This is a genomic window from Mitsuaria sp. CC2 (genome assembly GCF_048957715.1).
Taxonomy (GTDB): Bacteria; Pseudomonadota; Gammaproteobacteria; order Burkholderiales; family Burkholderiaceae_C; genus Roseateles.
This window is the reverse complement of the sequence record NZ_JARVXN010000005.1, coordinates 113838-322508: the sequence shown is the minus strand read 5'-3', so window position 1 is coordinate 322508 and position 208671 is coordinate 113838. Positions and strand designations below refer to the sequence as shown.

The 208671-nt window shown below is 69.0% G+C and carries 173 protein-coding genes, 2 tRNA genes, 1 other RNA gene and 1 pseudogene (1 of these 177 cut by a window edge); 95 read left to right on the top strand and 82 right to left on the bottom strand.

Annotation, left to right across the window (positions count from 1 at the left end; all coding sequences use genetic code 11):
• Positions 1 to 124 precede the first annotated feature (124 nt).
• Positions 125 to 544, top strand: a complete 420-nt coding sequence (locus tag PV762_RS03980) for a VOC family protein (protein WP_421033711.1) — start codon at positions 125 to 127, stop codon at positions 542 to 544.
• Between the two features lie 65 nt (positions 545 to 609).
• Here the strand turns inward: PV762_RS03980 and PV762_RS03975 are convergent, their stop codons facing one another.
• From PV762_RS03975 to PV762_RS03965, 3 genes are all read right to left on the bottom strand, one after another.
• Positions 610 to 987, bottom strand: coding sequence for a DUF1801 domain-containing protein (locus PV762_RS03975; protein ID WP_421033727.1), 378 nt, complete (start codon positions 985 to 987; stop codon positions 610 to 612).
• Positions 988 to 1172: 185 nt separating this feature from the next.
• Positions 1173 to 1586 carry a VOC family protein gene (locus tag PV762_RS03970; protein WP_421033710.1) on the bottom strand — a complete coding sequence of 138 codons (414 nt, stop codon included), beginning with the start codon at positions 1584 to 1586 and terminating at the stop codon, positions 1173 to 1175.
• A gap of 88 nt (positions 1587 to 1674) precedes the next feature.
• On the bottom strand, positions 1675 to 2136 hold the full coding sequence (locus PV762_RS03965) for a helix-turn-helix transcriptional regulator (protein ID WP_421033709.1): 462 nt from the start codon (positions 2134 to 2136) through the stop codon (positions 1675 to 1677).
• 88 nt (positions 2137 to 2224) lie between these two features.
• Here PV762_RS03965 and PV762_RS03960 point away from each other — a divergent pair, with 88 nt between their 5' ends.
• From PV762_RS03960 to PV762_RS03945, 4 genes are all read left to right on the top strand, one after another.
• Positions 2225 to 4438, top strand: a complete 2214-nt coding sequence (locus PV762_RS03960; protein ID WP_421033708.1) for an OsmC domain/YcaO domain-containing protein — start codon at positions 2225 to 2227, stop codon at positions 4436 to 4438.
• Between the two features lie 145 nt (positions 4439 to 4583).
• Positions 4584 to 5447, top strand: a complete 864-nt coding sequence (locus PV762_RS03955) for an alpha/beta hydrolase family protein (protein ID WP_421033707.1) — start codon at positions 4584 to 4586, stop codon at positions 5445 to 5447.
• Positions 5448 to 5464: 17 nt separating this feature from the next.
• On the top strand, positions 5465 to 6232 hold the full coding sequence (locus PV762_RS03950; RefSeq protein WP_421033706.1) for a lipase secretion chaperone: 768 nt from the start codon (positions 5465 to 5467) through the stop codon (positions 6230 to 6232).
• A gap of 32 nt (positions 6233 to 6264) precedes the next feature.
• Positions 6265 to 7089 (top strand): helix-turn-helix domain-containing protein, encoded by an 825-nt coding sequence (locus PV762_RS03945; protein ID WP_421033705.1) that lies wholly within the window; start codon positions 6265 to 6267, stop codon positions 7087 to 7089.
• 33 nt (positions 7090 to 7122) lie between these two features.
• Here PV762_RS03945 and PV762_RS03940 read toward each other — a convergent pair whose 3' ends face one another.
• The 9 genes from PV762_RS03940 to PV762_RS03900 form a co-directional block, all read right to left on the bottom strand.
• A complete protein-coding gene (locus PV762_RS03940; protein WP_421033704.1) occupies positions 7123 to 7920 on the bottom strand; it encodes an N-acyl homoserine lactonase family protein in 798 nt (265 codons plus the stop codon).
• An 82-nt stretch (positions 7921 to 8002) separates the two neighbouring features.
• Positions 8003 to 8260 carry a hypothetical protein gene (locus PV762_RS03935; protein ID WP_421033703.1) on the bottom strand — a complete coding sequence of 86 codons (258 nt, stop codon included), beginning with the start codon at positions 8258 to 8260 and terminating at the stop codon, positions 8003 to 8005.
• Between the two features lie 29 nt (positions 8261 to 8289).
• The gene (locus PV762_RS03930) at positions 8290 to 9774 is read right to left on the bottom strand and encodes a sensor histidine kinase (protein ID WP_421033702.1); all 1485 of its coding nucleotides are present in this window, start codon (positions 9772 to 9774) and stop codon (positions 8290 to 8292) included.
• Positions 9746 to 10429: a response regulator transcription factor gene (locus tag PV762_RS03925; RefSeq protein ID WP_421033701.1), complete on the bottom strand. Its 684-nt coding sequence runs from the start codon at positions 10427 to 10429 to the stop codon at positions 9746 to 9748. Before PV762_RS03925 ends, PV762_RS03930 begins: the two co-directional genes overlap by 29 nt.
• An 85-nt stretch (positions 10430 to 10514) precedes the next feature.
• On the bottom strand, positions 10515 to 11210 hold the full coding sequence (locus PV762_RS03920; protein ID WP_421033700.1) for a hypothetical protein: 696 nt from the start codon (positions 11208 to 11210) through the stop codon (positions 10515 to 10517).
• Positions 11211 to 11481: 271 nt separating this feature from the next.
• Entirely contained in the window at positions 11482 to 12651 is a 1170-nt protein-coding gene (locus PV762_RS03915; RefSeq protein ID WP_421033699.1) for a sensor histidine kinase, read from the bottom strand.
• Entirely contained in the window at positions 12648 to 13358 is a 711-nt protein-coding gene (locus PV762_RS03910; RefSeq protein WP_421033698.1) for a response regulator transcription factor, read from the bottom strand. The genes PV762_RS03915 and PV762_RS03910 overlap by 4 nt, the downstream gene beginning before the upstream one ends.
• Positions 13336 to 13659, bottom strand: coding sequence for a 4Fe-4S binding protein (locus tag PV762_RS03905; protein WP_421033697.1), 324 nt, complete (start codon positions 13657 to 13659; stop codon positions 13336 to 13338). Before PV762_RS03905 ends, PV762_RS03910 begins: the two co-directional genes overlap by 23 nt.
• On the bottom strand, positions 13659 to 14036 hold the full coding sequence (locus PV762_RS03900) for a hypothetical protein (RefSeq protein ID WP_421033696.1): 378 nt from the start codon (positions 14034 to 14036) through the stop codon (positions 13659 to 13661). Before PV762_RS03900 ends, PV762_RS03905 begins: the two co-directional genes overlap by 1 nt.
• A gap of 740 nt (positions 14037 to 14776) precedes the next feature.
• On the opposite strand from PV762_RS03900, the gene PV762_RS03895 reads away from it, so the two are divergent.
• Positions 14777 to 17635, top strand: a complete 2859-nt coding sequence (locus PV762_RS03895; protein ID WP_421033695.1) for a valine--tRNA ligase — start codon at positions 14777 to 14779, stop codon at positions 17633 to 17635.
• Here PV762_RS03895 and PV762_RS03890 read toward each other — a convergent pair.
• Complete coding sequence (locus tag PV762_RS03890; RefSeq protein ID WP_421033694.1) at positions 17577 to 18551, bottom strand: NAD(P)-dependent oxidoreductase; 975 nt, start codon at positions 18549 to 18551, stop codon at positions 17577 to 17579. The genes PV762_RS03895 and PV762_RS03890 overlap by 59 nt on opposite strands.
• An 84-nt stretch (positions 18552 to 18635) precedes the next feature.
• Between PV762_RS03890 and galU the strand changes: the two genes are divergently transcribed.
• A complete protein-coding gene (gene galU / locus PV762_RS03885; RefSeq protein ID WP_421033693.1) occupies positions 18636 to 19505 on the top strand; it encodes a UTP--glucose-1-phosphate uridylyltransferase GalU in 870 nt (289 codons plus the stop codon).
• A 103-nt stretch (positions 19506 to 19608) separates the two neighbouring features.
• On the opposite strand, the gene PV762_RS03880 is transcribed toward galU, so the two are convergent.
• The 3 genes from PV762_RS03880 to cysM all read right to left on the bottom strand — a co-directional run bounded on the left by PV762_RS03880 (position 19609) and on the right by cysM (position 21416).
• On the bottom strand, positions 19609 to 19836 hold the full coding sequence (locus tag PV762_RS03880) for a sulfurtransferase TusA family protein (RefSeq protein WP_421033692.1): 228 nt from the start codon (positions 19834 to 19836) through the stop codon (positions 19609 to 19611).
• A 56-nt stretch (positions 19837 to 19892) separates the two neighbouring features.
• On the bottom strand, positions 19893 to 20420 hold the full coding sequence (locus PV762_RS03875) for an NUDIX domain-containing protein (protein ID WP_421033691.1): 528 nt from the start codon (positions 20418 to 20420) through the stop codon (positions 19893 to 19895).
• Positions 20421 to 20486: 66 nt separating this feature from the next.
• Positions 20487 to 21416 carry a cysteine synthase CysM gene (gene cysM, locus PV762_RS03870; protein ID WP_421033690.1) on the bottom strand — a complete coding sequence of 310 codons (930 nt, stop codon included), beginning with the start codon at positions 21414 to 21416 and terminating at the stop codon, positions 20487 to 20489.
• Between the two features lie 145 nt (positions 21417 to 21561).
• Between cysM and PV762_RS03865 the strand changes: the two genes are divergently transcribed.
• The 8 genes from PV762_RS03865 to PV762_RS03830 all read left to right on the top strand — a co-directional run bounded on the left by PV762_RS03865 (position 21562) and on the right by PV762_RS03830 (position 36833).
• Positions 21562 to 21646: transfer RNA gene (locus PV762_RS03865), tRNA-Leu, on the top strand.
• 506 nt (positions 21647 to 22152) lie between these two features.
• Positions 22153 to 23547 carry a TolC family protein gene (locus tag PV762_RS03860; RefSeq protein WP_421033689.1) on the top strand — a complete coding sequence of 465 codons (1395 nt, stop codon included), beginning with the start codon at positions 22153 to 22155 and terminating at the stop codon, positions 23545 to 23547.
• Positions 23548 to 23632: 85 nt separating this feature from the next.
• Positions 23633 to 26200 (top strand): C2 family cysteine protease, encoded by a 2568-nt coding sequence (locus PV762_RS03855; protein WP_421033688.1) that lies wholly within the window; start codon positions 23633 to 23635, stop codon positions 26198 to 26200.
• A 44-nt stretch (positions 26201 to 26244) separates the two neighbouring features.
• Positions 26245 to 28029: a hypothetical protein gene (locus tag PV762_RS03850; protein WP_421033687.1), complete on the top strand. Its 1785-nt coding sequence runs from the start codon at positions 26245 to 26247 to the stop codon at positions 28027 to 28029.
• A 91-nt stretch (positions 28030 to 28120) separates the two neighbouring features.
• Complete coding sequence (locus tag PV762_RS03845) at positions 28121 to 30289, top strand: type I secretion system permease/ATPase (RefSeq protein WP_421033686.1); 2169 nt, start codon at positions 28121 to 28123, stop codon at positions 30287 to 30289.
• Positions 30286 to 31629 (top strand): HlyD family type I secretion periplasmic adaptor subunit, encoded by a 1344-nt coding sequence (locus PV762_RS03840; protein ID WP_421033685.1) that lies wholly within the window; start codon positions 30286 to 30288, stop codon positions 31627 to 31629. Before PV762_RS03845 ends, PV762_RS03840 begins: the two co-directional genes overlap by 4 nt.
• Before the next feature lie 65 nt (positions 31630 to 31694).
• Positions 31695 to 36098 (top strand): C2 family cysteine protease, encoded by a 4404-nt coding sequence (locus PV762_RS03835; protein WP_421033684.1) that lies wholly within the window; start codon positions 31695 to 31697, stop codon positions 36096 to 36098.
• Between the two features lie 147 nt (positions 36099 to 36245).
• Entirely contained in the window at positions 36246 to 36833 is a 588-nt protein-coding gene (locus tag PV762_RS03830) for a rhomboid family intramembrane serine protease (protein WP_421033683.1), read from the top strand.
• 13 nt (positions 36834 to 36846) lie between these two features.
• Here the strand turns inward: PV762_RS03830 and PV762_RS03825 are convergent, their stop codons facing one another.
• Entirely contained in the window at positions 36847 to 37770 is a 924-nt protein-coding gene (locus PV762_RS03825) for an NAD-dependent epimerase/dehydratase family protein (protein WP_421033682.1), read from the bottom strand.
• A gap of 54 nt (positions 37771 to 37824) precedes the next feature.
• Between PV762_RS03825 and PV762_RS03820 the strand changes: the two genes are divergently transcribed.
• Together PV762_RS03820 and PV762_RS03815 are read left to right on the top strand one after the other, a co-directional pair.
• Complete coding sequence (locus PV762_RS03820) at positions 37825 to 38862, top strand: CDP-6-deoxy-delta-3,4-glucoseen reductase (protein ID WP_421033681.1); 1038 nt, start codon at positions 37825 to 37827, stop codon at positions 38860 to 38862.
• Positions 38863 to 38946: 84 nt separating this feature from the next.
• The gene (locus PV762_RS03815) at positions 38947 to 39693 is read left to right on the top strand and encodes a 2OG-Fe dioxygenase family protein (RefSeq protein WP_421033680.1); all 747 of its coding nucleotides are present in this window, start codon (positions 38947 to 38949) and stop codon (positions 39691 to 39693) included.
• On the opposite strand, the gene PV762_RS03810 is transcribed toward PV762_RS03815, so the two are convergent.
• The 3 genes from PV762_RS03810 to PV762_RS03800 are packed head-to-tail and all read right to left on the bottom strand — an operon-like array spanning position 39680 to position 42419.
• A complete protein-coding gene (locus PV762_RS03810) occupies positions 39680 to 40900 on the bottom strand; it encodes a hybrid sensor histidine kinase/response regulator (protein WP_421033679.1) in 1221 nt (406 codons plus the stop codon). The genes PV762_RS03815 and PV762_RS03810 overlap by 14 nt on opposite strands.
• Positions 40897 to 41322 (bottom strand): response regulator, encoded by a 426-nt coding sequence (locus PV762_RS03805; protein ID WP_421033678.1) that lies wholly within the window; start codon positions 41320 to 41322, stop codon positions 40897 to 40899. The genes PV762_RS03810 and PV762_RS03805 overlap by 4 nt, the downstream gene beginning before the upstream one ends.
• Positions 41319 to 42419: a sensor histidine kinase gene (locus PV762_RS03800; RefSeq protein WP_421033677.1), complete on the bottom strand. Its 1101-nt coding sequence runs from the start codon at positions 42417 to 42419 to the stop codon at positions 41319 to 41321. Before PV762_RS03800 ends, PV762_RS03805 begins: the two co-directional genes overlap by 4 nt.
• 226 nt (positions 42420 to 42645) lie before the next feature.
• On the opposite strand from PV762_RS03800, the gene PV762_RS03795 reads away from it, so the two are divergent.
• The 3 genes and pseudogenes from PV762_RS03795 to PV762_RS03785 all read left to right on the top strand — a co-directional run bounded on the left by PV762_RS03795 (position 42646) and on the right by PV762_RS03785 (position 46394).
• A complete protein-coding gene (locus tag PV762_RS03795) occupies positions 42646 to 43752 on the top strand; it encodes a Glu/Leu/Phe/Val family dehydrogenase (RefSeq protein ID WP_421033676.1) in 1107 nt (368 codons plus the stop codon).
• Between the two features lie 36 nt (positions 43753 to 43788).
• Positions 43789 to 43977: pseudogene (locus PV762_RS03790) on the top strand (CHRD domain-containing protein); the annotation flags it as partial.
• Between the two features lie 197 nt (positions 43978 to 44174).
• Positions 44175 to 46394: an ATP-binding protein gene (locus PV762_RS03785; RefSeq protein ID WP_421033675.1), complete on the top strand. Its 2220-nt coding sequence runs from the start codon at positions 44175 to 44177 to the stop codon at positions 46392 to 46394.
• A gap of 114 nt (positions 46395 to 46508) precedes the next feature.
• On the opposite strand, the gene PV762_RS03780 is transcribed toward PV762_RS03785, so the two are convergent.
• On the bottom strand, positions 46509 to 47375 hold the full coding sequence (locus tag PV762_RS03780) for a DUF3667 domain-containing protein (protein WP_421033674.1): 867 nt from the start codon (positions 47373 to 47375) through the stop codon (positions 46509 to 46511).
• Positions 47376 to 47566: 191 nt separating this feature from the next.
• On the opposite strand from PV762_RS03780, the gene PV762_RS03775 reads away from it, so the two are divergent.
• Complete coding sequence (locus PV762_RS03775) at positions 47567 to 48031, top strand: hypothetical protein (protein ID WP_421033673.1); 465 nt, start codon at positions 47567 to 47569, stop codon at positions 48029 to 48031.
• Positions 48032 to 48091: 60 nt separating this feature from the next.
• Here PV762_RS03775 and PV762_RS03770 read toward each other — a convergent pair whose 3' ends face one another.
• The 4 genes from PV762_RS03770 to PV762_RS03755 form a co-directional block, all read right to left on the bottom strand.
• Positions 48092 to 48694, bottom strand: a complete 603-nt coding sequence (locus tag PV762_RS03770) for a chlorite dismutase (RefSeq protein ID WP_421033672.1) — start codon at positions 48692 to 48694, stop codon at positions 48092 to 48094.
• Positions 48694 to 49167, bottom strand: coding sequence for a GNAT family N-acetyltransferase (locus PV762_RS03765; RefSeq protein WP_421033671.1), 474 nt, complete (start codon positions 49165 to 49167; stop codon positions 48694 to 48696). The genes PV762_RS03770 and PV762_RS03765 overlap by 1 nt, the downstream gene beginning before the upstream one ends.
• A gap of 61 nt (positions 49168 to 49228) precedes the next feature.
• Positions 49229 to 49645, bottom strand: coding sequence for a DUF2024 family protein (locus tag PV762_RS03760; protein ID WP_421033670.1), 417 nt, complete (start codon positions 49643 to 49645; stop codon positions 49229 to 49231).
• Positions 49642 to 50571 (bottom strand): cupin domain-containing protein, encoded by a 930-nt coding sequence (locus PV762_RS03755; RefSeq protein ID WP_421033669.1) that lies wholly within the window; start codon positions 50569 to 50571, stop codon positions 49642 to 49644. The genes PV762_RS03760 and PV762_RS03755 overlap by 4 nt, the downstream gene beginning before the upstream one ends.
• A 143-nt stretch (positions 50572 to 50714) precedes the next feature.
• Between PV762_RS03755 and PV762_RS03750 the strand changes: the two genes are divergently transcribed.
• From PV762_RS03750 to cynS, 7 genes are all read left to right on the top strand, one after another.
• Positions 50715 to 51266 (top strand): carboxymuconolactone decarboxylase family protein, encoded by a 552-nt coding sequence (locus PV762_RS03750; protein ID WP_421033668.1) that lies wholly within the window; start codon positions 50715 to 50717, stop codon positions 51264 to 51266.
• 94 nt (positions 51267 to 51360) lie between these two features.
• Positions 51361 to 52587: a PAS domain S-box protein gene (locus tag PV762_RS03745; protein WP_421033667.1), complete on the top strand. Its 1227-nt coding sequence runs from the start codon at positions 51361 to 51363 to the stop codon at positions 52585 to 52587.
• On the top strand, positions 52584 to 53249 hold the full coding sequence (locus PV762_RS03740; protein ID WP_421033666.1) for a response regulator: 666 nt from the start codon (positions 52584 to 52586) through the stop codon (positions 53247 to 53249). Before PV762_RS03745 ends, PV762_RS03740 begins: the two co-directional genes overlap by 4 nt.
• Positions 53250 to 53491: 242 nt before the next feature.
• Positions 53492 to 54904 carry a CmpA/NrtA family ABC transporter substrate-binding protein gene (locus PV762_RS03735; RefSeq protein WP_421033665.1) on the top strand — a complete coding sequence of 471 codons (1413 nt, stop codon included), beginning with the start codon at positions 53492 to 53494 and terminating at the stop codon, positions 54902 to 54904.
• A gap of 13 nt (positions 54905 to 54917) precedes the next feature.
• Positions 54918 to 55814: a nitrate ABC transporter permease gene (gene ntrB / locus PV762_RS03730; RefSeq protein ID WP_421033664.1), complete on the top strand. Its 897-nt coding sequence runs from the start codon at positions 54918 to 54920 to the stop codon at positions 55812 to 55814.
• Positions 55815 to 55851: 37 nt separating this feature from the next.
• Positions 55852 to 56655 (top strand): ABC transporter ATP-binding protein, encoded by an 804-nt coding sequence (locus PV762_RS03725; RefSeq protein ID WP_421033726.1) that lies wholly within the window; start codon positions 55852 to 55854, stop codon positions 56653 to 56655.
• Entirely contained in the window at positions 56652 to 57095 is a 444-nt protein-coding gene (gene cynS, locus PV762_RS03720) for a cyanase (protein ID WP_421033663.1), read from the top strand. Before PV762_RS03725 ends, cynS begins: the two co-directional genes overlap by 4 nt.
• Before the next feature lie 332 nt (positions 57096 to 57427).
• On the opposite strand, the gene PV762_RS03715 is transcribed toward cynS, so the two are convergent.
• From PV762_RS03715 to PV762_RS03700, 4 genes are all read right to left on the bottom strand, one after another.
• Entirely contained in the window at positions 57428 to 59542 is a 2115-nt protein-coding gene (locus PV762_RS03715; RefSeq protein WP_421033662.1) for a CHASE2 domain-containing protein, read from the bottom strand.
• Entirely contained in the window at positions 59535 to 61211 is a 1677-nt protein-coding gene (locus PV762_RS03710; RefSeq protein ID WP_421033661.1) for an HD-GYP domain-containing protein, read from the bottom strand. The genes PV762_RS03715 and PV762_RS03710 overlap by 8 nt, the downstream gene beginning before the upstream one ends.
• A gap of 91 nt (positions 61212 to 61302) precedes the next feature.
• Positions 61303 to 63096 (bottom strand): FecR domain-containing protein, encoded by a 1794-nt coding sequence (locus PV762_RS03705; protein ID WP_421033660.1) that lies wholly within the window; start codon positions 63094 to 63096, stop codon positions 61303 to 61305.
• Entirely contained in the window at positions 63093 to 64586 is a 1494-nt protein-coding gene (locus PV762_RS03700; protein ID WP_421033659.1) for a surface lipoprotein assembly modifier, read from the bottom strand. Before PV762_RS03700 ends, PV762_RS03705 begins: the two co-directional genes overlap by 4 nt.
• 176 nt (positions 64587 to 64762) lie before the next feature.
• On the opposite strand from PV762_RS03700, the gene PV762_RS03695 reads away from it, so the two are divergent.
• The 3 genes from PV762_RS03695 to PV762_RS03685 all read left to right on the top strand — a co-directional run bounded on the left by PV762_RS03695 (position 64763) and on the right by PV762_RS03685 (position 66483).
• Positions 64763 to 65146 carry a DUF2946 domain-containing protein gene (locus tag PV762_RS03695; RefSeq protein ID WP_421033658.1) on the top strand — a complete coding sequence of 128 codons (384 nt, stop codon included), beginning with the start codon at positions 64763 to 64765 and terminating at the stop codon, positions 65144 to 65146.
• Positions 65147 to 65322: 176 nt separating this feature from the next.
• The gene (locus PV762_RS03690; protein WP_421033657.1) at positions 65323 to 65892 is read left to right on the top strand and encodes an SCO family protein; all 570 of its coding nucleotides are present in this window, start codon (positions 65323 to 65325) and stop codon (positions 65890 to 65892) included.
• A 102-nt stretch (positions 65893 to 65994) separates the two neighbouring features.
• Positions 65995 to 66483, top strand: coding sequence for a copper chaperone PCu(A)C (locus PV762_RS03685; protein ID WP_421033656.1), 489 nt, complete (start codon positions 65995 to 65997; stop codon positions 66481 to 66483).
• Here the strand turns inward: PV762_RS03685 and PV762_RS03680 are convergent.
• From PV762_RS03680 to PV762_RS03650, 7 genes are all read right to left on the bottom strand, one after another.
• Positions 66422 to 67219: a class I SAM-dependent methyltransferase gene (locus PV762_RS03680; RefSeq protein WP_421033655.1), complete on the bottom strand. Its 798-nt coding sequence runs from the start codon at positions 67217 to 67219 to the stop codon at positions 66422 to 66424. The genes PV762_RS03685 and PV762_RS03680 overlap by 62 nt on opposite strands.
• A 77-nt stretch (positions 67220 to 67296) precedes the next feature.
• Entirely contained in the window at positions 67297 to 67674 is a 378-nt protein-coding gene (locus PV762_RS03675; protein WP_421033654.1) for a response regulator, read from the bottom strand.
• Between the two features lie 183 nt (positions 67675 to 67857).
• Entirely contained in the window at positions 67858 to 68148 is a 291-nt protein-coding gene (locus PV762_RS03670; protein WP_421033653.1) for a DUF3325 domain-containing protein, read from the bottom strand.
• Positions 68145 to 69881 (bottom strand): PepSY-associated TM helix domain-containing protein, encoded by a 1737-nt coding sequence (locus PV762_RS03665; protein ID WP_421033652.1) that lies wholly within the window; start codon positions 69879 to 69881, stop codon positions 68145 to 68147. The genes PV762_RS03670 and PV762_RS03665 overlap by 4 nt, the downstream gene beginning before the upstream one ends.
• Positions 69878 to 70153, bottom strand: coding sequence for a DUF3649 domain-containing protein (locus tag PV762_RS03660; protein WP_421033725.1), 276 nt, complete (start codon positions 70151 to 70153; stop codon positions 69878 to 69880). The genes PV762_RS03665 and PV762_RS03660 overlap by 4 nt, the downstream gene beginning before the upstream one ends.
• 95 nt (positions 70154 to 70248) lie before the next feature.
• Positions 70249 to 70983 carry a DUF4198 domain-containing protein gene (locus tag PV762_RS03655; protein WP_421033724.1) on the bottom strand — a complete coding sequence of 245 codons (735 nt, stop codon included), beginning with the start codon at positions 70981 to 70983 and terminating at the stop codon, positions 70249 to 70251.
• A 100-nt stretch (positions 70984 to 71083) separates the two neighbouring features.
• Entirely contained in the window at positions 71084 to 73297 is a 2214-nt protein-coding gene (locus PV762_RS03650) for a TonB-dependent receptor (protein WP_421033651.1), read from the bottom strand.
• Between the two features lie 437 nt (positions 73298 to 73734).
• Here PV762_RS03650 and PV762_RS03645 point away from each other — a divergent pair, with 437 nt between their 5' ends.
• Positions 73735 to 74064, top strand: a complete 330-nt coding sequence (locus PV762_RS03645) for a DUF4148 domain-containing protein (RefSeq protein WP_421033650.1) — start codon at positions 73735 to 73737, stop codon at positions 74062 to 74064.
• A 96-nt stretch (positions 74065 to 74160) separates the two neighbouring features.
• Here the strand turns inward: PV762_RS03645 and PV762_RS03640 are convergent, their stop codons facing one another.
• Both PV762_RS03640 and PV762_RS03635 read right to left on the bottom strand, forming a co-directional pair.
• Positions 74161 to 74481, bottom strand: a complete 321-nt coding sequence (locus PV762_RS03640; protein ID WP_421033649.1) for a plasmid stabilization protein — start codon at positions 74479 to 74481, stop codon at positions 74161 to 74163.
• 26 nt (positions 74482 to 74507) lie between these two features.
• Positions 74508 to 75023: a pyridoxamine 5'-phosphate oxidase family protein gene (locus PV762_RS03635; RefSeq protein WP_421033648.1), complete on the bottom strand. Its 516-nt coding sequence runs from the start codon at positions 75021 to 75023 to the stop codon at positions 74508 to 74510.
• A gap of 155 nt (positions 75024 to 75178) precedes the next feature.
• Between PV762_RS03635 and PV762_RS03630 the strand changes: the two genes are divergently transcribed.
• A complete protein-coding gene (locus PV762_RS03630; protein WP_421033647.1) occupies positions 75179 to 77746 on the top strand; it encodes an excinuclease ABC subunit A in 2568 nt (855 codons plus the stop codon).
• Between the two features lie 18 nt (positions 77747 to 77764).
• Here PV762_RS03630 and PV762_RS03625 read toward each other — a convergent pair whose 3' ends face one another.
• The 7 genes from PV762_RS03625 to ompA all read right to left on the bottom strand — a co-directional run bounded on the left by PV762_RS03625 (position 77765) and on the right by ompA (position 82400).
• Positions 77765 to 78175: a hypothetical protein gene (locus PV762_RS03625; RefSeq protein ID WP_421033646.1), complete on the bottom strand. Its 411-nt coding sequence runs from the start codon at positions 78173 to 78175 to the stop codon at positions 77765 to 77767.
• 135 nt (positions 78176 to 78310) lie between these two features.
• Positions 78311 to 79195 (bottom strand): PIG-L deacetylase family protein, encoded by an 885-nt coding sequence (locus tag PV762_RS03620; RefSeq protein WP_421033645.1) that lies wholly within the window; start codon positions 79193 to 79195, stop codon positions 78311 to 78313.
• Between the two features lie 177 nt (positions 79196 to 79372).
• On the bottom strand, positions 79373 to 79588 hold the full coding sequence (locus PV762_RS03615) for a putative motility protein (RefSeq protein WP_421033644.1): 216 nt from the start codon (positions 79586 to 79588) through the stop codon (positions 79373 to 79375).
• A gap of 88 nt (positions 79589 to 79676) precedes the next feature.
• Positions 79677 to 80050: a transfer-messenger RNA gene (gene ssrA / locus PV762_RS03610) on the bottom strand.
• Positions 80051 to 80170: 120 nt separating this feature from the next.
• Positions 80171 to 80878 carry a phosphoglycolate phosphatase gene (gene gph, locus PV762_RS03605; RefSeq protein WP_421033643.1) on the bottom strand — a complete coding sequence of 236 codons (708 nt, stop codon included), beginning with the start codon at positions 80876 to 80878 and terminating at the stop codon, positions 80171 to 80173.
• Complete coding sequence (ubiG, locus tag PV762_RS03600) at positions 80875 to 81576, bottom strand: bifunctional 2-polyprenyl-6-hydroxyphenol methylase/3-demethylubiquinol 3-O-methyltransferase UbiG (RefSeq protein ID WP_421033642.1); 702 nt, start codon at positions 81574 to 81576, stop codon at positions 80875 to 80877. The genes gph and ubiG overlap by 4 nt, the downstream gene beginning before the upstream one ends.
• A 173-nt stretch (positions 81577 to 81749) precedes the next feature.
• Complete coding sequence (gene ompA, locus PV762_RS03595; RefSeq protein ID WP_421033640.1) at positions 81750 to 82400, bottom strand: outer membrane protein OmpA; 651 nt, start codon at positions 82398 to 82400, stop codon at positions 81750 to 81752.
• A gap of 259 nt (positions 82401 to 82659) precedes the next feature.
• Between ompA and gyrA the strand changes: the two genes are divergently transcribed.
• The 12 genes from gyrA to PV762_RS03535 all read left to right on the top strand — a co-directional run bounded on the left by gyrA (position 82660) and on the right by PV762_RS03535 (position 97241).
• Complete coding sequence (gyrA, locus tag PV762_RS03590; RefSeq protein ID WP_421033639.1) at positions 82660 to 85356, top strand: DNA gyrase subunit A; 2697 nt, start codon at positions 82660 to 82662, stop codon at positions 85354 to 85356.
• The gene (locus tag PV762_RS03585; protein WP_421033638.1) at positions 85353 to 85979 is read left to right on the top strand and encodes a DUF2059 domain-containing protein; all 627 of its coding nucleotides are present in this window, start codon (positions 85353 to 85355) and stop codon (positions 85977 to 85979) included. Before gyrA ends, PV762_RS03585 begins: the two co-directional genes overlap by 4 nt.
• 15 nt (positions 85980 to 85994) lie before the next feature.
• A complete protein-coding gene (serC, locus tag PV762_RS03580) occupies positions 85995 to 87122 on the top strand; it encodes a 3-phosphoserine/phosphohydroxythreonine transaminase (protein WP_421033637.1) in 1128 nt (375 codons plus the stop codon).
• Positions 87123 to 87180: 58 nt separating this feature from the next.
• Positions 87181 to 88281: a prephenate dehydratase gene (pheA, locus tag PV762_RS03575; RefSeq protein WP_421033723.1), complete on the top strand. Its 1101-nt coding sequence runs from the start codon at positions 87181 to 87183 to the stop codon at positions 88279 to 88281.
• A 32-nt stretch (positions 88282 to 88313) separates the two neighbouring features.
• On the top strand, positions 88314 to 89210 hold the full coding sequence (locus PV762_RS03570) for a prephenate dehydrogenase (protein ID WP_421033636.1): 897 nt from the start codon (positions 88314 to 88316) through the stop codon (positions 89208 to 89210).
• Between the two features lie 79 nt (positions 89211 to 89289).
• Positions 89290 to 91302, top strand: a complete 2013-nt coding sequence (locus PV762_RS03565) for a bifunctional 3-phosphoshikimate 1-carboxyvinyltransferase/cytidylate kinase (protein ID WP_421033722.1) — start codon at positions 89290 to 89292, stop codon at positions 91300 to 91302.
• 234 nt (positions 91303 to 91536) lie between these two features.
• Positions 91537 to 93222, top strand: a complete 1686-nt coding sequence (gene rpsA, locus PV762_RS03560; protein ID WP_421033721.1) for a 30S ribosomal protein S1 — start codon at positions 91537 to 91539, stop codon at positions 93220 to 93222.
• 174 nt (positions 93223 to 93396) lie between these two features.
• Positions 93397 to 93711, top strand: a complete 315-nt coding sequence (locus PV762_RS03555; protein ID WP_421033635.1) for an integration host factor subunit beta — start codon at positions 93397 to 93399, stop codon at positions 93709 to 93711.
• Between the two features lie 182 nt (positions 93712 to 93893).
• Complete coding sequence (locus PV762_RS03550) at positions 93894 to 94193, top strand: LapA family protein (RefSeq protein WP_421033634.1); 300 nt, start codon at positions 93894 to 93896, stop codon at positions 94191 to 94193.
• On the top strand, positions 94183 to 95340 hold the full coding sequence (lapB, locus tag PV762_RS03545) for a lipopolysaccharide assembly protein LapB (protein WP_421033633.1): 1158 nt from the start codon (positions 94183 to 94185) through the stop codon (positions 95338 to 95340). The genes PV762_RS03550 and lapB overlap by 11 nt, the downstream gene beginning before the upstream one ends.
• Before the next feature lie 7 nt (positions 95341 to 95347).
• Complete coding sequence (locus PV762_RS03540; protein ID WP_421033632.1) at positions 95348 to 96130, top strand: glycosyltransferase; 783 nt, start codon at positions 95348 to 95350, stop codon at positions 96128 to 96130.
• A gap of 10 nt (positions 96131 to 96140) precedes the next feature.
• A complete protein-coding gene (locus PV762_RS03535; protein ID WP_421033631.1) occupies positions 96141 to 97241 on the top strand; it encodes a glycosyltransferase family 2 protein in 1101 nt (366 codons plus the stop codon).
• 36 nt (positions 97242 to 97277) lie between these two features.
• On the opposite strand, the gene PV762_RS03530 is transcribed toward PV762_RS03535, so the two are convergent.
• Positions 97278 to 98411 carry a glycosyltransferase gene (locus PV762_RS03530; protein WP_421033630.1) on the bottom strand — a complete coding sequence of 378 codons (1134 nt, stop codon included), beginning with the start codon at positions 98409 to 98411 and terminating at the stop codon, positions 97278 to 97280.
• A gap of 151 nt (positions 98412 to 98562) precedes the next feature.
• Between PV762_RS03530 and glf the strand changes: the two genes are divergently transcribed.
• The 6 genes from glf (at position 98563) to PV762_RS03500 (ending at position 105578) form a co-directional block, all read left to right on the top strand.
• Complete coding sequence (glf, locus tag PV762_RS03525) at positions 98563 to 99669, top strand: UDP-galactopyranose mutase (RefSeq protein ID WP_421033629.1); 1107 nt, start codon at positions 98563 to 98565, stop codon at positions 99667 to 99669.
• Positions 99666 to 100529, top strand: a complete 864-nt coding sequence (locus tag PV762_RS03520; RefSeq protein WP_421033628.1) for a hypothetical protein — start codon at positions 99666 to 99668, stop codon at positions 100527 to 100529. The genes glf and PV762_RS03520 overlap by 4 nt, the downstream gene beginning before the upstream one ends.
• Positions 100530 to 100538: 9 nt before the next feature.
• The gene (locus PV762_RS03515) at positions 100539 to 102386 is read left to right on the top strand and encodes an ATP-binding cassette domain-containing protein (RefSeq protein WP_421033627.1); all 1848 of its coding nucleotides are present in this window, start codon (positions 100539 to 100541) and stop codon (positions 102384 to 102386) included.
• Between the two features lie 123 nt (positions 102387 to 102509).
• Entirely contained in the window at positions 102510 to 103421 is a 912-nt protein-coding gene (locus PV762_RS03510; RefSeq protein ID WP_421033626.1) for an intradiol ring-cleavage dioxygenase, read from the top strand.
• Between the two features lie 10 nt (positions 103422 to 103431).
• A complete protein-coding gene (locus tag PV762_RS03505; RefSeq protein ID WP_421033625.1) occupies positions 103432 to 104247 on the top strand; it encodes a response regulator transcription factor in 816 nt (271 codons plus the stop codon).
• On the top strand, positions 104244 to 105578 hold the full coding sequence (locus tag PV762_RS03500) for an ATP-binding protein (RefSeq protein WP_421033624.1): 1335 nt from the start codon (positions 104244 to 104246) through the stop codon (positions 105576 to 105578). The genes PV762_RS03505 and PV762_RS03500 overlap by 4 nt, the downstream gene beginning before the upstream one ends.
• A 1-nt stretch (position 105579) precedes the next feature.
• On the opposite strand, the gene PV762_RS03495 is transcribed toward PV762_RS03500, so the two are convergent.
• Entirely contained in the window at positions 105580 to 106878 is a 1299-nt protein-coding gene (locus PV762_RS03495; protein ID WP_421033623.1) for a patatin-like phospholipase family protein, read from the bottom strand.
• Between the two features lie 257 nt (positions 106879 to 107135).
• Between PV762_RS03495 and PV762_RS03490 the strand changes: the two genes are divergently transcribed.
• Positions 107136 to 107603, top strand: coding sequence for an RNase A-like domain-containing protein (locus PV762_RS03490; RefSeq protein WP_421033622.1), 468 nt, complete (start codon positions 107136 to 107138; stop codon positions 107601 to 107603).
• 2 nt (positions 107604 to 107605) lie between these two features.
• The gene (locus tag PV762_RS03485) at positions 107606 to 107920 is read left to right on the top strand and encodes a contact-dependent growth inhibition system immunity protein (RefSeq protein ID WP_421033621.1); all 315 of its coding nucleotides are present in this window, start codon (positions 107606 to 107608) and stop codon (positions 107918 to 107920) included.
• Positions 107921 to 107941: 21 nt separating this feature from the next.
• Here PV762_RS03485 and dnaE read toward each other — a convergent pair whose 3' ends face one another.
• Positions 107942 to 111505: a DNA polymerase III subunit alpha gene (gene dnaE, locus PV762_RS03480; protein WP_421033620.1), complete on the bottom strand. Its 3564-nt coding sequence runs from the start codon at positions 111503 to 111505 to the stop codon at positions 107942 to 107944.
• A gap of 59 nt (positions 111506 to 111564) precedes the next feature.
• On the opposite strand from dnaE, the gene PV762_RS03475 reads away from it, so the two are divergent.
• The 8 genes from PV762_RS03475 (at position 111565) to PV762_RS03440 (ending at position 118984) form a co-directional block, all read left to right on the top strand.
• Complete coding sequence (locus PV762_RS03475; protein ID WP_421033619.1) at positions 111565 to 112593, top strand: peptidylprolyl isomerase; 1029 nt, start codon at positions 111565 to 111567, stop codon at positions 112591 to 112593.
• Positions 112594 to 112781: 188 nt separating this feature from the next.
• Positions 112782 to 113579, top strand: a complete 798-nt coding sequence (locus PV762_RS03470; protein WP_421033618.1) for a sulfurtransferase — start codon at positions 112782 to 112784, stop codon at positions 113577 to 113579.
• Positions 113580 to 113587: 8 nt separating this feature from the next.
• Entirely contained in the window at positions 113588 to 114562 is a 975-nt protein-coding gene (locus tag PV762_RS03465; RefSeq protein WP_421033617.1) for an alpha/beta fold hydrolase, read from the top strand.
• Positions 114563 to 114723: 161 nt separating this feature from the next.
• Positions 114724 to 115530 carry an ABC transporter substrate-binding protein gene (locus PV762_RS03460; RefSeq protein ID WP_421033616.1) on the top strand — a complete coding sequence of 269 codons (807 nt, stop codon included), beginning with the start codon at positions 114724 to 114726 and terminating at the stop codon, positions 115528 to 115530.
• Positions 115531 to 115624: 94 nt separating this feature from the next.
• A complete protein-coding gene (locus tag PV762_RS03455) occupies positions 115625 to 116317 on the top strand; it encodes an ABC transporter permease (RefSeq protein ID WP_421033615.1) in 693 nt (230 codons plus the stop codon).
• Positions 116318 to 116329: 12 nt separating this feature from the next.
• Positions 116330 to 117016 carry an ABC transporter permease gene (locus tag PV762_RS03450; RefSeq protein WP_421033614.1) on the top strand — a complete coding sequence of 229 codons (687 nt, stop codon included), beginning with the start codon at positions 116330 to 116332 and terminating at the stop codon, positions 117014 to 117016.
• Positions 117017 to 117086: 70 nt separating this feature from the next.
• The gene (locus PV762_RS03445) at positions 117087 to 118214 is read left to right on the top strand and encodes a succinylglutamate desuccinylase (RefSeq protein WP_421033613.1); all 1128 of its coding nucleotides are present in this window, start codon (positions 117087 to 117089) and stop codon (positions 118212 to 118214) included.
• Positions 118214 to 118984: an ABC transporter ATP-binding protein gene (locus PV762_RS03440; protein ID WP_421033612.1), complete on the top strand. Its 771-nt coding sequence runs from the start codon at positions 118214 to 118216 to the stop codon at positions 118982 to 118984. Before PV762_RS03445 ends, PV762_RS03440 begins: the two co-directional genes overlap by 1 nt.
• 63 nt (positions 118985 to 119047) lie before the next feature.
• On the opposite strand, the gene PV762_RS03435 is transcribed toward PV762_RS03440, so the two are convergent.
• From PV762_RS03435 to orn, 11 genes are all read right to left on the bottom strand, one after another.
• Positions 119048 to 119329 (bottom strand): helix-turn-helix domain-containing protein, encoded by a 282-nt coding sequence (locus PV762_RS03435; protein WP_421033611.1) that lies wholly within the window; start codon positions 119327 to 119329, stop codon positions 119048 to 119050.
• Between the two features lie 22 nt (positions 119330 to 119351).
• Positions 119352 to 119747 carry a type II toxin-antitoxin system RelE/ParE family toxin gene (locus PV762_RS03430; RefSeq protein WP_421033610.1) on the bottom strand — a complete coding sequence of 132 codons (396 nt, stop codon included), beginning with the start codon at positions 119745 to 119747 and terminating at the stop codon, positions 119352 to 119354.
• Between the two features lie 166 nt (positions 119748 to 119913).
• Positions 119914 to 122733 (bottom strand): ATP-binding protein, encoded by a 2820-nt coding sequence (locus PV762_RS03425; protein WP_421033609.1) that lies wholly within the window; start codon positions 122731 to 122733, stop codon positions 119914 to 119916.
• Positions 122733 to 123446 carry a hypothetical protein gene (locus PV762_RS03420; RefSeq protein ID WP_421033608.1) on the bottom strand — a complete coding sequence of 238 codons (714 nt, stop codon included), beginning with the start codon at positions 123444 to 123446 and terminating at the stop codon, positions 122733 to 122735. Before PV762_RS03420 ends, PV762_RS03425 begins: the two co-directional genes overlap by 1 nt.
• A complete protein-coding gene (locus PV762_RS03415) occupies positions 123443 to 124867 on the bottom strand; it encodes a hypothetical protein (protein ID WP_421033607.1) in 1425 nt (474 codons plus the stop codon). Before PV762_RS03415 ends, PV762_RS03420 begins: the two co-directional genes overlap by 4 nt.
• 43 nt (positions 124868 to 124910) lie before the next feature.
• Positions 124911 to 125429: a GNAT family N-acetyltransferase gene (locus PV762_RS03410; protein ID WP_421033606.1), complete on the bottom strand. Its 519-nt coding sequence runs from the start codon at positions 125427 to 125429 to the stop codon at positions 124911 to 124913.
• Positions 125429 to 126190, bottom strand: a complete 762-nt coding sequence (locus tag PV762_RS03405; protein ID WP_421033605.1) for a DUF1294 domain-containing protein — start codon at positions 126188 to 126190, stop codon at positions 125429 to 125431. Before PV762_RS03405 ends, PV762_RS03410 begins: the two co-directional genes overlap by 1 nt.
• 32 nt (positions 126191 to 126222) lie before the next feature.
• Positions 126223 to 128175, bottom strand: coding sequence for a DEAD/DEAH box helicase (locus PV762_RS03400; RefSeq protein WP_421033604.1), 1953 nt, complete (start codon positions 128173 to 128175; stop codon positions 126223 to 126225).
• A gap of 504 nt (positions 128176 to 128679) precedes the next feature.
• Positions 128680 to 131046: a hypothetical protein gene (locus PV762_RS03395; RefSeq protein ID WP_421033603.1), complete on the bottom strand. Its 2367-nt coding sequence runs from the start codon at positions 131044 to 131046 to the stop codon at positions 128680 to 128682.
• Positions 130988 to 132919: a chorismate-binding protein gene (locus tag PV762_RS03390; protein ID WP_421033602.1), complete on the bottom strand. Its 1932-nt coding sequence runs from the start codon at positions 132917 to 132919 to the stop codon at positions 130988 to 130990. Before PV762_RS03390 ends, PV762_RS03395 begins: the two co-directional genes overlap by 59 nt.
• A 23-nt stretch (positions 132920 to 132942) precedes the next feature.
• A complete protein-coding gene (orn, locus tag PV762_RS03385; RefSeq protein ID WP_421033601.1) occupies positions 132943 to 133554 on the bottom strand; it encodes an oligoribonuclease in 612 nt (203 codons plus the stop codon).
• Between the two features lie 127 nt (positions 133555 to 133681).
• Here orn and PV762_RS03380 point away from each other — a divergent pair, with 127 nt between their 5' ends.
• Both PV762_RS03380 and rsgA read left to right on the top strand, forming a co-directional pair.
• Positions 133682 to 134938 carry a M48 family metallopeptidase gene (locus PV762_RS03380; RefSeq protein WP_421033720.1) on the top strand — a complete coding sequence of 419 codons (1257 nt, stop codon included), beginning with the start codon at positions 133682 to 133684 and terminating at the stop codon, positions 134936 to 134938.
• Complete coding sequence (gene rsgA, locus PV762_RS03375) at positions 134935 to 135840, top strand: ribosome small subunit-dependent GTPase A (protein ID WP_421033600.1); 906 nt, start codon at positions 134935 to 134937, stop codon at positions 135838 to 135840. The genes PV762_RS03380 and rsgA overlap by 4 nt, the downstream gene beginning before the upstream one ends.
• Before the next feature lie 2 nt (positions 135841 to 135842).
• Here rsgA and PV762_RS03370 read toward each other — a convergent pair whose 3' ends face one another.
• The 4 genes from PV762_RS03370 to PV762_RS03355 form a co-directional block, all read right to left on the bottom strand.
• Positions 135843 to 136142: a hypothetical protein gene (locus tag PV762_RS03370; protein WP_421033599.1), complete on the bottom strand. Its 300-nt coding sequence runs from the start codon at positions 136140 to 136142 to the stop codon at positions 135843 to 135845.
• An 82-nt stretch (positions 136143 to 136224) separates the two neighbouring features.
• A complete protein-coding gene (locus PV762_RS03365; RefSeq protein ID WP_421033598.1) occupies positions 136225 to 137055 on the bottom strand; it encodes an SDR family oxidoreductase in 831 nt (276 codons plus the stop codon).
• A gap of 217 nt (positions 137056 to 137272) precedes the next feature.
• On the bottom strand, positions 137273 to 139336 hold the full coding sequence (locus tag PV762_RS03360; RefSeq protein ID WP_421033597.1) for a M3 family metallopeptidase: 2064 nt from the start codon (positions 139334 to 139336) through the stop codon (positions 137273 to 137275).
• A gap of 19 nt (positions 139337 to 139355) precedes the next feature.
• Positions 139356 to 140024, bottom strand: a complete 669-nt coding sequence (locus PV762_RS03355; RefSeq protein ID WP_421033596.1) for a hypothetical protein — start codon at positions 140022 to 140024, stop codon at positions 139356 to 139358.
• Positions 140025 to 140223: 199 nt separating this feature from the next.
• Between PV762_RS03355 and PV762_RS03350 the strand changes: the two genes are divergently transcribed.
• From PV762_RS03350 to PV762_RS03340, 3 genes are all read left to right on the top strand, one after another.
• A complete protein-coding gene (locus PV762_RS03350; protein ID WP_421033595.1) occupies positions 140224 to 140784 on the top strand; it encodes a YaeQ family protein in 561 nt (186 codons plus the stop codon).
• Positions 140785 to 140878: 94 nt separating this feature from the next.
• Positions 140879 to 143038, top strand: a complete 2160-nt coding sequence (locus PV762_RS03345; protein ID WP_421033594.1) for a prolyl oligopeptidase family serine peptidase — start codon at positions 140879 to 140881, stop codon at positions 143036 to 143038.
• A complete protein-coding gene (locus tag PV762_RS03340; RefSeq protein WP_421033593.1) occupies positions 143035 to 143883 on the top strand; it encodes a DUF924 family protein in 849 nt (282 codons plus the stop codon). The genes PV762_RS03345 and PV762_RS03340 overlap by 4 nt, the downstream gene beginning before the upstream one ends.
• Positions 143884 to 143886: 3 nt before the next feature.
• Here the strand turns inward: PV762_RS03340 and PV762_RS03335 are convergent, their stop codons facing one another.
• A complete protein-coding gene (locus PV762_RS03335) occupies positions 143887 to 145599 on the bottom strand; it encodes a long-chain fatty acid--CoA ligase (protein ID WP_421033592.1) in 1713 nt (570 codons plus the stop codon).
• Between the two features lie 384 nt (positions 145600 to 145983).
• Between PV762_RS03335 and PV762_RS03330 the strand changes: the two genes are divergently transcribed.
• From PV762_RS03330 to PV762_RS03310, 5 genes are all read left to right on the top strand, one after another.
• Complete coding sequence (locus PV762_RS03330; protein ID WP_421033591.1) at positions 145984 to 146517, top strand: hypothetical protein; 534 nt, start codon at positions 145984 to 145986, stop codon at positions 146515 to 146517.
• Between the two features lie 2 nt (positions 146518 to 146519).
• Positions 146520 to 148481 (top strand): ATP-binding protein, encoded by a 1962-nt coding sequence (locus PV762_RS03325; RefSeq protein WP_421033590.1) that lies wholly within the window; start codon positions 146520 to 146522, stop codon positions 148479 to 148481.
• Between the two features lie 132 nt (positions 148482 to 148613).
• Entirely contained in the window at positions 148614 to 150038 is a 1425-nt protein-coding gene (locus tag PV762_RS03320; protein ID WP_421033589.1) for a hypothetical protein, read from the top strand.
• Between the two features lie 51 nt (positions 150039 to 150089).
• On the top strand, positions 150090 to 151541 hold the full coding sequence (locus tag PV762_RS03315; RefSeq protein ID WP_421033588.1) for an AAA family ATPase: 1452 nt from the start codon (positions 150090 to 150092) through the stop codon (positions 151539 to 151541).
• Positions 151538 to 152374, top strand: a complete 837-nt coding sequence (locus PV762_RS03310) for a hypothetical protein (RefSeq protein WP_421033587.1) — start codon at positions 151538 to 151540, stop codon at positions 152372 to 152374. The genes PV762_RS03315 and PV762_RS03310 overlap by 4 nt, the downstream gene beginning before the upstream one ends.
• Before the next feature lie 45 nt (positions 152375 to 152419).
• Here PV762_RS03310 and murB read toward each other — a convergent pair whose 3' ends face one another.
• Positions 152420 to 153490 carry a UDP-N-acetylmuramate dehydrogenase gene (murB, locus tag PV762_RS03305; RefSeq protein WP_421033586.1) on the bottom strand — a complete coding sequence of 357 codons (1071 nt, stop codon included), beginning with the start codon at positions 153488 to 153490 and terminating at the stop codon, positions 152420 to 152422.
• A gap of 101 nt (positions 153491 to 153591) precedes the next feature.
• Between murB and PV762_RS03300 the strand changes: the two genes are divergently transcribed.
• The 3 genes from PV762_RS03300 (at position 153592) to xdp1 (ending at position 157980) form a co-directional block, all read left to right on the top strand.
• Positions 153592 to 154086, top strand: a complete 495-nt coding sequence (locus PV762_RS03300; protein WP_297528740.1) for a YajQ family cyclic di-GMP-binding protein — start codon at positions 153592 to 153594, stop codon at positions 154084 to 154086.
• Between the two features lie 11 nt (positions 154087 to 154097).
• A complete protein-coding gene (gene prsT / locus PV762_RS03295; RefSeq protein ID WP_421033585.1) occupies positions 154098 to 156947 on the top strand; it encodes an XrtA/PEP-CTERM system TPR-repeat protein PrsT in 2850 nt (949 codons plus the stop codon).
• Positions 156948 to 157146: 199 nt separating this feature from the next.
• Positions 157147 to 157980 carry an exosortase-dependent surface protein XDP1 gene (xdp1, locus tag PV762_RS03290; RefSeq protein ID WP_421033584.1) on the top strand — a complete coding sequence of 278 codons (834 nt, stop codon included), beginning with the start codon at positions 157147 to 157149 and terminating at the stop codon, positions 157978 to 157980.
• A 311-nt stretch (positions 157981 to 158291) separates the two neighbouring features.
• Here the strand turns inward: xdp1 and typA are convergent, their stop codons facing one another.
• From typA to rimP, 6 genes are all read right to left on the bottom strand, one after another.
• Positions 158292 to 160115, bottom strand: a complete 1824-nt coding sequence (typA, locus tag PV762_RS03285) for a translational GTPase TypA (RefSeq protein WP_421033583.1) — start codon at positions 160113 to 160115, stop codon at positions 158292 to 158294.
• Positions 160116 to 160200: 85 nt separating this feature from the next.
• A complete protein-coding gene (gene truB, locus PV762_RS03280) occupies positions 160201 to 161160 on the bottom strand; it encodes a tRNA pseudouridine(55) synthase TruB (RefSeq protein WP_421033582.1) in 960 nt (319 codons plus the stop codon).
• 49 nt (positions 161161 to 161209) lie between these two features.
• The gene (gene rbfA / locus PV762_RS03275; RefSeq protein ID WP_331616714.1) at positions 161210 to 161590 is read right to left on the bottom strand and encodes a 30S ribosome-binding factor RbfA; all 381 of its coding nucleotides are present in this window, start codon (positions 161588 to 161590) and stop codon (positions 161210 to 161212) included.
• A gap of 75 nt (positions 161591 to 161665) precedes the next feature.
• On the bottom strand, positions 161666 to 164641 hold the full coding sequence (gene infB, locus PV762_RS03270; protein ID WP_421033581.1) for a translation initiation factor IF-2: 2976 nt from the start codon (positions 164639 to 164641) through the stop codon (positions 161666 to 161668).
• A gap of 80 nt (positions 164642 to 164721) precedes the next feature.
• Entirely contained in the window at positions 164722 to 166200 is a 1479-nt protein-coding gene (gene nusA, locus PV762_RS03265) for a transcription termination factor NusA (RefSeq protein WP_088403774.1), read from the bottom strand.
• Positions 166197 to 166889, bottom strand: a complete 693-nt coding sequence (gene rimP / locus PV762_RS03260; RefSeq protein ID WP_421033719.1) for a ribosome maturation factor RimP — start codon at positions 166887 to 166889, stop codon at positions 166197 to 166199. Before rimP ends, nusA begins: the two co-directional genes overlap by 4 nt.
• Positions 166890 to 167097: 208 nt before the next feature.
• On the opposite strand from rimP, the gene fabI reads away from it, so the two are divergent.
• A complete protein-coding gene (gene fabI, locus PV762_RS03255; RefSeq protein ID WP_088403772.1) occupies positions 167098 to 167880 on the top strand; it encodes an enoyl-ACP reductase FabI in 783 nt (260 codons plus the stop codon).
• A 164-nt stretch (positions 167881 to 168044) separates the two neighbouring features.
• Here fabI and PV762_RS03250 read toward each other — a convergent pair whose 3' ends face one another.
• Positions 168045 to 170324: an Orn/Lys/Arg decarboxylase N-terminal domain-containing protein gene (locus PV762_RS03250; protein ID WP_421033580.1), complete on the bottom strand. Its 2280-nt coding sequence runs from the start codon at positions 170322 to 170324 to the stop codon at positions 168045 to 168047.
• A 278-nt stretch (positions 170325 to 170602) separates the two neighbouring features.
• Between PV762_RS03250 and PV762_RS03245 the strand changes: the two genes are divergently transcribed.
• The 5 genes from PV762_RS03245 (at position 170603) to sodC (ending at position 173621) form a co-directional block, all read left to right on the top strand.
• Positions 170603 to 171034 (top strand): NfeD family protein, encoded by a 432-nt coding sequence (locus PV762_RS03245; RefSeq protein ID WP_421033579.1) that lies wholly within the window; start codon positions 170603 to 170605, stop codon positions 171032 to 171034.
• A gap of 76 nt (positions 171035 to 171110) precedes the next feature.
• Entirely contained in the window at positions 171111 to 172037 is a 927-nt protein-coding gene (locus PV762_RS03240; protein ID WP_067274606.1) for an SPFH domain-containing protein, read from the top strand.
• A 118-nt stretch (positions 172038 to 172155) separates the two neighbouring features.
• Positions 172156 to 172246 (top strand) — tRNA-Ser (locus PV762_RS03235).
• Positions 172247 to 172335: 89 nt separating this feature from the next.
• On the top strand, positions 172336 to 172962 hold the full coding sequence (locus tag PV762_RS03230; protein WP_421033578.1) for a LysE family translocator: 627 nt from the start codon (positions 172336 to 172338) through the stop codon (positions 172960 to 172962).
• 131 nt (positions 172963 to 173093) lie between these two features.
• Positions 173094 to 173621: a superoxide dismutase [Cu-Zn] SodC gene (sodC, locus tag PV762_RS03225; protein WP_421033577.1), complete on the top strand. Its 528-nt coding sequence runs from the start codon at positions 173094 to 173096 to the stop codon at positions 173619 to 173621.
• An 88-nt stretch (positions 173622 to 173709) separates the two neighbouring features.
• On the opposite strand, the gene PV762_RS03220 is transcribed toward sodC, so the two are convergent.
• The 4 genes from PV762_RS03220 to PV762_RS03205 form a co-directional block, all read right to left on the bottom strand.
• Entirely contained in the window at positions 173710 to 174795 is a 1086-nt protein-coding gene (locus PV762_RS03220; protein ID WP_421033576.1) for a MauE/DoxX family redox-associated membrane protein, read from the bottom strand.
• 106 nt (positions 174796 to 174901) lie between these two features.
• Positions 174902 to 175972: a hypothetical protein gene (locus PV762_RS03215; RefSeq protein WP_421033575.1), complete on the bottom strand. Its 1071-nt coding sequence runs from the start codon at positions 175970 to 175972 to the stop codon at positions 174902 to 174904.
• 23 nt (positions 175973 to 175995) lie between these two features.
• The gene (locus PV762_RS03210; RefSeq protein WP_421033574.1) at positions 175996 to 176739 is read right to left on the bottom strand and encodes a hypothetical protein; all 744 of its coding nucleotides are present in this window, start codon (positions 176737 to 176739) and stop codon (positions 175996 to 175998) included.
• A gap of 138 nt (positions 176740 to 176877) precedes the next feature.
• On the bottom strand, positions 176878 to 177468 hold the full coding sequence (locus tag PV762_RS03205; RefSeq protein WP_421033573.1) for a hypothetical protein: 591 nt from the start codon (positions 177466 to 177468) through the stop codon (positions 176878 to 176880).
• A gap of 488 nt (positions 177469 to 177956) precedes the next feature.
• On the opposite strand from PV762_RS03205, the gene PV762_RS03200 reads away from it, so the two are divergent.
• From PV762_RS03200 to PV762_RS03190, 3 genes are all read left to right on the top strand, one after another.
• Positions 177957 to 178205, top strand: a complete 249-nt coding sequence (locus PV762_RS03200) for a hypothetical protein (RefSeq protein ID WP_421033572.1) — start codon at positions 177957 to 177959, stop codon at positions 178203 to 178205.
• A 119-nt stretch (positions 178206 to 178324) separates the two neighbouring features.
• Positions 178325 to 187135, top strand: coding sequence for a GH36-type glycosyl hydrolase domain-containing protein (locus PV762_RS03195; protein WP_421033571.1), 8811 nt, complete (start codon positions 178325 to 178327; stop codon positions 187133 to 187135).
• Between the two features lie 52 nt (positions 187136 to 187187).
• The gene (locus PV762_RS03190; protein WP_421033570.1) at positions 187188 to 187766 is read left to right on the top strand and encodes a nucleotidyltransferase family protein; all 579 of its coding nucleotides are present in this window, start codon (positions 187188 to 187190) and stop codon (positions 187764 to 187766) included.
• Positions 187767 to 187883: 117 nt separating this feature from the next.
• On the opposite strand, the gene PV762_RS03185 is transcribed toward PV762_RS03190, so the two are convergent.
• The 6 genes from PV762_RS03185 to PV762_RS03160 all read right to left on the bottom strand — a co-directional run bounded on the left by PV762_RS03185 (position 187884) and on the right by PV762_RS03160 (position 195843).
• On the bottom strand, positions 187884 to 189746 hold the full coding sequence (locus PV762_RS03185) for a retroviral-like aspartic protease family protein (protein ID WP_421033569.1): 1863 nt from the start codon (positions 189744 to 189746) through the stop codon (positions 187884 to 187886).
• Positions 189747 to 189967: 221 nt separating this feature from the next.
• Complete coding sequence (locus PV762_RS03180; RefSeq protein WP_421033568.1) at positions 189968 to 190957, bottom strand: aspartyl protease family protein; 990 nt, start codon at positions 190955 to 190957, stop codon at positions 189968 to 189970.
• Positions 190958 to 190960: 3 nt separating this feature from the next.
• The gene (locus PV762_RS03175; RefSeq protein WP_421033567.1) at positions 190961 to 191848 is read right to left on the bottom strand and encodes a sialate O-acetylesterase; all 888 of its coding nucleotides are present in this window, start codon (positions 191846 to 191848) and stop codon (positions 190961 to 190963) included.
• 52 nt (positions 191849 to 191900) lie between these two features.
• Positions 191901 to 192935, bottom strand: coding sequence for an acyltransferase family protein (locus PV762_RS03170; protein ID WP_421033566.1), 1035 nt, complete (start codon positions 192933 to 192935; stop codon positions 191901 to 191903).
• Positions 192932 to 194137, bottom strand: a complete 1206-nt coding sequence (locus tag PV762_RS03165; protein WP_421033718.1) for a pyridoxal-dependent decarboxylase, exosortase A system-associated — start codon at positions 194135 to 194137, stop codon at positions 192932 to 192934. Before PV762_RS03165 ends, PV762_RS03170 begins: the two co-directional genes overlap by 4 nt.
• An 89-nt stretch (positions 194138 to 194226) precedes the next feature.
• The gene (locus PV762_RS03160; RefSeq protein ID WP_421033565.1) at positions 194227 to 195843 is read right to left on the bottom strand and encodes an acyl-CoA ligase (AMP-forming), exosortase A system-associated; all 1617 of its coding nucleotides are present in this window, start codon (positions 195841 to 195843) and stop codon (positions 194227 to 194229) included.
• A gap of 118 nt (positions 195844 to 195961) precedes the next feature.
• On the opposite strand from PV762_RS03160, the gene PV762_RS03155 reads away from it, so the two are divergent.
• The 12 genes from PV762_RS03155 to PV762_RS03100 all read left to right on the top strand — a co-directional run.
• Positions 195962 to 196213 (top strand): acyl carrier protein, encoded by a 252-nt coding sequence (locus PV762_RS03155; RefSeq protein ID WP_088403755.1) that lies wholly within the window; start codon positions 195962 to 195964, stop codon positions 196211 to 196213.
• A 50-nt stretch (positions 196214 to 196263) separates the two neighbouring features.
• The gene (locus PV762_RS03150; RefSeq protein ID WP_421033564.1) at positions 196264 to 197172 is read left to right on the top strand and encodes a hydrolase 2, exosortase A system-associated; all 909 of its coding nucleotides are present in this window, start codon (positions 196264 to 196266) and stop codon (positions 197170 to 197172) included.
• Entirely contained in the window at positions 197169 to 198107 is a 939-nt protein-coding gene (locus tag PV762_RS03145) for a hydrolase 1, exosortase A system-associated (protein ID WP_421033563.1), read from the top strand. The genes PV762_RS03150 and PV762_RS03145 overlap by 4 nt, the downstream gene beginning before the upstream one ends.
• 39 nt (positions 198108 to 198146) lie before the next feature.
• Positions 198147 to 199013, top strand: coding sequence for a hypothetical protein (locus tag PV762_RS03140; protein ID WP_421033562.1), 867 nt, complete (start codon positions 198147 to 198149; stop codon positions 199011 to 199013).
• Positions 199014 to 199029: 16 nt separating this feature from the next.
• Positions 199030 to 200286: a DegT/DnrJ/EryC1/StrS family aminotransferase gene (locus tag PV762_RS03135; protein WP_421033561.1), complete on the top strand. Its 1257-nt coding sequence runs from the start codon at positions 199030 to 199032 to the stop codon at positions 200284 to 200286.
• 10 nt (positions 200287 to 200296) lie between these two features.
• On the top strand, positions 200297 to 201598 hold the full coding sequence (locus PV762_RS03130) for a glycosyltransferase (protein WP_421033560.1): 1302 nt from the start codon (positions 200297 to 200299) through the stop codon (positions 201596 to 201598).
• On the top strand, positions 201595 to 202749 hold the full coding sequence (locus tag PV762_RS03125) for a GNAT family N-acetyltransferase (RefSeq protein ID WP_421033559.1): 1155 nt from the start codon (positions 201595 to 201597) through the stop codon (positions 202747 to 202749). The genes PV762_RS03130 and PV762_RS03125 overlap by 4 nt, the downstream gene beginning before the upstream one ends.
• A gap of 83 nt (positions 202750 to 202832) precedes the next feature.
• Complete coding sequence (locus PV762_RS03120) at positions 202833 to 204200, top strand: oligosaccharide flippase family protein (protein ID WP_421033717.1); 1368 nt, start codon at positions 202833 to 202835, stop codon at positions 204198 to 204200.
• Positions 204193 to 205587 carry a 3-deoxy-D-manno-octulosonic acid transferase gene (locus PV762_RS03115; RefSeq protein ID WP_421033558.1) on the top strand — a complete coding sequence of 465 codons (1395 nt, stop codon included), beginning with the start codon at positions 204193 to 204195 and terminating at the stop codon, positions 205585 to 205587. The genes PV762_RS03120 and PV762_RS03115 overlap by 8 nt, the downstream gene beginning before the upstream one ends.
• Positions 205588 to 205783: 196 nt before the next feature.
• Positions 205784 to 206863: a glycoside hydrolase family 99-like domain-containing protein gene (locus PV762_RS03110; RefSeq protein WP_421033557.1), complete on the top strand. Its 1080-nt coding sequence runs from the start codon at positions 205784 to 205786 to the stop codon at positions 206861 to 206863.
• Positions 206864 to 206871: 8 nt separating this feature from the next.
• Complete coding sequence (locus PV762_RS03105) at positions 206872 to 208038, top strand: hypothetical protein (protein ID WP_421033556.1); 1167 nt, start codon at positions 206872 to 206874, stop codon at positions 208036 to 208038.
• A 43-nt stretch (positions 208039 to 208081) separates the two neighbouring features.
• Positions 208082 to 208671 carry the beginning of an asparagine synthetase B family protein gene (locus tag PV762_RS03100; protein WP_421033555.1) on the top strand. 1105 nt of this gene lie beyond the right edge of the window, so 590 of the gene's 1695 nt are visible here — the first part of the coding sequence; its start codon is at positions 208082 to 208084; its stop codon lies off the right edge, out of view.

The following is a 208671-nucleotide window of genomic DNA, read 5'->3' as shown; positions in this document are numbered from 1 at the left end:
ACGATGGCATCGCTCCGCGGTCTTCATGACCCGCACCGAGCCGTAAGCGTTTACGTCAGCCAACGCGCAACCCCACTGGCATTCCGACGCCTCAGCGTCGTGCCGGCTTGCGCACAGGCATACCATGACTACGCACACTACGACGGTCCGTTCCACGCTCAACCATCTGAGCTTCCCCTCTCACGACGTCCCCGCCACCGCCGCGTTCTTCGAGCATTTCCTCGGCTTCGCCGTGCTCGCGATGGGCCGCAGTCGCGTCGTGAAGAAGGACGCCCTCGACATCGTCATCGAGGACGCCCGTGATCGCGACATCTCCTGGCCCGGCAACTTCCACATCGGCGTGGAGGTGTCGACGATGGCCGACCTCCAACGCATCCACGCCGACATGCTTGGCGCGGGCGTGCCGATGGAGACCGAGCTCATCTCGCATGCACGCGGCTCGCGCTTCTTCTGCTGGATGCCGGGACGGCTGATGCTCGAAGTCAACACCCGCGAGGACGCGGCACCGGAGTTCCGCAGGACCTTCGCGAGCCAGCAGGGCTGAAGTCCGACGATTGAAATCGACGACTGAAAGCTGAAGGCCGAAGTCGAAGCACTGAGCCGGCGGACTCAAGCCGCCGGCTTGGCCTTCTTCGGCTTCGCGGCCGCGTCGTTCAGCGCCGCGGCCGCCTGGAACAGCGCCTTCAACGCGGTCTCGTCGATCTTCTCGCCCTTGCGGATGTCGATCGCGCGGCGTGCGTTGCCGTCCAGGCTCGAGTTGAAGAGCTTGTCCGGATCCGCCAGCTTCGCGCCCTTCGCGAAGGTCATCTTCACGACGTCCTTGTAGGTCTCGCCGGTGCAGATCTGGCCGTTGCGCTCGAACACCGGCGTGCCGCGCCACTTCCACGTCTCCTCGACGCCCGGCACCGCCTGCTTCATCAGCTTGCGCAGCCGCGCGAGCATCTCGCCGCGCCAGTCGGCGAGCTCCGCGATGCGGGCATCGATCATCTTGGAGGCGTTCACGCCGGGGACGTTGTCGTCGCTGGGCGCGGCGCTTCTGAAGGTGCTCTTGGCGACCGGCTTGACGACCTTCTTCGCCACGTACGTCGCGGCGTGCTTGGCGGACGTTTTCGCGGCGCCGGTCAAGGGCTTCTTCTTCGGATCGGTGGTGCTGGGCATGCGACGCTCCGGGGTCAGGTCTTGAGCTGCTGGATACGGATCATGTTGCCCGCCGGGTCGCGGACACCGAAGTCACGCACGCCGTAGGGCTGGTCGGTGGGCTCCTGCACGATCTCCGCGTCCTGCGACTGCAGGCGCTGAAAGGTCTCGTCCAGGTCCTTCGCGCCGAGCAGCAGCATCGCGTAGGTGCCCTTGGCCATCATCTCGGCGATGGTGCGCTTCTCCTCGTCGGTGAGGCCCGGCGTGGCGTTCGGCGGAAACAGCACGATCGACGTGTCCGGCTTGCCCTTCGGCCCGATCGTGATCCAGCGATTGCCGCCGAAGGCGACGTCCTTGCGGATCTCGAAGTCCAGCCCGTCGCGGTAGAAGGCCAGCGATTCCTCGGGGTCGGTGTGCGGCAGGAAGGTCGAGTGGATGGTGATGTCCATGTCTGTCTCCAGATGAGTGATGCCAGAAGGCTGTTTGCGGCGGGGCTGGCGGCCGTCGCCGCCGGGGTCCGGACCCTTGGAACGCAGTCTAGGGGGACGATTTCCCCGGCGCTTCTCGATTCCTGATCGGACGCGTCACCTGCTTGGCCACGCAGGACGGCAGGCCTTCCGCCTCGGCCGAGGAGTCGCGGCGGTAGACGCTGGGCGGCACGCCGACCAGCTCGGCGAAACGCGTGCTGAAGGTGCCCAGCGAGGAACACCCGACCTCGAAGCAGACCTCGGTGACGCTGAGGTCGCCGCGGCGCAGCAGCGCCATCGCGCGCTCGATGCGGCGCGTCATGAGGTACGAATAGACCGACTCTCCATAGGCCAGCCGGAACTGCCGGCTGAGGTGGCCGGCCGACATGCCGATGCCCGACGCGAGTGCGTCGACGTCCAGCGGCTGGGCGTACTCGCGGTCGATCCGATCACGCACGCGCCGCAGGCGCGCCAGGTCGCGCAGGCGGGTGCCGGGGATGTCGGGGCTGCCCGGAGTCTCGGGAGAACTCATCCGGACATCCTATCCGCCGACCCCGTCTCCTCGGGGCTCGCGGTTGACGCCCGCGATAATGATGGATAACCCGCAGACGAGTCATCGCATGGAAATCAAGGTCAACTTTCTCGACAAGCTTCGCCTGGAAGCCAAGTTCGACGACTTCACGGTGATCGCCGACCAGCCCATCCGCTACAAGGGCGACGGCTCGGCGCCGGGCCCGTTCGACTATTTCCTGGCCTCCTCGGCCCTGTGCGCGGCCTACTTCGTCAAGCTGTACTGCGTCACCCGCGACATCCCGACCGAGAACATCCGCCTCTCGCAGAACAACATCGTCGACCCGGAGAACCGCTACCAGCAGATCTTCAAGATCCAGGTCGAGCTGCCGGCGGACATCTCCGAGAAGGACCGCCTGGGCATCCTGCGCTCCATCGACCGCTGCACCGTCAAGAAGGTGGTGCAGGCCGGGCCGGAGTTCGTGATCGAGGAGGTCGAGAACCTCGACGCCGACGCGCAGGCCCTGCTGACACTGAATCCGGATGCGACGGCGGCGACCTACATCCCGGGCAAGGACCTGCCGCTGGAGCAGACCATCGCCAACATGACGGCGATCCTGGCCAATCTGGGCATCAAGATCGAGATCGCTTCCTGGCGCAACCTGGTGCCCAACGTCTGGTCGCTGCACATCCGCGACGCGCATTCGCCGATGTGCTTCACCAACGGCAAGGGCGCCACCAAGGAGAGCGCGCTGGCCTCCGCCCTGGGCGAGTACATCGAGCGCCTGAACAACAACCACTTCTACGCGGGCGTGTTCTGGGGCGAGGACATCGCCAACGCCGAGTTCGTGCATTACCCCGATGAGCGCTGGTTCAAGCCCGGCCCGGACGATGCACTCCCTGATGGGCTGCTCGACGAACGCTGCCTCGCCTGGTACGACCCCGACGGCGAACTGCGCGCCTCGCACCTGATCGACACCAACTCCGGCAATGTGGCGCGGGGCATCTGCGCGCTGCCGTATGTGCGCCGCTCCGACGGCGAGGTGGTCTGGTTCCCGTCCAACCTCGTCGAGAACCTGTACGTCAGCAACGGCATGAGCGCCGGCAACACGCTGGCCGAGGCGCAGGTGCAATGCCTGTCCGAGATCTTCGAGCGCGCCGTCAAGCGTGAGATCCTCGAAGGCGAGATCGCCCTCCCCGACGTGCCGCAGGCCGTGCTGGACAAGTACCCCGGCATCGTGGCCGGCATCCGCAGCCTGGAGGAACAGGGCTTCCCGGTGCTGGTGAAGGACGCGTCGCTGGGCGGCGTCTACCCCGTGATGTGCGTGACGCTGATGAACCCGCGCACGGGCGGCGTGTTCGCCTCCTTCGGCGCGCATCCGAGCCTGCAGGTCGCGCTGGAGCGCAGCCTGACGGAGCTGCTGCAGGGTCGCAGCTTCGAAGGCCTGAACGACCTGCCCCGCCCCACCTTCGCCAGCAACGCCGTCACCGAGCCCAACAACTTCGTCGAACACTTCATCGACTCCAGCGGCATCGTGTCGTGGCGCTTCTTCAGCGCCAAGGCGGATCACGCGTTCGTCGAGTGGGACTTCTCCGGCCGGGGCGCCGACTCGAACGCCGAGGAGGCCGCCACGCTGTTCGGCATCCTCGAGGACATGGGCAAGGAGTCCTACATGGCCGTGTACGACCAGCTCGGCGCGACGGCCTGCCGCATCCTGGTGCCGGATTACTCGGAGATCTATCCGGTCGAGGACCTGATCTGGGACAACACCAACCAGGCATTGGCGTTCCGCGCCGACATCCTCAACCTGCATCGGCTGGACGATGAGCAGTTGGCGGCGCTGCTGGAGCGCCTTGAGGACAGCGAGCTCGACGACTACACCGACATCGCCACGCTCATCGGCATCGACTTCGATGAGAACACGGTGTGGGGTCAGCTGACGCTCCAGGAACTGAAGCTGCTGATCCATCTCGCGCTGGGGCAGCTCGAAGAGGCGCAGGAACTGGTCGGCGCCTTCCTGCAATACAACGAGAACACCGTCGAGCGCGGCCTGTTCTATCAAGCCGTGAACGTGGTGCTGGAAGTGCTGCTGGACGACGAACTGGCACTCGGTGACTACGTGGCCAACTTCCGTCGGATGTTCGGCGACGAGCGCATGGACGCCGTGCTCGGATCAGCGGACGGCAGCGTGCGCTTCTACGGCCTGACGCCGACGAGCATGAAGCTCGAAGGGCTGGATCGACATCACCGCCTGATCGACAGCTACCGCAAGCTGCACACGGCGCGCGCCGCCGCGGCAGCCCGCAAGCGCTCGGCGGGTTGAAACACAGTGCACCCCCGGGTTTTCCCTGAACGATCCTAGGGGGTTCCTCCCCCGGCTGCGTACAAGGCACTCCGACGGTGCGCTTCCTAGACTGGGTCCGCCCTGTCGCATCTCGCGGCACGGGCGCCTCATCAAGGGAGACACCATGACTCAGAGAGCTCCGCTGCGGACCGCCCTGCGGGCCGCCGCCCTGTGCGTCGCCTTCGCCACCTTCGCCGCAGGTCATGCCTCGGCGCAGATCGGCCCGGATCCCACCTCCGCCAGCCTCAACGCCACCGCGGGATCGTTCGCAGTCTCGACCAGCACCGTCACGCTGCCGCGCGGCTTCGGCGGCGGCACGATCTACTACCCCACCACCGCCGGGCGTTACGGCGTCGTGGCCATCAGCCCGGGCTTCACGGCCACGCAGTCCAGCATCGCCTGGCTGGGCCGCCGGCTGGCGACGCACGGTCTGGTCGTGATCACGATGAACACCAACACGACGCTGGACCAGCCCGCCAGCCGCGCCACGCAGCTGATGGCGGCGCTGAATTACGTGGTCAACAGCGCCAGCAGCACGGTGCGAAGCCGTGTGGACAGCACCCGGCTGGCGGTGGCCGGCCATTCGATGGGCGGCGGCGGCGCGCTGATCGCCGCCGAGGACAACCCGACGCTGAAGGCCGCGCTGCCGCTGACGCCGTGGAACCTCAGCACCAGCTTCACCCAGGTGCGGGTACCGACGCTCATCGTCGGCGCCGACGGCGACACGGTGGCGTCCGTCGCCGTCCATGCGCGGCCCTTCTACGCCAGCCTGCCGGCCTCGACCTTCAAGGCCTATGCGGAACTCAACGGCGCCACCCACTTCACGCCCAACAGCACCAGCACGCCGATCGGCCGCTACGGGGTGACATGGATGAAGCGTTTCGTGGATGCGGACACGCGCTACTCACCGTTCCTGTGCGGCGCGGCGCATTCGGCCTACGCCACCGCCCTCGTCTTCGATCGCTACAACCAGAACTGCCCGTACTGAGCCGCAGGGAGGACGCCATGTCGCACCCATCCGATCGTCACCGGGGCCGGCGCATCGCACTGGCCTTTGCCGCCGGCCTGGGTGCCGTGGCGCTCCTCGTCTGGTTGGCCGCCGGGGCACATGCGCCGGCAGCCGGCGATGACCCGAAGACGGACTTCCCCTGGTCGCGGATGGCCGGAGCCTCCGCGCCGGCCACCGCCCCGACCGCGAACGCAGACGCGCAGTCGGCGTCCGAAGGCGGCGACGGCGCCTGGCCGCCCGTGGCGATGTCAACGTCGTCACCGGCGTCGGCATCCTCGGCGCCGGGGCCAGGTCTTGCTGATCCTTCCCGTCGGGTGTTCCGCACCGATGCCCGCGGGAGACTCGTCGTCGACCAGCCGATGCGACTGCGCGCCGAGGCGCTGCTGGCGCTCAACGAAGGCGACGCCCTCGCCGCACGCGTGGACGCGGAAGTGGCGGATCTGCCGGCGCCGGCCGCGGCGCGAGCCCGCGAACTGGTCGCTCAGTTCGAGGCCTACCAGACTGCGCAAGCCGCCGCCTTCCCACCGGGTCAGGCGCCGCTGGTGCCCGAGGAAGGACTCACGCAACTGCAGACGATGCAGGCGCTTCGGGCCGCCCACTTCGGCGCGGAAGCGGCCCGGGAGATGTTCGCTCAGGACGACGCGGTCGCGCGTCGCATCCTGGAGCTCATGCGCGAGGACACGTCCACCGCGCGCAGCATGGAAGAGAAGGCGATGCGCGCGCAGCTGCGCTATGACCAGGAGCGCAGCGCGGTTCCGCCTTGACGCGACGACGCCGCCGGTCGCAGCATGTCCTCATGACGTCTGGCAACTTCGTCGGCCCGCGTTTGGGCCTGTTGGGGGACAGCTTCATCTACGCGAGCGGCGCCGTGCGCTCGCGCGTGCGGCGCCACTCGGTCACGCTGGCCTGCGCGCTGACGCCGCAGCCGCTGCGCGTCAGCGTCGCCGGGCAGCACTGGTCGGGACGGCTGGTGGCGGTGCGGCCGTTCTCGACGCGCGCCATCGACTCCGGCGGACAACCGGCGGTGCTGATCGACCTCGAGCCGACTCATCCGCGCTACAACACCTTCAGCCGCTGGTCGGATCGCGCGCCGGTCCGCGTGCTGGACGAGCAGCACTTCGCCGGCCTGCTGGATTGCGCGTCCGCCTTTGCGTCCTATGCGCTGAGCGGAAGAAGGCTGCAGGCCTCGGTGCAGATGCTGGTGGGCAGCGTGGCCGACAGCGTCTCACCGCATCAGCCGCTGGACCCGCGCGTGCTGCAGATGATGGCCGGCCTGCGGCTCGATCCGGCGCAGGACCTGGCGACGCTGGGCGCGCCGGTGGGGATGTCCGCCGCGCAGGCCTCGCGCGGATTCCTGAAGTCCCTGGGCATCTCGGCGCGGCAGTACGCGCTGGCGGTGAAGATCCAGCGCGCGGCGATGTTCTTCGGCAGTGGAAGAGCGCTCACCGCCATCGCGCAGGCGTCCGGGTTCGCGGACTCCGCTCATCTGGCGAAAGTCTGGGTGCGCTGTTACGGCGACTGCCCCTCTCGCTACTTCAGTCAGCACCGTGGCGCGCAGGAGGGTCAGGTGGACCATGCCTGGCGGCAGCGGGTCAGCCTTCAAGGGGCCACCGGGATCTGACCCGGCGCCCGATGGTCTTCGCGTTGCGGCGGGCTACTTCGCCGCGGCCGGGAACGCCGGCAGCTTGCCGATGTCGCGCGGGTCGTGCTGGATGATGACCGTCGCCTTCAGGTTCTTCTCGATCTGCTTGACGCGCTGGATCGAGGCGAGCGTCTGCGCGCGGTCGTCGTTGAAGCCGGGCACGCCGTCGTGCTCGTAGTTCTCGTGGAAGTGGACAGAGTCGCCGCTGAGGATCACCGGGCCCATCTCCTTGAGGCGCACCAGCAGGATGCTGTGGCCCGGCGTGTGCCCCGGCGCGCGCAGGACCATCACGGTGCCGTCGCCGAAGACGTCCTTGTCCGCGCTGAGCGGCTCGACCTTGCGCTTCTCGGCGATCCACTCGGTGAAGCCCTTCGCGTTGGCGCCGGCCATGGGCGGCGTCGCGTTGATGGCCTCCCAATCGGCCTTGCCGATCAACAGCGTCGCGTTCTTGAACAGGCTCACCTGGCCGGTGTGGTCGGCGTGGAAGTGGCTGATGCCGACGAACTTCACGTCCGCGGGATCGATCTTGATCTGCTTGAGCAGATCGCCCAGCGGCTTGTTGGTCGCGTTGGGCACGGAGCCGGGCAGGTAGCCGGTGTCCCAGACCATCACGTCCGAGCCGTGCCGGATGACGTAGCAGCTGAAGGTGAAGGGCTTGCTCGTCTCGGTATAGGCGAAGGTGTCGCTGAAGCGCCGCGGGTCGTTGGTCCCGTTGCCGCAGTCGAGCCGCGTCAACGTGACCTCCTGGGCTGCCACCGACAGCGAGAAAAGTGCGCCTGCGGTGAGCGCCAACCAGAAGCGTGTCTTCATGTCCGTCTCCTTGATCGGGCGGATGATAGCCATGAAGCGGTCCGGCGTGGGCCCGGCCCCTTGCGAACGCAAAACGGCCTCCTCAGCCGTGCGCGGCAGGGAGCAGGCACGGCCCGAGGTTCTTGAGCGACGTCGCCAGGGACCATCCCATCGAGCCATCCCGCGTCTTGACCTGGACTGCGCCCGCATCGCACGTCCGGCGTCCGATCACGACCAGGTCCGCCTCGACGACGAGCGTCCGGGGCACGGCGCCCGGATGCCCCGTGGCCACAGCGGTCGCCTCCTGTTCGGTGCTGAAGACGGAGATGGCGTCCGCCGCCTGAGCCCAATCGTCCGCCACCTGCTCAGGCTGCAGACTCTGGCAGGCGGTCAGACAGAGAACGACCGCGAGGGCCGTTGCGCCGCTGACGGCGCTGAGTCGAGGGACGTGTTGCATGCCGGCAGGATAGCGCCTGCCACGGGGTCGGTCGTTGCGGGATCGGTCGTTGGCGCCATCTCGCAACGCACCTCCAATCCCGGCCCCGGCACCCGCCCGTGCGCGCTCAGCCGCCAGCCGTGCGCCGCCGCGATCTCGGTGCAGATCGCCAGCCCCAGTCCCGCGCCCTGCTCCCGCCGGTCGGCGCCGCGCCAGAAGCGCTCGAAGATGCGCGGCAGGTCCTTCTCCGCCACGCCCCGGCCTTGGTCCGCGACGGTAAAGCCGTCCGGCCCCGCCATCAGCGCGACCACGCTCTCCGGCGGGCTGTGCTGGATCGCGTTCTCCAGCAAATTCTTCAGCAGCGTGAAGAGCGCTCCGCGATCCGCGTGCCAGGCACGGAGCGAGGGACTCAAATGCAGGCCCAGGGTCACGCCGTGCCGCGCGGCCACGCGCTCCATGAAGTCGAACACTTCTCGCAACGCCGGCGTCGGATCCATCGCCTCGACGCGATAGTTGCGCTGTTCGCTGGCCTCGGCCAGCAGCAGCAACTGCTGCACCTGACGCGCGACACGGTCGACATCGTCCAGGATCTGGTCGCGCCAGGCACCCGCCTCTGCCTGCTCCACCTGCGCGCGGATCAGCGCCAGCGGCGTCTTCAGCTCGTGCGCGGCGTTCGACAGGAACTCCTGCTGCGTCTTGAATCCGCCCTGCAGCCGATCCAGCGCCGCGTTGAAGGCCTCGACCAGCGGACGCAGTTCGCGCGGCTGGTCGGTGGTCGGCAGACGCTCGGCGAGCGTTCTCGGCGCGATGCGCCGCGCCGCGCCGGAGGCCGCCCGCACCGGTTTCAAGGCCTGCCGCAGCGCCACATGGATCGTGATCAGGAAGATCAGCACGAAGGTCGCGCCCAGCGCGATCACGCCCTGGCGGAAGACGTCCAGGCCGATCGACTCCCGCATCTGCAGCACCATCCGATCGGTGACGGCGAACTGGACGTACCACCGTCGCCCCTCGTGATCGAAGGGCACGGTGGCCCCGTGCATCGCGACGCCGTCGCGCGTGAAGACGAAAGATTGGCGACGCGGCTCAAAGCGCTTGCCATCGGGCGCGATCGAGACCCGTGGTCCGTCGGACGAGTAGGCCACGTTTCCGTCCCTGTCCGCCACGCGCAGCATCAGTTCGTCCTTCAGGCTGCGGAACATCCACGGCTCGATCTTCGTCTCGTCGATGCCCATGGGGCGGCCTTGCGCGTCGAAGCTCAGATGCTCCGCGATCTGCTGGCCGTTGTCCTCGATCTGGTCACGCAGCACCCAGCGCGTGAAGGGCTCCCACAGCACGGTCGACGCGAGGGCAACCAGCACCGCGCTCAGCACCATGCTCGCGGCCAGCACCGCCAGCACGCGGTTGCGCAGGCTATTCGGCCACCGCATCTTGAAGCGCATACCCGTGATTCCTGAGATTGACGATGCGCAGCTCCGACCCGAGCGAGCTCAGCTTCTTGCGCAGCCGATGCAGCGCGACGTCGAGCGCGTTGGGCGTCACCGCCTCCGACAAACCCCAGGCCGCCGCCTCCAGCGCCGCGCGCCGCACCGTGCGCCCCTGCTGCTGCACCAGCGCGATCGCGATCTGAAGTTCCGCCGGCGCCAGCGCCACCGACCCCTCGCCGCGCACCAGCAAGGCTTCCTCGATCACCACCTCGATGTCGCCGAACACCGCCCGCGGCGGCCGTACGGCGACGGATCGGCGCATCAGCGCCCGCACGCGCGCCACCAGTTCCTCCATCGGGAAGGGTTTGGCGAGGTAGTCATCTGCTCCGGACTCGAGCCCGTCGATGCGGTCATGCAGCGCGTCACGTGCCGTCAGCATCAGGCAGGGCGTTCCTTGATGCGCGGCGCGCAGGCGCTTGACCAGCGCCAGCCCGTCGCCGTCCGGCAGCCCGCGGTCGATGACCAGCGCGGCGTAACCGACATCGCGATGCGCCACCCAGGCAGGCTCCATCGCGTGGAAGACATCGGTCGGAATGCCGGCGGCCTGGAGCGCCTGACGGATCAGGTCGGCCAGCCGGACGTGATCCTCGACGAGGGCGATTCGATTCATGGGCAGCGGGGGCGGAAATGCGGATGTTAAGCGCGCATCCTCTTCCGCCCCGACTTACCCGCGCCTTACCGTGCCTTACCGTGCCTTACCGGGCCTCGTCCGCCACCGGCTCGTGGTACTGCACCACCGCCACGCCATCGCGGATCGCCTGCTCATAGACGCCGAGCATGCCCAGCGCCTCGCGCAGGTCGTCGCGGATCGCGGCGGAGGCGACGACCGCCTCGTCGTCGTTGCACAGCGCCCCGTCCTCCTCGTCGTCGCGCTTGAGGCGGCAGACCAGCTCGGCGATGACCGCCGCGTGCTCGATGCGTTCGCGCAGCGTCTTCATCGCCAGACCCACCGTGATGTCGCGCCGCGGCACGAAGTACTCGACGCTGCCGGCCGCGAAACGGCTCAGCGACGGGTACATGCGCGACTGGTAGAGGAAGGCTTCGAACTCCTCGCCGTTCAGGCGCAGCAGCGGACGGAGCTCCATGAGGCGGCGCTGCATGAACAGCGTCCTCGTGCGGCGCGGACCCGAGGCAGCGGATCCGCCCGCCGCGGAAACCGGCGGGAACGGCGGCGGCGCGGGAGGTTCGCCGCTGCCGGCGACCGAGGCAGCGGCGGCGGCGAAAGCGCGGGCATCCGAGTCCAGGGCCCGTGCGGCGAGCTCGGCACCGGGATCGTCGTCGAGTTCGTCGTCGAGGCTCGGGTGGACGCCGGCGGGACCGCGGAAACGGGCCGCAGCAGCGGTGGCGGAGGGACCGGACGCACCGGCATGAGAAAAGGACATCGAGGACATGGACAACTCCAGTCAGATCGGATCAATTCATCAACATCACCTTCATCGGGATGACATGGACCGCGCCTGACGACGCGGGAGATGGATCTTCCTCGCGACATCGGCCAGGCCGGCCACGAAAAGATCAATGAAATCGATTCGATGAAATCGTTGGCGTCGGCGCCACACGGGTTCTCGCAGGGGGACCGACCCGTCTCGGTAGGCGAATCGTCAGGTGCCACTTTCATGAGTGAGCCGCCCTGAGATCAGGGCAACTGCATCAGGATTCGCATCAGGGGAATCGCACCAACGCTTCGAATCCCGGCTGCGCGTTGCGCAGCACCAGACGACTGCCATGCGCCTCGGCGACGAGCCGGCACAGCGAGAGGCCCAATCCGACGCCGCCTTCGCTGCGCGCCCGCGCCTCGTCCGGCCGGAAGAACGGCTGGCCGAGCTGCGACAGGACCTCCGGCGGTACACCCGAGCCGTGATCGCGCACGGTGAGCGTCGCGCCGTCTCCATCACGCTCGACGGTCACCATCACGGGGCCGACCTCCGGATCGTTGTGCCGCAACGCGTTGTGCACCAGGTTCCGCAGCAGCAGCTGGACCCGCATCCGATCAAGCTTCAGCACCGGCAGGTCGCGGTCCACGCGCAGCGCCACGCCGGGCTGGTCCTGCTCGCGCACCAGCGCACCGAGGTGGCAGTCGGCGACCTGCAACGCGCGGTGGCCGCTGCCCAGCCGCTCGCTCTCCAGCAACGCGGAGATCAAGTCCCGCATCTGGGCGAGCTCGTCCAGCAGCGACGCCTTCGACGCCCCCTCGTCGACCAGCTCCGCATGCAGCCGCGCCCGTGTCAGCGGGCTTCTCAACTCATGGCTGATCGCCAGCAGCAGCGCGCGCTTGCCGTCGAGCATCGCCTGGATGTCTTCCGCCATCTGATTGAAGCGGTGCGCAAGGTCGCCGATCTCGTCACGGTGACGGATCGGCACGCGATGCTCGAGATCGCCCCGCCCGAAAGCCTCCGCGCCGGCCGCCAGTTCGCGCAGCGGCCCCACCATGTGACGGATGCCCCCGTAGGCAAGACCTGTCACCAGCAGCAGGAGCGGCACCGCCCACAGCAGGCCGTACTCGACCTGCATCGAGGCCCACAGGATGCCTATGACCGCACAGGACAACACGACGAAGATCGCGATCAGCCGCGCGCCCAGCGAGTGATTGAACTGCGCGTGGTGCCGGTGCCAGCGCTGGTGCCACCGGTTTCGCGCCCGCATGTGCCAGCGCCAGCCACGCTCGCGCGGGAACGGAATGCCTTTGGCCTCCATCTCCGCCCAGCGGCGCAGCTTTTCGAGCTTGTGCTGGCGACGGGCCTGCCGCATCCTGTGCCGCCACGCGTCGCGGTGGCCTTCCGGCCCGCTCCGGGGATCGTGCCAATGGTCGTACGGATGGCGAGGATCTCTCATGCGTCCCCCTCGCCCGCCGCCGGCAGCGCGAAGCAGTACCCCGCGTTGCGCAGCGTCTTGAGCGCCTCCAGCGGTTCGAGCTTGCGGCGCATCCGGCTCACCAGGATGTCCACGGCCCGTGTGTAGAGGTCGGCCTCCTGGCCGCGCAGCCGGTTCAGGATCTCGTCGCGCGAGAACACGCGGCCCGGCTCACGGGCCAGCATCAGGAGCAGCTCATATTCAGTGCTGGTCAACTCGACGCCCCCCGCCGCCACGGTCACGACGCGGCGCGCGGTGTCGATCTCCAGGCCCGCGAAGCGCAGCACGGTCGCCGGCACGGCCGCAGCCGGCGCCAACCGCGTGCGCCGCAGGATGGTCTGCAGCCGCGCGGCCAGTTCGCGCGGTTCGAAGGGCTTGGCCAGGTAGTCGTCCGCGCCGAGTTCCAGGCCGACCACGCGGTCGGTCAGGTCGCCGCGCGCGGTCAGCATCAGGATGGGGATTTCGCGCCAGGGCTCCGTGCCGCCGCGCACGCGCTTGCAGAACGCGAACCCGTCCATCTCCGGCAGCATGCCGTCCAGGATCAGCGCGTCGAAGCGCTCCTCGGCCAGCCGCGCGAGCGCGGCGCTGGGCCGCGTGACCGCACTCAGCGCGAAATCGAAACGGGCCAGGTAGCTCGCCAGCGGCGCGGCCAGCGCCTCGTCGTCGTCAATCAGCAGCAATCGATGCATCGTGACGTCCATTGTGGCCGTGCCGGACCAGCGTGATCGCCCGTTCCGGACAGGCCTTCACGCAGTGGCCGCAGGCGCGGCACACGTCGGCGTTCGGCGTGAAGGCCTGCTGCCAGCCGTGCGCGTAACCCCGCAGCTTGCCGAACAGGTTCAGTTCCTTGCGCCGGTCGATGGGCAAGGTGCCGACCGAGAAGACGCCGTAAGGGCAGACCTCGACGCAGTCGCCCTTTCCCTCGCAGCGGTTGCGGTCGATGACCGGCCGCAGCAGCCCCGGCGGCTGCCTGCAATCGCGGCTGTCCATCAGCGGCTCCGTTCGTCGGCGCGCCCCGCCCGGCGGCGCAGGCGCCGCAGCAGGAAGCGCAGCATCTGCTGCTGGTCGAAGTCCAGGGCGTCGAAGAAGTCGCCGAAGGCGGCCACCAGCGCCGGGCCGGTCGCCCGCAGCGCCTCGATCTGGCCGTCGAAGAGCTCCTGCGCCTCATCGCGCCGGAAATTCTCGCTGTCGACGAGCCGGGCGACCTCCGGGCCGCGCGCCAGCGCCTTGAGCGCGCGTCGCGAGGTCGCGAGCTGGGTGATCAGCCGCTCCAGCAGTCCGGACTGGCTGTCGCTCAGGTCCAGAAAGGCGCGGGCCCGGGCTTGCAGCCTCTCGCCGCGACCGGCGTGGTGGGCATCGGGTCCCACGCTCCCGCCGAAGCCGTCCCACCCATGACCGCCGTGGTGACCATGGCGACCGTGGTGGCCGTGGCGACCGTGTCCGCGTCCATCCCCGCATCCATGTCCATGCCGGCCATGCCCCCGACCATGGCCGTATCCAAGACCGCCCCACCCCCAGGGGAAGCCGCCGAAACCGCCGAAGCGGTACCAGGGGCCGGTGACGGGCAGCGGGCCGTAGAAGCCGTCGTCACACACAGGGCCGACAGGACTGAAACGACCAGGGTGGTCGAAGTGAGCGTGCTGACGTTCATGGGGGTGGCTCCAGCGTCGAAACAGATGCATGTTGCAATTCCTCGGTAAAGCCCGGGTGTCCGGGCGGTGAATCCATGTCGCCATGATTCCCATGCCCTCTCGCCAGGGCATCTCACCGCGGTATCGCTGTTTTTCGTTTTGTATCGCCGTTGCCCTGTCCGAGGGAATGCCTCCAAGGGGGGAACCGGGCGAAACGCGGCGTCGACAGGCGTCTCCGCTGACACGACGCGCCAGGGACTCGGATATCGACATGAATATCGACATGGATATCGACATCTCCCTTTCGGTGGGGTCGCATCCCCTCTCTGCCCCCTCTCTGCCCCACCTCAGCCCCGCTCTGCGGTGTCCCCCGTCTCCGGGCACCCGGCCGGGGCGTCGCGGGGTTTCGCCGCCCTACAATCGTGGGCTCACCTTGTCCCTCGCCCAGATGACACCGCTGCAAGGCGGCGCGCCCCATGACCGAACTCGCCAAGTCCTTCGAACCCGCCTCTCTTGAAGCCCATTGGGGCCCGCTGTGGGAGTCCAAGGGCCTCTACGAGCCGACGCTCGATCCGGCCAAGCCGTCGTTCAGCATCCAGCTGCCCCCGCCGAACGTGACGGGCACGCTGCACATGGGCCACGCGTTCAACCAGACCATCATGGACTCGTTGACGCGCTACCACCGCATGCGCGGCCACAACACGCTGTGGGTCCCCGGCACCGACCACGCCGGCATCGCCACGCAGATCGTCGTGGAGCGCCAGCTGCAGGGCCAGGGACAGAGCCGGCACGACCTCGGCCGCAAGAACTTCGTCGCCCGCGTCTGGGAGTGGAAGCAGCAGTCCGGCTCGACCATCACCCAGCAGATGCGCCGCATGGGCGACTCGGTGTCCTGGGGCCACGAGTACTTCACGATGGACGAGAAGCTCTCGCCCGTCGTCGTCGACACCTTCGTCAAGCTCTTCGACGAGGGCCTGATCTACCGCGGCAAGCGCCTGGTGAGCTGGGACCCGGTCCTGAAGTCCGCCGTCTCCGACCTCGAGGTCGAGAGCGAGGAGGAGGACGGCTCGCTGTGGCACATCCGCTATCCGATGGCAGAGGGCGATGAATCGCTGGTCGTCGCGACCACGCGTCCGGAAACCATGCTGGGCGACACCGCCGTCATGGTCCACCCCGAGGACGAACGCTACAAGCACCTCATCGGCCGGCAGGTGAAGCTGCCCCTCACGGGCCGCCTGGTGCCCGTGATCGCCGACGACTACGTCGACAAGGCATTCGGGACCGGCGTCGTCAAGGTCACGCCCGCGCACGACACCAACGATTACCAGGTCGGGCAGCGCCACAAGCTGCCGATGCTGACGATCTTCACGCTGGATGCGACCGTCGTGGACACGATGGACGAGATCCCCGCCGAGTACCGCGGCCTGGACCGCTTCGCCGCGCGCAAGCTGATCGTCAAGGCGCTCGAGGACCAGGGCCTGCTGATCGAGGTCAAGAAGCACAAGTTGATGGTGCCGCGCTGCACCCGCACGGGCCAGATCGTCGAGCCGATGCTGACGGACCAGTGGTTCGTCGCCACCAGCAAGCCGGGCCGGGACGGCAAGTCCATCGCACAGAAGGCGATCGACGTCGTCGCCAGCGGCGAGGTGACGTTCGTTCCCGAGAACTGGGTCAACACCTACAACCAGTGGATGGGCAACATCCAGGACTGGTGCATCTCGCGCCAGCTGTGGTGGGGTCACCAGATCCCGGCCTGGTTCGGCACGGACGGCGAGATCTTCGTCGCCCATGACGAGGCCGAGGCGCAGGCCAAGGCCACCGCCGCCGGCTACACCGGCCCGCTGAAGCGCGACGAGGACGTGCTGGACACCTGGTATTCGTCGGCGCTGGTGCCCTTCTCGACGCTGGGGTGGCCCGCGAAGACGCTCGAACAGGACCTCTTCCTGCCGTCGTCGGTGCTCGTCACCGGCTACGACATCATCTTCTTCTGGGTTGCCCGGATGATCATGATGACGACGCACTTCACCGGCCGGGTGCCTTTCAGGCATGTGTACATCCACGGCCTGGTGCTGGACGCGCAGGGCAAGAAGATGAGCAAGTCCGAGGGCAACGTGCTCGACCCGGTCGACCTGATCGACGGCATCGAGCTGGGCCCGCTGCTGGACAAGCGCACACAGGGCCTGCGCAAGCCCGAGACCGCCCCCAAGGTCCGCAAGGCCACGGAGAAGGAATTCCCCGAAGGCATTCCCGGCTACGGCGCCGACGCGCTCCGCTTCACCTTCGCGGCGATGGCGACGCTGGGGCGCAGCGTCAACTTCGACAGCAAGCGCTGCGAGGGCTACCGGAACTTCTGCAACAAGCTGTGGAACGCCACGCGCTTCGTCTTGATGAACACGCAAGGCCAGGACTGCGGCCTGGTCGAGCACACGAAGGAGCAATGCGCCCCCGGCGGCAGCGCCCACGGCTACCTGCAGTTCTCGCAGGCCGACCGCTGGATCGCCAGCGAGTTGCAGAAGGTCGAACAGGCGGTCGCGCAGGGTTTCGCGGACTACCGCCTGGACCAGGTCGCCAACGCGATCTATTCCTTCGTCTGGGACGAGTACTGCGACTGGTACCTGGAACTGGCCAAGGTGCAGTTGCAGACCGCGCAGGCCGAGGGCAACGAGGCCGCGCAGCGCGCCACGCGTCGCACGCTGATCCGCGTGCTGGAAACCATCCTGCGCCTGCTGCACCCGATCGCGCCCTTCATCACCGAGGAGCTGTGGCAGACCGTCGCCCCCATCGCGGGACGCAAGTCCACCGACTACCTGGTGACGGCCGCCTATCCGGTTGCCCAGCCGGAACGCATCGACGCGCAGGCCGTCGCCTGGGTCGAGCAGTTGAAGTCGGTGGTCGGCACTTGCCGCAGCCTGCGCGGCGAGATGGGCCTGAGTCCATCCGACCGCGTGCCGCTGCTGGCCGGCGGTGACCTGTCCTTCCTGCGCGAGGCGGCGCCCGCGCTGAAGGTGCTCGCCAAGCTGCAGAGTGTCGAACTGATCGAGGACGAGACCGCGTTCAACACGCAGAGCGCGATGTCGCCCGTGCTGGTGCACGGTGCGGCGCGGCTGGCGTTGAAGGTGGAGATCGACGTCGCGGCCGAGCAGGCCCGGATCGCCAAGGAGATCGCCCGTCTGGAAGGCGAGGTCGCCAAGGCCAGGGCCAAGCTGGACAACGAGGGCTTCGTGGCGCGCGCGCCGGCGGCGGTCGTGGAGCAGGAACGTCAGCGCATCGCCGACTTCAGCGCCACCGTGGTTCGGCTAAAAGATCAGGCAGCACGCCTGGGTGGGTCGGCCTGAACTCAGGCTGGACGGCGGGCGTGGCCAGGATCTCCGCGATCCGCCGCGCCACGCTCCACGCGGCGCGCATCCGGGATTCCCGGGTCGTCGCCGCGATCCTCGGCGTGACCTGCAATCCAGGGACGCCGTGCAAGGGTCGCCCGGTCTCCATGAGGCCGGGCTCCATCAGATCCAGCCAGACGGCCAGCAGTCGGCCGGCCTGCAACGCATCCGCCAGTGCCTGTTCGTCGAACAGCGCCGAGTGCGAGGTCGACACCAGCACCTGCGACGGCTTGCAAAAGTTCAGCACCCGCTCGCCGATCAGGCCTCGGTAACGCGGGAAGTAGGCCAGTTGAACGCTGACCGCATCGGCGGCCTGCATCAGCTCGCGCAGCCCGTACGGCTCGATGCCCCACTGCCCCCAGAGTGGGTCGGCATGGTGCAGGCTGGGGTCGTAGCCGATCACGCGCGCACCAAAGGCCGGCAGCAGCGTCGCCAACTGGCGCGCCGAGGGCGTCAGCCCCACCAGGCCGACCGTCGCGCATCCGAGCTCTCTCCCGACCCAGCTCCCGTCCGCGCCCTGCACCGGCACCCGGCGCAGCAGCGCCAGCAATGCGCCGATGACGAATTCGGCCTCCGCCGAGGCCGCCGCGGTCGGCGCACGCACCACCTCGATGTTGGCGGCACGGCAGGCTTCGAGATCGATGTTCTCCGCACCGGCGCCGATGCGGCCCACGGCCCTCAAGCGGGGGGCACGGCGGACCAGTTCCGCATCCAGTGCAATCGAGGCGGGCAAGAAAATTGCCTGGGCCTGCGCAACATGCTCTCTCAAGGTCAGCGGCGCCTCCGCCAGATCGGGCGCGGCCTGGATGACGTGGCGTTCCGCCATCCATTCCAGGATGTCGGCCTCCAGCGGTTCCAGGACTAGCACTGACATGAGTGGTTTGGAGAGGTTTGTTTGATTTTCTTTCAGCTGTGCCGTGCAAGAATGCCGGCGCAATTACCGTCGGAGTGTACGTAAATGGCCCTCATCAACAAGGCAATCTTCCCGGTTGCTGGACTCGGCACACGCTTTCTACCCGCCACCAAGGCGCAGCCCAAGGAGATGCTGCCCGTGGTCGACAAGCCGCTGATCCAGTACGCGGTCGAAGAAGCCTACGCGGCGGGCATCCGTCAGATGATCTTCGTGAACGGGCGTAACAAGCGCGCCATTCCGGATCATTTCGACACCGCCTTCGAACTCGAAACCGAACTGGAAGCGGCCGGCAAGAAAGAACTGCTGGCAATGGTCCATTCGATCAAGCCCGACGACATGGAGTGCATCTACATCCGCCAACCCAAGGCCCTCGGCCTGGGCCACGCGGTGCTGTGCGCGCAGTGCGTCGTCGTCAACGAGCCCTTCGCCGTGCTGCTGGCCGACGACCTGATGGTCGGCAAGCCGCCGGTGCTCAAGCAGATGGTGGACCAGTTCTCCGAGTGGCAGGCGTCCATCCTGGCGGTCCAGGAAGTGCCGGCCGAGCACACCAAGCGCTACGGCATCGTGGCCGGCGCGCCGATCAGCGACCGCCTCATGGATCTCACCCACATGGTCGAGAAGCCCGCCCCCGAGGACGCCCCGTCGCGCCTGGGCGTGGCCGGCCGCTACATCCTGACGCCGGGCGTGTTCCGCGAGATCGCCACGCAACCGCGCGGCGTCGGCGGCGAGATCCAGCTGACCGACGGCATCGCGGCACTGATGCGTCGCGAGAAGGTCTTTGCCTTCCGCTACGAAGGCAAGCGCTACGACTGCGGCAGCAAGGAAGGTTTCCTGCAGGCCAACGTCGAACTCGCGCTGGATCACCCGCAACTCGGCGCCAGCTTCCGCGAGTACCTCAAGGCCCTGGAAATCTGACCGCGCTGAACTTCTGACGGTAGGACTTCCCGTCACTGCCGCGTCATGAAGGACGAAGGCCACGCATCGCGTGGCCTTCTTCGTTTCCAGGCGTATCCGGACGTCAGCGTCGCTTGAGCACGTGGATGAACTCGTCGCCGGCCGCGGTCTGCTCGACCAGTTCATTGCCGGTCTGCCGCGCGAAGGCCTGGAAGTCGCGCGTCGAGCCGGGATCTGTCGCGACGACCTTCAGCAGTTGACCGCTTTCCATCTCCGCCAAGGCCTTCTTGGCCTTGAGGATGGGCAGCGGGCAGTTCAGGCCGCGGGTGTCGAGTTCCTTGTCAATGTCCATGAGAGCGTCCTTGCCGCCGATGACCGGGGCGATGAAGCAGATTCTAGTCAGCCCCCTCAGCTGCGAGGCGCCATCCACTTCGGTTCGATGCCGCGTCCGCGCAACCAGTCGGCCAGCGCCTGGCCGGTGCCTGCCGGCCAGCATTCGAGTTGATCCGGCGGTGTCAACGTGTACTCGACCAGTTCCGGCGACAGCGTGACCCGCCCGCGCGCGGGCACGTGGTACGCGATGATCACCTGGTTCTTCTTCTGGAAGTCGTAGACGCCGATCAGCGTCGCGCCGAGCGCCTCCAGCGAGGTTTCCTCCAGCACCTCGCGCTGGATGCCTTCTTCGGGCGTCTCGCCGGCCTCCATGAAGCCGGTGATCAGGCCGAAGAACGGTACCGGCCACGCCGCGTTGCGCGCGAGCAAGACCTGCCCCTCGCGGTCGACGCATTCGACGACCGCGGCCAGCACGGGCGTCGGATTGTTCCAGTGAGTGAAGTCGCAGTTCGGGCAACGCAGCCGGGTCTTGGGACCACCGTCTTCCGGCAGCTCGATCCAAACGAGTTCACTGGCGCATTGCGGGCAGAAGCGGAAGCTCATGGGGCGTGGGCGCGAAAGCACCAGCGTGTCGCGGAGCAGCCATCATCCCTGATTGGCCGCGTGGCGTCAGGCGGGGAAGACGCCGGTCGACAGATACCGGTCCCCGCGGTCGCAGACGACGAACACGATCGTGGCGTTCGAAACCTGGCGCGCGATCTGCATCGCGACCCAGCAAGCGCCGGCTGCCGAGATGCCGCCGAACAGCCCTTCCTCGCGGGCCAGACGGCGGGCCATGTCTTCCGCGTCCGACTGACCGACCAGCACGAGTTCGTCGACGGTTTCGGGGCGGTAGATCTTCGGCAGATACGCCGCCGGCCACTTGCGGATGCCGGGAATGCGTGACCCTTCGGCCGGTTGCGCGCCGACGATGCGCACGTCCGGGTTCTGCTCCTTCAGGAAACGAGAGACGCCGGTGATGGTGCCGGTCGTGCCCATGGCGCTGACGAAGTGCGTGATCCGTCCGCCGGTGTCGCGCCAGATCTCCGGCCCTGTGGTCTCGTAGTGGATGCGCGGGTTGTCGCTGTTGGCGAACTGGTCGAGCACCCGTCCCTTGCCGTCGCGCTGCATCTGTTCTGCCAGATCGCGGGCGTACTCCATGCCGCCGGAGCGCGGCGTCAGGATCAGTTCCGCTCCGAAGGCCTTCATCGTCTGGGCACGTTCGATCGACAGGTCCTCCGGCATGATCAGCACCATGCGATAGCCGCGGATCGCCGCTGCCATTGCCAGCGCGATGCCGGTATTGCCGGAGGTCGCCTCGATCAGCGTGTCACCGGGCTTGATTTCGCCGCGCTCTTCGGCGCGCCGGATCATGCTGATGGCCGGACGGTCCTTCACGGACCCCGCGGGGTTGTTCCCCTCCAGCTTGGCCAGCAGCACGTTGCCGCGCGCAGCCAGTTCAGGACCGAGCACCCGCTGCAGTCGCACCAGCGGCGTGTTGCCGATGACATCTTCCAGGGTCGGATAGCTCGTGGGGTCGAAGGCGCTTGCATCACTCATAACCACGCATTCTCTCAGTGGAGGTCAGGTCTTGCGTGGCATAATGGCTTTCTGATTTCGCGGCTCTCCGTTGCTTCCACGTCAACGGTCACCAGCCGCACCGACGGTCGCCCACGGCGACCATCAGAAGAAGCAAAACCGTGCCGCCCGGATGGCGAAATCGGTAGACGCAGGGGACTCAAAATCCCCCGCCGCAAGGTGTGCCGGTTCGAGTCCGGCTCCGGGCACCAGGTTCTTGCTTCCCAGCGCCGTCTCGCGGCGCTTCATTCCTCCCATCCCTTTCCCCTCCTCTCGTCAGGCCTACCGCTGGTGTGCCGGTCTTCCTCCAGCGTTGTCGTCCGGTTTGAGTCGACGACCTCATCATATTTGCTAGCTCATATTAACTATGAGGCCGACTCAATTTAATCACTTACCCGGCCACGCTACGCAACCCTAATCAACCGCCACCTCAATACTGGCCCCGCCTTATCCAATACCGTCGACATCTCCCCGACCAGCAATAGCAAGTTCTGATAAATCAGCCAAATCAGCCCGCAAAGCCATCCATTTCGGATAATCTTCACAGACCCGGAAGTTTCATTCGAACAAACTCGACCGGCCTATTTATCTGAGGGCCTGACATGAATCTAATGCGTCCCATGGTTGAACACCGCGGACGCAGCGTTCAACCGTTCCAGCAACCCGGACGTCTGCCGATGTCCGACACATTCGCGCCACGGCGCGGAGGAACTGAGACATGGACGCACGATTCATCCGGCACTGGCGCCGCTCGACCGGCATCGCCGCCATCGCGTGGCTCCTGATCGCTCCCGCAGCGCGAAGCGCCGAATTCCCCGGGTGCGAGATCCCGGACGATTCGGGCGCGCCGTTGACGCTGGCCGCCGCCGTCGACGCCGCGCTTTGCCGCAACATCAAGACAGCCACGGCCTGGCAAGCCGTTCAGGCGCGCACCGCCGAGGTCGGCATCGCCCGCGCCGCCTCGCTGCCGACCGTCAACGCCAGCCTGCTCGCTCAGGACTCCACGACACGCACGCCCGGCACCATCGATGCGACGAGCCGGATGCGCGGCCTGGGCGGATCCGTCGGCGTGAACTGGCGCCTGTTCGATTTCGGCGAACGCGCGGCCAACCAGTCCTCCGCCGACAGCCAGTTGGCGGCGGCGGTCGCGAGCCGCGACGACGCCGTGCGCAAGACAGTCGACGAAACCATCCAGGCCTATTTCGCCGCGCTGCAGGCTCGGGCCACCCTGGAGGCAAGACAGCAGGCCGCCCGCCAGGCCGCCCGCACGCTGGCGGCTGCAGAACGTCGCGAGGAGCGGGGCATCGCCGGCCGCAGCGACACGCTCCAGGCTGAAACCGCGCTGGCCCGCGCGCGCTTGGCCCGTCAACGTGCCCAGTCGGACGTGGACAAATCCTTTTCCTCCCTGGGCTACGTGATCGGCGCAGCTGTGGGTACACCGCTCACCCTGCCGCCTCGTCCCCAATCCGTCGACGACACGCCCCTGCCCGAGCTGGCCGCCCTGCTGGACGACGCCCGCCTGAATCATCCGGCCATCCTGGCGGCACGCGCGCAGCGTGACGCCGACAACCGGAAGGTTTCGGCAACGCTCTCCCAGGGGCGGCCCACGGTCGATTTCAGCCTGTCCCATCAGCGCAATGGATCGTCGAACCAGGTGCCCGCCGCCGGTCGTTCAAGCACCCTCTCCGCCGGATTCACCGTGAATATTCCCATATTCGACGGATATTCCAACAAGTACCAGGTCCAGCGCGCTCGCGCGCAGGCGCAGACCTCCGAAGCGCAGGTCGTCGACGTCGAACAGCAGGTATTGAGCGAACTCGTCACCGCCGTATCGGATGTCCGCTCCTCACGGGCATCACTGGATGCCTCGAAGCAGCTGCTGGATACCGCCAATGCCGCCCTCGAATCAGCCGACAACCGCTATCAACGAGGCGTCGGCGACATTCTCGAATTGATCAATGCCCAGAACGCTCTCAGCGATGCCTTGGAATCCCAGGCGCAATGTGAATCGCTGTGGCACGCCGCGCGCTTGAAACTGCTGGCCGATATCGGCCAATGGCGCGGCAGCACGGACCTCGCATCCGTAAAGACCGACGCATTCCCCTCCCGCTGACGCCGCGCATCACGCCCGTCGCTTCGGCCCCTCGCCGCCTGACGCAGGCCGGCCGGGACCGCCCCTCCCCCTGCAGACCGCCACCATGACCGACCTCACCAAACCCAACTCCCTCGATCAAGCCACCTTCAGCGCGCTGGCCGCGGTCCAGATCCAGCAGCTATCGACGTCCGCGCTCAACGGCCTCGACAAGACGCATTGCCAATGGCTGACAGCCGCACAGATCGCCGCGATGACGCCACAGCAGATCGCCGCCCTGGCCCACCCGGACTGGTTGACGCCGGCGGCAGTCAGCGGCCTCACCGCCGCTCAGATTCCTCAACTCAAGGATGCCTGGTGGTACTGCTCGCCGGCGTGGTTCAACGCCCTGACGCCCGAGGCCGTCGCGGCGCTGCCGGTGAGCGCGATCCAGGAAATGTCGTCGACCGCGAGGCAAGGACTGTCCGCGTCAACGATCCACGCCATGACGGTCCAGCAGGTCGCGGCCATCCCGCACCCCGACCAGCTGTCCCCGGCGGTGGTGAGCGGCCTCACCGCCCCGCAAGTGGCCGCCATCGGCGTCTCGTGGGGCTGGATGTCGGCGGACTGGCTCAATGCCCTCACCCCCGCCGCCTTCGCCGGCGTCCCGCCCGCCGGCATCGCGCAGCTGTCGGATGCCGCGGTCAAGGGACTCGGCGCGGCGGCCGTGGGCGCCATGACGTCGCAGCAGGCGGCCGCGCTCGCCCATCCCGAGATGCTGTCGCCAAACGCCGTCGCCGCGTTCACGCCGGCCGCCATCGCGGCGATCGCGCCTCAGGCGTGGAGCAAGGTGTCGCCGGCATGGCTGAACGCGCTCGCGCCCGCCGCCTTCGCCGCCATCCCGGCCGCGGGAATCGCCAACCTGAATGCCGCGGACATCCGCAGCCTGCCGGACGCGACTTTCCAATCAATGACGGCCGCCCAGTTCGCGGCCATCGCCGACACCGACTGGGTGCCCCTGTCGGCCGTCGGCAAGTTGCTGCCGGAGCAGCTGCGTCTTGCCACGGATTGGGACTCCGCCAGTGCGCGCTGGCTCAATGCCCTTTCGCCCGAAGCCTTCGCCGCCATCCCTCCGGCCGGCATCAACCAGATGTCGCTGGCCGCCCTGCAGGGGCTGGACGCCACGCGACGCGCCATCGCGCTCAAGAGCGCGGACGAGATCCACTCGGGCTACATCGATATGGCGTCCCAGGATGCCTCGGTCAACTACGACAGCGTGCTGGCGAACCTGCAGCTGATGTGCATGAACATCGGCGCCGACGGTATGACCGCCTCGCAGTTCGATGCCTTCAACAACACACTCGCCGCTTCCCGGAGCGTGACAGGAGATCCGAGCTACGTGTCGTCGCTGATGAGCAACATGCTCCGCGACGGCGTGCAGGCGACGATGAGCGCGGACGCTTTCAGGCAGTCCGTCGACAAGTGGTTCCTGGGCACAAACAGTGCCGTCGCCGACAGCTACGTCGACCTCTCCGACCAGCCGCTGTTCGTCGGCTCCATCCAGCAGGCCACCAACCATCTGGCACAGGGCGGACTCGGAGACTGCTGGCTGATTTCCTCGCTGGAAGACATCGCGGCGGATTCGCCGGAGCGCCTCAATGGCCTGATCAGTTCGAACGGCAACGGCACCTACGCTGTCAAGTTCTTCAACGGCGGCACCCAGCCTGTGTTCGTCACGGTTGACGGCAAGGTCGCCGGATACGGCGCCGGCACAGGTGCCGGCGCCTGGGGGAGACTGGTCGAGGAAGCGTACGTGGCGGCGTGCGCCAACGGCCTGTTGCAGGGGAACGGCTACGCCACGCCGTGGGCCAATCAGACCGCGGAACTGGATGGCGGAGTCTCGGGCTATGCCTTGAGATCCATCGCAGGCGGCCACGACTACGCAAACTTCGACACCGGCGCCGAAGCCTGGGACGCCGTCAAGGCGGCCTTCGACAGCGGATGCGCCTTGGTGAGCTACGGGTCGAGCAACAAGGTCTCCACCGGGAGCGACGGCAAGACCAACCTGGTGGGCGGTCACGCGTTCTCCGTCATCGGTATTGACGAGGCCAACCACAAGTTCATCTTCCGCAACCCCTGGAGCCCCGATCTCGTGTTCGAGCTTTCGCCGGCGGAACTGGATGCCATCGCCGGCAGCGGGGAGTTCACCGTCCTCTCGACCCCGGCGGAGTACGGCAGCGCCGCCGCGCATTTCTCCGGCACCGACTGGTCCCAGGTGAGCGCCGACTGGATCAACGCCCAGGCGCCGGCCATGATCGCCGCCATCACGCCACAGGCACTGGGCCAACTGTCCGCGGCCGCGATCCAGGGCTTGAGCGCATCAACCCTGCACCTCTGGAGCACGCAACAACTGCAGTCGCTGTCGCATCCGGACCAGCTCTCCGCAACAGCGATCGCCGGTCTGTCGAAGGACCAGTTGTCGGCAGTAGGAACCGGGTGGGTGAACGCGCTGTCGGCCCAGGCCATTGCTGCCCTCCCGGTGGCATGGATCGCATCGCTCTCCAAGTCCCAGTATCAGGAGCTCAGCGCGGCCTTGGTGGGCGCACTGACACCGCAGCAGATTGCCGCGATGGCACATCCCGACTGGCTGAGTCCGGTCGGAGCGGCCGGACGGCCGACTGGTTCAACGCGCTGACGCCGCAAGCCGTCGCCGCCCTTCCGGTCGATGCCATCAAGAACATGTCCTCCGCCGCGGTCCAGGGCCTGGCCGCCTCGACCCTCCACGCGATGACGCCGCAGCAGATCGGCGCCTTCGCCCACCCGGACAAGCTGTCCGCCGCCGCTTTCGGCGGACTGACCGCGGCGCAGGTGCCGTCCGTCGCCGTGTCCTGGTACTGGATGTCGGCCGACCAGCTCAACGCCCTGTCGCCCGAGGCGTTCGCCGCCATCTCCGCCGCCGGCATCAACCAGATGACGAAAACCTCCCTGCAAGGCCTGGACGCGATTCATCGCGACATCGCCCTGCGGTCCGCCGACGCCACACACGCCGGCTACATCAAGACGGCGCCCGCGGCAACCACGGACTGGAGTCAGGTCTCCGCCGCCGGCATGAATGCGCTGTCGGCAGCGGGACTGGCTGCCGTGGATCCCGCCGACCTGCAGCGGCTGGCCGCCTCGACGGTCCAGGGCCTGAGCGCTGCCACCGTGGCCGCGCTCAGCCCGCAGCAGATCGCCGCGCTGCCACATCCTGAGCTGCTCTCGGTGGCCGCCTGCGCCGCCCTGAGCGCGACCCAGGTCCCGGCCATCACCGCCGCCTGGGGCCTGATGTCGGCTGACCAGCTCAATGCCCTGTCACCCCAGGCCTTCGCCGCCATTGCCGCCTCGGGCGTCAACCAGATGAGCAAGGAGTCCCTCCAAGGCCTGGACAAGACGCATCACGACCTGGCACTGAAGCTCGCAGATGCCGCCCACGCGGCCATCCTCAATCCCCCTCCGGTCGCCCCGCCGACGGACTGGTCCACGATCTCCGCGGCCGGCATGAACACGCTGACCGGGCAAGCACTGGCGGCCATCGTCCCGTCCGACATGCAGAAGCTGCCCGTGGCCACGGTCCAGGGACTGAGCGCCGCCACCGTGGCCGCGCTCAGCCCGCAGCAGATCGCAGCGATCCCTCATCCCGAGCAGCTGTCCGTGGCCGCCTTCGGCGCGCTGACCGCGTCGCAGGTGCCGGCCATCGCCGCCTCCTGGGACCAGATGTCGGCCGCGCAGATCAACGCGATGTCGCCGCAGGCCATCGCCGCGCTGCCGGCCCAGGGCATCAAGGACATCGAGTGGTCGGCTGCCGAGAAGGGCCTCTCCGCCTCGACCGTGCACGCCATGACGCCGCAGCAGATCGCCGCCATGGAACATCCGGACTGGCTGTCCGCCGATGCCTTCAGCGGACTCACCGCGGCCCAGGTGCCGGCCGTCTCCATCTCGTGGGGCTGGATGTCCGCCGCGCAGTTCAACGCCCTGCCCGCCGACGCCCTCGCCGCCGTACCGCTCCAGGGCATCCGGGACATGACGAAGGCCACGTACGCCGGCTTGTCGGCGTCGGCCGTCCAGGCCCTGACCACGCAACAGGTCGCGGCCATGGCGCATCCCGACTGGCTCGCGCCGGCCGCCTTCGGCGCGCTCACTGCCACGCAGACGCCCGCCATTGCCATCTCGTGGCGCTGGATGTCGGCTGACCAGCTGAATGCCCTGCCCGCCGCGTCCTTCGCTGCCATCCCCACCGCCGGCATCAATCAGATGACGAAAGCGTCCCTGCAGGGACTCGATGCGGCACACCACGACCTCGCGTTGCAGCGCGCCGACGCGGCGCACGCCGGTTACCTCACGCCCGCGCCCGCTCCGGCGGTGACGGGCAGCGCCGCGCCGCTCGTCCAGGCCATGGCGAGCTTCAACGTCCCTCCGGCGGTGACGACCACCGTCCACGGGACCACCAGCGCAAACGCCCCGTTCACGCTCGTCAAGACGCACTGACGCCGCCTTTCGCCGCGGGCGCCGATACCGGCCCGCGGCGTTCCTCCACTCCCAGCCGGTCGTCACGACGACCGGCCGCCGCGAGCCCACCATGGACACGACGATCACGGACATCGCCCCAGACGTTCCCAAGCCCGACACCGGCCTTCACTGCCTGCTGGCGATCGCCTCGCTGCACGGCGTCGCGGCCGACGAGGCCCAGTTGCGCCATCGATACGGAAACGACCCGTTCAATCGGCAGACGCTGCTGCTGGCCGCCCAATCGCTCGGGCTGAAGGCGAAGGCGGTACGTCAGGCGCCGGACCGCCTGCGGCAGGCGCCGCTGCCCGCGATCGCCAAGGACAAGCGCACGGGCGACTACCTGGTCGTTGCGCAGTACCGCCAGCAGGAAGGGCAGCCGCCGCAGCTGCTGATCCAGTATCCCGGCCAGGCACCGAGGATCCTGTCGGTCGAGGACTTCCTCGCACGCTGGACCGGCACGCTGATCTATTTCGCGAGCAAGGCGAGCTTCGCCGGCGACATGGCGAAGTTCGACTTCACCTGGTTCATCCCGGCCATCGTCCGTTACCGCCGCATCCTGACCGAGATCCTGGCGATCTCGCTGGTGATCCAGCTCATCGGCCTGGTCACGCCGATGTTCTTCCAGGTCGTCATGGACAAGGTCCTTGTCAACCACGCGATGCGCACGCTGGACGTGGTGGCGGTCGGACTGATCGCGGCCACGGTCTTCGAGGTGGTGCTCACCGGCATCCGCTCCTGGGTCTTCTCCCACACCAGCAACAAGCTCGACGTCGAACTGGGCGCACGCCTGTTCCGGCATCTGGTCGCGCTGCCTCTGGCCTACTTCCAGGCGCGTCGCGTGGGCGATTCGGTGGCCCGCATCCGCGAGCTCGAGAACATCCGCTCCTTCCTCACCGGCAACGCGTTGACGCTGGTGCTGGACCTGGTGTTCTCGGTGATCTTCTTCGGCGTGATGCTGTGGTACAGCCCGACGCTGACGCTGATCGTCGCGCTGTCGATCCCGTTGTACCTCGTCCTGTCGGTGGCCGTGACGCCGGTGATGCGCGCGCGCCTGGACGTCAAGTTCAACAAGGGATCGGAAAACCAGTCCTTCCTCGTCGAAACCATCAGCGGCATCGACACGGTGAAGGCGATGGCCGTTGAACCGCGCTGGATCCAGAAGTGGGAACAGCAGCTGGCCGGCTACGTCACCGCGGGCCAGTCGGTCAACAACGTCGCCACCATCGCCAGCAGCGGCGTGACCTTGATCAGCAAGCTGGTGAGCGCCGCCATCATGTGGGCCGGCGCCATGTTGGTCATCGACCGCAAGCTGAGCGTGGGCGAACTGGTCGCCTTCAACATGCTCGCGGGCCAGGTCTCCAGCCCGATCCTGCGGCTGGCCCAACTCTGGAACGACTTCCAGCAGGTGGGCATCTCGGTGGCGCGCCTGGGCGATGTGCTGAATGCGCAGCCGGAGATCGCCGGCGCCAAGACCCGGCTGCCGCGGCTGCAGGGGGCGATCGAGTTCGACAACGTCGCCTTCCGCTACAAACCCGACGCGCCGGATGTGCTGCGCGGCGTCAGTCTCCGGGTCGAGCCAGGCCAGGTCATCGGCATCGTCGGCCGCTCCGGCTCGGGCAAGAGCACCCTGACCCGGCTCGTGCAGCGCCTGTACGTCCCCAACCGCGGACGCGTGCTGATCGACGGCCAGGACATCTCGGTCGTCGACACCGCCTCGCTGCGGCGCCAGGTCGGCGTCGTGCTGCAGGACAACGTGCTGTTCAACCGATCGATCCGCGAGAACATCGCCCTGATCGATCCCACGCTGCCCATCGAGGCGGTCATCCGCGCCGCCAAGCTGGCCGGCGCCCACGACTTCATCTGCGGACTGCCCGACGGCTACGACACCATGGTCGGAGAGCACGGCACCGGCCTGTCCGGCGGACAGCGCCAGCGCATCGCCATCGCCCGAGCACTCATCGGCAACCCGCGCGTGCTGATCTTCGACGAGGCGACCAGCGCGCTGGATTACGAGTCCGAAAAGATCATCCAGGACAACATGCGCGCCATCTGCGAGGGCCGCACCGTCCTGATCATCGCCCACCGCCTGTCGGCGGTCCGGGACGCCGACCGCATCGTGGTGATGGAGCGCGGCGAGATCGCCGAGTTCGGCACCCATCAGGACCTGCTGGCGGACCCGAAGGGCATCTACACCCACCTGAATGCGCTGCAGCACGGCGCCCGCGAGGTGACCGCATGAACGCGCTCCATCGAGCCCAGGCCGCCGCCGACCTGATCGGCCGCTACGTCACCGTCGTCCGGGAAGCCTGGCGACACGAGGCCGCCGACAAGACCCCGCGTCGGACGGCGCGCGAGGCCGAGTTCCTGCCCGCTGCGCTCGCCCTGCAGGCCAGCCCGGTGTCCCCTGCCGGGCGCTGGGTGGCCCGCATCCTGATGCTGATCGTCGTGTCGACGCTGGCGTGGTCCTTCTTCAGCCGCGTCGACATCGTGACCGTCGGCCAGGGCAAGGTCGCCGTCACCGGCGAGAGCAAGACGATCTCCTCGACGCAGGTCGCCAGCGTCCGCGTCCTTCACGTGACCGAGAACCAGCAGGTACGCGCCGGACAACTGCTGATCGAGCTGGACAACCGGGAAGTCGACAGCGAGCTGGAAAAGGCCGAAGGCGAGCGCCAGGCCGCCGCCGTGCAGGTGGCCGTCCAGACCGCGCTGATCGACGCGCTGAACACGGGCCGCGCGCCGCGTCTGCCCGCGCTGGCCGAGTTGTCCGCGCAACGCCGGCAGGAGGCTGAGCAGTCCCTGTCCAGCGCCTGGAACGACTACGCCGCCCGCCGCGACCACCTGACGACGGATATCGCGCGGTTCACCGGCGCCCTGCCGATCGCGGTCGACCGGGAACGCGAGTACGCGGAACTGGCCCGGACGCGGGACGTGGCGCAGGACGCCTTCCTGCAGAGGAAGATGACCCGCATCGAGCTGGAAGGCCAGCTTTCCCAGGCCCGCAGCCAGTTGCGCGAGCTGACCGCCACGACCCGCAAGCAGGCGGACGATCGCCTGGCCGAGGCCGCCCGCGTCACGCAGGCGTCGCGCCAGGACGTGGTCAAGGCCGCCGCGCGCCAATCGCTGCTGCAGCTGCGCTCGCCGGTCGACGGCACCGTCCAGCAGTTGACGACGCACACGGTCGGCGCGGCGATTCCGGCGGCCCAACCGCTGATGCAGATCGTGCCGCTGAACAGCCGCGTGCAGTTCGAGGCCTTCATCGAAAATCGCGATGTCGGTTTCGTGCGCGAGGGCCAGGAAGTCGCCGTGAAGATCGACGCCTTCGACTACACGCGCTACGGCACGGTTCCCGGCCGGGTCGACCACGTCTCGCGCGACGCGCTGCAGGACGAGAAACGCGGACCGATCTACGCCGTCACCGTGACGCTCGATCAGACCGCCCTCGATGTCGAAGGCCGACGCATGCCGATCGGCCCGGGCATGTCCGGCACCGTGGACATCCGCACCGGCACGCGACGCGTCATCGACTACCTCCTGTCGCCGCTGATCCAGCACCAGCGCGAGAGCCTGCGCGAGCGTTGAAAGCCCCGCACGATTTCCCCGCCCGGCTCCCCCCGTTCACTTCCCTGCCACGGCCCTCCATCATCATGACCGACCTCACCAAGCCCAACGCCCTGAGTGCAGCCGCATTCGGCGCACTGACCGCGGAACAGATCCAGCAGATCCCGACCGCGTCGCTCGCCTCGCTCGATCAGTCGCACTACCAATACCTGACGAGCGGTCAGGTGGCCGCGATGTCCGCAGCGCAGATCACCGCGTTGAAGCATCCCGAATGGCTGGCCCCTGCCGCCGTCGGCGGACTCACCGCGCAGCAGGTGTCCGCGATCGCTCCGGCGGCGTGGAGCAAGATGTCGTCGGCCTGGATGAACGGCTTGTCGACCAGCGCGTTCTCCGCCGTGCCCGCCGCAGCGATCGGCTCGCTCGGCGCGGCGGTCGTCCGCGGCCTGTCCGATGCCGACTTCCAGGCCATGACGGCAGCCCAGTTCGCCGCCATCGCGGACAACGACTGGATCCCGCTGTCGGCGGTCGGCAAGCTGCGTCCGGAACAGCTGCAGACCACCACCGACTGGGACTCCACCAGTGCCCGCTGGCTCAACGCGCTGTCGCCCGAGGCCTTTGCCGCGATCCCCGCCGCCGGCATCAACCAGATGTCGCTGGCCGCGCTGCAAGGCCTGGACGCCACGCGCCGCGCGATCGCGCTCAAGAGCGCGGATGAAATGCATGCCGGTTACATCGACATGGCCTCCAAGGACGCGTCGGTCAACTACGACAGCGTGCTGTCCAAGCTTCAGCTGATGTGTTCGAACATCGGTTCCGACGGTCTGAGCGCCGCGCAGTTCGACGCCTTCAACAATACGCTCGCCTCGGCCAAGGGCGCTGCCGGCAATCAGACCTATGTGTCGTCCCTGATGGGCAGCATGGGCGTCCAGGTGAACATGAGCGCGGACTCGTTCAACCAGGCCGTGTGCAAGTGGTTCCTGGGCACCAACAACCCGACCGCCAACGGATACGCCGATGTGACCGACAGTCCGCTGTTCAACGGTTCCGTCCAGCAGGCCGCGGTCGGCGTGGCGCAGGGCCAGCTCGGTGACTGCTGGCTGATCTCCTCGCTGGAGGCCCTTGCCGCCACCGCACCGGAGCGGCTCAACGGCCTGATCAGTTCGAATGGCAACGGCACCTATGCCGTCAAGTTCTACGACGGCAGCGCCGACAAGCCGGTCTTCGTCACCGTCGACGGCAAGGTGGCCAACTACGGCGCAAGCACCGCCGCCGGCGGCTGGGCGCGGCTGATCGAGGACGCGTTCGTGGAAGCCAGCGCCAGCGGGCTGCTGCAGGGCGACGGCTACAAAAACTGGAACAACGACATCGGGCAGCTCGACGGCGGCATCTCGGCCTGGGCCATGAAGACGCTGACCGGCGGCAGCAGCAAGAGCTTCTCCTCCGGCACGTCGGGATGGGAAGCGGTCAAGGCCGCGCTCGAGGACGGTTCGGGCATCGTGACCTATGCGTCCTACGGCAAATCCTCCAAGGGTGCGGACGGCTCGACGCAGATGGTGAGCGGACACGCCTTCGCGATCACCGGCATCGACGAGGTCAATCACAAGTACATCTTCCGGAACCCCTGGGGATCGAACTACGTCTTCGAGATCTCGCCGGAAGAACTCGACGCCATCAGCGGCAACGGTGAGTTCGTGGTGATGGAATCGCCGATCGAATACGGCAGCGCCTTCGCGCACTTCGCCGCCACCGACTGGTCCACGGTGAGCGCGGACTGGATCAACAGCCAGTCGGCGGCCATGATCGCGGCCATCTCGCCGACGGCGTTGAAGCAACTGTGCGGCTCGACCGTCAACGGTCTGAGCGCGGCGACCCTGCAGATCATGAGCTCGCAACAGCTGCTGGCGCTGCCGCATCTCGATCAGTTGTCCGCGTCCGCGGTCGCCGGACTGCTCGCCGCGCAGACGAAGGTCCTCAGCGCGGACTGGTACAACGGCCTGTCGGCCGCGGCCATCGCCGCCCTGCCCGTCGCGGGCATCGGGACCCTGCCGCAGGCCGTCCTCCAGGGACTCGGCGCCGCCGCGGTCGGTGCGATGACGACGCAGCAGATCGCCGCGATCGCGCATCCGGACTGGCTGAGCCCGGCCGGCGCGGCCGGCCTCACCGCCGCCCAGATCCCCGTCCTGAATACGTCCTGGAGCTACCAGTCCGCCGACTGGTTCAACGCGCTGTCGCCGCAGGCGGTCGCCGCCCTGCCGGTGAAGGCCGTGCAGAACATGTCCTCGGCCGCCTTCCAGGGTCTCTCCGCCTCGACCATCCACGCGATGACGCCACAGCTGGTTGCCGCATTCGCCCACCCAGACAAGTTGTCCGTCGCCGCGTTCGGCGGACTGACGGCGGCGCAGGTTCCGTCCATCGCCGTCTCGTGGTACTGGATGTCGGCCGCGCAACTCAACGCCCTGTCTCCGGAAGCGTTCGGCGCCGTTCCCGCTGCCGGCATCAACCAGATGACCAAGGCCTCCCTCCAGGGGCTGGATGCGATCCATCGCGACATCGCGCTGCGGTCCGCCGACGCCACGCACGCGGGCTACATCAAGACGGCGCCCGCCGCGGTGACGGACTGGACCCAGGTCACCGCCGCAGGCATGAACGCGCTGTCGGCGCAGGCGCTGGCCGCCATCGCGCCGGCCGACCTGCAGAAGCTCCCCGCGTCGACGATCCAGGGCCTCAGCACTGCCACCGTGGCCGCGCTCAGCCCGCAGCAGATCGCCGCGCTCCCGCATCCCGAGCAACTGTCCATCGCCGCCTTCGGCGCGCTGACCGCCGCGCAGGTCTCCGCCATCACCGCCGCCTGGGGACGGATGTCGGCCGGTCAACTCAACGCCATGACGCCGGACGCCTTCGGCGCCATCGCCGCCGCGGGCATCAACCAGATGTCGAAGGAGGCGCTCCAGGGGCTGGACAAGGTCCATCACGACCTGGCCCTGAAGCTCGCCGACGCCGCTCATGCGGCGATCCTCGATCCGACGCCCGCCAAGCCGGCGGTGGACTGGAGCACGATCACCGCGTCCGACGTCAATGCGCTGTCGCCGAAGGCCCTGGCCGCCGTGGCGCCGGCCGACCTGCAGAAGCTCCCCGCCTCGACGATCCAGGGCCTGAGCGCCGCCACCGTGGCCGCGCTCAGCCCTCAGCAGATCGCGGCGATCCCGCATCCGGAGCAACTGTCCGTCGCCGCCTTCGGCGCGCTGAACGCGGCGCAGGTCCCGGCCATCGCCGGCTCGTGGGGCGCGATGTCGGCCGCGCAGATCAACGCGATGACGCCGCAGGCCATCGCCGCGCTGCCGGCTCAGGGCATCAAGGACATCGAGTGGTCGGCCGCCGAGCAGGGCCTCTCCGCTTCGACCCTCCACGCCATGACGACGCAGCAGATCGCCGCCATGGAGCATCCCGACTGGCTGTCGGCGAACGCCTTCTCCGGCATGACCGCGGCGCAGGTGTCGGCGGTCTCCATCTCCTGGGGATGGATGTCCGCCGACCAGATCAACGCGATGACGCCGCAGGCCATCGCCGCGCTGCCGGCTCAGGGCATCAAGGACATCGAGTGGTCGGCCGCCGAGCAGGGCCTCTCCGCTTCGACCCTCCACGCCATGACGACGCAGCAGATCGCCGCCATGGAGCATCCCGACTGGCTGACCGCAGAAGCCTTCAGCGGACTGACCGCAGCACAGGTGCCGTCCGTCGCCATCTCCTGGGGCTGGATGTCGGCCGATCAGCTCAACGCCCTGCCCGCCTCGGCCTTCGCCGCCATCCCGGCCGCCGGCATCAACCAGATGACGAAGGAGGCGCTTCAAGGGCTTGATACGACGCGTCACGACCTTGCCCGGAAACTCGCCGACGGTGCACACGCCGCCATGCTCGACCCGACGCCCCCCGTCACCCCCACGGACTGGAGCCGGATGACGGCCGCCGACGTGAACGCGCTCTCGCCGGCGGCGCTGTCCTCCGTCAAACCCGCGGATCTGAGCAAGCTGCCCGCGGCGACCGTCAAGGGGCTGAGCGCGGACACCCTCCGCGCCATGAACGGGAAACAGGTGGCCCACCTGCCTGCCATCGAGACGCTCTCCGCCAGCGCGGTCGCCGCGCTGCGGCCGCACCAGGCGCTCAAGATCGCCGCGACAAGCAACTGGTCCAAGGTCGATGCGAAGTGGCTCAACGCGTTGTCGTCCGGTGCATTCGCGGGACTTCCGGCCAGCGCGATCAACCACCTGTCGAGCGGTTCGCTGCAAGGGCTTGACGCGGTGCACCGGTCGATCGCGCTGAAGAGCGCCGACGCGAAGCACGCGGGCTACCTCACGCCGGTCGCCGCGTCGACGAGCAGCGTCGCGCCGTTGGTCCAAGCCCTGGCAAGCTTCAACGTGCCTGCGGCGGTGACGACCCTGTCCCACGGGAACTCGAGCGCCAACTCGACGTTCACGCTGGCCAAGTCGCACTGACGCAAAAGCCGATGCGTCGCCGTGCGCGGGCCGATCCGGGGCCTGCGCACGGCGCGGCTACACTGGTCCGAACGCATTGGCTGGATTCCAGGCCCATTGCGCCTTCCCAACGCGCCGCTCGCGGTGCTTTCTGAAGACGCCCGACTCATGCCCTTCATTCCTCCGGTGACCAAGGCCTTCATGCTCATCTGCGTGGGCCTGTTCTGTCTCCCGTTCATCTACGCCCCCTTCGGCCAGATGAATTTCATGATGGCGCTGTGGCCGTTGAACTCCGGCAGATTCGAGTTCTGGCAACCCATCAGCTACGCCTTCCTGCACGGCAGCTTCGCGCACCTGTTCTTCAACATGTTCGGCCTCTGGATGTTCGGCTCCGAACTGGAGACGATCTGGGGCGGCAAGCGCTACGCGCAGCTGCTGGTGGCCAGCGCGCTGACCGCCGCGGTGGCGCAGCTGGTGTTCACGCTGCTGATGGGCTCGTTCGCGCCCACGGTGGGCGCCTCCGGCGCGCTGTTCGGGCTGCTGCTGTCGTACGGGCTGCTGTTCCCGGACCGGGTCATCATGCCGCTGTTCCCGCCCATCCCGATGAAGGCCAAGTACTTCGTCGCCATCTTCGGCGCGCTCGAACTCTTCCTGGGCATCAGCGGCGGCAGCGGCATCGCCCACTTCGCCCACCTGGGCGGCATGCTGGGCGCCTGGCTGATGATCAACTACTGGCGCGGCAGCCGCCGTCGCTGAGCGGTCCTGCGCTTCAGTCCTCGACGGCGAGCAGCCCCTCGCGAGGCGTCGGATACCGCAGCCGCAGGCGCAGCTCGCGCTTGAGCCGCCGATTGTCCATCCGGCGCGACTCGTTCATGAAGCTCATCTGCATCAGTGAGAACACGCCGGGCGCCTCCGCCCGCGTCACGCGCGCCGGCGGCGCCATGCCGCACAAGGACGCGGCCAGCTCGAAGTAGTCGCCCATGAGCAGTGCGCTGTCGTCGCTCGCGTGCAGCACGCGCTGCGCCGGGCCGCGCATCAGCGCCAGCAGGCAGGCACGGGCCAGGTCGTCGGCCTGGATGTGGTTCGTGAAGACGTCGTCCTCGCGGGCCAGGACCGGCAGCCCCTTGCCGAGCCGCTCGCGCGGATGTCCGCCTTCCCGGTCGAACGCGTAGATGCCGGGCACGCGCAGGACGGTCACCGACGCGCCGGTCACGCGGCCCCACTGGCGCAGTTGGTCCTCGGCATCGACGCGGCGCCAGGCGCGGTCGTTCGACGGATTCACGGTGCGCGTCTCGTCGATGCGCGCACCGGCGCAGTCGCCGTAGACGCCGCTGGTGCTCGCATAGACCAGACGCGCCGGCGCCGCGGAACGCGACAGTGCCTGCAGCAGACGCCGGGTACGCTCATCCGTGCGCCCCTGGGCGGCCGGCGGCGCCAGGTGCAGCACGCGGTCCGCGAGCCCCGCCAGCCGGCCCAGCGACGCGGCGTCGTCCAGGTTCCCGATCAGCGGGATCGCGCCGGCGGCACGCAGTTCATCGACCCGCGCCGCGGTACTGGTCAGGGCGAACACCGTCCACCGCCCGGCCAGTTGCCGCAGCACCCGCCTCCCGACGTCGCCGCATCCGACGATCAGCAGGCGGCCGCGGCGACGACGGCGGTTGACGGCAGGCGAAGCGGGATTGGCACCGGGCATGGGGTCTTGGCGGGCTGGGGCAAAATGGCGGGTTAGTTTAGTCACCCCCGCACCATGAGCTTCCAGGTCACCGTACTGCCCGCCGGCCGCAACTTCACCGTCGACGACGACGAAACCGTGCTGGCCGCGGCCATCCGCCAGGGCATCGGCCTGCCCTACGGCTGCAAGGACGGCGCCTGCGGCTCCTGCAAGAGCCGGCTCATGGAGGGTCAGGTCGTGCACGGCGAGCACCAGACCAAGGCGCTGCCGCCGGAGGACGAAGCCGCCGGCTTCATCCTCACCTGCTGCGCGAAGCCGCAGACGGATTGCACGGTCGAGGCCCGCACGGTGCCTGGCGCCGGCGAGTTCCCGGTGCTGAAGCTGCCCAGCCGCGTGATCACGGTCGAGAAGCCGGCCGGCGACGTCGCCGTGATCCGGCTGCAACTGCCGGCCAACCAGAACCTGCAGTACCGCGCCGGCCAGTACGTCGAGTTCATCCTGCGCGACGGCGCCCGTCGCAGCTACTCGATGGCGAACGCGCCGAGCCGGCTCGGCACGCCGCCGGCGATCGAGCTGCACATCCGCCACATGCCGGGCGGCAAGTTCACCGACCACGTCTTCGGCGCCCTCAAGGAAAAGGACATCCTGCGCATGGAAGGCCCCTTCGGCAGCTTCTTCCTGCGCGAGGACAGCGACAAGCCGATCGTGCTGCTCGCGTCCGGTACGGGCTTCGCGCCGATCAAGGCGATCCTGGAGCGCATCCAGGATCAGGGCATCACCCGCCCGGTGACGTTGTACTGGGGCTGCCGGTCCAAGGCCGATCTGTACCTGCACGACTGGGCGGAGGCGACCGCCGCCGCGATGCCCTCGTTCACCTACGTGCCGGTATTGTCCGAACCCAAGGCGGAGGACGGCTGGACCGGCCGCACCGGCTTCGTCCATCAGGTCCTGATGGCGGATCTGCCCGACCTGTCGAAGCACCAGGTCTATGCCTGCGGCGCGCCGGTGATGGTGGAGTCCGCGCAGCGCGACTTCGTCGCCGCCTGCGGCCTACCCGCCGAGGAGTTCTACGCCGACGCGTTCACCTCCGAATTGGACAAGCACGCGGGCTGAGCACGTCCACCTAGCGCCCGCGCAAGTCCCCCTTCCCGGCGTGACATGCGCCATGGCGATGCGCGGCGTTCCATACTTTCGGACATGAAGCATTTCCCGCCGCCCTATTCCAGCGCCGCGCAGTTCGAGCAGCAACTGCAGGACCTCGGTCACACGGTCATCGCACCCGAGAGCCTGACGCACTGGCTGCACTGCCAGGCCGGCGACCTGCGCGGGCTGCAGACCTTCTGGAACGACCTGCCCCCCGACGCCTACCTGCGCGACGGCGGCCGCTACCGGTTCCGGCGGCATGCGAGCTTCGTGGTGGACGCACAGGCCGATCCGTCCGTGCGGCTGGCGCCGCATCGCGCGCACTGGCAGCCGGTGGACTACAACGCGCTGCACGGCGGCATCGAACGCTGGTTCGAGCCGATGGATCCCGCCGCGGTCGACCTGCCGATCTGGCCGCGGCTGCTGCTGGGCCTGGCCTCGGTGGCGGACCGGCTCAAGGGCGCGCGGCCCTGGTTCGTCGAGGCGCACCAGTTCCGCATCGACACCGCCGGCGGCATCGGCCGGCCGACGCCCGAGGGCGCGCACCGCGACGGCGTGGACCTGGTGGCGGTGTTCATGCTGGCGCGCCAGGGCATCAAGGGCGGCGAGTCGCGCGTCTTCGAGGCCGACGGCCCGCGCGGCCAGCGCTTCACGATGATGGAGCCGTGGACGCTGCTGCTGCTCGACGACGAGCGGGTCATCCACGAGACCACGCCCATCCAGCCCTTCGATCCCGCGCATGCCGGCCACCGCGACACCTTGGTCGTGACGCTGCGGGCGGACGCCTTCATGGGGCGTTGAGGTCTGCCGCGGCAAGGTCGGGCAGTTCGGCGAAGAACGTCGACCCATGGCCCGGCGAACTCATCACGCCGACGCTGCCCCCCTGGGCCTCGACGATGCGCTTGCTCAGCGCCAGACCCAGGCCGGTGCCTCGATAACGCCGTCGATCCTCCGACGGCAGCTGCGTGAACTCGGTGAACAGCCGTGGCAGATCAGCGGCCGCGATCCCTGGGCCGGTGTCGCTGACCTCGATCCGGAAACCGTGAGTGCCGGATCGCTGGCCGCGCACGACGATCTCGCTGTTGGCCGGCGTGAATTTCCAGGCATTGGACAGATAGTTGTAAAGCACCTGCCGCAAGCGCAGCGGATCCGTCCAGACGCTCGCCAGATCGTCGCCGATCTCGAGCCGGACCGTCATCGGCTTGTCGGTGAAGCTGCCCGTCACGATGTCGACCACTTCGCGCGCGACATCGACAAGGCGGGTCGCTTCCGGACGGAGGTCGATGCCGCCGGCATCGATGCGCGCCATGTCGAGGATGTCGTTGATGAGCGCCAGCAGATGACGACCGCTGGTCAGGATGTGCCCGGCATAGCGCTGCACGGCCGTCGTGTCCATCGCGGCGGGCCCGTCGCCCAGCAGCTGGGAGAACCCGATGATCGCGTTCAAGGGGGTCCGCAACTCGTGCGACATGTTGGCCAGCACCCGTTCCTTCTGGCGGCTGGCCTCCAGGATGCGCTTGTTCTCGAGCTGCAGTTCCTCGCTGCGCAGTCGAAGTGCCTGCGAGCGCATCCGCTCGCGGGCCTCGCGGGCGCGCACGATGGCGTAATCGATGGCCCGCAGCAGTGAACGGGGACGGACGTCCTGCTTCGACAGATAGTCCTGCGCGCCGGCCGTCATGCAGGACAACGCGAGCTGGTCATCCTCCAGACCGGTGAGCACGACGATCGGCGTGTCGCGCGCCTGCGACCGGACCGCCTTCACGCAGTCGATGCCTTGCGCATCGGGCAACCGCAGGTCCAGCAGGATGGCCGACACGCGCTGGTGCTGCAGCGTGCGCACCGCCTCGTCCAGTCTCGCCGCACGCACCACCCGCCGCGGCGGTACGGCGCCGCTTTCGGCCAGCAGGTCGGCGATCAGGTCCGCGTCGCCGTCGTTGTCCTCCACGAGCAGGATCGGCCAGCGCGCGCGCGAGGGTTCCAGGCCCAGGTCGTCGGGCAGCGCGCTCATGGCAGCTTCACCACCGTGAACCAGAAACCCTCGATCGCCTGCACGATGGTCTGGAACGCCACCAGCCCCACGGGCTTGGTCACATAGCAGTTGGCCCCGAGCTGGTAGCTCCTGACGATGTCATGCTCGGCGTCGGACGAAGTCAGCACCACCACCGGGATCTCCCGCAGACCGGGCTCCTGCTTGATCCGCGCCAGCACCTCCCGGCCTGTCACCTTGGGCAGGTTCAGGTCGAGCAGGATGAGGTCAGGCGACACGACCGCCTCGAACGGCGGTTGGCGCAGCAGCCGGGCCAGCGCCTGCGCGCCGTCGACCGCCACGGCGATGTCCAGTTTCAGCTTGCCTTGCTCCAGGGTTTCGATCACCAGATCGGCGTCGCCGGGGTTGTCCTCGACCAGGAGGACGCTGAGCGGCCGGCTCACGAGGCGTCCTCCGGCCGGGCGGCGGACAGCGTGAAGGAGACGACGCTGCCGCGCCCCGGTTCGGAGTCGATCCGGATCGTCCCGCCGTGTCGCTCCACGATGCGCTTGGCGATCGCCAGACCGATGCCGCTGCCGTCGTAACGCCCCTGCTCGTGCAGGCGCTGGAACATCTGGAAGACGCGTTCAGCGTATTGCATGTCGATGCCGATGCCGTTGTCGCTCACGCTGAACCGCCAGCGCGGGCCTTCGCGGGTCGCCTCGACGCGCACGAGCGGCGCCGACTCCGAACGGAACTTGATGGCGTTGCTCACCAGGTTCTGCAACAGCTGGTGCAGTTGGACCTCGTCGGCCAGCACAAGCGGCAGCGGCCCCGCCTCCACGGCGCCGCCCGACTCGCGCAGGAGGCGCTGCAGGCCGTGCGTGACCGCGGCGAGCACCTCTCCGGCAGCGACCGGCGCCAGCGGCTTGCCCTGCGACCCCACCCGGGAATAGGCCAGCAGGTCCGCCACAAGCCGCTGCATCCGGCGCGCGCCATCGGACGCATAGTGGATGTACTTGTCGGCGCGATCGTCGAGCTGCCCCGCATACCGTTGCGCCAGGAGCTCGGTGTAGTTGGCGACCATGCGCAGCGGCTCCTGCAGATCGTGGGAAGCCACATAGGCGAACTGCTCCAGGTCCGCATTGCTGCGACGAAGTTCGTCCTCGTAGCGTTCCCGCGCGCTCTTGCGCTCGGTGATGTCGATGATGGAGGCAAGCGTGCACAAGCCTTCGTCCGTGTCGATCGGACTCAGGCCGATCTCTATCGGCACTTCCTCGCCCCCCTTGCGCCGTCCGAACAGGTCCCGCCCCGCGCCCATGGGCCGCGTCTCGGGCTGGGCGAAGAACTGCGCGACATGACGCGGATGTTCCCCGTGGAAACGGCTCGGTATCAGCAGCTCCACCGGTGCGTCGAGCAACTCGTCACGGGCGTAGCCGAAGAGCTCTTCCGCCTTGCGGTTGACCAGCCGGATCCGGCGTCGGCGATCCACGAGCACGATGGCGCTCGGGATCGCCTCCACGATCGACCGGTAACGGTCGTCGCTGCGGTCGATGGACATGGGGGAACCTCCCAGCCTGACGATTCGTTCGTCTTTGAATTTCTCTGCGCCACCGGTGTATCACGGGCCAATCCGTGCGCCAATCGCCCAACAAGGGGACGGCGTGGTTGCTGCGGCACAGGCGGGCCAAGCGGCTTAAACTGCCGGCCCGCACGCCACAAGCGTGACATCCCCTGCCGGATCGTCAGCGTCCGGTCTTCTTCAAGCATCACAAGTGCAGGTTCCCATGAACGCCATCACCGACATCGCCCGCGCCCTCGCCGCCGGTTCGACCGACGCCATCCCCTCGTCCCTCTTCGGCCTGCCCGACCAGGCGCCGCACGAACGCGTGCTGCTGGCCGCGGATCCGGAAACCGGCCTCAAGGCGATCCTGGCGGTGCACAGCACCGCGCGCGGCCCGGCCTTCGGCGGCTGCCGCTTCTGGAACTACGACAACGAGCTGGCCGCGCTGAACGACGCGCTGCGGCTGTCGCAGGGCATGAGCCTGAAGAACGCGCTGGCCAACCTGCCCTTCGGCGGCGGCAAGGCGGTGATCATCAAGCCGCAGGGCGATGTCGACCGCGCCGCGCTGTTCGCGGCCTTCGGCCGAGCGGTGCAGTCGCTGCAGGGCGCCTACATCACCGCCGAGGACGTCGGCACCACCACGGCCGACATGAAGGGCATGATGGCCCAGACGCAGTACGTGTCGGGCATCCCGCGCGAAGGCGCCTTCGGCGGCGACCCCAGCCCCAAGACCGCCTACGGTGTGTTCGTGTCCATCGACGAAGGCGTCAAGCGCGTGCTGCGCCGCGAATCGCTCGAAGGCGTGCGCGTCGCGCTGCAGGGCCTGGGCGCGGTGGGCTGGCACCTGGCTGAATACCTGCATCGCGCCGGCGCCAAGCTGGTCGTCGCCGACGTGAACGCCGAGAAGGTCGCGCGCGCGCAGGTCGAGCTGGGCGCGAAGGCCGTCGGCATCCACGAGATCCTGGCGGCGGACGTCGACGTCGTCGCGCCGTGCGCGCTGGGCGCGACGCTGAACGCGCAGAGCATCCCCGCGCTGCAGGCCGCGCTGATCGCCGGCGCCGCCAACAACCAGCTGGCCACGGCCGCCGACGGCGACGCGCTGCAGGCCCGCGGCATCACCTACCTGCCGGACTATCTGGTGAACGCCGGCGGCATCATCAGCGTCGCGCGCGAGTTCCGCAACGAAGGCGAGGAGAACGCGGTGATGGCCGAGGTCGGCCAGATCCGCCATCGCGTCGCCGAGCTGCTGGACCGCATCCAGGTCAGCGGCCAGACGCCGGCGCGCGAGGCCGACGCCTGGGCGCGTTCGCTGCTGGTCAAGCCGGTCTGATCGCTCCCGCTTCGCGATGACGACGGCGCCTTCACGGCGGCGTTGTCGACGGGACTGGCGGGCGGCAATGCGTATCTGAACGTGCACTCGACCTTCGCGCCGGGCGGGGAGATCCGCGGCTTCCTGGTGACCAGCGCGGTGCCCGACCCGTCGAGTGACGCGTTGATGATCGCCGGTGCGCTCACGGTCGGCGGTCTGGCGCGGCGGCGAATGCACCAGGGCTGACCGGGGCGGACGCCGCCGATCCGCCGCCCGATTGACGGCGTCGCCCTGTCATCGAACGACACACGTCGGGGACACGTCAGACGGTCCAACCCCTCCCTGCCTCGGTATGCTCCAGGCTCTGCCCTCCACGGGGAGCCCGCGAAAAGAACGGGCCTCCGATCGGAGCGGCTGCGGGAGCAGTGGGGAGGAACGGCAAGATGGTCATCGAGAGGTTCTGGTTGCGTTGGCCGACGGCGGTGCTCGTCTTCGTCGCCGCGACCTGGCTCAACCTGCAGCTCCAGCCGGCGCTCAGCGGCCGCGAGCCGTTGCTGCCCTACTTCCCCTCGCTGGTGATCGTCGGACTGGTCTGCGGCATGGCGCCCGCGCTGACCTTCCTGGTCGCGGCCAGCCTCGCGATCCTCTACCTCTGGGTCGAGCCGGTCGGACAGATGTTCCCGGTCAACTCGCTGCCGGACGCCGCGATGGTCGTGCTGTTCCTGCTGACGGGCTTGCTTGTCGCCTCGGTATCTGCCTGGGCGGGGCGGCTGATGCGGAAGAAGCGCAACAGCCGCCGGCGGCTCAACCTCGCGCTGGCCGCGGGCCGCATGATCACCTGGGACTGGGACGCCGTGACCGGCTTCGCCACCACCGGCGGCGGCGCCAAGCAGCTCTTCGGCCAGCACTGGAAGTCCATCGACGACATGCTGGCCGGCATGTCCGCCGAGGACGCGACGCGCTTCCGCGACCGCTACCGCTACGCCACGCAGAGCGGCGGCCGCTTCAGCCTGGCCTGCCCGATCACGCGCGCGGACGACGGCGAGGTCGTCTGGACCCAGTTCGACGGCTATGTGAGCCTGGACGCGAAGGGCCGCGCGGTGCATGCCTACGGCGTCGCGGTCGACGTCACGCAGCAGCAGGAGGCGCTGCGCGCCAGCCAGGCCGCGGAGGAGCGTTTCCACCTCGCGCTGCAGAGCGGCAAGGTGATGGCCTGGGAATGCGACGTCCAGGGCCGCTACACCTGGGCCTTCAACACGCCGATGGGCTTCACGCGCGAGGCGCTGATCGGCGCGGAGGTCGGCAGCCTGGTCGGCGAGCCGGAGTTCGCCGGCATCGTCCGCGAGGCGGTGCTGACAGGTCACTCGATGAACCTGGCGCAGCGCACGACGCACAGCGGCAGGATCTACCAGCTGCTCACCTCGCTGCGGCCGATCATGGCGGAGGACGGCCAGGTGCAGCGGGTGATCGGGGCGACGGTGGACGTCACCGAGCTGTCGGCGGCGCAGGAGGAACTGCGGCGCGAGAGCGAGCGCAAGGACTCCTTCCTGGCCACGCTCGCGCACGAGCTGCGCAACCCCATGGCGCCGATCCGCTACGCGGTCGCGATGCTGCGGCAGTCGTCGTCGGACGACACCCGCGCGCAGGCCACGGACATCATCGCGCGGCAGTCGGCGCACATGGCGCGGCTGCTGGACGACCTGCTGGACATGAGCCGCATCACGCGCAACGTGGTCGAGCTCAAGCGCCAGGTCATCGACCTGCGCACGGTGGTGCGGCAGGCGCTGGAGGCGATCGAGCCGCTGTATGTCGAGATGCAGCACCGCGTCACGCTGTCGCTGCCGCCGGCCGCGGTGCCGGTGGACGGCGATCCGACACGGCTGCAGCAGGTGCTGGGCAACCTGCTGGACAACGCGGCCAAGTACAGCCCGGAGCCGGGCGAGGTGGATGTGGACGTCGCGGTGGTGTCGGGACGGGCCCAGATCACGGTGACGGACCGGGGCGTGGGCATCGCGCCGGCGATGCAGCCGCGGGTCTTCGAGCTGTTCACGCGCATCGATGCGCGCGGTCCGGCGCCGTCGGGGCTGGGCATCGGCCTGGCCGTGTCGAAACAGCTGGTGCAGCTGCACGACGGCACGATCGCCGTGGCGAGCGAAGGCATCGGACACGGCAGCCGTTTCACGGTCAGCCTGCCGTTGGTGGAGGACGCCCCGGCCGCCCCCGCGAGCGCGGACGGGACCTCGGTCGACGGCGCACGCCCGCTGGCGGCGCAGAGTCGGAGTCAGACCCTGGTCCTGGTCGTCGACGACAACGTGGACGCCGCCAATACGCTGGCCGAGGTGTTGCGTGGCGTCGGGTATCGCGCGACCGTCGCCTACAGCGGCGAGGAGGCGCTGGCGGTCTTCGAACGCACGCAGCCGCGCGTGGTGCTGCTGGACATCGGCCTGCCCGGGCTCTCCGGGACGGATGTCGCGCGCCAGCTGAGATCGACGCCAGGCGCCGAGCCGCTCGCGTTGATCGCGATCACCGGCTGGGGCCAGCGCTCCGACCGCGAGGCCACCGCCGCCGCGGGCTTCGACGCCCACCTGGTCAAGCCGGTGGAGTTCAACGAGCTGGAGCAGGTGATGGAAGAACTGCTCGACGCAGGGAACCCGGCCGTCTAGGTATGACTGCTGGACGCAGGGCGTCTCGCCGTTCAGGGATGACTATGTCTCCCGCTTGCGAGAGGGTGCGGCCAGCGGCCTCGGGAGTCCATCAGATCCTGCTCGCCAGCGAGGTCAAGCGATCAACGCCGCACCGAACACCAGCGCGCCCATGCCCACCAGCAGCAGGGGCAGATAGAGCGCCGTGAGCACCCCGCCCCGCCAGACGCCGCCCCACCAACTGGTGCCGTAGACGGTGCGCAGCGCGATGACACCGTGCAGCAACACCAGTGCGACGATGCCTGTCGCAGCGGCCGGCAGCACGATCGCCAGCAGATAGGCGGCGAACCAGCAGGCATGCAGGTGCAGCGCGAAGACGAAATGCTCGGCGTACTTCATCCGCCGCCGCAGGAAGACCAGTGCGAGCAGGCCGGCGAACACCGGCTGCATCAACAGCATCGCGTACGGTGCGAGCTTGTCCAGGCGCTTCTGCACCTGCACGGCGGAGCTGCTGGCCAGGCGCTCGCCGACGCCGTCGAGGCGACGTTGCCAGTCGGTGCAATGACTCCCTGGGCTGGAGCAACTGCCCTGGCGCGCCTGCGCGATGGCCTGTTCGTCGCGCGTCACCTTGAGCCCGTGATCGCCGGGCAGCAGATGCACGGCGATGAAGAAGATGAAGCTGAGGCTCAGGTAGAGGCGCAACGGCTGTACATATCTCCGGCGTCGGCCGATGAAGTACTCGCGCGTCAGACGTCCGGGCAGGAACAGCATCGCCCACAGGGTCCGCCACAACGGCCCCTCCAGCGCGACGTAGTGGCCGACGAATTCATGGATGAACTCGCGCATCGAGGCCGCGTGCAGATGGGCTTCCTGGCCGCAATGGGGACAGAAGTGCGCGCCGGGCTGGAGCGCCAGATCGCAGTTGTGGCAGGTCGCGGCGGCGGGCGCCGGGGGGTGGCCCGAAGGAGGGACCGAAGCGGGGACCGAGGGAAGAGGCGTCATCGCGGGCGGCTCCGAAGTCGTCGTAGGCGCGCCGGCGATTCACTCCCTGCCGGTCGAGCGGGCCCGATGATAGGTCGCGGGCATGGAAGTCCCGGGTCGGGTTCCCCCGGGGCGCGGCGGCGCTGGCATGCCGGTTGCCTGTTGTCGGCAAGGGCCTCAGGAGGAGGCCGGCATCACAACAGGAGTCCGTCATGACCTTCCGCCACCTCGCCGCCGCCCTCGTCGGCACCGCCGCCCTGCTGACCGGCATCGGCGCCTCGGCCCAATCCGTCGGCAAGGCGTCCGATCCCGAGCGGGACGTGGGCCGCGCCGCCCCCGGGCAGGACAACTCCTACTTCAACGTCACGGCGAAGAACCGCATCCCGGCGCCGCTGCTGCCGCTCAAGAAGGGCCAGTGCGTGATCTGGTATCCCGAGAAGGGCATCGCGGAGCACACGGGGCCGATGCCCTGCTCGCCGCTGCCCAAGGTCGAGCCGGGCGGCTGGCTGATCGCGCCGTCGAAGGATCCGGTGATCCTCGAAGCGGCGGTTTATCACGCGGAGAACCCCGGCGTCGTCATCGCCCGCGGCTCCTTCGATGCGCGGACGCGCTACCTCGTGCGCACGCTGGATCCGGACAGCAAGATGGATATCCAGAAGGGCAAGGCGAAGCCCTGAACGGGTTCAAGTGCTCCGGCGTCATGTCTCGGCAGCGGCAAATCTGATGGCGAGGGATCGTCAGGCCTCGCGCATCAGCCGCAACTCGACTTCCCAGTCGACATAGCTCCACTCGTGCGTGCTGCGGAGATCCCGCAACAGCTTGTCGAAGATGGGCTCATTCTGCGGCGCGTACTCGAACCAGGTCAGGAAGTCGAACGGCTCCGGCGTGGGCAGGTCTCGGCAGTGGTGCAATCGGCGCGCGATCGCCGGCAAGGCCTGAAGACCGATGGCGATGTGGCGGGAGTCCGCTTCGAAGATCCGTCGGCGTTCGTCCTGGGTCAGCGCCCACCAGGTCGCGTTCTTTCGGATCGGGATCAGCGCCGCGCAGGTAGCGCCGGGACGGCCCAGTGGCTCCTGCCTGTTGACCAGCGCGGCCTTCTCCTCGCGCTCCACGTAGCGCTCGTTGCTCGTCACGCCGCTGAGCATCCAATGCATCGAATCAGGTGTCGGCGACGTCGGCGGCACGACCGTCAGCGCGGCCACGTCCGCGAGCGCTTCGCCGACGATCACACGCTGATCGAGCACCTGCCAGTCGCCGCGATCGACGCCGGCAAACCGGAAGTAGCGGGCGCTGAGCGACGCACCAGCGTGCGTGCCGTCAAGCGATGGCAATGGACTCATCACAGTTGCTTCTCCAAGACACGCCGCCGCATCTCCGCGGGATAGTCGATGAAACCCAACGACTGGTAGAGCGATCGTGCTTCCGTCGTTGCGCCGAGATTGAACTCGCGTACACCCAGCGCCTCGCATCGCGCCATCACGTTGGCGACGAGAGAACGCGCGATGCCATGGCCCCGATGCTGCGGCTCGACGAAGACGTTGGCGACACGTCCCATCAGTCCGCCCGGATTGGCGCGCGTCGGGCCCCAGTCCAGCAGGACGACGCCGGCACCGCCGACGACCGCGCCATCGTGGTTAGCAAACAGGCCGAGATAACGCCCGGCATCGATGCGAGGCGCCAGCCACGCCGTGTAGCCTGCACGGCGATGCGCATCCTCTTGGCGGTAGCACGCATGCGCGGCGATCTGATCGGCATCCGAAGACAGAACGGCGCGTTCAGTCCAAAAAGGATTCATCGAAATTGGCGGGATCAACTAGTCTCCGCGCGACACTCTATCGTGGGCTCACGGCTCTCGGATCCGGCGCTCAGAAATTTCATTCGCAGTTCGCCAACTCGATGATCGCGAAGCCCTCGCGGTCGATCTGCTCGACGACCGGTTCCGGCGCGATTTCCATGTGGCAGAAGCGGCACTCTTCAGCCGACAGCTGGTGCGCAGGCAGGCCGCGCGCAGCGAGGTACCTGCGGCCGAAAGCCAGCACCTGTTCCTGCGCGCGGGACGCGTCCGGAACGAGGATGTCGAAATGCATCAGGCGGCCGTCGGGGCGGGTGACGTAGGTGTCGAATACGGCGATCTTCATGGGGTCCACATCGGGCAAGTTGTCGATGCGCCAGTGTGGAAGACCGCAGCGCGACGGACGCCACTGAACGTCCAGCACCCGAATCAGATCGTCCCGGCAGGCCACCACGTGGCAATCGAGCGTGCTGAGGCCTCCCTCCGAAGCAGGCGTCAATTCGCGTTCGTCTTGGAGGGCTCCGCGAGCGCCTGCCGCCACTCGCGCGGCGAGCGCCCGACCCGCTGGGTGAAGACGCGCGACAGCGCGGACGCATTCGCATATCCCAGCTGATCGGCGATCTGCTTGATCGAGCGGCCCAGCCGCAGTTGCTCCTGCGCCAGGCTCAGCCGCCAGTCGGCGAGGTACGCGGCCGGCGCTTGCCCCACCAGCTCGCGGAAGCGCGCCGCGAAGGCGCTGCGCGACATGCCGGCGCGCTCGGCCATACGTTCGAGCGACCACGCCTCGCCCGGCGCTTCGTGGACCGCCGCGAGCGCCAGCGCGACCCGCGGGTCCGACAGGCCGGTCACCAGCCCGGGCTGCACGCCCGCCTCCGCCGGATGGTCGATGAGCCAGCGCAACAGCTGGATCAGCACGACCTCGAACAGGCGATCCGCCAGCACGCGTTGTCCGCAGCGCAGCCGTTCCGTCTCCGAGAACAGTAGCTGCAGCGACAGCTCCAGCCCCTCCACGCGCGCCAGCGGCAACAGCACCAACGGCGGCAGCGCCCGCACCAGCGGATTCAGCGGACCGCCGTCGAATTCCAGCTCCGCGCAGGTGAAGTCGCACCCCTCGCGCGGCGGATTGCGGAACTCGTGCGCCACCGGGCGCGGATAGAAGAGCAGCGACGGCTCGTCCACGCGCAGCTTGCGCGGCAGGCCCGCGCTGGCCGGATGGCGCAGCTCCATCTCGCCGCGCTTCATCACATGCAGGAAGCCGCGGCCCGGCACCGGATCGAAGGGATTCACCCCGCACAGCGGTCCGACGTGGAACAGCCGCGCGCGAACGCGGAAGTGCTCCAGCAGCGACGACAGGCGGTCGATCGGCGGAAGCGACGCCGTCGACCCGGGAGTCGATGGGGCAGTTGATGCGGACTTGGCAGCCATGGACGTTTGGATGCGTTTGATGGATGAAATGCGGCCAATAGTACTCCTTCGAAGCACACACTGACGTCCAGCAGCAGACGAACACCAGACGCTGCCTGACACCAAGCACCGATACCCCACATCCACCCCTGAAAGGAAACATCATGTCCACGACTTCCCGCGTCGCCCTCGTCGATCCCAAGCAGGCCCAAGGCGACGCCAAGGTCGCGCTCGACCAGATCCAGGCCGCCTTCGGCGCCACGCCGGCGATGTTCCGCGCCGTGGCCAACTCGCCCGCCGCCATCAAGAGCATGTGGGGCAGCTTCGGCGCCCTGGGCGGCGGCGTGATCCCCGCCAAACTCGGCGAGCAGATCGCCGTCGCCATCGCCGATCGCAACGCCTGCGCGTACTGCCTGGCCGCGCACACCGCGCTGGGCCGCAAGGCGGGCGCCACCTCCGACGAGATGGCCGCCGCGCAGATGGGCGAATCGGCCGATCCCACCACCGCCGCCGCGCTGCGCTTCGCGCTCAAGGTCGTCAGCGACCGCGCCCAGGTCAACGACGCCGACGTGCAATCGCTGCGCGATGTCGGCTTCGACGACGGCGCCATCGTCGAGATCCTCGCGCACGTCGCGCTGAACCTGTTCACCAACTATGTGAACGTCGCCTTCGCGGTGCCGGTCGACTTCCCGTCGGTGAAGCTGCGCCGCGCCTGAGCGCGTATCGCCGACCGGCTCGCGCCCATCGCGGGTCGGTCAGGCTCCGGCAGCAACGGGCCGACGTGGCACATCCCTTGCACGGCCGCAGGGCATGCTCCCGCCGACTGCCCTGCCCGCTCCCGTCGCTCCCGTCGCGCCCGTCGCGCCCGTCGATGCCCTCGGCGGCCAGGCCTCGCCCGACGAGGCCGCGCGTCGTCTCGCGCTGCTGCTGGCCAGCACCGGCGAGGGCATCTTCGGCATCGACATGGACGGGCGATGCACCTTCGTGAATCGCGCCGCCTGCGACACGCTGGGCTGGCGCACCGACGAGGTGCTCGGGCGCAACATGCATGCGCTGATCCACCACTCCCATGGCGACGGCAGCGGCTACCAGGAGTGCGACTGCCCCATCTTCAACGCCTTCCGTCGCGGCGACCCCTGCCGCATCGACGACGAGGTGCTCTGGCGCGCCGACGGCAGCGCCTTCCCGGCCGAGTACTCCAGCTATCCGCTCTTCGAGCATGGCCAGGTCCAGGGCGCCGTGGTCACCTTCGTCGACATCTCCAAGCGCAGGCAGGCCGAGGAGCAGCTGCGCGCCAGTCACGACCAGCTCGAACGTCGTGTCGCCGAGCGCACCTCGCAGCTGCGCGAACTCGCCCATCACCTCGAAGCTGTCCGCGAGACCGAGCGCAAGCGCATCGCGCGCGAGATCCACGACGAACTCGGTTCGCTGCTGGTCGCGCTGAAGATGGACCTCAACTGGCTGGAACGCCGCGTCGGCGACAACGCGCAACGCGACGCCATGGTGGCGAAGTGCCACCGCATGGGCGGCCTGGTCGACACCGCGGTGGATGCCGTCGGTCGCATCATCACGGACCTGCGCCCCAGCATCCTCGATCACCAAGGTCTCTGGGCCGCGCTCGAATGGCAGGCGCAGGAGTTCCAGCTCGCCGGCAGCGACGAGCGCGACGTGCGCTTCCGCATCTTCGTCGCCGCCGACGTCGTCCCGCCGGAAGGCGGCCTGGCGATCGCGGTCTTCCGCATCTTCCAGGAGGTGCTATCCAACGTCGCGCGTCACGCGAAGGCCTCGCGCGTGGAGATCCGCATCGACGTCGATGCGCCGCCGCTTCCGGTGCTCTACCTGCAGGTCAGCGACGACGGCGTGGGCGCCCGTGACGAGGCGCTCAACGACGCGCGCAGCTACGGCGTGCTCGGCATGCGCGAACGCGCGGCGCAGTTCGGCGGACGGCTGGGCATCTCCAGCGCACCGGGGCGCGGCACGACGGTGCGGCTGGTGATGCCGCTCGAAGGCGCAGCGCCGGAAGGAATGCCGTCATGACCATCCGCGTCCTGATCTGCGACGACCACCGCATCGTGCGCGAGGGCATTAAGCAGATCCTCGCCGAAGCCAGCGACCTGCGTGTGATGGGCGAGGCCGCCAACGGTCCCGAGGCGATCCAGCAGGTGCGCGCCGGTGCTGCGGCCGGTGCGGGTCCGGACGTGGTGCTGCTGGACATCGCGATGCCGCAGCGCGACGGGCTCGACATCCTCAAGGCGCTGCGCAGCGAGTTCCCGAAACTGCCGGTGCTGATGCTCTCCACCTATCCGGACCGGCAGTACGCGGTGCGCAGTCTCAAGCTGGGCGCAGCCGGTTACCTCAACAAGAGCGCCGACAGCGAGCAGATGATCGATGCCGTGCGCACCGTCGCGCGCGGACGCCGCTTCATCACGCCCAGCGTCGCCGAGCATCTGGCCGCCGCCATCGGGGACGGCTTCGCCGCGGATGACGGCGTCCCGTTGCATGAGGTGCTGTCGCACCGCGAGCATCAGGTCTTCCAGATGCTGGTGGCGGGTCGCAGCGTCGGAGAGATCGCGGAGCAGCTCGTCCTGTCCTCCAACACCGTTTCCACCTACCGCGCGCGCATCCTTGAGAAGACCGGTGTGCGCAACGACGTGGAGTTGACCCTCTTCGCCGTGAGGCGCGAGCTCCTCTTCCCCTGACCTCGGTCCAGGAAAGACACGAGGTCAGCGAGTCTCAGTGGGGCCGGAATGGGGCTTGGGGTCCCTGGAGGGGTGCCCCATGCCCCGTGGAGAGCCCGCGCTTGGCTGAACGATGTCATGGCCGAGGGCGATCGCGAGGTTTGTAGTGCCACCCCTACACGAGAACCACGCCGCGCACGATGCCGCGAACCGTCGTGCTTTCCTAGAGTGGAGTCCTCCGTCCACCGACCTGGAAAGCAGCGATGAGCGACCTCCGACACGACCCTTACGACGCTGATCGGCCGCTGCTGATGCACTGCGCCTGCGGCCGCCACGGCAGCGAGGCGGAGCACGCCCGCCAACTCGACCGTGACCAGGCCGTCTCGACGCTACGGACGCGGGCCGATGCGATGGACACGACGGACATCGAAGCCGAATCCAACCAGTTCGTCGAAGCGGCGCTGGTGAAGGCGCTGTTCCCGCAGGATGCGCTGCGGCGACGTTTCCTGCGCGCGGTCGGCCGCGGCAGCGCGATGGCCGCCATCGGCAGCGTGCTCCCGATCGCGCCGCTGCAGGCGATGGCGCAGGAGCGCGGCGCGCTCGAGAAGAAGGATCTCAAGATCGGCTTCATCCCCATCACCTGCGCGACGCCGCTGATCATGGCGCACCCGCTGGGCTTCTACGCCAAGCAGGGACTGAACGTTGAAGTCGTGAAGACCGCCGGCTGGGCGCTGATCCGCGACAAGATCATCAACAAGGAGTACGACGCCACGCACTTCCTCAGCCCGATGCCGCTGGCCATCAGCCTGGGGCTGGGCGCGACGGCCACGCCGATGAACGTGGCGACCATCCAGAACACCAACGGCCAGGCCATCACGCTGGCGATGAAGCACAAGGACAGGCGCGATCCGAAGTCGTGGAAGGGCTTCAAGTTTGCCGTGCCGTTCGAGTACTCGATGCACAACTTCCTGCTGCGTTACTACGTGGCGGAAGCGGGGCTCGATCCAGACCGTGACATCCAGATCCGCGTCGTGCCGCCGCCGGAGATGGTCGCCAATCTGCGGGCCGGCAACATCGACGGCTTCCTCGGCCCGGATCCGTTCAACCAGCGCGCCGTTTTCGAGGAAGCCGGCTTCATCCACATCCTGTCGAAGGAACTGTGGAACGGCCACCCCTGCTGCGCCTTCGGCACCAGCACCGAGTTCATCCAGAAGCATCCGAACACCTTCGCCGCGCTGTACCGCGCGGTGCTGACCTCCGCCGCGATGGCGCGCGAGGCGCGCAACCGCGAGCTCATCGCCAAGGTCATCGCGCCGCAGGCCTATCTCAACCAACCCGAGACGGTGATCGCGCAGGTGCTGACCGGCAAGTTCGCGGACGGTCTGGGCAACGTGCGCGTCGTGCCCGACCGCGCCGACTTCGACCCGATCCCCTGGCAGAGCATGGCCGTGTGGATGCTCACGCAGATGAAGCGCTGGGGCTACCTGAAGGGCGACGTGAACTACAGGCAGATCGCGGAGAAGGTCTTCCTGCTCACCGACGCGAAGAAGCAGATGAAGGCGCTCGATCAGGCCGTTCCGGACGGCGCGTATCCGAAGTTCAGCGTCATGGGCAAGACCTTCGATCCCGCGCAGCCCGATGCCTACGTGGCGGGCTTCGCGATCAAGCGCGCGTGACCGGGGATCGTCGATGACATCGCTGAACGCGCGCGCCGCCCTGCTCTCGCTGCTGCTCTTCGGGCTTCTGCTGGGCATCTGGCACCTGGCGACGATGAATGCCGGGGCCGCCTCTCTCGCGACCGCCGCCGCGCCGGCCATGACGCCCGAGCAGATCGAATACGCCAGGCTCATGGGCAAGCCCGTGCCTGCCGACGCCGGCGCAAGCACCTCTCCAGTGACGACGAAAAGCGGCTTCCCGACGCTTGCGCAGATGGGCGCGACGGTGGTGCATCACCTCGCCGATCCGTTCTACGACAAAGGCCCCAACGACAAGGGCATCGGCCTGCAGCTCGCCTACTCTTTGGGGCGCGTCGCGCTGGGCTACGTGCTCGCCGCGCTCGTCGCGATCCCGCTGGGCTTCGCGATCGGCATGAGCCCGCTGATCCACCGCGCGCTCGATCCCTTCATCCAGGTGCTCAAGCCGATCTCGCCGCTGGCGTGGATGCCGCTGGCGCTCTACACGATCAAGGATTCGGCGGCGAGCGGCATCTTCGTGATCTTCATCTGCAGCGTCTGGCCGATGCTGATCAACACGGCCTTCGGCGTCGCCGGCGTGCGCAAGGAGTGGCTCAACGTCGCCCGCACGCTGGAGGTCCGACCGCTGCGCCGCGCGCTCGAAGTCATCCTGCCCGCCGCCGCGCCGACCATCCTCACCGGCATGCGCATCAGCATGGGCATCGCCTGGCTGGTGATCGTCGCGGCGGAGATGCTGGTGGGCGGCACCGGCATCGGCTACTTCGTCTGGAACGAGTGGAACAACCTCAGCCTGCCCAACGTGGTCTTCGCCATCCTCGTGATCGGCCTCGTGGGCATGACGCTGGACGGGCTGTTCGCCCGCGCGCAGAAGGCGGTGACGTATGCGGATTGATCCCCTGGAACAGGGTGCCGCGGCGGCGGTCGACACCATGCCCGACAGGTCGCCCGTGCTGGTCCGTGTCGAAGGCCTGGCCAAGCGTTACGGCGATACGACCATCTTCGAGGACGTGAACTTCACGCTGCGTCAAGGCGAGTTCGTCTGCATCGTCGGCCACAGCGGCTGCGGCAAGACGACCATCCTCAACACCCTCGCCGGTCTGGAGCGGGCGAGCGACGGCCACGTCATCGTCGACGGCCGCGAGGTCGTCGCACCGGGGCTGGACCGCGGCGTCGTCTTCCAGGGCCATGCGTTGATGCCCTGGCTGACAGTGCGGCAGAACATCGCCTTCGCGGTCCGCAGCAAGTGGCCGGACTGGTCGAAGGCGAAGATCGACGAGCAGGTGTGCAAGTACGTGGCGCTGGTCAGCCTGACGCCGGCGCTCGACAAGAAGCCGAGCCAGCTCTCCGGCGGCATGAAGCAGCGCGTCGGCATCGCGCGCGCCTTCGCGATCGAGCCGCGCATGCTGCTGCTCGACGAGCCCTTCGGCGCGCTGGATGCGCTCACGCGCGGCACCATCCAGGACGAGCTCCTCAAGATCTGCGCCGCCACTCGCCAGACGGTCTTCATGATCACGCACGACGTCGACGAAGCCATCCTGCTCGCCGACCGCGTGATGCTGATGTCGAACGGCCCGAATGCGCGGGTCGCGGAGATCGTCGTGAACACGATGGCCCGCTCGCGCCAGCGCGCCACGCTGCACCACGATCCCCAGTACTACCCGATGCGCAACCACCTCATGGACTTCCTGGTGGAGCGCAGCCATCCCGTCACCCCAGCAAGGAGCATCCCATGAGCCGACTCGACGTCACCGAAAAGATCATCGCCACCAAGGTGGCCAGGGGCCTGAAGTGGTCCGACGTGGCCGAGGCGGTCGGCCTCAGCAAGGAGTGGGTCACGGCCGGCTGCCTGGGGCAGATGACCTTCGACGATGCGCAGGCCGCGACGCTCGCGGGGATCTTCGACCTCACCGAGGCGGAGACGCAGTGGCTCAAGGTCGTGCCCTACAAGGGCAGCCTGCCGACGTCGGTGCCGACGGATCCGCTGATCTACCGCTTCTACGAGCTGATCAGCGTCTACGGCACGACGTTCAAGGAGCTGATCCACGAAGAGTTCGGCGACGGCATCATGAGCGCGATCGACTTCCGCATGGACCTGCAGCGCGAACCCGATCCGAAGGGCGATCGCGTCAGCATCGTGATGAGCGGGAAGTTCCTGCCGTACAAGACGTATTGAGGCGGCCGTCTTCCGGACTGGCCCCTCAGCCTTGGAGGCGTCAGTCGGCGCGCAGTGCCGCCATCGTCCCGCGGGCGGTCGATGCCGTCTTTCCCCGCCGTGACACGAGCATCATGGAGCGGTCCTCGGAGCGTGGTCGTTGTCTTCAGGCCGATCCGGAACCGCAATCGACGCGGAGCCAATGATCCACGCCGGTCCCATTCCGGCGAGCTGGAGCCGATGATCCGCCATCCGGGCGGGATGAAACGCAGTGGGGCTCGACCGTCTGTCACGCCTCAACGGCAGACGCTTGGCGGAATGATCCGCCCAGGAGGCAGTGGCCTCGAGCCAGGCTACTTCGCCATCAGATCGATCGCGTCGTCGCACCGACCGGCCCTCATCCGGTTCAGATGCAACGCGACCAGCTTGTCCTCGGGACGGCCGGCCGCCAGGATCTCGAACGCCGCGAGCGCGGCAGGGTCGCCGCTTCGCATCAACTCGAAGGCGCGCGCGTAGTCGGCGTCGGCTTCGGCGTCACGCCCATCCGCCGCCAAGGCCTCGTGGACCATCAGGTAGGTCGAGCGGCCTGCCAGCCGCAAGCGCCCGATGGGTCTCGTCACGGCCCCTGGGCATCCCCGCAGCGTCTCCTCCGACACGCAGAGCGAGGTTCCAAGGAACTTGTTGGCGCCCTCCAGCCGCGCCGACGTGTTCACCGGATCGCCCAGGGCCCGGTAGTCGAAGAGTGTTGCCCCGCCGAAGTTGCCCACGGTCACTTCACCGGTATGCACACCGATGCGGGTCTCGCAGAACGCGATGCCCTGCCGCTGCAGCGTGTCGAGATGCTCCCGCGCGAACGCCTGCATCTCCAGCGCGCAACGCAGCGCGCGCGCTTCGTGGTCGACCTGCGGCACCGGCGCGGAGAACATGATTGCGACCGCGTCTCCCACGATGCGGTCCAGTGTGCCGTCGTGCTCGAACGCGATGGCGATCATCCGGTCAAGGTAGGTGTTCAGCACCGATACCGCGACCGACGGATCCATCGACTCCATCCTCCCCGTGAAGCCTTCCAGGTCGGTGAACACGAAGCTGCACCGCTGGCGCCGACCGCCCAGCTCCAGCGCCTGCGGGTTCGCCAACAGGTAGTTGATCAGATTGGGCGAGACATACCGCGAAAACGTCGTCTGCATCCAGCGCTGACGCCGCTCCGCCCACCGATGACGCATCAACATGGTCGGGCCGAAGACGAGCGCCATCGCCAGGACGGGCCCACCGGGATCCAGGAGCAGGCGTTCGAAGCGGAAGGACGTCCATGCCGCCAGTCCGATGGCACCGGTCAGTCCGAGGAAGAGGAGGCTCGATCGGCCCGGACGCACCCTCATCGCGACCATGCCCACCGCGATGCAGCCGATCAAGGCGACGATCCCCTCCGCGGCAGGCACCCATCCGGGTCTGCGCAGCTGTTGACCCGACACGATCTGCTCGAGCGCCTGCGCATGGACTTCGACACCGGGAATGACGCTCCCCAGCGGGCTGAAGCGCAGATCCAGCAGGCCTTGCGCCGAGGTGCCGATCAGGACGATGCGGCCCCTCAGCGACGCCGGGGGAACGCGCCCCTCCAGCACCTGCCACGCCGGCATGTAGCGTTCCGCCTGCGGGCGCGCGAAGTGCATCCACAAGGCGCCGGTCTGATCGGTGTCGACGCGATGCGTGCCGATGCGCAGGTCGACGACACCGCCAGCGTCCGCGGCAGTGTTGACGACATAGGCGTCGGCGCCGGCGGCCAGGCGCAGCGCCTCTGCGGTGAGCGACGGCACCGGCCGGCCTTGCAGGCTGAACAGCAGCGGTACCCGGCGCACGACGCCGTCCACGTCAGGCATGAAGGTCATCGCGCCCAGCCCCGCCGCGGCCAGCTGCAGGTCACGGAGATTGGTCACGCTGCTCGAGAATGCCGGCACCGAGCGGGTCGGCTCGCCCCCGACAGCGATGAAGCCGGCCTTCGACAGCCAGAGGGCTGCGGCGGTCTTGTCGCCTGCTTCCCGCGGTCCGGTCAGCGCGGCGCCGAGTGCGACCCGGCCGCGTCGCAGCGCCTGCGCCAGCATCTGGTCGGGATCGTCGGAAGCGCGGCCGCCCGCATCGGCGCGCGTCTGCCCCTCGGGTTCGGGGAACATGATGTCGAGCGATATCGATGCGGGCTCGAGCTGCCGCGTGGCATCCAGCAGGCGCGCCACCTGGGCACGGGACCACGGCCACTGACCGATGCGTCGCAGGCTTTCCTCGTCGATGTCGATGATCCGCACGGGAGGCGCCAGATAAGGCCTCGGATGCCAGCGCTGGAACTGGTCGAACACGGCGTTGCGCGCCACGCGCAAAGGGACGGGGTCTTGCAGGATCAGCGCCATCGCCGCCAGCATCGCGCCTATCGGCACGAGCCAGGCGCGGCGCGGCATCCGGAGGCCGATCTCAGCCATTGGCGCCTGCGGCCTGGTAGGCGCTCGCGTCCTCCACGTCGATCTGCGACGGGTCCAGGTGCTTGCGCGCGAAGTCGAGGTAGACGCCCGAGGTCAGGAACAGGTTGAAGATGTCCGGATCGACGTGCGGCCCCGCCATCCGCTGCAGCACCGCCAGCGCCTCCGACAGCTTCTTGGGCTTCTTGTACGGACGGTCCGACGCCGTCAGCGCTTCGAAGATGTCGGCGACCGCCATGATGCGGCTGGGCACCGACAGGCGGTCCGGACCGAGCCGGCGCGGATAGCCCTTTCCGTCCATGCGCTCGTGATGCGTGCCGGCGTACTCCGGCACGCGGCGCAGATGTTTCGGGAACGGCATCTGCTCGAGCATGATGACCGTGTGCACCATGTGCTCGTTGATCTTGTAGCGCTCCTCCTGCGTCAGCGTCCCGCTGCGCACGCCGAGGTTGTGCAGCTCGCCGCGGTTGTAGAGATGTTCGGGGACGTCCATGCGGAAGCCGTAGGCAGGATCCGGCCGGTCCTCCGCCGGACGCGGCACGATGTCGCGCAGGCGGTCGGACAGCAGCGGTTCGCTGCAGGGCAGTTCCGCGTCGGCCTCGCCGTCGCGGCTCGCCAGCTCGGCCGCCGACAGGCCGAGACGGTCATCGAAGTGCCTCGTCCAGCGGCGGGCACCGACACGATGCAGTCGGTCGACCGCCTCATCGTCCATCGTCTCCGTGCCAACGTTGCACTTGGCCACGAACGCGAAGTCCGCCTCGAGCTGCGCGAGCGCGGTCTCATGCGCCGACTGGACGTCGCCGGTCCACTTGCCGTCCAGCCGCGCCTGCAGCGCCGCGATCTCCAGGTCGCGCCGCAGGACCTCGAAGCGCATCCGGACCTCGTGGATGCGGTTGTGGATGGTCTCCAGCTTGGTCGCCTTGTCGATCACGTACTCGGGTGTCGTCACCTTGCCGCAATCGTGCAGCCACGCGCCGATGCGGAACTCCTCCCACTCTTCCTCGGACCGGAAGGCGAAATGTCTGAGCGGGCCGTCGGTGGCGTCGCTCGCCGCACGCGCGAGCATGATCGCCAACTCCGGCACACGCTCGCAATGGCGGCCGGTGTAGGGACTCTTGGCGTCGATCGCGTTGGCGAGCACCCGGATCAGGCTGCCCATCAGGTCCTTCTGCGACTCCACCAGCGACAGGTTGTCCAGCGCCACCGCCGCCTGGGCCGCGATCGCCTCCACCAGGGACACCGTCTCGGGATCGAATGGAACGATGGCGCCGGTGGCGGGATCCAGCGCGTTCATGAACTGGAGCACGCCGATCGGCGCACCGCCGCGGGGGGCGATCGGCACCGTCAGCATGGACACGGTGCGATATCCGGTCGCGACGTCGAAAGCGCGCGTGCCGGTCAGGTCGAACCGGCTCTCCGCATAGACATCGTCGATCAGCACGGCGCGGTTGTGCAGCACCGTATACACCGAGACGAAGTTCTCGTTGGGACGGCCGGTGTGCTCGTGGTATAGCGGGATCTGCTGGGATGGCAAGGGATCGCTGCGGGTGCGCAGCTCGAAGCGCAGCGTCTGCTGTTCCGTCACCATGTACATCGTGGCGCCGTCGCAATGCAGCAGACGGCGGCCTTCGCCGAGCAGCTGCTGCAGCAGGGCCTGGCGGTCCCGGCTCATGGACATCATGATGCAGGTTTCGATCAGGCCTTTGAGCCGGACCGCTTCGACGGAGCGTCGAGGGTGGCGAGGGTCGGGTGAGTTCATCGGTTCAACGCTTGAAGATGATCACGCCCGACACATTGCCGATGCGGCTGTCGAAGCCGTAGGCCACGCCGGCCCGCGTGCCCGCCGCGCCGGCGATCTGGCCGATCACCGAGACGTTGTTGCCCAGGCTGCCGGTGCATCCGCCCTGACAGCCGGACCCGGTGCTGGAAATCAGCGAGACGCCGGAGAAGCCGGACGCCGAGGTCTGCGTCGCCACGCCCACCAGCGAGAAGGTCTGGCCGGCCACGGGCACCGTGAGCGAGTAGCTCGCCCTGCCGCCGAGCTGCAGCTGCAACGACGCGTTGAACGACCCGCCGGCCCCGTTCACAACGCCGACGGCCACCAGCTTGCCGTCGGACTGCACCGTCGGCGCCGTGGACGCCATCGACGAGAACGCGCCGGTCACCGGCCCCGTCGGGGTCTGCGCAATGGCGAAGTAATGCAGGGTGGCGAGGTTGCCGTTGCCGACGCCCTTGCCGTTGGAGGTGCCCTTGACCTTGCTCTGGCCGTCGCTCCATCGCCCCCACCCGATGACGCCATCAACGCCGACGTCCGTTGGCCGGCCCTTCTCGAGCATCGATTTGCCGGTCGCGGGGTTGTCCGCGTCCAGCAGGCCGCCCGTGGGGTTGAAGTGCGCCTTGCCCTGTGTCAGCCCGGAAGCGACTTCGCCCTTGTCGGTGCTCCACACCAGACCGAGCGTGACGTTGCCGTCGGGCAGCGGGATGGGAACCGGCCCCGGGACCGTGGGCGTCGGCGGCGTCGGAGGAGCCGGCGGTCCAGATGGGCCTGGTGCCGGTGCGGGTGCGGGTGCGGGTGCGGGCGGCGGTGGCAGCGACGGCAACGGCGACGGCGATGGCGATGGCGATGGCGAAGCCGCGGGGGGCGCCACAACCACGATCGGCGCGTTCTGCCCGCCCGCGCCGACGCCCGACGGAGATCCGACGGCGGCGGAGCCTGGCAGTGGTGGCAGGAGATCCTCGTCCGCCGGCGCACCCGCTCCCGTGACGGGCGCCCCGGCGACCGGCGGCGTCATGGCCGCGACCAGGAATTGCGACACATGTTCTCCCGATGAGGGCGTGTTGCGGGAGGCGGGGATCTCCCCGACGGGCGTTGCCGCCTCCGTCGGGATGGCCGCGACCGCGGCCGCATTGCCAGGCTGCAGGAGCACCAGCGGCTTCACGCTGACGGCGGGCTTCACGGACCGGTTCGGCGCCAACGCCGTGAAGCCCTTGGGCACGTCCACGCAACCGCCGTCGTTGCAGACCGCCACGCGGCCGCCGATGACACCCACCTCCAGGGCATCGTCTCCGCTGACGGCCGCCGTGTACTCGGTACCGCGGATCCCGATCGTGCCCGACGGCGTGTCGAGCCGGTACTCCTCGGCGCGCGGGTGGCCGATGCTCCCGCTGATCGTGCGCAACGCGCCGCGGACCAGGCTCATGAAGCCGCGCTCCTCACCGCCCGGAGCGCCCGCCACGCGGTAGTCGTCCAGTCGCAGGGTGGTCTGCTCGCTGAGCGCCATCATGGCGCCGTCGACCATGCGCAGTTGCACGCGCCCTTTGCCCGTCTGCACGGTCTCGCCGGAGTCGACCTGAGCCCCTGTCTTGAGTTCGCGCACCTCGCCCTTGGCGGAGACCGCGTGCACCTCGCCGCTCGAGAACAGCACGGTCGCCGACGGGCTCGACCAGGCCAGCCCGGATACTGCGCACAACGCGGCCGTCGCTACCAGACGGCGCAGGCCGGGCACGGAGGCGGTGCCCACGCGACGGTCGGAGGGCCGTCGTGCATCGAGGGTCATGGGAAGCTCCTGTGGAGGGTGATCTGGAGGGTGGTGCGCACGTAGTCGTAGAGGACGACGTTGGACGAGGCGCGTGTGTAGCGCAGCTGACCGGCGAGTTCCCACCGATCGGCGACCCGGTACCGCAGGCCGGCGGACACGTCCTTCTGCCGGTCGCGGCGGGCGGTGTCGAAGAACGGCTCCTCGCCGCCGTAGCGTCGATCTTCGAATTGCGCGTCACCCACCAGGTCAAGCGCGCCGGTCAGGCGCCGTTCGACGCCGATCCGCACGCCGCGCCCGCGGTGTCCGAAGGACGCGAAGTCGGCGCTGGTGTCTTCACGCGCGACGTAGACGCTGCCGAATGCCAGCGTCGCGCCGCCGCTGAAGCTGCGCGCCAGACCCATACCGAGCACGGACCGGTCGTTGTCGCGGCCGACCTCGCCGGGGAAGTCCTGGCGCGACCATTGGCCGAATAGACTTCCCTGGATGTTCTCGTCGAACTGCGACTGCCACTGCGCGGTCACGCCGCCGACATCGCGGTAGCGCCGCGATCCGACCCGGGCGGAGCCGGCCTGCACGGCGAGGGTCTGGCTCTGCGAACCGGCCGTGTGCCGGACGCCGGCGGTCGCGTCGGCCAGCACCGTGTCCATGTCGTGGACGTCGCGATTGGCCGTGTGTCGGAGGTTCGCGGCGCCGATGAGACTCCAGTCCGCCGCCAGCGGCAACTCGGCAAGCGCGCCGGCCGCGACGCTTCCGAAAGAGGCCGCTCGGCGACGGTTCTCCGGCGCGGTCTGGAAAAGGATGCCGCCGAACGCGGGGATCGCGAACTCCCCCTGGTTGGTCGCGCTGTTGACGTTGCTGTCATGGCCGGCGCCGAGTTCCACATAGCCGGACACACGGGTCCCGCGCCGCGGAACGACCTGATCGACCACGCCCAGCACGCGGTCGATGGCGGCTGCCGCGTCGGGCGGCGTATCGCCGCCGCGGGCAAGCACCAGTTGCTCACGCGCCCGCCGGGCATCGCCGGCGGCCAGGTAGGCCCGGCCCAATTCGGCCCGCGCGAGCCGATCGTCAGGTCGCGCATCGACGGCGCGCTCCAGCGCGAAGATGGCGCGCGTCACATGGCCGGAGTCCAATGCGGCGATCCCGAAGAGATAGTCGAAGTCCGGAGCGCCGGCGCGGCTGGCTTCGGCGGTGACCAGCAGCGCATACGCGGCCGCGGGATCGCGGCGCGCGAGCAATGACGATGCTTGGTCGAGCAACGCGTCCCGGGCCAGCACACCCGTACCGCAACAGGCGATCGACGCGGCCAGGGCAAGACGCCACAGGCCTGCTTTTCCACAACGAGCGAAGGATCCGGTTTCTCGGGAACTCAAAGTCACCTCATTTGTTATCGTGAATGCGCGGACGCATCCCAACGGAGCATCATCGGCCGCGCGTCCACCAATTGAAGGTGCGATGCCGCTCGCCCTGTGATTTCCTCCGCGCGGGGAGAGCGCCCAGCGCTGCATGAATCGTCAATGTTCGCGATGCAGCCACGCTAAGTTCGCTTCCGAACATCCGCCGCACCCGTGCGCTGCTATCTTGTGAGGATGCGGCGTCATCGCCGAAGGCCGGGTCCGCTTGAAAAGGGTCAGGCCTTGTCCGCCCCGGTGCCACGGTGGCATCTCGTCATAAAATTTCCCGCATGCATCCGTCACGGACATCGACCAAGCGCTGGGCATGGATCGTGAGCTTCACGATCCTGCTCGCGGCGATGCTGCCGTCGTTGTCGCATGCGATGCTGGTCCGCCAGGGCGCCACTTTTGCGGAGATCTGCTCCGCGACCGGCGCCAAGCTGGTGGTCATCGATGCCGACGCGAGCCGCGACAGCGCATCGCTGATGAACTCGTCGATGAAGTGCCACTACTGCGCCATCCACCATGGCGCGCCGGATCTGCCGCCCGCCACTGTGCAGTGGACGCCGCCGGACGCGTTGACGTTCGAGCATCCCCGCCTGTTCTTCACCGCCCCGCGCCCGCTCTTCGCGTGGGCGCCCTCGCTCGCACGCGGGCCTCCCGCCGCCGCCTGATCGCCGCCTCGCGGCTGATGCGCACTTCGCTCCATGCCGGATGCGAAGCACTTTCCGACTGACCTGTCGCGTTCGCTCGCGCCCATGCGTTCCTGCGCGCCAGGGTCGGTCCACGCCTTCTGATCATGCGACACCCCTCTCTCGCACCACGCGCGCCTGACGCGCGTCGCCGTACCTTGACCATCGCCACCTGCCTGCTGCCGTTGACGTGGGCATTGACGGCCTGCAAGCCCTCGCCGACCTTCCATGGCATCGATCTCTCGCTGGTGAGCTACGCGAGCGACTTCGCGCTCCAGGGCTCCGACGGCCGACCGCATCGCCTGGCCGACTTCCGCGGCAAGGTGGTGATGGTGTTCTTCGGTTTCACGCAGTGCCCGGACGTCTGCCCGACCGCGCTCTCACGCGCCGCGGCCGTGCATCAGATGCTGGGCGAGGACGCCAAGGACTTCCAGGTCCTCTTCGTGACCATCGACCCCGAGCGCGACACCGCGCCGGTGCTCGCGGCCTACACGGCCGCGTTCAACCCGAGCTTCCTCGGGCTCTACAGTGACCTCGAGGGGACCGCCGCCGTCGCCAAGGAGTTCAAGGTCTATTACGGCAAGGTCCCCACCGGCAGCAGCTACACGATGGACCACTCGACCTTGAGCACCGTCTTCGACCGGCAGGGCAAGGCGCGCCTGGCCATCAAGCACGAGATGAGCGCTGCCGACGTCGCCGAGGACGTGCGGCAGTTGCTCCATGCCTGAGGTGCGTCCTGCACCGACCCCGGCCCTCCCCCCCGCCCTCTCCCCGCAAGCGGGAGAGGGCGCAACTCAGATTTCCGTCTGCAAATTTTCTGGAGAACCGACATGACTTCCAAGATCCACCCGCTGCTGCTCGTCGCAGGTTCGCTGCTCGCTTCCATGGTCCACGCACAGGTGAAGGTCGACGACGCCTGGGTGCGTGCGACCGTCCCGCAGCAGAAGGCCACCGGGGCGTTCATGAAACTGACCGCCGCCAAGGACACCCGGCTCGTGGCCGTGGCCACGCCGCTGACGCCCAAGGCCGAGGTGCATGAGATGGTGATGCAGGACAACGTCATGCGCATGCGTCAGATCCCCGCGGTCGAGCTGCCGGCGGGCAAGACGGTGGAACTCAAGCCCGGCGGCTATCACCTGATGTTCCTGGACCTCCCCGCGCAGGTGAAGGCCGGCGATCAGGTGCCGTTGACGCTGACCTTCGAGGATCGCAGCGGCGCGCGGCAGACCGTCGAGGTCAAGGCACCGGTGCGCGCGCTCAACGCGGCGATGCCGGCGAAGGAGGGCAAGGGCGCCGGTCACGGCGATCACGCGCATTGAGGCCAGCAAGGAACCACTCTCGCTTCGCGTCCAGCGCTTCCGGTACGGCGAAGCCTGCCTCGTTCAGCAGTTGCGCGATGGCAGGCTCGTCCATGGGCACGACGACGAACGCATGCGTCCAGACGTCTTCACCCAGCGTGTATTTCAGCGTCATGCGCACCTGCGGCACCTGAGGTTCCTGAGGTTCCTGAGGTTCCTGAGGCTCCTGCGTATGCGGCGTCCGGTCGACCTGCACCAGTTCAATCGACATCCCGTCGCTCTTGACGAGTTGGCCGGTCACCGCGGTGCGCAGCCACTGCGCGTTCTGGCATTTGAGGATGAGCACGCCGTCCGGCGCGACGTGGCGCGCGGCCGCGGCGACAAAGGCGCGTCGCACGGCTGCATCCGCATGATTGATGAGGCCGCTCGGCAACAGGACCACATCGAAGCGCTCTTCCAGCGCCAGCTGTTCGATGTCGGCATGGACCTTCCGGACCCGGTCGGAGACATGCTTCAACATCTCGGCCGAATTGTCGACGCCGGTCACCTCGCAGCCGAAATCCAGCAGTCGGTGAGTCAGCAGCCCAGTGCCGCATCCGAGTTCGAGCACCGTGGTCCCGGCCGGGAGCATGGACCGAAGGTGTTCGATCTCGCAGGCGTAGCGTGCGCGGCGGTAGAGCTCCACCGAGCATCCGTCCTGGGTCTGCCCACCAGGACCGGTACCGCTGAAGATGATGTCGCGTGATGCTGAAGACATGTGCGGGGTCCCGATGCAACCCCCTGCACTCTACTGTTCCTGCGGGGAGGATGCCGACCTAGCGGCGCCGTGAGGGATCAATGGGCCATCCAGGCGCTGTTGGCCAACGTGCAGAGTTCGTCGACCAGGCGTTCGAAGTCGCAGGCCTTGTCGTAGAAGCCGTCCGCGCCGCAGGACAGGACGCGGGATTCGTAGGCGGAGCGGTCTTCCGAGCTCAGCACCAGGATACGGCCGCGAAAGCGCGCGGCGCGCAGGCGTTCGATCACGCCCAGGCCGGATCCGCCGTCGATGCTCAGGTCCACCAGCACGACGTCCGGCGCGCTCAGCGCGATCGTGCTCATCGCGGCATCCTCGCTGGAGGCCTGCCCCACCACGGTGATGGACGCCTCGGACTGCAGGCGCGAGACCATCAGGCGTCGCAGCAGCGCGTTGTCCTCGATCAGTGCAACCTTCATTTCTTGTCTCCCTGAATGACTCAATGATCAGCCACGGGCGACAGTTTTTCGAGGCGGACCGGCCCCGAGCCGAGGTGGGGACGCTGGCCGACACGGGGTCAGGCGAAGGACTACACGCGGATGGGATTCCCCCACACCCGGAACCGCCATGGCGTCTCCCCGCCCGCGGCTCCCGGAGAAAGATCAGCGGCGGCGCCTCGGCGCCTTGCGCTGGTGCACGATCAGGGCGACGAACACCACGCCCGCCGCGAAGCTGGTGTGGCCGCTGTAGCTGACCAGCCCCAGGCCCCAGCCCTGCACGGAGACGACGAGCGCCAGGCTCGCCAGCAGCAGTCCCCAGCCGGCGCTGCGCAGCGCCTTCGACTGGGCGGCGGGCAGCTCGTGGCCGAGCACGTCCGATTGCGCGCGGTCCGTCGCCATCGCCAGCGCCGCGAAGGCGGCCACGCAGATCAGCAGGCTCAGGACGTGCATCATCGCGCGCCCTCCCCGCCCGACCGCAGTGCCATGCCGGCCTCGCCGGAGGGCGGCGGCGGCGGCATCCGAGAAGCCTTGACCGCTGCCCTGGCCCCCGCCTTCACCGGCGTCCCGTCCTGCCCCGACGGCGCGGCGCGTTTCGCCTTCGGCGCCGGCTTGCCCTTGGGCACATGGCGCGCCGTGCGGATCGCCAAGTAGGTCAGCAGCGCGGCGAAGGCCCAGAACATCAGCTCGACGGCCGCGAAGGTCCAGTCGCCCTGCGCGACGCTGCGCCACAGCGGACGATCCGTCGTCAGCGCGTTGCCGACCGGCAGCAGCGCCAGCGACGCGGCGCCCAGCCAGAACAGCTCGATCCACGCCCGCTTGGCCGGCCGGACCAGCGCGTGCAGCAGCGTCACCGCCCAGACGATGAACATCACGTGGACTTCCCACTCCGCGCGCTTGTCCAGGCCCATCGGCAGCAGCCGGTTGGCCCACAGCATGCCGCTCATCGCCAGCGGCAGGCCCGCGATGGCGGCGATGTTCAGCCGCTCCACCACCATGAAGCCGAAGTACGGCCTGTCCGGATCGGGCAGCTTCTGGCGGCGCTTGACCGTCCACATCACCAGCCCGCTGCCGACCATCGCCGTGCCCGCGAGGCTGACGATGAAGTACAGCCAGCGCGTCGTGTCGTCGCCGAAGCGGCCCAGGTGCAGCCCGTACATCACGCCGCGCGTCTCGGCCGCGGCGCCGACGCCGCTGCGGTCTTCGAGCAGCTTGCCCGAGACGCCGTCGAACAGCAGGTACTGCGGACTCATCGACACGCGGCCGCCTTCGCCGCGCGTGATGGCCACGCGCGCCGCGGCGTCGCCCGGATTCGTCGCGGTGACGCGCGCGACATTGCCCGAGCCCCAGCGGCTCTCGGCCTCGCGCACCATCGCCTCGACGGACGCCAGGGGCGCCTTCTCGCCCGAGGGCTTTCCGGGCTGGATGAAAGCGCTGAGTTCCGAGGTCAGCTCCTTCTTCAGCGCCGGCGAATTGATGCCGGCCTGCTCGCCCCACGGCATGTAGAGCGCCATCAGCGTCACCAGGCCGGTGTACGTGATCATCAGATGGAAGGGCAGCCCGAACACCGACAGCGCGTTGTGCGCGTCCAGCCATGAGCGCTGGCCCTTGCCCCAGCGGAAGGTGAAGAAGTCGGTGAAGATCTTCTTGTGCGTGATCACGCCGCTGACGATGGCCACCAGCATGAACATCGCCGCCAGTCCGGCGAGCCATCGGCCCCACAGCACCGGCATGTAATGGAACTGGAAGTGGAAGCGGTAGAAGAATTCGCCGCCCAGTGTCTCGCGGGCGGCGACCACCTTCTCCCCTGTCTGCGGATCGAAGACCGCCGACTTGAACGCGCGCCGCGCGCCCTCCTTGGCCGGCAGGCGCCAGAAGGCGTCGGCCACGCTGTGGCGGTCGTCGGTCAGGCGCAGACTCCACTGCGAGGTGCCCGCCGCCAGCGTGTCCAGTTCCTTCGCGATGCGGCCGGCCACGACGGCCGGTTCCGGCGTCGCGGCCTGGTGCGCGATCTCCGGCCGCATCCACTGCGACAGCTCCTCCTTGAAGTAGCTGACGGTCCCGGTCAGGAACATCGCGAACAGGAACCAGCCCAGCAGCAGGCCGGTCCAGATGTGGAGGTCCGACATCGTCTGCCGGATGCCGCGCGCCTGCGGCGCGGTCGGGGAGTCTTGGACGTCGACGGTCATGGCGATGCGGAGGAAGCGGCGGCGGTCCAGACGGACCAGGCAAACGGCAAGAGTGGGAGCGCGGCGATGATCAGCCCGACCCACGCCCGTGTGGCGCTGCGCACCGCGAAGACCCAGACGACGGCGCCGGCGTACACGGCGAAGCTGCCGAGCATGCCGCCGATGACCGCCTGCGGCCGGCTCACCGGCAACGCGAGCACCGCGACGCTGAGCAGCGCCGCCAGCGCGTAGCCGCCGCCGATCGCCGCGACGATGCGCGAGAGCAGCGGCATCACACCCAGGACACCCCGAATGCGGGCGACCGCCGCCGGGGCGCGAGAAGCGCCCGCGCTCGTGGCCTGGCCGGTGACGGCGCTCACCGTCGCGCTCACTTGTTCGGCGTGGCCGCCGGGCCGGCCGCGATCGGGTCGACGCCATCGGCCTTGACCACGGTCAACGAGGTCACGTAGTTCACGGCGTCGTACTTCTCGGCGCCCTTCGGACCCTGGCGTTCGCCGGCGGTCTTGTCGTTGTGCGCGACCTCGGCCACGTACTGGCCCTTCCACGGCAGGTCGAAGGTGACCAGGCCCTGCGCGTCCGAATGGGCTTCCTTGGCCCAGCCCGACTGCGTCACCAGCGACACCTTGGCCTTGGCCAGCGGCTGGCCGCGGAAGAACACCTTGAATTGGCCCGGTTGACCGGCCGGCACCACGTCCAGCGTCAGTTTGGGAGGCAGCGCGGCGTGGCCGGTCACCAGGCGGGCGGCCGGACGGTACCAGTTGCTCACCTGCTTCTCGCCCTGCTTGAAGCTGTAGAGCGGGCAGGCGGCGTCCTCGGCCAGCAGCGATTCACCGGCCTCTGCGCGGAACGGCAGCGCGTAGCCGTCCTTGCCCTTGACGGCATCGACCGGCTGCTCGCCCTTGCCGTCCAGGCGGATCGCGCGCACCTGGCCGAACTTGTCCAGCAGGCCCGGCGAGGCCTCGCGCAGGTTCTCGCCGAATTCACCGAAGCGGACCACCGCGGGCTCCTTGGCGCCGGCGGGCTGCTCGATCCAGATCTGGTGCGCCTGCGCGGCGCCGGCCGCGGCCAGCAGCAGCGACAGGACGGACAGACGCGAAGACAGATGCGAGGACGGGGACAAAGACGGACGGAAGCTCTTGTTCATGAGGTCTCCTTGGGGGACTCGGATGATGAACGGAAGGGTGACGCGATGACACCGGGACTCAGAAGTCGAACGACGCCGACAGCACCACCGTGCGGCCGGTGGCCACCGTCGCGTAGGTGCCGCTGAGCAACCAGTAGTTGCGGTCGAAGACGTTGTCGATGTTGGCGCGCAGGACGGTCGGCACGCCGGCGATCCTGGTGGTGTATCGGGCGCCGATGTCGGCGCGTGTCCACGCGGGGACGGCCAGCGTATTGGCGGTGTCCAGCCAGCCCGAGGAGGTGTAGATCACCCGCCCGTTGATGCCCAGACCCGGCAGGTCAGGCACGTTCCAGTCGGCGCCGACGCTGGCGGTCTTGTCCGCCACGCCGGTGGCGTCCTTGCCCTGGTTCAGGCCGTTGGTGGTGCGGGTCTGCTTGGCGTCGGTGAAGGACGCGCTGGCCAGCCAGCGGACGCTGCGGATGATCTCGCCCTGCGCGGACAACTCGACACCGCGGTTGCGCTGCTCGCCGCCGAAGCTGTAGCGCACGGTGCGGCCCTGCGAGTCCGCCGGCACGGTCTCGTTGATCGTGTTGGGCTTCTTGACCTGGTAGACGTTGGCGGTGGTCAGGAAGCTGCCCCAGTCCACCTTGACGCCGGCTTCGATCTGCCTGGACTGATAGGGGGCGAAGGCCTCGTTGGCGTTCACCGCCGTGGCCGGCGCGATGCCGCCGCGGGTCAGTCCCTCGGCGTAGTTGGCGTAGACCGAGATGTCGTCGCTGGCCTTGAACACCACGCCGCCCAGGCGCGACACCGCACTCTTCTTGTAGTAGTTCGTGGCGGTCTTCGGATAGGCGGTCAGCTCGGCCGTCTGGTCGCGCACGCCGACGGTCACCAGCAGACGCTCGTTCAGGAAGGACAACGTGTCGGCGATCGCGACGCCTGACAGGCGCGTGTCCGAAGTCAGGGTCGCCGGTCGCCGCACGCCGATGACGGCCGGCATCTCCACCGGGTTGTAGATGTTGGACGGCACCGACGTCGAGGTCGGGTTGGCCAGATAGAAGCTGCCCGTCTCCTGATCCAGCCGGCTCACGCCGACCGAGATCGTGTGACCGATGCCGGCCGTGTCGAAGCGCGCGCGCGCGCCGGCTTCGGCGCTGGTCGTCTGGAAGTAGGCGTCGTACCAGGCGCCGATCAGGCGGAAGTTGCCCTGCGCGTCCGCCCGCGTGCTGGCGGTCGGGAAGTCCTGCATGGACCAGCTGTCGCGCCAGCCGGCACCGGCCCAGACGGTCAGGCGGTCGCTGACGTCGTACTCCAGGCGGGTTGCGACCACCTCGTCGTCGATGGCCAGCAGCGCGTTGCTGCCGTAGATGTTCTTGCTCGGATCCGGCGCCTCCGGCAGCTTCAGCAGACCGGCCACGAACGCGGGCTGCGAGCGGAAGCCGCGGATGTTCTCGTGCTGCTTGAACACGTCCGTGCTCCAGCGCAGCTGCGTGCCGCGGTAATCCAGCGCGGCGGAAGCGAAACGCTGGCGCGCGTTGCCGTCGTCGATGCTGGCTTCACCGTCGCGGTAGCTGCCGTTGATGCGCACGCCCCACGCCTTGTTGTCGCCGAAGCGGCGGCCCACGTCGAAGGCCACGCCGAGCTGCTCGCCGCTGGCGAAGCTGGTGGTCAGCCGCGTCAGGTTCTCGTCGCCGGCGCGCTTGGGGATCACGTTGATGGCGCCGCCGACACTGCCGCCCGGCGGCATGCCGTTGACCATCGCGGCCGGGCCCTTCAGGACCTCGACGCGCTCCATGATCTCCGCGGGCATGCGATTGCCCGAGGACAGGCCGTACAGGCCGTTGAAGCCGACGTCGCCGCTGGGCACGGCGAAGCCGCGGATCTGGAAGTCCTCGCCGAAGCCTTGCGCGGCCGTCATCACGCGCACCGAGGCGTCGTTCTGCAGCACGTCGGCGAGCGTGCGCGACTGCTGGTCGCGCAGCAGCTGTTCGGTGTAGTTCAGCGTGCTGAACGGGATGTCCATCGCGTCCTGCGAACCCAGGATCCCGACGCCGCCGCGCGAGCCCAGACCGGCCTTCTGGCGTTCGGCCTTGCCCTGGACGGTGACCTTGTTCAGCGCGGTGCCCGACGACGTCGTGGCGGCGGCGGCAGCAGCCTTGGCCGGAGCCGCCGGTGCCTCTGCAGCCTGCGCCATCGCGCCGGCCGCGCCGACGACCAGGCTGGCGCCCAGCAGCGATTTCAGGGCCGACGACAGCGGCGTCAGCAGGAGGGACGAATCAGGGCGGACGGACATGGGCAGGCGCATTATTGCAAATGAGAACGCTTCTCATCATAAAGTCGCCACATGCAAGACTCGTGAATGCGCGTGCGATAGATCAACGCATCAGCGTCGATCGAGCGCGGCACCGGCGGCACCAAGCTCTGGGCGGGGCAGCCGGACGGCGGTTCAACGTCAGCTCCGCAGTACCACCGATGCCGCCGATCCCGAACATCAGTCCGAACATCACGCCCGACACCATGCCGACGCGGCCGGATGCGCCCGGCCCTGCCGGGTGCTTCGCATTTGGGGGCGCTGCGGACGGACGCGATTGTTGCGAGCCTCACAACGGCTCATTCGCGTGCCAGTCATTTATCAGAAAGGAAGGCGGTTCTAACCTTCAGTCATCGGCAAACGAAGCCGGCCCAAGACGCCAGACGCCCCGATCCACCGCTCTCTCAAAGGACATCATCATGACCGCCAAGACCCTGATCGCCACCGCCTTGATCGCCCTGTCCGCCGCCGCCGTGCCGGCCTTCGCGCAGAGCTACAGCCACCTCGATCCGATCACGCAAGGCCAGAAGACCCGCGCCGAAGTGCTGGCTGATCTGGAGATCTATCGTGCGTCCGGCCTGGCCGCCGTCGACCGCACCGAAGACTTCGCGCTGAACGCCGGCCAACGCGCCAAGGCGCAAGCCCGCTACGCCGAGCTGAAGGCGTCGCCGACGTACGCCGCCCTGGTGCAGCGCTACGCCGCCAAGGAAGCGAAGGGCGCCGCGACCGAAGGCGTCGCCGCCCGCTGAGTCCCGCTCGGACCGCCAAGTTCGAAGCGAAGACGCCCGGCTTGCGCCGGGCGTCTTGCATTTCAGCCGCACTCAGCGGCGCACGCCGTCACCGGCTCAATGATGACCAGCGCGCGCCGCCGCATTGCGCTTGCGCGTCGCAGCGGCCTTCTTGGCAGAAGCGGATCGCTCCGCCGCCGTGCGGCTGCCCGCAGCCTTGCCGCCCAATCGGCCGCCCTGGCGGGACGGCTCGTGGTTCTCCGGCTGGCCGCGCCCCGAGCCGGATTTCTTGCCCCCGCCGGTCTCCTTGTTGACCGTGGCCCAGGCGCGCTTTTCCGCTTCGGCCTTGGGAACGCCGCGATCCTCATAGCCGCTCTCGATGTGCGCGGCCTGCCGCTTCTGCTTGTCCGTGTAGGACGACTTGTCGCCTCTGGGCATGGGGTACTCCGGTCGGGATGGATGCCTTACTTCATGCGCACTTCGCCGGTCTCGGCCAGACCGGTCGGCGGCTTGCCGGTCACCGCCGCCTTCGCCATGGCGTAGAGCTGCGTCAACTTCGACGCTTTCACGTCCCAGTAGCTCGCGTGGCTGATGCGCACGCGCACCACCGCGAGATCGGGATCGTCGACGCCCTTCGGGAACCAGGCTTCCGCAGCCTTGCTCCAGAGTTCCTGGCGCTTGGCGCGGTCCTCGTTGAGCTCCGCGGTGCCGGACACCGAGACGTAGGTGTCATCGCTGCGATCGGCAAAGCCCACGTTCACCTGCGACGACGCGACGATATCGCTGTACGGATCGCCGCTGCGGGACATGAAGAACCACAGCGATTCGCCTTCGTCGAGGTCCTTGTTCTGCAGCGTCATCGGACGCGAATGCAGATGCCCGTTCGCATGGTGGGTCGTGAACAGTCCGACCTTGACGTCCTTGATCAGGTCCCAGAGCTTGGCGCGTCGCTCGGTGTCGGAGAGGGGCTTGTCGGTCATCGGAAAACTCCTTCGGTTGATGGCCTCTACCCAGCAAATGCCGCTCCCGCCGGACACCCGGTCGCCTGCGCCCTAGGCATCCAGCTTGCTGCCGACCCGTGTCCACGCCACCGATACTCCGGCCCCGCCCTTCCCCTGCCGCCACGAGGTCCGACTTGAGCCAACGTTCCGCCCCATCGCCCTCCGCCGCACGCGCCGCCTTCGTCCAGGTCCGCGGCGCCCGCGAGCACAACCTCAAGAACGTCGATGTCGACGTGCCGCGCGACGCGCTGGTGGTGTTCAGCGGCGTGTCGGGATCAGGCAAGTCCTCGCTCGCCTTCGGCACGATCTACGCGGAAGCGCAACGGCGCTACTTCGAATCGGTCGCACCCTACGCGCGCCGGCTCATCGACCAGGTCGGCGTGCCCGCGGTCGATTCGATCGACGGCCTGCCGCCCGCCGTCGCGCTGCAGCAGCAGCGCGGCACGCCGAGCGCGCGCTCGTCGGTGGGCAGCGTGACCGGCCTCTCGTCGCTGCTGCGGATGCTGTACTCGCGCGCCGGGCGTTATCCCGCGAAGCAGCCGATGCTCTACGCCGAGGACTTCTCGCCCAACACGCCGCAAGGCGCGTGCCCGCATTGCCACGGGCTGGGGCGCGTGTACGAGGTCACCGAGGCCTCGATGGTGCCCGACGACACGCTCACCATCCGCGACCGCGCCGTGGCCGCGTGGCCGCCGGCCTGGCACGGCCAGAACCTGCGCGACATCCTGGTCACGCTCGGCATCGACGTCGACAAGCCCTGGCGCGAGCTGCCGCGAAAGACGCGCGACTGGATCCTGTTCACCGACGAGCAGCCTACCGTACCGGTGTACGCCGGCTTCTCGCCCGCCGAGACCAAGGACGCGCTGAGACGCAAGATGGAGCCCAGCTACCAGGGCACCTTCAGCAGCGCGAAGCGCTACGTGATGCACACCTTCGCGACCACGCAGAGCGCGCTAATGAAGCGCCGCGTGTCGCGCTACCTCATCGGCGGCGCCTGCCCGGTCTGCGACGGCAAGCGCCTCAAGCGCGAGGCGCTGGCGGTGACCTTCGGCGGGCTCGACATCGGCGCGCTGTCGCAGTTCCCCCTGGCGCAGCTGGCGGATCACCTCGGCGACGCGGCCACCGACGGACTCAGCGAGGAGAAGCGCCTCGCGGCCAGGCGCCTCGTCGACGACGTGCTGATGCGACTGCGTCCGCTGCTGAGCCTGGGGCTCGGCCATCTGTCGCTGGAACGCGCCACGCCGTCGGTGTCGCCCGGCGAGCTCCAGCGGCTGCGCCTGGCCACGCAGATCTGCTCCAACCTCTTCGGCGTCGTCTACGTGCTCGACGAGCCGTCGGCGGGGCTGCATCCGGCGGACGGGGAATCGCTGCTCGCCTCGTTGCGCGCGTTGAAGGCCGCGGGCAACTCGATCTACGTGGTCGAGCACGATCTCACCCTGATGCGGGCCGCGGACTGGATCGTCGACGTCGGCCCGGCGGCCGGCGAGCTCGGCGGCGAGGTGCTCTACAGCGGGCCGCCCGACGGCCTGCGCGGCGTCGCGGCGTCGCGCACCGCGGCCTATCTCTTCCCCGATGCCGCCGGCGCCAACGAGGACCCGGACCGTGCGGCGGGGACCGCCGGTACGCGACGCCGTCGCGAAAGACGCGCGCCGAAGGACTGGCTGCGGCTCGAAGGCATCACGCAGAACAACCTCGTCGACGTCGACGCCGCGTTCCCGCTCGGCGTGTTCACGGCGGTCACGGGCGTGTCGGGCTCGGGCAAGTCGTCGCTGGTCAGCCGTGCGCTGGTGGAGCTCGTCGGCGCCCATCTCGGCCATGAGCCGGTCGCAGCGGAAGATGACGAGGACGCCGAAGGCGGCACCGACGTCCTGTCCGCGACGGGCGGCCGGATCGCCGGCGGCGCCGACACGATCCGTCGCCTGGTGCAGGTCGACCAGAAGCCGATCGGCCGCACCCCGCGTTCCAATCTCGCGACCTACACGGGACTGTTCGATCACGTGCGCAAGCTGTTCGCCGCGACACCGGCAGCCCGCGCCCGCAAGTTCGACGCGGGGCGCTTCTCCTTCAACGTCGCAAAGGGGCGCTGCGAGACCTGCGAAGGCGAAGGCTTCGTCAGCGTGGAGCTGCTGTTCATGCCCAGCGTCTTCGCGCCCTGCCCCGCCTGCCACGGCGCGCGCTACAACGAGGCGACGCTGAAGGTCCGCTACCGCGAGCGCAACATCGCGGACGTGCTCGGGATGACGGTCGACGCCGCGTTCGAGTTCTTCGCCGAGGAACCGGCGCTGGCGCGGCCGCTCGGCTTGCTGAAGGGCATCGGGCTGGGTTATCTGCGGCTCGGCCAGCCCGCGACGGAGCTGTCCGGCGGCGAAGCGCAGCGCATCAAGCTCGTCACCGAATTGCAGCGCACGCAGCGCGGCCACACGCTCTACGTGCTGGACGAGCCCACCACCGGGCTGCATCCGTCAGACGTCGACAAGCTGATGGCACAACTGCGCGACCTGGTCGACGCGGGCCACACGGTCGTCGTCGTCGAGCACGAGATGCGCGTCGTCGCCGCAGCGGATTGGGTCATCGACCTCGGGCCCGGCGCGGGAGGTGACGGCGGCAAGATGGTCGTCGCAGGAACGCCGGAGGACGTCGCGGCGCACGCGGCGTCGCGCACGGCCCGGCATCTGAAGGCGGCGATCGACGGACCGCGTTGAAGCCGATCAGCGGCTCGATCAGCGGCTCGGCTGGAAACCCTCGGGATCGAGGGCGAACTGCCACGCACTGGAGCGCTGCAGCGCTTCCTTCAAGGCCCGGGAACTCGGCCGCACGAGCGCAGAGAGTTCCTCGCTGAAGAACTCGCAGCCGAGCGCGTGGGCGACGTCGCAGACGACCTCGATGAAGTGGTCTGTCTCGCCGGCGCGGGCATCCAGCCGCGCGTGCAGTTCGTAGCGGCCATCGGGGTCGGACACCATGTCGATGCAGTTGCCCGCCTCGTTGCCGAAGTAGCGCCAGCCCTCGAGCATCGGCGTGCTCGGCCCGACGCGGCTCGCGAGGTAGTGCATGACGTCGGAGCGCGAGGACGGCAGCCACGACGCCGCCGCGCCGCCCTGCGCGAAGGCCAGATCGAATTGCCAGACGGACATGACGGAGGTGCATGAGTCCGAGGAGACTCGATGCTACGCCCCCGTCCTCGCGCTTGTCATGCTGCGCCGCGGCAATGCCCGCGAGGGCATGTCGCGCTCGCGGCAACGCCGTCTGCGGCGGTCTGCTGGGACGGTCTACTGAGGCGCGGCTTCCGGCTGCAGCACGAACTCGAACGGACGCAGCAGACGATTCACCGCTTCGGCGAAGAGCACGGGCGGGCGGTCGTCGTCGGCGAGCAGCTGGCTGCGATGCGCGGCCAGGGCGATGCGCTTGTCCTGCAGTGCCCGCGCATTCAGCGGCAGACGACGCATCCGATGCCAGGGCACCGCGGTGTCGCCGGGACGCGCCCAATGCCAGGCCCAGATGGGGATCTCGATCAGCGTGGCGCCCGTCAGCAACGCGGCGCGCGCGCAGGCGCGTCCGGTGGCCTCGTGGTCTGGATGGCCGTCCAGCCGCCACGAGGTGAGGAGCACATCGTCGGGCCGCAGGCGCCGGCAGAGCTCAAGCACGAGATCGTCCTCGTGATTGGTGACGCGGCCGTCCGGCACGCAGAGCGAATGAACGGGGACGTGCAAGCCCAGACGCCGGAGCCCGGAGGCCCGTTCATGGCGGCGCTGCACGGCCAACCGCGCCGGCGTCCATCGTTCGGACCCGGGGTGGCTGGCTTCGCCGTCGGTGACGGCCACGAGTTCCACCGGAGGCGCCGGGGCGCGATCGGGCGGCAGGCCGGCGCGGTGGCGCGTCACGAGCAGCGACAGCAGGCCGCCGCAGCCGAGCACCTCGTCATCCGGGTGCGGCGCGACGACGACGGCGCGCCGGCCCTCCGGCACCAGTTCGTCGAGCGAGGTCAGCGGCGCGCCCCACAGCGGCTGCCATTGGCGCCAGGCCCACTCGGGCGTGCCCTCGCCGTCGATGTGGCGTTCGGAAGGCGGTCGCAACAGCGACTCCGCGGGGATGAGGCCGACGGGCATGCCCTCGTTCACGTTCCGGAACGGGCGTCGATGCATCAGAGCGTCCATGGCGTGGCGGTTCCTTCCTGATTTCGGTATGCCAGGCAACCGGCTCGCGGTCGCCCAGGCTTGGCGAAGGAACAGTGGCAAAGGGCCTGCCAGCCTTATGAAACGGTTTGTGTCGGACGCTCGCGGAGAACCCGCGGCCTGAACGGCCTATGCGGCCTCGCGTGGCTGAGCGGTCGCTCAGGCGTAGGTGTTGATATTGCGGCCGAGCGTGCCTTCGGCGGCGAGCGCAGGGGCCTGCGGCAAGGCTGCGAGGAGCGCGGCGGCGCCGGCTTCCTGCGTGTCCATGGCTTTGCGGAGCACCAACAGGCCGGCGGCATTGCCGACCGAGCCGGGCGCGCTGTTGGAGGCAGCACTGACTGCTGCCGCGACGCTGGGGGAGTTGGTGATGTTCATGACTTCAATATCGGCTATTCCGGCGCCAGCTTGAAGTGATGAACCAAGAAAAAGGCCCGGACGCAACGTCCGGGCCTTTTCAGGAAGATGGTGGAGCCGGCGGGAATTGAACCCGCGTCCGCAAGCCTTCATCGGGCAGTTCTACATGCTTAGCTTTCTGATTTGGTTCTCACCTGCCCGGTCGCGCAGAAGCACGCTACCGGACGAGCCAGCACCCTAAATCTCGCCGTCACCCAAGGTGCACGAATGACAGCCAGCCAATGTGAATAACCTCTCTGTGTCAGGACTTGCGTCCCGTCACCCGGCCCATCGGCCAACCGGTGAGAGGTCCGCGGGGTTTAAGCCGCGAGAGCGTACGTTTGATCGTTCGCAGTTGGTTTGTTCCAGATGGATTTACGAGGTGCCTGGCCCTCGGCATGCCCTACTCCAAATCCGTACCCACGTCGAAACCAGGTCGGCCCCAGAGAGAGAAGTCTCACATTATGCCTGTCCGTCAGACTTCAAGAGCCCGATCTCGTCGACTTCATCAAAGAGTCTTCAAAGACTCGCTTCGAAGTTCGACAGGCGTTTGAATCGACGCGCTCAGCGCGCCGACTTCAGCCAGTCGATCAGCTGCGACGGCGCGTCCACGACCACGTCCGCCCCCCAGGCGTCGATCGGCTCGCCATCGCCGAGGTAACCCCAGCGCACCGCCACCGTCGGCATGCCCGCCGCACGACCCGCGAGGATGTCCCTCGCATCGTCGCCGACGTAGATGCACTCGTGCGGCGGCACGCCCGCACGTCGCGCCGCCTCCAGCAGCGGCGCCGGATGCGGCTTGCTGTGCGGCGTCGTGTCGCCGCCGATGACCGCCGCCGCCCGCGCATCCCATCCCAGCCCGCGCGCCAGCGGCAGCGCGAAGCGCTCGGACTTGTTGGTCACGATGCCCCAGCTGAGGCCGTCGTCCGACAGCGACTGCAGCATCGCGGCAATGCCGTCGAACGGGACGGTCGCGCGGAGCAGTCGCTGCTCGTAGCGATCAAAGAATTCATCGCGCAGCGCGGGGAACGACCTCTCCATCGGGGACACGCCGAACGCCACTCCCATCATCCCGCGCGCGCCCGCACCGACCATCGGCCGCAGGCGCTCGAACGGGACCTCGGGCAGGCCACGCGCCGCCAGCATCTCGTTTGTCGCTCCCGCCAGGTCGGGCGCGCTGTCCACCAGCGTACCGTCCAGGTCGAACAGCACCGTCCGGATGGTCGTGCGCAGCGGCACACCGACCGGCGAGTTCAGCATCACCGTGCTCATGCGGGACGGCGGCAGGCCAGCAGGTAGTTCACGTCGGTATCCGCATTCAACGCATAACGCTGCGTGATCGGATTGAAGGTCAGTCCCTTGGCGGCCTGCACTTCCAGGCCGGCATCGCGGCACATCTGCGCCAGCTCCGACGGACGAATGAAACGCGCGTATTCATGCGTGCCCGCCGGCAGCATGCGCAACACATATTCGGCGCCGACGATCGCGAAGAGGAACGACTTGGCATTGCGATTCAGCGTCGACAGGAACACCCATCCGCCCGGCTTCACCAGTTGCCCGAGCGCGGTCACCACCGACGCGGGATCGGGCACGTGCTCCAGCATCTCCATGCAGGTCACGACATCGAAGGACGCCGGCTTCTGCGCCGCCAGATCCTCGACTGCGATCTCCTCGTAGGCGACGTTCTCGGTGCCCGCCTCCATCGCGTGCAGCTCGGCCACGCGCAGCGACTTCGTCGCCAGGTCGATGCCCAGGACGTTCGCGCCCTTGCGTGCCATCGCATCGGCCAGGATGCCGCCACCGCAGCCGACGTCCAGCGCCGTCTTGCCTTGAAGGCCGCACAACCCGTCGATCCAGTTCAATCTCAATGGATTGATCTGGTGCAGCGGCTTGAATTCACTTTCGGTATCCCACCAGCGGTGGGCCAGCTCGCTGAACTTCTCGAGCTCTTTTGCATCGACATTCGCCATGGGCCTTATGGTAGCCGAGCACAATGCCACCACGGAGCCACATCGCACAGATTGCCGATGTCATGCACCCTCCCGGGCGCCTCCCCGCATGACGCCGCCATGAAAAAACCCCGCGAGCCTTGCGGCTGGCGGGGTTTGTCGATTGGCGACCGGAGTCGCCAATACCTCGTCGCTTACTTGACGGCGCGCGTACCGACCACTTCGATTTCGACGCGGCGGTTCTTTGCGCGGCCTTCCGCGGTCTTGTTGTCGGCGATCGGCTGCTTCTTGCCCTTGCCTTCGGTGTAGACGCGGTTCTTTTCCAGACCCTTCGTCACCAGGTACTGCTTGACCGATTCAGCACGCTGAACCGACAGCTTCTGGTTGTAGGCGTCGGAACCGATGCCGTCGGTGTGGCCGACAGCAATGATCACTTCCAGGTTGATGCCGCCGGTCTTGGAGACCAGGTCATCCAGCTTCGCCTTCGCTTCAGGCTTCAGGACAGCCTTGTCGAAGTCGAAGAAGGCATCAGCAGCGTACGTGACCTTCTCGCTCGTCGGAGCGACCGGCACCGGCACGACGGCCGGAGCCGACGGCGTCGCCGCCGGAGCCGACGGCGTGGCGGCCGGAGCCACCGGAGCAACCACCGGCTTCAGCGCGCCGTCGCAGTCCTTGGCAGCCGTGGCCGGCGTCCAGAATGCATCGCGCCAGCACAGTTCGTTGGTACCGTTCTTCCAAACGGTGCCATCGGTAGCGCGCCAGTTATCCACGGTTTGGGCCATAGCACCCGAGGTGGCGACGGCGGCGACAGCGAAGAGCGCTGCCACGCGGTTCAATTTCTTCATGATTCTCCTCTCAAGGAAAGCCGCAGTTGCCCTGCGAAACGTCCAATGTCGGAACTAAAACCTCAGGAGTCTCCCCGACCAAGGGTTTCTCCTAGGGACGAACCGATTGTGCCATAGGGCAACAGGACGTCTGCATTCTCACGGCAGGCGCGACTTCCGTTGATGAACCTGTTGCAGAAGCACGACAAGCGCACGCAATTAGAATCACCGTCTTCCGATCTCACCAGAGGCCGCGCACTTCCCTGCGCGCCCCACGCGCATGACCCAGTTCGCCAAGGAAACCCTGCCGATCAGCCTCGAGGAGGAGATGCGCCGCTCCTACCTCGATTACGCGATGAGCGTGATCGTCGGCCGCGCCCTGCCCGACGCCCGCGACGGCCTCAAGCCGGTGCACCGGCGCGTGCTCTTCGCGATGCACGAGCTGAACAACGACTGGAACCGGCCCTACAAGAAGTCGGCCCGTATCGTCGGCGACGTCATCGGTAAATACCACCCGCACGGCGACAGCGCCGTGTACGACACCATCGTGCGGCTGGCGCAGGACTTCTCGCTGCGCCACATGCTGGTGGACGGCCAGGGCAATTTCGGCTCGATCGACGGCGACAACGCCGCCGCCATGCGATACACCGAAATCCGCCTGTCGAAAATCGCCCATGAAATGCTGGCCGATATCGACAAGGAAACCGTCGATTACGGTCCTAACTACGATGGCAGCGAGAAAGAACCGCTGGTATTGCCGGCCCGCCTGCCGAATCTGCTGATCAACGGTTCGTCCGGTATCGCGGTCGGCATGGCGACGAATATCCCGCCGCACAACCTGAACGAATCGGTCGACGCCTGCCTGCACGCGCTGAAGAATCCGGACTGCTCGATCGACGAGCTGATGGAGATCATCCCGGCACCGGACTTCCCCACCTCCGGGATCATCTACGGCCTGAACGGCGTGCGCGAGGGCTACCGCACCGGCCGCGGGAAGGTCGTGATGCGCGCCAAGGTCCACTTCGAGGACATCGACCGCGGCCAGCGCCAGGCGATCATCGTCGACGAGATCCCGTACCAGGTGAACAAGAAGACCCTGCTCGAGCGCATCGCCGAGCTGGTCCAGGAAAAGAAGATCGAAGGCATCAGCCACATCCAGGACGAGTCCGACAAGGACGGGATGCGCGTGGTGATCGAGCTCAAGCGCGGCGAGGTCCCGGAAGTCGTCCTGAACAACCTGTACAAGCAGACGCAGCTGCAGGACAGCTTCGGCATGAACATGGTGGCGCTGATCGACGGTCAGCCCAAGCTGTGCAATCTGAAGGACCTGATCACGGTCTTCCTGGAGCACCGCCGCGAGGTGGTCACCCGCCGCACCGTCTTCGAGCTGCGCAAGGCCCGCGAACGCGGCCATGTGCTGGAAGGCCTGGCCGTCGCGCTGGCCAACATCGACGACTTCATCGAGATCATCAAGCGCAGCCCCAGCCCGCCGGTCGCCAAGGCCGAGCTGATGGCGCGCGCCTGGGATTCGTCGCTGGTGCGCGAGATGCTGTCGCGCGCCGAGGGTGAGACTGCCGGCGGCCGCAACGCCTACCGCCCGGAAGGCCTGCCCGCCCAGTACGGCATGCAGGAGGACGGCCTGTACAAGCTGTCCGACGACCAGGCCGGCGAGATCCTGCAGATGCGCCTGCAGCGCCTGACCGGGCTGGAGCAGGACAAGATCGTCGGCGAGTACCGCGACGTGATGGCCCAGATCGCCGACCTGCTCGACATCCTGGCCACGCCCGCCCGCGTGACCACCATCATCGGCGACGAGCTGACCTCGGTCCGCCAGGAATTCGGCCAGACCAAACTGGGCGCGCGCCGCAGCGTGATCGAGCACAACGCGCAGGAACTCGGCACCGAGGACCTGATCACCCCGACCGACATGGTGGTGACGCTCTCGCACACCGGCTACATCAAGAGCCAGGCGCTGAGCGAGTACCGCGCGCAGCGCCGCGGTGGTCGCGGCAAGCAGGCCACCGCCACGAAGGACGACGACTGGATCGATCAGCTCTTCATCGCCAACACCCACGACTGGATGCTGTGCTTCAGCAACCGCGGCCGCGTGTACTGGCTCAAGGTCTGGGAAGTGCCGCAAGGCTCGCGCAACGCGCGCGGCAAGCCGATCGTCAACATGTTCCCGCTGCAGCCGGAAGAGAAGATCAACGTCATCCTGCCACTGACCGGCGAGTTCCGCTCCTTCCCGGAAGATCACTTCATCTTCTTCGCCACCGCGCTGGGCACCGTCAAGAAGACCTCGCTGAAGGACTTCAGCAACCCGCGCAAGGCCGGCATCATCTCCGTCGACCTGGACGAGGGCGACTACCTGATCGGCGCCGCGTTGACCGACGGCCAGCATGACGTGATGCTGTTCTCCGACGGCGGCAAGGCGGTGCGCTTCGACGAGGATGACGTCCGCCCGATGGGCCGCCAGGCCCGCGGCGTGCGCGGCATGATGCTCGAGCCCGACCAGCGCCTGATCGCCATGCTGGTGGCCGAGGACGAAACCCAGAGCGTGCTGACCGCCACCGAAAACGGGTACGGCAAGCGCACCAACATCGCCGAATACACCCGCCACGGCCGCGGCACGAAGGGCATGATCGCCATCCAGCAGAGCGAGCGCAACGGCAAGGTCGTGGCCGCGACGCTGGTCCGCCCGGAAGACGAGATCATGCTGATCACGGACACCGGCGTGCTGGTGCGCACGCGGGTTGCCGAGATCCGCGAACTGGGTCGCGCCACGCAGGGCGTGACGCTGATCTCGCTGGACGAGGGCGCGAAGCTCTCGGGCCTGCAGCGCATCGTGGAAAACGATGCGGTTGAATCGCTCGAACCGACAGAATCGACCGATGCGGACGCCTCCGGCGCCGCCGGTACCGATGCCGGCGACGCCAAGGGCGACGCCGGCGACTCCACCCCCGACGTGAAGGAATGACCTTGTTGCTGAAGTCCATCCAAGCCGGCGCCATCGCCGCCTCGCTGCTGGCGAGCCCCGTCGTCTTCGCGCAGAAGGCTGACAGCCCGCAGTCCAAGAAGGACGTCATCGCGAAAATCCTCAAGATCCAGCAGCCCGCGATCGAGGCGCTGACCATGGGCGTGCTGAGCCGCCCGGTCAACGAGCTGGCCGCCAAGGCCGCGCCGGCGCTGCGCAACGTGCCGGAAGCCAAGCGCGAAGCCACCGCCAAGCAGATCGACGCCGACCTGCGCAAGTTCCTGGAAGACAACGCCAAGCCGCTGGTCGACAAGGGCATGAAGCTGGCCCCGTCGACCATGGGCGTGGCACTGGACGAGAAGTTCACCGAGGACGAACTCAAGCAGCTGCTGGCCTGGCTGGAATCGCCGGTGAGCAAGAAGTTCGCCGAGTCCTCGCAGGAACTGCAGAGCCTCTACACGAAGAAGCTGATCGACGACAACGGCAAGCAGCTCGACGAGAAGTTCACCGCGCTGCAGCAGAACATCGCCAAGCAGCTCGGCCTGGAAGCCGGCCCGGCGCCCTCGGGCGCGGCCTCGGCCCCGAAGCTGAACACCAACAAGCCGGCCACCACGCCGAAGAAGTAAATCTCCCGCACGCTCATGCCCGCTGTCCGCCCGTTCAACTTCTCCGCCGGTCCCGCCGCTCTCCCGCAAGAGGTCCTGAGCCTGGTGGCCGAAGAGATGCTCGACTGGCACGGCTCCGGCATGAGCGTCATGGAGATGAGCCACCGCGGCCGCGAATTCATCTCGATCTATGAGGCCGCCGAGGCCGACCTGCGCGAGCTGCTGCAGGTGCCGGCGAACTTCCGCATCCTGTTCATGCAGGGCGGCGGCCTGGGCGAGAACGCGATCCTGCCGTTGAACCTGTCCCGCGGCGGCGCCGTCGACGTCGTCGTCACGGGTTCCTGGTCGAAGAAGAGCGCGGGCGAAGCGAAGCGCTATGCCGACGTCAGGATCGCCGCGAACGCCGCCGAGCTGGACACCACCGGCGGCCGCTACCTCGACATTCCCGAACCCTCGACCTGGCAGCTCCGCAAGGACGCCGCCTACGTCCACGTCTGCACCAACGAGACCATCGACGGCGTCGAATTCCAGACGCTGCCCGACCTCCAGGCGCTGGGCATCCATGCCCCGCTCGCGATCGACTTCTCGTCGCACGTCGCCTCGCGCGCGGTCGACTGGTCCCGCGTCGGCATCGCCTTCGCCGGCGCGCAGAAGAACATCGGCCCCGCCGGCCTGACCCTGGTCATCGTCCGCGAGGATTTGCTGGGCCACGCGCTCCCGATCTGCCCCTCCGCCTTCGACTACAAGATCGTGGCCGAGGCGCAGTCGATGTACAACACGCCGCCGACCTTCGGCATCTACGTCGCCGGCCTGGTCTTCCAGTGGCTCAAGCGTTTCGAGTACGCCGGCAAGACCGGCCTCGCGGCGATCGAGCAGCGCAACATCGACAAGGCCGCCCTGCTCTATCAGGCGCTGGACGGCTCCTCGCTTTATGAGAACCGTGTCGCGGCGCATTGCCGCTCGCGGATGAACGTTCCTTTCTTCCTCCGCGACGAGCGTCTGAACGACGCCTTCCTGGCCGGCGCCAGGGAACGCGGACTGCTGCAACTCAAAGGCCACAAGTCGGTGGGCGGCATGCGGGCATCGATCTACAACGCGATGCCGCTGGAGGGCGTACAAGCCCTGGTGAGCCACCTCCACGACTTCGAGACCCGACATGGCTGACACGCCGACCCCTTCCACGCCGATCGAGCCGATCGATCCGGACCAGACCGCGGGCACCATGCCGCCCGCGCCGGTCGCCGATCCCGAACTGCTCGCGCTGCGCGACCAGATCGATGCGCTCGACGCGCAGCTGCTGACGCTGCTGAACCAGCGCGCGCACGTCGCCGAGCAGGTGGGCGAGATCAAGCGCCGCGACGGCACGCCCTTCTTCCGTCCCGACCGCGTCGCGCAGGTGATCGCCAAGATCAAGGGCGCCAACCCCGGCCCGCTGAAGGGCGACCACGTCGCCGCGATCTGGCGCGAGATCATGTCCGCCTGCCTGGCGCTGGAGTCGCCGCAACGCGTCGCCGTGCTGGGCCCGTTCGGCACCTTCTGCGAGCAGGCCGCGATCGAGTACTTCGGCGGCGCCGCCGACCTCATCTACTGCAACAGCTTCGACGAGGTCTTCCACGCGACCGCCTCCGGCAGCGCGCAGTACGGCGTCGTCGGCGTCGAGAACATGACCGAGGGCGTGGTCACGCGCTCGCTCGACCTGTTCCTGCACACGCCCACCCACGTGGTCGGCGAAGTCAGCCTGCTGATCCGCCACAACCTGCTGCGCAAGGAGAACACGCTCGAGGGCGTGGAAGCCGTGCTCGCCCACCCGCAAGCGCTGGCGCAATGCCAGAACTGGCTGTCCAAGCACCTGCCCAACGCCGAGCGCCGCGCCGTCTCCAGCAACGCCGAAGGCGCGCGGCTCGCCGCACAGAACCCGGCCTACGCCGCCATCGCCAGCGAACGCGCGGCAACGCTCTTCGGCCTGCACATCACCGCGCACGCGGTGCAGGACGAGGCGTACAACCGGACCCGTTTCGCCGTGATCTGCCTGCCGCAGACCATGGCCACCCCCCCGGCCACGGGGCGGGATTGCACCAGCCTCATCGTGTCCGTGGCGAACCGCCCCGGCGCGATGCATGATCTGCTGGTTCCTTTGAAGAAGCATGGCGTGTCGATGACACGCCTGGAATCGCGCCCGGCCCGCACCGGTCAGTGGGAGTACTACTTCTACATCGACCTGGACGGCCACCCGTCGCAGCCGCACGTCGCGGCCGCGCTGGCGGAACTGCGGGAGCTGTGCGCGTTCTACAAGGTCATCGGCGCCTACCCGCTGAAGTCCTGACGCTGACGTCTGAGCGAAAGAGGTTTCTCGCGATGTACAACCAACTCGGCGTGATCGGTTGCGGCCTGATGGGCGGATCGTTTGCGCTGGCCATGAAGAAAGCCGGCCTGGTGCGCCGGGTGGTCGGCTACAGCAAGAGCCCGTCCACCACCGAGACCGCCCGTCGCATGGGCGTGATCGACATCGCCGCCGAATCCGCGCTGCTGGCCGTCTCCGGCTCGGACATCGTGCTGCTGGCCGTGCCCGTCGCCGCCACCGAATCGACGATGAAGGCGATCCGCCACCTCGTGCGCGCCGACGTGCTGCTGATGGACGTGGGCTCGACCAAGAGCGACGTGGTCGACGCCGCCAAGCGCGCGCTGGGCAAGCAGTTCTCCAGTTTCGTGCCCGCGCACCCGATCGCCGGCAAGGAAAGCGCCGGCGTGCAGCACGCCGACGCGGCGCTGTACCAGGGCCGCCAGGTCATCCTGACCCCGCTGGAGCAGACGAAGCCGGAGATGGTGCAGAAGGCGACCGACCTCTGGTCGGCGCTGGGCTGCCAGGTGCTCAAGATGGCGCCGCATCATCACGACGAGGCCTTCGCCGCGGTCAGCCACCTCCCGCATCTGCTCGCCTACGCGTATTTCAACTCAGTGCAGAAGCAGCCGTCCGGCCGCGACTTCCTGAGCCTGGCCGGCCCTGGTTTCCGCGACTTCACACGCATCGCGGCCAGCGATCCGACCATCTGGCGCGACATCCTGGTCGCCAACAAGCAGGACCTGCTGACGCAGTCGCAGCGTTTCCGCGAAGCGCTGGACCAGATGGAGCAGGCGATCCGCGAAGGCGACGCCCACGCGTTGGAAGCGATGATCCGCCAGGCGTCCGAAGGCCGCGCGCAGTGGCAGCTCGGCGCCCCGGCGCCGTCGTCATCGTCGTCCAAGTCCAAGTAGCCCGACCCCGTCCCCTTCGTCCGTTCCCACCCTTTCCCCGCCGGCACGTCGCGCGTGCCCGGAGCGCGCCAGGTACAAGATCCCATTCCTGGACCTGCCGCCGCTGCGCGGCGCCGCCGGCACCATCCCGCTGCCCGGCTCCAAGAGCATCTCCAACCGCGTGCTGCTGCTGGCCGGGCTGTCCGACGGCGTGACCCGCGTCCACGACCTGCTGGACTCGGACGACACCAAGGTCATGCTCGCCGCGCTGCGCGAGCTCGGTTGCCGGCTCGAGACCGGCGCCGACGGCGTGCTGTCGGTGACCGGCATCGGCGGGACGCTGCGCACGCAGGAGGCCAAGCTCTTCCTCGGCAACGCCGGCACGGCCATGCGTCCGTTGACGGCCGCGCTCGCGCTGCTGGCGGCAACCCAAGGCGGCCGCTTCGAACTCTCCGGCGTGCCCCGCATGCATGAGCGGCCGATCGGCGACCTCGTCGACGCACTGCGCGCGCTGGGCTGTCCGATCGACTGCCTGGGTCAGGAAGGTTATCCGCCGCTGCGTCTGAACGGCCCCGCCGCGCTGACCCTCGACGCCCCCGTGCGCGTGCGCGGCGACGTCTCCAGCCAGTTCCTCACCGCGCTGCTGCTGGCGCTGCCGCTCGTGGCCACGAACGACGTCGTCATCGAGGTCACCGGCGAGCTGATCTCCAAGCCCTACGTCCACATCACGCTGGCACTGCTGGCGCGCTTCGGCGTGAACGTCCGGCGTGACGACGACTGGCAGCGCTTCGTGATCCCCGCCGGCAGCCGCTACCGCTCGCCGGGCGAGGTGCACGTCGAGGGCGACGCGTCGTCGGCGTCCTACTTCGTCGCGCTCGGCGCAATCGCCGCCACGCAGGCGCCCGTGCGCATCGAAGGCGTCGGCTCGACCTCGGTGCAGGGCGACGTCCGCTTCGTCGAGGCGGCCCAGGCGATGGGCGCCCGCGTCGAGATCGGCCCGAACTGGCTCGAGGTCCGCCGCGGCGCCTGGCCGCTCAGGGCGCTGGACCTGGACTGCAACCACATCCCCGACGCCGCGATGACGCTGGCCGTGATGGCGCTCTACGCCGACGGCCCGACGACGCTGCGCAACATCGCCTCGTGGCGCGTGAAGGAAACCGACCGCATCGCCGCGATGGTGGCGGAGCTGGGCAAGCTCGGCGCGCAGGTCGAGGAAGGCCCAGACTGGCTGCGCGTCCACCCGCTGAAGGCCTGGAAGCCGGCGGCCATCCACACCTACGACGACCACCGTGTGGCGATGTGCTTCTCGCTGGCCGCCTTCAACGGGCTGCAGGACGACCGGCAGGGTCCGGCGTTGCCGGTGCGCATCCTCGATCCGCAGTGCGTCGCCAAGACCTTCCCGGACTATTTCGAGACGCTGTTCGGCGTCGTGCGCGCGGACGCGGCCGACATCCCCGTCATCACCATCGACGGTCCGACCGCCTCCGGCAAGGGCACGCTGACGGACGAGGTCGCGCAAGCGCTGGGCTACGACGTGCTGGACTCCGGGGCGCTCTACCGGGTGACCGGCCTGGCCGCCTCGCGCAAGGGCATCCCGCTGGACGACGGCGACGCGGTGGCCGCCGTGGTCCCGACGCTGGACCTGAAGTTCGAAGCCGGTCGCGTGCTGCTCGACGACGAGGACGTCTCCGGCGACCTGCGTCAGGAGGCGACCGGTCTGATGGCTTCCCAGGTGGGCGCCCATCCGGCGGTGCGGCGCGCGCTGCACCAGCTGCAGCTGGACTTCCGCCGCCTGCCCGGCCTGGTGGCCGACGGTCGGGACATGGGCACCGCCATCTTCCCGGACGCGCCCTTGAAAGTCTTCCTCACGGCGAGCGCCGCCACGCGGGCAGAGCGGCGCTACAAGCAATTGATTTCCAAGGGGATTTCGGCTAATATCGAGAGCTTGCGCGCTGATCTGGAAGCGCGGGACGCTCGCGACAAAGGTCGCAGCGCCTCGCCGCTCCAGGCCGCCGCGGACGCGATCGAGCTGGACAACTCGCAGCAGACCATCGGGGAATCCCGTGACCTGGTGTTGAGCTGGTGGAGCGAACGGCGTCCGTTCAAGGCCTGAGGCCTGAGGCCTGACCCTCGCGGGTCCCGAATCACCGGTTCGGCACGCAAGACAGGAGCGTCACCCCTCCCTCCGGACGTCAGTCCACTGGGGGTGGCGCGTTCTACAACCTAACCCGCAAGTCCGCTTGCAACACATGCCCTCGCACCTCTCGGATCAGGCTGCCTGAGTCACGCTCCCGTGCTCACGCCGCCGGACGCTCTGTGCCTGGCAAGGAAATCTCACATGTCCCAAATGGAATCTTTCGCCGCCCTGTTCGAGGAATCGCTGCAGAAGTCGAACATGCGCGCCGGCGAGGTCATCTCGGCTGAAGTCGTCCGCATCGAGCACAACTTCGTGGTCGTCAACGCCGGCCTGAAGTCCGAAGCCTACGTGCCCGTCGACGAGTTCAAGAACGACCAGGGCGAAGTCGAAGTCCAAGTCGGTGATTTCATCTCGGTCGCCATCGACGCGATCGAAAACGGCTACGGCGACACCATCCTGTCGCGCGACAAGGCCAAGCGCCTGGCCTCGTGGCTGTCGCTGGAAACCGCCCTGGAGTCGGGCGATTTCGTGACCGGCACCGTCTCCGGCAAGGTCAAGGGCGGTCTGACCGTCCTGGTCAACGGCATCCGCGCCTTCCTGCCCGGTTCGCTGCTCGACACCCGCCCGGTGAAGGACATGAGCCCGTTCGAGGGCAAGACCATGGAGTTCAAGGTCATCAAGCTGGACCGCAAGCGCAACAACGTTGTGCTGTCGCGTCGCGCGGTGGTCGAGGCTTCGATGGGTGAAGAGCGCGCCAAGCTGCTGGAAACGCTGACCGAAGGCGCCATCGTCAACGGCGTGGTCAAGAACATCACCGAATACGGTGCGTTCGTGGACCTGGGCGGCATCGACGGCCTGCTGCACATCACCGACATGGCGTGGCGCCGTGTCCGTCACCCGAGCGAAGTGGTGACTGTCGGTCAGGAACTGACCGCCAAGGTCCTGAAGTTCGACGCCGAGAAGAACCGCGTCTCGCTGGGCCTGAAGCAGCTGGGCGACGACCCGTGGTTCGGCGTGTCGCGCCGCTACCCGGCCAACACCCGCCTGTTCGGCAAGGTCACGAACATCGCCGACTACGGCGCGTTCGTCGAGATCGAACCCGGCATCGAAGGCCTGGTGCACGTCTCCGAAATGGACTGGACCAACAAGAACGTCGCGCCTTCCAAGGTCGTCTCGCTGGGCGACGAAGTGGAAGTCATGGTCCTGGAGATCGACGAAGACAAGCGTCGCATCTCGCTGGGCATGAAGCAGTGCCGCGCCAACCCGTGGGAAGAGTTCGCCGAGAACGTCAAGCGCGGCGACCGCGTCAAGGGCCCGATCAAGTCGATCACCGACTTCGGCGTGTTCGTGGGCCTGGCCCAGGGCATCGACGGCCTGGTGCACCTGTCCGACCTGTCGTGGAACGAGCCGGGTGAAACCGCCGTCCGCAACTACAAGAAGGGCCAGGAAGTCGACGCCATCGTTCTGGCCGTGGACGTCGAGCGCGAGCGCATCTCGCTGGGCATCAAGCAGCTGGACGGCGATCCGTTCACGACCTTCGTCTCGGTCAACGACCGCGGCATGATCGTGACCGGCAAGGTCAAGACCGTCGACGCCCGTGGCGCCGAGATCGACCTGGGCGAGGAAGTCACCGGCTATCTGCGTGCTTCGGAAATCGGCCGCGACCGCGTGGAAGACGCCCGCAACGTGCTGAAGGAAGGCGACGAAGTCTCCGCCGTGATCGTCAACGTCGACCGCAAGTCGCGCAGCATCCAGCTGTCGATCAAGGCCAAGGACAGCGCGGACGAACAGCAAGCCATGCAGCGTCTGTCGCAGACCAACGAGCGTGAAAACGCCGGCACGACCAGCCTGGGCGCCCTGCTGCGCGCCAAGCTGGACAACCAGAACAACGGCTGATTGTCCTGACCGCCGGGCGTGGCGCGCGAGCGTCATCTCCGGCCTCAAGAGAATCCCTTGTTCTGGCGGGAGGCAGGCTGAGTTAGCCTGCTTTCCCAGACGCCAATTCGACGCACAAGCGCGTCGACAGGCTCGCTCCAAGGCGAGCCTGTTTTTCTTCAGATGCCGACGACCATGACCCGATCCGACCTGGTGGCCCACTTGTCCGAGCGCTTCGGCCAGCTCACGCAACGAGACACCGAGTTCGCGGTCAAGACCATCCTGGACGCGATGTCCGACGCCCTGGCCCGCGGCCACCGCATCGAGATCCGCGGCTTCGGGAGCTTCTCGATCAACCGCCGTCCGCCCCGCATGGGCCGCAACCCGCGCAGCGGCGAGCAGGTGCTGATCCCCGAGAAGCTGGTGCCCCACTTCAAGCCGGGCAAGGCCCTGCGCGAAGCCGTGGACGCGCAGCTGCCCGTCACGGACGACAACCAGCAGGCCGCCTGACCCACACCGTTCCGGGCACTGCACTCCCCAGACAGAAGGCGTCGCGATCCGCGGCGCTTTTTTTCGTCCGTCTCCGCCGCGCCGTCAAGACACCGGGACGGTGGGCGGCTGAATGTATTCAGGGGTTAACACGCCCTGCCATCCGTCATGGCGTACCCCGCACGCGCCTAGAATCGCCCCCCATGCGAATCCTGGTCTGGCTCTTCAGAGCATTCCTGTTCTTCTGTCTCTTCGCCTTCGCGCTGAACAACAGCCAGGAGGTCGTCGTGCACTGGTTCTTCGGCCAGTCCTGGCGCTCTCCGCTGGTGATCGTGGTGCTGCTGACCTTCGGGTTGGGCTGCGCCTTCGGCGTGCTGGCGATGGTCCCGGCCTGGTGGCGCCACAAGCGCGCTGCCGCACGATCGCTCCCTCCGGCGGACGACCTGCCGCCCCCTTCGGCGACCGCGACCGCCAACGACCCCAAGATCCCCGATGGAATTTGATCTCAGCTGGCTGCTGATCGGCGTGCCCCTGGTCTTCGGACTGGGCTGGCTGGCGTCCAGGCTGGACGCGCGCCAATGGAAACGCGAGCAGCGCGACGCGCCGCGCGCCTACTTCAAGGGCTTGAACCTGCTGCTCAACGAGCAGCAGGACAAGGCGATCGACGCCTTCATCGAGGCGGTGCAGGCCGACCCCGACACCTCCGAGCTGCACTTCGCGCTGGGCAACCTGTTCCGCCGCCGCGGCGAGTACGAACGCGCCGTGCGCGTGCACCAGCACCTGCTCTCGCGCGGCGACTTGCCGAAGTCCGAGCGCGACCGCGCGCAGTACGCGCTGGCGCAGGACTTCTTCAAGGCCGGTCTGTTCGACCGCGCCGAGTCCGCCTACGAGGCGCTCAAGGGCACGGCCTTCGACCACGAGGCCGCGCTGGCGCTGCTGTCGCTGTACGAGCGCTCGCGCGAATGGGCGAAGGCGGCCGAGGTGTCCGAGCAGCTCGAGGCGGCCGGCACCGGCAGCTTCGCGAGTCGCATCGCCAACTACTGGTGCGAGCTGGCGCTCGAAGCCCAGGCCCGTCAGGACGAGCCGCAGGCACGTCGCTGGCTGGACCAGGCCCGTGAGCGTGCGCCGCAGTCCGCGCGAGCCTACGTGCTGCTCGGCCAGATGCTCGCGCGCCAGGGCGACCAGGCAGGCGCGATGGGCCTCTACGGCGATCTGCTGCGGGCCAATCCCGACGCCTTCAACCTCGTCGCGCGCGACTATGCGCTGGCGGCCCAGGCCACCGGCACGGCGCCGCAGGCGCTGGCGCTCATCGAGGCCCAGTACCGCCGCCATCCGAGCATGGCGCTGCTGCAGGCCATCGCGCAGCTGGAGCCCGCGCCCGAGGCGCAGCGCCGCCGCCTGACCGAGCACCTGCGCGTCGAGCCGGCGCTGTCGGCCGCGACGCAGCTGCTGCAGCAGAGCCAGGCCCGCCAGCAGCCGCTCGACGACGACGAGGCCCAACTGGTCGGCACCGCGCTGCAACGCGCCGTGCGGCCTCTGCAGCGCTACCGCTGCGCCGCCTGCGGCTTCGAGTCGCAGCACTACTTCTGGCAATGCCCGGGCTGCCTCAGTTGGGACAGCTACCCTCCCCGCCACGTCGAAGAGCTCTGAGCGCCCGATGACCACCCCGATGAGCTCCGCCCCGGCCGCACCGGTCCCTGCCTCCGGCGACCGTGTCATCCTCTGCATGAAGTGGGGCACCAAGTACGGCCCCGAGTACGTCAACCGCCTCTACGCGATGGTGCGAAGGCATCTGCGCGGCGACTTCCGCTTCGTCTGCCTCACCGATCGCGGCGAGGGCGTGCGGCCCGAGGTCGAATGCCTGCCGATCCCGCCGCTGGACCTGCCGCCGGGCAGCCCGGAGCGCGGCTGGACCAAGCTGACGACCTTCAGCGACGACCTGGTGCAGAAGTACGGCCTGCGCGGCACGGCGCTGTTCCTGGACCTCGACGTCGTGATCGTCGACGACATCACGCCCTTCTTCGAAGAGCCCGGCGAGTTCCTCATCATCCACGACTGGAAGCGCCCCTGGCGCATCACCGGCAATTCCTCGGTCTACCGCTTCACGCTGGGCGCCCACCCCGAGGTGCTGGTCAAGTTCCGGCGCGAGTTCGACGCGATCCGCCAGCAGTTCCGCAACGAGCAGGCCTACCTGTCCGACGAGATGCACCGCAAGGGCCTGCTGACGTACTGGGACGACCGCTGGTGCGCGAGCTTCAAGTACCACAGCATCCCGCGCTGGCCGATGAACTACTTCCAGGCGCCCTTCATCCCCGACGGCGCGCGGATCCTGATCTTCCACGGCGTCATGAACCCGCCCGACGCGCTGGCCGGACGCAGCAACGGCAACTGGCGCCGGCCCAAGCCCGCGCCCTGGATCGCCGACCACTGGCACGAGTGAGCCCCGCACCATGAGCGGCCCTCTTCCATCCCCGTCCCCCGCGCCATCCGTCCGGCCCGGCTCGGCCACGAAAGCGCCCGCCGACGCGGCGACGCCCTGGCTGTCCGTGCTCATCCCCGTCCACAACGTCAAGGACTACCTGCGCGAATGCCTGGACTCGGTGCTCGCGCAGGCGGATGCCGGCGTCGAGGTGCTGATGGTGGACGACTGCTCCACCGACGGCTCCGACGAACTGGTGCGCACGCTGGTCGCCGCTCACGCCGGCGGGCCGGTCAAGGTGCAGGGACTGTTCCATGCGCAGAACCAGGGGCTCTCCGGCGCGCGCAACACGATGCTGCAGGCCGCGCGCGGCGAGTACGTCTGGTTCCTGGATTCCGACGACTACCTGATGCCCGGCGCGATCCCGCGCCTGCGCCAGGTGGTCCAGGGCCACGCCCCCGCGCTGGTGCTGTGCGACTTCTTCATGCTGCGCGCGCCCATGAAGCTCAAGCACCGGCTGCGCGGCGAGCTCCACCGGCACACCTTCGCGGGCCCTGAACGCCAGCTGATGCGCGATCCGTCGCGGCTGATGCAGGGCCTGTTCGAAGCGGGCCAGATGCACAGCTGGTCCAAGATCGCCAGACGCAGTGTCTGGGGCGAACAGGTGCGCTTCCCGGTCGGACGCTACTTCGAGGACATGGCGACCACGCCGCTGCTCGCGCTGCTGGCCGAGAGCGCCTGGTACGAACCGGAGGTCTGGGTGGCCTACCGGCAGCGGGCCGGCTCCATCCTGAGCACGCCCAACGTGACCAAGGCGGAGCATCTGGCCCATGCGCTGGCGAACCTGCGCGACGCGGCTGCGAGCGCTCCGCTCGACGAGGCCGCGCGGTTCGCCTGGGCGCACTTCGCGGCGCGCAATTTCATCGGCGCTTCGCGCATGGCCGACAAGGCCCTGCCCGACGGCTGCGCGGGCCAGGTGGCGATGTTCCGGCAAGCCTTCGAGGAAGCGTCCCCGATCCCGCTGCGCGCGCTCGACCGCGCTTACAAGCGCCGCGGCTGGTTCGTCCGCGCGATGCGACTGCGCTACTGGCTGCGCCGGGCCGAGGACCAGCAGCGCGCAGCCGCAGCCTGAGGGTCGACGGGCAAGTCGCGCCTCAGGCCTCAGCGGTCACAACGCCATCAGCATGTCCTCATAGCGCCGCATCATGAGGTCGACGCCATGCTCCTCGATCGCGCGCACCCGCGCCGCCGCGCCGAGCCGAGCGGCCAAAGCCGGATCGCGCAGCAGGCGTTCCAGCACGCCCGCCAACGCTTGCGGATCGGCCTCTGGCACCATCAGTCCGGTGCGTCCGTTTTCGATCACGCCCTCGACGCCCGGGACCAGCGAGGCCACGCACGCGCAGCCCGCCGCCATCGCCTCCAGCAGCGCCAGCGGCATGCCTTCCCAGTGCGTCGACAGCACGAAGATCTGCTGACTCATCAACAGTCCAGGGATGTCGCCGTGATGCCCGAGGAAACGCACCTGGTCGTCCAGCCCCAGCTGGCGGGTCAGACGCTCGGTGGCGCGCCGGTAGGCCTCCTTGCCGCCGCCGGCCAGATGCAGCACCGGACGCAGGCCGCGATCGCGCAGCAGCGCCAGCGCGCGGATCAGCGTCTGCGGATCCTTCTGGCGGGCGAAGCGGGCCGACATCACGATGCCGGCCTCGCGCCGCTCGACCGGATGGTCGTCGGCGGTGGCGAATCGATCGAGCCGGATCCCGTTCGGAATGGCGGTCGTCTTGGCTTCGGGCATGCCCAGGTCGACGAGCCGTCTGCGGACGCCCTCGGACACGCCGACCAGCCGCGCGCTGACCTCGCTCAGCCGACGTGCCTGCGCGCGCTTGCAGCGGGTGTACCGCTCGCGCGAGTTGTGCTCGACCTGCACCAGCACCGGCACGCCGGCCAGGCGCCCGGCGCGGCGGCCGAGCAGATGTTCGGGAAAGCCGTGCGCCATCATCACGTCGGGGCGCAACTGCTCGCAGAGCCGGCGCAGTGCCCAGATCGTCGCCAGATGCGCCCAGCCGGGCACGACGTACACCGGCAGGCCCTGGTCGCGCAGCGCCTGGATGCGCGCCAGCTTGGTGGCGTTCTCGGTGCGCCTCTTGCGGCGCAGGACCAGGATGGGCGCGATGCGCTCGCTCTTGAGCTGCGCCAGGCACAGATCGACGGCCACCTGCGTGGCGCCGGAGAAGCCGCCGGTCACGAAGTGCAGCACGCGGCGACGCTCGGGCGCCGACGGGGCGCTCGGGGAAATCTCAGACATCGCGGCAGTGTATGCGGGGCACGTTCGGTTACCGGCGGCGGTTCTCCGACCACCGAAGATGCCCGGTCAATGCGCGCCAGATCCCGAGGTACTTCGATGAAACTGGCGTCAAAATGCGCACAAACGGAGAACGGCCCCGGGCCGCAGAGTGATGAAGACTGATTACCTGATCGTCGGCGCCGGCTTCGCCGGCTCGGTGTGCGCGCGGGTGCTGGCCGAGGCCGGCAAGACCGTCCACCTGATCGACAAGCGTCCCCACATCGGCGGCAATGCCTACGATGCCCGCGACGCGCACGGCGTGCTCATCCACCCGTACGGGCCGCACATCTTCCACACGAACGCGAAGAAGGTCTTCGAGTACCTCTCCCGCTTCACCACCTGGCGCTTCTACGAGCATCGCGTGCTGGCGAAGGTCGGCGAGCAGCTGGTCCCCATCCCCATCAACCGCACGACGATCAACACGCTCTACGGTCTGTCGCTGACCGAGGACGAGGTCCAGGGCTACCTGGAGACGGTGCGCGAGCCGCGCGACCCCATCCAGACCAGCGAGGACGTGGTGCTCAATAGCGTCGGCCGCGACCTGTGCGACAAGTTCTTCCGCGGCTACACGCAGAAGCAGTGGGGGCTGGACCTGTCGCAGCTCTCGGCGGGCGTGGCCGCGCGCATCCCGACGCGCAGCAACGACGACGACCGCTACTTCGCCGACAGCTTCCAGTTCATGCCGGCGGACGGTTACACCGCGATGTTCGAGCGCATGCTGGACCATCCCGGCATCACGGTCCGCACCGGCGTGGACTTCCAGGACGTGCGGGGCGACTTCCCCGGCGCGCACATCGTCTACACCGGCCCGATCGACGCCTACTTCGACCATTGCCACGGCGCCCTGCCCTACCGCAGCCTGCGCTTCGACCACGAACACCTGCCGACCACGGCACAGGTGCAGACGGTCGGCACGGTCAACTACCCCAACGATCACGACTACACCCGCATCACGGAGTTCAAGCACCTGACCGGCGAGACGCACGCGGGCACGTCCATCGTGCGCGAGTACCCGCAGGCCGAAGGCGATCCGTACTATCCGGTGCCGCGCCCCGAGAACGAGGCGCTCTTCAAGAAGTACGCGGAGATGGGCGAGCAGGCGCAAGGCGTGACCTTCGTCGGCCGCCTGGCGCAGTACCGCTACTACAACATGGACCAGATCGTCGCCGCGGCGCTGAAGACGGCCCAGGACCTGCTGGACGGCACCGGAGCGGCATGATCGGACTGGAGGCCCCCGCCGCGACGCCCCCGCGTCGCGGCACGCGCAACCTTGTCATCCTGCGCGCGGGAGACGCGTCGCTGCATGCGGGCTGGATCGCGCAGCGCGACCGCGACTTCGACCTGTTCGTGAGCTACTTCGGCAAGCAGCCGGGCATGCATCAGGCCGATGCCGACTATTACGAGCACCGGCCGGGACCGAAATGGTCCTGCATCGCGGAACTGCTGGCCGAGCATCCGGCGCTGATCGACCGCTACGACGCGTTCTGGTTCCCGGACGACGACCTCGCGGCGACGACCGACACCGTGAACCGCATGTTCGCGTTGTTCCGCGGCTTCAGCCTGTCGATGGCCCAGCCGGCGCTGACGCGCGACTCGTACTACACCTGGCCGATCGTGCTGGAACGTCCGGAGTACCTGATGCGCCACGTCGACTTCGTCGAGGTGATGGCGCCGCTGTTCGACCGCGCCACGCTGCGCGCGTGCCTGAAGACTTTCTCCATGAGCCGCAGCGGCTGGGGACTGGACTGGATCTGGCCGACCATGGCCGGCAAGGGGCGCACGGATTCGATCGCGATCATCGATGCCACGCCGGTGCGCCACACGCGGCCGCTGGGCGGCGACCTCTACCGCAACCATCCCGAGCTTGATCCGCGTCAGGACGAGGCGCGCCTGCTGGCCGAGTTCGGCCTGGTCAAGCACCGCTGGTCGGGCAAGTTCCGCGTGTACAGTGTGATCGCCCGCCAGCCGCCGTCGCTGGGCGACCGCTGGCGCATGGCGATCAACCGCCTGAAGGCGGCGCATCGCTACAAGCGGGCACTCCGCAAGGGCCGCGTGACGCAGCCCATCGCCCCGACCTGATCCCGATCAATGACGACCCCTTCGACGCCCTCGGACGACACCCCCCTGCGAGAGACCGCGAGCCGCCTGTGGCGCTTCATGAAGCCGCACCGCTGGGGGCTGATGCTGTCGGTGCTGGCCTTCGTGCTGGTCGCGACGACCGAGCCGCTGATCCCGAAACTGCTGGGCTACGCGCTGGGCGAGGGTTTCAACGCCAAGCCCGCCACGACCTCGGTGATCGGTCTGCCCGGGACCGCGGCGTCGGCCGTGTCGCCGGCATCGGCCGCGGCGCCGTCGATGGCCTCGATCAACCTTGACTACAGCTTCCCGATCTGGATGGTGCCGATCGTGCTGATCGGCCTGTTCGCCATCCGCGGCCTGTTCACCTTCTGCGGCCAGTACATGCTGAACTGGACGATCTCGCGCACGGTGATGGACATCCGCACTGCGCTGCTGCAGGTCCTGCTGCGCGCCGACGCGCGGGTCTACACGAGCCTGCAGCCGGCCACGGCGGTGACCAAGGTGGTCAACGACCCGCAACATGTGGTGACGCTGATCGCCGGTTCCCTGGTGACCATCCTGCGCGACGGCCTGCCGGCGCTGGCGCTGATGGGCTACCTGTTCGTGCTGAACTGGAAACTGACGCTGCTGTCGCTGATCACCGTGCCGGGACTGGCCTTCGTCGTGCGCAAGGTCAACAAGCGCGTCCGTCGCATGGGCACCTGGGCCTACGACGCGCAGCTGCGCCTGGTCTCGGTGGTCGAGGACGTCACGCGCGCCTGGCGCGTGGTGCGCAGCTTCGACGCGGCCGGCTACGAGACGCGCCGTTTCGGCGATCGCGCCCGGGAAGTGCAACGCAGCATGCTGAAGACGGCGGCTTCCAATGCGATGGCGCAGCCGCTGTCGCAGCTGATGGCCAGCGTCGGCATCTCGATCATCGTCAGCCTGGCGCTGTACCAGTCGCGCGTGAACGGGACGGGCGTGGGCGAGTTTGCTTCCTTTGTCGCCGCGCTGCTGTTCATGAGCTCGCGGCTGCGGCACCTGAGCGACGTGATGCAGCCCATCACGAACGCGCTCGTGGTGGCACGCGGCTGCATCGGGCTGCTGGACACGCCGGCCGAGCCCGACACCGGCACGCGCGAGCTGAGCAACGTGCGCGGCGACATCGCCCTGAAGCAGGTCACGCTGCGATACCCGGGCGCGAACCGCGACGCGCTCGCCGCCCTGAACCTGCACATTCCGGCCGGAAAGACGACCGCGCTGGTCGGCAGCTCGGGCGCGGGCAAGAGCTCGGTGGTCAACCTGCTGCTGGGCTTCGAACGTCCGGACAGCGGCACCATCCTGCTGGACGGCGTCGCCATCGACGAGCTGACCAAGGCCAACCTCAGACGCCAGTTCGCGGTCGTGTCGCAGGACATCGTGCTGTTCGACACCTCGGTGGCGGACAACATCGCCTACGGGCAGGAACGCGACGACGTGAAGCTGGAGCAGGCGCTGCGCGCCGCGGCGCTGTGGGACTTCGCCCAATCGCTGCCGGAAGGGCTGGACACGATGGTGGGGGCCAACGGCAGCAAGCTGTCCGGCGGTCAGCGCCAGCGGCTGGCGATCGCGCGCGCGCTGTACAAGGACGCGCCGGTGTGGATCTTCGACGAGGCCACCTCGGCGCTGGACACCGAGAGCGAGCGTGCCGTGCAGCAGGCGCTGGAGCAATGGCAGGGCCGCAAGACGCTGATCGTCATCGCGCACCGCCTCTCGACGATCCGGCGCGCCGACTGCATCCAGGTGATGGCCGACGGTCAGGTCGTCGAATCAGGCGATCACGACGAACTGCTGGCCAGGGACGGCGTGTACGCCGGCATGGTGAAGGTGCAGCACTGACCAGCACCGCTCGGCCCGGCTTTCGATGGCGAGCGAACCGCTTGTCAGGCCTGACACAAAGACGATAAGCCGCCGACAAGGCGCATCGGTCCAATGCGGAGCATCCCTTTCAGGAGCTCCGCCATGCAGCCTCACCGCCACGACGCACAAGAATCCGGCCATGACCATGATCAGGGCCTCGCGCACGACCTCGCCGTCCTGCAGCGGCGCCGCCGCGCGCTGGGCCTGCTGGCGGGCATCGCCGGACTGGGCGGCCTGACGCTGCTGGGCTGCGGCGGTGGCGGTAGCGACGCCGGCGCCAGCACCACGGGCACAGGCACAGGCACGGGAACGGGAACCGGAACGGGATCGACCGGATCGACGGGATCGACAGGCACCACTGGCAGTTGCTCGGTGATTCCGGAAGAGACCGCCGGCCCCTACCCCGGCGACGGGTCCAACAGCAACGGCAGCGGCGTCGCCAATGCGCTCGCGCTCAGCGGCATCGTGCGCAGCGACATCCGCACCAGCATCGGGACGGCGAGCGGCACCGCCGGCGGCGTGCCGCTGACCCTCACGCTCAAGCTGGTGAACGCCAGCAGCAACTGCGCGGACCTCTCCGGCTACGCGATCTACCCGTGGCACTGCGACCGCGAGGGTCGGTATTCCCTCTACAGCGCCAGCGTCGTCAACGAGAACTACCTGCGCGGCGTGCAGAGCACCGGCAGCGACGGCACGGTCACCTTCACGACCATCTTCCCCGGCTGCTACGACGGTCGCATGCCCCACATGCACTTCGAGGTCTACCGCAACGCCGGCGCCGCGACCTCGTATGCCAACAAGATCAAGACCTCGCAGATCGCCTTCCCCACGGCCGCCTGCACGACGGTCTACAGCACCGCGTCGGGCTACAGCAGCAGCCTGACGAACTTCAACCGCATCAGCTTCGCCTCCGACAACGTCTTCAGCGACGGCTACACGACGCAACTGGCCACGCTCACCGGCGACGTCGCGAGCGGCTACGCCGCGACGCTGACGGTCGGCATTGCCGCCTGATCAGGATGCCATGCCGCGCTACATCCCCTCCTCGCGCGCCGACGGCTCCAAGGGCCCGGACCCCGGTGTATCGTCCGTGACGGGGTCGGGCATGCCGCCGGGCCCGTCGGTGGAGAGTTGCATGACGCGGTGTCTGGTGGTCGACGACGATGCGGAGATCCGCCGCTCGCTCGAGGAGTACCTGCAGAAGTTCAGCGTGGCGGTGAGTACCGCCGGCGACGGCCGCGAGATGCGGCGCCAGATGGGGACGCAGGTGTTTGATGTCGTCGTGCTGGACCTGATGCTGCCCGACGAGAACGGCCTGACGCTGTGCCAGTGGATCCAGCAGCATCACCCGTCGGTGCCGGTGATCATGCTGACGGCGCACGGTGATCCGATCAGCCGCGTGCTCGGCCTGGAGATGGGCGCGGACGACTACCTTCCCAAGCCTTTCGAGCCGCGCGAGCTGGTGGCCCGCATCCACGCGATCCGGCGCCGCGCGCGCCGCGGCGAGAACGAGGCGCAGACCCGCCGCGAGTTCCGCTTCGAAGGCTGGTCCTTCGACCGGCTGCTGCGCCAGTTGGTGTCGCCGCAGCAGGTGGTGGTACCGCTGTCCAGCGCCGAATTCCGCATGCTGAGCGCGCTGGTCGAGCGTCCGGGACGCGTGCTGAGCCGCGAGCAGTTGATCGAGCTGACGCGCGCGCCCGGCGTCGAGGTCAACGATCGCAGCGTGGATCTGACGATCTCGCGGCTGCGGCAGAAGCTGGGCGACTCGCCCAAGGAGCCGCGCCTGATCCGCACGATGCGCGGCGAGGGTTATCTCTTCGACGCCCAGGTGCAGGCTTGAGCGCACCCTCCCGCTTGAAGCGCCTGACCGCCACGATCCGCGGCGGATTCGCACACGCCTTCGGCGACACGCTGGCGCGGCGGATCTTCCTGCTCCTGTGGGTGACGCTGGTGATCGCCCAGGCCCTGGCGATCGGCGTCGTGACCTGGACCCGCGGCGATCTCTATGCGATGCGCGTGCACGGCGCGCCGTTCCTGCCGCCGATGCCGGGGCTGATGCGCGGTCCTCAGGGCCCGGGTCCGCGTCCGGGTCCGGGTCCAGGCCTAGGTCCTCACGACACGGGCGCTGATCCTGAACTCCGCGACGAGCCGCTTCCGGGCGACGTCCCGATGCCGCCGCGCGAGAACTTCCGCGGGTTCCCGCCGCCGCCCTCCTCGGCACAGGGATTCCAGACGCCGGGCCAGCCGGCTCAATGGCGCGGCCCGTTCCGCGCGCTGACCGCATGGGAACTGACGCTCGACTACGGCATCCGGCTGCTCGTCACCGGCCTGGCGGCCTGGATCGCGTCACGCTGGTTGTCGCGTCCGATGCGCGACCTGGTGCGGGCCTCGCAGGAGCTGGGGCAATCGCTGCACAAGCAGGACCGGTTGCCGCTGCTCGACGAACAGCGCGGCACGCTGGAAGTGCGCGAGAGCGCCCAGGTCTTCAACGCGATGGCGCGCCAGTTGCGGCGGCAGTTCAACGAGCGCGGGCTGATGGTCGCCGCGATCTCGCACGACCTGCGCACGCCGCTGACGCGCCTGCGCATGCGGCTGGAGACCCTGGACATCGAGGAGATCCAGCGCCAGCGCTCCGTCGAGGACATCCGCGAGATGAATGCGATGGTGGACGCGGTGATGGAGCTGTTCCGCGGCGACGGTTCCGGCGCGGCCGAGCCGCTGGTGGATGTCGACCTCGGCGCGCTGGCGCAGGCGCTGACGGACGACCTGATCGAGCAGGCGTTGCCGGTGCGCTTCGAGGACGGCGATGTCTCGGGGGACGGCGAGCCGGTGCTCGCCAAGGGCCAGCCGATGGCGCTGCGGCGCGTGCTGGGCAACCTGATCGGCAACGCGGTGCGTTATGGCGGCAGCGCGGAGGTCCGCGTCGGCCGGGACTCGCAAGGCGTCTGGCTGCGCGTGACCGATCCAGGCCCCGGCATTCCGGCGGACAAGTTGGAAGCGGTGTTCGAACCGTTCTACCGCCTGGAGGATTCGCGCAACCGCCACACGGGCGGCGCGGGCCTGGGCCTCTACATCGCGCGGGAATTGACGTTGAGGCAGCGGGGATCGCTGACGCTCTCGAATCGTCCGGAAGGCGGGCTCGTGGCGGAGTTGCGTCTGACAACGAGCTGAATCAGGCCACCAGCCGAGGCGGTCCCGGCGGATTCGGCGGCACCTGCAGCGCGAAGCCGCCGGCGCGCTTGCGCATGGCGGCGGGGTCCATCTGCGGCGCCTGCGCGGGCCACTCGAAGAACTTCTGGATCTCGACGCGGCGGGCGAGCGTGTCCGACATGCCCAGCGTGATCAGCTCATTGGTGTATTCGGGCTCGAACAGCAGGTAGCTGACCAGCGCCGAGCCACTGGCGGTGGCGCCCTCGCCCGACACGCCGACGCTGCGCAGCAGCGCGCGGATCGGCGGCGGCAGCGCGCCCTGGTGCTCGGCGGCCAGGCTGTCGAGCGGCCGGCTCGGCGCGATGACGAGGGCCTCGATCGGCTTGAGCGGCGTGTTGCGCAGCGCTTCTTCCGGGAGCAGCGCGAGCGTGCTGTTGATGCGCCTGAGGCGCTCGATGTCCACGGCCAGCGCGTCCAGGAAGATGTTGGACAGCGCGTGCCCGGCGATCTGCGCGAGGCTGGGATGGCCGGAGGGCGCCGGGCCGTGCTGCCCCTCGCCGCCGGCCTCGTGCATGCGGCCCGCGCCGATCACGAGGACCTTGTCCGCGCCCAGGTGCACGGCCGGCGAGATCGGCGCCGTCTGGCGCATCGAGCCGTCGCCGAACCATTCGACCTCGCCGCCGAGTTCCAGCGGTTCGGCGGGGAAGATGAAGGGGATCGCGGATGAGGCGACCAGGTGCTCGATCGAGAGCTTCGGGATGCGGGTCGCGATGCGCTGCGTGCGGACCCAGGGCTCGCGCTGCTGGTGGGTCTGATAGAAGGTGACGTGGTGGCCCGAGGTGTAGCTGGAGCCGGTGACCGCGAGCGCGTCGATGTAGCCCTTGGCCAGCATCTGGTCGAGGCGGTCGAAGTCGATCCACTGGTTCAGCAGGCCGCGCAGCGGGGTGTTGTTGAGCAGGCTGCGCGGGCGGGTGCGCCGCCAGCGGTTCAGCGCCCAGCCGAGCGAGAGCATGCTGAGCCATTTCGCGCCGGAGCGGATCACGCCGAAGGAATCGGCGGCGTAGACCTGGTTGACGTGGATGTTCTGCCAGATGTACATCAGGCCGTCGACGGCGGAGCAGAAGTCGTCGGCCTGGCAGGCGAGCGTGGCGGCGTTGATGGCGCCGGCGGAGGTGCCGGAGATCACCTGGAAGGGGTTGTCGCCGGTGGTGCAGGCGTCGCGCCGCAGCTGCGCGATGGCGGCCAGCACGCCGACCTGGTAGGCCGCGCGTGCGCCTCCTCCGGTAAGGATCAGGCCGGTCCGGGGCTTGGCATCCTGCATGCTGGAAGCTTACGCCTGACACCCCCGGCGCGGGGTGGGGGAAGCACCCGTCAAATGGGGGATGGCGATTTCAACGCTTCCGGGTGCGCTGGCCGCCAGACTCTGCAGGTCGATCGGCGTCCAGCCAATCTGGTGACTGAAGGGGGAGGTCTTGCTCTTCGTACCCCGCGGCAATCACCTCCTTCGCCCACAGGGCCGGCGCTTCGCGTCGGGTATGAGCAACGTAGTCGCGCGCCTCCTCTTCCCGGTAACCGTACATGATTGGCCTTGGCGCAGACATCGCCATCCCATTGATCGCAGGCGGCGTCGGTGCATTGCGCGTCATCGCAGTGCGCCGCGGTTCGATCAGTCTGACCGCCGAGGAGGCCGCTGGCGGCCACGCCAGCGCGCGACACGTCGGACAGACCGAAGCGCAACTGCGAGCGCGCTTGGCGTCCCAGCCAGCAATACCTGCTGCGTCGACGTTCAAGACATTGGCCGCTGCGGAAAAGCACGTCGCGGCAGCACTCCGGCCCAACAAGTCAGCGATTGAAGCCTGGGCCAAGTCAGCGCCGCTCAATGCACCACCAAAGGCCTTCAACTATCAGGCCGCCACCGTGGTCGGCGAAGGCGTCGTGCGAGCCACCGGGCAGTTGCAACAGATGACGAAGATGGTCGTCGTCCTGCGACGCGTCCAGCAGCAGAATCGCGTGTACTTCATCCTGACTGCATATCCCAAGCCCTGACCATGCCGACTTCAAGCCAAGAAGATCCAGCACGCTTCCCCGACCTCGCAGAATTCATGAGCGGCTGGTTCCACCAGGACTTCGACATCAACGGCGACACCTTGGAAGAAGTGGTCGGCGCGTTTCGTCGTGAGGTCCAGGAAGACTACGCGCAGCAGCTCCGGCTCGACATCGATCGCTTCCTGGCTTCGGCGGAAGGCGATCTGGACGAACGGTTCCAGCAGATGTTCCAGCCCGACATCATCCCGACGGCATTCCGGCCGACCACGCGGGAGTTCCTCGAAGCCATCCGAAGCGAACTCTCAACGGCAGATTGAAGCGCGCTCCAGCGCGCCACTTCAACCGCCCGAGTCGTACACGATCTCCGCCGGCTTGAGCTGCTCCAGCGCCTCGTCGCTGGGCCAGAACTTGCCCGCGCCGCCCAGACCCAGCTCCGCGATCGCGCCGTTGCGCTTGATCGGGATACGCAGCTCCAGCCCCTGGCTGAGCACGCCCTGCTCCGTCTCCACGCGCTTGGCCGGCCAGCTCTTGACCAGCTCCAGCACCGTGGCCGCCGGCAGGTTGGGCGCCGTGCGCAGGTAGCGCCCGAAACGCGCCCGCGCCGCCGCCAGGCCGAACACCTGCTGCACGTTCATCCGCAGCCCGCCGGAGAAACGGTCGTTCTGCACCTTGCCCACCGCGATGATCAGCTCGTCTTCCGCCAGCAGCTCCTTGTTGGCGTTGAGCATCTCCTCGTTGGCCACCGCCTCGATCGCATGGGTCTTGTCGTCGATCTTGAAGATCGCCACCCGGCCGCGCGAGCCGTTGATCACCCGCATGTCGGACACGATGCCTGCCACCGTCGTCGGCTCGCGGCTGTCCTGCAGGTCCACGATCCGGCGCTTCACCATCCGGCGCAGCTCCGTTTCCGCCTGGTCGAACAGGTGTCCCGACAGGTAGAAGCCGATCGCCGTCTTCTCCAGGCTCAGCCGCTCCTTGATGCCCCACTCGGGCACGTCGACCAAGTCCGGCTCCGCCGTCGACGAGCCGTGCCCGCCATCGAAGTCGAACAGCCCGCCCTGGTTGACGTTCTGCGCCAGGTTGTCCGCATAGGTGTAGCCCAGCGCCACGCTGGCCAGCAGCCGCGCGCGGTTCGCGTGAAGCGCGTCGAAGGCGCCGGCCTTGATCAGCGCCTCCACCACCCGCTTGTTGACCGCCTTGCGGTCCACGCGCGCGCAGAAGTCGAAGAAGCTCGTGAACGGTCCGCCCTCGGTGCGCGCGCGCACGATCGCCTCGATCGCGCCGGCGCCGGTGCCCTTGATCGCGCCGAGGCTGTAGTTGATCTTGCGCGCTCGCGGCGTGGTGCCGGCCTTGCCTTCCTTGGCCACCGACTTCGACGTGCCTTCGTCCGCGCTCATAGGCTCGAAGCGGCCGACGCCGAGGTTGATGTTGGGCGGTTCGAACTCGATGCCGAACAGCTTGGCATCGTTCATCAGCACCTTGAGCTTGTCGGTGTCGTCCGATTCGATGGTCATGTTCGCGGCGAAGAACTCCGCCGTGAAATGCACCTTCAGCCAGCCCGTGTGATACGCCAGGAGCGAATACGCGGCCGCGTGCGACTTGTTGAAGCCGTAGCCCGCGAACTTCTCCATCAGGTCGAAGACCTCGTCGGCCTTGTCCTGGTCGATGCCCTTCTCCGCCGCGCCCTTCCGGAACAGGTCGCGGTGCATGGCCATCTCTTCGGCCTTCTTCTTGCCCATCGCGCGGCGAAGCATGTCCGCGCCGCCCAGCGAGTAGCCGCCCAGCACCTGGGCGGTCTGCATCACCTGCTCCTGGTAGACCATGATCCCGTAGGTCTCGGACAGCACCGGCTCCACCAGCGGGTGCGGGTACACCACCGTCTCCTTGCCGTGCTTGCGCGCGACGAAGCTGGGGATCAGGTCCATCGGGCCCGGACGGTACAGCGCGTTCAGCGCGATCAGGTCTTCCAGGCGCGAAGGTTTCGCGTCCTTCAGCATGCGCTGCATGCCGCTCGATTCGAACTGGAACACCGACTCCGTCAGGCCGTCGGAGAACAGCTTGTAGGTCCGCTTGTCGTCCAGCGGGATGGTCTCGAAGGCGAAGTCCGCGGCCTCGGGATAACGGCCGACGATGAAGTCCTTGGCCAGCTCGAGGATGGTCAGCGTCGCCAGGCCCAGGAAGTCGAACTTCACCAGGCCGATGGCCTCGACGTCGTCCTTGTCGTACTGGCTGACCGCCGAGGTCGAGCCCGGCTGCTGGTACTGCGGGCAGAAGTCGGTGATCTTGCCCGGCGCGATCAGCACGCCGCCGGCGTGCATGCCGATCGAGCGCACCGTGCCCTCCACGCGCGCCGCCATCTCCAGCAGGCCGGCGACTTCCTCGTCCTGCGCCTCACGTTCCTCGATCTCGGGCGACTCGTGGCGCGCGTAGACCATCTTGGCCTTGTCCGGGTCGAAGCCCGGCGGCAGCTTGGCCAGCGTCACCGTCTTGCCCGGGGGCGCCGGCACCAGCTTCGCGATCGAGTCCACGTGGCCGAAGCCCATGCCCAGCACGCGGCCGATGTCGCGCAGCGCGCCCTTGGCCGCCATCGTGCCGAAGGTCGCGATCTGGCTCACCGCCGGGCGGCCGTACTTGTCCTTGACGTACTCGATGACGCGGTCGCGGTTGCCCTGGCAGAAGTCGATGTCGAAGTCGGGCATCGAGACCCGTTCCGGGTTCAGGAAGCGCTCGAACAGCAGGTTGTACTGCAGCGGATCCAGGTCGGTGATCAGCAGCACGTAAGCGACCAGCGAGCCCGCCCCCGAGCCCCGGCCCGGACCCACCGGACAGCCGTTGTTTTTCGCCCAGCGGATGAAGTCGCCCACGATGAGGAAGTAGCCGGGGAAGCCCATCTTGATGATGGTGTTCAGCTCGAACTCCAGCCGCTCCACGTAACGCGGCCGCGCCGCGTCGCGCTTGGCCTCGTCCGGGAACAGCAGCTTGAGCCGGTCCTCCAGGCCCTCGTGCGACAGCATGCGGAAGTACTGCTCCATCGGCATCGGCGTGCCGTCGGCCTGGATCGGCGTCGGGAAGTTCGGCAGCTGCGGCTTGCCCAGCACCAGCGTCAGGCTGCAGCGCTTCGCGATCTCCACCGTGTTGGCGATCGCGCTCGGGATGTCGGCGAACAGCGCCTCCATCTCCGCCTGGCTCTTGAAATGCTGGCTGGGCAGGAAGCGCTTCACCCGCTTCGGATTGGCCAGCGTCTCGCCGTCGGCCACGCACACGCGCGCCTCGTGGGCCTCGAAGTCGTCCTCCTCCAGGAACTGGATCGGATGTGTCGCCACCACCGGCAACCTCGCCTTGGCGGCCAGCGGCACCAGCTGGCGCAGCAGCGCTTCCTGGCCCGGCAGGCCGGCGCGTTGCAGCTCGATGTAGAAGCGGTTCGGATAGATCGCGGCGAGGCGTTGCGCCACGTCCAGCGCGCGCGCCTCGTCGCCGGCGATCAGCGCCTGGCCGACGGGGCCGAACTGCATCCCGCCCAGGCAGATCAGGCCGGCGTTGAGCTCCTGCATCCACTCCAGCTTCAGCAGCGCCTGGTTGCGCTGCACGTTCTGGATCCAGGCGCGCGACAGCAGCTCGCTGAGGTTCAGATAACCCTGGGTGTCCTGCACCAGCAGCAGCACCCGCGACGGCGGACGGTCCACCGCTTCCGGCTCCAGCCAGGCCTCCACGCCCAGGATCGGCTTCACGCCCTTCTTGCGGCAGGCGTTGTAGAACTTCACCCCGCCGAACATGTTCGCGAGGTCGGTCAGGCCCAGGGCGACCTGGCCGTCCTTGGCAGCCGCGGCGGCGGCGTCGTCGATGCGCAGCGTGCCGTCGACGACGGAGAACTCGGTGTGGGAGCGGAGATGAACGAAAGCCATCGGGCGATTGTAAGAAGGCTATGCTCGCCCTCCATCGAACACTCTCGCGGAGCGCCCGGATGACGATGAGGAAACCCCTGCCCCTGCTGGCGGCCCTGGCGCTGTGCGCGCCGATGATCGCGCATGCGGCCGAGCCTGCGGACAAGGCCGTCAAGCCTGCGGCTGCGGCCAAGAAGCCCGCCGCGCCGCCCCGCAGCAGCGCCGACATCCTCGCCACCGCGCCGGCCGCCGTCTGGCGCGACGTCGATCCGGACAACCTGCTGGTGATGGCGCTGCCGCAGGGTCAGGTCTTCATCGAACTGGCGCCGCGTTTCGCGCCGGCGCACGTCGACAACATCCGCGCGCTGGCCCGCGGCGGCTACTACGACGGGCTGGCGATCGTCCGCGTCCAGGACAACTTCGTCACCCAATGGGGCGACCCCAACGCGGACGACGAGGACACAGGCCTCAAGGGCAAGGGCAAGCCCTTCCCCGCCGGCGCCAGGTCCCACCTGCCCGCGGAGTTCTCCATCCCTCTCAAGGGCGTGCCGATGACGGTGATGCCGGACATCGAGGGCTGGGCGCCGCGCGCCGGCCAGGTGGACGGCTTCCCCGCTGCCGCGGATCCGAAGACGGGCCAGGCCTGGCTCGCGCACTGCTACGGCACCGTCGGCGCCGGTCGCGGCAACGCCAAGGATTCCAGCACCGGCGCGGAGCTGTATGCCGTGATCGGCCATGCGCCGCGCGGGCTGGACCTCAACATCACGGTGGTCGGACGCGTGCTCAAGGGCATGGAGTTCCTGTCCGCGCTGCCGCGCGGCGGTGCCGCGATGGGCTTCTACGACAAGCCCGAGCAGCGGCTCGGCATCGAGCGCGTGTCGCTCGCCTCGGCGCTGCCGGCCGATCAGCGTCCCGCGCTGCAGGTGCTGCGCACCGACACGCCGACCTGGAGCGAGTTGCTGAACGCGCGCCGCCATCGTGGCGGCTGGTTCGTCCACAGCCCCGGCTACACCGACCTGTGCAGCGCCGCCGTGCCGGTGCGCATCAAGCCGGTGCCTGCACCCGACGTGAAGCTCAACGAACCCAGGTCCCCCGAAGCCAGACGCTGAAAAACCGGCGCGAGGCGCCGGCAAGGTCAGCAAGTGCCACTGGGGCCGGAATGATGCTGGAGGTTCGCGGACGCGAGGCCTCCTGCATCGTGGAGAGCCCGCGCTTGGCCACCCGCAGTGCCTCCCCGCACCCCGCCTACAATCTTCCGCTTCCCTGATCCTGCCAGGCCACCAGCCTCTGCACCGGCATGAACACTGCCATCTCCACCGATCGCGCCACCGAGATCATCCTCAACATTTCCTGCTACCAGTTCGTCGCCATCGACGCGCCGGAGGGGCTGAGGGACCGGTTGCACGCCCATGCGCAGGCGTTGGGCCTGAAGGGCACGGTGCTGATTGCGGAGGAAGGGATCAACCTGTTCCTTGCCGGTGCGCCGGAAGCGGTGAACGCGTGGGTGGACGCCTTGCGCGAGGATGATCGCTTCGCTGCGCTGGCGCCCAAGGAGAGCTGGAGCGACGAGGTCCCGTTCCGCAAGCTGCTGGTGAAGGTGAAGCCGGAGATCATCCGCATGAACCACCCGACGATCCGCCCGGACCAGGCGCCGCGCGCGCCCGCGCTGCCGGCGGAGACCTTGAAGCGCTGGCTCGACCGGGGTCACGACGACGAGGGGCGCCCGGTCGTCACGCTGGACACGCGCAACGGCTTTGAGGTCGACGTCGGCGCCTTCGACGACGCGATCGACTGGCGCATCACCAAGTTCAGCGAGTTCCCCGACGCCTTCCAGGCGCACCGCGCCGAGCTCGCCGGGAAGACCGTGGTCAGCTACTGCACCGGCGGCATCCGCTGCGAGAAGGCGGCGCTCTACCTCGATCAGGAGGCGGCGCGCCACGGCCTCGACGCGAAGATCTACCAGCTCGAGGGTGGCATCCTCAAGTATTTCGAGGAAGTCGGCAACGCGCATTACCACGGCGACTGCTTCGTCTTCGACGAGCGCCGCGCCGTTGATCCTGGACTGGCCCCGTCGCCCGACTCCGTCATCGAATGATCGAGCGAATGAGCGCCCGCCCCACCCTCGGCGCCCGGCTGATGAAGCTGCTGGGCCTGGCCGTGCTGGCGACGGCCCTGCTCGCGATGGCCTTCCGCGCGCCGGACCGGCCGCTGGAAAGCCTGGTTGCGCGCTGGGGCCCGCCGCCGTCGGAGTTCATGGAACTGACGCTGTCCGGCGGCCAGACCCAGTTCGTCCACTTCCGCGACGAGGGCCCGAGGACCGAGCTCCCGCCCATTGTGCTGCTGCACGGCGCCGGCGCCAGCCTGCATACCTGGGAGGGCTGGGTGAAGTCGCTCAGCGCGACGCGCCGCGTGATCACGCTCGACCTGCCGGGATTCGGACTCACCGGACCCTCGCCTCTAGGCGATTACGGCAACGATGCCTATGACTCGTTCCTGTTGTCGTTCTTCCAACAGTTGCAGATTGACCGCATGGTCCTCGGCGGCAGCTCCATGGGTGGCGAACTGGCCTGGCAGTACGCCGCCAGACATCCTGCGCAGATCGCGGCGCTCGTGCTCGTCGACGCCGACGGCCTCGCCGTCCCGAGCGAGCTGATGCCCGATCCGGCCCACATTCCGAATTCGCGCGCGCTGCAGTGGCTGGCCGGCATCTTCCTGCCGCGGCCCATCGTGGACCGCAACCTGCGCGATCTGTATGGCGATCCGGCCAAGGTCACCGCCGCCGTGGTGGACCGCCACTTCGAACTGGCGCTGCGCGAAGGCAACCGCGCGGCCATGGTGCAGCGCCTGGCCCAGCGCGAGCCCGGACGGCACGACGATCTGCTGGCCCGCATCCAGGCCCCGACGCTGATCCTGTGGGGCGGCAAGGACCGCCTGATCCCGCCCGTCGCGGCCGAACGCCTGCATCAGGGCATCGCGCACAGCACCGTGCAGGTCTTCCCCGAATTAGGGCATGTCCCCCAGGAGGAGGACCCCGCGTCCACCGTCCAGGCGGTTCACACGTTTTTGCACTCTCCTTAACCCTGATGGCCGCCGCACGTGCGGCATTGCAACAATGCCCCCCAGTCCGGACGACCTCTTCGACCGATGTTGACGAGGCGGGCTCGAACCGCCCGAGGTCGTCACCGGATGTCCATTCCACGCATCTCCGCGTTTTCACGCTCAAATCAGAAGGAGCCTTCATGCAACGACGACAACTGATCGCCCGCGCCGCCCTGGCGGCCTGCGCCCTGCTGGCCACCGCCGGCGCCGCGCACGCCCAGGCCCCTGAATGGAAGAAGATCCGCATCGGCGTCGAAGGTGCCTACCCTCCGTTCTCCGAAGTCGGCGCCGACGGCAAGCTCAAGGGCTTCGAGATCGACCTGGCCCTGGCGCTGTGCGCCGAGATCAAGGCCGAGTGCACGCTGGTGCAGCAGGACTTCGACGGCCTGATCCCCGCGCTGCAGTCGCGCAAGGTGGACGCGATCATCGCGTCGGTGTCGATCACCGACGAGCGCAAGAAGGTCATCGCCTTCTCCAACCCGTACTACAACACGCCGGCCCGCTTCACCGCCAAGGCCGACGCGAAGTTCGACTTCTCGCCCGCCGGCCTGAAGGGCAAGAAGATCGGCGTGCAGCGCGCGACCATCCATGAGAAGTTCGCCGCCGACACCTTCAAGCAGAGCGAGATCGTCCGCTACGCGACGCAGGACCAGGCCTTCCTGGACCTGAAGTCGGGCCGCGTGGACCTGACGCTGGCCGACCTCGTCGCCGCCGACATGGGTTTCCTGAAGACGCCGGCCGGCAAGGGCTACACGTTCGTGGGCCCGAGCTACGACGACGTGAAGTACTTCGGCACCGGCAGCGGCGTGGGCCTGCGCAAGGCGGACGAGAAGACGCTGGGCAAGAAGTTCAACGACGCCATCGCGGCGGTGAAGGCCAACGGCACCTTCAAGAAGCTCAACGACAAGTACTTCGAGTACGACATCTCGGGCAAGACGGCCAAGTGATCCGCGGCCGGAAGGCGCCTGGACGGCGTCCTCCGGCGCGTCGGGGCCCGGCAGGACCGGGCCCCTTTCTTTCAGAACGAACAAGGTCCGTCGAATGTTCCTGCACGGTTATCTGCCCAGCCTGCTCGAGGGCGCCGTATTGACCCTGGGCGTGGCCCTCAGCTCGATGGCGCTGGCCATGGTGCTGGGGCTGATCGGCGCGATGGCCAAGCTGTCGACATTCCGCGTCGCCAAGGGCCTCGCGACGCTCTACACGACGCTGATCCGCGGCGTGCCCGACCTGGTGCTGATGCTGCTGATCTTCTTCGGCGGACAGGTCGCGGTGAACGCGATCGCCGCGTCCCTCGGACACGACGAGTACATCGACGTCAACCCCTTCATCGCCGGCGTGCTGACGATCGCCTTCATCTTCGGCGCCTACCTGACCGAAGCCTTCCGCGGCGCCTTCCTGGCAGTGCCGCCGGGACAGCGCGAAGCGGGCCTGGCCTTCGGCATGAGCCCCGCGCAGGTCGCGTGGCGCATCACCTTTCCGCAGATGTTCCGGCATGCGCTGCCAGGCCTGTCCAACAACTGGCTGGTGCTGATCAAGAGCACTGCCATCGTCTCCGTCATCGGGCTGCACGACCTGATGATGCGCGGCTCGCAGGCCGCCGCCGGCACGCGCGAGCCCTTCGTCTTCTACCTGGCCGTGGCGCTGATCTACCTGCTCTTCACGTCCGTGTCCGAACTGGTCTTCGACCAGCTGCAGAAGCGCCTGTCCATCGGCGTGCGTCGCCATTCGCTGTAAACACGAGTTCCCATGAATCTGGACGCCATCGTCGACAACCTGCCGCGCTATGTCGATGGCGCGCTCATCACCTTCGAACTGCTGATCGCCTCGCTGCTCATCGGCCTGGCCCTGGCCATCCCGCTCGCCGTGCTGCGCACGCTGCCGAACCAGTGGCTGTCCCGCACGGTCTGGGCCTACACCTACGTGTTCCGCGGCACGCCGATGCTGGTGCAGCTCTTCCTCATCTACTACGGGCTGGGCCAGTTCGAATGGATGCAGCAGAGCGCGCTGTGGCCGCTGTTCAGCTCGGCCTGGTTCTGCGCCTGCCTGACCTTCGTGCTGAATACCGCCGCCTACACGACGGAGATCATCGCCGGCTCGATCCGCTCGCTGCCGCAGGGCGAGGTCGAGGCCGCGAAGTCGCTGGGCATGACCCGTTGGGTCATGCTGCGCCGCATCGTGCTGCCGCACGCGCTGCGCCGCGCGCTGCCGGCCTACAGCAACGAGGTCATTTTCATGCTGCACGGCACGGCCCTGGCCAGCGTCGTGACCATCATGGACATCACCGGCATCGCCCGCGACATCAACGCCACCTACTACATTCCGTTCGAGGCCTTCATCACCGCCGCGATCTTCTACTTCGCGATGACGCTGGTGCTGGTCGGCCTCTTCCATCAGGCGGAGAAGCGCTGGCTCAAGCCGCTGATGCCTCGCTGATGCGTCGCTGATGCCCCGCTGAATCTCCCTTGCCGCCGCGCCCCTGCCGCGCGCCGAACCGGACACTCCCATGCAACTCCGACAACACCCGCTCCCGAGCCCCACGCCCGGCACGCAGCGCGAGCTCGTCTCGCTGCACTACGGCCAGCCCGGCCAGGGCCAGAAGGTCTACATCCAGGCCTCGCTGCACGCCGACGAACTGCCGGGCATGCTCACCGCCTGGCACCTGCGCCGTCACTTCGACGCGCTGGAGGCCGCCGGCCGCCTGCGCGGCGAGGTGATCCTCGTGCCCATGGCCAATCCGATCGGCCTCTCGCAATGGTGGCTGCAATCGCACCTGGGCCGCTTCGAGGGTCTGTCGGGCGAAAACTTCAACCGCCACTATCCCGAGCACATCGAGGCCGCCGCGCGCCACGCCGAACCGCGTCTGAGCGACGATCCTGCACGCAACGTCGCGGTGCTGCGCGCCGCGTTGAGGACGGAGGTGCAGGCCTCCCCCGCGGACACCGAGCTCAAGGCGCTGCGCAAGACGCTGATGCTGATGGCCTGCGACGCGGACGTGGTGCTGGACCTGCACTGCGACGCGCAGGCCGTGATGCACCTCTACACCGAGACGCCGTGCTGGCCGCAATGCGAGCCGCTGGCGGCCTACCTCGGCGCCGGCGTGACGCTGCTGGCCACGGATTCGGGCGACAACCCGTTCGACGAGGCCTGCTCGCAGGTCTGGTGGAAATGGGCGAAGCACTTCGGCGACCGCTTCCCGATCCCGCAGGCCTGCCTGTCGGTGACGGTCGAGTTGCGCGGCCAGCAGGACGTGCACCACGACCTCGCGGCCAAGGACGCGCAGGCGATCGTGGACTTCCTGATCCACCGCGGGGTGATCGCCTCGGACGGCGCGACGCCGCCGGTGCCCGCGCCGGTCGGCGACGCGCGCCCGCTGGCGGGATCCATCCCGGTGCCCTCCCCGGTCGGCGGCGTGCTGACCTTCCTGCGCGAGGTCGGCGAGACGGTCCGCGAAGGCGACGTGATCGCCCAGGTGATCGATCCGATCTCGGGGTCGGTGACCGACCTGAAGAGCCCCACCGACGGGCTGCTGTTTGCACGCGACACGCTGCGCCTGGTCACGGCCGGCGCGCGGGTCGCGAAAGTCGCGGGGCGCGAGGCGACCCGCACCGGAAAACTCCTGGGAGCCCGTTGATGTCCGCGGCCAGTCTTGTTGTCGACAACCTCCACAAACGCTACGGCGACCGCGAAGTGCTCAAGGGCGTGTCCCTGGCCGCGAAGCCGGGCGACGTCATCACGCTGATCGGATCCAGCGGCTCGGGCAAGAGCACCTTCCTGCGCTGCCTGAACCTGCTGGAGCAGCCCTTCGAAGGCACGCTGAAGCTGGGCACCGAAGAACTCAAGCTCGTGCGCGACCGCGACGGCAGCCTGAAGTCCGCCGACGCGGCGCAGCTGCAGCGCTGGCGCGCGCGGCTGGCGATGGTGTTCCAGAACTTCAACCTCTGGGGCCACCGCACGGTGCTGGAGAACGTCATCGAGGCGCCCATCCATGTGCTGAAGCAGCCGCGCGCGCAGGCCATCGAGAAGGCCGAGGCGCTGTTGGCGCGCGTGGGCGTGTCGCACCGCAAGGACGTCTATCCGGCGCAGTTGTCGGGCGGCGAGGCGCAGCGCGTGGCGATCGCGCGCGCGCTGGCGGTGGAGCCGGAGGTGATGCTCTTCGACGAGCCGACCTCGGCCCTGGATCCGGAGCTGGTCGGCGAGGTGCTGAAGGTGATGCGCGACCTGGCGGCGGAGGGCCGGACGATGATCGTCGTCACGCACGAGATGGGCTTCGCGCGCGAGGTGTCGTCGCACACGATGTTCCTGCATCAAGGCCGCGTCGAGGAACAGGGCGACCCACGCGAGGTGCTGGCCAAGCCGCAGAGCGAGCGGCTCAAGGCTTTCCTGAGCGGCGGTCTGAAGTAGCCCTCGCGCGCGCCATCGCCAGAAAGCCCGGGCATGCCCGGGCTTTCTCGCATCTCGACGAGCTCATTGAAGCTCGGGCGGAAGGAAGATGGCGTGAACGCCGCGATCGCGGACCAGATGCAGCAGGCGCAACGCCGGACCCTGCGGACGGCCCAGGCCCTGCTCCCACCGTCGCAGTTGTCGCGACGTCGTGTTGATCAGATCCGCAAACACGGCCAGTTCCAACTTGTCCCGCTCGCGGATGGCGCGCACTTCCTCCGGCTCCAGCGGCATCGGCGCGGGCATGCAGACGATCTCGCAGGACCGACGACGCTCATCGCTGATCAGTCCGTGAGCGTGCCACAAGCGGCCTTCCGCAAGTACGCGCTCAACGATGGCGGACTTCCTTTTCCTCATCACACATCACCTCCTTCAGGTGGCCATGGCCGACCACCGCGGCCAACTCCTTCTGCGACAGGCCTGTGAGCCAGGCGCCCTCCTCTCGCAACGCTCGGAGTGCTTTCGGCTCGACGTTGTCCAGTCGGTTCTTCGCATAGCCATCCACGAAGAACCACCGTCCCGCGGGATGCCTGGCGACGATCACGCGATAGCCCTCGCGTTTCCCAGCACCGGATCGTCCGATCCGCTTCTTGAAAAGTCCACTACCGAGATTTGCATCGATCAAGCCACTTTCCATTTCAGACACGGCGCGACAGAGGTCGCTGTCTTTCCAGCGCCTGCTTGCGCATCCAGCGTTGAAAGCCTTCGACCAGATAGACAGCACTCGTCACGCGGACCTCCTCGCATCATTGCGACAGGCGTCAGTGCCAAGTCTTGCCGTCTGGAATCTCGTCCTGAAGTCGGCCCTCTGATGGGGGGAACGCCCCGCGGACGCGAAAAAGAAAAGCCGCGCAGAGGCGCGGCTGTCGTGGGATCGAGGGGCCGATGGATCAGCCGTAGACCGACTTCTCCGGCCGCCGTGCCAGCACCGCGATCGGGGGCGCCCAGCGCTCGCCGCGCGGCTTCTTGCTCGTGACCAGCGTGATCTCCGACGGCTCGAAGACCTCGACGTTGTGCGTGATCGGCGTCGTCAGCAGGTACTGCGCCCGCGTGCTCTTCAGGAAGTGGCCGACCAGCTGGATGTTGCGCACGTCCAGATGCGCGAAAGGCTCGTCGATGAAGACGAAGCCGCCCGGCGCGTCGTCGTCCTTCATCAGCCCGACCAGCAGGATCAGGCTCTTGAGCACCTGCTGCCCGCCCGAGGCCTCGCCGTCGTTCATGCCGACTTCGCCCTTGCCGTCGAAGTTGAACTTCACGTGCAGGCCCGCCTGTGCCAGCACCGTGTCGTCGTTGTCCAGGTGCGGCAGCTCGGCCTGCGCATGCACGCCGGCCAGTTCGCCCAGTTCCTGCACGTTCTTCTTGTAGCGCCGCACCGTCGCGCGCAGCACGTCGATGTAGCGCTCGCGCGCGTTGAACGCGGCGATGCGCGCCATCTCGTTGCTCGCGCGGCGGTCGTCCAGCTGCGTGGTCTGCTCCAGCACCGCCATCTGCATGCGCGCGTGGCGCTCTTGCACGCCGACGTCGGTTTCCCACACGCCGGTGTCCAGCTCCTGCTGCACGTGGCGCGACGCGATCTCCGCCTGCTTGGCGTTCTCGAATTCATCGCGCAGCGCATTCAATCGCATCGGGTGCAGCCAGATCGCGGGGAACTTCGCCTTGGCCTCGCGCGAGAGCTTCGCCGTCGCGATCAGGTCGTCGCGCCGGGACGCCCAGTCGCGCTCGGCGCGCGACACGTTGTCCTCGCTGGCCTTCAGGCTGGCCTGCGCGGCTTCGTAGTCGCGCTCGGTGCGCGTCGCCGCGGCCACCGTGCGGTCGTGCTCCTGGTCGAGCGCGCCCATGCGCGTCGCCGCCTCGATCCGCGACTGGCGCAGGCCGGGCAGGCGCGCCCGCGCCTCGGCGAATTCCTCGGCACGCTCGACGAGCTCCTGCGCCGCCTTGTGGCCTTGCGCGGCGCGCTGCGCATCCTTGAGCTGGCGCTCGATCTCGAGCTGCTCCTTGGCGAGCTTGGACAGCTCCAGGTCGTAACGCGTCAGCTCCTTGTCCAGCGAGGCCCGGCGCGTGTCCAGCGCGGAGTCGCCGAACTGGTACTCGCGCGGCTCGACCCACAGGCTGCGACCGCCGCGGCCGTCGCGGTAGTACGCCTCCGGCGTGATCCATTCGCCGCCGGTCTGCGCGCCCTTGTCGGTGTCGGCGACGCAGCGGATCGACGCCAGCTGCCGCAGCAGCCAGCCGGGCGCTTTCGCGTTGAATTTGAGCACGGACAACAGGCTGTCCTTCGGGCTCACCGTCGGCGCGAACTCCCCGTCGGCGACGACGTAGTGCCGGTAGCGCTCGCGCGACGCGAGGCGGTAGGCCTGGCCCTCGTCGCTCGCATGCGCGAGCACCACCACCCAGCGCGACGGCCGCAGGAAACCTTCGGCGGCCGCGCGCCACTGGTCGTCGGCGATGTCGATCGCATCGGCCAGCACGTGGTGCGCGATGCCGGCCTCGTCCAGCGCCTTGCGGAAGCGCGTGACCTCGACCGGCGGCGGCGGCAGCCGCTGTCCGGTCAGCTCGTCCATCGCCGCCTGCGCCTTGCGCTGCTGGTCGTTCTGGCGCGTGAAGCTCTCGCGCAGCTGATGCTGGCGCGTGCCGAGTTCCTCCAGCTTCGCCGTCAGCGCCGCGCCGTCGGTCTCGACGGCGGCCAGCGCCTTCAGGTCTTCCTCGCGCTTGGCGAGCTGCTCCATCGGACGCTCACCGTCGCGGGCGGCCTCGAAGGCCTGACGCGCTTCCTTGCGTTGCGTCTCCAGGTCGGACAGCTTGTCCTTGGCCGCTTCCTGCGCCTTGAACAGCGCCAGCAGATGCGCGCGCTTGTCGCTGATGCCGCGCTCGTCGGAACGGGCGAAGAGGCGCTGGCGATGCAGTTCGCGCAGCTGCTGCGCGGTGCGCTGGCGCTGCTCGCTCCACTGCAGCACGGGCACGACCTCGGTGGCGAGCCGCTCGCGCTCCTTCAGCCGCAGCTGGTACTGCTGGTAGCTGTTGACGCGGTTGGCCAGGTCCGACAACTGCGCCTGCGCATGTGACAGCTCATGCGTCGACTGCTCGACTTCCTTGAGCAGCTGCTGCTGGTGGTTGCGGGCGAGCTCGTAGCGGTCCAGTACTTCCTGGTCACCGAAGACCTCGAACACCAGACGCAGCAGCTCCTTGGACGACAGCTCGCAGAGGCGGTCGGTCTGACCCTGCTCCAGCGCAAGCACGCGACCGATCGCGCGCGTCAGTCCGGCGGCCTCCAGGCGCTTCTTCCAGGCCTCGATGCCCAGCCAGTCCTTGTCGGTCTTGGTGTCGAGCTCCTCGATCTCCTGCACGCCGTCGACCAGCGTGTAGCGGCGCACCCAGTCGCCGCCCTGGCGCGAGATGCGGCAGGCCAGCGTCACCTGGTCCGAATACAGCAGCGAGCTCGCGAACGGCCGGCTGCTGTTCTGGCGGTTGCGCGGGCGGTTGTCCACCAGCGCGCGCAGCCAGGCGTGCTCGGCGTTGGCGTGACGGGCGTAGGTCTTGTAGGTCCGGCCGCCGGAGCACTCCAGGCCCAGCAGCGTGCGCATCGCGTCGAGCAGCGTCGTCTTGCCCGAGCCGTTGGGCCCGGCGATGGTGATGATGTTGCCGTCCAGCGGCATCGAGACGCGGCGGCAGTAGTCCCAGTGCAGCAGTTCCAGGGATTGCAGATGAAACATCAGGCGTCGCTCAGATCGGATTCTTCGTTGTGGCGGGCGGCCAGGATGGCGGTGAGCATCGGACCGGCTTCGCCGTCGGTGCTGCGCGCGAGCACGTCGGCCAGCGCGCCGTCCAGGATGCGCGGGGCCAGCGTGTCGTAGTCGAGCAGCAGGTCCAGCAGCGGGCCTTCGCAGATGTCCTCGCCCTTGCGGGTGATGAAGCCCTGGCGCTCGAGCAGCTTGAGGTTGGAGTCCAGCCGCATCTTCTTGCCCAGCTGGTTGCCGAAGTCCGCCAGCAGGCTGCGGTAGGACAGCGTCGGCGCGCTGCTGGCGGCGCTGGGCAGCGGCTTGTCCTTGGAGAACATCTCGCCCTGCCCCTCGGCGGCTTCCTCGGCGCGCGCGAGCTGGCGCTGGCGCTTGGGCAGCACGATCAGCGACCACACGACCACCAGCAGCGCGACGCCGTCGCGCGGCAGGTCGAGGTTGTTGTTGGCGGCCAGGCCGGTCTCGCCGAACACGGCGACCTCGGCCGGACGCAGCATCGCCAGCGTGATGTGGTCGGCGTAGACGTTGTCCACGACGCGCAGGCCGACGGCGGCCACGCGCTCGTTGACGGCGCGCCAGAGCTCCTGGTCGATCAGGGCGCGGCGCACCAGCGGCTGGTTGCGCGGCAGCCAGCGGCGCGCCAGCAGTTGAGCCGCCAGTTGGGCGGCGTCGTCGAGTTGAGTGCTCATGCCTGGGGAGTCTCGGAAGAAGGGTCGGCTTTGCGGCGGCCGCGCCTGGGCGCGGGCGGCTCGGGCGGGCGCCACTTGGGTTCGGGGTCGGGCTCGACGGGCGGCTCGACCTCGGTCGAGTGCAGGACACCCTGGCTCATCCAGCGGACGAATTCATCGTCGATCTCGCCCTGCTGCGCGGACCAGCGCACGCGCCACGGTTGACGCGCCATGTCGCCGGTCGCGCCGGCCAGATGCTGCGCCTGCACGTCGCCGAGCAGCGGCAGCAGCTGCGCGCGGTAGGCGGCGCGCGCATAGCTGCCGCCCAGCACCGCCGGACGCAGGTCGTTGGTCTGCACCTTGTCGCCGGTCCACAGGCCCAGCAGGGCCTGCAGCTGGTTCATCTCGGGCGGCAGGCTCATCACGGCCAGTTCGCCTTCCGGCGCGGCCAGGCCGCTGGGCAGCGGCTCGGGCGTCGGCGGCACGGGCCGGTCGCGTTCGAACTCGGCCTCACAGCCGTCCAGCAGTTCGTGCTGGGCGACGAAGACCGGATGCACCGGCCGCGACAGCGCGCCCAGCGCCAGGTTCTCCAGGAACGGCACCTCCTGCAGCCAGCGCCGCACGTCGGTAGTCGTGATGCCGGTGGAGCCCAGCGTGACGCGCTGGCGGTCGGCCTGCTGCAGCGCGCGGTTGAACTGGCTCGCCATCGCGAGCAGCCGCGCCTGCGCCAGGCCGAGCTCGCGCGCGAGCCGCTCCAGGCGCGCGTTCCCGTCGTCCTCCGCCTGGCGGATGATCGCGGACAGCGCCTCGCTGGCGCGTTCGACCAACTTGAGCGCACGCTCGAAACGCATGCGCGCGCGGCGCAGGTGGAATTCGGAGCCGGACGCGATCGCGTCGGCAAATTCGTTGTAGAGCCGCGAGAGCTGCGCCAACAGATGCTGCAGCTGCGCCGGCTCCAGCGTGCCGAGCTGCTGCGCGCCGGCCACGTTGGCGAGCAGGCCGGCCAGGTCGCCGTCCTCATCCGCGACCTGCCCTTGCGTCAGCGGCGAGACCATGGCCATCAGCTGCTGCGCCAGCGGCGTGACGCCGTACTGCTGGTTGGACGCATCCCAGGCCAGCAGCTGCGCGTCGCGCAGACGCTTGAGCACGAGTTCCAGCGCCTCGTCGCGCAGCACGTGGAAGTGGCGGTTCAGATCGTCGCGCGAGAGCCGCGACTGCGGCAGGCTCATCAGCTCGATGAACACCCACACGCGCAGCCGCACCAGCGTGGCCGGGCCGTGGAACAGCGCGCGCTGCGCGCCCAGCAGGGCCTCGTTGCGTTCCAGCTGCCACCACAGGAGCGAGTCCTGCGGGAGCTGACCTTCGCGGAAATGGTCTTCGAAAGAGGGTTCGGGGAGATCGTCGCGCAGCACGTCGTCCACGCCTCCCGGGGTCACTGTCATGCGCCGGATTATCGCCCCTCGGAGCGACCGCTCCGGCCCGCCGTCACACGGGTGTCAGGGACCTGCGCATCAGGGTTGCCCCGGAGCCGAAGCTGGCGAGTTTCTCGGTCATCGCGGCACTCAGCGGCGCCTCGGCGTCGGAGAATCCATGACGCTCCCAGTACGCCCGCGAGCCTTGCACGGCCACCAGCGCGACCTGCGTCAAGCCCATGTCCTGGGCGCGATGCACCACCTGCTGCACCAGCTTGTGGCCCAGGCGCTTCGCGCGGCCGGCCGGCGAGACCGCGAGGTCGTGCAGGTACAGCGTGCGGGGCGCGCGCGCCGGCGCGATCGCCGGCGCATCCAGCGCCGGCAGTTGCCCGTCGTCGACCGGCAGGCTGACGACATAGGCCAGCGGCTCGCCGGCCTCGACGGCCAGGTAGGAACAGTGGAGATGGCGCGCCGCCTCCAGCTTGGCCACGAAGGCCTCGGCGCTTTCCAGGAACTCGGGCCCGTAGCACTGGGCCTGCAACGCGAGCACGTGCGGGACGTCCTCGGTGCCGATCACTTTCAACTGCAGCATCAGACGGATGAGCCGGCCGATCGCGCGTTCCAGTGGTCGGAGACTCCCGAGAAGAACGGCGTCAGCAGCGGCGTAAAAAGACAGACGAAGGCCAGGATGTTGAGCGCGACGCTCAACCAGAACACCCGCCGGAAGGTCGGCTTGGCGCTCTTGTGCCGCAGCAAGTGCTGTGCCAGCAATGCGCCCGGCCAGCCGCACAGCAGCGCGAGCACATGCAGCGTCGATTCCTTGACGCGCCACTGGCCCAGTCGCGCCGCGCGCTTGTCGAGCGCATAGACGATGAAGGTCGCGAAGCTCATCGCGACGTAGACGCCCCACAAGCCGCGCGGCAAGGGCCACGCCAGGTGCGTCAACAGCACCAGCGAGGCAAAGCCTGGCACCAGCCACAACGAGGCACCGGTGTCGGAGGAGGTCTTGGGGGAGGAGGAGGACGTCGAAGCGCCGCGCGCGGACTTCGCAGAGGGCGCGGGCTTGGCACGCGCACCGTCGCGGGCCGTGCCGGCAGCACCGGACGGACCGCGTCGGGGCGCGGGGCCGGCGGGCGCCGGCTTGGGTTCGAGGCTGCGGACCTTCAGCGCGCGGGCCTTGCCCTGCGCATCGGTGCCGGCCTCGTAGTCGACGCGTTCGCCGACGAAAGGTCGGCGGACGCGCGGGCCGAAGGCGCTGATGTGCGCGAAGCGTTTCGGCCCGCCGTCTGACGGCGCGATGAAGCCGTAGCCCTTCGCGTCATCCCACTGGACGATCCGACCCTCGACGCGCATCCCTCAGCGCCCCTCAAGCACCGAGCCGGGGCTCAGAACTTGCGCGGACCCTTGCGCGGCACGAAACCGCCGCGCTCGCCACGGTCGTCGCCGCCCTGCGGACGCGGCCCCTTGTTGAACGCCGGCTTGGACGGACGGCCTTCGAAGCGGCTGTCGTCGCCCCGGTTGAAGGCGGGACGCTCGGCGCGCGGTGCGTAACGGTCGTTGTTCTCGGCCGAACGATCGAAACGCGGATCCGGACGACGCTGGTCGAAGCCGCCGCCGTTGCCGCCTTCACGCGGGCCGCCGAAATCACGCTGCGGACGATCGCCGTAGCTGCGCGGCGCACCGCCGAAGCCGCCTTGCGGACGGTCACCGAAACGCGGACGGTCGCCGAACGGACGGTCGCCTTGCGGGCGCTCGCTGCGATGCTCGAAGCGCTGGCCGCCCTGGCCGCCAGCGAAACCGCCCTGGCCGCCTTCACGACGCTCGCCGAACGGCGGACGGCCTTGACCTTCCGGACGCTCGAAACGGGCGTTGTTGTCGAAGCGGCTGTCGCCGCCGCGGTTGTAACCGCCTTGAGGACGGTTGCCGCCGAAGCCGCCACGGTTGCCGTAGCCGCCGCGATTGCCGCCGTAGCCGCCACGGTCACCCCCGCGATCGCCGCGGTCGAAGCCGGGACGCGACGGGTAGATCTTCGGCTCTTCGTTGCGCGGCTCCAGGCCTTCGATGCGCGACACGGGAATCGCCTGCGTCGTGAACTGCTGGATGCGCTTGATCATCGAGATGTCGCCGCGCTCGGCCAGCGTCACCGCCAGGCCGGAGCGGCCGGCGCGGCCGGTGCGGCCGATGCGGTGGACGTAGTCCTCTGCCTTCATCGGCAGGCCGAAGTTGATGACGTGCGAGATGGTCGGCACGTCGATGCCGCGGGCGGCCACGTCGGTGGCGACCAGCACGCGCAGGTCGCGACGGCGCAGCGCCATCAGCGTGCGGGTGCGCTTGCCCTGCGGCATGCCGCCGTGCAGCGCGGCGACGCGGTGGCCGATGGCCTCCAGCTGCTCGGCCAGCCACTCGGTGTCCTGCTGGGTACTCGTGAAGACGACCGCCTGGTCGACGTCCTTCAGGCCCAGGATGTGTTCCAGCAGCTTGCGCTTGTGCTGGCCGTTGTCGGCCCAGTGCAGGCGCTGCTCGATGTTCTCGTGCGACTCGGTGTGGCCCGAGACGTCGATGCGCTGCGGGTCCTTCATCAGCTGCGACGCCAGGCGGCCGGTGTTGCCGGCGAAGGTCGCGCTGTACATCAGCGTCTGGCGCTCGGCCGGGATCTGCTGGGCGACGAAGTTGATGTCGTCGATGAAGCCCATGTCCAGCATGCGGTCGGCTTCGTCGAGGACGAACATCGTCACGTTGTCGAGCTTGCAGCGGCCGCTGTTGATGTGGTCCAGCAGGCGGCCGGGCGTCGCGATCAGGACGTCCAGCGGGCCGCTCAGCGCGCGCAGCTGCTGCGCGTAGGGCATGCCGCCCAGCACGGTGGCGACGCGCAGGCCCTGGATGTGGCGGCCGTAGGTCATCGCGGACTTGGCGACCTGCATCGCCAGTTCACGGGTCGGGGCCAGCACCAGCACGCGCGGGCCGACCGTCCGGGTCTTGTTGTTGGTGGCGGTGCGTTCGGCGCGGGCGTTCAGCACCTGCTGCAGCGCGGGCAGGATGAACGAGGCCGTCTTGCCCGAACCGGTGCGCGACGAGACCATCAGGTCCTTGCCCTCGAGCGCCGGCGGGATCGCCTGCGCCTGCACTTCGGTGGTGTTCTCGTAGCCGGAATCCTTGACGGCGCGCAGCAGCGCGTCGTGCAGGCCCAGGGCCGAGAACGGCGTGCCGGTAGGCGGCGCGTCGGCGCCCAGTTCGCCGGGCTCGATCGCCAGGTCGAGTTCGCCGTCCGGCGTCTCGTTCAGGGTCTCGTTGATGTCCAGGATCTGGGCGTCGGCGTTCTTGTCGTGGTCGAAACTCATCTGTCTTTGCAATCCAAAGGTGCACAGCCGGGCCGACGCCGTCAAGACGGAGTCCGCGCCGGAGCGCCTGGTCGCCGCGCAAGATCGTTGTGATCGCGGCAGAACCGTGATGTCGCTGGGAGAAAGCTCGCGTCGATCACCAGGAAGGAAAGACACATGCACGGCGCGATTGCTGAGCAACCGCGGTGGTCGGCATGAAGGGCCTGGTGAGGCGCCGGGGAACAGTCAAAGCGACGGCATCGCCGCCGACCGAACCCGAGGGCATGCAGTGCGCGCTCCCCGTGGCGGGAAACAGCTGCGGCGGAGAGCCGGAGCCTGCGTGGGAGTCCATTCGGATGCCCGACGCAGCGGTCTGCAAGAGGTCAGAGGAGACGTACGAAGCACCGCCAGAAGCGGTGAAGACCACGACTATAACAGCATTCGGGGTTTTCACCTAGCACATCATTGCAGGCAACCCGCCCGATCCCGCGGGCGGGCCGGGGTCGGGAACACCGGGGCGGTCCGTCAAAGCGCGTCCAACAGCTTCGGCAGCACGACCATCAACGCGTCGAGTTGATCGCCGTCCAGCCAGGCCGGTGTGGCATCCAGCCAGTCGGGGAACACGAGATCGTCCCGCTGCGCGCGCAGCACGGCCGCGTCGAGGGAGTCCTCGATCAGCAGCAGCGCCGACGGGACGCCGCAGGCGTCGCCCCCGCAGGCCGCCTCGACGCGGCGGGCCAGCACGTCGGGCTGCCACGGCAGATCCGCATGGACGATCGCGACGCGATCCCCGGCGAGCGCGCCCTCGTCCAGGCTGCCGAGCGCGTCGTCGCTGGCCAGCAGCACGCCGGCCTCGGCACCGCGCCAGGCTGCCAGCGCCGCCTCGCGCAGCGCCGGCGTGTCGCCCGCGCGCAAGCGCTGCGGCGGCAGGCGGCGCAACTGCGGCGACATCGACAGGCTGTCCAGCAGCGTCTCCGACCGCGCGCAGATCAGCAACCGCGCGGCGGCCGGCACGGCCGAGGCCTGGATCCACTCGCGGCGCAGTCCGAGCACGGCTTCCGCCTTCGCGGCCAGCGCCTGGCGCGAAGCCGGCGGCAGCAGCGCGAGCGCCTCCAGCAGCTGTTGCTGTTCGGCGCTGGAGAGGAAGCGCAGCGCGTGCCAGCGTTCGACCAGTTGACGCAGCTGCTTCAGCGGCGCGGCCGGCAGGCTGGCGCCGGTCGAGCCCGCGCCGTCCAGCCACAACGGCGTCAGCAGCGCGGCGGGCATCCGCTCGTCCAGTTCGCGCTTGCGGCGCGACAACAGCACGGGTTCCAGCGCGTCGCGCCTGACCCGCTTGCCGGCGTCGTCCGGCAGCACTCTCAGATCGGACAGCGGCCCGCGACGCATGTCGTCGAGCCATTCGACCCACTCGCCCAGGCGCGCGTCGACCAGCGGCTCCTCGTGCGCGATCAGCAGCAACTGAGCGGCGGGCAACGCGCGTAGCGCGGCCAGACGATCGGCGCCCATCAATTCGATGCCGTCGACCACCAGCAGCGCGGGCTGCGGCTTGGGCGGGGGCGCGGCGGCCACCGTCACCGACTTCGCATCGTCGCCGAGCCAGCGCTTCAGGTCGCGCTGCCAGGCGGCGTGCGCGGCTTCCGGCGCGATGACCACGGCGGGCTTCACGCCGAAGAGCGTCGCCCACAGCTGGATCGCGGCGATGGCGGCGCCACGCTGGCCCAGCCCCAGGTCGTCGGAGATCAGCGCCCGGCCAGCGCAGACGGCGAAGATCGCGGCTTCCCACGCATGTGTCGGCAGCGCCTCGCGCAGCAGTGCGCGCATCGCGGCGCCATCGGCCATCAAGGTTTCGAGCCGCTGCACGCGCGCCTGCGCATCGCGGCCGCAGGCCAGTTGCGGCCATACGGGCGCATCGACGCGCAGCACCACGCCCAGCGCGCGGGCGTCGCTCAGCACCTGCTGCAGCCAGGCGTGGCCGCCCTCGGCGCGGCGGCGATGCTGGTCGTCCAGGCCCGACTGGTCGCGCAGGCGCTGCGGCACCTCGCGGCCGCAGACCCATTGCAGCTCGCGCTCGTCACCCGGCACCAGCCAGACCTCGGCTTCGCGCGCCGGCCAGCCGGCGTCCAGGGCCTCGTGCTGCGCCTCGTCGAACAGCGACAGCAGCTGCGCGCCGTGCTCGCAGGCGCCGTGTTCACGATAGCCGGCGCAGTCGCAGCGCCAGGTCTTGCGCCCCAGCAGACGCAGGCGGAAGGTGCCGCCGGTCTCGCCGTCGCGCAACTCGTAGTCGCCGAAGACACCGTCGTCTTCACGCGCGCCGAGCGTGAAACGCGGCGGCTCGGCCGGCACTTCTTCCACCACCGGTTCGGGCTTCGGCTTGCGGCGGCTCTTGCGGGCGGGCGCCGCCCCGGCGGCGTCCTCGTCGATGACGACGGCCTCCTCGTCCGACGCCACGGCGACCTCAGCAGTCTCCGTCGTCTCAGGCCGTTCGGTCACCGCGGCAGCCGCTTCGACGGCCGCAGCCTTGGGCGCCGCGCCTCGCTTGCGTGCCGGACGCTTCGGTGCCGGGGGGTCGACGTCGGCGGAAGCCGCAGCAGCCGTTTCAACAGAGGCCGCAGCCACGATCGGCTCGGGCTCGGGCTCGGGCTCGGGCTCGGGCTCGGGCACCGAAGCGGGCGCAGGCGCAGGCGCCGCATCGAGCGCCTTCGCGCGGGCCGTCCGCTTGCGCGCGGGCTTGGGAGCGTCGCTCGCCGGGGCGGGCACGGCCTCGGCGACCGGGTCGATCGCGGGCTCGATCACCGCGTCCACGGCGGCATCGGCCGCGGCCGGCGCGGCCGATTCATCGACCGGTCGGGTCTTGCGCGCCGCCGGGCGGCGCCGTTGGGAAGTCGTCGTCATGGGAGTCCTCGTGCCGCAGCCGCACTTCACGCCAGCCGCGGACACCGTTGAAGATGGCGAGCGCATGCGCCCGCCGCAGATCGTCCAGGGTCAGCCGTGCCTCGCGCAGCCGGCCCTGTTCCAGAAGCTCCTCGCGCAGCGTGCCGGGCAGCAGGCCGGCCTCGGCACGCGGCGTCAGCCACGGCCCGTCCGGCGCCCGTTGCAGCGCGAGGTTGGTCAGGCAGCCCTCGGTGAGCTCGCCGTCCCGGTTGAACAGCACAACGTCGACACAGTCGGCCGGCTGGGTGTCCAGGAAGGCCTGGTACACCTCGCGGCGCGTCGTCTTGTGCTGGATGAATTCCGCCGCCGGACCGCGCGTGTCGATCGGGGTCCGCGCCAGCGCCACCCTCAGCGGCGCGGACGGGTCCGTCGACGCCGGTGCGGACAAAGGCTGCGCCGTGTGCAGGAACGTGCCGTCACGGGCCAGCGTCAGCCGGACGCGCCAAGCGCCGCGCGGATGATGCCGCGCGATATCGAAGAGATTCGCCTTCGCCGCGTCCGCCGACCACGCCAGGCCGAAATGCCGCGCCGTGCGCTGCATCCGCGCGAGGTGCCGGCCGGCGCGGGCGAATTCGCCGTCCTCGAGCCGCATCGTCTCCAGCGCCTCGATGGGTGCCTGGGCGCGCGTCAGGAAACGCGCCTTCGCGCGCCACTCGTCGATCTCGTCGCCCGGGCGCGAGTCCAGGGTGATGCCGCTCCCGACCCCGCAACGCAGCGACCGCCCCCTCTGTTCGACGGTGCGGATCGGCACGTTGAAGGTCACCGCCCCGCCCGGCTGCAGCAGCCCGAGCGCACCGCAGTACCAGCCGCGCGGACCGGCTTCCAGCGCGTCGACGATCTCCATCGCACGTTTCTTCGGCGCGCCGGTGATGGAGCCGCAGGGGAACAGCGCGGCCATGACCTCGTCCAGCGCGAGACCGCCACGCGTGACCGCGCTGATCGTCGACGTCATCTGCCAGACCGTCGGCAGCGCATGCAGTTCGAAGAGCCGGGGCACGCGCACCGAGCCGGGCACCGCCACGCGCGACAGGTCGTTGCGCAGCAGGTCCACGATCATGAGGTTCTCGGCGCGCTCCTTGGCGCTGGTGCGCAGGTAGGCCTGTGCGGCCTCGTCGCCGACGCGGTCGCGACCTCGCGGCGCCGTGCCCTTCATCGGCTGCGCAGACAGCAGCCAGGTGTGGCTGGCCTGCGGCGGCTCGGGCAGCGGGCGCCAGTCGAAGAAGAGTTCCGGCGAGACGCTGGACACGGCTCCGCCGTCACCATCGTCGCCGACGCGCAGGAACATCGAGAACCCGCCCGGCTGCGACGCGTGCAGCGCGAAGAAATGGTCGACCTCGTCGAAGCCGTCGAGCGCCTCGGCGTTCAGACGCGTCGTGAGGTTGACCTGGTAGCAGTCGCCGTCGCGGATGTAAGCGCGGATGCGTTCGACCTGCGCCTGCTCGTCGGCCTCGCCCTGCGTGTCGGACCACGTCGTCATCGCATGCGCGCGCCTCGCCCCGCTCGCGGCGAGGTCCTCCGGCCAAGCTTCGGGCGCGTCATGCCAGACATGGAACTCCGCCAGCGGCGCCTCGCCCGCCGGGCGCGTGCGCAGCACGGGATCGAGCGCCCCGGCCGCCTCGTAGCGCAGCCCGCCCAGCACCCACGCGCCCGAGCGCGCCGCGGCATGGGCCAGACGCAGCACGGCGCGCAGGCGGTCCGGATCGCGCGCGATCAGGCGCTCCGCCGGCGGCGCGAAGAAGGCGCCACGCAGGCGTTCGCCGTCCTCGCGCGCCAGCGGATGGCGCGGGAAATCGAAAGCCGCCCACAGGTCCTGCGGGCGGCGCGGGGTGTCCATCGGTCGCGGTGTTCCAGCCGGGCTCAGTCCAGCTTCAGGAAATGCGCGCGGTAATGGAGCAGCTCGTCGATGGATTCGTGGATGTCGGCCATCGCGGTGTGCTTCTGGGCCTTCTTGAAGCCTTCCATCGCGGCGGGCTTCCAGCGGCGCGCGAGTTCCTTCAGCGTCGACACGTCCAGGTTGCGGTAGTGGAAAAAGTCTTCCAGCTTGGGCATGTAGTTGGCCAGGAAGCGGCGGTCCTGGCAGATCGAATTGCCGCACATCGGCGACTTGCCCGCGGGGATGTAGGCCTTCAGGAAATCGATGACCTGCTGCTCGGCGTCGGCTTCGCTGATGGTCGACGCCTTGACGCGGTCGATCAGGCCGCTCTTGCCGTGCGTGCCCTTGTTCCAGGCGTCCATGCCGTCCAGCATCGCGTCGGACTGGTGGACCGCGAAGACCGGGCCCTCGACGCGCACCGTCAACTGCGCGTCGGTGACGACGACGGCGATCTCGATGATGCGGTCCTTGTCCGGGTACAGGCCGGTCATCTCGAGGTCGATCCAGATCAGGTTCTGGTCGTTGAGGGGCAGCACGGGGTTGGCACCGGGGCCAGCAGCGGGCGCGGCGGAGACGGCGGTGGTGTCGGTGGTCATGGGGTCGTCCTTCAGGTTGGGCGCGATTGTCGCCGAGTCGCGCCCCTCTACACTTGCGTCCATGCAGATCTCTCCCGCGGCGCTCGCCGCCGCCCCGACGACCTCGGGCTTCAGCCAGTCCCCGCTCATGCTGACCGCGGCCTTCGTCGCCGCCGTGATGCTGTCCTTCCTGGTCAAGCTGTGGCTGTCCTCGCGACAGATGCGCCATGTGGCGCGACATCGCGGCGCGGTTCCCGCCGCGTTCGTCGGCACCGTGCCGCTGTCGGCGCATCAGAAGGCGGCGGACTACACCGTCGCCCGCGGCCGCTTCGGCACCCTGCACCTGGCCTGGGACACCGCGCTGCTGATCGGCTGGACGCTGCTGGGCGGGCTGGACCTGCTCAACCAGTGGGCCCTGTCATGGCGTCCGGTGCTCGGGGACATGGGCTACCAGCTCGGACTGTTGACCGCGTTCTCGGTGCTGTCCGGCGCGCTGGACCTGCCCTGGTCGATCTACAACATCTTCCGGCTCGAAGAACGCTTCGGTTTCAACCGGACGACGCTCAAGCTGTTCCTCGTCGACGGCGCCAAGGGCATGGCGGTCGGCGCGCTGCTGGGCCTGCCGATCGCGGCGCTGATCCTGTGGCTGATGGCAAAGGCCGGCGGCCTCTGGTGGCTGTGGGCCTGGGGCGCCTGGATGGGCTTCACCCTGCTGATGCTGGTGATCTATCCCACCGTCATCGCCCCGCTGTTCAACAAGTTCAAGCCGCTGGAGGACGCCGTGCTGCGCGAGCGCGTCCAGACGCTGATGCAGCGCTGCGGCTTCGCGGCCAAGGGCCTGTTCGTGATGGACGGCAGCCGGCGTTCGGCGCACGGCAATGCCTACTTCACCGGCCTGGGCGCGGCCAAGCGCGTGGTCTTCTTCGACACGCTGCTCGAACGGCTGGATCCGCCCGAAGTCGAAGCCGTGCTCGCGCACGAACTCGGCCACTTCAAGCGCCGCCATGTGCTGCAGCGCATGGTGCTGATGTTCGCGCTCAGCCTGGCAGGCTTCGCGCTGCTGGGCTGGCTCAGCGCGCAGACGGGCTTCTACCTCGCCCTGGGGGTGCGGCCCAGCCTGGACGCCCCCAACGACGCGCTGGCGCTGCTGCTGATCATGCTGGCGCTGCCGCCGCTCACCTTCTTCCTGACGCCGCTGACCTCGCTGTGGTCGCGCAAGCACGAGTTCGAGGCCGACGCCTACGCCTGCGCGCAGGCCAGCGGGGCCGACCTGTCCCGCGCGCTGCTCAAGCTGCATGAGGACAACGCCGGCACGCTGACGCCGGACCCGGTGTACGCGCGCTTCTACTACTCGCATCCGCCGGCCAGCGAGCGGCTGGCGGCGATCGCGGGGCACGCGGCATGAGCAAGGACGTCCAGACCGGGCTGGTGGTGCGCGGACACGGCCGTCACTACGTCATCGAGGACAACGACGGCCAGCGCATCCACTGCCTGACCCGCGGCAAGAAGAGCGATTGCGTCGTCGGCGACCGCGTGCGCTGGGTGCGCAGCAGCGATCACGAAGGCGTCATCGAGAAAGTGGAGCCGCGCCGCAACCTGCTGTTCCGCCAGGACGAGTGGAAGACCAAGAGCTTCGCCGCCAACCTGGACCGGCTGCTGATCCTGGTGGCGGTGGATCCGCAGTTCTCCGAATCCCAGCTCACGCGCGCGCTGATCGCGGCGCGCAGCGCCGACATCACCGCCGACATCGTGCTGAACAAGACCGACCTGCCCGGTGCGGACGCGGCGCGCGAGCGGCTCGCGCCGTACAAGGCGATGGGTCAGAACGTGCTGGAGCTGAGTTTCAAGGGGCGTCCCGACGAGGCGGGCGAGACGCTGCGGCCGATGCTGCACGGCCAGGCAACGCTGGTGCTGGGGCCCAGCGGCACGGGCAAGAGCACGCTGATCAACCTGCTGGTGCCCGATGCGAAGGCGCAGGTGGGCGAGATCTCGGTGGCGCTGAACTCGGGGCGCCACACGACGACCACGACGCAGTGGTACTGGATGGACACGGAGCGCCGGAATGCGCTGATCGACTCGCCGGGCTTCCAGGAATTCGGCCTGCGACAGATCGCCGCGCCGGACCTGGCGAGCTACATGCCCGATTTCCAGCCCTATCTGGGCGAGTGCCGCTTCCACAACTGCAGCCACCGGCATGAGCCGGGCTGCGCGGTCCTGGTCGCCGTCGAGGCGGGCAAGATCAGCCCCTCGCGCTACCGCATCTACGACGAACTCTGGGACGAACTCAGCGCACCGCCGAAGTATTGAGTTCAACGCTCCAGGCGCGGATCCACGTTGGGGACTTCGCGGACTTCGGCGTCGATCACCTCGCCTGGCGGCACACGATTGCCGTTCATGCCACCGGGCCGGAACGCCTGCGAGCGGAATTGCGCCGCGCGCTGGAAGGTGGCCGTGTGCAGCGTCGGCTTGCGGCCGCGGATCAGGCTCCACAGCAGCACGACGCCGAAGATCACCAGCCCGGCCGCGAGCACGACCAGGAACAGCACGATGGAAGCCGCCGCCAGCACGAGGCGGGCGGCGATCGAGAAGAGCGTGGAGAGAGCGTTCATCGTTTCTTCAGATCGGGGCGATCTCGCGGTTTCAAGCCCGCCGGGCCATCACGCCCTGATCACGCCCTGGATTCCCCGGAATTCATCCCCGGCCAATGTAGGGCATCTTGGTGGCCATCACCGTCAGGAAAGGCACGTTGGCCGACAACGGCAATTCCGCCATGTAGAGCAGCGCGCTGGCCGCGTGCGCCACGTCCATGCGCGGTTCGACCATCGTGCCGCCGTGCGCCTGCGACACGCCGTGCACGAAGCGTTCGGTCAGATCGGTCGCGGCATTGCCGATGTCGAGCTGACCGGCGGCGATGTCGTGCTTGCGGCCGTCCAGCGCCAGCGTCTTCGTCAGGCCGGTGATGGCATGTTTGGTCGCGGTGTAGGCGATCGAGCCCGGCCGCGGCGCGTGCGCCGAGATCGAGCCGTTGTTGACGATGCGTCCGCCGCGCGGGGTCTGCCGCTTCATCAGCCCGAAGGCCGCCCGGGCGCACAGGAAGCTGCCGGTCAGGTTGATGTCGACGACGGAGCGCCAGGTCTCGATGCTGAGCTCATCGATGTCCGACGCAGGCGCGCCGCGCCCGGCGTTGTTGAACAGGAAATCGAGCCGGCCCCAGCGGCGCTCGATCGCGTCGAAGGCGGCGGCGACCTGCGCCTCGTCGGCGACATCCGTGGGCAGCACCAGCGCGCGTTCGGGCGCGAAGGCGGCGGTCTCGCGCAGCGCCTCGTCGCGGCGGCCGAGCAGCGCGACCTGCCAGCCGGCCTGCATCAGCGCCTGCGCGGCGGCGCGGCCGATGCCCGACCCGGCGCCGGTCACGGCGGCGAACCGCAGCTGGGAGGGCGTCGCCGCGGCGAGCGGCACGACCTCGGGCGAAGTCGTCACGTCGGCAGCGACGGGATCGAGGGCGGCGTGGGCAGAGTCCATCCCCCCATCATAGGGAGCAAGGCGGAAATCGGCTGACGCAAGGCTGAAGCGCTGGCGCGCTCTGCGCCCAACCCGTCGCCGCGGCTGACGAACGGCGGCTGACGAACGGCGGGTGACGAACGGCGGGTGAGCGCGATGAACGGGCTGGCCGTCCGGGATCAACGCCAGGAACGAGGGACCCCTCAGGGGCCCTCGTCGGGCGGAGATCAGCGCGGGATCAGGCGGGAATGAGTCCCCGGCCCTTCAGCATGGGCTCCACGCGCGCATCGCGTCCGCGGAAGGCACGATAGGTCGCGCCCGGCTCGCGGCTGTTGCCGACCGCCAGGATGTTGGCCAGCAGCGATTGCGCCGTCTTCGCGTCGAACGGATCGCCCGCTTCGACGAAGGCCTCGAAGGCGTCGCAGTCCAGCACCTCCGCCCACAGGTAGACGTAGTAGCCCGATGCGTAATAGCTGCCCGAGAACAGATGCTGGAAGTGCGTGAGCCGGTGGTTCAGCCCGACCGCCGGCGGCAGGCCCAGGCGTTCCAGCGTCTCGCGTTCGAAGGCGACCGGATCCGCCACGTCGGCGTGCTCCTGTGCGTGCAGCGCCAGGTCCACCAACGCCGACGCGCAGTAGCGCACCGTCTCGTAGCCCTGGTTGAAGGTCGCGGCCGCCTTGAGGCGGTCGAGCAGCGCGTCGGGCAGCGGCTCGCCGGTCTTGTAGTGGCGCGCGTGCTGCTTGAGCACCGCGGGCTCGGCCATCCAGTGCTCCATCAGCTGCGAGGGCAGCTCGACGAAGTCGCGCAGCACCTGCGTGCCGGACAGGCGCTCGAAGCTCACGTCCGACAGCAGCCCGTGCAGGCCGTGGCCGAATTCGTGGAACAGGGTGCGCACGTCGTCGAAGGACAGCAACGTCGGCTCGCCCGGCGCGCCCTTGGCGAAGTTGTTGTTGTTCAGGATGATCGGCAGCGCATCGATGCCGTTGCGGGCCTGCCAGCGCAGCGCGTTCATCCAGGCGCCGCTGCGCTTGGTCGGACGCGCGAAGTTGTCCTGGACGAAGATCCCGCGCAGCGAGCCGTCCGGGCGCTGCACCTCGTAGACCTTCACGTCCGGGTGGTAGCCGGCGACCTGCGGCTGCGCGACGAAACGCAGGCCGTAGAGCCGCGAGGCGCAGTCGAACATCGCCTGCACCATCGCCTCCAGCGGGAAGTAGGGCTTGACCTCGGCCTCGTCGAGCTGGAAGCGCTGCTGGCGGACCTTCTCCGCGTACCAGCGCCAGTCCCAGGCCTCGATCGTCAGGTCGTGGCCGAGCTGCGCGCGGACCTCGTCGAGCATCGCGCGCTCGCGCGCGGCGGCGGCCTTGGCCGGTTCCCAGACCTGGTCCAGCAGGCCCTGCACGGCGGACTGGCGGCCGGCCATCGTGTCGGCGAGCGCGTAGTCGGCGAAGCTGCGATGGCCGTGCAGCGCGGCCTGCTCGTGGCGCAGCGCGAGCAGCTCCCGCACCAGCGCGCGGTTGTCGGTCTCGCCGGCGGTTTCGCCGCGGCCGACCCAGGCGCGCCAGGCCTGCTCGCGCAGGTCGCGGCGTTCGCTGAAGGTCAGGAAGGGCACGATCAGCGAGCGCGACAGCGTCACGACATGCGCGCCCTCCTCCGTCTGACCGCGGTCCAGCGCGGCCTGGCGCGCGGCAGCGCGGACGAAGTCCGGCAGGCCGGCCAGTTCCGCTTCGCCACGCAGCACGAGCTGATAGCCGCTCTCGTCGGCGAGCACGTTCTGCGCGAAGCGGGTATTGAGCTCGGCCTGACGCTCCATGTTCGCGGCGTAACGCGCACGGGCGTCGCCCCGCAGCCGCGCGCCGGCGCGCACGAAGTCCAGGTGCACGCGTTCGAGCAGCCGCAGCGATTCAGCCGGCAGGTCCAGCGACGCGCGCTGTTCAAAGAGCCGTTCGACGCGCTCGAACAGCGCGGCGTTCAGGTAGATCGCGTTGGTGTGCGCCGCCAGCGGCGCGGCCATGCGGCGTTGCACGGCCTGCAGCTCGGGCGAGCTGGCCGAGGCGCTGAGCGTCGAGAACAGGTGCTCCAGCGCGGTCAGCGCGCGGCCCGAGCGATCGAGCGCGGCCAGGGTGTTGTCGAAGTCCGGCGATGCCGGATTCGCAGCGATCGCGTCGAGTTCGGCGCGATGCGCGGCGAGCGCGGCCTCGAAGGCGGGTTCGACGTGTTCGGCGCGGATCGCGTCGAACGGGGGCAGCCCGTAAGGACCGGTCCAGGCGGACAGCAGCGGGTTGGACAGCAGGTGGGTGCTCATCGGGTCTGCCCCTTCCTCATCACTTCTTGTTCTGTTCCTTCTTGATCGCGATCTCGTCGGCTTCGTCGTACGAGCGGCTCGCGCACTTGAATTTCCATTCATTGCGCTTGTCGTTCAGGTCCTCGACGGCCTCGTTGAACTCGTCGGCGATCTTCTGGTGCGCGTCGACGCGGACGTTGAAGGCCTTGTTGACCTCGATGCGGTCGTTGCGCGCCTTGTTGAAGGCGTCGATCTTGGGCTGCAGGGCGTTGGCGCGAGCCTGGTACTCCTCCTGCTTGGCCTTGAGCTCCGCCTTTTCCATCTTCGCGGCACCGGCTTCGATCTCGGCGCCGAAAGCCTTCACGCTGTCGATCTCGGTCTTCAGGGCGGTCCCCTGCGCCTGCATGTCGGCCTCGAACTTGTCGGACTCGGCCTTGGAGGACTGCAGCTCGTCGCGCTCCTTCAGGACCACGGCCTTCTTCTTGTCGAGCTCGGCGCCGGCGTCTTCGTTCTGCTGGTTGGAGGTCATGCACGCGCGCAGTTCGTCGCGCGTCATCAGCTTGCCCTTGCCGCCCTTGGCGGCGGGGGCGGCGGCGGCAGGCTTGGCGGCGGGCTTGGCCGGCGTGCTCGTCTGGCCGCTCGTCTGGGCGGAGGCCAGACCGCAGGCCAGCAGTGCCGCGACGGCGAGGGAGGTGCGAAGAGTGTTCATGTCGTCTCTCAAGTCATTGCGCCGGATGGGCGCTGTCTCGTCGGGTCGGACCGTCCGGCTCGCGACCGGTCCGCTGTGCGGGTCGGCATGATGCCACGACCCGGATAATGCGCGGCTTCAGATCGTTTCCGGCCCGCGTGCAGCCCGCACGGCGGGCCGTCCACCCCGAACACGACCGCCCGCCAGGCGGCACCCCACCATGGCGCTCAAGGCCACCATCCACAAAGCCCAGCTGCAACTCTCCGACATGGACCGCCACGTCTACGGCGAGCACTCCCTGACCGTCGCCCGCCACCCGTCGGAGACCGACGAGCGGATGATGCTGCGCATCCTGGCCTACGCGCTGAACGTGCCGGCCGACGACCTGCACGGCAAACTGGAGTTCAGCAAGGGCCTGTCCGACGTCGACGAGCCGCCGCTGTGGCAGCTCGACCTGACCGGCCAGGTCGTCCACTGGATCGAGCTCGGCCAGCCCGACGAACGTCGGCTGCGCCAGGCGCACGGCAGGGCGGACCGCGTCACCGTCATCGGCTACGCGTCCAGCACGCCGGTGTGGTGGGCCGGCATACAGAACAAGCTGCAGCGCACGCCCAAGCTGGCGGTGTGGCAGATCCCGGCGGAGCAGGCCCAGGCCCTGGCCGCGCTGGCCGAGCGCGGCATGCAGTGGCAGGTCAGCATCCAGGACGGGACGGCGTACGTCAGCACCGACAAGGGCGCGGTGGAGATCACGCCGCAGTTGCTGAAGGACCGCGAGGGGTAAGACCTGGAGTAAGGTGGGGTGCGGAGACCCCAGCCCTCACCCCCGCCCTCTTCCGCTTGCGGGAGCGGGGCAAGACATCGATCAGGAGCTCGTTGTGCCTCAATCCGTGCCGTCCGCTTCCACTGAACCCAGCGCTCCCGCCGCCGCAGACGCGATTGCCGGGGACGATCCATTCCTCTGGCTTGAAGCGCTCGAGGGAGAAGCAGGTGAACGTGCCTTGCAGTGGGTGCGCGAGCGCAACGAGGCCACCCTCGCCACGTTGAAGGCCGAGCCTGAATTCGAGCCGGTGCGCGACAAGCTGCTGCACATCCTCAACGCCCGCGACCGCATCCCGCATGTCGCGCGCCGTGGCGACTGGTTCTACAACCTGTGGCAGGACGAGGCCCATCCGCGCGGCCTGTGGCGGCGTTGCACGCTGGAGGAATACCAGCTGGCCGAGCCGCCCTGGCGCCTGGTGCTGGACCTGGACGCGCTGGGCCGCGACGAGGGCCGCAGCTGGGTCTTCCACGGCGCGACGGCGCTGGCGCCCGAGTACCGGCGCTGCCTGGTGTCGCTGTCCGACGGCGGCGCCGACGCGCACGAGCTGCGCGAGTTCGATCTGCAGACGCTGCGCTTCATCGCGCCGGCCGACGGCGGCTTTTTCGTGCCCGAGGCCAAGAGCGACGTCGAATGGCTGGACGCGGACACGCTGCTGGTCGGCAGCGACTTCGGCCCGGATTCGCTGACCGAGTCGGGTTATCCGCGGCAGGTCCGGCGCTGGGCGCGCGGCACGCCGCTGGACGCCGCACCGGTGATCTTCGAAGGCGAGAAAGCCGACGTTTCCGTCTCCGCCTCGGTGGACCGCACGCCGGGCTTCGAGCGCGTCGTCTTCAGCCGCGCGCTGGATTTCTACAACGAGTCGCGTTTCCTCTGGAGGGACGGCGAGTTCGTCCCCATCGACCTGCCCAGCGACATGAGCGTCCACCTGGAAGGCCCGTGGATGCTGCTGCGTCCGCGCACCGACTGGGCCATCCCGCACGGACCGACCTATCCGTCGGGCTCGCTGCTGCTGATGGAGGAAGCGTCGTTCTGGAGGAACGAGCGCCACGACAAGCACATCCGGGTGATGTTCTCGCCGACGGCCGGGCGCTCGCTCGAGGACTACACGCTGACGCGCCACCACCTGCTGATCAACGTCAGCGAGCACGTCGCGAGCCGGCTCGAGGAGTGGGACCTGTCGCACCGGCCGCCGACGCTGCGCCAGGTGAAGGCGCCCTTCCCCGGTACGCTCAGCGTGCAGAGCCTGCACGACCCGGAACTGCCCGAAGACACGCTCGGCGACCGCTACCTGCTGCACTACTGCGATTTCCTGACGCCCGACGTCGTCTGCCTGGCGCAGGCCGGCGTCGACACCCGCGAGACGCTCAAGCAGCGCGGCGCGCAGTTCGACGCCCACGGCATGACCGTCGAGCAGCGTTTCGCCACCAGCGCGGACGGCGAGACCGTCCCCTACTTCGTCATCGGCAGGCACGGCCGCGACGCGCAGGCGCAGAAGGAGACGCCGACGCTGCTCTACGGCTATGGCGGTTTCGAGGTCTCGCTGCAGCCGTGGTACTCCGGCGGCAACGGCCGTGCGTGGCTGGCGCGCGGCGGCCAACTGGTCGTCGCCAACATCCGCGGCGGCGGCGAGTACGGCCCGCGCTGGCATCAGGCGGCCACGCTCGAACACAAGCAGCGCAGCTTCGACGACTTCATCGCCGTCGCCGAGGACCTGATCGCCCACGGCATGACGCGGGCGGGACGGCTCGGGATCATGGGCGGCAGCAACGGCGGCCTGCTGGTCGGCGCGTGCATGGTGCAGCGGCCGGAGCTCTTCGGCGCGGTGGTGTGCCAGGTGCCGCTGCTCGACATGAAGCGTTATCACCTGCTGCTCGCGGGCGCCTCGTGGATGGCCGAATACGGCGACCCGGACGAGCCCGACGACTGGGCGCACATCGCCGCCTACAGCCCGTACCAGCAGCTCAAGGCGGGGGTCACGTATCCGAGGGCGCTGTTCGCCACCTCGACGCGCGACGACCGCGTGCATCCCGGCCATGCGAGGAAAATGGCGGCACGCATGCTGGCGTTGGGCCAGACCTGCTTCTATTACGAAAACATCGAGGGCGGCCATGGCGGCGCTGCGGACAACCGGCAGCGGGCGTTGTTGCAAGCCCTCGAGTTCGCCTACTTGTGGCGTCAACTCGGCAGGGAGGCCTCTCGTGGAGACGCATCTTGAACCTGGTCATCCAGCATCTTCCTGACGCGAGATGCTTTCTGGCGCAGCCGCAACCCGGGCTGCAATGCCGGCTCGACTACGAGCGTCACGGCGAGCAACTGATCATCACGCACACCGGCGTGCCGGCGCAGCTGACCGGGCAAGGCGCGGCCGCGCAGTTGGTGGAGGCCGCGGCACGCTGGCTGGCGGAGTTCCCGCTGCAGCTGGTGCCAGGCTGCAGCTACGTGCGGCACTGGCTGCTGCGGCATCCGCGCTGGCAGCGCCTGCTGACGCCCGCCCCGGCCCAGCGCGTGCTCAACGAATGGTTCGGCCTGCCGGGCGGCGAGCAGGACGGCCAGGTCCAGATGAAGTGGTTCAAGAAGGATGCCGCCTTCGACGCCGCATTGCGTGAGCGCTTCGGACCGGTCATCGACCAGGCCCTGCATGGCGGGCTGCGCGACTGGGACTCCACGGCCTGGGGCGCGCTGGCGCGGATCCTGGTGCTGGACCAGTTCACGCGCAACGTCCATCGTGACACGCCGACGTCCTTCGCCGGCGACGCGTTGGCGCTGGAGGCCTCCTTGGCACTGCAGCCGCGCGCATCGGAGCTGGGCGTGCTGGAGCGCTGGTTCGTGGCGATGCCCTTGGAGCATGCCGAGGATCTGGCGATGCAGGACCGCAGCGTGGCGACTTTCGAGGCCTTGGCTGCAGAAGACCCGCGACTGAAGGACGCGCTGGCCTACGCGTACAAGCACCGCGACGTCATCGAACGGTTCGGGCGCTTCCCGCATCGCAACGAGATCCTCGGGCGCGCAAGCACGCCGGAGGAGCTGGAGTTCCTGAAGCAGCCCGGTTCGCGGTTCTGAGCCTTACGGCGATTCCTTCTCCTGCAACAGCCGCCACATGACCTTGCCCGAGCCGGACTTGGGCAGGGCGTCGACGAACTCGACGATGCGCGGTGCCTTGTACGCGGCCATGTGCTCGTGCGCCCAGTCGATGATGTCCTTGTCGGTGGTCTTGCCCTTCGCCTCGGCGCGCAGCACCACGACGGCCTTCACCGTCTCGCCGCGGTACGCATCCTTGGCCGAGATGATGCAGGCCTCCTGCACGGCGGGGTGGCGGTACAGCAGCATCTCCACCTCCGACGGCCACACCTTGTAGCCGCTCGCGTTGATCATCCGCTTGAGGCGGTCGGTGATGAAGAAATAGCCTTCCTCGTCCATGCGCCCGAGGTCGCCGGTGCGGAAAAAGCGCTTGCCGTCGAGTTCGACGAAGGCCGCGTCGGTCGCTTCCGGCTGCCGCCAGTAGCCCTGGAACACCATCGGGCCGTGGGTGATGATCTCGCCCACCTCGCCGACCGGCATCTCCTCCAGCGTCGTCGGATCCACGACGCGCGAATCGACGCCGAAGATCGGGATGCCCAGGCACTGCAGCTTCGCGCGCTCGGGCGGATTGCCGTGGCTGGGCGCGGCGGTCTCTGTCAGGCCGTAGCCCTCGGCGAAGGTCAGGCCGAACTCCGCCTGCAGCCGCTCCGCCACCGCCTTGGGCATCGCGGCGCCGCCGCCGCTCAGATAGCGCAGGCTGCGCAGGTCGAAGGACTTGTAGTTCGGGCTCGCGAACAGGTCGATGATCATCGTCGGGATGCAGGTCCAGTGCGTGACCTGGTAGCGCGAGATCAGCCGGCCGCAGAGCTCGCGGTCCCAGCGCGGCATGATCACCAGCGTCATGCCGATGAACACCGGCCCCAGCACGCCGTACAGCGTGCCCGTGATGTGGAACATCGGCACCACGGCCAGTCCCACCGATTCCGCGCTGGCGTAGCCCCACTGGCAGCCGCCGCAGCTGTTGGACATCAGCGTCGCGTTCGTGTGCACGCAGCCCTTGGGCAGCCCGGTGGTGCCCGACGTGTAGGGCAGCATCGCCAGATCGTCCGGTCCCGCGGTGTGCGGTCCCGGCACGTGGCCGGCGGCGATCGCCTCGCGCCAGTCGGTCGCGCCCGGCGGCAGCTCGTGCACGGCGGTCAGCCAGTGACGCATCGCCTCCGGCGCATCGCAGGCAGGATCGGGTCCCGCGGGGGGCAGCATCTGCCAGTACTGCGTCACCAGCACCGCGCGCGGGCGCTGCGCCGCGGGCAGTTTCTCCGCCGCCCTCGCGACGATGCCGGAGAGTTCGCCGCTGCAGATCACGACCTTGGTCTCGGGGTCGGTGAGGTAATGGCCGAACTCGTCCTCGCGGTTCATCGGATTGACCGGCACCACCACCGCGTCGGCGCGGTTGATCGCATAGAAGGCGATCAGGTACTGCGGGCAGTTCTGCAGGAACAGCGCCACGCGGTCGCCCTTGGCCACGCCCTGCGCGCGCAGCCAGCCCGCGAGCGCCTCCGCCTGCCGGCGCATCTCGCGGAAGCTGAGCGTCGCGCCGAGGAACTGCGTCGCCGCCTTGTCCGGATACCGGTTCGCGGCGACTTCCAGGTTGAACCACAGCGAGGTCCGGGGGATCGCCAGCCGCCGCGGCAGCCGGGCTGGCCAATGGCTGTACTGCACCTCGGCGTTCTCGGGACGGGGGGTGACCACGCGCGTCATCGATCTGTCTCCTGTCTTTGGTTTGGACCGATCTTCAGTCGGTCTCACCACCCACCTTGTCACCGCAGCGACAACGGCGAGCGCAGCGGCACGAGAGGGCAGCGAGCGCCGCCCCCCGGAAGACAGGGAGCGCTGCTGGGGCCGGAAGGGTGCTGGGGGTTCCCGGAGGGCTGCCCCCTGCACCGTGGAGTGCCCGCGCTTGGCCGACCGCAGTCGAGCCGCCGCCACCTGTGGCGTAAAGAAGACTCCGTCCCGTCATTGGGGTGGTCCCGTAGATGCTCGGCCTGGGCCCCGCGCGTAGCATGCGGGCTTTCACCAATGCCCGGTACGGCATCCGTTTCCGACACGGAAGTGGCGATGCGACGTCGGGCCGTGTTTCCGTCCATGCCGATTGCGCGCCGTTCCGCCCTGCTGGGGCTGCTGACCTGTGTCCTGGGATCCACCGCCGCCGCCACGGCGTGGGCGATCCCGGCCGAGCCGACGCTGGACCTGCCTGCCGGCCCGGTCGTCCTGACCGTCGGCGGCGCGCTGCGCAACGCCAACCGTGACGGCCGGGCGGCCTTCGACATGGCGATGCTGGAGAAGCTGCCGCAGGTGAGCTTCAGCACGCAGACGCCCTGGTATCCGGGCCCGCGCAAGTTCACCGGCCCGCTGCTGCGGGACGTGCTCGCCGCCGCCGGCGCGCAGGGCCGCACGATCGAGGCGCGCGCGCTGAACGACTACCGCGTGCGCATTCCCGCGGACGACAGTGCGCGTTATGACGTCATCGTCGCGCGGCTGATCGACGACAAGCCCATGGCGGTGCGCGACAAGGGGCCGCTGTTCCTGATCTACCCGTTCGACCGTGCGCCCGAGCTGCGCAACAGCATTTTCTACGGGCGTTCGGCGTGGCAGCTGACCCACCTGGAGCTGCGTTGAGCATGTCGCGCGACGCCGCCCGCATCGTCTCGGCCAAGCAGCGTCGCTGGCGCGTCGCCGTCACCGCGATGGGGCTGCTGCTGGTGCTGGCGCTGGCAGGCGTCGCCTGGCTGCAGGCGCGCCAGTACCAGGCGCTGAACGGCACGCGGCGTTACCAGGACGACTACCTCGTCTGGAGCCTGTTCCAGTTCGAGACCGAATATCTGAAGCTGCGGCTCGCGCTGGAGCAGGCGGCCGGCCCCAGCGTGGCGGTCGATCCCGATCAGGTCGCGCAGCGCTACGAGATTTTCGTCAGCCGGCTCAACCTGATCGAGAGCGAACACGCCGCGCTCGTGCTGGCGCATCACCCGGATTACCAGCGCACGCTGGCGCGCACGCAGGACTTCGTCCACTGGGCCGATGCGTTGCCGCTCAACGGCGCGCTGATCCGCGAGCAACCGGCGCGTGTCGCCGAGATCATCAACCGGCTGGAACCGCTGGCCGATCCGATCCGCGAGCTGTCGCTGACCTCGACCCACCACGTCGCCGAAGACGTCAGCACCCGCAACGGGATCGTGCGCAGCCAGAGCCGCGTCAGCCTGGGCCTGACGGCGGCGCTGTCGGCGATGGCGTTGCTGTTCGCGGCCGTCATCTACCGTCAGTTCCGCGGTCTGGAGCGCTACGGTGATAAGCAGAAGGCGCTGGCCGCCCGCCTCAACGATGCGCAACGCGAGGCCGATGCGGCCAACCGCGCCAAGACGGTCTTCCTGGCCAACATGAGCCACGAACTCCGCACGCCGCTGCAGGGGCTGCTCGGCATGCTGGGGCTGATCAAGGAAGCGCCGCTCACCACGACGCAGCAGGATCAGTTGAAGGCGGCGAACGACTGCGCGCGGCATCTGCTGGCGGTGCTCGGCGACATCCTGGACGTGACGCGCATGGAGGCCGGCGGACTGTCGATTGCGCCCGAGCCGCTGCAGCCAAGCGCGCTGATGAAGGAACTGGAGGCGCTGAGCCGGCCTCAGGCCGCGGCCAAGCGGCTGACGCTGCACTTCGGCGTCGACGAGGACGTGCCCGGCTGGGTGCTGGCCGATCCGACGCGCCTGAGACAGATCCTGCTGAACCTGCTGAGCAACGCGCTGAAGTTCTGCGACCGGGGCCACATCGGCTGCCAGATGCGATGCGGCGTCGGCGCGCTGGGCGAAGACCTGCTGATGGTCGAAGTCAGCGACACCGGTCCCGGCATCGACGCGGAGACGCAGGCCCGCCTGTTCCAGCGCTTCAGCCAGGGCGACGCGAGCACCTCGCGGCGCCACGGCGGCGCGGGCCTCGGCCTGGAGATCTCGCGCCGGCTGGCGCGGGCGATGGGCGGCGACATCCACGTGCAGAGCGCCCTGGGCCAGGGCGCGCGCTTCACGCTGGCGCTGCCGCTTCGCGCGGGCGCGGACCTGCCGCCGGGACGGCTGGTGCCAGGTGTTGCCGATGCGTCGCACGCGTCGCATGCGGCGCACGGGCCTCATGCGTCCCACGCCTCGCCCGCGCCTCGCGCCCCCCACGCGACCCAGACCGCCGCGGGACCGGTGCAGCCGGTCACCGGCCTGCGCGTGCTGGTCAGCGAGGACAACCCGACCAACCGCATCGTCATCGAGGCGATGCTGGAGCGGCTCGGCCAGCATGCGACGCTGTGCGAGAACGGCCTGCAGGCGCTGCACGCGCTGCGGCAGCAGCCCTTCGACATTGTGCTGATGGACCTGCACACGCCGCAGATGGACGGTTTCGAGGCGACGCGGCTGATGCGCGAACTGCCGGCGCCGCGCGGGCGGCTGCCGATCATCGCCTTCTCGGCGGACGCGTTCGAGGAGTCGCGCCAGAAGGCCGACGACGCCGGCATCAGCGCCTTCCTCGCCAAGCCGGTGGAGTTGGAGACGCTGCGGGCGTGCCTGCAGACGCTGGCGCCGTCGCCGGCGCGGCCTGAAGCGGCCTGAAGCGGCCGAGGCGGACCCAGGCGTTCCATCGCCGAAATCGGATCGCCCGAAGTGGTGGCCATGCAGCGCTGAAGAAGCGCCATCGGTGCCTGCCCGGCACACCCGGGTGATGGTCGGCGCGAGGTGAAAGACATGGAATTCCAGGGGCGGTGCCGCTTGCGCACCGCGCTGAAAAGGAGTCCGTCCATGTTCAATTTTAGATCGCTCGTGCCTCATGCCCTGACACTCGTGGCCATGGCGGCCTCACCGGTCCTCGCCCGCGACCTCGCATTGCCGCCACACGACCAGGCGCCGCCACGCTGCGGTGAGGAACCGATGTGGGAAGCCACGATCGCGAAGCCTCCCCGTCGGGTCTGCGCCGCCGACTTCGGCATCTTCCCCCTGGACGGCCTGGCGACCACCGACCAGGGCCCTGCCTTGCGCGCTGCACTCGCTCAGCTGGAGCAGCAGGGAGCCGCCCTCTTCCTGCCATCGGGTCGCTACGCTTTCGCGGGGGAACTGCTGGTCCCCGGCGGGTCCGGCCTCATCGGCAGTCCCACCGGCAATACCCGTCTGAGAAGCGCGGGCCCGGTCCCGGCCAGGATCACGACGGACGCATCCGCATCGAGCGGTGTCCTCATCGAAGGGCTGCAGCTGTACAACACGCGGATCGAGGTGAACGGCAAGTACCCGGCCACGGTGCGATGGAATGGCCTGGTCGGCACCGTCGGCAGGGAGGCGCAGATCGTCGCCCGCGGTCCTCACACGGTGGACGGCAACGTGTTGTGGCGCTCCCAGGATGAGCCCGGCTTCGGCATCGACTTGAGAACGGCAGGCGATACGGCAGGCGTTACGGCAAGCGATACGGCGGGCGCCCCTGCCGACGCAGAGGCTCCCCAGGTCAGCATCACGCGCAATCTCATCGGCGCCATTGATGCCGACCAGAACCCGGTTCGATCAGCCCCGGACATCGCCCCGCCCACCCGAGCCATGCTCAAGGCGATGAGTGCATCTCCCAGCGACAACGCTGAATACCAGGGGCACTACCTGGTCGCCATCCGGTCGATGAGCCAGGCACCCATCGAGATGGCGTACAACCAGATCGCAGTCAGCGCGGCTGGGCCGGCGTCGGCGCACTCCCCCCGCGCGGCGGCGCAGATCCTGTCGCCTCGCGATCTGACACTCTGGAGAAACAGCTTTGAAGGCATCGGTTTCAAGGCGAACGAGGACCCGGCGGTGGTCATCGACATGCCCTCGAATACCAGCATCGACGAGAACCGCTTCACCCGCGTTCCGTTGATCCTGACCCGCAGCGGGCTCACTTCCGGGCCGATCAAGAAGACGAGGATCTGGGACAACAGACTGAACCACACATCGATGGAGATCCGCGTGGCCGTCAACGGCATGGCGGCGCAACAGACCTCGCCCGACGATGTCGAGATCCGCGCCAATCGATTCTGGGTCCCGCCGCGTTGTGCATTGACGATGCGCCAGCCCGAGGCGGGTACCCGGAACTTCACGACGATCGCGAACCACGACGACTTCAGCAACGAGGAAGTGGTGCCTTGCCTGCGCTGAACGAAGGCCGCCGTCTCTTATAGTCCCTCTCCACCACGGAGAGCCCCGCCCATGTACCTGTCCCGGATCGCGCTGACCAACGTGCGCTCGATGGCATCGCTGGCCATCGACTTCGGCGCCGGTCCGGACGCGCCGGCCGGCACGAACCGGCGCTGGACGCTGCTGCTCGGCGAGAACGGCTGCGGCAAGAGCACCGTGCTGCGCGCGATCGGGCTGCTGCTCGCCGGCAGCGAGGCGCTGCCGGAGCTGCTCGGCGATGCCGATGCGTGGATACGCAACGGCATGCGGCAATGCCGCATCGCCGGCACGCTGGTGACCGCCAAGGGCGAACGGCGCGAGATCGCGCTGGAGCTGCATCGCGGCGACGGGCTGCGCCAGATCTTCGAGCGCAACGCGCAGACGCTGGAGGCACTGGATGCGGCGATCCGGCATGCCGATCGCAATTACTTCGTGCTCGGCTACGGCGTCTCGCGCCGACCGCCCGAGACCGGCCAGCGCGCGAGCGGTCCGCTGGACGACACGGCGCGCTCGTCGCGTTCGCCGCGTGCTCGCGCGCTGGCCTCGATGTTCTCGCCCGACGCGTCGCTGGTGTCGCTGCAGCGCTGGGCCATGGACCTCGACTACCGGCGCGGCGAAGCGGCGCTGGCGCCGATCCGCGCGGCCCTCAACCAGCTGATGCGGGGCATGAACTTCTCGCGCATCGACAAGGCGTCGGGGCAGTTGATCTTCAAGACCGTCGACGGCGAGGTGCCGCTGAACCAGCTGTCCGATGGGTACCAGAACATGGCGGCCTGGTGCGGCGACCTGCTCTTCCGCATCACCGAAGCCTTCCCCGACCGCAAGGATCCGCTGGCCACGCGCGGCGTGCTGCTGATCGACGAGCTCGACCTGCACCTGCACCCGGTCTGGCGCCGGCAGCTGGTGGACTTTCTCTCGAACCTGCTGCCGAACTTCCAGTTCATCGCGACGACGCACTCCGCGCTGACCGCGCAGCAGAGCGGTGAAGGCGAGCTCTTCGTCATCCGCCGCGAAGGCGCGAAACAGCGACCCACGCTGGTGCCCTTCGTCGGCGAGCCGCGGCTCATGATGCTGCATCAGCTGCTGATGAGCCCGATGTTCGGGCTGGAATCGACGGATTCGGTGGCGGTGGAAACCGCGAGGAACACGGCGCGCAAGCTGCACACGAAGACCAGGACCCAGGGCAAGGCGTTGACCTCGCGCGAGCGCGCGCAGCTGCAGCGCAGCGCCGAGGTCCTTCGCGTCGCGCCCGAGTGGGACGCGGTGCCCGACTACGCCCGCCAGCAGACCGCCCTGGTGAAGGAGCTGAAGGCGACGATCGCGAAACAGGCGGCGAAGTCGGCATCGGCAAAGTCTCCGCAGTCCAAGGCGACAGTCGGGAAGCAGCCCGCCCCCGAGGGCGCCAAGACATCGGCCGCGGCAACGCCCGCGCTGTCGCCGACCAGGCTGAAGGCGGCGGTGAAGCGGGTGGAGCGTTCGAAGTGATCCGCCTGCGGCGAGGCCGGGACGCCGCGAGCCTGGGCGCGTTCACCGGCGCGAAGCTGCAGCAGCGGCTGCTCAAGCTCGAAGGCTACTTCTACGAGGACGGCGGCGAGGTCGACTTCAAGCCCAAGGCGCGCCAGATCTGGTCGACCGCCAAGCCCGCGCTCAAGCGCGATTCAGCCGGGAAATGCGCGTACTGCGAGGCCGACACGGCGGTGGTCGCGCATGGCGATGTCGAGCACTTCCGCCCCAAGGATCTGTACTGGTGGCTGGCGTACTGCGTCGACAACTACACCTTCAGCTGCCAGGTCTGCAACCAGGTGTACAAGGGCAACACCTTCCCCGTGACCGGCGCCCGCCTGAAGCCGCCGCGCATGCCCGCGGCGCAGCCGACGGACGCGGCCAAGGCGGCGACGCTCGCCGCGAGCTTCTGCCTCGATCCCGCGGACGCCACGGACGCGTCGCTGAATCGCTTCTTCGCCGGCGAGCAGCCCCATCTGCCCGACCCCTACCTGGTCGATCCCGAGAAGCTGCTGTCGTGGAACGCGATCGAGGCCACGAACGAGGTCTGGCTCATCCCGCGTGGACGTTCGGCGAAGGCCAAGGCGGCCGCGAAGGCCGCTGAGGAGGTGCTCGGACTCAACCGCACGGAACTGCTGCGGCTGCGCTGGAATCACTACGACCTGCTGCGCACCCTCGCTCTTGCGTTCCAGGAGATGGACCCGGCGTCGCCGAACGCGGCCAAGGTCCTCGCCGGCATCCGCCGCCGCGCCGACGGCGATCAGCCGTTCGCGGGGATGACTCGGCACTTCCTGCGGACGTGGGGATTGCTTTAGGGCCAGGTCTTGCCGCCGGGCTTGGCATCGCCACGAATGATCCGATCAGACGACCACCGGCTCCGGTTCCAGCCGGATGCCGAAGCGGCCGTAGACGCTTTCCTGGATCGCGCGCGCCAGCGTGACGACCTCGGCGCCGCGGGCCTCGCCGCGGTTCACCAGCACCAGGGCCTGCTTCTCGTAAACCGCCGCGCCGCCCACGCTCTTGCCCTTCCACCCGCAGGCGTCGATCAGCCAGCCCGCGGCCAGCTTGAAGCTGCCGTCGGCCATCGGGTAATGCACGATGTGCGGGTCGCGCGCGATGATGTCGCGGCACTGCTCCGCGCTGACCACCGGGTTCTTGAAGAAGCTGCCCGCGTTGCCGATGCGCGCCGGGTCCGGCAACTTCGCGCTGCGGATCTCGCAGACCCACTCGAACACCTGCCGCGCGTCGGGCGCGGCGATGCCGGTGTCGGCCATCTTGCGTTCGAGGTCCAGGTAACCCAGCTGCGGCTGCCACGGCTTGGGACAGCGCAGCCGCACCTTCGTGATCACGCTCTTGCCCGCCAGGCCGCCGTACCCCGTCTGCTTGAACACGCTGTCGCGATAGCCGAAGCGGCACACCGAGGCGGGCAGCGTCACACGTCGACCCGTCGTCAGGTCGACGACATCCACGTTCTCGAGCCGGTCCTTCAGCTCGATGCCGTAGGCGCCGATGTTCTGCACCGGCGCCGCCCCGACGGTGCCCGGGATCAAGGCCAGGTTCTCCAGGCCGGGCACGCCCTGCGCCAGCGACCATGCCACCGCGTCGTGCCAGGGCACGCCGGCGCCGGCCTCGACGATCCAGCAATCCTCGCGTTCCTCGACGGCCAGGCCCTGGATCTCCATCTTCAGCACGACCGCGTCGACGTCCTTCGTCAGGACGAGGTTGGACCCGCCGCCCAGCACGAACTTCGGCGCGCGGCCCAGTTCGGGGTGGTCGACGACGCGGCGCACATCCAGCTCCTCGCGGATGCGCACCAGCCGGCGCGCCGTCGCCGGCAGGCCGAAGGTGTTGTAGGGCTTGAGGTTGACGTCGTGCTCGATGACGACGCCCTCGCGGCGCTCGGTCGAGGGGGGGATGGCGGGAGACTGCATGGCTAGAATTCTCGCCCATCTCCCCGAATCTCCCCCAAAGATCCCCTCGGAGGCCGGCCGCCGACAATCGGTCGTCACCCTCCCCTCTGAAAGAGCCGTACATGCCCAGCTTTGACACCGTCCTCGAACCCGACATGGTGAAGGTCCGCAACAGCGTGGACGCCAGCGCCAAGGAAATCGCCACCCGCTTCGACTTCAAGGGCACCAGCGCCGCCATCGAGTGGAAGGACAAGGAAAAGGAAGTCCACGCCACCGGCGACGCCGAGTTCCAGCTCGAGCAGATCGAGGCCGTGCTCTATTCGAAACTGACCAAGCAGGGCGTGGTGCTCGGCTTCGTCGACAAGCAGGACAAGATCGAGAAGCTCGGCGGTGACCGCGTCAAGCAGGTCTACAAGATCAAGAACGGCCTGGAGGCCCCCGAGGCCAAGAAGGTCGTCGCCGCGATCAAGGAAAGCAAGCTCAAGGTGCAGGCCCAGATCGAAGGCGACATCGTGCGCATCACCGGCAAGTCGCTCGACGACCTGCAGGGGGCGCAGGCGGCGCTGCGCAAGGCGCTGCCCGACCTGCCGCTGAGCTTCGACAACTACCGCAAGTGATCCTCGGCGAGATGAGCACGCCTCGCAGGACCGGCTGCCGACGTCCCGCCGCCGTGGCGCTGTCCGTGGCGACCGCAGTCGCCGCGATGACCGCGCTGCTGGCGATGGCCCCTTCGCCCGCGTTCGCGGACAGCGTCAAGGCTTCGCGTTACTACGAGGACGCGCTCAAGCGCTTCGAGCAGCGGGACATCGACGGCGCCATCATCCAGCTCAAGAACGCGCTGCAGCAGGACGCGCGGATGCTGACGGTGCACGTGCTGCTCGGCAAGGCGCTGCTGATGCGCAGCGAAGCCGCCGCCGCCGAGATCGAGTTCAACGAGGCGCTCTCGCAGGGCATCAACCGCGCCGAAGTGGCCGTCCCGCTGGCGCAGGCGCTGGTCGCGCAGGGCAAGCAGGCCGAGGTGTTCAAGCAACCGGCGCTGGTGCCCGACGGCCTGCCCGACAACGTCCGCAAGTCGCTGTTCCTGGTGCGTGCGGCGGCGGCCTCGGACCTCGGAGACCCTTCCCGCGCGCAGTCCCAGATCGACCTGGCGCGGGCCATTCCGCCCGACAACGCCGACACCTGGCTCGCCGAAGTGCCGCTGCGTCTGCGCGCACGACAGTTCGACAAGGCCACCGCCGCCGCCGAGCAGGCGGTGCGGCTGGCGCCGGGCAGCGGCGAGGCGCTCTACCAGCGCGCCACCGTGCCGCATGTGCAGGGCAGGCTCGACGAGGCGCTCAAGGGCTATGAACGCGCGATCGCCGCCGATCCGCGCCACCTCGAGGCGCAGATGGCCCGCGCCGGCCTACTGATCGACCTGAACCGCGACGCCGACGCGCTGGCGCAGATCCAGTCCGCGCTGAAGCTCGCACCGAACGAGCCCCGCGCCCTCTACCTCACCGCCGTGCTCGCGGAGCGTCGCAACGACGCCGCCGCGGCCAAGACCGCGCTGAAGGCGGTCACCACCGCGCTGGATCCGGTCCCCATCGAGTTCATCCGCTACCGCCCGCAGGCGCTGATGCTCAACGGCCTGGCCCACTTCGGCCTGGGCGAGATGGAGAAGGCCAAGCCCTACCTCGAATACGCGCAGCGCCAGACGCCCAACAGCCCGCTCTCCAAGCTGCTGGCGCAGGTCTACGTGGCCGAGCCCAACCTCGACCGCGCCAGCGACGTGCTGGAGTCCTACCTCAAGGTCAATCCCGGCGACGGTCAGGCGCTGGTGATGATGGCCACGCTGCAGATGGCGCAGGGCCGCCATGCGCGCGCCGCCGCGCTGATGCAGGAGGCGCTGAAGTCGCGGGACGCTCCCGAATTCCGCACCGCGCTCGGTCTGTCGCTGATGCGCGGCGGCCAGTCCGGCGACGCGGTCGGCGAACTGGAAAAGGCTTTCCAGCGCGACCCGCGTCAGACCTATGCCGGCATGGCGTTGGTGTCGCTCTACCTGCGCGGCGGGCAGACGGCCAAGGCCATCGGCATCTCGGACAAGCTGGTCAAGCTGGACCCGAACAACACCACCGCCTGGCTGCAGCTCGCCGTCGCGCGGCGCGCGGCCAACGACACGGCCGGCGCGCGCCAGGCCTACCAGAAGGCCAACCAGCTCGACCCGAGCCTGGTCGACGCACAGCTCGGGCTCGCGCGGGTCGACATCGCCGACCGCCAGTTCGACGCCGCCCAGACCCGGCTGGCCGCGATGCTGAAGGCCGACGAGAAGAACGCCGACGCGCTCTACGAGATGGCGCTGCTGAACGAAGCACGCGGCCAGACCGCCGAGGTGCAGCGATGGCTGGCGAAGGCCACCGACGTCAGCACCTCGCGCAATACGCGGGCGGACCAGGCGCTGGTCGCCTGGCTGCTGAAGCAGGAGCAGCCGGCGCCGGCGCTCGAAGCGGCCCGCAAGCTGCTCGGCAAGGCACCCGACGATCCGCAGGCCATGATCACCTACGCGCGGGCCCAGCTTGCCAATCGCGACATCAAGGGCGCCACGGCGACCTTGACCGGCGCCGCGCGGCGGTCGGGCTTCGGCGCGGATCCGCTCACGCAGATCGCGGGGCTCCAGCTGGACGCTCGCGATCTGGCCGGCGCCGCCTACAGCCTGGACAAGGCGCTGCAGGCGTCGCCGCAACATCTCGGCTCGCTGGCCCTGTCCTCGACGGTGGCGCTGCAGCAGGGCAATCTGGCGCTGGCCGACAAGCAGGCGAAACAGGTGATCCAGCTCCGCCCGCAATCGGCGGTGGGTTACTCGCTCTCGGCGGACGTGGCCCAGGCCCGCAAGCAGCCCGCGCAGGCCCTCGAGGCGCTGCGCAAGGCCCACGAGGTCCAACCGAGCAGCGGCAGCCTCCTGGCACTGATGCGGGCCTTGAGCCGGCAGGACTCTGGTGGCAAGGCGGCGCAGGATCTGGCGGAACGCTGGCTGAAGACGCACCCGACCGATCTCGCGGCCTGGAAGGCGCTGGGCGACACCCAGGCGCGGGCCGGGTCCTTCCCCGCGGCCCGCCGCAGCTACGACACGGCCTTGAAGCTCCGTCCCAATGACGTCGAGGCGCTGAACAACCTGGCCAACACCATGATCCACCAGGGCGAGGCGACTGCCGCCGCCGCGGTGGCGGAGAAGGCCCTGGCGCTGGACCCGCGCAACCCCTCCGTGATCGACACGGCCGGTTGGGCCTATCACCTGGCCGGCAATGGCGACCGCGCGCTCCAACTGCTGCGCGATGCGCGCCTGCGGGAGCCCAACAGCCCGGATATCCGTTATCACCTCGCTGCCGCCTTGGCCAAGGCCGGACGCAAGGCCGAGGCCCGCGAGGAACTGGACGCCGCGCTGCGCAGCACCGCGTTCGAAAGTCACAAGGACGCGCAGTCCTTGAGCCAGACGCTGCGTTGACGCCGTGTCGAGACGGCGACGCCCCTCTGCTGAGGGGTTACCGACCGTGTCAGAAAAACTTACATTCCAGTCCCAATGACAGTCGCTTTTACCGACAAGTCCTTGTGGCGTAAGGGAAAGACGAAATTGGCCCAGGGTTTGCTAATAAAACTGGACTGAATCTGATAGCTCTGCCTCCGGCGGGGCCCGAGGGGAAACCATGCAACGAGTTCAACAACGACTGATCGGAATGGCTGTGGTGGCGCTTGCGTCGCTGCTGCCGTTCAGCGCGCATGCGCTTTCCACCTGGACGGCTGGCAACTGCGCCAGCAATTGCAGCGAGACCGGCGATGCCGCGCCCAACGTCAGCTACAGCGCCTACTCGGCGGTGATCAACCAGACCGGCAGCGGCACATATTCCAGCACCGGTGCTTTCGCGCAGAGCACGCTGGCGTACTACTCCGGCAGCGGTTTCGGCGTGCAGGCGCCCAACGGTGATTCGGGCTCGCCCAATCACTCGCTGGACAACTTCGGCTATCAGGACCTGATCCTGTTGAAGTTCGATTCCGCCGTGAATCTGACGCAGCTGAAGCTGGGTTGGTGGCAAAGCGACAGCGACATCACCGTCCTGGCCTACACCGGCAACACGAGCGGTGTCGACGCGGCGAGCACCATCGCCGGCAAGACCGCGGGCAACCTGAAGTCGGCCAACGGCTGGTCCCTGGTCAACAGCTACGCGGACGTGGGCAGCGCCAACTCGCTCAACCTGAACACGAGCCTCACCTCCAGCTGGTGGATCATCACCGCCTACAACTCGCAGCTGGGGGGCGCGACCACCGGCAACGACGGCACCACCAGCGGCCTGACCCGCGGCACCGGCACCACCAGCTACGCCGGCTACGACTTCGTGAAGCTGTATTCCGTCTCGGGCAACAAGGCACCTGGCGGCGGCACCAACAACGGCAACGTGCCGGAACCCGCGTCGCTGGCCCTGGCCTCCGTCGCCCTGCTCGGCCTGATCGGCGTGCGTCGCCGCAAGCCATCCCAACGCTGAGCCTCCCTGCTCCGCGAAAGGCGACCCGAGGGGTCGCCTTTCTTTTTGCCCAAGCACCCACCCGCCCTTCCGCCCCAAGAAAAACGCCCGATGCACTGCGTGCACCGGGCGTTTTCGCATTTTCACTTCCCCGCGTCCTCGGTCGCAAAACCTTGGAAGGACGGTACTGGTTGGGGGCGGTGAGGCGTGAGGTTTCAGCGCTTGCCGCTGGGGCCTCATGCCTCGGCGACCAACGCCCGGACCTTCGCAGTCCGAGCGTCCGCAGCTTCCGCCGCTTCCGCCGCTTCCGCCGCTTCCGCCGCTTCCGCGCCTTAGCTCCGCAGCGCGCGCTTGCGCTCGTTCTCCGACAGATGGCGCTTGCGCAGCCGCACCGACTTCGGCGTGATTTCGACCAGCTCGTCGTCCTCGATGAATTCGACGCCGTACTCCAGCGTCAGGTCGATCGGCGGCGTCACCTTGATGGCGTCTTCCTTGCCGCTGACGCGGAAGTTGGTCAGCTGCTTGGTGCGGGTGGCGTTGACGATCAGGTCGTTGTCGCGGTTGTGGATGCCGACGATCATGCCTTCGTAAACGGGGTCGTTCGGCTTCACGAACATGCGGCCGCGGTCGTCCAGCTTGCCCAGGGCGTAGGTGAAGATTTCGCCTGCGTCCATCGAGATCAGCACACCGTTCTTGCGACCGGCGATATCGCCCTTGTGGGGTTCGTAGCCGTCGAAGATGTTGGAGATCAGGCCCGAGCCGCGCGTCAGGTTCAGGAACTCGTTCGAGAAGCCGATCAGGCCGCGGGCCGGGATGCGGTATTCGAGGCGCACGCGACCACGGCCGTCCGGCTCCATGTTCACCAGTTCGCCCTTGCGCTCGCCCAGCGCCTGCATCACGCCGCCCTGGTGGGTTTCTTCCACGTCGGCGGTGACCAGCTCGATCGGCTCGCACTTCTCGCCGTTGATGGTCTGGAACACCACGCGCGGCTTCGACACGGCCAGCTCGTAGCCTTCACGGCGCATGTTTTCCAGCAGGATGGTCAGGTGCAGTTCGCCGCGACCCATCACTTCGAAGATGCCGTCCTCGTCGGTCTCGCTGACGCGCAGCGCGACGTTGGCTTGCAGTTCCTTCTGCAGGCGGTCCCAGATCTGGCGGCTGGTGACGAACTTGCCTTCACGGCCGGCCAGCGGCGAGGTGTTGACGCAGAAGTTCATCGTCAGCGTCGGCTCGTCGACCTTCAGCATCGGCAGCGGGGCCGGGTTGCTCGGGCTGGTGACGGTCACGCCGATGCCGATCTCCTCGATGCCGTTGATCAGCACGATGTCGCCGGGGCCGGCTTCGGTGGCCTGCACGCGGTCCAGACCCTGGAAGGTCAGCACCTGGTTGACGCGACCCTTCACGGACTTGCCGTCCGGGCCCTCCATGACCAGCACGTCCTGCGACGGCTTCAGGGTGCCCTGGCTGATGCGGCCCACGCCGATGCGGCCGACGAAGGTCGAGAAGTCCAGCGCGGAGATCTGCAGCTGCAGCGGCGCGTCCGGGTCGCCCTTCTGCGACGGCACGTGCTTCAGCACGGTGTTGAACAGGGCGGACATGTCCTCGCCCCACTTCTCGCCCGGCGCGCCTTCTTCCAGCGACGACCAGCCGTTGATGCCCGAGGCGTACACGACCGGGAAGTCCAGCTGCTCGTCGGTGGCGCCCAGCTTGTCGAACAGGTCGAAAGCGGCGTTGATGACGGCATCCGGCTTGGCGCCCGGCTTGTCGACCTTGTTCACGACGACGATGGGCTTGAGGCCCAGCGCCAGCGCCTTCTTGGTCACGAAGCGCGTCTGCGGCATCGGGCCTTCCTGCGCATCGATCAGCAGCACCACGCCGTCGACCATCGACAGCGCGCGCTCGACTTCACCGCCGAAGTCCGCGTGTCCCGGGGTGTCGACGATGTTGATGTGCGTGCCTTCCCAGCTGACCGCGCAGTTCTTGGCCAGGATGGTGATGCCGCGCTCGCGTTCGATGGCGTTGTTGTCCATCACGGTGTCGACGACCTTCTCGTGCTCGGCGAAGGTGCCGCTCTGGCGAAGGAGCTGGTCCACCATGGTGGTCTTGCCATGGTCGACGTGGGCGATGATGGCGATGTTGCGGATTTGCTTGCTCATGGGGCGGCTTTCGCTAGGGGCTTTCTCGTGATTTTGAGGAAGTCGGGAACTCGGGATGTCTCGGATCTTTTTAGGCGATGCGGGCTCAGGCGGCCTGCATCAGCATGGAAGCGATTTCGGTCGGGCTCAGCAGACGATCGGCGATCAGCTCGCCGCCGGCCACGTGGGCGCTGCCCAGGAAGGCGCGCGGCGCCTGGCCATAGACGCGCACCTGCGGCATGTCGGTCAGGGTCACGCGCCGGCGCATGCCGGACAGGAAACGGCCAGCCTCGTCGTTGCTCAACTCGACCTCGGGCCATTCGCCCAGCAGGCTGTCCGGCGCGGTCAGCAGCGACAGCCGGGCGTCTTCGTCCAGCGCCTCGATCTGCTCGAGCGTCACCGCCCGGTCGATCGACACCGGACCGCTCGCCGTGCGGCGCAGACCGGCCAGGTGCGCGCCGCAGCCGAGCCTGGCGCCGATGTCTTCGCCCAGCGTGCGGATGTAGGTGCCCTTGGTGCAACGCACGTCGATCACCAGCAGCAGCTCGTCAGGTTGCCAGTCGACGATGTCCAGCGCATGAATGGTCACATTCCGCGGCTGGCGCTCGACCGTCACGCCTTCGCGGGCGAGCTCGTACAGGGCGCGGCCCTGGTGCTTGAGCGCCGAATACATCGGCGGCAGCTGCGAGATCTCGCCTCGGAAGCCGTCGCAGGCGGCGCGGATCGCGCCCAGGTCCAGCGACTTCGCGACCTCGTCGCGCTGCTCGAGGATCTCGCCCTCGCCGTCGCCGGTCGTGGTCGTGATGCCCAGACGCAGCGTCGCGCGGTAGCCCTTGTCGGCCTCCAGCGAGACCTGGCTGAACTTGGTCGCCGCGCCGAAGGTCAGCGGCAGCAACCCGGTCGCCAGCGGATCCAGCGTGCCGGTGTGGCCGGCCTTCTCGGCGCGCAGCAGGCGCTTGACCTTCTGCAATGCGTCGTTGCTGGTCAGGCCGATGGGCTTGTCCAGCATCAACACGCCGTGCACGGCGCGTTTCACGATCTTGGGGCGGGGGGCTACTGCGCTCATCACTACGCGGCGGCCCTCTCGGGACGCCGTCTTTCTGGCTCGGAGGACCTCAGTCCTCGGTGGTCTCGTCGTCCTTGGCTCGGGACAGGTTCGCTTTGTTGATCAGCGCGCTCATCTCGGCGGCGCGCTCGATCGTGCGGTCGAAATGGAAATGCAGACTCGGCACGGTGTGGATCTGCAGCCGCTTGAACAGGCCGTTGCGCAGGAAACCTGCCGCCTCGTTCAGCGCCGCGCCGGTCGCCTCCGGATCGCCGACCAGCAGCGAGAAGTAGACCTTCGCATGGGCGTAGTCGGGCGTGACCTCCACCGCGTTGATCGTCACCATGCCGACGCGCGGGTCCTTGAGGTCCCGGATCAGCTCGGCCAGGTCGCGCTGGATCTGGTCCGCCACGCGCAGACCGCGGTTGGGGATAGATCGCTTGTGACGCATGGCTCTTTCCTCACTCTCTCAAACAACAAAGCCCGGCGGTGCGAACCGCCGGGCATGAAGCTGCGGCAGGCTGGTTTACAGCGTGCGCGCCACTTCCTTGATTTCGAAGACTTCCAGTTGGTCGCCTTCCTTGATGTCGCTGTAGTTCTTCAGCTTGATACCGCACTCGAAGCCTTCGCGGACTTCCTTGACGTCGTCCTTCAGGCGCTTGAGCGACTCGATCTCGCCGGTATAGACCACCACGTTGTCGCGCAGCAGGCGGAAGCGTGCGTTGCGGGTCACGTGACCGCTGGTGATCATCGAACCGGCGATGGTGCCGATCTTGGTCGCCACGAACACGGTGCGGATCTCGGCGGTACCGATGATCTCCTCGCGCTGCTCCGGAGCCAGCATGCCGGCCATCGCCGCCTTCACCTCATCCACGGCGTCGTAGATGATGTTGTAGTAGCGAAGGTCGACGTCGTTGTGCTCGGCCACCTTGCGCGCGCCGGCATCGGCACGCACGTTGAAGCCGATCACGACAGCCTTGGAGGCGATCGCCAGGTTGATGTCGGACTCGCTGATCGCACCCACCGCGGCGTGCACGATCTGGACCTTGACCTCGTCGGTCGACAGCTTGAGCAGCGAAGAAGCCAGCGCTTCCTGCGAGCCTTGCACGTCGGCCTTGATGATCAGCGGCAGCGTCTGCACGTCGCCGGCGGTCATTTCCGCGAACATGTTCTCCAGCTTGGACGCCTGCTGGCGGGCCAGCTTGACGTCGCGGTACTTGCCGGCGCGGAAGGTCGCGATTTCACGGGCGCGGCGTTCGTCGCTCAGCACCATGAACTCGTCACCGGCGCGCGGCACTTCCGTCAGACCCTGGATCTCGACCGGGATGGACGGGCCGGCTTCGGTGGCGTTCTTGCCATCCTCGTCCAACATGGCGCGGACACGACCGTAGGTCGAGCCGGCCAGCACCACGTCGCCGCGCTTCAGGGTACCGGACTGCACCAGCACCGTCGCGACCGGGCCGCGACCCTTGTCCAGCTTGGCTTCGATGACCAGACCCTTGGCCATGGAATCCTTGGCGGCCTTGAGTTCCAGCACTTCGGCCTGCAGCAGGACCTGCTCCAGCAGATCGTCGATGCCCTGGCCGGTCTTGGCCGACACCGGGACGAACGGCGATTCGCCGCCGAACTCTTCCGGCACGACCTGCTCGGCCACCAGTTCGCTCTTCACGCGCTCGGCGTTGGCGTCGGGCTTGTCGATCTTGTTCATCGCGACCACGATCGGCACACCGGCGGCCTTGGCGTGGTGGATCGCTTCCTTGGTCTGCGGCATCACGCCGTCATCGGCGGCCACGACCAGGATGACGATGTCCGTCGCCTGGGCGCCGCGGGCACGCATGGCCGTGAAGGCCTCGTGACCCGGGGTATCGAGGAAGGTGATCATGCCGCGCGGCGTGTCGACGTGATAAGCGCCGATGTGCTGCGTGATGCCGCCGGCTTCGCCCGCCGCCACGCGGGCGCGGCGGATGCTGTCCAGCAGCGAGGTCTTGCCGTGGTCGACGTGACCCATGACCGTGACGACCGGCGCGCGGGGCAGCAGCTCGTGCTGGCCTTCGGCGGCGGCGCCCTCTTCTTCCAGGAACGCGTCCGGATCGTCCAGCTTGGCGGCGAACGCCTTGTGGCCCATTTCCTCGACGAGGATCATGGCCGTTTCCTGGTCCAGCTGCTGGTTGATGGTGACCATCTGACCCAGCTTCATCAGCTGCTTGATGACCTCGGAGGCCTTCACCGACATCTTGTGCGCCAGATCGGCGACCGAGATGGTTTCGGGAACGTGCACTTCCTGGGCCACCGGCTCGTTCGGAGCCTGGAAATTGGACTGCGAGGCGCCGCGATCGTCCCGACCGCCGCGGCGGCCACCGGCACCGCCACGGCCCGGCGCGCGCCAGCTCGTGCCGCCGCCCGGACGTGCCGGACCGTCGGTACGGCCGCCACCCGGCTTGCCGGCGGCGCCGCGCTTCTTGGCGTCATCGGCCCAGCTGGAAGACAGCTTCTCGGACTTGACCGACTTCTTGTCGCCCGGCTTCGCACCGGCGGCGGCCGTCGTGCCGGCGGCACCCGGAGCGCCGCCCGGCTTCTTGTGGATGGTGCCCTTGATGCCGGCGGCCGGCGTGGCCTCGGGCTTGGGTTCTTCCTTCTTCGCGACCAGCACCTTCTTGGGCGCGTTCATCATCGCGCGGATGGCCGCGGCTTCGGCTTCGGCGGCCTTGCGGCGGCGCTCCAGCTCGACCTGGCGGGCCTTCTCGTCGGCGGCGACGTCGGCAGCCTTCACCACGCGCAGCACGGGCTTCGCGGGTTCGACCGGGGCCGGCGCCGGAGCGGCGGCAACGGGAGCCGGCGCGGGTGCGGGCGCAGCGGCAGCGGCGGCCTTTTCAGCCGCTTTCTCAGCCGCCTTGTCGGCGGCCTTCTCGGCCTTGGACTTGGCGGCGTCGGCGATCTTGCGCGCTTCCGCTTCGGCGGCGGCCTTGGCCGCGGCCTCGGCGGCGGCGGCTTCGGCCGCTTCACGCGCGGCGCGCTCTTCCTCGCGACGCTTCTCTTCAGCTTCGCGGGCGGCGCGTTCGGCGTCTTCACGCTCACGCACCTTGCGGGCAAGTTCCTCTTCCTGCTGACGCAGCGCTTCGGCTTGCGCCTGCACTTCTTCCTCGCGGCGCTTCAGCTCGGCTTCCTCGGCGGCGGCGGCGGTGGCGTCATCCACACCATCCTCGCGCTTGACGAAGACGCGCTTCTTGCGCACCTCGACCTGGATCGTGCGGGCCTTGCCCGAGGCATCGGCCTGCTTGATCTCGCTGGTGGACTTGCGGGTCAGCGTGATCTTCTTGCGCTCGGCGCCGCCGGCGGTCCCATGCGCGGTGCGCAGGTGATCCAGCAGACGTTCCTTGTCGCTTTCGTTCAAGGTGTCCTCGGCGGACGCCTTCTTGACGCCCGCAGCTTGGAGCTGCTCCAGCAACGTGGTCGCAGGCCTGTTGAGCTCTGCGGCCAGCTGGGCGACGGTGGTCACGGCCATTGTTGAAATCCTTAAATCTTGTGTGGGGCGGAGCGGTCTGGTTTCGCTTGAAGTCGCTTCAGAGCGTGTCTGCTCGGGCGTTATGCGTTGAACCAGTGCTCGCGCGCCTTCATGATCAAAGCGCGTGCCGCTGCCTCGTCCAGGGACGAAATCTCGACCAGTTCGTCGACGGCCAGGTCTGCCAGGTCGTCACGGGTATGGATGTCGCCGGCCGCCAGCTTGGCGATCAGCTCGGGGGTGACGCCTTCCAGGTCGCGCAGGTCCTGGGAGACCTCCTCGACCTTTTCCTCGCGGGCGATTTCCATCGTCAGCAGGGCGTCCTTGGCGCGGGTGCGCAGCTCGTTGACGGTCTCCTCGTCGAAGGACTCGATCTCGAGCATCTCCTGCATCGGAACGTAGGCGACTTCTTCCAGCGAGGCAAAACCTTCGGCGATCAGGATGTCGGCGACTTCCTCGTCCACGTCCAGCTTCTCGACGAACAGCTTGCGCACGCCATCGGATTCCTCGGCCTGCTTGGCGGCGGATTCCTCGGCGGTCATGATGTTGATCTTCCAGCCGGTCAGCTCGGAAGCCAGACGCACGTTCTGGCCGCCGCGGCCGATGGCGATCGCGAGGTTCTCCTCGTCGACGACGACATCCATCGCGTGGCGCTCTTCATCGACGACGATGGACTGCACGTTCGCCGGCGCCAGCGCGCCGATCACGAACTGCGCCGGATCCTCCGACCACAGCACGATGTCCACGCGTTCGCCGGCCAGCTCGTTGGTCACGCCGTTGACGCGGGAACCGCGCACGCCGACGCAGGTGCCGATCGGGTCGACGCGCTTGTCGTACGAGACCACGGCGATCTTGGCGCGGCTGCCGGCGTCGCGGGCGGCGCTCTTGATCTCGAGCAGGCCCTGCTCGATCTCCGGCACTTCCTGCGCGAAGAGTTCCTTCATGAACTCACCCGAGGAACGCGACAGCATGATCTGCGGACCGCGCTGCGTCGGGTCGATGCCCAGGATCACCGCGCGGACGCGGTCGCCGGTGCGCAGGTTTTCCTTCGGGATCATCTCGTTGCGCTTGAGGCGGCCTTCGACGCGTCCCGACTCGGCAATGATGTCGCCCTTGTCCAGGCGCTTGACCGTGCCGACGAAGATGCGCTCGCCGCGCGACATGAAGTCGTTCAGCAGCTGCTCGCGTTCGGCGTCGCGGATCTTCTGCAGGATGACCTGCTTGGCGGCCTGGGCACCGATCCGGCCGATCGGCACGGACTCGACACCTTCCTCGATGTGGTCGTCGACCTCGATGTCGGCGATCTGCTCCTGCGCTTCGAAGAGCAGGATCTCGGAGTCGGCGTTCTGCAGGCCGGCCTCGTTGGGCACGACGTGCCAACGGCGGAAGGTCTCGTACTCGCCGGTGTCGCGGTCGATGGCCACGCGGATATCGACCTCGCCGCCATACAACTTCTTGGTGGCCGAAGCCAGTGCCGCCTCAACGGCGCCGAACACCACATCGCGCTCCACGCTCTTCTCGCGCGAGATGGCGTCCACCAGCATCAACAGTTCGCGGTTCATTGATCGAGACCTCCGTCAACCTTGTCATCCGTCTGCCGGGACTTGGCATTGCTCTTCTTCTTCGACGCCTTGGGCTTCGCAGCCGCTCCGTCAGCCGATTCCGATCCGGGCGCCAAGCCCGTGTTCTTTTTCGCCGCGGCATCCGCGGCAGCGTCGCCCGCAGACTTCTGCGTGCGACCCTTGAAAACGATCTCCGGCACCAGCTTGGCCGAGCGCACTTCGTCCAGCGCGAAGTCCAGCACCTGCTCGGTCTTGCCGTCCATGAAGATCACGCGCCAGGCGGTGTTCTGCGCCAGCGCGTTCCAGTCGTCCTGCGCCACGCCTTCGGCCGCGACCAGGACACCCCGGTACTTCTTGCGACCCTGGAAAGCCTCGCGCAATGTGATTTCCACTTCATGACCGCTGAAGCGGGCGTAGTCGCCGGCGTTGTTCAGCGGGCGATCGAGACCGGGGGTCGACACTTCCAGCCGCGTGTAGTCGACTTCCTCGACTTCCATCACGTAGCGCAGCTGGCGCGTGACGCGCTCACAATCCTCGACGTTGACCGGCGTCTCCGGTTCCTGGCCGTCCACCAGCGGCTTGTCGATGAACACGCGCAGCAAGCCCCCGGCGCTGCGTTCGCAGCCCACCACCTCGTAACCGAGTCCGGTCACGGTTTTTTCAACAACGGCTTGCCAGCTCAAATTCATCGACGAAAGTATTGGGCCTGTAACAGGCATCACGGCATGTTGGAACGGCCAAAAAAAATGGGCTGGATGAATCCGCCCACCGTTCACTTTTTCAGCGAAGCTAGAAGTGTACTATGCAAACTGCATGCCGACAAGGCTGCGTCATCCCTCACAGCCTGACGTGCGAGAATCCCGGCCTCCCTCGAATCTATGAATACCAGGAGCAGACATGGGATTTCTCGCTGGCAAGCGACTGCTGATCACGGGCGTGCTGTCCAACCGCTCGATCGCCTACGGCATCGCCAAGGCCTGCCACCGCGAAGGCGCTGAACTGGCCTTCAGCTACCAGGGCGAGCGCTTCAAGGATCGCATCACCGAATTCGCCGCCGAATTCGATTCCAAACTGGTATTCGACTGCGACGTGAGCGACGACGCCCAGATCGATCGCCTGTTCGAGGACCTCGGCCAGCACTGGCCGGAATTCGACGGATTTGTCCATTCGATCGGCTTCGCGCCGCGCGAAGCGATCGCCGGGGAATTCCTGGACGGCATGACGCGCGAGAACTTCCGCATCGCGCACGACATCTCCGCCTACAGCTTCCCGGCCATGGCCAAGGCCGCCCAGCCGCGCCTGCGCGCCGGCTCGGCGCTGCTGACCCTGTCCTATCTGGGGGCGGACCGCTTCGTTCCCAACTACAACACCATGGGCCTGGCCAAGGCCTCGCTGGAAGCCAGCGTGCGCTACCTCGCCTACGGCCTGGGCGGCAAGGGCATCCGGGTGAACGGCATCTCCGCCGGCCCGATCAAGACGCTGGCCGCCTCCGGCATCAAGGACTTCGGCAAGCTGCTCAAACAGTTCGCGGACAGCGCCGCCATCAAGCGCAACGTCACGATCGAGGACGTCGGCAACACCGCCGCCTTCCTGCTGTCGGACCTGGCGGGCGGCATCAGCTCGGAAATCGTCTACGTCGACGGCGGCTTCAGCCACGGGGCGATGGCCGGGACGGAGTAAGCGTCGGCTGACTCCGGTCACCGGCGGAAGCCGGGCCGGGGTCTCCTCATACGTCTCGCAGGCTCCACAAATCGTCGACCCCGGCCCGGCTTCCGCCGGCTCCGACCGAGGTTCACGAGCGAAAACAGGCCCCTCGGGGCCTGTTGGCGTTTGTGGGGCGTCGATTACTTCTTCGTGTCGACCACGCAATCCACGTAGTAGCGCGTGACGCCGTCGTCGCCCTTCTCCGCCACGAGGCCGTGGACGTCGGTGGCGAAGCCCGGGAACTTGGCGTTGAAGTCTCTGGTGAACTTCAGGTAGTCGACGATGCGCTTGTTGAAGCGCTCGCCCGGGATCAGCAGCGGGATGCCCGGGGGATACGGCGTCAGCAGCGCGGTGGTGACCCGGCCCTCGAGCTTGTCGATCTCCACGCGCTCCGTCTTGCGATGCGCGATGTGCGCATACGCGTCGGACGGCTTCATCGCCGGCTCCAGCTCGGACAGGTAGACCTCGGTCGTCAGGCGCGCGATGTCGCCCGAGGCATAGGCCTCGTGCACGCTCTGGCTCAGGTCGCGCAGGCCCATGCGCTCGTAGCGCGGGAAGGCCGCCACGAAGTCCGGCAGGATGCGCCAGATCGGCGCATTGCGGTCGTAGTCGTCCTTGAACTGCTGCAGCGCGGTCAGCAGCGTGTTCCAGCGGCCCTTGGTGATGCCGATGGTGAACATGATGAAGAACGAGTACAGCCCCGTCTTCTCCACCACCACGCCGTGCTCGGCCAGGAACTTGGTGACGATGCTGGCCGGGATGCCGGTCTTGGCGAACTTGCCGCTCATGTCCAGCCCCGGCGTGATCACCGTGGACTTGATCGGGTCCAGCATGTTGAAGCCGGCCTCGATCGGGCCGAAGCCGTGCCACTTCTCGTTGGCCTTGAGCATCCAGTCGGCCGCCTTGCCGATGCCGTCGCCGGCCAGCTTGTCCGGACCCCAGACCTTGAACCACCAGTCCTTGCCGTAGTCCTTCTCGACCTTGCGCATCGCGCGGCGGAAGTCCAGCGCCTCGCTGATGGATTCCTCCACCAGCGCCGTGCCGCCGGGGGGCTCCATCATCGCGGCCGCGACGTCGCAGCTGGCGATGATCGAGTACTGCGGGCTGGTCGAGGTGTGCATCAGGTACGCCTCGTTGAACAGGTGCTTGTCCAGCTTGACGTTCTGCGAGTCCTGCACCAGCACCTGCGACGCCTGCGAGATGCCGGCCAGCAGCTTGTGGGTCGACTGCGTGGCGTAGACCATCGCAGTCTTCGGACGCGGCCGGTGCTTGCCCATCGCGTGGTACGAGCCGTAGAAGTTGTGGAAGGCCGCGTGCGGCAGCCACGCCTCGTCGAAGTGCAGCGTGTCGATCCAGCCGTCCAACTTGCCCTTGATGGTCTCGGTGTTGTAGAGCACGCCGTCGTAGGTGCTCTGCGTCAGCGTCATGATCCGCGGCTTGGCCTTCTTCGCATCCACGCCCTTGAGCAGCGGGTTCTTGGCAATCTTCTTGCGGATGGTCTCGGGCGAGAACTCGCTCTCCGGGATCGGGCCGATGATGCCGTAGTGGTTGCGCGTGGGCGTCATGAAGACCGGCACGGCGCCGGTCATGATGATGCTGTGCAGGATGGACTTGTGGCAGTTGCGGTCCACGACCACGATGTCGCCCGGCGCCACCGTGTGGTGCCAGACCATCTTGTTGGACGTGGAGGTGCCGTTGGTGACGAAGAAGCAGTGGTCCGCGTTGAAGATGCGGGCGGCGTTCTTCTCGCTCTCGGCGACCGGGCCGGTGTGGTCCAGCAGTTGGCCGAGTTCCTCGACCGCGTTGCAGACGTCGGCGCGCAGCATGTTCTCGCCGAAGAACTGGTGGAACATCTGGCCGACCGGGCTCTTCAGGAAGGCCACGCCGCCGGAGTGCCCCGGGCAGTGCCACGAGTAGGACCCGTCCTGCGCATAGGCCATCAGCGCCTTGAAGAACGGCGGCGCCAGGCCGTCGAGGTAGCTTCTCGACTCGCGGATGATGTGACGCGCCACGAACTCGGGCGTGTCCTCGAACATGTGGATGAAGCCGTGCAGCTCGCGCAGCACGTCGTTGGGCAGATGCTGCGAGGTGCGCGTCTCGCCATAGACGTAGATGGGGATGTCCGCATTCTTGAAGCGGATCTCCTGGATGAACTTGCGCAGGTTCAGCACCGCCGGATCCAGCTCGGCGCCGTCGCCGTTGCCGGAGAACTCCTCGTCGTCGATGGACAGGATGAAGGCGCTGGCGCGGCTCTGCTGCTGGGCGAACTGGCTCAGGTCGCCGTAGCTCGTGACGCCCAGGACTTCGAAGCCCTCTTTCTGTATGGCCTCCGCGAGCGCGCGGATGCCCAAACCCGAGGTGTTCTCGGAGCGATAGTCCTCGTCGATGATGACGATGGGAAAGCGGAAACGCGGCGTCATGGAAGCCTCCGGATCGGGGCAGGTCAAACAAGAAAGGCGCGAAGTGTAGGGCTAGAGCCGTGTCACGCAAGTGTTGATCGGGCGTTGTCGCAGAAACAGAACGGCCATGCCGCCGATCTCCCGTCAATGACCCGTGGATGGGGTCTCTATGGCTCGGAAAAGCGGGGATCCCACCCCCTTCGGAGCGACCGGGCAAGCACCGACCCCGGGCGTACACTGACCCGACTCGAAGGACCGGGCGAATCACGGATCGCCCGGCGTTGAGCTAGGAGGAATCGATGGACTGGAGTCTCGCCACCTGGTGGTGGGTGATCTGCGGCGTACTGGTGGCGGCGGAGCTCGCGACCGGCACGACGTTCTATCTCTTGATGCTGGCGCTGGGCGCGGCGGCCGCCGCGTTGACGGCCCACCTGGGCGGACCGTTCTGGACGCAGCTGCTGATCGCGGCGGCGATCGGCGGCGGCGCGGTGACCTGGTGGCATCTGCGCCTGCGCCGCCACCCGAGACTGCCGGCCGCGGAGAACCCCAACGTGAACCTCGACATCGGCCAGAGCCTGGACGTCGCGCATTGGCGCGCCGACGGCACCGCCGAGGTCCGCTATCGCGGCGCCGCCTGGCAGGCGCGCTTCGTCGGCAACGGCGCGCCGGCCATCGGGAGGCACATCATCCGCGGCGTCGAAGGCAGTTGCCTGCTCATCGAGCCCGCCTGATCTGATCCGCTCGCCCCGCCTCGCCCCGCCCCACCCCAACCGTTTCGGTTTCATTCCCCGGAAGAGAGCCCCGCTCATGGAAATCATCGCCCTGGTCATCTTGATCGTCGCCATCGTCTTCGTCATCCAGTCGGTGAAGGTGGTCCCCCAGCAGAACGCGTGGGTCGTGGAACGGCTCGGCAAGTACCACGGCACGCTGACGCCCGGGCTGAACATCCTGGTGCCCTTCGTGGACCGGCTGGCCTACAAGCATTCGCTCAAGGAGATCCCGCTGGACGTCCCCAGCCAGGTCTGCATCACGCGCGACAACACCCAGCTGACGGTGGACGGCATCCTGTATTTCCAGGTGACCGACGCCATGCGTGCCAGCTACGGCTCGAGCAACTACATCATCGCGATCACGCAGCTGGCGCAGACGACGCTGCGCTCGGTGATCGGCCGCATGGAGCTGGACCGGACCTTCGAGGAACGCGACGTGATCAACAGCTCGGTCGTGCAGGCGCTGGACGAGGCGGCGCTGAACTGGGGCGTGAAGGTGCTGCGTTACGAGATCAAGGACCTGACGCCGCCGGCGGAGATCCTGCGCTCGATGCAGGCGCAGATCACCGCGGAGCGCGAGAAGCGCGCGCTGATCGCCGCCTCGGAAGGCCGTCGTCAGGAGCAGATCAACATCGCGACCGGCGAACGCGAGGCAGCGATCGCCCGCTCCGAGGGCGAGAAGCAGGCCGAGATCAACAAGGCGCAGGGCGAGGCCGCGGCCATCCTGTCCGTGGCGGAGGCCAGCGCTGAGGCAATCCGCAAGGTCGCCGCGGCGATCCAGCAGCCCGGCGGCAGCGACGCGGTGCAGCTGAAGGTCGCGGAGAAGGCGGTCGAGGCCTTCTCGCAGCTCGCCCAGAAGAACAACACCATGATCGTGCCGGCCAACATGAGCGAGGTCTCCGGCCTGATCGGCACGGCGATGGCGCTGATCAAGAGCGACAAGGTGATCCAGCCGGGCCGCTGAAAAGCGCGGCGCTGAAGCCGAGGCGGGCGGCGCGTCGGCGCCCTCCTTCCGCCTCTGTCGCACGTCGCGCCGCAACTTTCATTCGGAGCGAAAAATCTGCGCTATGATGGCGGGCTTCGGAGAGATGGATGAGCGGTTTAAGTCGCACGCCTGGAAAGCGTGTGTAGGTTAATAGCCTACCGAGGGTTCGAATCCCTCTCTCTCCGCCAAGACGCATGAACAACGGGCCCTGAGTGATCAGGGCCCGTTTTCTTTTGTCGCGGGATCAATGTCGTCGCGGGATCTATCATCCCGCCCCATGCTGACCTTCGAACAAATCTTCGGCTTCCTGCTGGCCGCCACGCTGATCACCGCGTCCCCGGGGCCGGACAACCTGATGGTGCTCGGCATGGGCGTGTCCAAGGGCCGTCGGCACGGCATGGCCTTCGGGCTCGGGTGCGCGCTCGGTTGCCTGAGCCACACGGTGCTGGCCGCCATCGGCGTCAGCGCGCTGATCGCCGCATCGCCGGTCGCGTTCACCGCGCTCAAGGTCTGCGGCGGGCTCTACCTGATCTGGCTCGGCATCAAGGCGCTTCGCAGCCGCGGCGGCGCCACCGTCGGCGATGCCTCGCAGGTCGGGGACTCCCTCTCGCGCCTGTTCTTCAAGGGCGTCTTCGCCAACGCCATCAACCCGAAGGTCGTCCTCTTCTTCCTGTCCTTCCTGCCGCAGTTCGTCGTGCCCGCGCAGGGACACGTGGCCGCGCAGACGGCCCTGCTCGGACTGACCTTCACGCTGCAGGCGGCGGTGCTGTTCGGCCTGCTCGGCTACTTCGCCGGCGCGATCGGCCAATGGCTGCAGCGCAAGCCGCGCGCAGGCCTGTGGCTGGACCGCATCGCCGGCGCCGTGTTCGTCGCGCTGGGCTTGCGCCTGATCGTCGCGCGCTGAGTCATTCTCCCAACGAGCGAATCCGACGACGGGCGCCGCGCACTGCGCGCGTGCCATGCACTGCGTGTGCTCGCCCGGTTCGGCGGCACACGGATTGCCGTCCGTCCACACCCCCTCGTCAGGAGACTCGCATGACCCTTCGTCCCTTGCTCGCCGCCGTCCTGGTGGCCTGCCTGCCCGCGACCGCCGCACTCGCCGCCGAAGCCACCGTGACCTTGAAGGTTGCCACGCCTCAGGGAGAAGGCGGTCCGGTCGGCACCGTCACGATGGAGGACACGAAGTACGGCCTCGTGTTCACGCCCAAGCTCACCGGCCTGCCGCCCGGCCTGCACGGTTTCCACGTGCATGCGAACCCGTCCTGCGCGGCCGCCGACAAGGACGGCAAGCCCTCCCCCGCCGAAGCGGCGGGCGGCCATTTCGATCCGAAGAAGTCGGGCAAGCACGGCGAACCCTGGGGCGACGGCCACCTGGGCGACCTGCCGCCGATGTTCGTCAACGGGGAAGGCGAGGCCACGCAACCCGTGCTCGCGCCGCGCCTGAAGCTGGCGGACGTCAAGGGCCACGCGCTGATGGTCCACGCGGGCGGCGACAACCATGCCGACCATCCCGCGCCGCTCGGCGGTGGCGGCGCGCGCATCGCCTGCGGCGTGATCCAGTGAGCCAGTGATCCAGTGATCCAGTGATCCGCTGGAAGGCGGATCCTGGTGAGCGGAAAGAGGCGCCCCGGCACGAGCCGGGGCATGCCGCTCAGGCGGAGGCCAACGGCAACGCGTGCCCTTCACCGTGCGTCAGCACTGGCGCGTCGTACAGCGCGCGGATCGCGTCGCGCCCTACCGCCACCGTGCTCAGGATGCGGCCGTCGGCGCCCACCCACAGCGCGCTCGGCGTGGCGATCACGCCGAAGAGCTGGTTGATGTCCTGCCCCGACTGCAGCACCACGCGATCCGGCGCGAGGTTGTTGAAGGTGGTGCGGTTCGACTCGGCGCTGCCGCTGCTGATGGTCAGCCAGTGCACCGCCTCACCGTCCTGACGGCGCCAGGACGCCATCTCCTTCATGACCTCGTGGCAGGGCGCGCATTGCGGTCCGACGAAGACCAGCAACTGCGAGCCCGACTGCGCCACGTAGTCCGCCAGCGTGCGCGTGTTCCCCGCCACCGTCGGCGCGGCGAACGCCGGCGCCGCCTGACCGACGTGCAGCACCTGATTCGACACCAGCGTCTCCAGGCTGGGCACGCCGCCGGCGGGCTCGATACCCAGCGACTGCAGCCGCAGCTCCAGGTGATCGATCTTCAGCAGCAGGCGCCCCTGCTGGCGCGCCAGATGCAGCACCAGCCAGCCCAGCAGCCCCACCGCCAGCACCAGCACCGTCGAGAGCAAGACCTGCCCCCGCCCACCGGAGACCAGCGTGCCCGTCAACGATGCCGCACCTTCGGCCGCCAGCGCGCCGGACAGCAGCCAGGCCGCCAGCGCGACCAGCAGGCCGTTGCGCGCGACGCTGGCCCACGAGATCGGCTGCGAGCGCGTCTGCCCGAAGCAGTTGCACGAGGGCTTGTTGCCCTGCGCCAGCTGCACCGCCATTGCCGCGGCGAACACCGCCAGCAGCCCGGCCGCCAGCGCGATGCCGAGCGCCGGCGCCCACGGGAGCACGACCAGCAGCGCAACCGCGAACTCCAGCAGCGGCAGCATCCAGGCGCCAGCGCGCGCCGGCGCCGCCGGCACGCCGAAGCTGCGCAGCGCCTGCGCGGTCGCGTCCGGCTCCGCCAGCTTGGACCACGCCGCGAGCGCGAACACGCCCGCCAGGAACCAGCCCCCCAACACGATCAGGATGTCCACGATGCGTCTCCCTTCCCGTTGCGTTTCGTCTGTCCGGTGTCACCACCAATGGTTGCGCCCGGCCGACCGGCCGGGCGACGTGAAAAGGCCTTGCGCTGCCCTGCGGTTACTTGGCCCGCATCTCGCCGCCGGAACCCTGCGCCGGGCCGGCGGTCGTCATGCCGACACTGGGCACCGACGCCGAGCGGCTCGCCAGACTCGACCCGACCACGAAGCAGGGTCGGATGCAGATGGGCGTCGAACCGCAGCAGGTCACGCTGACGCAGGCCCATCCCGACGGGCATCCCGCGGACGACGAGCAGGTCGGCAGCCCCGAACACGACTGAGGCAGATGGCAGAAGCCGCGGCCCTCGATGGTCTGGAAGCAGACGCAACCGGGATCCTGGCAACTGGGCAGCGCGCCGCACGTGCCGCCGGGGCAGGTCGGGCAAGGCTGCGTGCCGCAGCAATCGCAACCGGCCTGCTGCGCCGCGGTGAAGGCGTCGCCTCCGGCGTTGTTGACCGCCTGGTAATAGGCCCCCGCCGCCGCCTTGCAGGCGCCGCGCTTGATCTTGTTGCTGTCCACCGAAATCGGTCCGACCTGCACCATGTTGACCGGGTAGGCCGCGTCGCAGGAACCCGTCATGCAGCTGTAGAAGGTGTTGTCGCAACCGGCCTTGCCCTGGTTGCACTCGCCGTAGCAGCAGTCGTGGCCGTTGCAGCAGCCGAGGAAACTGGCCGCGCCGTACTGTGACGGGAACTGCGTGCCGCCGGCCGCCCCGCAGCCGTTGGGCGTGCAGCTGTAGCCCGGGTGCGCCACCTTGTTCGGACAGGCCGCGAGGTCCGCCACCGGATGCTTGTTGGCGATGGCGCCGCTGGGCAGGCAGCACTGCAGCGCCGGGTCGTAGAGCTGGCGACCGCACAGGCAGTCCGCCGCCGCCTGCGCCGTGCGCGGCAATAGGCCGCCGGCCAGCGTGGAGAACACGCCCAGCACCGACACCTTCAGCACGTCGCGGCGCGAGCCCTGGCTGCCCAGCGAGCGGGTGAAGTTGTCGAAGGCGTTGTTCGCCAGGTGTCCCTGGAGGTCGATGGCGTCATCGGCGCGCAGCGCGGGCGAATCGCTGGCGGAGAACCCGCCCATGCCGCGCCGCAGCAGCGCCGCGACGCGTTGCCCGAAACCGAAGGTGCGTTCTGTCATGGATCACTCCTTGCTGGCGCCGCTCAGGCGCGCGACGGCGTCAGCGTGTAATCAGCGGCCACCTTGCCGGCGTCGTCGGCCGCGTGGTCCCAAGCAACCAGGCTCGCGCCAGTCGATTCGGAACTGGTGCGCGGGCTCATCAGCTGGAAGCCCGACAAGGTCGCGCCGGGCGCCACGTGGTTGGGATACGGCGGCACCAGGTCCGAGGCGACCCAGGTCACGTAGGTCATGCCGTCGGTGTCCGCTTCCCAGCCCGGGGGCGTACCCGTCACCGTCACCGGCGCGTTCACCGACAACGACAGCGTCGCGATGTGCTGGCCGCTGCCGGCCGGCTCATTGTTGGTCAGCGCGTAGCTCCAGTAGCTGGGCGTGGTCGTGACCGCGAGCGAGGCGCGCAGCTCATCCGCCGGGAAGCTTCCCGCCGCCGGCATCCGCACGTAGCGGCTCACCGTCAGTCCGTAGGCCACGCCGGCGACGACGTAGGACCCGCGCACCGTCAGCAGCAGGTTGGCGTTGTCCACCAGCCCGGCGTCGGAGAACCGCCCGGCGAAGGTCGTGGACGACGAGGCCCCGAGCGTGCCCAGGTAGATGGGCGCATTGGGCGGACTCTGCCGCGCGGCGCTGCCGTAGGTGATGCTGGTGATCTGCACCCCCTGGAGCGCCGACTCACCGATGTTCATCAACGGGATGTTCAACCTCACCTGACCGGCGAAGCGCTGGATGAAGGGCGCGCCGAGGGTCGCGCGCGCGGAGACGACTGTGGCCATGAATGCCCCTTGTGATGTCTCGAAGAGAGTCGATGTGGACCCGTCGTGCCGGGCGCTTCCGTGGATGCCCGAGGGCCGGTGGCTGCCGGGGACGGGAGAGGAAAGCGGCCGGCGGCGCGGTCCGTCGGCCGTCCGTGCTCAGGTGCCTGCGGGCCAGGTCGCGGACGGACCGGAAGGTCCGCTGCGGCGGTGGACCCGTCGCACCACCAGCGGCACCAGCGCGACCAGCGCCAGGGCGAGCGTGCCTGGCTCCGGCACGTCGCTCGCCGCCGCGGCGCGGACCGTCACCGCCACCAGCACCTCGTCGGCGAAGTTGCCGTTGATGTCCGACAGCAGGATGGAGAGGTCGAAGTTCAGATCCGCGAGGAGGTCGGGCAGCGTCGCGATCATCAGCAGGTCCAGCACCGGGCTGATGGTGCGGTCCGGGATCACCACCTCGGGATCGCCCAGCAGCGGCGTCACGTCCACGAACGGGAACGGGTAGCCGCTGAGCGACAGGAAGAAATCGGTGGTCAGCAGCGGACCGCCGCTGATGTTGGTGATCTGGCCCGTGATCACGACGCTGTCGCCGGCGTCCAGCACGACCGAGGTCGGCGTTCCGCCGAGTGTGATCGGCGCCGCGGCGGCGGGCGCGGCGGACAGGCCCACCAGGCCGGCCGACGAGGCCGCGACCAGGAGCAGTCGTGTGAAGGCGCGTCGGCCTCGTTGGAGCCAGTCGATGGCGGTCATGGTCATCCTCCGGGGGCGCCTGCGGGGCACCCGAGTTGCGATGCGAGTGCTGCGAAGTCTAGGAGCCGCCTCGCGGCCCGCGCACCCCCTATTCCTTAAGCGGGGACAGCCCCCCTCATTCGGGGCAGCCTGCCCGGCAAACCCCCGGATATCGGGCCTCCAGCGCATGCCTTCCCCTCTGGAGACCGTCGTCCCGTGCCTGGACGGCGGCGGTCTCCGCCCGCCTCCTGCAGGGCCGTGCAAGGGACAGTCACGACCATCGCGTCGGTGACAGGCGCGGGACAGCCTGTTGTCCCTTCAAGGGACAAAGCGGGGACAGGAAGGGTCTTCACGCGCAGTTGACATCGCGCTCGAATTCATGCCCTGGCATGGGTATTGGGAGGAATCGTCCGTGGGGCGCGGACCGATTGCTTGCGCAGGCATGGGGCTTGCCATTTGGAAACGTCCGGTTTCAGACCGCTTCATCCACTTGCAACGAGGTTCCCACCATGAACAGCCCAGTCGGCCCGCTGAGCCCGACCGTCACCATCGTTCCGGTCGGTGCGCTCGGCACCGCCGCCCCGCACCACTATGACCAGGCGCTGCAGCGCCACCTGATCCAGTGTGCGAAGGCCCGAGGGCGATGGTTCGGCATCGCTTTGCTGGCTGAACGGGCGCGTGGCCTGGTCCTGCCCCGCCTCGCGACGACCGCTGCGCTCAGCGCGATCACCTTCGGCCTGTTTGCCCATTGGCTATGACCGGCGTCCGGAGCGCGAACGACCCCCATCGACCTCCGGCCCCCGCGCCGGAGGCCCCGTCGAACCGCTCCCCCGAGCCGGGGACGACATCCTCCCCGGAAATTGCGGAAGAACTTGCGTTGCTCGATCCGTCGCTCGGCACGATCGAGCCGCCGGTGCGGGCGGTGCTGTTCGGCCTGGCGCGCTTCGAACAGCACGGGCGCAGTCTCGCGCAGGCGCAGGCGGTCCAGGGCACGGCCGGCGCCGGCCAGTTCTTCCCCCGCCTGGATGACAACGTCGCGATGCTGCAGCAGACGCGGCGCCTGATCGAGAAGCGCCATCGCGACTTCCGCCATCTCGGCGCCGCCGGCAAATGGCTGCTGGACAACGCCGCCCTGATCGACGAACAGACGCATCAGGTGCGTCGCGGCCTGCCGCGCGGCTTCTTCCGATTGCTGCCGCGTCTGCGCGACGAGCCGCTCGCGGGCCTGCCCCGGATCTACGGCATCGCCTGGGCGTGGGTCGCGCACACCGACGGCGGCTTCGACACCGACCTGCTGGCCGCCTACCTGCGCGCCTACCAGGATGAGCGCGCGCTGTCGCTGGCCGAGCTCTGGGCGCTGCCCACGACGCTGCGGGTCGTGCTGGTCGAGAACCTGCGACGGCTGGCCGAGCGCTTCGCCACCCTGCAGGCCGCGCGCGACGTCGTCCACCACTGGTACGACGGCCATCCGGCAGGCGCCGGCATCGAGGCCATCACGCGGCTGGAGCCGCGCATGAAGGAACGCGGCGTCCTCGAGGCCTTCTGGCTGCAACTGGACCATCGCCTCGAGGAACTGCCGCAACCGCTGATGGGCGAACTGGCCGCGTGGCTGAGCACGCGCCTGCCCGCGCCCGCGCAGGCGCTGGCGCGCCAGCAGGACGAATCGATCCGCGACCTGCAGAGCATCCGCAACGCGATCACCGCGCTGCGTCGCATCGACCAGACGGACTGGCGCCGCCTGATCCAGACCGTCAGCCCGGTGATGCAGACGCTGGGGCAGTCGCCGGTGTTCGCCGCCGAGGCGGCGGACACGCAGGACATGACGCTGCACGAGATCGAGGAACTCGCGCGCAAGTGCGAGAAGAGCGAGCTCGACATCGCGCGCCAGCTGCTGGCGCTGACGCAGCGCGCCGGTCCGCCTCAGGACGGCGAACCCGACCGCCGCAGCGCGCCGATCTACTGGTGGCGCGGCGCCGGCCGGCCCACGCTGCTCGCGGCGCTGGGCCTGCAGGAGCGCCGCTGGCCGCCGCACGACACCGCGCGCGGTCAGCGCTGGGCGGCGGTCGCCTACCTGGGCGGCCTGACCTTGCTGGGCCTGCTCGGCCTGTACTGGCTCATGAGCCAGGCCCGTCCCGGCGCGGCGACCTGGCTGCTGTGGACGGCCGCAGTGCTGGCCGCCGGGCCGATCAGCGAAGCCGTCGTGGCCCTGACGAACCGCTGGATCAGCGAACTCGCCCGCCCTGCCCGCCTGCCTCGGCTGGACTTCTCCGCCGGCCTGCCCGACGCGGAACGCACGCTGGTCGTGATGCCAGTGCTGCTGCCCAACGAGGACGCCATCGCCCCGCTGATCGCACAGCTGGAACAGCACCACCTCGCCAACCCCGAGCGCCTGGTGCAGTTCGCGCTGCTCAGCGATCACGCCGATGCCTACGAGGAACATCAGCCCGGCGACACCATGATCGTGGTCACCGCGGCGGACGCGATCGCGGCGCTCAACGAGCGCCACGGACCGCTGGCCGACGGCCGGCCGCGTTTCCTTTTCCTGCATCGTCAGCGCGAGTGGTCCTCGACCGAACGCCGCTGGATCGGCTGGGAACGCAAGCGCGGCAAGATCGAGCTGCTGCTGCGCACGCTGGCGACCTCGGCCGGGACGTCCCCCTTCGTCGAATTCGGCGAGCTGTCCCGCCCCGCGCCCGGCGTGCGCCACCTGATCACGCTGGACGCGGACACCGACATGCCGCCGGGCCGCCTGCGCGCGCTCGTCGCCACCGCGGCGCATCCGGTGAATCGTCCCCGCATCGACGCCGCGAGCCGCCGCGTCGTCGAGGGCTACGCCATCCTGCAACCGCGCGTGCTCGCGCCCATGCCGGACGACAAGGAGAGCACGCCCTACCACCGCCTGTTCGTCGGCCAGTTCGGCATCGACCCCTACAGCGCGGTGAGCTCGGAAATCTTCCAGGACCTGTTCGGCGAAGGCAGCTTCACCGGCAAGGGCCTCCTGGACGTGCGCGCCTGCCATGCGGTGCTCGACGCGCGCCTGCCCGAGGGTCAGGTCTTGAGCCACGACCTGCTGGAAGGCAGCATCGCCCGCTGCGCCGGCGTGTCCGACATCTCGCTGGTCGAGGACTCGCCCATGCATGCGGATGTCTCGCATGCGCGGCTGCACCGCTGGACGCGCGGCGACTGGCAGTTGCTGCCGTTCATCGCGCGCGCCGGTCGCTACGGCATTCCGACGATCAACCGCTGGAAGCTGATCGACAACCTGCGCCGCTCGCTGGTCGCGCCGACGTCGCTCGGCCTGATGCTGCTGGTGCTGGGCACGGAGGTGCTGCCCTTCGGACTGACGCTGGCCCTCGTCGCCGCCGCCTTCGCGGTCGGACCGCTGGTCGGCGCGCTGGCCGGGCTGGTGCCCAGCCGCGACGGGCTGGCGCGCCGGCATTTCTACCGCGAGACCGCGCTCGACCTGCGTCGTGCGCTGGGGCTCGCGGTCTGGCACATCGCCCTGCTGCTGCACCTGTCGCTGCTCTACCTCGACGCGATCGGCCGCGCGATCTGGCGCCAGACCGTGTCGGGCCGGCACCTGCTGGAATGGACCACGGCCGCCGCCGCCCAGGCCGCGGCCAAACGCGACCTGAGGGCGCTCGTCCGCCAGCACCTGCGGGTGCCGATCGCGGCCGCGGTGCTCGGCGGCTTGCTGGCGATCGCCGCGCTCTCCGGCGCGCCGGTGAACGGCTCGGCCGCCCTGGTGATGCTGGTCGTGTGGGCGCTCTCCCCGCTGTGGATCTGGTGGGCCAGCGCGCCGCGGGCGACGCTGCTGCAGCGTGAGGCCGAGCTCGACCCTCAGGGTCGCGACTACCTCTGGCAGCTCGCGCGCGACACCTGGCGCTTCTACGACACGCACGTCGGCGCCGCCGACAACCACCTGCCGCCGGACAACGTGCAGCTGACGCCACACCTGCTGGTGGCGCACCGCACCTCGCCGACCAACATCGGCCTGTACCTGCTGACCGTCGCCTGCGCGCGCGAGATGGGGTTCATCGGCGTCGTGGCGATGACGGAACGGCTCTCGGCCACGCTGGACACGCTGGAACGCCTGCCGCGCTGGCACGGCCATTTCTACAACTGGTACGACACCGAATCGCTGGCCGTGCTGCCGCCGGGCTACGTGTCGGCGGTCGACAGCGGCAACTGCTCGGCGCACCTGCTGACGGTGGCGCGGGCCTGCGAAATGGCGGCGGAGATGACGCCGGACCAGCTCGCGCAGGCGCCGCGCGATGCGCTCGCGAAGGCGCTGCACCGGCTGCGGGTGATGCAGCCGCCGCTGGCCGGCGACGGGGTCCTGGCCGCGGGCGCCGCGCTGGTGGCGGCGCTGAGCGATCCGCGCAACGCCGACGCGGGCGCCGAGGAACAGCAGGCCGTGCTGCGCGCGCAGGTCGCGGCGTCGCGCGCGGAACTCGACGCCCTGGCCGCCGTCGAGGGCTACGAAGCCGCGCCCGCGCACTGGCTGCTGCGCGACCTGATCGCGCAGCTGGCATCGTTCTGGCGCGATCACGGCGCGGCCTTCGCCGAATCGCGCCAGCGCCTGCGCGAGCTGGCGCAGCGCGCGCGCCGGCTCGGCCTCGAGGCCGACTACCGCCCGCTCTTCGATCCCGAGCGTCGCCTGCTGCGCATCGGCTGGCGCGGCGACGCGCAGCAGCTCGACGACAACCACTACGACCTGCTGGCCAGCGAGGCGCGCCTCACCAGCCTGATCGCGATCGCCAAGGGCGACCTGCCGCCGGAGCACTGGCGCGCGCTGGGCCGGCCGTTCTTCTCGCGCGACGGGGCCGGCGCCGGTGCCGGCGACTCGCTGGGCCTGAAGTCGTGGACCGGCTCGATGTTCGAGTACCTGATGCCCTCGCTGGTGCTGCGCGAGCCGGCCAACAGCGCGCTGGGCCGCGCGATCCGCACGGCGGTGGCGGAGCAGCGTTTCGAGGCCCGCGACAAGGGTACGCCGTGGGGCATCTCCGAATCGGCGATCGCCGGCCAGGACCACACCCTCGCCTACCAGTACGGGCCGCAAGGCGTGCAGACGCTGGCGCTGGCGCGGCTGGCCGTCGACGAACGCGTGCTGGCGCCGTATGCGGCGGTGATGGCCGCCGTCGTCGCGCCGGTGCGGGTGGTCAGCAACCTGCAGGACTTCGAGCGCCTGGGGGCGCGCGGCGCGTTCGGCTTCATCGAGGCGGTGGACTACACGCCGCAGCGGCAGACGGCGGGCGCGGGTTTCACGCTGGTCCAGACCTACATGGCGCACCACCAGGCGATGGGGTTCGTCGCGCTGACCAACCTGCTGGCCGACGACGCGCCGCGCCGCTGGCTGATGAGCGATCCGCATGTGAAGGCGGTCGCGACGCTGCTGCACGAGCGGGCGCCGCGCGAGGTGGCGCCGCTGTCGACCGCGGTCGCGGATCTCGCGCCGCGCTCGCGTCAGGTGCGCAAGACACGCATGGTGCGCGAGAGCGAGCCGCTGACCGAGACGCTGCCGCTGACGCACATGCTGACCAACGGGCGCTATTCGGTGGTGCTGCGCAGCCACGGCGGCGGCTACAGCAACTGGGACGGCGTGGCGGTCACGCGCTGGCGCGACGATCTGCTGCGCGACCAGCACGGCAGCTTCACCATGCTGCGCCGCGCCGGCGAGGAGGACTGGTTCAGCAACACTGCCCGCCCGACGCCGGATCCGCGCGCCCGCTACGAGGCGCGCATGCAGGCCGAGCGCGTGCTGTTCGAGGCCACCTGGCCCGACCTCCAGAGTTGCACCACGGTATGGGTGAGTCCGGAGGACGACTGCGAGCTGCGCCAGGTGGAACTCACCAACCGCGGCAAGACGCCGCTGGCGCTGGACCTGGTGTCCTCCTTCGAGGCCACGCTCGCGCCGCAACGCAGCGACGAGGCCCACCCGGCCTTCTCCAACCTGTTCATCCAGGCCCGCTGGGACGAGGCGGAACACGCGCTGCACCTGCGGCGGCGCCCTCGCCTGTTCGACGAGGCCGCGATGCGCGCGGTGTTCTTCCTGGCCGGCGTGGACGACGGCGCGGCCTGCGCGAAAACGGCGCGACGCGACGGCGCACGGGACCTCGGCACGGGCGAGCGCCGTGACGGCGACGTGTACGGCGATGTGTACGGCGATGGCGACGGCGATGTCCGCCCCGACGGCTACACGCTGCGCGAGGTGCTGCCGATCGCCGATCGCGGACGCTGGCTCGGCCGCTACGGCAGCACGACACGCCCGGTCGGCGACGCGCGGCCGGAGTTCGTCGACGACGAGGCCGACGTCACCGCCGCGGGCGAACCGGGCCGGCTGCTCGACACCGGCCTCGATCCGATCGCCGGCCTGCGCGTCGGCCTGGACCTCGCGCCCGGGGCGACCGTGCGGCTGACCTTCTGCACGGCGGCCTCGCGCGACGGCGACCTGCTGCGCGCGCTGGTCGACAAATACCGGCAGCCGGCGCACGTGGAGCGCTCGGCCTCGATGTCGCACACGATGGGCGGCATCCGGCTGCGCGAACTGCAGTTCGACACCGCGACCTGGGGGGCGCTGCTGCAGCTCAACACGCTGGTCACCGGCCAGGCGGTGCGGGACCCCGCGCATGTCCGAGAGCCGCGCGGCCGCTGCGACCGCCGGGCGCTGTACCGCTTCGGGATCTCGGGTGACCGCCCGATCATCATGGTGACGATCACCGGCGAAGAAGGCATCGACCTGATCCGCGCGCTGAAGAAGGCGCTGCGCATGTGGACCACCCATGCGGTCGGCATCGACCTCGTCGTGCTGAACGAGGAACCGTCCTCGTACAACGCGCCCGTGCAGCAGGCGCTGCAGGCGCTGCAGGCGCGCCTGCAGGGGCAGGCGCAGGGTCGGCCGGGGCACCTGTGCTCCGCGCTGCACGTGCTGCGCGACGGCGATCTGCAGCCCGATGAGCGCTTCACGCTGCAGACCTTGACGCGGCTGCGACTGCAGGCCGACGGCCGTCCGCTGTCGCAGCAGCTCGAACGCTGGATCGAGGACACGGCACCGACCAACGAATCGCAGCGCCTGCCGGTGGCGCACGCGCTCGTGGAACGGCCCCGGCCGGAAACGACGCCGCGCCCGCCGGAAGGCCGCTTCGATCCGGACCACGGCGGTTTCTCCTTCGAGGTGTCCCCGGACCGGCATCCGTCCAAGCCGTGGGTGAACGTGCTCGCGAACCGGGACTTCGGCTGTCAGGTCACCGAGATCGCGGCGGGCTATACGTGGGCCGGCAACAGCCGCATGCATCAGGTCACGCCGTGGTCCAACGATCCGCTGATCGACCCGCCCGGCGAGTGGCTGCTGCTGCACGACCTGGACAACGACCGCGTCTGGCCGCTCGGCCGCCAGCTGCGCCGCGAGGCGCCGCTGTCGATCGAGCACGGCATCGGCTACTCGCGCAGCCGGCAGCGGCTGGGCGATCTCCAGGTGGAACTGTGCTGGTGCGTCGACCGTGACGCGTCGGTGAAGCAGGTGCAGGTGCGGATCGACTCCGCGGCCCGGACGCGCCGCCGCTTGCGGCTCGTTGCGCTGGCGGAGTGGCAGCTCGGCAGCGCGCGCAGCGAGCGTCTGTCGGTGACGACGCACAACGACTGGCTGACGGTCGGCGAACTGGGCGCGGGGCTGCCGCAGCCGGAACGCGCGCTCGCGCTGCAGGCCACGCAGCTCGACCACCTCGGCGGATTCGGCGACGCGACGGCGGCGTTGTGCATCCGCCCGAGACAACGAGGCGACGGCGCCGATGCGCGTGGCGCGGGCAGCCTCGGCGGTGCGGGCGGTACCGCCGGCGGCGACGCCGGTCCGGGCCGCGTGCGCCTCGATCAGCAGGACTGGACCTGCGACCGGCGGGAGTTCTTCGACAGCGCCGGCCGCATGGTGCTGCCGAAGACGCTCGGCGGTCGCGTCGGGAGCGGGCTCGACGCCTGCGCCGCACTGTCGGCGCGGCTGGAGCTCGATGCTTCGCAGCCGGCGGAGTTGACCGTGCTGCTGGGTCACGCGCCTTCACCGCAGGCCGCGCATGCGCTGATGGAGGCGGCGTGGAAGGTCGATCCGGCGGTGCGCCTGGACCGGCAGCGGCGGCAATGGCCGGAGCTGCTGGGCGGGCTGCAGGTGTCGACGCCGGATCCCCGCTTCGACGCGCTCACCAACCACTGGCTTCCGTACCAGACGCTGGTCTGCCGCATGTGGGCGCGCGCCGGCTTCTACCAGGCGGGCGGCGCCTTCGGTTATCGCGACCAGTTGCAGGACGCGATGGCGCTGACGGACGTCGCGCCGCAGCTGCTGGCCGACCAGATCCGCCGCAGCGCGGCGAGGCAGTTCCCCGAGGGCGACGTGCAGCACTGGTGGCACGAACCCGGCGGCGCGGGCGTGCGGACGCATTTCTCGGACGATCGCCTGTGGCTGCCGTATGCGCTCGCGCACTACCTGGTCCGGACCGGCGACCTGACGCTGCTCGAGGACGGCGTGCCCTTCCTCAACGGGCAGCAGGTGCCCGAAGGCGCCGAGGACATCTACGAGAGTCCGCGCACCGACGGCCCGACGGCGTCGGTCTACGAGCATGCGGCGCGTGCCATCGACCGCAGCCTGGACAGCGGCGCGCACGGCCTGCCGCTGTTCGGCACCGGCGACTGGAACGACGGCATGAACCGCGTCGGCCACGAGGGCAAGGGCGAGTCGGTGTGGATGGCGTGGTTCCTGGCGCAGGTGATCGAGGACTTCGCGCCGGTCGCGACCGCGCGCGGCGAGCACGAGCGCGTGCAGCGCTGGAAGGCCGCGCGCGATGGCTGGATCGCGGCGCTGGACGGCCCCGGCTGGGACGGCCAGTGGTACCGGCGCGGCTTCTTCGACGACGGCTCGCCGCTGGGATCGTCGGAGAACACGGAGTGCAAGATCGACCTGATCGCGCAGAGCTGGTCGGTCCTGACCGCGGCGGCCGATCCGGCGCATGCGCGGCAGGCGATGGCGAGCGCCTGCGCGCACCTGCTCGATCCGGTGGCGAAGCTCGCGCGGCTGCTGCATCCGCCGCTGGCGATGGCGCAACCGAGCGCGGGCTACATCCAGTCCTACGCGCCCGGCGTGCGCGAGAACGGCGGCCAGTACAACCACGCGGCGGTGTGGGCGCTGATGGCGCTGGCGCGGCTGGGGCAGCGCGACACGATGTGGCAGGTCTACACCGGGTTGAGCCCGGCGCATCGCTGGGCCGATCCGCGGCTGGGCCCGACGTACGCGATCGAACCCTACGTGATGGCCGGCGACATCTATTCACACGCGCCGTGGGTCGGGCGCGGCGGGTGGAGCTGGTACAGCGGTTCTGCGGGCTGGCTGCTGCGGGCGTCGCTGGAATCGATCTGCGGCGTCGTCGTCGAGCAGGGTCGGCTGCGCGTCAACGCCTGCCTGCCGGTCCACTGGGACCAGGCCGAGGTGCGCATCCGGCATCAGGACCGCTGGCTGCGCATCATCGTCTGCGCCAACGAGACGGCCTGCCGCGCCGCGCAGACGCGCGAGCCCGGCGCGCGTCGCGAGAACGCGGGCGAAGCGATCGAGCTGTCGTCACTGTCGCCGGACCAGGCGCTGGTGGTCGTCAGCGTGCCGGAGACGGTGCGCTTGCCGGAAGCGGCGGAGTTGCGAACGACGGGCCGGTGAGGGGCCGGTGACGGGCCGGTGACGGGGCGGCATGCGGGGCAGAATGCCTCGCATGCCCTTTCATCATCCCGATCAGATGCTTCAGGACCGCTTCGTCGCGGATCTGCTGACCAACCCCAACAACCGCGCGATCCTGGACCGCTGGGAGGCGCTGGCGCTGCCCGACGGCTGGCTGGTCGCGGGCTGCCTGTTCCAGACCGTCTGGAACCTGCGGGACGGCCGGCCGCCGACGGCGGACATCAAGGACTACGACCTCTTCTACTTCGATCCGGATGACCTGAGCCGCGAGGCCGAGCGCCGCGTCCAGGCCCGCGCGGACGCGGTGCTGGGCGACCTGGGCATCACCGTCGAGGCGGCGAACCAGGCGCGCGTGCATCTCTGGTACGAGGAGGACTTCGGTGAGTCGTACCAGCCCTTGCACAGCTCGCGCGACGGCATCGAGCGCTTCCTGGTGCCGTCGACCTGCGTCGGCGTGCGGCCCGGCGAGGTCTACGCGCCGTACGGCCTGGAAGGCCTGTACCGCGGCGTGCTCGCGATGAATCCGCTGGTGCCGCATCGCGCGCTGTTCGAAGGCAAGGCAGCGTCGTACCAGCGGCGCTGGCCGTGGCTGACGATCGAGCGTCCTGCGTAGCCGCGCGGACGCCGCTGCACTTGCTGTCCTCTGGCTCGAGCGATAAGTCGAGCGATAAGTCGAGCGGCAGGCGAAGCGGCGCGCGCCATCGGGCGGCCCTGCGACTGCCGCGCCGTATCAGTCCGTCGCTTTCGCCGCCGTTGCTGGCCCCGCAGCCGATGTCGATGCCGTTGCTGCTCCCGTCAACGCCTCGAACCCTGCCTTCTTCACCGCCTCATCGATGGTCGGCATCAGCTTGCGCGCGGCCTCCAGGTCCTGCCGGCCCTTCTCCGCCTCGTTGAGCTTGAGGTGCGCCAGCGCGCGTCCGTAGAGCGGCCAGGCCCAGGATCTGAGTTCGATCGTTTTGTCGAAGGCCTTTTTCGCGCGAGCCGCATCGCCCAGGCGCAGGTAAGTCCACCCGAGGCTGTCGCGATACGCCGCCGTGTCCCCGTCGAGGTCGACGGCCTCCTTGCAGTCGTCCAGCCCCAACGGCACGTCGATGTTCATCCGCGCCCGCAGCCAGCAGCGGCCGTTGTACGCCGACGCCCGTCGCTGGTCGTTCGGATGGCTCTTGATCCAGAGTTCGTACTGCTTCAAGGCCTCCGGCACCTGATCGAAGCCGGCGTGGTAATCCGCCATCGTCGCGCGCAGGTTGGACGCGGCCGGCAATGACGCATCGAGCGCCACCAGATCCGCCTTCGCGCCGTCACGGTCGCCTGCAGCCACGCGCAGCGGCACGCGGCGCAGACGCGCCTCGGCCAGCGAGGGATCCAGTGTCAACGCCGTGTCCAGATCCGCCAGCGCCAGCTTGGGTTGCTTCATCGCCTGATGCACGCGCGAGCGCGCATCGAAGCAGACGGCCAGGTCGGGCTTGAGTTCGCAGGCGCGGCCGATGTCGTCCAGCGCGCGTTTCGGATCGCCCGCAACCAGCGCCGCGGAGCCGCGCCGCAGCAGTCCGTCGGCATCGTCCGCGGCGATCTCCTCCGCCTTGGCGGCATAACGCTGGTCGTAGTTGGCCGCATCGGCCGCGCGTCCCTGCGCGAAGATCGGCCCGCCGTTCCAGGTCGCATAGACCTTGCCCTGCAGCCGCGACACGTAGACCCGGTGCGACAGGAAGTAGTCCAGCCCCAGCAGCATCCCGTGGTCATAGCTGTCCACGTCGGAGATCGGCAGCCGGTTGTGGGAGATCTTCTCGCCGCCCAGTTCGAAGCTCGCGATGTCGGCGATCCACTGTTCGGCGTAACCGGCGCCGATCCCGCTGGCCCGGCCGTGGGACTTCATGTCTTCCTGCCGGATCCCGGCCCGCCGTGCCGCCCTCAGCGACAGCGAGGTTCCCGGCGCGCCCGTGTCCATCAGCGCCGTGACGCGCTCGCCGTTGATCTTCGTGAGAACGCGCACCGCCGTGTCGTTGCGGCGGCCGCTGGTCTCGATGGGCGCCTCGATCACCGGCGCGTCGCCGGCCCAATAGGCCAGGTTGGCCTTCTCGCAATCGCCCTTGGGGAAGACCAGCCGCAGCACGCCGTGCGCGAGGTCGTATTCGGTGTCCGCCGCCGACAGGAAGTTGCGGCCCAGGATGCCCATGATCCCGGCGTTGAGCTCGTTGCCGCCGACGAAGAAGTCGACCTTCTTCAGCGTCGCCAGCTGCAGGCCGACCTCATCCACGGTCGTGACGCGCAGCGCCTCGACCGCCCCCGCATGGCCCTGGATGGTGAAGCCGTTCGGCGGCCGCCGCAGCTTCAGGTTCAATTGCGCCGCCGTGGCCGCGCTCATCATGCTGTAGAAGGCGCCGCTGTCGACCAGCATCGGCACCTCGACCCCGTTGAGTTGCACGGTGGCCACCGGCCGGTGGTCGATCAGTCGCACGGGGATGTCCATCGTCTCGATGGCGCAGCGTCCCGGCTCGCCGGCCGCGAACGCCGCCAGCGGCGCGACAAGGGTCAGGACAGCCGCCAGCAGCGGCGCGGAACAGGCAGTCAGGCAGACAGGCAGGCGTTGGTTCAATGGGCCCTCCCTGGGCATCAAGTCCTGCGGGCGGTGTTCCGCCCGTCACGACCGGCGACGATACCCGTGTCGCCCGCCGCCCACGACCCTCCCGAAGGGGGAATCGACGTGCGCGCCATACGCCAGGCCAACGCTCTACGCCACCTCAACGTCTCATCAACGTCCCATCAACGGCTCCCCAACGCCACTTCACGCGACTTCAACGCCCCTTCATCGCCCCTTCAACGCCCCTTCAATGAGTGCTCTACGTCGCCGTCCACGTCGCGCGCGACGGTCTTGGCGAACACCGGTCCGCCGTTCCACGTCAGGTACACCTTGCCCTGCGTCCGGGAGACCAGGATGCGGTGAGCCAGGAAGTAGTCCAGGCCCAGCAGCAGGTCGTCCCCCATGGCGTCGGTGTCCGCCACCCCGAAGGAGATGTTGCCCACGCGTTCGCCGCCGAGCTCGAAGCTGTCGAACTTCGCGCGCCAGTGCTTCACACGAACCGGACCCATGCCGCCGACATGACCGGCCTCGCTGAGGTCGCCCTGGCTCACACCGGCGCGTTTCGCGGCGTCCAGCGTCAACGTCGTCCTGGAGGCGCCGGAGTCCATCAGCGCCTGCATCGACGTCCCGTTGATCCGGACCCTCACCGACACCTGGTGGTTGTCCTTGTGGCCGTCCGACTCCAGCGGCACCATCACCACGGGCATCTCCTTGGGTGCCCAGTAGGCCATGTCCACCCGCGAGCAGTCGCCCTTCGGGAACATCAGGCGCACCATGCCGTTGGCCAGGTCGTACTCCGTGTCGCCGGCCGCCAGGATGTTGCGGCCCAGCAGCCCCTGGATGCCGGCGCCCATCTCGTTGCCGCCGACGACGAAGTCGATCCTCGCCAATGTGCCGCCCAGCAGGCCCACCTTGTCCACGCGCGTGCGGTGCGCCTCGAAGCGCCCGGTGTAGCCGATCAGGCGCATGCCCTCGGGCAAGTTGAGCTTGGGCAGCTTCAACTGCTCCGCCGTCGACGGCGTGAGCATGCTGTAGAAGGCGCCGCTGTCGACGAGCATCCGCACCTTCTCGCCGTTGAGGGTCAGCGTCGCGACCGGTGCGCCGTCCTCCATCGTGACCGGCAACTCATAGGTCGACAGCTCGCAGGCGGCCTGCGCCGTCGAGATCGCCCAGACCCCCGCCAGCAGCGCGCAGGCGCTGCGCGTGCGCTCCCATCCCGTTTTCATCCTTTATCGCCCCGTCGCCGCCGGCGTCAGCGCCTTCGCCCACAGTGCCGCCGCGCGCGCCGTGCCTTCCACGGTGAAGTGGCAGCCGTTGCGCAGCGTCGGGCCGAGCGTGTCCGTGTCCGGTCCCGCGCGGAAGCCGCTGTCGGGAATCGCCAGCAGTTCGCGCACGGCCTCGCGCACCTGGCCGCCGTCGGCCGGCGGGCAATAGGTGGAACGCGCGATCCACCACGGCGCGTCGACGCCGCGCGCCGCGACGCCCGCCCGCAGCGCGGCCAGCGCGTCGCGGTAGTCGGCCATGGCCGTGCGCGCGCGCGCATCGGCCTCGCCCTGCTGCCACAGCACCGCGGCCACCGGCCAGCGCGTGCCCTTGATGCGGTCCATCTGCGTCTGCCAGTAGCTGCGCAGCGCACTGTCCGGATCGGTCCATTCGGCGATCGAGCTGCCGTCCACCGCCACCATCGCCCAGACGATCGGACGGCCCGACCAGCGCCCGCCCAGCGCCTGGTTGACCGCCGGCCAGATGCTGCCGCCGGTCCCGGTCGCGCCGGGCACGGGCGAGCTGGCCAGCCCGCAGCCGCCCAGGTGCAGCACCGGCATCGGCGGCACCGGCGCGGCGGCCGCCGGGATCGGATCGGCGTGGTTGGCCGCGTTGGACTGCCCCATCACCACGATCACCACGGGCGGTTCGTTCTTGAACACGGTGCCGCAATCGGGTGCCGTCACCGGCATGTCATGGATGGTGGCGATGCGCGCCGCGAGGTCATCCGCCGGCGTCGACGGTTTGCCCTGGCGCAGCATCGCCACGCCGGCGGCGATCATGCCGCCGCAGGACAGCAGCGCCACCGCGCCGATCGCCAGCGGGATCAGGGAATTCTTGCGTTCTTCGGTCATCGGGATCGTCGTCGGCTGAGAGAGCGGAGCGCGCATTGTCTCCGCCCCGCGATCAGCTTCCCGCAGTCGCCGCCTTCGGTCTCGGCTGCCGCGCCCGATAGCGGTCGCGGATCCAGCGCATGCCCGGCCGTTCCACCAGCGTCGTCAGGCCGTGCGCGAGCGCCATGGACAGGGCCATGGTCAGCGCGATGGCAAGGTGCACCTCGACCCCCCACCCTTCGAGCCGGCGCAGCACGGCCCAGCCGATGTTCTCGTGCAGCAGGTACAGCGTGTACGAGATCGCGCCCAGCCAGAGCAGCACCCGGTGTTCCAGCCAGCTCCAGCGTCCGCGCGCCGCGCCGAACAGCACCGCGTAAAACACCACCCCGAGTGCCGCGAGGCCCCAGTCCTCGACGAGACCGATGACCAGCAGCGCGGCGGCCGCCAAGGCCCAGTCCCACGCCGACCTCGCGTCCTCGCGACTCAGGCGGTAGACCGTCACGCCGAGGGCGAACCAGCAGATGAAGGGCAGCAGCAGCCAGCGCTGTCCCATCCACGGGAGGTCGATGCCCCAGAAGGTCTTCGCCGCCGCATAGACCAGCCGCAGCGCCAGACACGCGAAGAGGAAATGACGCAGCCCCGCCGCGCCGCCGAAGCGGAAGCTCAGCAGCGCCCAGGCGTAGAACAGCAGCTCCACTTCCAGTGTCCAGTAGACCCCGTCGACGTGCGGCACGCCGAAGAAGCCCTGCACCATCGTCACGTTGACCAGCAGCACGTCCCAGCCCACGGTCTTGCCGGGCAGCCCGATCGCATGGGTCAGCGCGAAGGTCAGCAGGATCGCGCCCCAGTACGCCGGGTACAGCCGGCTGAAGCGCGAGACGACGAAATCCAGGGGCCGCGCCGTGCGCTCCAGCGTCATGAAGATGACGAAGCCGCTGATCATGAAGAACAGGTTGACGCCGAGGTACCCGAGCGGGAACGAGACCAGCGGCGCCTGCGCGTGGCCGAAGAGCTGGTCGTAGCGCGTCGTGTAATGGAACAGCACCACCGCCATCGCCGCGATGCCGCGCAGCGCATCGAGCTGCGCCAGGCGCGGCGCGGAACTCACACCAGGACCTCGGCAGCGCCCGGGTGGCTCAGGAAGCCCTGCGGACTGGCCGTGATGCCATAGGCGCCGGACTGGAAGACGACGACCAGATCGCCGGGCTCGGCGTGCGCCAGGCTCATGCGCTCGCCCAGCAGGTCCAGCGGCGTGCACAGCGGTCCGACCACGGACACGCCGGCTTCCGGCTCGCCGCCCATGCGGTTGCCGATGGCCACCGGGTAGTTCTTGCGGATCACCTGGCCGAAGTTGCCCGAGGCCGCCAGGTGGTGGTGCAGCCCGCCGTCGGTGACCAGGAAGACCTGCCCCCGCGAGACCTTGCGGTCGACGACGCGGCACACGTAGACGCCGGCCTCGCCGACCAGGTAGCGCCCGAGTTCCACGACCAGCTTGGCCTGCGGCAGCTCGACCGCCGCGCGTTCGATCAGCGCGGCCAGGTTGGCGGCGATGGGCGCCAGGTCCAGGCGCTGCTCGCCGGGGAAATACGGGATGCCGAAGCCGCCGCCGAGGTTCAGCACCTTCACCGGCGCTGGCGCGTCCTGGGCCAGGCGCAGCGCGAGTTCGAAGCTCTTGAGCTGCGCCTCGACGATGGCCTCGGGCTTGAGGTTCTGCGAGCCGGCGAAAAGATGGAAACCCTCGAAGCCGAGGCCCGCCTCGCCGATGCGCGCCAGCAGTTCCGGCACCTGCTCGGCGTCGACGCCGAACTGCTTCGGACCGCCGCCCATCTTCATGCCCGAGGACTTCAGCTCGAAGTCCGGATTGACGCGCACCGCGACGCGCGCCGCGTAGCCGGTCTCCGCGCACAGCGTGCGCAGCAGCTCGACCTCGCGGAACGATTCGATGTTGATCAGGATGCCGGCGGCCAGCGCCTGCTTCAGCTCCAGCGCGCTCTTGCCGGGACCGGCGAAGCTGATCTCGCGCGGATCGCCGCCGGCGTCCAGCGCGACCTGCAGTTCGCCGCCGGAGGCGACGTCGATGCCGTCCACCAGCGTGGCCAGATGCGCGACCAGCGCCGGCATCGGGTTGGCCTTCATCGCGAAGTGGAGTTCCAGCTTCGCGGGCATCGCGGCGCGGAGTTCCTCGACGCGGCGCGTCAGCAGCGCGCGGTCGTGGGCGTAGAACGGCGTGCGGCCCACGCGGTCCGCGAGCCGCGTCAGCGGCTGGCCGCCGATCAGCAGCACGCCGTCGCGCGCGCTGAACTGGTCCATGGGCGCGTGTCGCGGCGCGGCCTTGGCGGGCGCTGCGGTCACCGCAGCGGGGGTCTTGTCGTCGGTGTTCACGGCGGTCACGGGGTTCTTCACTGGGCGTCCTGCTTCGCGACCCATTCGGTGCTCAGCAGCTTGCGATCGATCTTGCCGTTGGGATTGCGCGGCAGCGGGCCGGCCTGCGCCTCGACGCCGGCGGGAATCATGTACGCCGGCATCCGGGCCTTGCACTGCGCCAGCAACGCGGCAGCGTCGAGCGCGTCGGCGCCGGCCGGCGGCGTCGCGATCACCTGGATCGTCTGACCCAGCGTCGCGTGGTCGACGCCGAAGGCGACGCATTCGCCGACCAGTTGCGTCGCATACAGGATCTCCTCGACCTCGGTCGGGCTGACGCGGTAGCCCGAGGTCTTGATCATCTCGTCGCGCCGGCCGATGAAGTACAGGAAACCTTCGGCGTCCTGGCGCACGTTGTCACCGGAGAAGACCGCGTACTCCGGCAGCTGCAGGCCGGCTTCGCGTCCAGCCGCGCCGGGCGGCAGCAGCTTGTAGCGCTCGGCCGTCTTCTCGGCGTCGTTCCAGTAGCCCATGCCGACCAGGGCGCCGCGGTGCACCAGCTCGCCGGGCTCGTCGGGCGCACACGGCGTGCCGTCCTCGCGCAGCACGAGGATCTCGGCGTTCGGGATCGCCTTGCCGATCGAATCGGGCCGGCGGTCGACCTCCTCCGGCGGCAGGTAGGTGGAGCGGAAGGCTTCCGTCAGTCCGTACATCAGGAAGGGCTGCGCCGACGGCACGCGCTCGCGCAGCAGGTTCAGCGTCTCGCGCGGCATGCGCCCGCCGGTGTTGGCGAAGTAACGCAGCTGCTGGTCGATCGCGGCCGGCCACTCCAGCTGCGCGAGCTGGATGTACAGCGGCGGCACGGCCGTCAGGCCGGTGATGCGGTCGCGTTCCAGCGCCTTGAGCACGTCGCGCGGCATCAGGTAGTTCAGCAGCGACACCGACGCGCCGGCGTGGAAGGCCGTCGTCAGCTGGCTGAAGCCGGCATCGAAGGACAGCGGCAGCGCGGCGAGCAGCCGGTCCTCGGGCCGGTTGCCGAGGTAGCTGGCGACGCTCTTCGCCCCGGCCACCATGTTGCGGTGCGACAGCACCACGCCCTTGGGCCGGCCGGTCGAGCCGGAGGTGTAGAGGATGGCCACCATGTCGGTGTCGATGACGCGATGGCCCGCCCGGGCCGGCGCGTCCAGCAGGTCGCTGTAACGCCACCAGCCGTCCGGCGTCGCGTCGGGCGCCGGATCCACCACCACGACGTGCCGCACCGACGGGCATTCCGCCAGCACCGTCCGCAGCGACGCGAACCGGTCGCGCGAGGTGATCAGCACGCGCACGTCGCAATCGCGCACGATGAAGCCGACCTGCTCCGGCTTGAGGATGGGGTTGACCGGCACGAACACGCCGCCGGCGGCCGGCGCGGCGAAGCTGGCGACGACCGTCTCCAGCCGCTTGTCCAGGTAGATGCCGACGCGCTCCGCCCGCGCCAGGCCCAGCGACAGCAGGCCGTTGGCGAGCGCGCGCACCTGCGCGGCCAGTCCGGCGTAATCCAGCGCGCGGGCCGACGCACCGGCGCCGTCGCGCAGCGCGGGCGCCGCCGGATCGCGGTCGGCGCTGTGCCAGATCAGGTGCGCAAGCAGGTGGCTGTCGGTGGCGGCGGTCATCAAAAAAGTATCTCACGCGCCCCCGCGGCAATCCCTCACGTGGCGCGCAGGATCCCCTTGGGATGAGGGGGCGCCCGGGGGTTCCCCCAGAGGGCCACAGTTAAGATCCGCCCCGACCATGAACACCCAACAACACCTGCTCGCCATCCTCGACGACGTCCTCAGCCTGGAAGGCCGCGCGAAGGACTTCACCGTCGACACCGCGCTGCTGGGCGCGATCCCGGAGCTCGACTCCATGGCGGTCGTCAGCCTGATCACCGCGCTCGAGGAACAGTTCGGCTTCGTCGTCGACGACGACGAGATCGACGGCGCCACCTTCGCCACGGTGGGCGCCCTGCTCGACTTCGTGAACGGCAAGCTCGCCGCCTGACGGGCGCCGCGACCGCCGCGACCGCCGCCCCCTCCCCTGTCTCCCGCCCCATGGCCGCCGCCGCCCCGCCCACCCCGTCATCCACGCCGTTCTTCCTGGATGACGGCGCCGGGGGCCAGCGGCTGTGCGTCCACTATCCCGCCGTCCTTGCCGCCGCAGCGGCGCCGCGCGGCCAGATACTGCTCCTGCCGCCCTTCGCGGAGGAGATGAACAAGTCCCGCCGCATGATCGCCCTCGCCGCGCGCGCGTTCGCCGCCGCCGGTGTCGAGGTGCTGACGATCGACCTGCTCGGCTGCGGCGACAGCAGCGGCGACTTCGGCGACGCCGCCTGGACGCGCTGGTCGGACGACGTCCGGCTGGCGGTCGGCTGGCTCGACGCCCGCGCCCTGCCCGGCACCGACGGCGCGAAGCCGCCGCTGTGGCTGTGGGGCCTGCGTGCCGGCGCGCTGCTGGCGCCCGCCGCCTTCGATCTCGCCCTCGATCGTCCGCTGCACCTGCTGCTGTGGCAGCCGGTGACGGCGGGCAAGCTCCAGCTCCAGCAGTTCATGCGCCTGCGCGTCGCGGCCGACCTGATCGGCGGCCAGGCAAAAGGTGCCGTCCAGGCCATGCGCGACCAGCTCGCACGCGGCGAGCCGGTCGAGATCGCCGGCTACCTGCTCGCGCCCGCGCTGGCCGAAGGCCTGGAGTCCGCACAACTGAAACCGTCGCCGCGCGTGCGCCGCGTCGCATGGCTGGAACTTTCGCCGCGCGAAGACGCGACGCTCACGCCAGCCGCGACGATGGCCGTCGAGGCCTGGACCGCCCAGGGCGCCGAGGTGCGCGCCGCGGTCTGCCAGGGTCCGTCCTTCTGGGCCGCCACCGAGATCGAGGAAGCCCCGCGGCTGATCGAGGCGAGCCTCGCCGCGCTGACCGCCGACGCCGACTTCGCGACCCGACCGGTCGAGGCGGTGAGCGCATGAACACGTCCCCCGCCCATCGCGACAGCGTGCTCCGCATCGATTGCCATGGCGACGCCCTGGTCGGCCTGCTGAGCGAACCGGTGACCACGTCCGGCTCCGCCTCCGCCGCTGCCGGCGCATCGCCTGCCGCCGGCACCGGCGTGCTGCTGATCGTCGGCGGCCCGCAATACCGCGTGGGCAGTCACCGCCAGTTCACGCTGCTGGGCCGCGCGCTGGCCGCCGCCGGCGTGCCCTGCCTGCGGATCGACTACCGCGGCATGGGCGACGCGCAGGGCGCGCAGCGCGACTTCGAGCAGGTCGACGCCGATATCGCCGCCGCGATCGACGCCTGGCAGCGCGAGCACCCGTCGCTGGAGCGCGTGGTGCTCTGGGGCCTGTGCGACGCCGCCTCCGCCGCGCTGCTGTACGTGCACCGCCGCCGCGACCCGCGCGTGGCCGGCCTGTGCCTGGCCAACCCCTGGGTCCGCACGGCGACCAGCCTGGCCCGCGCGCAGGTCAAGCACTACTACCTGGAGCGGCTGCGTCAGCCGTCGTTCTGGCGCAAGCTGCTGAGCGGCCGCGTGGGACCGGGCGCCGTGCGCGAGCTGCTGGGCAAGCTCGCCCAGGGTCGTGCCACCGCTGCTCCCGCTCGCGCCGGGACAGCCGGCCCCGGCGCGCACGCCACGGACACCCGCCACTACACCGAGCAGATGGCCGACGGCCTGCGCCGTTTCGGCGGCCCGGTGCTGTTGATCCTGTCGGGCAAGGACGTCTGCGCCAATGAATTCCTGGACCGCTGCCGCGACGGCGGTCCCGCCTGGCACGGCCTGCTGAGCCGTCCCGGCCTGCGCCGCGAGGACCTGCCCGACGCGGACCATACTTTCTCGACCGCCGCCTGGCGCGCCCACGTCGAACGGCTGACCGCCGCCTTCGTCCGCGGCGTGCCGGCCGCCTGAGCGCCTGACCGGTACACCCGGCCCCATCGGAGCCCCGCCATGTCCGTCATCCCCCTCTTCCGTGCGTCCCACGCCACCGGCACTGTCCGCGTCGCCGCCGCCTCCCGCGGCCGCGGCCGCTGGCGCGCGCTCGTGCTGGCGCTGGCCGGTGCCGTCACCGCCCATGCCGCCGTCGCGCAGGGCGTGGGCTGCGGCGGGCTGTCCAACAACTTCGGCCCCTTCGATTACCGCAAGTTCAAGGACCTGCCGAAGATCGATCCGGTGACGCAGAAGATGTCGGAGCTGGAGCTCGTCGAGGGCGCCCACTTCATCGACACCTGCGAGGCGCTGATCAAGTGCAAGCGCGGCACCATCGGCAGCGACATCGACTACACGCTGCGCGCCTTCCCGAACCACCATCGCGCGCTCGCCGCCATGATGCAATTCGGCGAGCGCACCAAGCGCGACCAGCCGCCGGACGCGATGTTCACCGTCGACTGCTACTTCAAGCGCGCGGTCTTCTGGCGGGCGGACGACTTCATCGTGCGCCTGCTCTACGCCGGCTACCTGAACGACAAGGGCAAGACCGCCGCGGCCAAGGATCAGCTGCAGGCGGCGAACAAGCTGACCGCGACCAGCGACAACGCGTTCTCGTTCTACAACGTCGGCATGGTCGCGCTGGACCTCAACGACGTGGATCTGGCCGTCCAGTCCGCGCGCCGCGCCTACGGCGCCGGCATGACGCATCCCGTCCTCCGCCAGCGCTTGATGGCGATCAACCGCTGGCCCGCCGACCTCCGGCTGCCGGGCGAGGCCGCCTCGGCCCCCGACAGCGGCGCTTCGGCGTCGCCGTCCGCCGTCTCCCCGTCTGGATCCGGCGCTTCGGCGCCTGAATCGGCCGCGCCGGCCGCCCCGTCCGCCCGCTGACCGGAAGGCCGTCGACTTGACTCCGCCGCCCCTCCTGCCCGCGCCGCGGCTGCCGGTCCTCGGCTGGCACACCTTCGCGGGCGCCGCGCAGGTCGACCTGCACAGCCTGCTCGACCACCCGCGTCACCTGCCCACCACCAGCGGCCGCGCGGCGATCCTGCTGGCGCTGGAGTGCCTGGCCGTGGGCCCCGGCGACCTGGTGCTGCTGCCGACCTACCACTGCCCGACCATGGTCTCGCCGGTGAAGACGCTGGGCGCGGACGCGGCCTTCTACCCGATCGACGAGCACGGCGCGCCGCGCCTGGACTGGCTGTCGGCGCACGCGCCGGCCACCACCAAGGCGCTGCTGGTGCCGCATTACTTCGGGCTGCCGCAGCCGATGGAAGCGGTGCGCGCCTGGTGCGACGCGCGCGGCATCGCGCTGATCGAGGACTGCGCGCATGCGATGTTCGGCCGCGCCGGATCGCGCACGATCGGCTCCTGGGGCGACGTCGCCATCGCCAGCCTGACCAAGTTCTTCCCGACGCCCGAGGGCGGCATCCTCGCGCTCAACCGCGCGGGTCTGGCGATGCCGGTGCTGACGCCGGTGCCGCGCATCGAGCAGATCAAGGCGGCGTCGGACATCCTGCACATGGGCGCCGCGCACGACCGCCTGACCGGCCTGAACCGGCTGATCCGGGGCGCGTTCGCGCTCAAGAGCGCCCTGCGCCAGGCGCTGCGCGGCGGCGCCGGCGGGCCGGGCGCCGGCAAGGACGCGGTGCCGAGCCGGCGCGGCGACCTCGACGAGGCCCAGGAGATCGACGCCAACATGGCGCTGATCGACCTGCCGCTGTCGCACCGAGGGCTGACGCAGGCCAGCGGCTGGATCTCGCGGCGCGTGCCGCGGCGCCGCATCGTCGAGGCGCGCCGCCACCACTATGCGTTCTTCACCGAGGCCTTCTCGGGACGCGACGGCGTGCATCCGCTGCTGCCCGCCCTGCCCGCGGATTGCGCGCCCTACGTCTTCCCGTTGTGGGTGCGCACGCCCGATCCGGGCTACGCGGAGATGCGCAGGCTCGGCGTGCCGGTGTCACGCTGGGACCGGCTCTGGCCGGGCGTGCCGGGGCTGCCCGGCGACGCCGGCAAGTCATGGTCGCACCACGTGCTGCAGCTGGCCTGCCACCAGGACCTCACCGACGCCGACCTGCGCCGCATCGTGGCGCAGGTCGAACGCCTCTTCATCACGCCGGCCGCCCCCTCGGCCCCGACGTCGACCGTCCCACCCGCTCGCTGAGCGCACGACCATGCGACGCGTGCTCATGGTCTCCTTCCAGTTCCCGCCGATGGCGGGCACCAGCGGCGTGCAGCGCGCCCTGCGCTTCGCGCAGCAGCTGCCGGCCTCGGGCTGGACGCCGAGCCTGCTGACCGCGCATCCGCGCGTGCATGCGCAGACCGGGACCGACCTCGTCGAAGAGATCCCCAGGGACCTGATCGTGCGCCGCGCCTTCGCGCTCGATGCCGCGCGCCACCTGTCGATCGCGGGCCGTTATCCCGGGTTCCTCGCGCGTCCGGACCGCTGGCACAGCTGGCTGCTCGGCGCCGTGCCGGCCGGCCTGAAGCTGATCCGCGACACCCGGCCCGACGCGATCTGGAGCACCTATCCCATCCCCAGCGCGCACCTGGTGGGCTACTGGCTGTCGCGACTCAGCGGCCTGCCCTGGGTGGCCGACTTCCGCGATCCCATGGCCCACGACGGCTACCCCGCCGATCCGGTGCTGTGGCGCAGCTTCGCGGCGGTGGAGCGCAAGGTCTTCGCGCGCGCGGCGCGTTTCACCTTCACGACGCCCGGCGCGGCGCGTCTCTACGCCAAGCGCTTTCCCGCCGCGGCCGACCGGATCCGCGTGATCGAGAACGGCTACAGCGAGGACGCGTTCCGGCAGGCCGAACGTCAGGCCGAACGTCAGGCGAATGCGCGCGCGCGCGGCGACGCCGCCGGAGCGACATCACCCGGCCCGCGCGTGCTGTTGCACAGCGGCGTCGTTTATCCCGACTGGCGCAGCCCGGCGCGGCTGTTCGAGGCGCTGGCCGACGCGAAGGCCCAAGGTCGCATCGATGCCTCGACGCTGCGGCTGCGGCTGCGCGCGACGGCGCACGACGATTTCGTCCGGGACCTCGCGCGGCGCCTGGGCGTGGCCGACCTGGTCGAGATCGCACCGCCGCTGCCCTACGCCGACGCGCTGGCCGAAATGCTGGCCGCCGACGGCCTGCTGCTGCTGCAATCGAACGACTGCAACGACCAGATTCCCGCCAAGGCCTACGAATACCTGCGCGCGCGCCGACCGGTGCTGACGCTGGCCGACCCGGCCGGCGACACCGCGCAGCTCATGCGTCGCGCGGGCCTGCCTCACCAGGCGGCCTTGGAGGACGGCCCCGGCGTCGCCGCCGCGCTCGACCGTTTCCTCGACGACCTGTTCCACGACCGTGCCGCGCTGCCCGCGCCGCCGGTCATCGCCGCGGCCTCGCGCGAGTCCCGCACCGGCGAACTCGCCCGCGTGCTCGACGAGGCCTGCGCCCCCCAGATGCCTACCGCCGAGGCGCGACCATGACCCCGACGATCCCGACGACCCCGACTTCCCCGCCCCCCGCAGGTTCGCTGCGCTGGTCCCTGATCGCGCTGCCCGATGCGGCCGCCTTCGCGCCGCATGCCGCCGCGTGGGACGCGCTGCAGGCCCGTGTCGCCGGCCTTCCGTTCCTGGAGAGCGCCTTCCTCGCGCCGCTGCTGAGCGTCTTCGGCACCGGCCGCGAACGTCTCGCGCTGCTCGGCGATCCGAAGGCGCCTCGCGCCGCCGCGATCGTGACGCCCGCGGGCACCGCGCAGTGGACGACCTTCCAGCCGTCGCAGCTGCCGCTGGGCGCCTGGCTGAGCGCGGGCGGCGACGCGCTGCAACCCCTGGCCGAAGGCCTGCTGCGCGCGCTGCCGCTGCCCGCGCTGGCGCTGGGCCTGACGCAGCTCGACAGCCTCTTCCATGCGCGCCCCGCCGACAGCGCCCGCTGGCGCGGCCAGGACTACATCGACACGGCCTGGGTCGACCTGACCGGCGATTTCGACAGCTACTGGGAAGCACGCGGCAAGAATCTGCGGACCAACCTGAAGAAGCAGCAGAAGAAGCTGGACGCCGCCGGCACCGTCACGCGGCTGGAATGCCTGACGCGGCCCGAGGACGTCGCCCCCGCGCTGGCGAACTACGGCCGGCTGGAGGCGAGCGGCTGGAAGGGCTCCGAAGGCACGGCGATCGCGCCGGGCCATCCGCAGTACGAGTTCTATCGCGCGATGCTGGAGAGCTTCGCGCGTGCCGGCCGCGTCCGGCTGTACCAGTACCGGTTCGACGACGCCGTCGTCGCGATGGACCTGTGCATCGAGTCGGGCGGCAAGATCGTCATCCTCAAGACGGCCTACGACGAGGCGCACAAGGCCGTCTCGCCGTCGACGCTGATGCGCCAGCTGCAGTTCCAGCAGCTCTTCGACGCGGCGGCCGCCGGGGGTCCGATCCGGCGCATCGAGTTCTACGGCAAGGTCATGGAGTGGCACACCCGCTGGACCGCCGACGCGCGCCCGGTCTATCACGCCACGCTGTACCGCTGGGGCTGGGTGCCGACGCTGAAGCGGCTGCTGCGCCGCGGCGACGCCCAGCCGGCCGACGCGGCCGCCGACGCTTCCGCCGAAGCGCCAGCCAAGACGGAAGAAGCGCCGGCATGAGCAAGAGCCCTTCCGTCCGCGGCGCGCTGGCCTGGTCCTTCGCCGAGCGCTACCTGAGCCTGGCGATCACCATCCCCACGACCATGATCCTGGCGCGGCTGCTGACGCCGACGCAGGTGGGCGTGTATTCGCTGTGTGCGGTGGTGACCAACCTGGCGTCCATCCTGCGCGACTTCGGCGTCAGCGAGTACCTGATCCAGGAACGCGAACTCGACCGCGACAAGATGCGCAGCGCGTTCACGATCACGCTGATCATGGCCTGGAGCCTGGCGCTGGCGATCCTGGGCGGCCGTTTCCTGCTGGCGGACTGGTACCACGAGCCGCTGGTCGCCGACCTGCTGCTGGTGCTGAGCATCAACTTCCTGGTGCTGCCGCTGGCCTCGCCGTCGTTCGCGCTGCTCAACCGCGAGATGGCCTTCCACAAGGTCTGCGTGGTGCAGGTCAGCGCCAACGTCGTCAACGCCGCCACCAGCGTCACGCTGGCCTGGACCGGCCACGGCGCGCTCAGCCTGGCCTGGGGCCCGGTCGCCGGCATCGCGACGCAGGCGGCCATCCTGATCTGGATGCGACCGCGCGACGCGCTGCTGATGCCGCGCCTGCGCGGCGCCGGCCGGCAACTGCGCTTCGGCGCGATGTTCACCGGCTCGCGCCTGGTGGAATCGGGCGCGCGCAACGGCCATGAGCTGATCATCGGCAAGGTGTTCGGCTTCACCGCGCTGGGTCTGTTCAGCCGCGCGGCGGGCCTGATCGACCTGCTGGCGCAGACGGTGAGCTCGGCCATCCTGCGCGTGGCCACGCCCGCCCTCGCCGCCGACCATCGCGCCGGCCACAGCCTGGTCACGCCCTTCGCCAAGGGCACGGCGCTGTTCACCGGCATCGCCTGGCCGTTCATGGTCGGCGTGGCGCTGATGGCCGACGACATCCTCGTCCTGCTCTACGGCCCGCAGTGGCATCCGGCCGCGCCGCTGGCGACGCTGCTCGCGCTCGCCGGGCTGCCTTACGCGCTGACCATGCTCGCGCCCAACGCGCTCGCCGCCACCGGCCAGATCAAGCGCCGGCTGTCGGTCGCGCTCTGGTACAGCCCCACGCACCTGGTGTGCGTGGGGATCGCCGCGCTCTGGAACCTCCACGCGGTCGCCGCGGTGTTCGTCGTGGGCAACCTGGTGCAGGTCGCGATGTACACGCGCCATCTGACCCAGGTCCTCAAGGCGCGGCCGCGGCAACTCTACGGCCCCAGCGTCGCCAGCGCGCTGCTGGCGCTGGGCTGCGGCGCCGGCCTGGTGCTGGCGCGCCTGACCGCGCACGAGCTGGGCCTGCCGCTCATACCGCGGATCGCCCTGTGCGTCGTGGCCGGCACCGCGGCCTGGCTGGCCTGCGCCGCCGCGCTCAGGCATCCCGCCATGCTCGAAGTGCGGCGCCTCCTCACCCACCTGCGGAGCCGACATGCCTGATTCCTCCTCCCTGGCGACGCCTCCGCCCACCCCCACGCCCACCCCGACGCCTTCGCGGGCGAAGGCGCAGACCCCGCTGGCGCCGGCCCCGGCCCGCCTCGGCGAGCCGCTGCGCTGGGCGATGTTCCGCGCGCTGGAGTGGCTGAGCGACCAGCGCGGCAACAACACGCTGGGCGCGTTCTCGGTGACGCCGGCCGAGGCGACCGGCCCGGCGCTGTGGTTCTACGTGACCACGATCGGCGAGCTCAACGCGGTCGCGCCGATGATCGAATGGCTGATCGCGCAGCGGCCCGACCTGCGGCCGGTGCTGATCACCGAGCATCCGCACTACCGCGACGCCTACCTCGCCCGGCTGCCGCAGGCGGTGGTCTGCACCAGCCGCGGCCACAGCAGCGACGCGCGCCGCCTGGCCCGCCTGCTGCCGCCGGCGATGCTGGCCGTGGCGGAGATCCCCTGCCTGCCGTCCGAGGCGCCCTGCCGCTTCTCCTACGCCTTCCTGCGCGAGGCGCGCCGCCACAACGCCGCGACGCTGATGCTCAACGGCTGGCTGTACCACTACGACCCGCCGGCGCGGCTCGACCAGTTGGAGCGCCGCCTGCTGGAACGCGATTTCCTGAACGCCTTCGACGTGCTGTGCGTGCAGGATGACGAGACCGCGCGCCAGCTCGAATCGCGCGGCGCGCCGCGCGAACGGCTGCAGGTGACGGGCAACATGAAATTCGACGCGATGCGCCGTGCCGACTGGGGCGTGGAGCAGGCCACGCGCAGTCCGCGGCTGCTGGGCCATCTGCTCGCGTCGGCCCGGCCCATCGTGGTCGGCGGCTGCGTCACCGAACTGGCCGAGCAGCGCCAGGTGCTGGGCGCTTTCGAGCGCCTGCGCCGCACGCATCCCGACGCGCTGCTGATCCTGGCGCCGCGCCATCCGGAGAACCAGGCGCGCATGGGCGAGCTGCTGGCGCAACTGGCCGAAGCGGGTCTGCGGGTCACGCGGCGCTCGCAGGTGGAGGACGCGCCGCTCGCGGCCGACGTGGCCTGCATGGTGCTGGACACGGTCGGGGAGCTGCGCGACTTCTACGCGGCGGCCAGCGTCGCGCACGTGGGCGTCGACCACAACGTGCTGGAGCCGCTGGGGCTGAACAAGCCGCTGACCATCCGCGGCGGCTGGGACACGACCTACCCGTCGTATCCGGTCTACCGCCTGCTGCGCGACCGCGGCGTCCTGCACGAATGCGACGACGACGCCGCCATGTGCGATTACTGGCTGGCCGCCATCGCCCGGGCGCCGCGCATCGCCGAGGACCTGCGGCGCACCGAGGAGGTCCTGGCCTCGATGCGGGGCTCCGTCGCGCGGCATCAGGCGGCCGGCGAGCCCTGGCTGGGCCGCTGAGGACGCCGGTCCCTCGAGCCCGTCCGGCCGATCCAGCCCATCCGGCCCATCCGGCCCGCCGGGCACCGGGTCCGCCCCCCCTGGATCGGGCCCCGAGGTCGGGGGGCGAAGCGCCCTGGCGGACGAGGGTCGGCCCCTAGAATCCGCTGCGCCGGTACGTTGCCGGTCAGCGCCCACGACTTAGAAGATCGACCGCATGGACCGCCTGGCACGTGTCATTGCCCTCTACCTCCCCCAGTACCACCCGACGCCGGAAAACGACGCATGGTGGGGCCGCGGATTCACCGAATGGCGCAACGTCGCCAAGGCCAAGCCGCTGTACCCGGGGCACCAGCAGCCCAAGCTGCCGGCCGACCTCGGCTACTACGACCTGCGCGTGGCCGAGACGCGCGCGGCGCAGGCCGACATGGCCCGGGCGCACGGCATCGAGGCCTTCTGCTACTACCACTACTGGTTCGGCGGACGCGAGATGCTGGAGCGGCCCTTCAACGAGGTGCTCGCGGCGGGGGATCCCGACTTCCCGTTCTGCCTGTGCTGGGCCAACGAGTCCTGGACCGGCGTGTGGGCCGGACAGCCTCGCCAGACGCTGCTGGAGCAGGTCTATCCCGGCCCGGAGGACCATGCGGCCCACTTCGAGCACCTGCTGCCCGCCTTCCGCGACGCGCGCTACCTGCGCGTGGACGGCAAGCCCGTGTTCTTCATCTACCGGCCGATGCAGATCGCCGAGCGCGAGCAGTTCATCGCGCAATGGCAAGACCTGGCCCGCCAGGCCGGCCTGGGCGGTTTCTACTTCATCGGCGTGAACCACCGCCAGCAGCCCTGGGACCCACGCCCGGCCGGCTTCGACGGTGCCGTCGCGCACCGGCTGCCGGACACGCGTCCGTGGATCTCCCGCCGCGACCCGGCCCGCTGGCTGCGCTACAAGATGCAGGCCTGGCGCGGCTGGCCCACGGTCCATCGTTACGAGGAAGTCATGCGCGAGCCGGTCGTCGACCACGTGCCGGGCGCCGACGTGTTCCCGACCGTGTTCCCCAACTGGGACACGACCGCGCGCCACGGCACCCGCGGCAACGTGATCGAGGGCTGCGATCCCGAGCTCTTCGCGGGACAGGTCCGCCGCGCCGTGGACATGCTGCGCGACCGGCCGCTGGACAAGCGGCTGCTGATCGTGAAGTCCTGGAACGAATGGGCCGAAGGCAATTACCTCGAGCCCGATCAGGTCACCGGCATGGGGTATCTGGAGGCGTTGCGGCGCGAGATCGTCCGCGCCGGATGAGCCCGCCCATGCTCGCGCTGCACTTCTCGCACACGCCGCTCGTGGGCGCGCCCGGCCGGGTCTGCGCCGCGCTGCGCGCGTTGCCCGGCGTGGACGCGCGCTGGGTGGTGCTGGACGCGCAGGCGGGCGAGTACGACCGCATGAGCTTCGAGCTGGACCTGCGCTGGCCGCGCGACCGCGACGAGGTCCTGGCGCTGCTGTCGCGTTGCGACGTCGTCCATCTGCACAACTACCTGCACCTGGACAGCGCCGACTTCGCGCCCGTCTCGTTCGCCGAGCTCTGGCAGACGGGCAAGCCGATGGTGCGGCACTTCCATTCGACGCCCGACCTGGTCGCCCGCTTCAACCGCCAGCCGACGCAAGCGGTCGCGGACTGCCCCATCCCCAAGCTGGTGATCGCGCAGTACCCGGAGCGGCAGTTCCCCGACGCGCGGCTGGTGCCCAACGTCGTCGCGCTGGACCTGCCGTCGCCCCCGGACGACGGCCCGCTGCGCATCGGTTACGCGCCGACGCGCTTCAACTCCGGCGGCTCGTCGCGCTGGGACACCAAGGGCTACGGCGAGACGGTCAAGCTGCTGCGGCAGCTGCGCCGCCGCTGCGCGCGCGAGGGCATCGCGCTGGAGGTCGACCTCATCGAACGGGTCCCGCATGCGGAATGCCTCGCGCGCAAGGCGCGCTGCCACCTGTTCATCGACGATCTGGTCACCGGCAGCTACCACCTGAACACGCTGGAAGCCCTGGCGCAGGGGTCGGTGTGCCTGTCCTGCCTGGACGGCCGCACGCTGGCGGCGCTGCAGGAACTGACCGGACGCAGCGACTTCCCGGTCGTCAACGTCGGCGTCGAACACGCGCTGGAGGTCCTGATGGACCTGTGCCGGCAGCCGGCGCTGACGCGCGCGCTGGGGCGCCAGAACCGCGCCTGGATGCTGGCGCACTGGCAACCGGCCCGGATGGCGACGCACTTCGTCGACGCTTACCGCCACGTCATCGCGTCGCCGCGCGGGCCCTTCCCCGCCCGGCGCCTCGATGACGCGGCCTCGCGCTGGCGGGCCGTCGGCCAGTACGACACGCTCTGGCGCGCCCGCCAGCCCCATTGGCCGCGGCTGACGCCGCGCTGGATGCTCGCGCCGAAAGCCGCGATCGGACGAGCCCTGCGCGCCCTGGGTCTGCGCTGACGCGCCGACGCCAACGCCGACAACGATCAGAAGGCCACACCTCATGGACGCCTCACCCACCGATTTCAACGCCGCCGCGCGACCGCGCGCGGACTTCCTCGCCACCGGGCAACCGGTGCTGCGCGGCCTGCCCGCCGACGCCCCCGCCGCGCAACGCGACGCCGCCTGGCAGTCGCTGCTGTCGGCGAGCGATCCCGCACCCGCGCTGGCGCAGGTCGGCGGCCGTTTTTCCGTGGCCTGGCGCCAGCCCGGTGGGCGCACGCTGCTGGCGACGGACCGCTTCGGCATCGAGCCGCTGTGCTACCGCATCGTCGGCCACGAGCTGCAGTTCGCGACCCGCGCGGACGACCTCGCCGGCGACGACGCCGACCTCGACCCGCAGGCGCTGTTCGACTACCTCTACTTCCACGTGATCCCGTCGCCGCGGACGGTGTTCCGCAACATCTTCCGGCTGCCGGCGGGGCATGTGGCGATCTTCGAGCGCGGCGAGCTGCGCGTGACGCCCTACTGGACGCCGACCTTCCGCGCCGATCCGGCGCCGAGGCTGGAAGACCTGAAGGTCGAGTTCAAGGAGATCCTCCAGCGCTCGGTGCAGCGGGCGATGCACGCGCCGGACGCCGCCTGCTTCCTGAG

Excerpts from the sequence above, each read along its gene's own strand:
- PV762_RS03980 (WP_421033711.1), top strand. The coding sequence starts at position 125 with ATGACTACGCACACTACGACGGTCCGTTCCACGCTCAACCATCTGAGC.
- PV762_RS03975 (WP_421033727.1), bottom strand. The coding sequence starts at position 987 with ATGATCGATGCCCGCATCGCGGAGCTCGCCGACTGGCGCGGCGAGATG.
- PV762_RS03970 (WP_421033710.1), bottom strand. The coding sequence starts at position 1,586 with ATGGACATCACCATCCACTCGACCTTCCTGCCGCACACCGACCCCGAG.
- PV762_RS03965 (WP_421033709.1), bottom strand. The coding sequence starts at position 2,136 with ATGAGTTCTCCCGAGACTCCGGGCAGCCCCGACATCCCCGGCACCCGC.
- PV762_RS03960 (WP_421033708.1), top strand. The coding sequence starts at position 2,225 with ATGGAAATCAAGGTCAACTTTCTCGACAAGCTTCGCCTGGAAGCCAAG.
- PV762_RS03955 (WP_421033707.1), top strand. The coding sequence starts at position 4,584 with ATGACTCAGAGAGCTCCGCTGCGGACCGCCCTGCGGGCCGCCGCCCTG.
- PV762_RS03950 (WP_421033706.1), top strand. The coding sequence starts at position 5,465 with ATGTCGCACCCATCCGATCGTCACCGGGGCCGGCGCATCGCACTGGCC.
- PV762_RS03945 (WP_421033705.1), top strand. The coding sequence starts at position 6,265 with ATGACGTCTGGCAACTTCGTCGGCCCGCGTTTGGGCCTGTTGGGGGAC.
- PV762_RS03940 (WP_421033704.1), bottom strand. The coding sequence starts at position 7,920 with ATGAAGACACGCTTCTGGTTGGCGCTCACCGCAGGCGCACTTTTCTCG.
- PV762_RS03930 (WP_421033702.1), bottom strand. The coding sequence starts at position 9,774 with ATGCGCTTCAAGATGCGGTGGCCGAATAGCCTGCGCAACCGCGTGCTG.
- PV762_RS03925 (WP_421033701.1), bottom strand. The coding sequence starts at position 10,429 with ATGAATCGAATCGCCCTCGTCGAGGATCACGTCCGGCTGGCCGACCTG.
- PV762_RS03920 (WP_421033700.1), bottom strand. The coding sequence starts at position 11,210 with ATGTCCTCGATGTCCTTTTCTCATGCCGGTGCGTCCGGTCCCTCCGCC.
- PV762_RS03915 (WP_421033699.1), bottom strand. The coding sequence starts at position 12,651 with ATGAGAGATCCTCGCCATCCGTACGACCATTGGCACGATCCCCGGAGC.
- PV762_RS03910 (WP_421033698.1), bottom strand. The coding sequence starts at position 13,358 with ATGCATCGATTGCTGCTGATTGACGACGACGAGGCGCTGGCCGCGCCG.
- PV762_RS03905 (WP_421033697.1), bottom strand. The coding sequence starts at position 13,659 with ATGGACAGCCGCGATTGCAGGCAGCCGCCGGGGCTGCTGCGGCCGGTC.
- PV762_RS03895 (WP_421033695.1), top strand. The coding sequence starts at position 14,777 with ATGACCGAACTCGCCAAGTCCTTCGAACCCGCCTCTCTTGAAGCCCAT.
- PV762_RS03890 (WP_421033694.1), bottom strand. The coding sequence starts at position 18,551 with ATGTCAGTGCTAGTCCTGGAACCGCTGGAGGCCGACATCCTGGAATGG.
- galU (WP_421033693.1), top strand. The coding sequence starts at position 18,636 with ATGGCCCTCATCAACAAGGCAATCTTCCCGGTTGCTGGACTCGGCACA.
- PV762_RS03880 (WP_421033692.1), bottom strand. The coding sequence starts at position 19,836 with ATGGACATTGACAAGGAACTCGACACCCGCGGCCTGAACTGCCCGCTG.
- PV762_RS03875 (WP_421033691.1), bottom strand. The coding sequence starts at position 20,420 with ATGAGCTTCCGCTTCTGCCCGCAATGCGCCAGTGAACTCGTTTGGATC.
- cysM (WP_421033690.1), bottom strand. The coding sequence starts at position 21,416 with ATGAGTGATGCAAGCGCCTTCGACCCCACGAGCTATCCGACCCTGGAA.
- PV762_RS03860 (WP_421033689.1), top strand. The coding sequence starts at position 22,153 with ATGGACGCACGATTCATCCGGCACTGGCGCCGCTCGACCGGCATCGCC.
- PV762_RS03855 (WP_421033688.1), top strand. The coding sequence starts at position 23,633 with ATGACCGACCTCACCAAACCCAACTCCCTCGATCAAGCCACCTTCAGC.
- PV762_RS03850 (WP_421033687.1), top strand. The coding sequence starts at position 26,245 with ATGTCCTCCGCCGCGGTCCAGGGCCTGGCCGCCTCGACCCTCCACGCG.
- PV762_RS03845 (WP_421033686.1), top strand. The coding sequence starts at position 28,121 with ATGGACACGACGATCACGGACATCGCCCCAGACGTTCCCAAGCCCGAC.
- PV762_RS03840 (WP_421033685.1), top strand. The coding sequence starts at position 30,286 with ATGAACGCGCTCCATCGAGCCCAGGCCGCCGCCGACCTGATCGGCCGC.
- PV762_RS03835 (WP_421033684.1), top strand. The coding sequence starts at position 31,695 with ATGACCGACCTCACCAAGCCCAACGCCCTGAGTGCAGCCGCATTCGGC.
- PV762_RS03830 (WP_421033683.1), top strand. The coding sequence starts at position 36,246 with ATGCCCTTCATTCCTCCGGTGACCAAGGCCTTCATGCTCATCTGCGTG.
- PV762_RS03825 (WP_421033682.1), bottom strand. The coding sequence starts at position 37,770 with ATGCCCGGTGCCAATCCCGCTTCGCCTGCCGTCAACCGCCGTCGTCGC.
- PV762_RS03820 (WP_421033681.1), top strand. The coding sequence starts at position 37,825 with ATGAGCTTCCAGGTCACCGTACTGCCCGCCGGCCGCAACTTCACCGTC.
- PV762_RS03815 (WP_421033680.1), top strand. The coding sequence starts at position 38,947 with ATGAAGCATTTCCCGCCGCCCTATTCCAGCGCCGCGCAGTTCGAGCAG.
- PV762_RS03810 (WP_421033679.1), bottom strand. The coding sequence starts at position 40,900 with ATGAGCGCGCTGCCCGACGACCTGGGCCTGGAACCCTCGCGCGCGCGC.
- PV762_RS03800 (WP_421033677.1), bottom strand. The coding sequence starts at position 42,419 with ATGTCCATCGACCGCAGCGACGACCGTTACCGGTCGATCGTGGAGGCG.
- PV762_RS03795 (WP_421033676.1), top strand. The coding sequence starts at position 42,646 with ATGAACGCCATCACCGACATCGCCCGCGCCCTCGCCGCCGGTTCGACC.
- PV762_RS03785 (WP_421033675.1), top strand. The coding sequence starts at position 44,175 with ATGGTCATCGAGAGGTTCTGGTTGCGTTGGCCGACGGCGGTGCTCGTC.
- PV762_RS03780 (WP_421033674.1), bottom strand. The coding sequence starts at position 47,375 with ATGACGCCTCTTCCCTCGGTCCCCGCTTCGGTCCCTCCTTCGGGCCAC.
- PV762_RS03775 (WP_421033673.1), top strand. The coding sequence starts at position 47,567 with ATGACCTTCCGCCACCTCGCCGCCGCCCTCGTCGGCACCGCCGCCCTG.
- PV762_RS03770 (WP_421033672.1), bottom strand. The coding sequence starts at position 48,694 with ATGAGTCCATTGCCATCGCTTGACGGCACGCACGCTGGTGCGTCGCTC.
- PV762_RS03755 (WP_421033669.1), bottom strand. The coding sequence starts at position 50,571 with ATGGCTGCCAAGTCCGCATCAACTGCCCCATCGACTCCCGGGTCGACG.
- PV762_RS03750 (WP_421033668.1), top strand. The coding sequence starts at position 50,715 with ATGTCCACGACTTCCCGCGTCGCCCTCGTCGATCCCAAGCAGGCCCAA.
- PV762_RS03745 (WP_421033667.1), top strand. The coding sequence starts at position 51,361 with ATGCTCCCGCCGACTGCCCTGCCCGCTCCCGTCGCTCCCGTCGCGCCC.
- PV762_RS03740 (WP_421033666.1), top strand. The coding sequence starts at position 52,584 with ATGACCATCCGCGTCCTGATCTGCGACGACCACCGCATCGTGCGCGAG.
- PV762_RS03735 (WP_421033665.1), top strand. The coding sequence starts at position 53,492 with ATGAGCGACCTCCGACACGACCCTTACGACGCTGATCGGCCGCTGCTG.
- ntrB (WP_421033664.1), top strand. The coding sequence starts at position 54,918 with ATGACATCGCTGAACGCGCGCGCCGCCCTGCTCTCGCTGCTGCTCTTC.
- PV762_RS03725 (WP_421033726.1), top strand. The coding sequence starts at position 55,852 with ATGCCCGACAGGTCGCCCGTGCTGGTCCGTGTCGAAGGCCTGGCCAAG.
- cynS (WP_421033663.1), top strand. The coding sequence starts at position 56,652 with ATGAGCCGACTCGACGTCACCGAAAAGATCATCGCCACCAAGGTGGCC.
- PV762_RS03715 (WP_421033662.1), bottom strand. The coding sequence starts at position 59,542 with ATGGCTGAGATCGGCCTCCGGATGCCGCGCCGCGCCTGGCTCGTGCCG.
- PV762_RS03710 (WP_421033661.1), bottom strand. The coding sequence starts at position 61,211 with ATGAGCCGGGACCGCCAGGCCCTGCTGCAGCAGCTGCTCGGCGAAGGC.
- PV762_RS03705 (WP_421033660.1), bottom strand. The coding sequence starts at position 63,096 with ATGACCCTCGATGCACGACGGCCCTCCGACCGTCGCGTGGGCACCGCC.
- PV762_RS03700 (WP_421033659.1), bottom strand. The coding sequence starts at position 64,586 with ATGCAGCGCTGGGCGCTCTCCCCGCGCGGAGGAAATCACAGGGCGAGC.
- PV762_RS03695 (WP_421033658.1), top strand. The coding sequence starts at position 64,763 with ATGCATCCGTCACGGACATCGACCAAGCGCTGGGCATGGATCGTGAGC.
- PV762_RS03685 (WP_421033656.1), top strand. The coding sequence starts at position 65,995 with ATGACTTCCAAGATCCACCCGCTGCTGCTCGTCGCAGGTTCGCTGCTC.
- PV762_RS03680 (WP_421033655.1), bottom strand. The coding sequence starts at position 67,219 with ATGTCTTCAGCATCACGCGACATCATCTTCAGCGGTACCGGTCCTGGT.
- PV762_RS03675 (WP_421033654.1), bottom strand. The coding sequence starts at position 67,674 with ATGAAGGTTGCACTGATCGAGGACAACGCGCTGCTGCGACGCCTGATG.
- PV762_RS03670 (WP_421033653.1), bottom strand. The coding sequence starts at position 68,148 with ATGATGCACGTCCTGAGCCTGCTGATCTGCGTGGCCGCCTTCGCGGCG.
- PV762_RS03665 (WP_421033652.1), bottom strand. The coding sequence starts at position 69,881 with ATGACCGTCGACGTCCAAGACTCCCCGACCGCGCCGCAGGCGCGCGGC.
- PV762_RS03660 (WP_421033725.1), bottom strand. The coding sequence starts at position 70,153 with ATGCCGCTGCTCTCGCGCATCGTCGCGGCGATCGGCGGCGGCTACGCG.
- PV762_RS03650 (WP_421033651.1), bottom strand. The coding sequence starts at position 73,297 with ATGTCCGTCCGCCCTGATTCGTCCCTCCTGCTGACGCCGCTGTCGTCG.
- PV762_RS03645 (WP_421033650.1), top strand. The coding sequence starts at position 73,735 with ATGACCGCCAAGACCCTGATCGCCACCGCCTTGATCGCCCTGTCCGCC.
- PV762_RS03640 (WP_421033649.1), bottom strand. The coding sequence starts at position 74,481 with ATGCCCAGAGGCGACAAGTCGTCCTACACGGACAAGCAGAAGCGGCAG.
- PV762_RS03635 (WP_421033648.1), bottom strand. The coding sequence starts at position 75,023 with ATGACCGACAAGCCCCTCTCCGACACCGAGCGACGCGCCAAGCTCTGG.
- PV762_RS03625 (WP_421033646.1), bottom strand. The coding sequence starts at position 78,175 with ATGTCCGTCTGGCAATTCGATCTGGCCTTCGCGCAGGGCGGCGCGGCG.
- PV762_RS03620 (WP_421033645.1), bottom strand. The coding sequence starts at position 79,195 with ATGGACGCTCTGATGCATCGACGCCCGTTCCGGAACGTGAACGAGGGC.
- PV762_RS03615 (WP_421033644.1), bottom strand. The coding sequence starts at position 79,588 with ATGAACATCACCAACTCCCCCAGCGTCGCGGCAGCAGTCAGTGCTGCC.
- gph (WP_421033643.1), bottom strand. The coding sequence starts at position 80,878 with ATGAGCACGGTGATGCTGAACTCGCCGGTCGGTGTGCCGCTGCGCACG.
- ubiG (WP_421033642.1), bottom strand. The coding sequence starts at position 81,576 with ATGGCGAATGTCGATGCAAAAGAGCTCGAGAAGTTCAGCGAGCTGGCC.
- ompA (WP_421033640.1), bottom strand. The coding sequence starts at position 82,400 with ATGAAGAAATTGAACCGCGTGGCAGCGCTCTTCGCTGTCGCCGCCGTC.
- gyrA (WP_421033639.1), top strand. The coding sequence starts at position 82,660 with ATGACCCAGTTCGCCAAGGAAACCCTGCCGATCAGCCTCGAGGAGGAG.
- PV762_RS03585 (WP_421033638.1), top strand. The coding sequence starts at position 85,353 with ATGACCTTGTTGCTGAAGTCCATCCAAGCCGGCGCCATCGCCGCCTCG.
- serC (WP_421033637.1), top strand. The coding sequence starts at position 85,995 with ATGCCCGCTGTCCGCCCGTTCAACTTCTCCGCCGGTCCCGCCGCTCTC.
- pheA (WP_421033723.1), top strand. The coding sequence starts at position 87,181 with ATGCCGCCCGCGCCGGTCGCCGATCCCGAACTGCTCGCGCTGCGCGAC.
- PV762_RS03570 (WP_421033636.1), top strand. The coding sequence starts at position 88,314 with ATGTACAACCAACTCGGCGTGATCGGTTGCGGCCTGATGGGCGGATCG.
- rpsA (WP_421033721.1), top strand. The coding sequence starts at position 91,537 with ATGGAATCTTTCGCCGCCCTGTTCGAGGAATCGCTGCAGAAGTCGAAC.
- PV762_RS03555 (WP_421033635.1), top strand. The coding sequence starts at position 93,397 with ATGACCCGATCCGACCTGGTGGCCCACTTGTCCGAGCGCTTCGGCCAG.
- PV762_RS03550 (WP_421033634.1), top strand. The coding sequence starts at position 93,894 with ATGCGAATCCTGGTCTGGCTCTTCAGAGCATTCCTGTTCTTCTGTCTC.
- lapB (WP_421033633.1), top strand. The coding sequence starts at position 94,183 with ATGGAATTTGATCTCAGCTGGCTGCTGATCGGCGTGCCCCTGGTCTTC.
- PV762_RS03540 (WP_421033632.1), top strand. The coding sequence starts at position 95,348 with ATGACCACCCCGATGAGCTCCGCCCCGGCCGCACCGGTCCCTGCCTCC.
- PV762_RS03535 (WP_421033631.1), top strand. The coding sequence starts at position 96,141 with ATGAGCGGCCCTCTTCCATCCCCGTCCCCCGCGCCATCCGTCCGGCCC.
- PV762_RS03530 (WP_421033630.1), bottom strand. The coding sequence starts at position 98,411 with ATGTCTGAGATTTCCCCGAGCGCCCCGTCGGCGCCCGAGCGTCGCCGC.
- glf (WP_421033629.1), top strand. The coding sequence starts at position 98,563 with ATGAAGACTGATTACCTGATCGTCGGCGCCGGCTTCGCCGGCTCGGTG.
- PV762_RS03520 (WP_421033628.1), top strand. The coding sequence starts at position 99,666 with ATGATCGGACTGGAGGCCCCCGCCGCGACGCCCCCGCGTCGCGGCACG.
- PV762_RS03515 (WP_421033627.1), top strand. The coding sequence starts at position 100,539 with ATGACGACCCCTTCGACGCCCTCGGACGACACCCCCCTGCGAGAGACC.
- PV762_RS03510 (WP_421033626.1), top strand. The coding sequence starts at position 102,510 with ATGCAGCCTCACCGCCACGACGCACAAGAATCCGGCCATGACCATGAT.
- PV762_RS03505 (WP_421033625.1), top strand. The coding sequence starts at position 103,432 with ATGCCGCGCTACATCCCCTCCTCGCGCGCCGACGGCTCCAAGGGCCCG.
- PV762_RS03495 (WP_421033623.1), bottom strand. The coding sequence starts at position 106,878 with ATGCAGGATGCCAAGCCCCGGACCGGCCTGATCCTTACCGGAGGAGGC.
- PV762_RS03490 (WP_421033622.1), top strand. The coding sequence starts at position 107,136 with ATGATTGGCCTTGGCGCAGACATCGCCATCCCATTGATCGCAGGCGGC.
- PV762_RS03485 (WP_421033621.1), top strand. The coding sequence starts at position 107,606 with ATGCCGACTTCAAGCCAAGAAGATCCAGCACGCTTCCCCGACCTCGCA.
- dnaE (WP_421033620.1), bottom strand. The coding sequence starts at position 111,505 with ATGGCTTTCGTTCATCTCCGCTCCCACACCGAGTTCTCCGTCGTCGAC.
- PV762_RS03475 (WP_421033619.1), top strand. The coding sequence starts at position 111,565 with ATGACGATGAGGAAACCCCTGCCCCTGCTGGCGGCCCTGGCGCTGTGC.
- PV762_RS03470 (WP_421033618.1), top strand. The coding sequence starts at position 112,782 with ATGAACACTGCCATCTCCACCGATCGCGCCACCGAGATCATCCTCAAC.
- PV762_RS03465 (WP_421033617.1), top strand. The coding sequence starts at position 113,588 with ATGAGCGCCCGCCCCACCCTCGGCGCCCGGCTGATGAAGCTGCTGGGC.
- PV762_RS03460 (WP_421033616.1), top strand. The coding sequence starts at position 114,724 with ATGCAACGACGACAACTGATCGCCCGCGCCGCCCTGGCGGCCTGCGCC.
- PV762_RS03455 (WP_421033615.1), top strand. The coding sequence starts at position 115,625 with ATGTTCCTGCACGGTTATCTGCCCAGCCTGCTCGAGGGCGCCGTATTG.
- PV762_RS03450 (WP_421033614.1), top strand. The coding sequence starts at position 116,330 with ATGAATCTGGACGCCATCGTCGACAACCTGCCGCGCTATGTCGATGGC.
- PV762_RS03445 (WP_421033613.1), top strand. The coding sequence starts at position 117,087 with ATGCAACTCCGACAACACCCGCTCCCGAGCCCCACGCCCGGCACGCAG.
- PV762_RS03440 (WP_421033612.1), top strand. The coding sequence starts at position 118,214 with ATGTCCGCGGCCAGTCTTGTTGTCGACAACCTCCACAAACGCTACGGC.
- PV762_RS03425 (WP_421033609.1), bottom strand. The coding sequence starts at position 122,733 with ATGTTTCATCTGCAATCCCTGGAACTGCTGCACTGGGACTACTGCCGC.
- PV762_RS03420 (WP_421033608.1), bottom strand. The coding sequence starts at position 123,446 with ATGAGCACTCAACTCGACGACGCCGCCCAACTGGCGGCTCAACTGCTG.
- PV762_RS03415 (WP_421033607.1), bottom strand. The coding sequence starts at position 124,867 with ATGACAGTGACCCCGGGAGGCGTGGACGACGTGCTGCGCGACGATCTC.
- PV762_RS03410 (WP_421033606.1), bottom strand. The coding sequence starts at position 125,429 with ATGCTGCAGTTGAAAGTGATCGGCACCGAGGACGTCCCGCACGTGCTC.
- PV762_RS03405 (WP_421033605.1), bottom strand. The coding sequence starts at position 126,190 with ATGCGCGTCGAGGGTCGGATCGTCCAGTGGGATGACGCGAAGGGCTAC.
- PV762_RS03400 (WP_421033604.1), bottom strand. The coding sequence starts at position 128,175 with ATGAGTTTCGACCACGACAAGAACGCCGACGCCCAGATCCTGGACATC.
- PV762_RS03395 (WP_421033603.1), bottom strand. The coding sequence starts at position 131,046 with ATGACGACGACTTCCCAACGGCGCCGCCCGGCGGCGCGCAAGACCCGA.
- PV762_RS03390 (WP_421033602.1), bottom strand. The coding sequence starts at position 132,919 with ATGGACACCCCGCGCCGCCCGCAGGACCTGTGGGCGGCTTTCGATTTC.
- orn (WP_421033601.1), bottom strand. The coding sequence starts at position 133,554 with ATGACCACCGACACCACCGCCGTCTCCGCCGCGCCCGCTGCTGGCCCC.
- PV762_RS03380 (WP_421033720.1), top strand. The coding sequence starts at position 133,682 with ATGCTGACCGCGGCCTTCGTCGCCGCCGTGATGCTGTCCTTCCTGGTC.
- rsgA (WP_421033600.1), top strand. The coding sequence starts at position 134,935 with ATGAGCAAGGACGTCCAGACCGGGCTGGTGGTGCGCGGACACGGCCGT.
- PV762_RS03370 (WP_421033599.1), bottom strand. The coding sequence starts at position 136,142 with ATGAACGCTCTCTCCACGCTCTTCTCGATCGCCGCCCGCCTCGTGCTG.
- PV762_RS03365 (WP_421033598.1), bottom strand. The coding sequence starts at position 137,055 with ATGGACTCTGCCCACGCCGCCCTCGATCCCGTCGCTGCCGACGTGACG.
- PV762_RS03360 (WP_421033597.1), bottom strand. The coding sequence starts at position 139,336 with ATGAGCACCCACCTGCTGTCCAACCCGCTGCTGTCCGCCTGGACCGGT.
- PV762_RS03355 (WP_421033596.1), bottom strand. The coding sequence starts at position 140,024 with ATGAACACTCTTCGCACCTCCCTCGCCGTCGCGGCACTGCTGGCCTGC.
- PV762_RS03350 (WP_421033595.1), top strand. The coding sequence starts at position 140,224 with ATGGCGCTCAAGGCCACCATCCACAAAGCCCAGCTGCAACTCTCCGAC.
- PV762_RS03335 (WP_421033592.1), bottom strand. The coding sequence starts at position 145,599 with ATGACGCGCGTGGTCACCCCCCGTCCCGAGAACGCCGAGGTGCAGTAC.
- PV762_RS03330 (WP_421033591.1), top strand. The coding sequence starts at position 145,984 with ATGCCGATTGCGCGCCGTTCCGCCCTGCTGGGGCTGCTGACCTGTGTC.
- PV762_RS03325 (WP_421033590.1), top strand. The coding sequence starts at position 146,520 with ATGTCGCGCGACGCCGCCCGCATCGTCTCGGCCAAGCAGCGTCGCTGG.
- PV762_RS03320 (WP_421033589.1), top strand. The coding sequence starts at position 148,614 with ATGGAATTCCAGGGGCGGTGCCGCTTGCGCACCGCGCTGAAAAGGAGT.
- PV762_RS03315 (WP_421033588.1), top strand. The coding sequence starts at position 150,090 with ATGTACCTGTCCCGGATCGCGCTGACCAACGTGCGCTCGATGGCATCG.
- murB (WP_421033586.1), bottom strand. The coding sequence starts at position 153,490 with ATGCAGTCTCCCGCCATCCCCCCCTCGACCGAGCGCCGCGAGGGCGTC.
- PV762_RS03300 (WP_297528740.1), top strand. The coding sequence starts at position 153,592 with ATGCCCAGCTTTGACACCGTCCTCGAACCCGACATGGTGAAGGTCCGC.
- prsT (WP_421033585.1), top strand. The coding sequence starts at position 154,098 with ATGAGCACGCCTCGCAGGACCGGCTGCCGACGTCCCGCCGCCGTGGCG.
- xdp1 (WP_421033584.1), top strand. The coding sequence starts at position 157,147 with ATGCAACGAGTTCAACAACGACTGATCGGAATGGCTGTGGTGGCGCTT.
- typA (WP_421033583.1), bottom strand. The coding sequence starts at position 160,115 with ATGAGCAAGCAAATCCGCAACATCGCCATCATCGCCCACGTCGACCAT.
- truB (WP_421033582.1), bottom strand. The coding sequence starts at position 161,160 with ATGAGCGCAGTAGCCCCCCGCCCCAAGATCGTGAAACGCGCCGTGCAC.
- rbfA (WP_331616714.1), bottom strand. The coding sequence starts at position 161,590 with ATGCGTCACAAGCGATCTATCCCCAACCGCGGTCTGCGCGTGGCGGAC.
- infB (WP_421033581.1), bottom strand. The coding sequence starts at position 164,641 with ATGGCCGTGACCACCGTCGCCCAGCTGGCCGCAGAGCTCAACAGGCCT.
- nusA (WP_088403774.1), bottom strand. The coding sequence starts at position 166,200 with ATGAACCGCGAACTGTTGATGCTGGTGGACGCCATCTCGCGCGAGAAG.
- rimP (WP_421033719.1), bottom strand. The coding sequence starts at position 166,889 with ATGAATTTGAGCTGGCAAGCCGTTGTTGAAAAAACCGTGACCGGACTC.
- fabI (WP_088403772.1), top strand. The coding sequence starts at position 167,098 with ATGGGATTTCTCGCTGGCAAGCGACTGCTGATCACGGGCGTGCTGTCC.
- PV762_RS03250 (WP_421033580.1), bottom strand. The coding sequence starts at position 170,324 with ATGACGCCGCGTTTCCGCTTTCCCATCGTCATCATCGACGAGGACTAT.
- PV762_RS03245 (WP_421033579.1), top strand. The coding sequence starts at position 170,603 with ATGGACTGGAGTCTCGCCACCTGGTGGTGGGTGATCTGCGGCGTACTG.
- PV762_RS03240 (WP_067274606.1), top strand. The coding sequence starts at position 171,111 with ATGGAAATCATCGCCCTGGTCATCTTGATCGTCGCCATCGTCTTCGTC.
- PV762_RS03230 (WP_421033578.1), top strand. The coding sequence starts at position 172,336 with ATGCTGACCTTCGAACAAATCTTCGGCTTCCTGCTGGCCGCCACGCTG.
- sodC (WP_421033577.1), top strand. The coding sequence starts at position 173,094 with ATGACCCTTCGTCCCTTGCTCGCCGCCGTCCTGGTGGCCTGCCTGCCC.
- PV762_RS03215 (WP_421033575.1), bottom strand. The coding sequence starts at position 175,972 with ATGACAGAACGCACCTTCGGTTTCGGGCAACGCGTCGCGGCGCTGCTG.
- PV762_RS03210 (WP_421033574.1), bottom strand. The coding sequence starts at position 176,739 with ATGGCCACAGTCGTCTCCGCGCGCGCGACCCTCGGCGCGCCCTTCATC.
- PV762_RS03205 (WP_421033573.1), bottom strand. The coding sequence starts at position 177,468 with ATGACCGCCATCGACTGGCTCCAACGAGGCCGACGCGCCTTCACACGA.
- PV762_RS03200 (WP_421033572.1), top strand. The coding sequence starts at position 177,957 with ATGAACAGCCCAGTCGGCCCGCTGAGCCCGACCGTCACCATCGTTCCG.
- PV762_RS03190 (WP_421033570.1), top strand. The coding sequence starts at position 187,188 with ATGCCCTTTCATCATCCCGATCAGATGCTTCAGGACCGCTTCGTCGCG.
- PV762_RS03180 (WP_421033568.1), bottom strand. The coding sequence starts at position 190,957 with ATGAAAACGGGATGGGAGCGCACGCGCAGCGCCTGCGCGCTGCTGGCG.
- PV762_RS03175 (WP_421033567.1), bottom strand. The coding sequence starts at position 191,848 with ATGACCGAAGAACGCAAGAATTCCCTGATCCCGCTGGCGATCGGCGCG.
- PV762_RS03165 (WP_421033718.1), bottom strand. The coding sequence starts at position 194,137 with ATGGACCAGTTCAGCGCGCGCGACGGCGTGCTGCTGATCGGCGGCCAG.
- PV762_RS03160 (WP_421033565.1), bottom strand. The coding sequence starts at position 195,843 with ATGACCGCCGCCACCGACAGCCACCTGCTTGCGCACCTGATCTGGCAC.
- PV762_RS03155 (WP_088403755.1), top strand. The coding sequence starts at position 195,962 with ATGAACACCCAACAACACCTGCTCGCCATCCTCGACGACGTCCTCAGC.
- PV762_RS03150 (WP_421033564.1), top strand. The coding sequence starts at position 196,264 with ATGGCCGCCGCCGCCCCGCCCACCCCGTCATCCACGCCGTTCTTCCTG.
- PV762_RS03145 (WP_421033563.1), top strand. The coding sequence starts at position 197,169 with ATGAACACGTCCCCCGCCCATCGCGACAGCGTGCTCCGCATCGATTGC.
- PV762_RS03140 (WP_421033562.1), top strand. The coding sequence starts at position 198,147 with ATGTCCGTCATCCCCCTCTTCCGTGCGTCCCACGCCACCGGCACTGTC.
- PV762_RS03130 (WP_421033560.1), top strand. The coding sequence starts at position 200,297 with ATGCGACGCGTGCTCATGGTCTCCTTCCAGTTCCCGCCGATGGCGGGC.
- PV762_RS03125 (WP_421033559.1), top strand. The coding sequence starts at position 201,595 with ATGACCCCGACGATCCCGACGACCCCGACTTCCCCGCCCCCCGCAGGT.
- PV762_RS03120 (WP_421033717.1), top strand. The coding sequence starts at position 202,833 with ATGATCCTGGCGCGGCTGCTGACGCCGACGCAGGTGGGCGTGTATTCG.
- PV762_RS03115 (WP_421033558.1), top strand. The coding sequence starts at position 204,193 with ATGCCTGATTCCTCCTCCCTGGCGACGCCTCCGCCCACCCCCACGCCC.
- PV762_RS03110 (WP_421033557.1), top strand. The coding sequence starts at position 205,784 with ATGGACCGCCTGGCACGTGTCATTGCCCTCTACCTCCCCCAGTACCAC.
- PV762_RS03105 (WP_421033556.1), top strand. The coding sequence starts at position 206,872 with ATGCTCGCGCTGCACTTCTCGCACACGCCGCTCGTGGGCGCGCCCGGC.